The organism is Gallibacterium sp. ZY190522 (assembly GCF_054166015.1).
In genome coordinates, this window is the sequence record NZ_CM135118.1 from 1952501 (window position 1) to 2183186 (window position 230686).

Below are 230686 nucleotides of genomic sequence, written 5' to 3' on the forward strand. Positions count from 1 at the left end.
AGGTAAACGCAATACACGATGTAACGCTTCGGTTAAATCAATTTTGTTGGTTTGCAATGGGTGTGAATTAACCCGTTTAGATACTTCATTACGTTGCATTTTTGGTGCTTTACCTAACAACACATTCATTGGTAAATCAATAGGCTGATTAGCAAAATAATCATCGTGTAATGTTAGCTGTTTTTCTTCTGTCGCTTCGCCAATCACAGCATACGGCGCGCGTTCACGCTGGCAAAGCTGTTCAAATAATGGCAATTTTTCTGCACTGACCGCTAAAACATAACGTTCTTGCGATTCATTACACCAAATTTCCAACGGACTCATATTACGCTCATCACTTAAAATCTTACGCAACTCAAAACGACCTCCGCGGCCACCATCATTCACTAATTCCGGCATCGCATTAGATAAACCGCCTGCCCCAACATCGTGGATAAACAGAATCGGGTTATCCGCTCCCATTTGCCAACAACGGTCAATCACTTCCTGACAACGGCGCTCCATTTCCGGATTATCACGTTGAACAGAAGCAAAATCCAAATTCTCCGCCGATTTGCCAGATGTCATCGAAGAAGCTGCACCGCCGCCCAAGCCAATATTCATTGCTGGCCCACCAAGCACCACTAGTTTTGCACCAACCGGAATTTCGCCTTTTTGAATATGGTCTTCACGAATATTCCCCATACCGCCGGCAAGCATAATCGGCTTATGGTAACCACGCACCTCTTCGCCGTTAAAACTATTCACTTTTTGTTCATAAGTACGGAAATAACCTAATAAAGACGGGCGACCAAATTCATTATTAAATGCAGCTCCACCAAGTGGCCCATCAATCATAATATCCAGTGCAGAAGCAATACGATCGGGTTTAGATAAAGTCCCTTCCCAAGGTTGTTGATAATTTGGAATACATAGATTAGAAACGGAAAAACCGACTAAACCAGCTTTTGGTTTAGAACCACGCCCTGTCGCCCCCTCATCGCGTATTTCTCCGCCTGAACCGGTTGCTGCGCCTGGAAATGGTGAAATAGCTGTAGGGTGATTATGTGTTTCTACTTTCATCAAAATGGGCATCGATTCATTATGGTAACGATAAGTGCCGTCCTGATCTGGGAAAAAACGACCTGCAACCGAACCTTCCATTACCGCTGCATTATCTTTATATGCAGAGAACACATAATCCGGTGTTTTTTCGTAAGTATTTTTGATCATTTTAAACAGTGATTTCGGTTGTGCTTTACCGTCAATTGTCCAATCTGCATTAAAAATTTTGTGGCGACAATGCTCAGAATTCGCCTGTGCAAACATATAAAGTTCAACATCTGTCGGATTACGTTTTAATAATGCAAACTGTTCCAATAAATAATCCATTTCATCGTTTGCCAACGCTAACCCCAACTCCACGTTAGCTCGCTCCAATGCTGCTCTGCCACCACCTAATATATCAATAGTTTTAAACGGTTTTGGCTCTTGTTGTGCAAACAATTGTGGTAATTGAGAAAAATCAGAAACTACATTTTCCATCATTCTGTCGTGAATCAATTTCGCAAAAACTGCTTGTTGAGCATCATTTAATGGTGTAGCAAATCGGCAATCATATAAAATGCCACGTTCTGCACGCACCACAATGCTTAAGCCACAATTATGAATAATATCGGTTGCTTTTGACGACCAAGGTGAAATTGTACCGAAGCGAGGAATAACAATCTGTCCGCACAAAAAATTCTCTTTTTCTGACACTGCCGGAAATGACATTACAGCATTTGCTTCAAATAACCGGTTTAGTTGTTCAATCTGTTGTGCCGATAATCTCTCAGATACCTCAACAAAATAGAGATAATATGTTTGACAACTTTGAAGTGAAATCTGTTGTTCAGCAAGTTGTAAGGAAAGGCGAGAAACTCGGAAATCAGAAAGGGCTGCCGCCCCACGGAAAATCAGCATCATAGCAATATCACCTAAAATTTAGAAAATGAAAAATCACTGTTTATTATACCTAAACTTACATTTAAACGGAAACGTTTGCGTAAACTCTTATTTGTACTTAGCGATTAGATCTTATACAATGCGCATTTTGCAAATTTAAGCTTGAGGTTTCATTGAAAGGTTTGTCTTTACGCATTTTTTTAGCTGTACTTCTATTGCTTTGGGCAATTGATATGGTTTTTCCGTGGCAAAAAATTATGCGTTCAGAAGATAATTTATTTACCTCCATACAAAAAAGAGAACAATTAGTAGTTGGTACCATTAATAATGCATTTTCATATTTCATCAGTCCTAACGGTGCTGCCGGTTTAGAATATGAATTAACAAAAGCCTTTGCTGATTATTTAAATGTTGAACTCAATATTAAAACTTTCGATTCTTCTGAAAAACTATTTGATGCTTTAGAAAATAATGAAATTGATCTTGCCGCTGCAAATTTAATGTATCAACCAGAAAAAGCGGAATATTTTCAAATCGGGCCAAGCTATTATTCCTCTTCTTGGCAACTTGTTTATCGAAAAAATACAACTCGACCTTACGATCTCAACCAATTAAAAGGCAAATTACTCATTGCCAATGACCGCAATCTACAAGAGAAATTACAACAACTAAAACAGCAATATCCTCGATTGGAATGGCAAACAAACAATGCTCTATCTATTGAAGAAACATTATTGGCTGTAGCTGATGGTAAAGCAGATTACACTATCGCCAGTTCAATGGATATTGCCTCCATTCAGCAAGTGAAACCAACAATTGCGGTCGGTTTCGATTTAAGTGAAGAAACCTCTGTAAACTGGTATTTGCCACATAATCCTTACAATGAATTACAGGCTGCGCTACTTGATTTTATGAACCAGGCGAAAGAATCGGGGCTAATTTCACGCATTGAGGAAAAATATTTTAGTCATCTTTCTCGCTTTGATTATGTTGATGCCCGAACTTACATCCAAGCGATCGAAAACACATTGCCGAATTATTTGGAACTGTTTCAACGTTATGCTAATCCGCTTGATTGGAAATTACTGGCAGCCATCGCTTATCAGGAATCGCATTGGGATGCCAATGCCACCTCACCAACTGGCGTTCGCGGTATTATGATGTTGACCAAAGAAACTGCTGCTCGAATGCAGATTGAGGATCGCAATAATCCGGAACAGAGCATTAAAGCCGGCTCGGAATATTTACAGTTATTACTAACAAAAATGCCGGAAACCATTGCCGAAGAGGATAAAATTTGGTTCGCATTGGTTGCCTACAATTTAGGATTAGGGCATTTACTAGATGTACGTCGCTTAACCGAATCTCTCGGCGGTGATCCCAATAATTGGCTAGATGTGAAAAACAATTTACCATTATTGGCGGATAAAAAATATTATAGCAAATTGAAATTCGGTTATGCCCGTGGTTACGAGGCCTATCAATACGTTGAAAATATTCGCCGTTATCATAACAGTATTATTAATTACTACCGCTTACAACAACAATCTCAAGCGAACGAAAACAATGAAGAAGCAGAAGAAAATCTTGATCAAACACCCATAAATCCAAGTATGTCCACCCCAACGTCCTTATAAATTATGCTAAAATCTCCAATTATTTTTAGATAATCGGAGAATTATTATGCGCCCGAATAATCGTGATAATCACGCAATGCGCCCTATCAAAATCACTCGTCATTACACCAAACACGCTGAAGGTTCAGTATTAATCGAATTCGGAGACACAAAAGTGCTTTGTAACGCTACCGTTGAAGAAACCGTCCCTCGTTTTTTAAAAGGGCAAAACCAAGGTTGGGTTACCGCTGAATACGGAATGTTACCTCGAGCGACCAACATTAGAACGCAACGAGAAGCTACAAAAGGCAAACAAAGCGGTCGTACTATGGAAATCCAACGCCTAATCGGTCGGTCACTCCGTGCAATGGTCGATCTCACCCTACTTGGAGAACGCACCATTACTCTTGATTGTGATGTCATTCAGGCAGACGGCGGTACACGCACCGCAGCGATCAGCGGTTCAGCGATTGCACTACACGATGCGATCCAAACCTTATTGGATAAAGGTTTAATCAACCAAAATCCAATCAAAAATCTGGTTGCGGCAGTGTCAGTCGGTATTGTTGATCAACAACAGTTATGCGATCTCGAATATGTTGAAGATTCCAATGCAGAAACTGATATGAATGTGGTGATGACAGACGACGGCAGAATGATTGAGATACAAGGAACAGCCGAAGGTGAACCGTTCAGTCACGATGAATTATTATCTTTACTTGATTTAGCTAAACAAGGAATCTCACAAATCAATCAGGCACAAAAAAAGGCACTACAAACAGAGTAACACGATTAAGGAAGAAATATGCAGCAGTATCAACAACAATTCATTGAATTCGCTCTCAGCCGCAACGTGCTGAGATTTGGCGAATTTACCCTTAAATCTGGGCGTATCAGCCCCTATTTTTTTAATGCTGGATTATTCAATACCGGAGAAGATTTAGCTAAACTCGGTGAATTTTATGCACAAGCTATTTATGCACAACAGCTTGATTATGATGTAATTTTTGGACCAGCCTATAAAGGTATTCCAATTGCTACTGCAACAGCAACAGCAATTTATCACCAATTCGGCTTAAACAAACCGGTTTGTTTTAATCGCAAAGAAGCGAAAGACCACGGTGAAGGGGGTAATTTAATCGGTAGCCCATTGCAAGGAAAAATATTATTAATTGACGATGTTATCACTGCCGGCACTGCAATCCGTGAATCAATGCAATTAATCGAAGCAAATCAAGCGACATTAGCAGGCGTAATGATAGCATTAGATAGGCAAGAAAAAGGCAAAAGTGATCTATCCGCTATTCAAGAAGTAGAACGTGATTACCACTGCCATGTTAGTTCTATTATTACACTTGAACATTTGCTTACCTATTTACAACAATCCGAACAATATTCTGAGTTTTTACCGAAAATGTTGGCTTATCGCCAACAATATGGCATTAATTTATAATTCTCTTTCTGCCCGAGATAGCTACGGGCAGAAACCTTTTTCTTTAAGATTTAATTTCTTTTTATTTTTCTATTTTCAAAGGGAGTGTAAATGCAAAAACTGTCTCAACGAATCCAACACTTTTTTCAGAGTGAACCTGCTGGCGGTATTTTATTATTAATAGCAACATTTCTCGCCATCTTTTGTGCTAATTTGCCGTTTATGACTGATTGCTATCAGGGCTTGTTGAATACTACTGTTGCTTTTCAATTCGGTCAATTTCAATTACATAAACCGCTATTACTTTGGATTAATGATGGCTTAATGGCAATCTTTTTTCTGTCTATCGGTTTGGAAGTAAAAAAAGAGTTATTAACAGGTTCACTATCCAATATTAAAACTGCGATTTTTCCGGCGATTGCCGCCTTGGGCGGAATGATTGTGCCGGCAGTGCTGTTTTACACCGCTACCGTTGCTCATCCGGAATTGACAAAAGGTTGGGCGATTCCTATGGCGACCGATATTGCATTTGCGCTCGGTATTATGGCTTTAGTTGGTAAAAATGTTCCTACACCATTAAAAGTCTTTCTATTAGCATTAGCAATTATTGACGATCTTGGTGCAATTATTGTTATTGCCCTCTTTTTTTCCCACGATTTAGGAACAGTTGCTTTAATTGGTGCTAGCATTTCCATTATTAGTCTAATTTTGCTCAATCGTGCTAAAGTGAGTTCATTAATTCCTTATGGTATTGTTGGCACTATCCTTTGGGTTTGCGTGTTGAAATCGGGTGTTCACGCCACACTTGCCGGCGTGATTATCGGTTTTTCCATTCCGTTGCAAGCTAAAAATGGTGATCACCTATTACACCGTCTGGAACACAGCCTGCAACCTTGGGTAACTTTTATGATTTTGCCGTTATTCGCTTTCGCCAATGCCGGCATCTCGTTCCAAGGTGTTGATTGGCAAACATTAATTTCTCCATTACCCTTTGCCGTATTACTCGGTTTATTTATCGGCAAACCACTCGGTATTTTCGGTATTAGTTACCTTTCAATCAAATTAAAACTAACCAAACTGCCTGAAGGGATTAATTTCCGCCATATTTTTGCCGTATCGCTATTGTGTGGTATCGGCTTTACAATGGCAATGTTCCTTTCCGGCTTGGCATTTGAACAAGAATCGCATCAGCTCAATATTTTAGCTCGTATCGGCATTTTAGCCGCCTCATCACTCTCCGCTATTCTCGGCTTTTTAGTACTTAAACAAGTGACGAAAAATAACCAAGCTATTTCATCCAATTAAACGCTTGTAAACAATAATTTCACCCCTATATAGGGGTGAAATTATTTTTGAGGTAACTTTTATGACAGATTTATATAAACAAGATAACGACAAACTATACCGATTTCTTTTCAAGAACCGTGCAGTTCGCGGAGAATGGGTACGTTTAAACAAAACTTTTACAGAAACATTAAATACACATCATTACCCAACACCTGTACAAAATTTATTAGGTGAATTATTAGTTGCCACCAGCTTATTAACCGCCACCTTAAAATTTAAAGGCAATATTACAGTGCAAATTCAAGGCGATGGTCCATTAAAACTTGCTTTAGTGAACGGCAACGATCAACAACAGTTACGTGCATTAGCTCGCTTACAGGATGAAATTAGTAATGAAATGAGCTTAAGTGAGATGGTGGGTAAAGGCGTTTTAGTTATCTCCATTATTCCGGAAGAAGGTGAACGTTACCAAGGTGTTATTGCATTAGATAAACCAACCATTACTGAATGCTTAGAAGACTATTTCATCCGTTCCGAACAATTACAAACGCAATTATTTATCCGCTTCGGTGAATATCAAGGCGAAGCTGTTGCCGCCGGAATGTTATTACAAATTATGCCAGATGGACAAGGTTCACCAGATGATTTTGAACATTTAGCAACATTAACAGCAACAGTAAAAGATGAAGAATTATTTGGTTTAAGCGCAGAAGAGTTGCTTTATCGTCTATATCACGAAGAAACTGTTGAAATTTATCCACCACATCATACAGAGTTTTTCTGCGGTTGCTCTCAAGAACGTTCTGGAGCAGCAATTGCTTTACTTTCTGATGAAGAAATCAGTGAAATTTTTGCAGAAAAACCAACTTTAGATATGCAATGTGAATGTTGTGGTACTCATTATATCTTTACTGAAGAAATGGTCAGAAAACTAAAAGAGCAAAGTCTCCACTAATACAGCTACTACTTTCATTGATACAAAAACAAACCCTTTATGCCTCTCGGCATAAAGGGTTTTAATTAAATAACGAGCAATTAGATAATTACTTTCACACCTTGTTGGATATATAAAATATCTTCACTTGATAAATGTTTATATACATCAACATTTTGATAAGACACACCATTAAAACTATGTTCTTCTGTGTGGCTCTTCGTCCAACCTGAACCTGAAAGCACAACTTTATTCGTCGCATCTCCGCCATCATTACGGATAAACAACTCATCTTTTCCAGCTGGAGACGGTCCGGTGTTATTATTAACAAGATTACCGCTTTCAATTTTCACAGTTACACCCGTACCTGTAAACCGAATTTCTTCTGCTCCCCAGATCTGAGTATGCTCCGAAGGTCTCCCTCCAATACTAAATTGGTTATTGTACCCCTCTAACTGCGAACCCTCTATGCTTAAAATGTCGTAATCCGTTTTATTTACATCCTCTCCTAAATCAATAATATGATCATTATCACCTTTAACATTCTTAATAGTAACAATATCGTTACCATTTCCAGCAAAAATACTCACATTATCTTCTGTACTAATATTACCTACAGAAATCGTATCGTTACCTTCACCGCCTCGTATTTCGAATTTTCCACCTAGGTCTCTCAGAATCTCACCATCGAGAGTAATGGTATCATCACCTGCTCCACCATTGATCGAATTATTAGATCCACGAATATTGCCACTAATTGTAATAGTATCATTACCCGCATCTCCAAATATTTGGTTACCAGTACCGAATAAATCTCCATTGATCGTAATAGTATCATCGCCATTACCACCAGAAATCCAAGACTTATCAGCTTCCAACGCTACTAATGTCTTTGGTAACGCATTAATAATAATGGTGTCATTACCATCTTCTGCACTAATAATACTACCGCGTCCTTCTTGTTTCTTTATGCCACCAACGGTAATTCTATCTTCACCAGCACCGGCATAAATTGCAGAGTTCGACATTTGAGCAAGCTCAACGCTATCCTCTCCCAAACCTAACCAGAAACGGCTATTTTCAGTGACACCTGACTGAATGGTATCCACATCTTTGCCACCAAAGTAATTAACGCCGAACATTTTACCTGTTACCGATAATGTGTTTTGTCCATCACCAAGATCTAACACATCAATAATTTCAGTTACGCTTTCACTGGTTGAGGTGGCAACTCTATCTGCGCCAACCACGTCTCTACCACCTGTCGCACTTCTATCTTGGCTATCTGTCGCTATCAAATCAATTGCACGCACTAAGCTTGAATTAATTTGATCTTTCAATGCTTGATCATAGAAATTTTTGTAACGTTCTATACCTTGTCGTGCATACTCATCATTGTGTAAGAATACCTGACTAATCCAATCCGATTTTTGACCAGAAAGAATAAGATCGTTACTAATTGTTACCTTATCTTCGCCATCACCCATCATCATAGACAACTGAGCTTCTTTAACATTTCCAATAGTAACATTTGCACTCTCTTTAGAAGTAATTAACACCAATGGTGATGAATAATTTGACTCTCGCTCTATTTTTGCTAAGGATAAGGTATCATTTCCTGAACCTAAATTAATAATCGTAGAGCCTTCATAAGAGGTTTCACGCAATTGCCCCAAAACATTTCCACCCACAGTCATTGTGTCATCACCCTCGCCAAGGTTAAAGTAATTACCTGACTCTTGTTGCGAGCCGGTGAACACATTCCATTTAATGGATACTTTATCATTACCAGCACCCATATCTATTTTGGCATTCGTTGCATAGAGTGAAGCATATATCATCTCATCTCTTACAGCTCCTGCTTTCTCTGGGTCCTCTGTGTCTTTTGCAGTGCCGGTAACTTCAAAAGTATCATTACCATCACCCATATAGATTTGGTTACTACCATCAACATTAGGGCGTGAATACCCTAATCCGACATAATAATCATATCGACCTTGTAGGTTCATTGTCGTAATCATATCATCACCATCATTGGTTCTAATCACAACATTACCGGCAATTGCTGGTGCAGAAATGTAGTCATTTCCACCGCCTAATGTATCCATAACAAATTGTGTCATCGTTTTATTAGTTAAGGTTGCTGAACTGCCTGTATTTTCCGCACCAATCCATCCTCTACGATTATAATAGCTCCACCACTCATCAGTTCGTGACATACCTGAAACAATAATATCAGCTGCTTCATTATCCCCATTCCACTTATAAAATAACGCTTTATCTTGGTTATACATTACAGCAGTTTTGGTATCAAATCCCCAACCTTGAGCATGATCATTATGATATTGATCGCTTGATGTATCATCATCGTCATCTTTACGCATCATCCAGTCTAATTTTGGATTATACACAACAACTTTATTACCTAATTTATCTGTAATAATGCGTTGTTTATCACTCTGTGCATTACCGAAATCTAGTTTCATCGTCATTTCTGCTGCACCTGAAACCGTAGTATTTCCATCTTTCAGAATGTGAGAACCATCGGTTGCGACTATCGTTACACTATTTGGCTTGTTGTTAGGGCCATCTGAAACAGATGATGTAATCTTAGAGAAGTCCAACTGTGGAACAACATTATCCACCATAACATCCACACTTCTTTTCGGTAAATTAGCATCATTAAATCCTGTGCTCTTATCCTGATGCACAATATCTGCAATGACTTTGTATTGCTCATAATCTGCACTGAGATTATTAAACGCCCCTTTATATGTTTGGGAATCAGACGAAATATCGAGATAATGTACCTCAACTTGTTGATCCCCCTTCATTAAGCGCACTCGAATTATCGCTTCTTCGGCTTCTTGCCCTTCCACTGTTGCTGTATAGTAAATTGCCTTTTGATTAGTATCTACTATATTTGGTGTAGTGGTATCCAAATCCTGATTATTCACTTTAAAATCAGTAAATTTCAATGGATCTTTCACAACGTGTCCAACACCTTGTTCAGATTGATTACCTGCTTTATCAAAGGCTTGTGCAGTTACTGTTGTACCATACGGGAATTTCTCAGTATTAGTTGGAATGGTTGCTGTATTGCCATTAATCGTAATCCAATCTGCTTCTGTCGGTTTTTCCCAACGATTAGCAGTTTTGGTTAATTTAACGCTTTGATCACCTGCGGTAATAATAACCCAATCACCTACTTCAGCTTGAGTTCCAATACTTGTGAAAGGATCAAAGTTACTGCGTTCTCCAGTCGGTAGAGTAATACTAACCTCGCCTCCCGTTTTAGATGTCACTACTGGCGTATCCGGAGTAAGTTTATCCACATAAATCAACAACGGCTCAGATTCAGACTTAACAGTAGTTTTATCTGATTGATACAATTTCACTGGATATTTATTCTCTCCTTGGACAAGTGCAAAATTCATTGGAGCACCTGCTCTTACCTCAAAATATCCATTCTTAATATCAGTTTGCTTAACTTGTGCTTTCAGAATTGAAGATCCAAAAGGAAACTCAACATAATCACCTACTTGAGCAGAATTTGGTAAATAAATTTTTACCGTTACATTTGATGGAGAGCCGCTAGCCTCTAATTCAGCAGTATTAAGCACCATCATCGTGCCGGTATCATTCATTAAGTTACTATTAACCTCTGGATGTTCCAAAGCCACAGTAATTTTAGTACGATCTATCAAGGTATTATCGCTATCTTTATCCGCTTTATTACCTGCAATATCAAAGGATTGTACCGATACTCCTGTACCTGATAGTGCAACAGTATGTAGTATAGTAACTTCATTATCTCTCGGTGTTGGTACAAGTGCGGTATCACTACTTGTCCAACCGTTATCACCATCACTGGTTAAGGTTACCTTCTTATTACCTACCATTACTTCTACATAATCACCTTGAGGTGCATTATGTGGAAGTGTAATAGTAACATTACCATTCTGATCATTAACTGCTGTTGCGGCATCAGGTGCTGTGGTATCAATCACGAATTTTTTAGCATTAGTGCTGTATTTAATTGCACCCTCTTTATCTTGTTGAGTAATGCGAATTGTTCCCTCTGCATATTCACCTTCAGGTAAAATATAAACACCTTCAACATAAGGCACAGTTTGATAATTACCCTCAGCATCTTTGTATTCCACTTTAGTAATCATCGCACTATCATCACCCACAAGTTTTAAGCCACCATCATTGGTAATGTTGTCTCTATCAGATACGCCGGTATCATTTCGTAAGACAATCTCTACATCCTTCAACTCATTATTGAAATAAGGTGCAGTAATTGAATCTGATGATGGAGAAGTATTATCAGCTTTATCTTTAGCCGTTGCTGTAATAGTTTCTTTACCGATTAATGGCTCTTTTAATTCGATTGTAAATTCACCTTTTTCATTAGCAATGATCGGTTGATCGTTTTTATCTATTGCAACTTTTTGCGTGGTTTGACCATCTTTACTTGTCACCTGCAACACAATAGTGCTACCTGGCTCAGCAATTCCACTAATAACCGTTCCTTGCTCATTAATCTCAATTACCGGTGCACTAGGTGCTATTTCATCCGGTGTTTCACTTTGCTTAGTCACACGATTATCATAACTATTAGTAGATGTTACCGTTAACGTTTCACCAGTTTTAATTGGCGAATCAACAGTATAACGATAATTACCTTCCTTATCTGTACGATAAGTTTCAAGCTCACCATCACCATTATGATCGGCTTGAATATCTTTGTTAGCATTTTCTTTTCCTAAACTCACTACCTCTTCGTGTGTTAATTTAATAGTAAACCGACCATCGCTATCAGCTGTTCCACGACCAACTACTTCATTATTCGCATTACGAATTTCCACCGTGCTAAGCGGATCAGTAGTACCTGTTACAGATTCACCATCATTTGAAGTAATTGTTAAGGTGTTACTTGTATCTATAGTATCAGCAATATTTACTGTTTCTACTTCACTAGCAAGATATTTATTATCAATTGCTTTAACTTGAATACTTGGTAAGTTATTGCCTTCATTAACAAAAGCAGCCCCTTTCCCAGTTAAACTAATTTCTCCTGTTCCACTATCAAGCACAAAATAACCATCATCGTTGTTTAACAATTGAATAGTTACGGTATCAGTTTTATCTGGATCCGTTGCTGTTACTGTCGCAATTAGTTTGCCTGCTGTTGCCTGACCTTTAGTAAAACCTGTTTCCACTATATCCTCTGGTTTAATAGTCAATACAGGCGCATCATTTACATCTACCGCATTAACACTTGCTGAATGACTATTACCAGCTTTGTCTTGGGCAGACACAGTTACTGCTGAACCATCTGTTACTTTATCATTTGGAATAGTGGTTGTGGTTGAACCATTAGGTACATTAGGCACTACAGCAGGATCGCTAGAAGTCCAACTACCATCATCACCTTTGGTTAAGGTAATATCACGTGGCTTGGTTTCACCCTCAGGTTGTACGGTAACAGTTACTTTGTCCGCATCATTAGGAAGTGTAATCACCACACTACCGTCTTTTTTGGCTTCTGGTGCTGTTACAGTCGGCGCTTGTGTATCGACAGTAAAGGTTTTGCCCTCACTCACTAGACTATTGTTACCGGCTGGATCTTTGACTTGCGCAGTGACAGTGTATTCGCCATCTGCTTGTGCTGGGAATTTCGCTTTTTCCACAGGAATGGTAACGATAGGATCGGTACCACTTAAATCACCAGATTTAACTTTGTAGTCAACGGTAATAGCATTCTCTGTTTGTGGTTGAAGGGTTAAGGTAACGGTATCCCCTGCTTGCGTACCTTGTGGTAGGCGAACTTGTACTTCAATACCGTCAGCAAATTCTGTCGCATTGATGCTATAACCATCCGCCTCAGTAGCTTCTGGAATTGATTCAATCACTGGTTTACCATCATCATCCGCAACACCATCGCCATTGCTATCACCTGGAACGGTGGTATCGACAGTAAAGTCAGCCGGCGCACTGACTTTACTGCTATTACCGGCAGGGTCAGTGACTTTGGCAGTGACGGTGTAAGCGCCATCAGGATTGCTTGGGAATTTTGTTGTCGGGATATCGACAGTGACTGAGCCTGTAACATTGTCCGTATCTTTAACGGAATCAGTCACAGTAAACTCATCACCACTTGCAGGTTTCACAGTCAAGGTAACCGTATCGCCTACTTGCGTACCTTTCGGTAGGGTCACATTGACTTGAACACCTTTATCATTAAATTCAGTCGCGTTCACGCCACCATTTGCATTTTCTGGAATCGTCACGACTGGTTTACCATTATCATCCGCAACGCCATTACCGGTAGTGTCACCTGGTACGGTAGCATCAACAGTAAATTTCGCTTCATCGCTGGTTACACTGCTATTGCCGACAGCATCAGTCACTACAGCAGTTACGGTGTAAGCGCCGTCTAGGTCTTTATCCCCATGTTGTTTAGGAATAGTGACCGATACTGGTGTACCGTTACCAGAAACATCATCACCTTCTTTAACAGTATAAGGCACGGTAAAGGCTTCACCGACGTTTGGTGTCACGGTCAAGGTAACGGTATCCCCTACTTGCGTACCTTTCGGTAGGGTAACATTAACTTGAACACCGTCACCGTCTGCAAGCTCTTTGGCATTAATGGTGTAACCGTCCTCTTGTGTCGCTTCTGGGATAGTGACCACTGGTTTACCATCATCATCCGCAACACCATCGCCATTGCTATCACCTGGAACGGTGGTATCTACTTTAAAGTTAACTGGATCGCTGTCTTTACTGCTATTACCGGCAGGGTCAGTGACTTTGGCAGTGACGGTGTAGTTGCCATCTACAGCGTTATCTGTATCTTTTGGCAAATTATCTTTAGTAATAGGAATTTCTACTGGGGTTGCACTATTAACAGCATCACCCTGTTTAACGGTATAAGTGACTTTTTGTTCTGTACCGTCATCTGCTTTTACGGTCAAGATTACGGTATCACCCTCTTGTGTACCTTTTGGTAGAGTAACTTGAACTTTGATTCCGTCTGAAAGCTCTTTGACGTTCACACCATCTTTTACACCGTCTGGAAGGGTCACAACTGGTTTACCAGCATTATCAGGTTTATTGTCACCATCGCTATCACCTGGGACAGTGGTATCTACAGTAAATGTGACTTGATCCGAATCTTCGGATTCACGCGCTCCTTTGCTATAAGGCTCTTTCACCGAAGCTGTGATGTTATAAGTTTTGCCATCAGCGAACTTGTCTTTAGGCACGGTCACGGCAATCGGATCAGTACCAATTGTGGTGTCTGCTGGGATGGTAAAGGTATAAATTTCACTACCATTGTTTTTAATTACAATGATATCGCCAGCTTCTGTACCTGCTGGTACGGTGACATTGATCACTACGCCATCGGCAAGCTCAGCGGCATTAATTTTGCCGTCTTCTGCTAAGCTTGGATTAGAAGCATCAGGAATAGTAATGCTTGGTTTATCATCACCTTTACCATCGCTATCGGCATCGGTTGTACCACCCGGTTGATTACGATCAATCTGAATAGATTGTGTGGCTTCTGTTTTCTCACCACTTGTTGGTGTTACCACAATGCTAGAGGTAATTGAAGTTGCATCATCTTCAACTGCCACATCATCAATAGTTGTGGTGTACTCTGTTTTGCCATTAACTGGTTCGGTAGTTAAAGTATAAGTTTTATTGCCGTGTTTGATGACTTTGGTATCACCACTTAAATCGACATTGTAAGTGTTATCGCCGTTGATAGTGATTGCAACAGTATCACCTGCATTCACGGTTGGGAGATTGACTTTAACAGAAACCACATTATTAGCGATTTCATCCCCCATTAAGACACCATTTTGATCGGCATCTGAGGTGTAAACAATATTTGGCTTACCTTCTAAAGCACGGTTTACAGTTATTGTCACAGCATTAGAAACTTCTGAACCATTACCGGCTTTATCCAATATATTAGTCACAACAGATAATGTACCTTCTTTTCCATCTTCAACACCAGTTGGCACAGACACGATCGCAGATTGGCTACTTACATCTGATCCTGTAATAGTGTGCTTAACAACCTTTACAATCTCTTTATCATTTTCTTTTAGTATAGTATGTGAAGCGATGCGAAGTACATCGCCCTCTTTCACCCCAGCAGGTAATTCAACCTTAACTTGAACACTGCCATCTTCTGCCACTTCATTACGAGTAATAATGTCGTCTTGTGGGTTGTTATCACTCACAAAGCCTTTGATAGTTGGTTTACCAGTTGCTGTAGTATCAAGGGTAAAGTCAGCCGGTTCACTGGCTTTACCTGCATTACCGGCTTGATCGGTGACCAACGCAGTAACGTGATAATCTCCATCTGTTAATTTGCTGGAAGTTGGAATGGTAATGGTTGCACCATTGCTTAAGTCACCGTCTTGAACGGTGTAAGGTTCACTTGTATATGCTGTGCCTTCTGCATTGGTCACGGTCAAGGTGACAGTATCACCGGCTTGAGTACCACTTGGTAAGGTTACTTTCACTTGAATGCCTGCGACTTCTTGCTTTTCACCACCATTCCATTCGGTGTTGTTCACACCGTTGTCAGCTTCTGGAATGCTGACTTCAGGTGCTTCTTCTACACCCGATACAGCAGGGTTGGTATCACCTGGAGCAGTAATATCAATAGTGAAGTTTGCGGCATCACTAGTCGCACTGCTATTGCCAGCGGCATCAGTCACCACGGCGGTTACGGTATAGTCACCGTCAGGATTGCTTGGGAATTTTGTTGTCGGGATATCGACAGTGACTGAGCCTGAACCTGTAACATTGTCCGTATCTTTAACAGGATAAGTCACAGTAAACTCATTACCACTTGCAGGTCTCACTGTCAAGGTAACCGTATCGCCTGCTTGCGTACCTTTTGGTAAAGTCACTTGAACTTGAACACCGTCTTTAAAGTCTTCTGCATTGACAATATGCTTATCGGCTTCTGTCGCTTCTGGGATGGTGACCACTGGTTTACCATCATTATCCGCAACGCCATTACCGGTAGTGTCACCTGGTACGGTAGCATCAACAGTAAATTTCGCTTTATCGCTGGTTGCACTGCTATTGCCTGCAGGGTCAGTGACTTTGGCGGTGACGGTAAACTCACCGTCAAGGGTTTTACCTTGAGAATCTTTTGGCAAGTTATCTTTAGGAATAGTAATGGTGACAGGGTCAGTACCGGTCAAATCATCATTTGCGTCAACAGTATGCACTACTTCAAATGATTGATCATCTTTTGGAGTAACAGTCAAGGTAACAGTATCACCTACTTGCGTACCTTTTGGTAGGGTAACATTAACTTGAACACCGTCTTTAAGATCGTCAGCATTGATGGTGTTACCATCTGCATCTGTCGCTTCTGGGATAGCCACGACAGGTTTACCACCGTTAGCATCTTGCTCATTTACCACACCATTACCATCGCTATCACCTGGGACAGTGGTATCGACAGTAAAGTTAGCTGGTGTGCTTGGTAAACTGCTATTACCTGCAGGGTCCGTGACTTTGGCGGTGACGGTGTAGTTGCCATCTACAGCGTTATCTGTACCTTTTGGCAAATTATCTTTAGCAATAGGAATTTCTACTGGGGTTGCACCATTAACATTATCACCCTGTTTAACGGTATAAGTGACCTCTTGTTCTGTACCGGCATCTGCTTTCACAGTCAAGGTCACGGTATCGCCTACTTGCGTACCTTTTGGTAAGGTGACTTGAACTTTAATACCGTCTGAAAGCTCGTCTGCATTCACACCACCTGTCGCTTCTGGGATAGTGACCACTGGTTTACCATCATTATCCGCAACGCCATCACCGGTAGTGTCACCTGGAACGGTAGCATCAACAGTAAATTTCGCTTCAGCGCTGGTTGCACTGCTATTGCCTGCTTTGTCTGTCACAACGGCGGTTACAGTGTAAGCGCCGTCTAGGTTTTTACCCCCATGTTGTTTAGGAATAGTGACCGATACTGGTGTACCGTTACCAGAAACATCATCACCTTCTTTAACGGTATAAGGCACGGTAAAGGCTTCACCACTTACAGGTTTCACCGTCAAGGTAACCGTATCACCTACTTGCGTACCTTGTGGTAGGGTAACATTAACTTGAACACCGTCACCGTCTGCAAGCTCTTTGGCATTAATGGTGTAACCGTCCTCTCGTGTCGCTTCTGGGACTGCCACGACAGGTTTACCACCATTTTTATCATCACCGTCCACTTTACCATTGCCATTGCTATCACCTGGAACAGTGGTATCGATTACCAATGAGGTAGGAGCGCTTTCAACCGTTTTTGTGCCATCGCTAACTTTCGCCACCACGATATAGGAACCATCCGCTTTAACAGGGAAACTATTGGCTTGATCGCTCTCTTTGTTTGCTGGAATATGGATAGTTAATCCGTCTGTAGCATTCAAATCTTCCGCTGTCAATTTTTTAGTGATGGTAATTGGTGCTTTGCCGTCAGCAGATACAGTCACGGTGAGGGTATCCCCAGCTTGCGTACCTTCAGGAAGAGTTACCTTAATATCTACCCCTTGGGCAGTTGCAAACTCAGACGCATTGACACTGTTGTTATCCATTTCTGGGATAGTCACTACAGGTTCACCACTGATTTCAACGGTATCCACGGTAAATGACGCTTTATCACTCGGTTGGCTAGTATTACCAGCTGCATCTTTAACTTGTGCAGTCACCGTAAAGTTGCCATCAAGAGTCTGTTTGCTGTCAGCATCTTTTGGCAATATATCTTTAGGAATGGTGATTTCAACTGTACGCTCTCCGTTAAGATCCCCAGCTTTTACTTGATATGGAGGTTCAATAGCGATAGGCGCTTTACCCTCTGGAGTAAGAGTAAGATAAACTTGATCTCCCTGTTGTGTTCCTGCTGGTAAAGTCACTTTGACTTGAACACCGTTATCTAATTCAGAGGCGTTGACACCATCTTTAGCTTCAGGAATAGTAATCACTGGTTTACCATCATTATCATCCCCTTGACCATTAGCAAAGCCATCGCCATTGCTATCGCCTGGGACAGTGGTATCAACCTTAAATATTGCTTCATCACTCGGTTGGCTAGTATTACCATCCGCATCCTTCACGGTTGCGGTCACTTTGTACTCGCCCTCGGTGATTTTGCCTTTCTCATCAGTTGGGAATTGCTTGTTAGGTACAGTGACGGTTACTTTGCCATCACCTGTTCCCGGTAAATCACCTTCTTCGACTTTAACGGTTATTGGAGGAAGAGTTTCACCATTAGGGGTTTTAACCGTTACTTCTACCGTATCGCCAACTTCTGTACCTTTTGGCAAGGTGACTTCAACCTGAACACCGTCTTTTAAGTCATCGCTACCGACTGGTTTGTCTTGATTGTCACTGGTGTGAGCATCCACCACCAAAACATTTGGTTTACCACCGTTATCATCTTCACTGTCTGCTACACCATCGCCATTGGTATCGCCTGGAACCACAGTATCCAAGACTGTAAATGTTTTTTCAACACTTGCAAGGCTTTGGTTACCAGCAGCATCTTTGATTTGTGCTGAGACAGTGTAATCCCCTTTTGGTGTTTCAGGGAATCGATTTTTAGGAATAGTCACCGTTGCAGTTTCAGTCGATAAATCACTATCGCTGATAGGAGCAGAAATAACAAAGGCTTCACCGCCTTTTGGTGTCACTGTTAAGGTGATGGTATCGCCTTTTTGCGTACCTGCTGGTAAAGTCACTTTAACTTGAACACCGTCATTAAATTCTGTAGCGGTAACACCACCATCGGTATCTTCAGGGATAGAGACGCTTGGTTTACCGTTGATATCATTGGTATCTGCTTTGCCATCACCATTGATGTCACCTGGGACAGTGGCATCGATAGTAAAGTCTTTCGCATCACTGACCAGACTAGTGTTCCCAGCTTTATCAGAAACAGTAGCGGTGACTTGGTAAGCGCCATCTACCTTACCGTCGCTATCTTTTGGTAAATCCTTTTTAGGAATATCTACAGTGACTTTTCCTGCAGTGATATCCCCGGATTCCAAGGTTTGGGTCACTTTAATCGGATCATTGCTATTCGGTGTTTTCACTTCTAAAGTGACGACATCACCTGCTGCCACACCACCTGGTAGAGTGACTTCCACTTGAACACCGTCTGCAAGCTCTTTGGCATTGATAGTATGACCATCTGCGTCAGTCGCTTCTGGAATATCGATAACTGGTTTGCCAGCATTTTTATCCTCAGCATCTACTTTACCATCACCGTTTTCATCGCCCGGTGCAGTGGTGTCAACAGTAAATTTAGTTTCATCACTAGTCGCACTGCTATTACCGGCAGGGTCAGTGACCACGGCGGTTACGCTGTAGTCGCCATCAGGGACTTTGCCGTTATTATCTTGTAAGTCTTTTGTAGGCACAGTGACAGTTACTTTGCCATCGCCGTTTTCGGGTAAATCACCCTCTTCGACTTTGGCGGTCTTTTTAACTTCACCATTAGGTGTTTTAACTGTTACTTCTACAGTATCACCCGCTTCTGTGCCTTTTGGTATAGTCACTTCGACTTGAATACCGTTTTCTAAGTCTTTATTACCGACTGGTTTATCTTGTCCATCGTCTGTATGGGAATCTTTCACCGTCACAATCGGTTGACCGCTATTGTCATCAGAGCCATTGACTACACCATCACCATTGCTATCGCCTGGGATAGAATTATCGATTTTAAAGGCAACGGTATCAGAATCTTCGGATTCACGTGCTTTATCGCCATAGCTGTCTGGTTCTTTCACCGAAGCGCTTAATTTATAAGCACCACTTGGGAGTTTCTCTTTAGGAATAGGGAACTCAATCACACTACCTTTTGTTGTGGTTGTGCCTTGAGGGATGGTGTAGGTGTAAAGCTCTTGTCCATTGTTTTTAATCACAATAACATCACCAGCTTGTACTCCTTCGGGCAAGGTTACTTTCGCTACAACCCCATCAGAAAGCTCTTGGGCATTAATGTTGCCGTCTTTTTCTAGGCTTGGATTAACTGCTTCAGGGATTTCAAGTTTTGGTTTATCATCACCCTTAGCATCACCATTGTTATCTCTACCACCCGGTTGAGAGCGATCGATACAAAGTGTTCCATTAGCTTTTAACTCAGTATTATTCGCAGTTACCACAACATTTGTTACAACCTCTGATACACTACCATCGGCTATAGATATATCATTAATAGTAACAGTATAACCATCATCATCTGTAGCAGGTTTAAACTCAAAAGTTTTATCATTGTGTGTTACTTTTTGAGTAATTACATCAACACCATATTCTTCACCATTGATAGTGATAGAAACTTTATCGCCTTCACCAATATTCGGAAGATTAATTTTAACTGAAGTAGTATTACCAGCTAATTCTTCACCTAATAGAACTTGATTATTATCTTTATCATCGGGATATTCGACAGAAGGCTTACCCAATAAAGTACGTTTCACATCATAATTATCTGAGTCTTTTTCAGTTGATGAGTTTCCTGCTTTATCAATGAGTTGTGCAGTGAAAGAAACTTTGCCTTGCCCTAAGGCATCAACACCAGTAGGTGCATCAACAATCGCATAGCCCTGATCTATCTCTGCTTTAGTAAGTGGATGTTCAATCGGAGAACCTTTTTTTGTTGAAGGTGTAACGATAAGTTTATCGCCCTCTTCAAGCCCTTGAGGTAAGTAAACTCTAACAGGTACTTCACCGTGTTTATTGATCTCATTACGCGTTAATACATTATCTGCTGGGCTATTATCACTCGCCACATCAACTTTTATTGGTGCATCCGGTTTTTCTAAATCTGCTTTTGGAGCAATACTTGTGCTAATAAAACCTTGATTGCCTGCATCATCTTTAATGTAGGCTTTTACTTCTGTATTAGGTTCAACTTCAACCTCTACACCTGATCTTAAGTTTTCAGTTGTAATTCTAGTTTCTTGACCGTTGACGACAACAATATCACCTACTTGAGCATCTAGGAATTTTACGGTAGCAGTAATAGTATTTGGCTTGCCTCGTTCAACTTCCTCAATATTGTAAATGTTATCTGTACCAGTACTTTCAAATGTGATTATAGGTTTCACATTTGGCACATCTACATCTGCATTCTGCAAAGTTTTACTAGCAATCTCACCTGCTACTCCATTTGCTCCTATAATAAAAGCAGAAATCTCACTACCCGGTTTTACTTCTACCTCAATACCATTTTTGTTATCAGTAGTAATTTTAAAGACTTCCGTTTTACCATCACGCGTAATAGAAATGCTATCACCAATATTTGCGTTTGGAATCACTTTAACAGTAATAGTACCGTCTGTTCCAACTTCTTTTGCGTTGTATAATTTATCTACTCCTGCAACTGGCACAGCATAGTCAAAATCTGGTTTAGTCTTCGGAACAACTAAAGGAGCTGTTACTTTCTCAGAATTGGATTCATTATTAGCATTATCTGTGGCTGTTACTGAAAGCTCTTCTAGTGCTGTTTTTGGTTCATCCAATGTAATATCAAATTTACCATCCTCTTCATTGGCTTTTCCTGTACCGATTACATTATCTTTCTCATCTTTTACAGTCACGGTGCTGCCCGGTTCAGCCGTACCAGTGACACGTGTCCCATCATCAGACACACCAAGATTTTCTGGTTTTGCTGGTGGAGTGCTGTCGTCTGCTTTAACCGTATTCGGTTGTGAAGGGTTACCGGCTTCGTCTTTGGCTTCTACTGTTAATTCCTCACCATTGGTTTTTGGTGGGTTAATAGTCACATCAAATTTACCATTATCACCTGCTGTTGCTGTACCGATTTCTTTGCCGTTTTCATCTTTCACGGTTACAGTGCTACCTGGTTCTGCTGTACCGGTGACATGTGTACCATTATCAGACACATCAAGATTTTTTGGCTTGTTTGGTGGAGTGCTATCAGATGCGATTACATCTGTTGGGGTTGACGTATTACCGGCGTCATCTGTTGCGGTAACTTCTACTTTTTCGCCGTTATTTTTTGGTGGGTTAAGATCAATTGAAAAATTGCCTTGCTCATCAGCTTTTCCATTCGCAATCACATTACCCTGGTCATCTTTAATAGTAATTTTACTACCGGGTTCGGCTTTACCAGTAATTTGTTTACCATCATTTTTAATAACTACATCTGTTGGTTGAGACGGAGGCGTGGTATCTGACGGAGCAGAATGTGCTGAACTACCCCCCCCCCCGAACCACCTGCGGCCGCTGCACCCAAGCCGAGAACAGTTAATCCAGCAAGACCGTAAAGCCACGGACGGAAGCTATCACCTTCTGCTAAAGTACCAGTCATTCCCGCTTCAATTTCAGAGAAAGAAGAAAATTCTTTACCTACCTGTGTAACGATAACTTGTCCGGCATCTACGCCTTCCGATGCACCAATATCAAAAATTGCGAAACATTGCTGCTCATCATCACATTTACCCCAGAAATCATCAATGATAACTTCTACATTCTCTTTTTCACTTTTTAAAATAAGATCATTTCCGGAACGAGTAACTTTAATATCTTCTGGTGTTTTGCCGGTTGCGCGGTCGATGAGATAGTACTCTTCACCCGGCACAGCCAATTCCGTATATTTACCATTTTTTAAAACTTTTGATAAATCAATGCGTTTGCCTGATTTTTTCTCAACGAGGATAAGCCCCATAATTTCTCCCAATACGTCTTTATAGAATTAACTAAGCTCCCTTTCATTCCAACAACAAGTATGAACAGCCATCCTCATAAAAGTAAGAACGAAAAGCAATAAATCGACGCATATTATCAAAAGCAAGCGTAAAGTCAATTTAAACTTTATTTAAAATTTAAGAAATTGTTGTTTATATGATATTTTGTATTTCTTTGATGTCAAAATATTATTTTTATTTATAATTTTGAAATAATGAATTAAAGAAGCTATTAAATATTCGTATCCAAAATAGATGTATAATTTTACAACCAACAACTTTACACTTATAAAATTACACAGAAATAAACTAACATTTTATATAATTCCTTAAATTTATTTGGACATAAAGTCGCTCATTATATGGAATGAAAAGTCGAATATTTAATACTCGTTATAACTATCCCGTACTCTCTGAAATATCTATCAGAAAATAGGCGAACAAGTTCTCCCTTTATTAAAGGAAGAACTTTTATAAGATTAAAGAAATAATGAGGTAATTTCGGGAAAAGCTAATAGTAAAATCAGAACTAAAATTTGTAAGCTAATAAATGGCCAGACAGATTTAAAAATATCTGTTAATTCTACGCCTTCCGGAGCTACACTTTTAAGATAAAATGCTGCCGGTCCGAATGGAGGACTAAGGAATGACACTTGCATATTTACGCAAAATAAAACACCAAACCAAATCGGATCATAGCCAAGTGCAGTAATAATCGGAACAAAAATAGGCATTGTTAACATCGCTACACCAATCCAGTCCAAGAACATTCCTAAAATCAATAAGATAATCATCATAATGATAATGGTATAAATCGGCGGAGCATTCAAACTGGCAAATAAACCTGAAATAAAACGATCTCCTCCCATTAGATTATAAATGCCAATGATCATTGTTGCTCCGATACCTACCCAAATAATCATTCCAACAGTATTAATTGTATGTTTAAGCGATTCCTTAATAATCGTGAAGTTCAACTCTTTGCGATAAAAAGCCGCTAAAATAACACCCACTACACCAATACAAGCAGACTCTGTAATAGAAGCAATCCCACCATAAATACTGCCTAAAATCCAAGTGGCAATTGCTACCGGAATAGCAATATCGTGAATAATTTTCTTAATATCTTTTTTTGTTAATGCCTGCCTTTCACTTGCAGCCATTGCTGGTCCATAATTTGGTCGTAAATAACATAATAACAAAATATAGGAAATATAAAGTAAAGATAATAAAACTGACGCAGGAATTGCAGCTAAAAATAGTCCACCAATAGACACGTTTGCCGTCATACCATAAATGATTAAGACAATGCTTGGAGGTACCATTGTTCCTAATGCACCGCCGGCAACCACCGTACCTATAGCAAGGTTTTTGTTATACCCTAAACGCAACATCTGCGGTAATGCCAACATTCCTAACAATACGGTTTCACCACCAATAATGCCTGACATTGTTGCTAATAAAATAGCAACAAACATTGATTGAATGGCGATACCCCCTCTTAACCTACCACCAATAATACGCATAGCATTGTACAAATCACGCGCTATGCCTGTTCTATCCAATAATGTTGCCATTAATACAAACATTGGCACTGCAACAAATGTATAAGAAGAAGTAAAATCTGTTACCCTTGCCGCAACCATTTGCATTATTGCCGCAGTATCAAACCATAAATAGGAAATCACTAAAGCAATTAAGCCGGTTAAAAAACCCAATGGCATACCAATAAATAACAACGAAATCATCATTAGAAAGATAATTAATGTTCCTACACCTATTCCTAAACCACTAATCATAATTATCCCTCCTGATTTTTAGTCACTAAATGACGAAATATATGCAACACTGAAAGCACCAACACCATCAAACACGAAATAAAAAAGAACCCTTTTTCAATCGCAGGGAATGGCGTATCCAATACAGTACCGGAAGTTTGCATCTTAAATGTTCCCATAGGAGTAAAAAATGCTTCGACAGCTGAAAGATATGAACCATAACTTAATAAAACAAAGAAAATAAAAACGAATATTTCAACGAGCAATTCCAATCCCCACCTCACTCGAGCTGAAAATTGTTGTCGAATAAATGTCATAGCAATATGTTTATTGTTGGCATAACAAGCAACACCACCATAAAGTAAAGATAAACTGACAAGAAAAGTAGTGACCTCGTGTACCCAAATTGTAGGGCTGGAAAAAATATATCGCACAATAACTTCATAAAACCCAATCGCAACAATAAAAAGGAAAAGATAAGAGACGTAGTAACCTAATTTGATAAAAAATTGATCAAACCGATCACATAAAAATAGTAAGCGTTGAGAAAAAGACATTTTCAACTCCTTAATAAACAAGGCTGAATGTGATCCAACCCAGCCTTGCCTATAGTTACGATTATTGCATCATTCCTTGAGAAGTAAGGAATTTTAATAAGGCTTGATAATACTGATTACCTATTTCAGATTGTTGAGCTGTTTCCTGCCAGATTTCTCTTGCCGCAGCACGAACTTTCGCAACTTCTTCCGGGCTCCAAGCCTCTGGCTGAACGCCTTTATCTAACGCTTCTTTATATGCGATTTTATCTTCATAATGGGCTTTAATCAGTGTATCCAAAGCCATTCCTTTAAAATAGGACACTAGAAAATCCTGATCTTGAGGAGAGAGTGATTGCCAAGTTTTCAAGTTCATTATCATATGAACTGCAGGAGAAGAATGGATACCCGGATAAATAGGATATTTTGCGATATCGTGTACACCTTGTGCTTGATTATTAGCAAAAGTGGAGAAATCCGCCGCATCGATAATTCCTTTTTCTAAACTAGTGTAAATTTCCGATCCTGGCAAACCGACAGGAGCAGCTCCCAACTTCGCAAATAATTTCTGAATTGGGCCTGATGGCGCACGAACTTTAACGCCTTTAAAGTCAGCAACACTTGCAATTTTCACTTTGGAAGGTAGTGACTCTGAACCAGTTACCGATACACCAATTAATTTAGCCCCATATTGTTGAAAGATTTTATCAACGACTTCAAAACCTCCTCCATTATAATAAAAGCTAAGAATATCCTCATCGCTACTCCACGCAGAAATAGTGTCACCAATCAAGCCAAAACCAGGATCAGTACCAGCATACATTGCCGCAGTAGCAACTGCACCATCAATAATTTTATTTCTCACTCCAGAAAGCATATCACTTGTTTTTAATACTGAATCTAACGGTAATAATTCAATGCTGATTCTTCCATTTGAGGCTTTTTCTACATTATCAGTCCACTGTTTTTGGATCTCATATACTTTCTCTCCAGCAAAATTTGAGCTTTCAAATTTCAAATTAATTTCCGCTGCCGATACTGCAAATGACATCAAACTTGCTAATGAAATGAATAATAAAGATTTTTTAAAGTTCATAATTAAACTCCTCGTTGTTTATACAGCGACTAACATTCCACCATCAACAAACAACAGATGGCCATTGACAAAATCGGAAGCTTTAGAAGAAAGGAAAACAGCTGAACCGATTAATTCTTCTGGATCTCCCCAGCGATTAGCAGGTGTTCTCTGACATAACCATTGTGTAAATTGCTCATTTTCTACTAATGCCTTAGTCATATCCGTTTTAAAATATCCTGGTGCAATTCCGTTTACCTGAATGTTATAACGAGCCAATTCAACACACGCCCCACGAGTAATCATTTTTACTGCACCTTTAGAAGCTGCATACGGCGTGATAGTATCTCGTCCTAACTCACTCTGCATTGAACAAATATTGATAATTTTTCCTGCATTACGTTTCACCATATATTTGCCAACTTCCTGAATCATTAAGAAAACCGCTTTTTGGTTAATTTCAATAACGTTATCCCACTCCTGTTCAGGAAATTCCAAAATAGGATGTCGCCGTTGAATACCAGCATTATTAATTAGGATATCAATTGCCCCTATTTTTGCTTCGATTTCCGCAACATTACGCTCAATTTCGCTTTTTTTAGTCACATCAAATGGAACTGAATGAGCAAGAAAACCTTTCTTTTTTAACTGTTCAGCAGCGACTAGCGCTTTTTCTGCGTTAATATCATTAATGATAATTTCTGCACCATATTGAGCTAATCCATTTGCAAGTAAAAAACCTATCCCTTGAGCAGAGCCAGTTATCAAAGCTCTTTTCCCTGTTAAATCAAATAAATTATTCATAATTATTCCTCAAATTTAAGTTGGACTTTTATAGCAACACTTTTATCACTCGCTATTTGTAATGCTTTTTCTGCATCTTGATAAGAAAATTCATGAGAAAGCAACGGTAACGGATTAATCAATCCTTGCTCTAACCAACGTACTGCTACTTCAAATTCATTAGTAAAACGGAAGGCCCCTCTATAAGTAAGTTCTTTCGCTAAGAATTTTGTGATCGGAATAGCGGCATCTCCTTTTGCCATTCCTATTTGAATAATTGTGCCGGTTGCTTTAGTTGCATCAATTGCAAAGTTGATAGCACTATTTGCTCCTGAAGCTTCAAAACTCACATCAAAATAACCTTTATCTTGGAAATACTGTTCTTGATCCTCCAAAGGATTAATCACAGATGTTGCTCCCATAGCAATAGCACTATTTCGGCAAGATTCTTGTATATCAGAGGCAACAATTTCAACCGCACCAGCTTTCTTACAAGCAGCAACCACAAGAGAACCAATTGGTCCACAACCTGTCACTAAAACTTTCTTTCCAACCAAAGAACCTGCTTGATTAACAGCGTGAATCGCAACAGCTAACGGTTCAGCAAATACCATTATTTTGCTTGGTATCCGATTATCATAAGGGACAATTTGATCATTTCTTACAGCAACATATTGAGAAAAACCGCCATCCACATGTGGATTCAACATCGCACTGCCGAAAAAACGCATATTTAAACATTGATTGGATTTTCCACTCAGGCAATATTTGCATTTTAAACAAGGCTTACTTGGATTTACTGCAACCGCTTGCTTTTTATTTTCTAAAATACCAACGACTTCGTGACCTAAAATCATAGGATGTTTTAAACTGAAGTGTCCTACTCCCCCTTCTTGATAGTAATGAATATCAGAACCGCATATTCCCCCTCTGCTTATTTTAACTACTGAATCATTACTTTCCTTAGCAAATATCTCTGTTGTGGTAATTTGTATTTGATATGCTCCTGATACTTTCACACATTCTGACTTATAAATTTCTGTCATTCTTCACCTCTTTAACCATCAATGCAACCGATTGCATTAACGTAATATTTATTAAAAAGTGTTGCAACAACATTTTGTTCAAAGTGTGATCAGTTTCAAAAAATAAATGATTTCAGATAAAATATAAAACAACAGAATTAATTGATTAAGAACCGTTATCTATGAAAAAACGCACAACAATTGATGACATAGCGAAAGCTTTAGGAGTTAATAAATCCACTGTTTCTAGGGCAATTAATAATCCTTCTTTAATTTCCACAGAAATGAGAGAAAAAATCGAGAAAATGTGTAGAAAAATGAACTATATACCTAATAGTATAGCTAAATCACTTGCATCATCATCTACCAATTCTATCGTGCTATTAATTCCCTCTTTCAGTAATGACGTGTTTAAAGAAGTCATTGATGGTGTAAAAGAAATTTGCGACCAATGGAACTATAATTTATTAATCAGTGATTTTTCTTATACACCATTGGAAGAACAACACATTATTGAAAAATATATGCAACAAAATGTGGATGGCTTTATTCTCACAGAAACATTTCATACACAAAAAACGATAGAGTTATTAAAAACAGCTAATATTCCGACAGTAGAAATTATGAATATCTATGATAATCCTAACTTTCTTGCTAATATTGGCATCAATCAATATGTCGCTGCTAAAGAGTTAATTCGTTTTTTAGTACAAGAAAAACATAGAAAAAACATTGCATTATGCTCCTCTTGGTTAGATAGCAGAGCATTATTAAGAAAAAATGCGTGGGAAGCTGTTTTAAATGAGAACAATCTTGTCACAGATAGACATTTTAAAATGCAACAAAGAACTTCTTTTGCCAGTGGTGCTGAAGCACTCATTGAAATTTTATATCGTTGGCCTGATACAGATGCGATTTTTTTCATTAATGATGACATTGCAGCGGGAGCAATTATGGAATGTTCCCGTAGAGATATTAAGGTTGGTAAGGAGCTAGATATTGTCGGTTTCAATGATTTAGAATTTTCCAAAGTACTCAATCCGAGCCTAACTACAATTGCTACACCTAGATTTGAAATAGGAAAAATGGGTGCCGAAATATTAATTCAATTTTTAACATCTAAAAAACTCCCTTCTCAACAAATCATTGAATTACCTTTTAGATTTATGCGCAGACAAAGTGCTTAGGTCTAACAATAACAGGATCTCCTATGGACTTTTCAGAATTATTAAATGGTTTAAATGAACGACAACGTGAAGCAGTTGCAGCTCCTTTAGCTAATTATTTAGTACTCGCAGGAGCCGGCAGTGGAAAAACACGTGTACTAACTTATCGCATTGCTTGGTTAATCGGTGTTGAGAATATCAGCCCCAATGCCATTCTTGCGGTAACCTTTACTAATAAAGCAGCTGCTGAAATGCGTCATCGCATTGAAAATTTATTACAGGATCAAATCACACCACCTTTCGGAATGTGGGTCGGAACGTTTCACAGTTTGGCACATCGTCTTTTACGTCGTCACGCTTTGGATGCCGGTTTACCACAAGATTTTCAGATCTTAGACTCTGAAGATCAACTACGGTTAGTAAAACGATTAGTAAAATCCTACAATCTGGATGAAGGGTTGTATCCACCTAAACAGATTTGTTGGTATATCAATAACAAGAAAGATCTTGGTTTACGTGCAGATCAAATTGAAATTCACAATAAAGAAGATCGCAGTTGGATTGAAATTTACAAAATTTATCAGGATGCCTGTGATCGCGCCGGTTTGGTCGATTTTGCCGAATTATTATTAAGAACTTATGAACTTTGGCAGAAAAAGCCGTTGATTCTGCAACGTTATCAACAACGTTTTCAGCATATTTTGGTGGATGAATTTCAGGACACCAATAATATTCAGTATGAATGGGTTAAATTATTGGCTGGAAATAGTGCCAATGTGATGATTGTCGGGGATGACGACCAATCTATTTATGGTTGGCGTGGTGCAAAAATTGATAATATCTATCGTTTTTTAACTGATTATCACGCAGAAACGATCCGTTTGGAACAAAACTACCGTTCTACGGAAAATATTTTACAAGCTGCTAATATGTTAATCGCTAATAACGAGGGACGTTTAGGTAAGCATCTCTGGACGGAAGGCAATAAAGGCGATCCTGTCGGAATTTATCGTGCATTTAATGAACACGATGAAGCACGTTTTGTGACTTCACAGATTAAACAGTGGGTAGATGAAGGAGGTAATTATGATCAATGTGCAGTGCTATATCGCAGTAACCGCCAATCACGAATTTTAGAAGAAGCATTTTTACAATCCGGTCTGCCTTATCGTATTTATGGTGGTTTACGTTTCTTTGAACGTCAAGAAATTAAGGATGCTCTCGGCTATCTGCGTCTTTTAGCAAATCGTCAAGATGATGTTGCCTTTGAACGAGTAGTCAACACACCACCCCGTGGCATTGGCGATAGAACACTTGAAATTTTGCGAGATATTGCTCGTAAACGAACATTAACCCTTTGGCAAGCAACACAATTAGCCTTGGAAGAAAGTTTGGTACAAGGACGTTCCGCTACTGCATTATTGCGTTTTATTGAACTTATTAATGCATTGGATAATGACACTTTCGATTTCCCTTTAGCAGAACAAACTGAATTTGTGATTGAACATTCAGGACTGAAAGAGATGTATCAAAAAGAGAAAGGTGAAAAAGGTGAAGTGCGTTTAGAAAATCTAGATGAACTGGTTTTTGCTGCAAGAGATTTTCAAAAACCAGATGAGGCGGAAGATATGAGCGACCTGATTGCTTTTCTGACTCACGCTTCGTTGGAAGCCGGTGAAGGACAAGCCTCGCCACATCAACAATGTGTCGATTTAATGACGTTGCACTCTTCAAAAGGTTTGGAATTTGATCGTGTTTTCATCGTTGGAATGGAAGAGAGCTTATTCCCGAGCGGTGCTTCAGGAGAAGAAGGCAGAATCGAAGAAGAACGCCGTTTGGCTTATGTCGGTATCACTCGTGCAAGGAAAAAACTTACGCTTTGTTATGCTGAACAACGCCGTGTTTATTCTCAAGAAGAAAAACGTATTGTTTCTCGTTTTATTAATGAATTACCGCAAGAAAATATTCAGGAGATTCGCTTAAGAGGTACAGTAACAAGAGCGGTAAACCTTGCAGCGGTTGGTACAGCAAAATCAATTTTAGAAAATTCAGAATGGAAGCCGGGTCAACGCGTAAAACATCATAAATTCGGATATGGTTCAATTATTAATGTAGAAGGTAGTGATAAAAACTGCCGGCTACAAATTGCCTTTCAAAATCAAGGCATAAAATGGCTAATTGCTCACTTAGCAAATTTAGAAAAATTGTGATCTATATGAAACTTTTTGCATTATAATAGGTCAAATAAAGCGTTCGTTAAGTTAAGTTAAGACAGTTTTTACATTAGGCATTAACTGTGCTATAACGGAAACAAATTTTTTAATATAAGAAGGTAGTTAATGACAAAAGAAATGCAAAACATGATGCTTGTTCCTCAAGGTAGTTTAGAAGGCTATATTCGAGCAGCTAATGAATATCCAATGCTTACCGCAGAAGAGGAGAAGGAGCTGGCAGAACGTTTGTATTACCATCAAGATGTTGATGCCGCGAAAAAATTAATTTTATCCCACTTACGTTTTGTGATTCACGTTGCACGTGGTTATTCCGGTTATGGTTTGCCACAAGCCGATTTAATTCAAGAAGGTAATGTTGGTTTGATGAAAGCCGTGAAACGTTTTAATCCTGAAGTTGGTGTTCGCCTAGTTTCTTTTGCTGTGCATTGGATTAAAGCAGAAATTCACGAATATGTGTTACGCAACTGGCGTATCGTTAAAGTCGCCACCACTAAAGCTCAACGTAAATTATTCTTCAATTTGCGCAAAACAAAACAACGTCTAGGTTGGTTCAACGCAAATGAGGTAGATATGGTTGCTAACGAACTCGGTGTTTCTGCAGAAGACGTACAAGAAATGGAATCACGTATGAGCGGTATAGATATGGGTTTCGATTTACCTACTGATGATAGCGAAGAAACCTATTCTCCGGCACTTTATCTAGAAGACAAAAGTTCAAACTTCGCTGCCGAATTAGAAGAAGAAAACTTTGAAAATCAAGCAACCGATCAACTTAGTGAAGCATTGGAACAATTAGACGAAAGAAGTCGTCATATTATCCAAACCCGTTGGTTGGATGATAATAAAGCCACATTGCAGGAGTTGGCTGATCATTATGGGGTTTCAGCCGAACGTATCAGACAATTAGAAAGCAATGCATTAAAAAAATTAAGAAATGCAGTAACATTCTAAATTCCCTCTATAAAAATACCCCATATTTCACTCGGAATATGGGGTTATTTTTTGTATTTCTTCCGCTGTCATCAAACTGTCACATTTCATCGCTAAACTTCCTAACGTCAAATGTTAATTCATTCTGTTAGGAGAAACCTATGTTACCGAAAGTCCTTAGAAAACTTGCTCTCGTTGCTATTTCATTACCTTTTATCGCTCAAGCAAATGCCCACGAAATTACCGGCGCAGGCGCTTCATTCCCTTATCCGATTTATGCCAAATGGGCAGGGCTTTACCAACAACAAACCGGCAATAAAATCAATTATCAGTCCATCGGTTCCGGTGGCGGTCAGCAACAGATTATCGCTAAGACCATTGATTTCGGTGCTTCAGACGATCCAATGAAAGCAAACGCGCTTACAGAACACCAGTTATTACAATTCCCTGCCATCATTGGCGGCACCGTTCCTGTTGTCAATATTCCGGAAATCAAAGCCGGCGCATTAAAACTTTCAGGTGAGGTAATTGCTGACATATTCCTCGGCAAAATCAAAAAATGGAACGATCCGGCGATTGCCGCACTGAATGACGGCATTGCCTTGCCGGATAAAAATATTCTGGTAGTACGCCGTTCAGACGGTTCCGGCACAACCTTCGGCTGGACGAACTATTTATCCAAAGTTTCTGCTGAATGGAAAGAAAAAGTGGGTGAAGGAAAATCCGTTAAATGGCCGGTCGGACAAGGCGGAAAAGGTAATGAAGGCGTTGCCGCTTACGTTAAACAGCTTAAATATTCTATCGGTTATGTGGAATATGCTTATGCCAAACAAAATCAATTAACTTGGGTTACTTTACAAAATGCTTCCGGTAAATTTGTACAACCTTCTCGTGACAGCTTTATGGCGGCGGCAGCCAATGCCGACTGGGAGAAAGCTGCCGGAATGGGCGTAGTTTTGACAAATGAACCGGGCGATCAATCTTGGCCAATCACTGCGGCAAGTTTCATCTTAATCCACAAAAATGCCGACAATGCCGAAAACACCAAAAATGTCTTCAGTTTCTTTGAATGGGCATTTAAAAACGGTAAAGACGCTGCTTTAGAACTGGATTATGTGCCATTACCGGACACTGTTGTCGAAAAAATTAAAGCTCGTTGGCACAGTGAAGTGAAAGATGCGCAAGGAAAAACTATCTATTAATATTCTATTGAAATATCAAAGGGTTATGCTCTCACATAACCCTTACCTTACAAGGTAGAAAAATGCATAAAATCGATAATAAATGTTTAAATCACGCTTGGTTGGAAAATGTTTTTAAGAACACCACCCGTTTTTTTGCTGTCTTTGTTTTTATTGTGCTCTCCGCCATTTTATTGTCTTTAGTGATTGGTAGTTGGGATTCGATTTCTAAATTTCATATCGCTTTTTTATGGAGTAACGACTGGGATCCGGTGCAAGAAAATTATGGGGCATTGGTACCGATCATCGGCACATTAATTTCCGCCGCCATCGCCTTAATTATTGCCGTACCAATCTCTTTCGGCATTGCCACTTTTCTCACTGAATTATCTCCACAATGGTTAAAACGCCCGATTGGCACCGCAGTAGAGATGTTGGCAGCGATTCCTTCCATTATTTACGGGATGTGGGGGCTATTCGTTTTCGTACCGCTTTTTCAAGAATACATTCAGCCTTATATCATTGATACTTTTGGTAATTTACCGTTAATCGGCATTCTCTTTTCCGGCGCACCTTTCGGTATCGGACTATTCACCGCCGGATTAGTGTTGGGCATTATGATTATTCCTTTTATCGCCTCAACAATGCGTGATGTTTTTAGTGTTGTACCGCCAATGTTGAAAGAATCCGCTTACGGCTTGGGTTCAACCACGTGGGAAGTGATTTGGAAAGTCGTGCTGCCGTATACCAAAGCCGGTGTTGTCGGCAGCATTATGCTTGGATTGGGGCGTGCATTGGGCGAAACAATGGCGGTCACTTTCGTTATCGGGAATGCCTTCCAACTTCCGGATTCTATTTTTGCACCGTCCACCTCTATCGCTTCTGCGATTGCCAATGAATTTAACGAAGCCGGCGGTTTACAGAAATCAGCCTTGATGGAGTTAGGGTTAATTCTATTCTTGATTACCACTTTAGTATTGGCGATCGCACGTTTATTAGTGATGCGAATGAGTCGACTAGAAGGAAGAAAATAATGCATAAATATCAAAATCAACGCTTTTATTGGCGTAAAAGCAGAAATCTTCTTATGTTAAGCCTTGCCTATCTGGCAGTGCTGTTCGGGCTTTTTTGGTTGATTTGGATTTTATACACATTAATCATCAAAGGCATCCCGGCACTCTCGTTTGAACTGTTCCTAAAAGCGACACCTGCACCCAACGAAAGCGGCGGTTTGATTAATGCCATTATCGGTTCGATTATGATGGTATTAATTGCCACCTTTATCGCCACACCGATTGGCGTTTTGGCAGGCACCTATTTAAGCGAATACGGTCGCTATAGCAAATTATCGAAAATTACCCGTTTTCTGAACGATATTTTACTTTCCGCACCCTCCATTATTATCGGGCTGTTTATTTACGCAATCTATGTTTCGCAAGTAAAACACTTCTCCGGCTGGGCAGGTTCGTTGGCTTTGGCAATGTTGGTAATTCCAGTTGTGGTCAGAACCACCGACAGTATGTTGAATCTCGTGCCGAATAATTTACGCGAAGCCGCCGCTGCACTCGGTTGCCCGCAATGGCGAGTCATTACGATGGTTTGCTATCGTGCCGCTCGCTCCGGCATTTTAACCGGCATTCTGCTTTCCGTTGCCCGCATTTCCGGCGAAACCGCACCATTGCTGTTTACTGCGCTCTCAAACCAATTCACCTCTTTGGATATGAATGCACCAATGGCAAATCTACCGGTGGTGATTTATCAATATGCCGCCAGCCCGTTTGAAGATTGGAATGAACTGGCGTGGGCAGGTGCAGCATTAATTGCGATTTTTGTTTTATCTTTAAATATTTTAACCAGACTTTGTTCCAACAAACATAAATAAGGACCATAAAATGGATATGTTATCAAACCAAATTGATGCGAAATTAACCGTTAATAATCTCAATTATTATTATGGTGATTTTCACGCTTTAAAAAATATCAATATGAAAATCGCAAAAAATAAAGTCACTGCATTTATTGGTCCATCCGGCTGCGGAAAATCGACACTGTTGCGTACATTTAACCGGATGTATGAACTTTATCCGAACCAACACGCCACCGGTGAAATTAATTTAGATAATGAAAATTTATTGACCACACATATTGATATTGCCATTATCCGCGCCAAAATCGGGATGGTTTTCCAAAAGCCGACACCGTTTCCAATGTCGATTTATGATAATGTCGCTTTCGGCATTCGTTTATTTGAGAAACTGCCTAAATCAGAGTTGAATGATCGGGTCGAATGGGCATTAACCAAAGCCGCATTATGGAACGAAGTGAAAGATAAGCTGAACCAAAGCGGTGATAGCTTATCCGGTGGGCAACAACAACGCTTATGTATTGCGCGCGGTATTGCCGTTAAACCGGAAGTGTTGTTATTGGATGAACCTTGCTCTGCGCTCGATCCGATCTCAACAATGAAAATCGAAGAGCTGATCAGCGAATTAAAACACGATTACACTGTTGCCATCGTCACGCATAATATGCAACAGGCGGCGCGTTGTTCCGACTACACCGCCTTTATGTATCTTGGTGAGCTGATTGAATTCGATCAAACCAGTAAAATTTTTGACAAACCAAAATTCCAACGGACAGAAGATTACATTACAGGTAGAATGGGTTAAAGCAGCAACTCAAATAAAATGAGGGCTTATGGCGGGCAAAATTTTAATTGTTGAAGATGAACGTGCGATCCGTGAAATGGTTGCACTTTACTTACTGAAGCAAAATTATGAGGTGATTGAAGCGGAGGATTATCAAAGTGCGGTAAATCGCCTTGAGGAACAACCGCAGCTTATTCTGTTGGATTGGATGTTGCCCGGTCGTTCCGGCATTATGTTTATTGAATATCTAAAAAAACAGGAACAAACCGCTAAAATTCCAATCATTATGCTCACGGCACGCAGTGCGGAAGAGGATTGCATTACCTGTCTGAACGCCGGTGCCGATGATTACATTACCAAGCCGTTTTCACCGAAAATTTTATTAGCCAGAATCGAAGCGTTATGGCGACGCAGTTATGATCCGCCGAGCCAAATTGTCAGTTTTGAAAATTTACAAATCGATCAGCAGGCGCAACGTGTTAGCGTGGAAAATCAATTTGTGGAATTAAGCGCAACCGAATATAAATTACTGCTGTTTCTAATGACGCATCCCGAAAAAGTCTATAGCCGTGAACAGCTATTGAATCATATTTGGGGCGATGATATTTATGTTGAAGATCGCACTGTTGACTCCTATATTCGCCGATTACGCCGCAGTTTAGAGCCTTTTCAGGCTGATCGCTATGTGCAAACCGTTCGTGGTTTCGGCTACCGTTTTTCTAACCATTTTCAGGATTAACCAATGAAGCTCAATCTGTCGTTAAAACATCTGATCATCGAAGTGTTGCTGGCGGTCGGCATTGCTTCACTATTGAGTCTCTTCAGTAAAGATTTCTCGTTCTGGCTAATTGCCTTGTTGGTAATTTTACTGATTTGGCACCACTATAATGAATTCAGTTTATTGCAAATCATCAATCCGAATAAACCCCCTAAAAGCAAAAAGAAAATTACTGCGCTTGAGCATATTTCACAAACTGCTGCCTACTACAATGAGCGAACTCGCCGCGAAAAAATTAAATCGTTACGGCTACTTTCCAGGCTAAATCGCAATATTCAATTTTTGCCCGATGCGGTATTAATTTGTGAACACAACGGCGATATTTCTTGGTGCAACCAAGCAGCACAGGAGATGTTTGAATTTATTTGGGATAAGAAAACGCAAAAAAGTGTTTTTAAGGTGATTTTTTACCCCGAATTTAAACACTATTTTCGTCATTTAACCTTTAACAGGCGCAATCGCCCTTTGGTTTTACTGACCCACAATAAACGCTATATCGAATTTAATATCAATAGTTACGACAGCGAATCCTATTTAATTATTGCACGCGATGCGACCTCGTTTATTCGCTTAATGCACTCCCGTCAAACTTTTCTGGCGAATATGAACCACGAACTGCGCACACCATTAACGGTGCTGCAAGGTTATTTGGAAATGTTTGAGGGCGAGATCGATGAAAAATCACCTTTTCAACAAAAAGCATTGCAGGCGATGAAAGAACAAAGCGAGAGAATGGCGACATTGCTGCAACAGCTATCTTTATTGGCAAAAATTGAAAATATCAATAGTGCCGAACACGAAGTGGTTGATATGTCACAATTAATTCTCTCTTTACAAAAAAATACTGCCGTTATCCATCAAGCAAAACAGCAAATTATTTTTGAAATCGAGCCGGATTTGAAAATTATTGGGGATGAACACCAATTACAAAGTGCGGTTTCCAATCTGATCTATAACGCTATTCGCCACGCCGGCGAAGAGGCGATTATTCACGTCAGTTGGCAACGTTGTAAACAAGGGGCAAGATTTTGTGTCAGCGATAACGGTATCGGTATTGAAGCTCGCCATCTTGCCCATTTAACCGAACGTTTTTATCGCGTGGATGAATCACGCAATAATAAAACCGGCGGCAGCGGCTTGGGATTAGCCATTGTTAAACACGCTTTGGAACAACATCAATCCTATCTTGAAATCCAAAGCGAAGTCGGTAAAGGCAGTGAATTTTCTTTTATTATCAAACCCGATTTAATCGTCAATCCGCAACAATAAGTTAGAAATCCGGCGGGCAAGTAAATGTCATCCGTTCTTGAGTGATCGGATGCGTAATAGTAAGGCTTTCTGCGTGTAAATATAATCTCGGTGCCATTGCCCGCACTGCCGGAGGAGAATAGAACTTATCACCCAGAATCGGATGCCCGAGAGCTAACATATGTAGACGCAACTGATGCGAACGACCTGTGATCGGCGTCAATTTCACGCGCGTGGTGTTATTCGGATAACGCGCTAAAACCTGATACTGCGTCTGTGCTTTTTTGCCGACTAAAAAATCTATACGTTGTCGCGGTCGATTCTCCCAATCACAAATTAACGGCAAATCGACAATACCGCTATCCTGTTCCAAATGCCCCCAAACAATCGCTTGATAATGTTTCTTCGGTTCTCGCTCGCGAAATTGTCGCTTCAGCTCTTTTTCAGCGGCTTTGGAAAGCGCAAACAGTAAAATGCCGCTGGTTGCCATATCTAAACGGTGCGCCGGCTCGGTAAAACCGAATTTATTCGCCACGCGTGTGGTGGCGCTATCCTGATACTGCGGCTGATTGCCGGGAACCGACAACAAACCGCTCTGTTTATTCACCACCGCAATATAGTTATCCTGATATAAGATATTCAATCCTTGCGGCGGGTTGTACGCTATTAATGCCATAATTACTCTTTATTACTGACAATCACACGCAAACTGTCCAAACGCCAACTTGCTTTTTTCAGTTGAGCCAGTGATTGCGCAATTAATTGTTCCTGTTGTTCAATTTCATCCTGACGAATATTTTTATTCACCGCCTGAAGTGCGGTAAGACGCTGAAGTTCACTATATAACGTTTTATCCGCCACTTCGGTAGCTTCCGCAATAATTTGTTCAGCATAAGGCGCTATCAAAGTTTGAGAGTGCTTAATCAGACGATCAATATCCGCTTTCGTCATTTTAACGACTTTATTTGCCATATTTTTATTGATCGGCTTAAGCTGTTTTTCTAAACCGCGGAAAGAGACTTGTGAGGCTAAATCATTGCCCTTAATATCCAATAACAAACGCACCGGTGTCGGTGGCAAGAAGCGAGTTAATTGCAAGGCTTTCGGTGCCTGTACTTCAACCACATAAATTAATTCCAACAATAACGTACCTGCCGGTAACCCTTTATGCGGCAATAAACTCACTGCCGTTTTGCCAATATCGCCGGAAGTGATCAGATCGATACCGTTTCGCACCATCGGGTGATCCCACGTTAAAAACTCAAGATCTTCACGTGCCAATGCCAATGAACGATTAAAAGTGACGGTGCTTCCCTCCTCTTTTAATCCCGGAAAATCAGGTACTAACATATGCCCGGTCGGCTGAATCACTATCGAATCTTCGCCCAAATCTTCCTGATCTAAACCGATTACATCAAACAGACTCAAACAGAAATTAATTAAATCCGGTTGTCCATCCTGTTGTTCAATAGCAGCAGCGAGCTGTTGTGCTTGCTCTCCACCGTTAGAATTGAGTTCCAACAGGCGATCTCGCCCTTGTTCCAACTCCTGCTGCAAGCGAATCCGCTCTTTTGCCACCTGTTCAATAAAGAGCGCAAATCCCGCCTCATCTTCATTTGGGTTATCAATAAATGTCTGTAGCTGTTTACCGTATTTAGCGAATAAGGTTGCCCCCATCGGGCAAGTCTGTTCAAAGGCTCCCAAGCCTTTTTGATACCAATCCACCAAAATCATCTGTGATGTTTGATTAAAATAAGGCACATAAATTTGAACATCTCTGGTTTGACCGATACGATCCAAACGTCCGATGGACTGCTCCAATACATCCGGATTTAGTGGCAAATTAAACAATACCAATCGGCAAGCAAATTGGAAATTACGCCCTTCCGCACCAATACTGGAACTTAACAGTACTTTTGCGCCGTCTTCCTGTTGTGCAAAATAGGCTGCCGCCCGATCACGTTCAACAATCGACATTTTCTCGTGGAATACCGCAGAACGAATGCCCTCTTTTTCGCGCAAAATCTTCTCTAACTGCAATACGGTTTCGGTTTGTTGACAAATAATCAATACTTTTTCTTGGCTATGATTTTTGAGAAAGGTCAATAACCATTCAATGCGCGGATCAAAATCCCACCACGCCGCTTCCGGGTTAAGCTGATGAAACAGCACTTCCGGATATAATGAATTTTGTTGCACCGTCTTATTAAGTAAATTCACAACTTTGATCGCATTTGCATACTGCTTCGGCAATTCCAGTTTTACTTGATGCAAAATACGTTTCGGAAAGCCTTTCACTCCTTGACGCGTATTACGAAATAATAATCGGCTAGTGCCGTGGCGATCCACTAAATTAGTAACCAGCTCTTGTTTCGCCTCTTGGATCTGCTCGTTAGAACTGTTACCGCCATTAATAATCCGCAATAACGGTTCAATATCCTGTTCAGGCAGTAATTCAGCTAAAACATTCTGTTCTTCAGCGGTTAATTTCTTATCAGATAACAAATCATTCACTGCTACCGCTACCGGACGATACTGTTTCTGCTCTGCAACAAAGGCATTGTAATCATAAAAACGATGAGGATCTAATAACCGTAAACGTGCAAAATGGCTTTCCTGTCCCAACTGTTCTGGAGTTGCCGTTAGCAACAAAACTGAAGCTATCTTTTGCGATAACTGTTCGACAAAACGATAAGCTCGACTTGGCGCCAACGAGTGCCATTCCAAATGATGAGCTTCATCAACAATCAGCATATCCCAATGGCTTGCCAATACTTCTGCCATTCGATTTTCTTGTGTAACTAACCAATCCAAAGAACAAATTACTAATGATTCAGTATCAAAAGGATTTACTTTAACACTTCTTCCATTTTCTTCTTTACGATCAAAATCCTGACAACGTTCTTCATCAAATAATGAAAAATTCAGATTAAAACGACGCAACATTTCAACTAACCATTGGTGCTGTAATGTTTCAGGCACTAAAATTAGCACCCGTTCAACTCTACCAGAGAATAGCTGTTGTTGTAGAATCATTCCTGCTTCTACAGTTTTTCCCAATCCGACTTCATCTGCCAACAATACCCTTGGTGATAAACGATTTCCAACTTCCTGAGCAATATGTAACTGATGAGGTATTAAACTAGCTCTTGTACCACGTAACCCTCTAAATGGTGATTGAAATTGCTGTTGCTGATGTCGTAATGCGTGATAACGCAATGTAAAACGATCATTTCTATCAATTTGTGCAGAAAACAGTCTATCTTGAGGTTTACTAAAAGTAACTTGATGTGCTAGTTCTAGTTCTTTAATTACAACTTCTTCGTCTGTATCGATTCTTTTCGCTAAATAAAGAGCAACTCCATTATTTTCCATCACATCCAATACTTCCGCTTGCCAACCTTCGTGATGAGTAATCACATCACCTTGCTGAAACAATACTCGCGTCATCGGTGCCACCGCAAGGGAATAAACTCGTGTTTCATCCGCTGCAGGAAACAAAAATGTTACCGTTCTCTGGTCTACAGCAGTGACTAATCCCAATCCTAAGTTATTTTCGCTTTCACTAATCCAACGTTGTCCAATCGTAAATGACATTTTATTGTTCTTCTCTTTCTTCTGTTTTGATTGATTATTCAATTTAAAAATAAGCGCGGATTGTACTCTGAATAGTCTGGAAAACCAAAAAGATTTATCAGTAATCTCCTTACATTGAGAGCAATGTAAAATATCAGCTATATTTATACAGAAAACATTTAATTTATAGAAAAAAATAATGCATATTTGCAACAAAAAATATAGAATGTAATAGAAAAAATGATATTCACTGGAGAACCTATGTTAACTATAAAAAATATTCAACAAGAGCTGTTCGGAGGTTGGACAAAATTTGAGAGTTTCTGGCTAGTACTCTTTGTTACATTACAGATAGGAACCTATATCCATCAGCCTGATTCTCTATTAGCAATGATCTCCGGTATTGCCGGTATTTTATGCGTTATATTTGTTGGTAAAGGGAAAATAAGTAATTTCTTTTTCGGTCTAATCTTTGCTTATACTTATTTCTATGTCGCTTGGGATAACAAATTTTACGGTGAAATGACAACAACATTGTATGTTTATATTCCGGCACAATTTATCGGTTATTTTTTATGGAAAGCCAATATGCAGAAAGATGGTGAAAGTGAAATCGTTGCTGCTAAAGCATTGAATTTTAAAGGGTGGCTCATCACCATTTCAGCAATCACTATCTGTTCTTTGCTATTCATCTCCTATTTAAAAACCACTGACGGCAATTCTGTATCGCTAGATGGCGTTACCACCGTAATGGTAATTGCAGCGCAATTATTAATGTTATTACGTTATCGAGAACAGTGGGTATTATGGATTATTATCAATGTCCTCTCGATTGCCTTATGGGCGGACACTGCAGCAATGTATATTATGTATGCTGCTTATTTATTAAATTCCCTTTATGGTTATTACAACTGGACTAAACTTGCTAAAACAGCAAATGCTTAAACTATTGCTTTGATAAAAACTGTTTTTTGATCAATTATCTGCACCGCAAAAGTTGGATTCATTATTCAACATTAAGGGGTGGTGCAGTTTTTTATGAAAAAACAAATGTATAGTGCTTTTTGTCGGCTTTTAGCTACGAATTAGCGGCATCAATAATAAGAGCAGACACTGCTTCAACCTGCGAAACTAAAGAGGCGTGGCTAGCATCTAATTCAATGAGCTTACGAGGCTTCATTCTCTGCGCCATCATTCTTTGATTGTCTGGATGAATCATTCGATCTTGAGAAGAAATTTGATACCAACACGGTTTCACTTTCCAAGCTGGTTGTGTAACTATATCACTGAAAGTCGAAGCAATAGGCGCTTTTTGTGTGACTGACATCGGATAAGCCAAGTTTTCGTCAATATCTTGACAGAAACTTTGGTGATACTCTTCACGCTTTATCCATAAATAACCATCACTATCCCCTTCAATCGCCGAAAAAGCTTGTGGTGGCAATTTTTGGCTAATCTCTCCTGCACTTTCACCAACATCAGGTGCAAAAGCCGCAATATACACTAAAGCCTTCACATTAGGCATATTCCCCATCTCTGAAATTACTGCTCCACCGTAAGAGTGTCCAACCAATACAACTGGTCGTGGAATCTGAGCCACCATTTTACGAGTTCGTTCCGCATCATCTTGAAGTGAGGTCAGTGGATTTTCCACAGCAAAAACATCAGTATAACCTTGTTTTTTGAGTTCATTGATCACTAAATTCCAATGAGCTGCACCACCCCAAAATCCGTGAACTAATACGATAGCTGGTTTATTCATTTTATCCTCCAAATTAAAAACATTGTTGAATTCATTCTAAATTATCCCCTATTGTAGGAACAACATAGGTAAAATAAGTTTTTAACAGTGATATTAATAGGTATCTTCTTACATTTTAAGAACTCGGTTATTTGTTCACTCCCTTTATAGTATTGCGATACTCTTCCTGTGTATCTTATATACTATTCAAACATTTACAACACGCCATCTTACTAGACTGCCCACATTCATCTCTGTCGGAAATTAGTGCAATGTCAATCTACAACAATGCTTATTTGCCACAAACATAGTGAAAAACGGCGAAATGAACACAAATCAGATGTTAAAGAAATAACATCATTTTATTTTGTCTTTTACCATCAAAACCTCTAAAATTCAGAGTTATCAAAAAAAATCATTAGGATACAAAATGACAACATTCACCGTTCGAAAAGCTCGTCCAGAAGATACCCAATCGATTGAAAACTTAATCCAAGCAGCTTTTGCTGATATGCCTTTAAGCGACGGACAAGAATCGCTCTTAGTTCACAATTTGAATGCTAACCACGATGTAGTATTAGAATTAGTAGCTGTGCAAGCAGGAGAAATCATCGGGCATATTTTATTTAGCCCTGCAACTATTTGTGGACAGTCTGTACTAGCATTAGCGCCTCTCTCTGTTGCTCCACAATGGCAACGGCAAGGCGTGGGGAAAGCTTTGATTTTAGCCGCACATCGCCAAATTAAGACTATGAACTATGCAGCAATTGTAGTGTTAGGACACCCTGATTATTACGCTCGCTTTGGCTATCTGCCAGCAGAGGACTACAATATCAGCGCCCCATTTGAGCTACCTGAAGGCGTATTACGCGTACTACCCTTGGTGAAAAACATGCCACAAGGAGAAATTCATTACGCTACTGCATTTGGATTAAATTAAAAAGAAAAATATGGTTCTTTCTACGGAATTTTATGTTTCTATTTATTCTTATTCTGAAAAATGGAGTATTTCCTCATAAAAAACAAAATGTTCGCCTTTTATAAATAACCATACTTTTCTTCTGTTTACTGCTTAATCCGCCATATAACGATTGATAAAGGCGAGGATTTGTTCAGGGTGGCGACCAAAATAATTGTAGCCGTCTTTGAAGCGATACGGTGTGTTTTCAATCCACAGCAATTCTTTTTCTTTCGCACCGAGCAAATCAAAGGTTTTTTGACCGTCTTCGGGATTGCGTGTCCACGCGTCTTCCAACACTTGCACAATCATTGTTGGCATTTTCACCGCGTGCGCCCATAGGTGTGGAGTCATTTCTGCCATGGTGAAACCGCCCATTTTGAGCAATTCTAAATCAATCAAGGGTTGATATTGTTGCACGCCTTGCAATTCAGAAAAGGCATCATAAATCGCCGCCATCGACACCACCATCGGGCTAACCATACAACGCACATTTTCAAATAAATCAGGGCGTTCCATAATGGCACGGTATTGTGAATTACCGCCCATACATTGGCTGTACAGTGCCACTTTCATTTTGGAAAGCTCAGGGTGGGCATCGACAAATTTTTTCACGCCCACGCAATCACGCCATTCCCAGTTGCCAATACCACTGATGCCATTATTCGCCGCTCCGCTGTTGCCGTGGTTGCGAATGTCGTAGGTCAGCACATTGTAGCCTGCATCGGTGAGGTGTTTGTATTGAATCACAAAATCGATTTCTACCGAGTCAAAGCCTGCCCAAGGCTGCCCGAAATGACCAGGGAAACCTGCACGGCACATCGGCAAAGCGTGGTTAAAAATCACCAATTTATCGCTCATTCCGCCTTTGGCTGGGATAAACCACGCTTCGAGCGGCACACCGTCTTCAGAGGGGATCACCCATTCTTCAAAAGGCATATCGTAAGCGGCTGGGGTTTTAAAAATAAAGCTACGCAAAGGGCGAACAATGCCCGCTAAGGCTTTGACTTTTTCATAATCGGCGGCGGAAATGGTTTTTTCTTGTTCCAACGCCAAAGCGAGGTGGTCGGCTGGTAAACGGTTGGATAACATAAATACTCCTTATGGTCTTAAAAAATAGGGCGTTATGTATAACGCCCTGAATGAACAGTCGCCATTATAGCCTCTCAGAATGGCAAACAAAATGATAGAAAATGGAATTTATTATTTCTGTATTTGGAATAATTGAAGAACTTTGCTATGATTTTTTCGCCATCAAGAGGAACAAAGACGATGAAAAACAGGCTGGAATTGCTCCATATTTTTTGCACGGTGGCGAACACCTTGCATTTTAAAAACGCCGCACGCGAGCTGGGCGTGTCGCCACAACGCGTTACCCGTAGCATCAGCGAGTTGGAACAATCTTTGGGCGAAGTGCTGTTTCAGCGTAGCACCCGACAAGTGCAACTCACGGATTTTGCCCGCCAGTTTTTGCCCCGTGCCCAACGCCTACTTGCCGATGCCGAAGCGCTGATTCACCCTCAGCCCAATCACGCACTGAGTGGCACTGTCCGCATTGCCCTGCCTGATTACCCCATCTTAATGAACGAGGTGTTGCAACAACTGTTGATCCGCCTAAGTGATTTCCCCGATATTCAACTGCATTGGCGTACCGACAACGCCTTGATTGACGTGGTGGCAGGCAAAATTGATGTGGGCATACGCTTTGGCAACCCACAAGATAGCCGTCTGATAGTGAAAAAAGTCGGGCAAGAACAAGACATTATCGTTGCCAGCCCCAACCTGTTACAGCACTATGGCGAGCCAAAAAACTGGCAAGACCTCATTAGCCGTTACCCCTTAAGTGCCTTGATTAACCCCAACAACGGACGCATTTGGCAATGGGAAATTGGCACACACCGCCATCAGCCCAACCCGCCCAAACTGCTCACCAACAACATCAGCAGCGAACTTTCCGCCGTGCTGGCGGGGCAAACCATCGCCCATATCCCCCGCCAACTGTGCCAACCTTATCTTGAACGCGGTGAATTGGTGGAACTTTTCCCCCAACTGCCCCGCAAACAATGGCCGTGTTACCTCTATCGCCCTAAACGCCAAGCCGAACAGCCACGAGTCAAACGCGTATTTGATTTGCTTGCGGAGATTTTGCTAGGGCGGTTTGGGTGAGGTGAGAAAATCATCTCGTCACGGCGAAATGCGGTGCTTTAATCCCTTGCTCAACATAAAAAATCACCGAAAAAAAACACCGCACTTTTGTCATCAGCCCTCAAACTTTCCTCGCTTACCATTTTATGCCGTTGTATAATTCGCCGAATTTTTTATAGAGAGAAGCTTATGAAACGTCGTGATTTTTTACTTGGAGCGAGTGCATTAGCCATTTCGCCTTATTTCTTACGACACGCTCAAGCAACTAATAGCGGAGCAATCCAATATTTTATGCCGTCTGAAAGTGCGCCACATCAAGCCACTTGGATGGCATATGGTGCAACAGCTGGTGCGTGGGGGACGACAGGGGTGTATGGAATGGCACGCCGTGCGGCACGGGCAGATTTAATGCGAATCGCCGCCAACCTTTCCCGTTTTGAACCCGTGAATATGCTGGTGAACCCCAATGAAATGGAGGAAGCCCGTGCGGTGTTAGCACAGGTGAAAAGTGAGCTGGCTCAGTCTGATTTGCAGGAATATAGTGCCACAGGCGTATTTACCAACGGGCGTGCCATTCCCAACATCGAAGCAGGTGGCAAAATCAACCTCATCGCCGCCCCGCTTAATGATTTATGGGTACGCGACACCGCTCCGCTATTTGTGCGTGATGAAAACGGCAAACGTGCCGCCGTGGATTTCAATTTCAACGGCTGGGGACAGGCAGACACAGGTGCAGAAGGTTGGCGAAAAGACCCAGCTAAACGCGAACACGGCATTGTGGATCAACCCATCGGTAAAGACCAAAAAATCGCCGCTTTTGTCGCCAAATACACCCATTCGCCATTAGTGAAAACCTGGCTGGTAATGGAAGGTGGCGGCATTGAAGTGGACGGCAAAGGCAACGCCATCTGCACCGAAAGCTGCATTCTTAACGATAACCGCAACCCCAACCGCAGCAAAGCCGAAGTGGAACAAGAATTACACCGCGTACTGGGCGTGAACAACATCACTTGGCTCAAAGGCTTAAAAGCCCGTGACATCACCGATGCCCACATTGATTTCTACGCCCGTTTCACCGATGACGACAGCGTACTCTGTGCTATTGATGATGAACCAGAATCACCGGATTATTCAGTAACCCGCGATAATCTGCGTGTTCTCAAACAGCACCACCGCAATGTGATTGAGCTACACGCCCCGAATTACGAAACCGTGCAAGCTGCCGTAGAAGCCCGCCAATACAAAGGCTTCCGCTTCAATGAAGACGGCTTCGCCGCAGGCTACATCGGCTTTTACGTTGCCAACGGCTGCATCATCTTGCCACAATTTGGCGACCCTGATGCCGACCGTGAAGCCTTTGACATTGTCAGCCAAAGCCACCCAGACCGCACTGTGCTACAAATCGCCACAGACGGCATCGCCAACGGCGGCGGCTCAATCCATTGTGCCACCCAGCAGGAAATTCCCGAATGAGTGAAGAAAAACAACCCAATTTCAAAGACTTACGCCAGCCGATGATTGCCTCCATCGGCATCGTAATGGGCTTTTTGCTGAACTTCCTCGCAGGCTGGGCGGCTGCAGACGATAGCCAACCTGCGGTAAATAGCCTCTCTGATTTACTCATCACCGCCTCATTATTGGTGGGGCTGGTGATGATGCTCAGCGTGCTTTACCGCCTGCTCGCCCACCCCGAACGAATGCAACAAGCCAGCCACTACCAGACTACCTTTCGACTCTATTTCTCCAGTCTCATCTTAACCTTTGGTGGTTTGATTTTTGCCTTGTTTATTTGATGAGGCTTCAATCCTCTGAAAACGGCTGAAAAAATGACCGCACTTTTATTAGCGTTTGGCTTAAAAGTGCGGTGCTTCTTTTTCATTATTTTTAATGCCGTCTGAAACCCTATTTTTAGATAGCCTTAGTTTTCCTTTTTTCTCACGAACCAAAAAATGTAGTGATCTACTAAATGAGCAGTCCTTGATAGTTTTTTTCGCTAAAATTGGCTTAATCCTTGATTATAGCTATACAGTCTCACTCTATTATAGTAAAACACGTAACATTTAATATCTTCCTTGTCTTCATCTAATGAAGAATAACCGTCTTTTAACATCCATTCATATTTAAACTTCTAAACCAACAGCTACATCGGTACATTATTCCAACAATTTCTTCGATAGCTCATACTTTGTATCAAATCGTGCTGTTTTACACATTATATAAACGACTCACGTTAGAATTCTCCACCTTTCTCAAAGCAAGCCTTTAATGTAAAACAACATAAAAAAACGCTAACCTCTCGGTTAGCGTTCCTTCCTTTAATTTATAACCTGGCAGTGACCTACTCTCACATGGGGAATCCCCACACTACCATCGGCATGACAACATTTCACTTCTGAGTTCGGCATGGGGTCAGGTGGTGCTATTGCATTCTCGCCGCCAGGATTATCCTGTCTATACACTGCTTTTTCCTACTTTCTGCTCTTGCTCTTGCTTTCCACAGTGTATCTGCTTATTCTCTATCTTCTCTTTCTTCTTGTTCTTTCTTTAACCTTTCCGGCTTCCTTTTAACTTAACACAAGCTGTCTACTTCCTTCTCTCTTCGCTCTCTTCCCTCGCTCCGCGCTCTTGCCTTTCCTCGCTTCCGCTTCTCCTCAGCCTCCGCTCTCCGCAAAAACCCTTCAGCGTTGTATAGTTAAGCCCCTCGGGCAATTAGTACTGGTTAGCTCAACGGCTCACACCGCTTACACACCCAGCCTATCTACGTCTTAGTCTTAAACAACCCTTACTGACTTTTGTCAGGGAGAACTCATCTCGGGGCAAGTTTCGTGCTTAGATGCTTTCAGCACTTATCTCTTCCGCATTTAGCTACCCAGCAATGCCTCTGGCGAAACAACTGGAACACCAGTGATGCGTTCACTCCGGTCCTCTCGTACTAGGAGCAACCCCCCTCAATTCTCCAACGCCCACGGCAGATAGGGACCGAACTGTCTCACGACGTTCTAAACCCAGCTCGCGTACCACTTTAAATGGCGAACAGCCATACCCTTGGGACCTACTTCAGCCCCAGGATGTGATGAGCCGACATCGAGGTGCCAAACACCGCCGTCGATATGAACTCTTGGGCGGTATCAGCCTGTTATCCCCGGAGTACCTTTTATCCGTTGAGCGATGGCCCTTCCATTCAGAACCACCGGATCACTATGACCTACTTTCGTACCTGCTCGACTTGTCCGTCTCGCAGTTAAGCTGGCTTCTACCATTGCACTAACCTGACGATGTCCGACCGTCATTAGCCAACCTTCGTGCTCCTCCGTTACGCTTTGGGAGGAGACCGCCCCAGTCAAACTACCCACCAGACACTGTCCGAACACTCGTCCCGAGCGCTTCGTTAGAACATCAAACGTTAAAGGGTGGTATTTCAACAACGACTCCACGATAACTGGCGTTACCGCTTCGCAGTCTCCCACCTATCCTACACATTAAAATTCAAGGTTCAGTGTCAAGCTATAGTAAAGGTTCACGGGGTCTTTCCGTCTAGCCGCGGGTACACCGCATCTTCACGGCGATTTCAATTTCACTGAGTCTCGGGTGGAGACAGCCTGGCCATCATTATGCCATTCGTGCAGGTCGGAACTTACCCGACAAGGAATTTCGCTACCTTAGGACCGTTATAGTTACGGCCGCCGTTTACTGGGGCTTCGATCAGGTGCTTCTCTTTCGATGACACCATCAATTAACCTTCCAGCACCGGGCAGGCATCACACCCTATACGTCCACTTTCGTGTTTGCAGAGTGCTGTGTTTTTATTAAACAGTTGCAGCCAGCTCGTCGCTTCGACTGGTTCATGCTCCATCCGCTTCGGACTTCACACTACGCCAGCGCACCTTCTCCCGAAGTTACGGTGCTATTTTGCCTAGTTCCTTCACCCGAGTTCTCTCAAGCGCCTTAGTATTCTCTACCTGACCACCTGTGTCGGTTTCCAGTACGGTTTAGATAAACCTTTCGCTTAGTGGCTTTTCCTGGAAGTTGGGTATCAGTTACTTCAGCACCTTGGTGCCTCGTCATCATCTCTCAGTGTTAATGGTGAGCCGGATTTGCCTAACTCACCCACCTACTAACTTAAACGTACTCTTCCATCCGTACGCTAACCTAACCTGCTCCGTCCCCACATCGCAGTTTATCCAAGTATGGGAATATTAACCCATTTCCCATCGACTACGCTTCTCAGCCTCGCCTTAGGGGCCGACTCACCCTGCCCCGATTAACGTTGGACAGGAAACCTTGGTCTTCCGGCGAGCGGGTCTTTCACCCGCTTTATCGTTACTTATGTCAGCATTCGCACTTGTGATACCTCCAGCAGCCCTCTCGAACCACCTTCTTCAGCTTACACAACGCTCCCCTACCCAACAAGATTTCTCTTGATGCCGCAGCTTCGGTGCTATATTTTAGCCCCGTTACATCTTCCGCGCAGACCGACTCGACTAGTGAGCTATTACGCTTTCTTTAAATGGTGGCTGCTTCTAAGCCAACATCCTAGCTGTCTAAGCCTTTCCACTTCGTTTCCCACTTAATATAGACTTTGGGACCTTAGCTGGCGGTCTGGGTTGTTTCCCTCTCCACGACGAACGTTAGCACCCGCCGTGTGTCTCCTATACATTACTCTTCGGTATTCGCAGTTTGCATCGGGTTGGTAATCCGGGATGGACCCCTAGCCGAAACAGTGCTCTACCCCCGAAGGTATTCATATAAGGCTCTACCTAAATAGATTTCGGGGAGAACCAGCTATCTCCCGGTTTGATTGGCCTTTCACCCCCAGCCACAGGTCATCCGCTACTTTTTCAACAGTAGTCGGTTCGGTCCTCCAGTTAGTGTTACCCAACCTTCTTCCTGCCCATGGCTAGATCACCGGGTTTCGGGTCTATATCTTGCAACTAACCGCCCAGTTAAGACTCGGTTTCCCTTCGGCTCCCCTATCCGGTTAACCTCGCTACAAAATATAAGTCGCTGACCCATTATACAAAAGGTACGCAGTCACCCTTTCAGGCTCCCACTGCTTGTACGTACACGGTTTCAGGTTCTTTTTCACTCCCCTCCCGGGGTTCTTTTCGCCTTTCCCTCACGGTACTGGTTCACTATCGGTCAATCAGGAGTATTTAGCCTTGGAGGATGGTCCCCCCTTCTTCAGACAGGATTCCTCGTGTCCCGCCCTACTTCTCGTCAGCTTAGTACCACATCTCTTTTTTCGGATACGGGGCTATCACCCTCTTTTGCTTGCCTTCCCAGACAATTCTCCTAAAACAGTTGCTATCACTCACTGGCTCCTCCGCTTTCGCTCGCCGCTACTCGCAGAATCTCGGTTGATTTCTTTTCCTCGGGGTACTTAGATGTTTCAGTTCTCCCGGTTCGCCTTGCTTACCTATTTTATTCAGTAAACAATGATAGGCTCTTCACCTATCGGGTTTCCCCATTCGGACATCGTGGGATTAGCGTTTCTTATCAACTCCCCCACGCTTTTCGCAGATTAGCACGTCCTTCTTCGCCTCTGATTGCCTAGGCATCCACCGTGTACGCTTAGTCACTTAACTATACAACCTCAAGGATTCTTGCGCTTTCTTACGCTACCTCTTGGCTTTAGTTCGCTCTTTTGAGTTCTCTCAGTTTTCAGCTTGTGTCTCGTTTTTAAAGAACAATGTTCAATATCATAAAGATATCCTTAATTGGCGTCCCCTAGGGGATTCGAACCCCTGTTACCGCCGTGAAAGGGCGATGTCCTAGGCCTCTAGACGAAGGGGACTCCGACCAATTAACGATACCTTCCTTCCTACCAAACAATCTGTGTGAACACGCATAGCTAACACTTCAAACCCTTTCTTTTAAGGAGGTGATCCAACCGCAGGTTCCCCTACGGTTACCTTGTTACGACTTCACCCCAGTCATGAATCATACCGTGGTAAACGCCCTCCAATAGGTTAAGCTATCTACTTCTGGTACAACCCACTCCCATGGTGTGACGGGCGGTGTGTACAAGGCCCGGGAACGTATTCACCGCAACATTCTGATTTGCGATTACTAGCGATTCCGACTTCATGGAGTCGAGTTGCAGACTCCAATCCGGACTACGATGCACTTTCTGAGTTTCGCTCCATATCGCTACTTCGCCTCCCTCTGTATGCACCATTGTAGCACGTGTGTAGCCCTACTCGTAAGGGCCATGATGACTTGACGTCATCCCCACCTTCCTCCAGCTTGTCACTGGCAGTCTCCTTTGAGTCCCCGGCTCTACCCGTTGGTAACAAAGAATAAGGGTTGCGCTCGTTGCGGGACTTAACCCAACATTTCACAACACGAGCTGACGACAGCCATGCAGCACCTGTCTCTAAGTTCTCGAAAGCACAGCTCTATCTCTAAAGCCTCCTTAGGATGTCAAGAGTAGGTAAGGTTCTTCGCGTTGCATCGAATTAAACCACATGCTCCACCGCTTGTGCGGGCCCCCGTCAATTCATTTGAGTTTTAACCTTGCGGCCGTACTCCCCAGGCGGTCGATTTATCACGTTTGCTTCGAGAGCCAAGTTTACACCCAACCCCCAAATCGACATCGTTTACAGCGTGGACTACCAGGGTATCTAATCCTGTTTGCTCCCCACGCTTTCGCACATGAGCGTCAGTATCTCCCCAAGGGGCTGCCTTCGCCTTCGGTATTCCTCCACATCTCTACGCATTTCACCGCTACACGTGGAATTCTACCCCTCCCTAGAGTACTCTAGAACGACAGTATGAAATGCTGTTCCCAGGTTAAGCCCGGGGCTTTCACATCTCACTTAACGTCCCGCCTGCGTGCCCTTTACGCCCAGTTATTCCGATTAACGCTCGCACCCTCCGTATTACCGCGGCTGCTGGCACGGAGTTAGCCGGTGCTTCTTCTGTGGCTAACGTCAAATCAATATGCTATTAACATATTAACCTTCCTCACCACCGAAAGAACTTTACAACCCGAAGGCCTTCTTCATTCACGCGGCATGGCTGCGTCAGGGTTCCCCCCATTGCGCAATATTCCCCACTGCTGCCTCCCGTAGGAGTCTGGGCCGTGTCTCAGTCCCAGTGTGGCTGGCCATCCTCTCAGACCAGCTAGAGATCGCAGGCTTGGTGGGCCTTTACCCCACCAACTACCTAATCTCACTTGGGTTCATCCTTTGGCAGGTGACCGTAACCACCCCTTTCATCTCTCGATACTATGCGGTATTAGCCATCGTTTCCAATGGTTATCCCCCTCCATAAGCCAGATCCCCAAGCCTTACTCACCCGTCCGCCACTCGTCATCTAAAATAGCAAGCTATTTTAATGTTACCGTTCGACTTGCATGTGTTAAGCCTGCCGCCAGCGTTCAATCTGAGCCATGATCAAACTCTTCAATTTAATCTTGCTCTCAAATCACTGACTTCATCGTTTTGAATTGATTCTTCAGCATTCAAGATAATTTCTTTTGGACTTAGCTTTTGCCTCGCCCTGAATCTTTTTCAGGTTCTCTTTTTGTTATCTACGAATGCCCACACAGATTGTCTGATAGTTTTTTAAAGAACAAAAAACGACGCTTTCTTTTTAACTTCACACTTCAGCGTCGTTGCGGTGGCGTATTATAGGCATTTCAAAACCTTGTGCAAGTCTTTTTTGCAGATTTTTTTAATTTATTTTTTAATTGATGTTTTTTACAACAGTTTATCTATTCCATACTTTAGAAACAAAAGCCATATCTCCAACGAAAAACATTGAATTATATGGCTTAAACTTTTTTATTTTCAATTAGTTATTCTTTAGGTAATCGTTTAATGGAAATTAATAAACCACCCCAAATGATCACAAGCGAGATAATCATCATAATGATTGCTGTCGTACTCATTCTGTGTCCTCCTCAAATTTTTCTTCATTTTTCCAAGGTAAATGTGTTAATAGGAAGGCGACTACCACCAATCCGAATGCCATTCCCCAACCGAATATATCTACAAACCAGTTTGGATAACCTTCATAACCTTCGCGGAACACTTTTGCACCTTCAGTAAATAACATAAACGCTAAAATACCTGTTGTAACAACAATACACAAACGCCAAATAAAGCCAACTTTGAAAGAAGAGGTTTTGTTAAGATGGTTTCCTAACAATCCTAATTTTTCATTGGACACAATAATAACCAATGAACAAAACGCTACCGCAACAATACCGAAGTAGTTAACAAACTTATCCATCACATCCAACATTGGTAACCCTGTTGTTGTACCGAATAAAGAAACAGAAAGAACCATCATCGGAATACCTACAATGAAGGTTGAAACAACACGTCCAAGTTTTAATTTATCTTGCACTGACGCAATAATCACTTCAATAACTGAGATAAAAGAAGTCAATGCGGCAAAAGTAAGTGAACCAAAAAATAGCACACCTAGTATTGAACCAAATGGTGCATTATTAATAATCGTTGGGAACGCAAAAAATGCTAAACCAATTCCGCCTTTTGCTACTTCGTGCACTTGTTGTCCACTTGCTACAGCCATAAAACCTAAAGCTGCAAAAACACCAATTCCAGCCAATAATTCGAAACTACTATTTGCAAAGCCAACCACCAATCCAGAACTGGTTAAATCTGAATCTTTCTTCAAATAGGAAGAATAAGTAATCATAATGCCGAAACAGATAGATAGAGAAAAGAAAATTTGCCCGTAAGCTGCAATCCAGACACTCGGATCGGATAATTTATCCCAATTAGGAGTAAATAACGCATCCAAACCTTTACTAGCTCCCGGCAACAAAAGCGCTGAAATAACCAAAATCACAAACATTACCACCAAAAGTGGCATTAAAATACTGGATGATTTAGCTATACCTTTTTGCACACCCAATGCTAACACGGCTAACGCCACCAACCATACCGCAATTAAAGGACCAACAACCATACCAACAAATTCAAAACTGACGCCTTGTGTAATATCGCCCATTTTAAGGAACTCACCAATAAAGAAATCTATCGGCTTATCCCCCCAAGCACCATTTATAGAAAAATAGGTATAACACGCTGCCCAACCAAGTACTACCGCATAATAGATTCCAATGATGACATTAACTAATACCTGCCACCAACCAAAAATCTCAAAGTTCTTATGCAAACGTCTAAACGCTAATGGCGCAGAACCACGGTGTCTATGTCCGATGGCATAATCCAAAAAAAGTAAAGGAATCCCTGCCGTTAACAATGCGATAATATAAGGTACAATAAATGCACCACCCCCATTTTCATAAGCGGTATAAGGGAAACGCCAGATATTACCCAATCCTACTGCTGAACCAATAGCCGCTAAAATAAACGCTTTACGCCCCGAGAAAGTTTCTCTTGTTGTTTTTGCTGTATTACTACTCATTCCGCCCTCCTAAAGGACTTATCTTTATTTTGTTATAGGAAACCTTAATATAATCGAATAGTTATATTAGTCAACGCTATTTATTTGATAATAAAAGTAAAATCTTAAATATGATTTAAATTTATCTAGTAGAAAACACTAAAATAAAGTGGTAATTTTAGTGAAATAAACTACAAGTAGTTTCAATTAAGAACATATCACTATTTAAACCTGCTCTTTTTAGTGAAAAAAACTAACATAAAGTTAATTTTTTTTTATAAAAAAGATCAAGATAATTGTATTACCTTGATCTTTAACAACGCTAAAATCAGTAATTTTATTTTGCTTTACGTTGTACTCTTAAGCCTAATAATAATGTTAGTGAGAAAGTGATCACAAATGAAATCAACATACCAATACAATATACAGCGATACTATCTGGTTTAATTGAAATAATGCCGGGTAAACCAGCTGCACCTAATGCCTGTGCTTTCGCATTAAACAAAGCGATAAACGCACTGGAAACACCAGAACCTACCATTGCCGCAATAAAGGGGTAACGATATTTAAGATTCACCCCAAACATTGCCGGTTCAGTAATCCCTAATAAAGCACTGATCCCGGATGGTAATGCAATTCCCTTCACTTTTGCATCTTTAATTAAGAACATCACCCCTAAACAGGCAGCTCCTTGCGCTACATTTGACATTGCTGCAATAGGAAAAATAAAAGTGCCACCGGTATGAGCCATATCCGCCAATAATTGGGTTTCAATTGCAATAAAAGTTTGATGCATACCGGTGATCACAATTGGCGCATAGAAAGCACCAAAAATAGCACCACCAATAAAACCAGTTGTGTCATATAACCAAGTTAAGCCATCTCCAATTAAAAAGCCAAGTTTATGTGTAATTGGTCCGACAAAAGTAAAGGTTAAAATGCCGGTGATAAACAAGGCTAATAGCGGTGTTAATAAATTATCCAATACGGATGGAATAATTTTACGGAAACCATTTTCCAATCTAGCCAAAATCCACGTTGCCGCCAACACCGGTAATACTGAGCCTTGATATCCCACTTTCTCGATATGGAAACCGAAAATATCCCAATACGGAATATCACCTGAAAGACTCGCCGCGCTAAAGCCCCAGCCATTTAATAGATCCGGATGAACCATCAACATTCCCAATGCCGCACCTAAAAACGGATTACCACCAAATTTTCTGCTAGCCGAAAATGCCAATAAAATTGGCAAATAGACAAACGGTGCATTGGCAAAGGTATTAATCATTGCCGCAAGATCCGCCAAATTCGGATAAGCATCAATTAAGGATTTATCATCAATAAATAAACCTTGTGCAGTAAAAACATTCGCTAACCCCATTAGCAAACCGCCAGCCACAATCGCCGGAATAATTGGCACAAAAATATCCGCCAATCCTTTTACTAAACGCTGCAACAACCCCTGTTTTTCAGCACTTAAATTAGCGACATCACTTTTTGTCATATCGCCTAATCCTAAAATTTCTGTCATTGCGGCGTGAACTTTGTTCACCGTACCCGCACCAAAAATAATTTGGTATTGGCCTGCTACGGCAAATTGACCTTTCACACCTTCAATTTGTTCAATGCCTTCCTTATCCGCCTTACTTTCGTCATTAAGTACTAAACGTAAACGAGTGGAGCAATGTGCAGCGCCACTGATATTCTCTTTTCCGCCCAACTTCTCAATGAGCTCTTTTGCAATTTTTGGAAAATCCATAGGTTTTCTCTCCGGGTAGATTGGTTAAGTAATCAACAGCACGCATTATAGCTAAAACGTTTTAGTAAAATCTATTTTATTCATAAACTAGTTTTCATTTTTGTGATCCAGTTAACACTTTTTAATAGAAATCAACAAATATAATTGCTCAACTAAAACGGTTTAGCTACAATTTTACTGTTCAAAAAACAATAGAGGATTTTACCTATGAATACAGTATGGGTTTTAGGCGATGCCGTTGTCGATTTATTACCGGATGGAGAACAACATTATTTACGCTGTCCAGGTGGTGCGCCAGCAAATGTTGCCGTTGCCATTGCACGTTTAGGTGGTAACAGTGCTTTTATTGGCAGAGTTGGAAATGATCCTTTAGGTCTATTTCTGAAAACTACTTTACAGCAAGAACAAGTAAATACTGATTTTATGCATCTCGATGATAATCATCGCACTTCAACCGTGATTGTTGATCTCGACGAAACCGGTGAAAGAACCTTTACTTTTATGGTCAATCCAAGTGCGGATCAATTCTTACAACAATCAGATCTTCCACATTTCTCTGCCGGTGAATGGCTACATTTCTGTTCCATAGCTTTAATCAACCAACCATCACGCCACACCACACAACAAGCAGCACAGCAAATTAAACAAGCCGGTGGATTTGTTTCTTTTGATCCAAATCTTCGCCCTAGTTTATGGCCTTCACAACAACAAATGATTGATGAAGTGAACAAAATGATTGCTATCGCCGATGTCATTAAATTTTCAGAAGAAGAAATTTGTCTACTAAGCGGTGAGCCTGATCTGAGCTTGGCTACCCGTAAAACCCGTCAACAGTATCCAGATAAATTAATTTTAGTTACTCTCGGAGCAGAGGGTGCATACTATTTTTATCAAGCTATTGAAGGAAAAGTTGCCGGAAATAAAGTAAAAGTGATCGACACCACTGGAGCCGGTGATGCTTTTGTCGGCGGTATGTTGCAGGCATTAGCTCGACATCAGCACTGGCAACAACAAAATATTTTTGTCCAGGCGATTCAACAAGCAAATCTTTGCGGTGGATTAGCCACTACCGCCAAAGGTGCAATGTCTGCATTGCCAACAAAAACACAACTTCAATCACAATAATTTTCTATCATTCGGAGGAAGATGATGATTTTTAATCAAGGCAAATATCGCAATCTATATGCAGCTAAAGAAAATGAATTAACAACATTAGCATCACAAGTACAATGTGATCATCACCATCGTCCACAATATCATCTTGCACCTCCGACCGGTTTATTAAATGATCCGAACGGATTGGTTTTTGACGGTGAAAACTATCATATTTTTTACCAATGGTATCCGTTCGGTGCATTGCACGGAATGAAACATTGGCAACATTATTGCAGTAAAGATTTTATTCATTTTCAACAGGCGGAGTTGCTCATTCCCGATCAACTTTTTGAATCACACGGCTGCTATTCCGGCGGTGCGATTCTCTATCAAGATCAAATTGTCGCTTTTTATACCGGAAACACACGCCGTCAATCGGATAATCAACGTATTCCATTTCAAAATATCGCTATTTTTACTAAACAGGGTAAATTACTCGAAAAACGTGTTTTACTGCACGAACCACCAGTTGGTTATACTGAACATTGCCGCGATCCGAAACCGTTCCTTACTGATGAAGGCAAAATTCGTTTTATTTTAGGCGCGCAACGCCAAGATCTTTCCGGTACAGCATTATTATTTGAAATGGATAATCTGAATGACACGCCAAAATTATTAGGCGAATTAGCTCTTCATCCCTTTGATAATAAAAATATTTTTATGTGGGAATGTCCTGATCTTTCTAAATTAAAAGATAAAGATCTGTTCATTTGGTCACCGCAAGGAAAGCAGCAGGAACAAGCCCAATTTCAAAATAATTATCACGCTACTTATGCCCTTGGCAAATTACAACATCTTGATTTTCAAGTAGAAATATTTTCCGAGCTGGATCAAGGATTTGATTTTTATGCGCCGCAAACTTTTTCCGGCTTAAATGATGACAGTAAAATCCTATTCGCTTGGTGCGGTTTACCTGATTTGCAGTATCCTACCGATCAATATCAATGGCATTCAATGCTAACTTTGCCACGTAAACTTTGGTTGCAAAACAACCAAATCTATCAACGTCCTGTGAAACAGGTTTATCAACAGATCGGCACAATACATCATCATCAACAAGGAAAGATTGAAATTCCTTATCTATCACAAAGTTACTTAACACTTGAAATTAACAACCAATCATTTGACTTACAATTATTCAAAAACGAACTGAATCAATATCTTGAAATCAGTTATCACAACGGAATTTTCTGTTTAAACAGAGAACATAGTGAACAATCTGAATCTATGCGGAAATGGGGTACAAAACGTTATTGTCGAATTAAAAATCTACAAAAGATTGAAATTTTTATTGATCATTCTATTATTGAAATCTTTTTAAATGATGGCGAAAAAGCAATGACTTCCCGTTTCTTTATTGAAAAGAAACAGCCTCTATTATGGATATCGCCTTTAATCAAAATAGCAAGTGCCAAAGTTTCGCCAATTTACTTCGATTAAGGATTGAGGTTAATGAATATCAACAATAAACGGCTTACTCTCGCAGATATTGCAGAATTAAGTGGTGTTTCAAAAACTACCGTCAGTATGGTGCTTAATGGACACGGAAATAACTTTAGGATTAAGCCAGAAACGCAAGCAAAAATTTTAGAAATTGCTAAAAAACATCACTATAAGGCCAATAGTGTAGCAAAGGCGTTACAGGCACAGCGTAGTAACACTATCGGTTTAGTCATTCCTGATTTTTCTAATTTAGGTTTTGCCACAACAACAAAAACCCTAGAAAAGTTGTGTCGTGATAATGGATTACAACTGATCATCGCCTGTACCGATGAGGACGCTAAACAGGAATTAATTGCTATTGAGCGTTTATTGGATCGTCAAATTGATCTTTTAATTACAACACCGATTAAATCGGATGCGCATTATTATCGCCAGCTCAATATTAATGTTCCGGTCATTCAACTCGACCGTTTTACACAAAACAGCCTCACGCCTTATATTGTGACGGATGATGAAAGTGCTGTCATTGAACTTATTGATACTTTATGCCGACAATATCATTTAAATGAGATCTATTATCTAGGCGGTCAAGCTGAATTACGTCCTAGTACAGCACGTCTTTACGGCTTTAAACAAGGATTGCAACGTGCGAATTTACAGTTAAATCCGGATTGGATTATGCAAACTTCCTACTATGCTGATAGCGCCTACTTTGCTTTTGATCAACTGTATCAACGCTTAGGGCGTTTACCACAAGCATTATTTACTGGTTCATACGCATTATTAGAAGGGGTTCTTCGATGGCTAAATGAAAAACAGTTATTACATCATCTGTCTGATGGAACAATGCACCTTTCCACTTTTGATGATTATGAGTTGCTGAATTGTCTACCGTTCAAAATCAATTCTATTCAACAAAATCACCAAAAAATTGCTCATCAGCTTTTTGCAATGGTACAAAGTTTATTAAAACAAGAACCGGTAAAAAATCAGATCATTCCAGCAACCATTATTTGGCGATAAAACTAAAGGGTTCATCACGAACCCTTTACGAAACTCATTACTTTAGGTTAGTCGCTGTTCAATAATACCACCACCTAAACAAACCTCATCCAAATAGAAAACTGCCGATTGTCCAGGAGTCACCGCAATTTGTGGTTCATCAAAACTAACTTCAATCAAATCATCATTTAATGGAACAATTTGACAAGGCACATCCTGCTGGCGATAACGTGTTTTCACTGTACAACGCAAAGGTTGTTTTAAAGGCTTACGATCAACCCAATGTAATTGTCCGGCGATTAACCCTCTAGAGAATAGGCGCGGATGGTTATGACCTTGCGCCACAATCAACTCATTATGTTGCAAATCTTTATCTACCACATACCAAGCCTCGTCACCAGCATTTTTCAATCCGCCGATACGCAAACCTTTACGCTGTCCAAGCGTGTGATACATTAACCCATCGTGACGACCGATAACTTCACCATCTACCGTACGAATATCCCCTGGCTGTGCCGGTAAATAACGAGCTAAGAAGTCTTTGAATTTACGTTCTCCGATAAAACAAATACCGGTAGAATCTTTTTTCTTAGCAGTAACCAAACCTAAATCTTCTGCAATTTGACGCACTACTGGCTTTTCTAATTCGCCTACTGGAAATAAACTTTGTCCAACCTGTTTATGGCTCAATGTGTAAAGAAAGTAACTTTGATCTTTATTATCATCCAAACCGCGTAATAACTGTGCATTCTCATCATCGCCACGACGACGCACATAATGCCCTGTGGCGATGTAATCCGCCCCTAAATCTTCGGCGGCATATTCCAAAAAGGCTTTAAACTTGATTTCTTTGTTGCACAGAATATCAGGGTTTGGCGTGCGGCCAGCTTTGTATTCCGCTAAAAAATGTTCAAAAACATTGTCCCAATATTCCGCAGCAAAATTAATTTTATGTAGTTTTATACCTAATTTATCACATACTGCTTGTGCATCAGCTAAATCTGCCGCCGCCGTACAATAATCTGTATCATCATCCTCTTCCCAATTTTTCATAAACAAGCCTTCCACTTGGTAGCCCTGTTGCTGAAGAATATAAGCAGATACGGATGAATCTACACCTCCTGACATTCCGACAATCACTTTTTTCTGTTGGTTTTCTGCAAATTGTTGTGGTGATATTGTCATTAGATCAGTAAATGTTTTTGAAATTAATGCCATTATTTTTCCTTTGTTTTATGCTTACAACTATAAATATGCTATGAAATCCGCTTATCTTAAGAACTCTCAAACAAAATAGCAAACAATCACAAACATTGTCGTTATCTTTATGTTAACGTACAAATTTATAATTGATTTATTAGAATTATTCCCAAAACAATACAAACCACATCTATAAAAATAGATAATTCCGAGAATTAATCTATTTTGTATTGATGTTTGGAACGAAACAATTAAAAAAGGATATGCATACCGAATTATACATATCCATTAAGGCATAATGGAAAGCAATATTCTTTCCTTAATGTTATCGATTCACAGAACAACGCTTAATAGCATTACCTTATGAATTAAATTATAAAATGCGACCGGCTTCTTGCAGTTTTGCTTGACGTTCTGCTTCTTTTGCCATTCTGGCTTTACGTGCGTCACAAGGTTCTGGACAATCGCATACCTTTTCTAAGCCGAGTGAAGAGATACCGCCGCAGCTACCACTGATAGTTTTACGTTTAATGATATAACCGATTGCCATTGCAAAAATTACAACTACAAAAAAACCGAATGTAATCAAAAATAATTTCATTACTTCTCTCCTTCTTTATTATTGTACAACAATTTTGCAAATGCTGATGACATTTTAACCTCAAATCCTTTTTCTGTTTTAACAATCAGATAAATTGCAAGATTATCTTTTTCAGCCAGTTGCAATGCCTTTTCTGCACCAAGAACATATAGACCGGTTGCATAGCCGTCAGCAATCATACAGCTTGGATCAACTACAGTGATTGAAGCTAAATTATGTTGTAACGGATAACCAGTTTTAGGATCGATTTCGTGAGAAAAACGTTTTCCATTTTCCTCAAAATAATTACGATAATCACCGGATGTCGCCATAGATAAATTGCTTAATCCAACAATCTGTTCTACCGCACGAGAGCCATCAAATTCAGGTTTTTCAATAGCAATTTGCCACGCCTGACCTTTTTCATTCACCCCTTTAGTATGAATTTCACCACCAATTTCAACTAAATAATCGCTGACACCGATACTTTCCAAATAAGAAGCAACTTTATCAACGCCAAACCCTTTTGCAATTGAGGATAAATCAACATAAAGTTCCGGTATTTTTTTAATGAGTACCGGTTTTCCATCTATTTCAGAAACAGATAATTTATCGATACCTATCCACGCCTTACGTTTTTCAATTTCTTCCGATGCTGGTTCTTTATCCAATCGTTTTTCCGGCCCGAAGCCCCATAAATTAACTAATGGTCCAACCGTAACATCCAATGCACCTTCCGTTTTCTGATGTAACTGAATCGCCGCCTGCACTACTTCAGAAAAATCCTTAGACACCTCAAAAGGTTTATTTATCTCTTTACTGCGATTAAAACGACTAAGTTCAGAATCTTTCTGATAAGTTGACATCTGATGATTGACCTCCTTAAGCAGTTGGTCAATTTGCTGATGGGTCATTTCCGGTCCGGTATTTATGCCCTTATCCAAATACTTAATATGATAAGTGGTCCCCATTGTTTTACCGCTTAAGGTAACAATTTCGGGATCTTTTTGGCAGGCGGTTAAGCTGCTCACCAAGAGTAAGGCGATGGCCCAGCAGTAAACCGTTTTGACTTTTCTTAACATAAATCTATCGCTAATTTTCTGTGGCTAAAAATGGCTAAAGCGGTCAGAAATCTGACCGCTCTTTTTCTTTATTTAACAGCGTTATCAACCGCCAAAGTCATCTAATAAGATGTTTTCGTCTTCAACACCTAAGTCTTTGAGCATTTTGATCACTGCTGCGTTCATCACTGGAGGTCCACACATATAGTATTCACAGTCTTCTGGGGCTTCGTGATTTTTCAGATAGTTTTCATAAAGCACGTTGTGAATAAAGCCGGTGTAGCCGTCCCAATTATCTTCTGGCAATGGATCAGAAAGTGCCACGTACCATTTGAAGTTGTCGTTTTCGGCTTGGAGAGTGTCAAAATCTTCCACATAGAACATTTCACGTTTTGAACGTGCTCCATACCAGAACGACATTTTACGTTTAGATTTCAAACGTTTTAATTGGTCAAAAATATGCGAACGCATTGGTGCCATACCCGCACCGCCTCCGATAAAGACCATTTCTGCATCAGTATCTTTGGCGAAGAACTCACCGAATGGACCTGAAATGGTTACTTTATCACCCGGTTTTAATGACCAAATATAAGAGGACATTTGACCCGGTGGTGCATCTGGGTTGCTTGGTGGTGGCGTTGCGATACGCACGTTAAGCATAATGATGCCTTTCTCTTCTGGGTATGAAGCCATTGAGTAAGCGCGCACAATTGGCTCGTCCACTTTTGAAACATAACGCCATAGGTTATATTTATCCCAGTCTTCGTGGTATTCTTGTGGAATATCGAAGTCTTTGTAATAAACCGTATGTGGCTCAGCTTCAATTTGGATATAGCCGCCCGCACGGAATGGCACTTCTTCCCCTTCAGGAATTTGAAGTTTGAGTTCTTTAATGAAGGTGGCTTTGTTGTCGTTAGAAATAACGGTACATTCCCATTTTTTCACGCCAAACACTTCTTCAGGCAATTCGATTTGCATATTGTTTTTTACGTTTACCTGACAAGCAAGACGATAACCTTCTTTGGCTTCACGTTTCGAAATGTGAGAAAGTTCTGTTGGCAGAATATCACCGCCACCCTCGGTTACTTTCACCACACATTGACCACAAGAGCCACCGCCGCCACAAGCAGAAGAAACGAAAATGCCTTTACTCGCTAATGCACCGAGTAATTTTCCGCCTGCTGGCAAATGAATGGCTTTGCTTGGGTCGTGATTGATTTCAATAGTAATGTCCCCTGAATTAACGAGCTTTGATTTAGCAAACAAAATGATTACCGCTAAAGCAAGCACTAGCACAGTGAACATTGCAATACCTAAAATAATTTCCATTTAGTATCCCCTTCTTATAACTGAATACCTGAAAATGACATAAAGCCAAGTGCCATTAGCCCTACAGTGATAAAGGTGATGCCTAAACCGCGTAAGCCTGCTGGAATATCAGCATATTTCATTTTTTCAGTTAAACCTGCAAGTGCCACGATAGCAAGCATCCAACCTGTTCCTGCACCGATACCATAAACCACCGACTCGGCAAAGTTATATTCGCGTTGTACCATAAAAGATACGCCACCGAAAATCGCACAGTTTACCGTAATGAGTGGGAGGAAGATCCCGAGTGCGTTGTAAAGAGCTGGGAAGAATTTATCTAGCACCATTTCAAGGATTTGTACCAATGCCGCAATCACCCCGATGAAGATGATAAAACGAAGGAAACTTAAATCAATACCTTCCACCAATGCCCCATCTTTTAAGATATGGGTATAAACGAGTTGGTTAGCTGGCACGGCAATGCCTAATACTACGATTACCGCAATCCCTAAACCAAAGGCGGTTGAAACTTTCTTTGAAACCGCAAGGAATGTACACATACCAAGGAAGAAAGAAAGTGCCATATTTTCAATAAAAATGGACTTAACAAACAGACTTAAATAATGTTCCATTGCTTATTTCTCCACCTGTTCTGGTTTCCAAGTTCTCAAGCCCCAAATGAGGAAGCCGATAATAAAGAATGCACTTGGTGCTAAAAGGAATAAACCGTTTGCTTGATACCAACCGCCATCTTGGATGGTTTGGAACACGGTCATACCGAAAATTTTGCCTGAACCAATTAATTCACGCAAAAAGGCAACGATAATTAAGATTGCACCGTAGCCGATACCATTACCTAAACCATCAACGAAACTTGCCAATGGTGGCTCTTTCATTGCAAAAGCTTCTGCACGCCCCATTACAATACAGTTGGTAATGATCAATCCAACGAATACGGAAAGTTGTTTAGATAACTCATAAGCATAGGCTTGCAACACTTGATCCACAAGGGTTACTAATGATGCAATGATCGCCATTTGCACAATGATACGGATACTATTTGGAATGTAGTTACGGATACAAGAAATAAAGAAACTTGAACACGCCGTTACTAAACTCACCGCAATCGCCATTACAACAGCGGTTTCTAATTTCGTTGTTACCGCTAAGGCTGAACAAATACCCAAAATTTGCAACGCAATCGGGTTGTTGCTCACCACAGGAGATAACAATAATTTTTTCATATTTGCATTAGCCATTAGTTAGCCTCCGCTCTAAGTTTATCTAAGTACGGCCCAAAACCATTACGTCCAAACCAGTAATCGAAAGAACCTTGAACCCCTTTCGTGGTTAATGTCGCACCAGAAAGCCCATCAATACCGTGTTCTTTGTCTGCTGACGCACCTTTACCAATTTTAATGGCCACTTGATCTTGTGCATTAAAGAGTTTTTTACCCACAAAATGTCTCTGCCAGTTTGGGTTAGCAATTTCGCCTCCTAACCCTGCAGTTTCACCTTGTTCATAGTAAGTGATTCCTTTAATAGTATTCGCATCAGGTGCAACAGACACAAAACCATACATTACCGACCATAACCCTGTACCATAAATTGGCAACACAATTTGCGAGGTTTTACCCTGTGCATCTTTCACTAAATAAACCTCGGCATATTTTGCCCGCACTTTAATTCCCGCTTTATCGTCTGCTGGATTAATTGCGATGCTTTCCGCAGGGTCTTTCGCTGCCACGCGTGCATTGAAATTAGTGATGTTATTTACATAATCACCCGTTGCGAGATCCACAATTTTCGGCTCAATGTTTTTCGCATAAAGGTCTTTAATTTCTGCCCCTTTTGCTTTTGCAGGTAATAAGCCTGCTACACTGAGGATATTTTTTTGTTTATCTAATAATTTTTGCTCATTTTGTGTCGGTTTCAATCCAACCGCAGCGGTTGCGACAATAATTGAGCAAACTAAGCTGACTAAAACAACAACAAGGATTGTTCCGCCAACACTATCTTTATTAAACTTAGCCATTGCGCGCTCTCCGACGTTTGATATTTGCTTGAACAACCAGATAGTCAAAAATTGGGGCAAATAAGTTAGCTAATAAAATGGCTAACATCATACCTTCAGGATAAGCAGGATTTACCACACGAATAAGCACTGCCATCGCACCAATTAATGCACCATACCACCATTTTCCTTTATTTGTGAATGAAGCGGATACTGGGTCTGTTGCCATAAACAACATACCTAACGCAAAGCCACCCAATACTAAATGCCAATGCCAAGGCATTGAGAAAAGTGGGTTAGTTTCTGAACCGATCACATTAAATAAGGTAGAGGTCGCGATCATACCGAGCATCACGCCCGCGATAATACGCCAAGAAGCAATGCGTGCGAACACAATCACCGCTGCACCAATTAACAACGCAAGGGTAGAAACTTCCCCGATTGAACCTGGGATATTCCCTAAGAATGCGTCCATCCATTGAATTGGCTGTCCTGTGGTAACTTGTTTTAATGCACCTTGACCGCCAGTTGCCCATTGTGAAAGTGCGGTCGCCCCAGAGAAACCATCAGCGGCGATCCATACGGAATCCCCTGAGATTTGTGCAGGATAGGCAAAGAATAAGAACGCACGCCCTGCTAAAGCTGGGTTCATAAAGTTTTTACCTACCCCACCAAACACTTCTTTGGCAACTACAACCCCGAATGTCGTCGCTAACGCCGCTTGCCATAATGGCAATGTTGGCGGAACGATAAGGGCTAATAAAATAGAGGTTACGAAAAAACCTTCGTTGATTTCGTGTTTACGCACTGTGGCAAATAACACTTCCCAGAAACCGCCCACGAGGAACACGGTTAAATAAATTGGCAGGAAAAAAATCGCACCTAGTGCCATTTTTGCTAGCACGCCCGCATCGGGTGAAACTAAGCCTAATGCGTTTGCTAAGGCAAAATGCCAGTTTGAATCCACGTTATGGGCTAAGTTTTGTGCAAAATCACCCACGCTTAATGCAAGAATAGATTGTGATCCCACATTAAACATTCCGTAGAACATTGCTGGGAATAAGGCTAACCACACCAACACCATCATACGTTTAGAATCCAACGCATCACGGACGTGAGAGGCCTTCGCTGTTACTGTACCCGGTGTATATAAAAAGGTTGCCGTTGCTTCATAAAGGGCATACCACTTCTCATATTTCCCACCCGGTAAAAAAGCAGGTTCCATTTTCTCTAAAAGATGTTTTAAACCCATTTTTAACCTTCCTTCTCGATCTTATCTAAGGCTGCACGCAGCATTGGACCGTAGTCATTTTTACCCGGACACACGAATGTACAAAGTGCGAGATCTTCTTCATCTAACTCTAAGCAACCTAATGCTTGTGCACTGTCTGTATCGCCTGCACTTAAATCACGCAACAACAAAGTTGGGATAATGTCTAATGGCATTACACGCTCATAAGCACCGATTGGCACCATCGCACGGTGTCCACCATTAAGTGCGGTGGTAAAATTGAACAGTTTTTTGCTGAAATGTCCTAATACAGTTCGGGTGATTGAGAACTTATTCGCCCCTGGAGCAATCCAGCCCAAGAACTCTTTCTCACGCCCTTCTTCAATCACGGAAACCTGCAACGCATAACGACCTAAATAGTCCACCGCGCCAGCCGCTTTATGACCGCTTAACACTGAGCCAGAAATGATACGGTTTTCACCCTCTTTCAATTCACCTTGCGTTAATTGGCTTAAATTCGCTCCAAGTTGCGTGCGAATTAAACGTGGATTTTTCACCTGTGGGCCAGCCAATGAGATCACACGGCTATTATAAAGTTCACCCGTGGTAAATAAGCGACCAAATGCGATCACATCTTGGTAATTTAGATACCACACGGTTTTTGTTGCACTCACAGGATCGATAAAATGAATATGCGTACCGCTTAAGCCCGCTGGGTGTGGGCCGCCAAAATCGTGAATGGATAAATTCGGTAAATCCATCGTTGGGATATTGCTGTCGCCCGCTTTACATAAATGCAATTTGCCTTCGTGTAAACGGCTTAATACGGTTAAACCATTGGTGAAATCTTCCCAATGGGCTTTTAACACCACTTCAGGATTAGCCGCTAATGGATTGGTATCCATTGCATTGACAAAAATCGAAGATGGCACAGCATCAACCGCTGGCACTTTACTGAATGGACGGGTGCGAAGTGCTGTCCAAAGCCCTGACGCTTGTAGGTTTTGACGAACTTGCTCGGAAGTTAAACTTTTAAGCTCATCGGCGGAATATTTGTTAAAGGTAACCTGATCATCACCTGAAATTTCAATCACGACGGATTGCAACACTCGCTTAGCCCCGCGATTAATCGCAGTTACAGTACCACTTGCAGGGGCAGTGAATAATACGCCCGGGTTCTTTTTATCTTCAAAAAGCACCTGACCTTTTTTCACCACATCACCTTCACGCACCTTCATTGAAGGACGCATTCCCACATACTCTTCGCCAAGCAAGGCAACTTCAGTAACGGCATTACCGTTATGGATTACTTGTTCTGGCTTCCCAGCGATAGGAAGATCCAAGCCTTTTTTAATCGTAATCATATTGTTTGCACTACTTTTTCGTTGGGTTAAACACAACAATTACCGTAATAGAGTAGGCATTACGGTAATCTCTCGTTTGAGTAGTTTCAAGCGAATTATTATTCTTTAAGCGATATAAGTGCAGTCAAAACTTCTATAAAAACAAATAGATAATTTTCTCCAACACACCAAGATACATAATTACACTATCCACTTAATTTTAAAACTCAAATCTGTATACTCCTTGTTCAGGTTATAAATCATAACCAAAACAATGATTTAAATAATTAGTCATACTATTGAATTAGGAGTGAACAAGGATATTTAAAACGGCTTATTGTAACCAAAAGCCCCCCTTTAATTCCAGTAAATGACCGCTTATTTTAAAAAAAATGTGAAAATTTTGATATATTTCAATAAAAAATAACCGACTTTTTATTTATAAATCAAATAAATACCACTTTATAAGTATATTACTCACCAACACCCATACAATTTGGTGAATTTGGCACTTGTTGTAAAGATTTCCATTCATCCGGATCATACAAATGCAACGCTAAAGCATGCACACCTTCCGCCAACTGCTGTGCCAATAGCTGATAAACCAAACGATGACGCATTACCGCCCGCATTGCTTGAAAACGCTCACTGACAATAATTAATTTAAAGTGTGATTCATCCCCCTTCCCAGAACTATGCATATGGCTTTCATTAATAATTTCAAAATGAAGAGGGGATAATTCTTGTTGCAATAAAACTGTCATCTGTTGCTGTTTGTTCATAAAAACTCCTAAACGTAATGATCTTCTGCAAATTGTGGAAAACTTTTCGCTAAAATATGATTATTCTTTTTGCTGTAAGAGGATAATTTACTTTGACTATTGATGATTCTTGTATGAATATACACTATTTTATAGCGATGTTTTCAACTTCACAAACTGATAACTAATGAAATAGGACTTTATTATGTATAAATCTTTACGATGTTTCGCTTCCGCCTGTGTTATGGTTGCAAGTTTTCTACTTGCCGCTTGCCAAACACCACAAAACACTATCACTTTTACACCGCCAGCAGCAGTTGGACCATTTAATGCTCAAAACCAAAATAGTAGCGTAAGCGTTACTTCTCGAGATCTTCGTGGCAACCAAACTGTTTCTCAATATACTTATGATGGTCAACTTTATCCGATCTTTGCCCAGCCAAGCATTGCTGAAGTGTTCCAACAAGCATTACAACAAGATCTGAACAGCAAAGGTTTCCGTATTCTGCCGAATAACGCCCCAGCTGTAGTAACAGTTAATGTGAAACAATTCTATGCTAATGTAAACCAAGGCAATCTTCGTTATAAAATTGACGCTTCCGTACAGCTAACTATTCAAGTACAAAGCGCAAAAGGCGAATATAGCAAAAATATTGAAACTCACCGTTCTCAAGAAGGTGCATTCGGAGCAAAAACACCTGAAATCCAAAAAGTGTTAAATCAGGCATTCACCGATGCGATTAATGGCATTTATCAAGATCAAGATGTTTCCAACGCCATTATTCGCCTGACTCACTAATAAAAAATTCCCTTATTCCATATGGGATAAGGGAATTTCTCCAATTCAAAACAATCTGTTAGCTTCTTAAACTTGTTACTAACTCAACTGCCTCTTTGGTTAATTGGGTTACTTTAGCCCAATCACCCGCCGCAACAGCATCATTAGGAATCATCCAAGAACCACCGACTGTTTTAACACAATTCACTGCAACATAATTTGCCACATTTTTTGGTGATACTCCGCCGGTCGGGCAGAAACTTAATTGTGGTAATGCTGCTGAAATAGCTTTTAATGCTGCCGCACCACCATTAATTTCTGCTGGGAAAAATTTAACATAAGAATACCCTAGCTCTAACGCTTGCATCATTTCTGATGGCGTTGCCGTACCCGGAATTAGTGGTACTTCACGTTCAGCTGCGTGTTTTAATAGTGCTGGTGTTGCGCCCGGAGAAATCACAAATTTTGCGCCTGCCGCCACCGCCTGATCATATTGTTCAGCCGATAATACGGTTCCTGCACCAACCAATGCATCTGGAACTTCTTTACTTAATAATTTGATTGCATCCAATGCTACTGCACTGCGCAATGTGATTTCAAAAACATTAATACCGCCTGCTTGCAATGCTTTTGCCATTGGTAAAGCATCTTCCAGTTTCTTAATCACCATCACTGGAATAACAGGAGAGGCATTAAAAACATCTTTCGGATCTAAATTCCAATTCATTGTAAATTCCTTTTGTTGTGAAAAATAAAAAAGCGTTTCAAAATTAACACAAGGCAATAAAAATTTATACTATAAAACTACTTTTTTTGAATTTAGGTCAAAAAACTTATTGCAAACCAATAAGAATCATTCTCATTAATATTGTATTATATTTTTCTTTTCGTTATACTCCGCCTCCAATTTATTTATCCTATTTATTATCACCAATTTAAAAAATTTTTTATGCAAAAAAAGACAATTTTCTTTTATTTTTTAATATGTTTATCTTCACCCCATATTGTTATTGCAGATTCAGACTTTTCTGATAACACATTAGAACAGGTCGAAGTCATAACGGAATTAGAGCGACAAATAAACTTAAATCGGATGTTAATCTCAGTTTACTTGGACAACAAACTGCATTTGCTACGCCTATTTCAGTCATCAATTATAATCAACAGGCAATTGAACAAACTGAAGCTCGTAATATTGTTGATGCTATTGCAAAAATGGATGCTTCAGTGATGAACTTTGGCGGTGAAACCAACACACTGAGTGGAATTTATGTTAGAGGTTTACAACTTGATGCTCGTCAATTCAGCGTAAATGGGTTAACCGGTTTATACTCCAGCTACAATTCTCCTCTTTCCGCCGTTGCTTCCGCACAATTAATTAAAGGTGCATCAACTGCCACTGTAGGTATGGATCCAGAAGGTTCATCCGGTGCTTCAGTCAATATTCAAACAAAACGAGCGACTGATACTCCGATTAATATATTAGGTATGGCGTGGTATAGTAAAGATCGCACACAGCCTTATTTTGATTTTGGTCGTCGCTTCGGCAACAATAAACAATGGGGTATAAGAATTAGTGGTTTATACCGTGACGGTGATACAGCACGAAAACATTTTAATGAACGAAATAGTGAGATCGCCATAGGTGCAGATTATCGTGGTGATAAATTACGAACTGCTATTGATTATATGTATACCAAAAGAGCAACTAAAGGCGGGCGTGCACGTATACAGGATATTCAAGATCTTGATTTTGCATTAGCCCCTGCTCCGGACGGAGAAATTAATCTAATTCCTCATTGGTCTGGTCAAACAACGGAAGATCAAACCATAATGGCGACATTCGAATATGACCTACCATATCATACGATGCTTTCAGGTGGTATCGGGCATATGTCATCAAAATATTACGGTGCATTCGGACAAATCAGAATGGCGACTCCGCAAACTTATAATATCCAATCAATGAGGGCAATGAATTATAAAATTAATACAACTAGCACCAATTTAAAATTACATGGTGATTTTAACACTCATATAATCAGCCATAATTGGAATATCGCTTGGGATAGTGTTATCCGGACTCGGGATTTCAAACAAAGTCCAGTGATTGACTACAAAAAAGATAAAACATTCAGAAATATTAATCTTTATAATCCTGTGTTCCCAAATTCACCAACATATAAAGCTTTAGCTCAATCTACGAATGAAAAAGTTCAAGCACACAGCATCGCTTTTGCTGATACATTAGGTTTTTTTGAGGATGAACTACGTTTAACAGTAGGCGGACGATACCAATGGATCAAACAAACCGACTATCAAAGCGACACTAAAGCAGACAATCACCGCTTTAGTCCGATGTTAACACTTGCCTACCAACCTACTTCCAACTTAATTTGGTATGCTAATTACTTGGAAGATCTTGAACCTGGTGCAGTTGATGAAGATGGAGTAATGTCCAAACCACTAGTCAGTAAACAGATTGAATTAGGTGTACGTAAAAATTGGGGGGAACAATACACTACCACACTCAGTATTTATCAACTCTCTCGGCCGGGAACAATTACTAGTAAAGCAGCTAATAACTATCAGCGTAAAGCTGGAGAACAACAAGGAAAAGAACGTAATCGCGGCATTGAATTTAATCTTTATGCCAATTTGTTGAATGGTTACTTACGCTCCAATTTAGGTATCAGTTATAACAAAGGTGAATTGCTCGATTATGCCAACTGGGCAGGACAGATTATTGATGGAACTCAAGTTGCCAGCCCACGCATTATTGCTAAAGCCGGTATTGAATGGGATACACCATTTATTCAGGGTTTAACTCTTAATAGTGCGCTCCAATATTACAGCTCATCTTACCAAGATTACGCCAAAAAATATAAATTCCCATCCTATGCTACTGTTGATATAGGTGCTAAATATGCTTTCAAACTTCAACAGCAACAATTTATCCTTAAATTAGGTATTGAAAATCTATTCAACAAACATTACTGGCAAGTTCAACGTGGTCGGTATGATCGAAGCTTCGCCGTGCTTGGTATGCCGAGAACATATTGGGCAAATATTGAACTTTCTTTCTAATTGATACAGAGTAAAGCCCTTTCTGAAGAGGAAGGGCACATCAAAAAATGAATTGGCAAACCGAATTAAATACAAGTTTATCTTGGTTAATCAATGCGTTATTTTGGGTTTGTCTAGGATTATTCTTTCTTTCCCTAATCCTAAGATATACTTCATTTGGCAAAAAATTTTATTTGATAAATCAAGATTGCATTAAAAATTCGAATCACTATAAAATCATTTTTATGCTGATTGTACTTATTACTTTTATCCTATTAGAGGTACGAATCAGTGTATTAAATAGTTTTTTTTACAATGGGTTATATAGCTCTCTTCAAAATAAACAGGCTCAAGCCTTCTGGTTTTTTGCTTCAATCAATGCCCTTTTAGTTTTTATTAATATTCTTCGTTCTATTATTAACAATCTCATCCGACAAATATTTGAAATTCGTTGGCTAGAAAAACTGAATGCCTCAATGCTTGAACGTTGGTTATCCCATAAAAACTATTATCGTCTTAAGTATGAATCAGACTTGCCCGACAATATTGACCAACGAATAGAACAGGATGCTAGAGATTTTGTTACTTCCACAATTGATCTAGTACGAGGTACAATTAATTCCATTATATCCACCATAGAATTTACAATTATTTTGTGGGGGCTTTCCGGTTTATTAGCGCTATTCGGTTTAGAAATACCTAAAGGTACAGTCTTCTTTATTTACCTTTTTATTCTTGTCGCCACTGCCATTTCCGTTTGGATCGGATTACCATTAGTAAAATTAAACTTTAACAAGGAAAAACTACAAGGAAACTATCGTTATTCTCTTATTCGTTTAAGAGATCACGCAGAAAGCATTGCCTTCTACCAAGGAGAAAAAAGAGAACACAATTTACTAAAGCAGAAATTCCAACAAATTATCCGGAATCGTTGGCGCATTGTATTAAAAATGTTGGGATTAGATGGCTTTAATACCGGCGTATCGGAAACAGCCAAACTTTTACCTCTAATGCTACAGGCTCCTCGTTTTTTTGCTGGTCAAGTAACCTTAGGAGATATGCATCAAACAGTACAAGCTTTTAATCGCTTAATGAGAGCGCTCTCATTTTTTCGCCTCTTTTATGAAGAATTTACATTATATCAAGCAAGGTTAAATCGTTTAGTTGTTTTTTTCAGTAAATTAGAACAATTGGAAGCACATTATCCTTTTTATCCTATTACCTATAGCAATCAACTTAAATTAACAAACTTCGGTTTAAAAAATAGTTATGGAGAAATTTTTCTTAAAAATATCAATATAACATTAAATAGCGGTGATTCTTTATTGATTAAAGGTGCATCCGGAACAGGAAAAACCAGTTTATTAAAAGCAATTGCCGGCATCTATCCTTTTGAAACATTAGGAGAAATAGAAATTCCCGTCTCAGGAGAAAAACTATTCTTACCACAACGCCCCTATCTGCCACAAGGTACACTTTATCAAGCCATCTGTTATCCAAATATTCAAACATCAGTGGAGCAAGTATGCACAGCAATGAAACAATGTAAGATGGACAAATATTTAACTCATTTACATCGGGAACTTGATTGGCAAGCAATTCTCTCACCTGGTGAATTACAACGTATTGCTTTTATACGAATTTTACTCAGCAAACCGACAGTAATTTTTCTAGATGAATCTACATCTGCACTGGATGAGCCAACAGAGCATTCCCTTTATTCACTCATCAAACAACAACTGCCACAGGCAATCATTATAAGTATCGGACATAGAAACACATTACAACAATTTCACCGACAATGCCTAAACCTAAATTTGATATAAAAAATAAGAGGAAACAAATTCATACTCTGTTTCCTCATTATTCTTCTTTTTCAATAATTATACATTAAAGAATATTTTCAAATTCCTCGAAGACCTGTTGTGGCCATACACTTGATTGCACTTCACCAATATGCTTTTTGTGCAATAAAAACATTACCATACGAGATTGACCGATACCGCCACCAATTGTTTGCGGTAATTTCCCATTAATTAAATCCTGGTGCCAAGAGAATCTTAAACGATCTTCGTCACCTGTAATCGCCAACTGGCGACGTAATGCCGTTTCATCCACACGAATCCCCATTGAAGAGAGTTCAAACGCAGAGCCTAATTCTTCATTCCAAACTAAAATATCACCGTTTAAGCCTTTGTAATCGCCTTCTGACACGGTTGTCCAGTCATCATAATCCGGCGCACGCACATCGTGTGGTTTGCCATCAGACAATTTTCCACCGATACCGATTAAAAATACTGCACCATATTCTTTGCAAATCGCATTCTCACGTTGTTTATCTGTCATTCCCGGATAACGTTGTACAAGATCTTCAGTATGAACAAAAGTAATCTCTTTCGGTAAAGTTGTAGCAATATGGAAATGTTTTTCTACTAAGGCTTCAGTTTCGCGGATTGCACGATAAATTGAACGGACAGTATCTTTTAAGTAATCTAATGTCCGTAATCCTTCCGGAATAACACGCTCCCAGTCCCATTGATCAACATAAACAGAGTGAGTGCGATCTAAAGAATCTTCATCCGGACGCAACGCTTTCATATGTACAAATAGCCCCTCACCCGGTTTAAAGTCAAAACGACCTAATGTATGGCGTTTCCATTTCGCTAATGAGTGAACAACTTCAAAAACTTCACCCTCGATCTGTTTTACTTTAACCTGTACCGCTTTTTCTTTTCCGGAAAGGTTATCCTGAATACCGTTCCCCACTTGGCTAAGAATCGGCCCTTGCACCTCAACCAGCCCTAAATGCTCCGCTAATTTTTCAGTAAAAGTGTTTTTAACAAAACTAATCTCTTGTTGTTGTAAAATAAATGACTTTTTCATAATAGATTCTCTTTCTTCTTTTTATCCCATACACACATAATACAAAGCATTACACTTTAATGCTGTGTATTATTCAATAAATAACAAATTTAGCAAAAACATTATTGTATTTGAGATAATTTAATTAGAATTTATTTAAAAAATTAGTTTTTTTTTAGAATTTTTATAAATTAGAGCTTCTCAGCGTGATGGATAAGGACAAATCGCTCCCACAATTCATCTTGAGATTCTCTATGATCAGGATCAGAAATAATACAACTATTGATTGGGCAGACTTTTTGGCAGGTTGGTGTTTCATAATGTCCAACACATTCTGTACATAATGCGGGATCAATCACATAAATCTCTTCACCCACAGAGATTGCATTGTTCGGACACTCCGGTTCACACATATCGCAATTTGTACATTTATCCGTAATTAGTAATGCCATAAGTTTGACAAATTCCCCCTTTCACTTTCGTTCAAAAATTAGTTATTGTACACCCTTCATCTATATTTTTATAACCGCTTTTTAAGCGATTTATTTTATTCACAAAAATAAATCAAATATTACTCAAATAATTTTGATCTAACCCACACTTTTATCACAATGAGCTGTTATAATAATCGCACTATTTGAATTCAGAAATCACTCCTATTTAACTTTATAAGAGGGCTTAAAATGTCAGTAATTAAAATGACCGATCTCGATCTTGCAGGTAAACGTGTTCTTATCCGTGCGGATTTAAATGTTCCTGTTAAAGATGGCAAAATCACCTCTGATGCACGTATTAAAGCATCATTACCAACAATTAAATTAGCATTGGAACAAGGTGCGAAGGTGATGGTAACTTCTCACTTTGGTCGTCCTACCGAAGGTGAATACAATGCTGAATTTTCATTACAACCGGTTGTTGACTATTTAAACAATCTTTTAGATGTTCCTGTTCGTTTGGCAAAAGATTACCTAGACGGTGTTGAAGTTGCTCCAAATGAATTGGTTGTATTGGAAAATGTACGCTTCAACAAAGGTGAAAAGAAAGATGCTGACGATTTAGCACAAAAATATGCAGCACTCTGTGATGTATTTGTAATGGATGCTTTCGGCACCGCACATCGTGCACAGGCCTCTACTCACGGTGTTGCAAAATTTGCCCCTGTTGCTTGTGCCGGTCCGTTACTTTCCAATGAATTGGATGCTTTAGGTAAAGCTTTGAAAAATCCACAACGCCCAATGGTAGCAATTGTTGGTGGTTCTAAAGTTTCCACTAAATTAACTGTGTTAGATTCTCTTTCAAAAATTGCAGACCAGCTTGTTGTCGGTGGTGGTATTTCTAATACCTTTATCGCAGCACAAGGCAATAATGTCGGTTTATCACTTTACGAAAAAGATTTAATCCCTGAAGCACAACGCTTAATGGCAAGCTGCAATATCCCTGTTGCTACTGATGTTCGCGTTGGTAAAGAGTTCTCTGAAACTGCAACTGCGACTGTAAAACCAGCAACAGAAGTACAAGATGATGAAGAAATTATGGATTTAGGTGATGAATCCGCACAACAACTTGCAGAAATCATTCGTAATGCAAAAACTATCCTTTGGAATGGTCCTGTAGGTGTATTTGAATTTCCTAACTTCCGTAAAGGAACTGAAATCGTAGCACGTGCTATTGCCGAAAGTGATGCCTTTTCCATTGCGGGTGGTGGTGATACTTTGGCAGCGATTGATATGTTCAATATTGCCGATCAAATCTCTTATATTTCCACTGGTGGTGGTGCTTTCCTTGAATTTGTTGAAGGTAAAGTATTACCGGCTGTAGAAATTCTTGAACAAAGAGCAAAAGGTTAATTATCGTTTTTTAGAAGGGGGGATATCCCCCTTCTTCTTCACTAAAAATAGGAAAATACTATGTCTAAAATTTTTGATTTCGTAAAACCTGGTGTATTAACTGGTGATGAAGTACACAAAGTCTTTGCTTTCGCCAAAGAAAATAACTTTGCTATCCCAGCAGTAAACTGTGTTAACTCTGATTCTATAAACGCTGTATTAGAAACTGCTGCTCGTGTTAAAGCACCGGTAATTATTCAATTCTCCAACGGTGGTGCTTCATTCTATGCTGGTAAAGGTATCAAATTAGCTGAAGGACAACGTGCTGATGTGCTTGGTGCTATCGCCGGTGCAAAACACGTTCACGCATTAGCTGAACATTATGGTGTTCCTGTTATTCTACATACCGACCACGCAGCGAAAAAATTACTTCCGTGGATTGATGGATTGCTTGAAGCTGGTGAAAAACATTTTGCTGAAACAGGAAAACCTTTATTCTCTTCTCATATGTTAGACCTTTCAGAAGAACCATTAGAAGAAAATATCGAAATCTGCAAAAAATATCTTACCCGTATGGACAAAATCGGAATGACCCTTGAAATGGAACTTGGTATTACCGGTGGAGAAGAAGACGGTGTTGACAACTCTGATCGCGATCCTATGGATCTTTATTCTAAACCAGAAGAAATTGACCTAGTTTACACTGAATTATCAAAAATCAGCTCTCGTTTTACTATTGCAGCGGCATTCGGTAATGTACACGGTGTATATAAACCAGGTAATGTAAAATTAACTCCGGTCATCTTGAAAAAAGGTCAGGACTATATCAAAGCTAAACACGGTTTAAGCACAGATAAGCCAGTTTCTTATGTATTCCACGGTGGTTCAGGTTCAAGCCACGCTGAAATTCAAGAAGCAGTTTCTTATGGCGTGGTTAAAATGAATATCGACACAGATACTCAATGGGCAACTTGGCACGGTATTTTAGAATATTACAAGAAAAATGAAGCTTATTTACAAGGTCAATTAGGTAACCCTGAAGGTCCTGATGCACCGAACAAAAAATTCTATGATCCACGTGTTTGGTTACGTAAAGGCGAAGAGTCAATGTCAAAACGTTTAGAACAAGCATTTGATGACTTAAATTGCCGCGACGTACTATAAGTGTATAAGCTATAAAAATAATAACGTTATATATATTCCTCAACTTAAATTTTGCCCCTGATTTTCAGGGGCATTTTTTGTTATACATATGAATCACTCAAAAGCAACGTTAAAGCGAATTACATTTACCTTTTTATTAATAGCATTTTTAACTGGTATTGGATCAGCATTTCAATTGCCAGTAATGAGCTTATTTTTAACAAAAGAGGTGCAAGTCTCCCCTTTTGCTGTAGGCTGTTTTTTTGCAGTAAATGCTTTTATCAGTATTATTCTTGGGCAAATTATTGGCTATTTTTCAGATCGTATAAAAGATAGGCGTTTGCTTATTTTTGGTTGCAGTTTAATGGCTACCGTCGGATATGTTATTTTTGCATTCAGTCGTAATTATTGGGTGTTACTTACATTAGCAGTAACACTTTTTGGATTAGGTTCTGCTTCTAATCCTCAAATTTTCGCCTTTGCCCGTGAATACGCCAACCGCAAACAACGACAAGCAATTATGTTTATGACAATAATGCGTGCACAAATTTCTCTCGCTTGGATTATCGGGCCTCCTCTCGCTTTTTGGCTAGCAATTAATAAAGGTTTCACTTTTTTATTTTTAATTGGTGCCACAGTATTTTTATTAAGTGCTTGTTGTGGACGCTTTTTTCTGCCCAAAATTCGCCACAAAGAAAAAAATATTACTATGCCAACAAACATTGAAGCATCTCCAGAGAATCGAACCGATATCATTTACCTTTCTGCAGTGTTAGTTATTATTTTTAGCTGTAATAGTATGTATTTAATTAATATGCCACTTTACATTACCAATCAATTACACTTACCTGAAAATTTAGCAGGAATTTTAATGGGAACTGCTGCCGGGTTAGAAATTCCAATTATGTTGCTTGCAGGATGGATGAATAAATATATTGATAAAAAACATTTAATGATGATAGCTATTTTATGCGGTGTAATTTTTTATCCATCACTTTTAGTTGTCACTTCCGACCGGGGATTATTGTTATTACAATGCTTAAACGCCGGATTAATCGGCATTGTTGCTACAATAGGAATGGCATATTTTCAAGATTTAATGCCAACAAAACTCGGTACAGCAACAACATTATTTACTAACAGTGCTAAAAGTAGTTGGATTTTAGGTGGTCCATTGGCAGGTACTATTGGCGGATTTTATAGTTATTACGATACATTTTATGTCTGTTCAGGGTTCATTTTCATCGCTTTGTTCTGTTTATATAAAGTACGAAATGCTTAAAAAAAGAGGTTGCTATTGCAACCTCATAATACTTATTTATCCACAAATCGTTCTATTCTTGCCCCTAACGCTCTTAGTTTTTCTTCAATATGTTCATAACCGCGATCAATGTGATAAATTCGATCAACAATGGTTTCACCCTGTGCAATACAACCGGCAATCACTAAACTTGCTGATGCTCGCAAATCTGTCGCCATGACTTCAGCGCCAGATAAATGATCCACACCGTGACATATTGCTGTATTTCCTTCTATTTCAGCTTTAGCCCCCATCCGAATCAACTCTGGAATATGCATAAAACGATTTTCAAAAATCGTTTCTGTAATAATCCCTGTTCCATTCGCCACCATATTTAGTAAGGTAAATTGAGCTTGCATATCAGTTGGAAATCCCGGATGTGGAGCTGTTCTAATATTGACTGCTTTAGGACGCTGCCCTAAGATATCCAACGTAATGCTGTTTTCCGTAACATCAACTTGAGCCCCAGCTTCACGTAATTTTTCAATGACTACTTCTAAAGTATCCGCTCTTGCTCCCAGACACTCAACTCGACCTCCAGATACCGCTGCTGCCACCAAAAATGTTCCGGTTTCAATACGATCAGGTATTACCGTATGTTCACCACCGGCAAGACGCTCTACTCCTTCAATAGTAATCATATCGGTACCAGCACCTTGAATATTAGCACCCATCTTATTCAAAAATTCAGCAGTATCGACAATTTCTGGTTCCCGAGCAGCATTTTCAATTACCGTTTTTCCTTTTGCTAAGACAGCTGCAGTCATAATCGAAATTGTTGCTCCGACACTGACTTTATCAATAACAATTCTCGCCCCTTGTAAACGAGAAGGAACAAACGATTTTACATAACCATCTTCAAGTAAAATTTTCGCACCCAATTTTTCTAATCCAGAAATATGGAGATCAACTGGTCTTGCTCCAATAGAACAACCACCCGGTAAAGACACTTGCCCCTGATTAAAACGTGCCGTTAATGGTGCTAATGCCCAAATAGATGCCCTCATCGTTTTAACAAGCTCATATGGAGCAACAAAATTGTCCACATTACTCGCATCAATACAAATAGTCTGCTCACCACACCAATCAGCTTTAATACCTAATTTACGCAAAATCTGTAAAGTAGTTTCTATATCACGTAGCCTTGGTACATTATGCAAAGTAATAGGTTCTTCCGCTAAAATAGAAGCAAATAAAATAGGTAATGCTGCATTTTTAGCACCCGAAATTTTCACCGAACCTTTCAGACAAGATCGCCCGTGTACACGAAACTTTTCCATAATAAATCCTATCTATAAATAAAAAATATAATCGATAATATGAGCTACAATTATATACATTTCTATCTATAATTGCTGAACCAGTGACTAATTAGTTTTCAAAAGATGCCAATACTTTTCGTAAATATCGATTGCATCTCCAACATCCTCCTGTAAAACACCTTTTTCTATCTGATCCTGAGGAGGAAATAGTGTTATATCATTAGCATCTATAGGATTCAATAATACTTTTACGCCCTCATTAGGCATAGAAAACCCCATTGTCTCAATAACCTCTTTAGCACTTTCTGGGCGTAACATAAAATCAATAAACTTATAGGCTGCCTCTTTATGTTCCGCATTTTTAGGAATAGCATAATTATCCATCCAAATAATGACGCCTTCTTGTGGATAAATAAATTGAATATCAGGATTTTCCTTATGTGCACGAAAAGCTGATCCATTCCAAATCATTCCTAATGAGACCTCTCCTTGTACATAAGGCACATCAGGAGAATCAGAATTAAACGATTGTACATTTGGCATTAATTTCTGCAACAAACGATAAGCTGATTCAATTTCTTTATTTTCCTTTGTATTTGGTGAAAATCCCTTCAATAACAAAGCAATATGAAAAACTTCTCTAGAATCTGCCGTTAATAAGATCTTCCCTTTGTATTTTGGATCCCATAAATCAGCCCAACTTGTAACTGATTTCGGATCAACCTCAGCACTATTTATGCCAATTCCCGTTAAGCCATAAACATAGGGTAATGAATATTGATTTTCCGGATCAAAATTTTTATTCAATAGGTTTGATGTTATTTGTGCAAAATTAACTAATTTTGACTTATCCAATTTTGCTAACATACCCTCTTTGGCCATTTTCCCAATGTAATAACTAGATGGAAAGATGAGATCATACCCTCCACCATTAGTTAATTTCATCTTCGAGTACATTTCTTCATTACTCTCAAAAGTCGAATAGACAACCTCAATACCTGTCTCTTTAGTAAACTCCTGTAATAGAGAATTAGGAATGTATTCTGTCCAGTTATAAATATAAAGCTTCTCTGCACATATCGAAGAGCTAAAGAAAATAAGAGAGGAAATTAAGATTGTTTTCAATAACTTAGAAAAAGATAAAAATTCCAATTTTTAGGTTCTCCAAAGCCTGAGGGATGTTATGGAATATGATTAAATAAATTTCAGAATTAATCAATGGAAACAATAAAACCAGATATAAAAAAACTGCATCTAAAAGATGCAGTTTTTTTTAATCAATCTAAATTGAATTATTCTGCCGCTACAGCTGCTTCTTCAGCAACTTGGCGATCTACTAACTCAATATACGCCATTGGCGCATTATCACCTGGGCGGAATCCACATTTTAAAATACGAGTGTAACCACCCGCACGTTGGGCAAAACGTGGACCTAATTCATTAAATAGTTTTGCAACAACTGCGTTGTCGCGAACACGAGCGAAAGCTAAACGGCGGTTTGCAACGCTGTCTACTTTAGCTAAAGTAATTAACGGCTCAACTACACGACGTAATTCTTTTGCTTTTGGCAATGTAGTCTTGATAATCTCATGACTAACCAAAGAACTTGCCATATTACGAAACATCGCTTGGCGATGACTGCTATTACGGTTTAGTTGACGACCACTCTTACGATGGCGCATGACCTTATCCTTCTCAGAAAAATCTTTAACCTATGACCAAACTAGTCTTCAGCAATACTTGCTGGTGGCCAATTCTCAAGGCGCATACCTAGTGATAGTCCACGTGAAGCTAATACATCCTTAATTTCAGTAAGAGATTTCTTACCAAGATTAGGAGTTTTAAGTAACTCAACTTCTGTACGTTGAACTAAATCACCGATATAGTGAATTGTTTCTGCTTTCAAACAGTTAGCAGAACGAACTGTCAACTCTAAGTCATCTACTGGACGAAGTAGAATCGGATCAAATTCCGGTTTTTCTTCTTTGACTTCTGGTTGACGAACATCACGCAAATCAACGAATGCATCAAGCTGTTCTGCTAAAATAGTTGCTGCACGACGAATCGCCTCTTCTGGATCTAATGTTCCATTAGTTTCCATCTCAATAACTAACTTATCTAAGTCAGTACGCTGTTCAACACGTGCTGCTTCAACATTATAAGCAATACGATCAACAGGACTATAGCATGCATCTACCAACAAACGACCAATAGGACGTTCTTCATCATGTGAGCGCGAAGACGCAGGAACGTATCCTCTGCCACGCTGCACACGAATGCGCATATTAATAGAGGCATTTTCATCTGTCAAATGACAAATGATATGATCTGGATTAACGATTTCAACATCACCATCATGAGTGATATCTGCGGCAACAACAGGGCCAATTCCAGATTTTGACAGTGTCAGAAATACGTCATCTTTATTCTGCACTTTAACCGCTAGACCTTTTAAGTTTAAAAGAACTTCAAGAATATCTTCTTGAACCCCTTCTTTACTACTGTACTCATGCAATACACCGTCAATCTCTACTTCAGTCACTGCGCAACCTGGCATAGATGACAAAAGAATGCGACGTAAAGCATTACCTAATGTGTGGCCAAAGCCTCGTTCTAACGGCTCCAAGGTCACTTTAGCATGAGTAGGGCTAATTTGCTCAATATCAACTAAGTGTGGCTTTAAAAATTCTGTAACAGAACCCTGCATTTTATCCTCTCTTTGCTGTTAAGCTCTATTATTTAGAATAAAGCTCAACAATCAGATGTTCGTTAATGTCTGCTGATAAATCAGAACGTTCCGGAACACGTTTGAAAACACCTTCCATTTTAGCAGCATCGACTTCTAACCAAGTTGGCTTTTCTTTTTGTTCTGCTAATTCTAATGACGCTTTAATACGTGCTTGCTTTTTAGATTTTTCACGTACTGCAATAATATCATCAACAGAAACCTGGAAAGAAGGAATATTTACTACACGTCCATTAACAATAATAGCCTTATGGCTAACTAATTGACGAGCTTCTGCACGTGTTGCTGCAAATCCCATACGATACACAACATTATCTAAACGTCCTTCTAATAACACTAATAAGTTTTCCCCAGTGTTACCTTTCAAACGGTTAGCTTCTTTGTAATAGTTACGGAACTGACGTTCTAAAATTCCGTACATACGACGAACTTTTTGTTTCTCACGTAATTGACTACCATAGTCAGATAAACGTGGCTTACGTGCACCGTGTTGACCTGGTGCAGTATCAATCTTACATTTAGACTCAATCGCACGAACACCAGACTTCAAAAATAAGTCTGTGCCCTCACGACGGCTTAGTTTGAGCTTAGGCCCCAAATATCTTGCCATTTTCTTTCTCCAACTATCCTAATACGTCTTATACACGACGTTTTTTCGGTGGACGACAACCGTTATGAGGAATCGGAGTCACATCAGTAATATTAGTGATGCGAAATCCTGCAGCATTTAATGCGCGGATTGTTGACTCACGACCAGGACCAGGTCCCTTTACCATAACTTCCAAGTTCTTTAAGCCGAATTCTTTAACCATTTCGGCACAACGTTCTGCAGCAACCTGTGCCGCAAACGGAGTAGATTTACGAGAACCACGGAAACCTGATCCACCTGCAGTAGCCCAAGCTAGGGCGTTTCCTTGGCGATCAGTGATTGTAACAATAGTATTGTTGAAAGAAGCATGAATATGAGCCACGCCATCTACAACTTGTTTTTTTACACGCTTACGTGCACGAACTGGTGTTTTAGCCATTATCATTTACCCCGATTATTTCTTGATCGGTTTGCGTGGTCCCTTACGGGTACGCGCGTTAGTTTTAGTACGTTGACCACGTACCGGTAAGCTACGACGATGACGTAAACCACGGTAGCATCCTAAGTCTAAAAGACGTTTGATGTTTAGTGTTACCTCACGGCGTAAATCACCTTCAACAGTAAATTTACCAACTTCGTCACGCAGTTTATCAATCTGCTCTTCAGACAATTCGCTGATCTTAACGCTTCCTGCAATACCCACTGCATCACAAATATGTTGAGCACGGGTTTTACCGATACCATAGATTGCTGTTAAAGCAATTACAGCGTGCTTATGATCAGGAATGTTAATGCCTGCAATACGGGCCACTATGCACTCCTATTATTTAACTAATCTGGTATGTTGATCTGAAAAGCCCGTTTCAGGATACTCAAACAACATACCAATACACTATACAAAAGAGTTGAGCAGTATACCCACTCAACCGATTCTTTTCAAGAAAAATATATCAAATTAACCTTGACGTTGTTTATGTTTAGGATCGCTGCAAAGCACACGAACTACGCCTTCACGTTTAACAATCTTACAGTTACGACATAATTTCTTTACGGACGCACGAACTTTCATTGCTTATCCTTTTTCTAAATTAAAGACAATTTTATTGTCTTGACCCTTTAAGGTTTGCTTTTTTCAACACCGATTCATATTGACTTGACATCAAATGACTTTGAACCTGAGCGATGAAATCCATAATTACTACTACAACAATCAATAGGGATGTTCCACCGAAGTAAAACTGAACATTCCAAGCTGATGTCATAATATACGGAACTAAACACACAAAAGTAACATAAAGACCGCCGATCAAAGCTAAACGAGTCATTATCTTATCAATATAACGTGATGTTTGTTCCCCCGGTCTAATCCCTGGCAAAAATGCACCAGATTTTTTCAAATTATCTGCTGTATCTCTTGGATTATATTGCATTGCAGAATAGAAGAAGCTAAAAAATATGATCGCAACTGCATATAAAATCAAATATAAAGGCTGTCCAGGATGTAATAACATTGATAAGTCATTTAACCAGTCCAACCCTTGTCCTTGACCAAACCATTGTGTAATTGTAGCTGGGAATAAAATAATACTCGAAGCAAAGATAGCTGGGATAACACCTGCCATATTCACTTTAAGTGGCAAATGAGAACTTTGTGCTGCTAACATATGGCGCCCTTGTTGCCGCTTAGCATAATTAACAACTAGTCTTCTTTGCCCACGTTCTACAAATACAACAAAATAAGTTACTGCAAATACAACAACAGCAATCAATAAGAGAACCAACAGATGCATCTGACCTTGACGCGCTTGTTCAATTGTATGCGCAATTGCTGATGGTAATCCCGCAACAATCCCAGCAAAGATAATTAAAGAAATACCGTTGCCGACACCCCTTTCTGTAATTTGTTCACCTAACCACATTAAGAACATAGTTCCAGTTACTAAACTAATTACAGCAGTAAAATAAAATCCGAATCCTAAATTTGGCACTAGTCCAGGAAGCATATTAGGTAATCCGGTTGAAATACCTATTGCCTGAATGGTTGCTAATGCTAATGTAGAATAACGAGTATATTTACTGATCTTACGGCGCCCGGCTTCGCCCTCTTTCTTCAATTCTGCTAATGCAGGATAAACAGACGTCAATAGCTGAATAATGATCGATGCCGAAATATAAGGCATGATCCCTAAAGCAAATACTGATGCACGGCTTAAGGCACCACCAGAGAACATATTAAACATATCTACGATTGTGCCTTTTTGTTGTTCAATAATTTGAGCCAATACAGCAGAGTCAATGCCAGGAACCGGGATGAAAGAACCGATACGGAAAACAATTAACGCTCCTAAAACGAATAGTAAGCGACGTTTTAATTCACTCGTACCGCTCTGAGTACTTCTATTTTGATACCCCGGTTGTTTAGCCATCTGTTAATTATTCCTCGATTGAACCACCAGCAGCTTCAATTGCTGCTTTAGCACCTTTAGTTACACGTAATCCACGAATAACTACGCCAGATTTAACTTCACCTGAAAGAATGATTTTTGCAAATTGAATATCTGATGAAATCACTTTTGCTTCTTTAAGAGTTTCTAAAGTAATTTCATTTCCAGAAACTTTTGCTAAATCACTTAAACGAACTTCAGCAGTAACTGCTGCTTTCATTGAAGTGAAACCGAATTTAGGTAGACGACGGTATAAAGGCATTTGACCACCTTCAAATCCACGTCTTACACCACCGCCAGTGCGTGATTTTTGACCTTTATGTCCACGACCACCAGTTTTGCCTAAACCAGAACCAATACCACGTCCAAGACGTTTAGCACTGTGTTTAGCACCTTCAGCCGGAGATAGAGTATTTAAACGCATTTATTACTCCTCCACTTTAACCATGTATGATACTTGATTGATCATACCTCGTACTGCTGCAGTATCAACTAATTCAACAGTGTGGTTAAGATGACGAAGACCTAAACCACGTAAAGTAGCTTTATGTTTTGGTAAACGACCAATTGAACTACGAGTTTGTGTTACTTTAATAGTTTTTGCCATGATCAATTACCCCAAAATTTCATCAACTGTTTTACCACGTTTAGCTGCTACCATTTCTGGTGATTTCATATTAGCTAACGCATCAATCGTAGCGCGAACCACGTTGATTGGGTTTGTTGAACCGTATGCTTTTGACAATACGTTACGAATACCTGCAACTTCCAATACTGCACGCATTGCACCACCTGCGATGATACCTGTACCTTCGCTTGCTGGTTGCATAAATACGCGAGAACCAGTATGAGCCCCTTTGATAGGGTGTTGTAGTGTACCTTCATTCAAAGCCACATTAATCATATTGCGACGTGCTTTTTCCATCGCTTTTTGGATTGCTGCCGGAACTTCACGAGCTTTACCGTAACCAAAACCAACGCGACCGTTTCCATCACCTACTACTGTTAAAGCAGTAAAGCTCATAATACGACCACCTTTTACTGTTTTAGATACACGGTTTACCGCGATTAGCTTCTCTTGCAGTTCACCAGCTTGTTTTTCGATGTTTGCCATCTCAAATTACCTCTATTAGAACTGTAGACCAGCTTCACGAGCAGCGTCTGCCAACGACTGCACACGGCCATGATATTTAAAACCAGAACGGTCAAAAGCAACTTCTTTAATACCTTTTTCCAAAGCACGTTCAGCAACTAATTTACCAACTACAGCTGCCGCTTCTTTATTTCCGGTATATTTAACTTGCTCACGAATCGCCTTCTCAAGAGTAGAAGCTGTAGCAAGCACTTCTGAACCGTTAGGTGCAATTACTTGAGCATAAATATGACGTGGAGTACGATGTACTACCAAACGTGTTGCACCTTGCTCTTTAATCATACGACGCGCACGGGTTGCACGACGAATACGAGCCAATTTTTTATCCATAGTGTTACCCTACTTATTTCTTCTTAGCCTCTTTAGTACGTACCACTTCATCAGCGTAACGTACCCCTTTACCTTTATAAGGTTCAGGACGGCGGTAAGCACGAATATCTGCAGCAACCTGCCCGATTAATTGCTTATCTGCGCCTTTTAAAACAATTTCTGTTTGAGAAGGACATTCTGCTGAAATACCAGCCGGCAATGTGTGTTCAATTGGGTGAGAATAACCCAAGTTCAACGCTAATACATTACCTTTAAGTTGTGCTCTATAACCAACGCCAACTAATTGTAATTTCTTAGTAAATCCTTCTGTAACACCAATAACCATTGCATTTACTAATGCTCTAGCTGTACCAGATTGTGCATTAGATCCGTCAATTTCTACACGCGGAGAAAAATGTAATGCGTTATTTTCAATAGTTACTTCAACTGCTTTGTTAATTTCGCGAGTTAACTCGCCATTCTTACCTTTAACTGTTAATAGCTGTCCGTCGAGTTTTACCTCTACGCCGGCAGGAATATTAACAGGTGCTTTTGCGACACGAGACATCTTCCTACCTCTCTATTAAGCTACGTAACAAATAATTTCACCGCCCAAGCCTGCTTGACGCGCAGCTCGATCGGTCATTACACCTTTAGATGTAGAAACAACAGCAATACCTAAACCACCAAGAACTTTTGGCAATTCATCTTTACGTTTATAAATACGTAAACCTGGACGGCTTACACGTTGAATACTTTCTACAACTGGTTTTCCTTGGAAATATTTTAAAGTAATTTCCAATTCAGGTTTAACACCTTCAACAACTTTGAAGCTCTCAATATAACCTTCTTTAGCTAGAACGTCGGCAATTGCCACTTTTAGCTTGGATGAAGGCATGTTGATCGCTACCTTATTTGCAGCTTGACCGTTACGAATACGGGTCAACATATCTGCGATTGGATCTTGCATGCTCATGTGTATTTACTCCCATGATTCCAAAATAAAGTGGTATATTACCAACTCGCTTTTCTAAGGCCTGGAATTTCACCGCGCATTGCAGCTTCACGAACCTTAATACGGCTTAAACCAAACTTACGTAACACACCGTGTGGACGACCTGTCTGACGGCAACGGCTACGTTGACGAATTGGGCTTGAATCGCGTGGTAAAGTTTGTAACTTTAACACTGCATTCCAACGCTCTTCATCAGAAGAATTAGCATCAGAGATGATTTTCTTTAATTCTTGACGTTTCGCGTAGTATTTTTCAGCTAATTCAACACGTTTTGCATCACGTGCTTTCATTGATTGTTTTGCCATTGTAACCTGCCTTATTTACGGAATGGGAAGTCAAAGGCAGCAAGTAGCGCTTGACCTTCTTCATCTGTTTTCGCTGTAGTGGTAATAGTAATATCTAAACCACGTACACGATCCACTTTATCATAATCGATTTCAGGGAAGATGATTTGTTCACGCACACCCATGCTGTAATTACCACGACCATCGAAAGACTTCGCATTTAAACCGCGGAAGTCACGGATACGTGGAACAGCAATAGAAATTAATCGTTCAAAGAATTCCCACATACGCTCACCGCGTAGGGTTACTTTACAACCGATCGGATATCCCTGACGAATCTTAAAGCCAGCAACAGATTTGCGAGCTTTAGTGATTAAAGGTTTTTGACCGCTAATTGCTGTTAGATCTGCTACTGCGTTATCTAACAATTTTTTGTCGGTCAATGCTTCACCCACACCCATATTTAGGGTTATCTTCTCGATTCGTGGGACTTGCATGACAGATTTGTAGCCGAATTTTGCTTTTAATTCGTTTACTACTTGATCTCTGTAGTAATCATGCAGTTTCGCCATCGCATTACTCCAGTTTATTTAATTGTTTCACCAGTAGATTTGAAGAAACGAACCTTTTTGCCATCTTCAAATCTGAAACCTACTCGGTCAGCCTTATTTGTAGAAGGATTGAAAATTGCTACGTTAGAAACATCAATTGGTGCTTCTTTACGCACGATACCACCTTGTTTTCCTAATGCAGGAACTGGTTTTTCGTGTTTAGCAATCATATTTAAACCTTCAACGATAACTTTACCGTTAGGTAATACCTTTGTTACTTTACCGCGTTTGCCTTTACCTTTGGCAACGCTACCAGTGATCATAATCACTTCATCATTTTGACGGATTTTTGCAGCCATTTCTCACTTCTCCTTACAGTACTTCTGGAGCTAAAGAGATAATCTTCATAAACTTCTCAGAGCGAAGTTCACGAGTTACCGGTCCGAAAATACGTGTACCGATTGGTTGCTCACTATTATTGTTTAAAATAACGCAAGCATTACCATCGAAGCGAATAACTGACCCGTCTGGGCGACGAACACCCTTCTTGGTGCGCACAACAACTGCTTTAAGCACATCACCTTTTTTCACCTTACCGCGTGGAATTGCTTCTTTCACAGTAACTTTGATGATATCACCAACAGCAGCATAACGACGGTGTGAGCCACCTAGAACCTTGATACACATTACGCTACGAGCGCCTGAATTATCAGCAACGTCTAGCATAGTCTGTTCTTGGATCATGTTAGTACTCCGCTAAAATTAAAAAAACCCTTTCGGGACGAATTTACCTCTATCTCACCCATAGGGCGGATAGGTTGCGGATTCTAGCACAACGGACAGACAAAAAGCAACCTAAATCACACTATTTAATAACAAAAAATACTTTGTAAAATCACTCAATCAATTTATTTTGCTTATGTTAACTTAAACAACTTTTACATCAAAAAATAAAAAAGCCCTTAAGATACTAAGGGCTTAAATCATTTTATTTTTTAATTTAACAGCAATAAATTAGCTTACTGCTTTTTCAACAACACGAACTAAAGTCCAAGATTTTGTTTTAGAGATTGGACGACATTCACGAATCTCTACAATATCACCAACTTTTGCTTCGTTGTTTTCATCGTGTACGTGGAGTTTAGTAGTGCGACGGATAAACTTACCATAAATTGGATGTTTAACCATACGCTCAATAGCGATAGTAAAAGATTTTTCCATCTTATCACTAATTACTTTACCTTGTACTGTACGAATTTTATCAGTCATTACTCACCCGCCTTCTCAGTTAGAATAGTCTTAACAACTGCAATTTGACGACGCACTTGTTTTAACTGATGAGTTTGTTGAAGCTGACCGGTGGCTGCTTGCATACGCAACTTGAATTGCTCACCTAACAAGTTAACCAATTCAGCATTCAGCTCTTCAACACTTTTTGTACGTAGTTCTTGAGCTTTCATTACATCACCGTCTTAGTTACGAAAGTGGTCTTAATAGGCAATTTAGCCGCTGCTAATGCAAAAGCTTCTCTTGCGATCTCTTCAGACACACCATCCATTTCATATAGAACTTTACCCGGTTGGATTAAGGCTACCCAGTACTCAACGTTACCTTTACCTTTACCCATACGGACTTCTAATGGTTTTTCAGTAATTGGTTTATCTGGGAAAACACGAATCCAGATTTTACCTTGACGTTTAACCGCACGAGTCATCGCACGACGAGCTGCCTCGATTTGGCGAGCAGTTAAACGACCACGTCCAATTGCTTTCAAACCAAAGGTACCGAAACTTACATCAGTACCTGCCGCAATACCACGGTTACGACCTTTGTGGATTTTACGGAATTTAGTACGTTTTGGTTGCAACATTTAGCGAATCTCCTTACTTACGACCTTTACGCGGAGCTTTTTTAGGCTTATCCGCAGGTTGTTGTTGTTCTGATTGCATAACTGCAGCCATTCCACCAAGAATCTCACCTTTGAAGATCCATACTTTGACGCCGATAACGCCATAAGTAGTATTAGCTTCAGCAGTATTGTAATCGATATCCGCACGTAAAGTATGCAATGGTACACGGCCTTCACGATACCATTCAGAACGAGCGATTTCCGCACCGCCTAAACGACCGCTAACTTCAACTTTGATACCTTTTGCTCCTAAACGCATTGCATTTTGTACAGCACGTTTCATTGCACGGCGGAACATTACACGGCGTTCTAATTGAGAGGCAATGCTCTCCGCAACTAATTTTGCATCTAATTCAGGTTTTTTAACTTCCGCGATATTGATTTGCGCTGGAACACCTGCAATAGCTGCAACTGCATTGCGTAATTTTTCAACATCCTCACCTTTCTTACCGATAACGATACCTGGGCGAGCAGTATGAATAGTTACACGAATACTTTTTGCTGGACGTTCAATAGTGATACGTGAAACAGATGCATTCGCTAACTCTTTAGTTAAAAATTTACGTACTTTAAAGTCGCCGTCTAAATTATCGGCGAAATCTTGTGTATTCGCGTACCAAGTAGATGACCAAGGTTTTACAATACCTAGGCGAATACCATGTGGATGAACTTTTTGACCCATTGCTATTCTCCTACTGATTAACGATCTGACACTACCACAGTAATGTGGCTAGTACGTTTTAAAATACGATCTGCGCGACCTTTAGCACGTGGCATTACGCGTTTCATGCTAGGACCTTCATCAACGAAGATTTTCGCGACTTTAAGATCATCGATATCTGCACCGTCATTGTGCTCTGCATTTGCGATAGCTGACTCAAGCACTTTCTTCACTAAAGCTGCTGCTTTTTTATTAGTGTATGTAAGAATTTCTAATGCTTGTGCTACTTTTTTACCGCGAATTAAATCAGCAACTAAGCGAGCTTTTTGTGCTGAGGTGCGAGCGAAACGATGTTTTGCAATAGTTTCCATCCTTTACCCCTTACTTCTTAGCTTTCTTATCTGCGGCATGACCGCGGTAAGTACGAGTCGGTGCAAATTCACCTAATTTATGACCGATCATTTCATCAGTAACATAAACAGGAACGTGCTGACGACCATTATGGACTGCGATGGTCAAACCAATCATACTTGGGATGATCATTGAACGACGGGACCAAGTTTTAATTGGTTTTTTATCCCCGCTTTCCACCGCTTTCTCTACCTTCTTCAACAAGTGTAGGTCAAGGAAAGGACCCTTCTTGAGAGAACGTGGCATGGCTTATCCTCTTTACTTAATTAATATTATTTACCACGACGACGTACGATATATTTATCAGTACGTTTGTTATGGCGAGTCTTCTTACCTTTAGTTTGGACGCCCCAAGGAGTTACTGGGTGTTTACCAAAGTTACGACCCTCACCACCACCGTGTGGGTGATCTACTGGGTTCATTGCAGTACCACGAACAGTTGGACGAATACCTCTCCAACGGTTAGCACCTGCTTTACCTAATACGCGTAACATATGTTCAGAGTTGCCTACTTCACCAATGGTTGCGTGACACTCAGCTAATACTTTACGCATTTCACCAGAACGAAGACGAAGTGTTACATAATTGCCTTCACGAGCAATGATTTGTACATATGCTCCTGCAGAACGGGCAATTTGACCGCCTTTACCTGGTTTTAATTCCACGTTGTGTACAGTTGTACCAACCGGAATACTACGCATTGGTAATGAATTACCAACTTTGATTGCTGCTGTTGCACCTGCTTGGATTTGATCTCCAACAGACAATCCTTTAGGCGCTAAAATATAACGACGTTCACCGTCTTTATATAATACTAATGCAATATTAGCAGAACGATTTGGATCATATTCTAAACGCTCTACCACCGCTGGGATATCTAACTTGTTACGTTTGAAATCAATTAAACGGTAATGTTGTTTATGACCACCACCGATATGGCGAGTAGTAATACGACCTAAATTGTTACGACCACCAGTTTTAGCATTTTTTTCTAAAAGTGGTGCATAAGGTTTACCCTTATATAATTCAGGATTGACAACTTTTACAACGTGACGACGACCAGCGGAGGTCGGCTTACATTTAACGATAGCCATTGATTATCTCCTCTGATTACTCTGCACTTTCTACAAGGTCTAAGCTTTGACCTTCAGCAAGTGTTACATAAGCTTTTTTCCAGTCACTGCGACGTCCGATTCTTGCACCGTGGCGTTTAGTTTTACCTTTTACTACCACTGTACGTACAGAATCCACTTTCACTTCAAATAATTCTGCTACTGCTTGAGCAATCTCTGCTTTATTTGCATCTAATGCAACTTTGAAAACGATAGTGTTTGACTTCTCAGTATTATTTGTTGCTTTCTCAGAGATATGTGGTGCTTTAAGCACTTTTAGCAAACGTTCTTGACTCATGCTAACATCTCCTCAATTTGCTTAACTGCATCTACAGTCATAACTACTTTTTCAAAAGCAATTAGGCTGACTGGATCGATACCTTGAACATCACGTACATCTACTTTATATAAATTACGTGCAGCTAAATATAGATTTTCATCTACATTTGCTGTGATGATTAATACATCATCAAGTGCCATTTGTTTTAATTTTTGAACTAAAACTTTAGTTTTTGGTGCTTCAACTTCGAATTTTTCGACAACAACTAAACGATCTTGACGAACTAATTCAGAAAGAATGCTCTTGATTGCACCGCGATACATTTTTTTGTTCACTTTTTGGCTGTGATCTTGTGGTTTAGCTGCGAAAGTTACACCACCAGAACGCCAAATTGGGCTTTTAATGTCACCGGAACGGGCACGACCTGTTCCTTTTTGACGCCATGGTTTTTTACCTGAACCAGACACTTCAGCACGAGATTTTTGTGCACGAGAACCTTGGCGAGCACCTGCTGCATAAGCAACAACAACTTGGTGAACCAACGCTTCGTTAAACTCACGTCCGAAGGTAGTTTCAGAAACAGTTAATGCACTTTGTGCATCTTTAGTTACTAATTCCATTCCTATCTCCTAGACTTATGCTTTCACTGCTGGTTTAACGATTAAATCACCACCAGTTGCGCCAGGAACAGCGCCTTTAACTAATAGTAATTTACGTTCAGCATCAACACGAACCACTTCTAAAGATTGAACGGTTACACGTTCATTCCCTAAGTGACCAGACATTTTTTTACCTTTGAATACGCGACCCGGAGTTTGGTTTTGACCAATTGATCCCGGAACACGGTGAGACAAAGAGTTACCGTGTGTAGCATCTTGAGTACGGAAGTTCCAACGTTTTACTGTACCGGCATAGCCTTTACCTTTTGAAGTACCAGTAACGTCAACTTTCTTCACGTCTGCGAAGATATCAACATTAATTTCTTGACCTAAAGTGAATTCTTCACCTTCAGCCACACGGAATTCCCATAAACCGCGACCTGCCTCAACACCTGCTTTAACAAAATGGCCTGCTTCAGGTTTAGTTACGTGACTTGCTTTTTTTGAGCCAGTTGTAACTTGAACTGCACAGTAGCCATCTGTTTCAAGGGTTTTCACTTGAGTAACGCGGTTGGCTTCGATTTCGATAACAGTAACTGGGATAGACACGCCGTCTTCATTGAAGATACGAGTCATACCAACTTTACGACCGATTAAACCAATCATTGTAATAACCTCTTAAATTAACCTAGGCTGATCTGCACATCAACACCGGCAGCCAGATCCAAACGCATTAAAGCGTCAACAGTTTTTTCAGTAGGCTCAACGATATCAACCAAACGTTTATGAGTACGGATTTCATATTGATCACGCGCATCTTTATTTACGTGTGGAGAAATCAATACTGTGAAACGTTCTTTACGGGTTGGTAGTGGAATTGGACCACGAACTTGAGCACCTGTACGTTTTGCCGTTTCTACGATTTCCGCTGTAGATTGATCAATTAAACGATGATCAAATGCTTTTAAGCGGATACGGATTCTTTGGTTCTGCATGAGACCAGAGCTCCATTTTCAAAAAATAATTAATAAAAAATTCACACCTCAAGTTCCAACTGCATAATGGAAAGAAGTGCGACTAACCTATTTTAGTTTCCCAATCGGAAACATTTTGTTATGACAAAAATATTGCCATCATTTGATAAATGATTACATCAAATGGCTTAAAAAAGCCTGTGTATTTTATACGACATTAATAAAATAGCAAGGATTTTTTGTGTTATTTTTCTGCACCAATCTGAGTAATCATCCATTTGTATAGATTACTGATAGAAAAAATTAAAAAGGAAGTTTGCCTATAAAAAATAAAGCCAGTTTTCTTTACCGGCTTTATATATCTCTTATCTGCATCGCAATGTTTATGTGTACTAAATCACCAGCCTGCCGGCAATAGTGACAACTTAGCTAGCACTGCATACACTGCACTGGCGCTATACATAATGAAAATAGTGATATAGATAACAGGCGAAGTAAGTACTTTCGGGCATTGCCATTCTGGTTCTTTATTACCAGATTTTCTTGCGCCTTTAACAATAAGATAAGGCACAATACTCAATACCACTCCACTGAATACGCCAGCAAAATAGAGCGCATCCACAAAACCAACCATTCCACTATAAGCCAACCACAGCGGTGGTACTGCAACCAACGCAACTACACCGGTACGAACCAAGCGATTACTATCCACAGGAAGATCAAAACGATCCGCAATATTAGTTAAGAAGCTACCGCCAATTCCCCAATAAGAGGTTAACATCGCAAATAAAGCAAAGCCGTTAGCCATAAAAAATGCCCAACTTCCCAATGCTTCTCCCCAACTAATTGTTGCGACCTGGCTAATATTTTCTAGTCCATTAAGAGAAATGACAGATAACGGTACCAAAGCAATTAAAACGAAAGTAATAAACATCCCAGTAATAATTGCTCGAGGAAGCAACTGTGGTTTGTGCGCTAAACCTCGCGCCATTTCTGGAACAATATATTGTGCACAATAAATAAACACAACTAAATTAAATACCGGAATCATATAATGCCAGCTGCCGTCAAAAATTCGACTAAAATCAGTAGTTGGGAACGCGAATGTTGCACCAATAAGCACAACCAACATTAATACCATTAATGAAGTAATAACTTTTTCACTTCGCCCCAAAGCTTTTAAGCCAAGATATAAAATTAAGGTCGCCGGTATAAAGAAAATAATACTACCTAATTTTTTATTAATGCCGAATAATGAGTGCAATAAATCGCCGCTACCATTCATGTAAGCAATTAACGCACCAAGCGCATTAATCGTTACTGAGGCAAACATTAAACACGCTCCCATTTTACCAATATAACGGTGTGCTAATCCGGTTAACTGCTCGTGCTGTTGGGTTCGTAATGTTGCTTCGGCTACATACAACATTGTGATAGTAGTAATGATGCCAACGACAATCAACCAAAAGAGTAATGGCATATAACCTGCTTTACGTGCAGCATATGAAACCGATAAAATGCCGGCACCGATGTTGGTACCTACAATCATAGCCATCCCTTCGGCAAAGGTAATTTTTGCCGTTTTTAAGCCATTAGACATAGCTTGCCTCCTGTATATAAAGATAAATTAAAGGCGTGTTTTAATAAAAATGTTGTGTTTGCATAAAATAATAGTAAGAAAAACACGCCTCAATTTTTATGATTATTCACTTAAATCAACGCATAGATATTTCAACTCAAGATACTCGTCTGCTCCGTATTTACTACCTTCGCGCCCAATACCGCTCGCTTTTACGCCACCAAATGGCGCAACTTCATTACTGATTAAGCCAGTATTAATACCAACCATACCGTATTCCAATGCTTCGGATACTCGCCATTGTCTTGTAGTATCTTGTGTATACAAGTAACTAGCCAAACCAAATTCGGTATCATTAGCATAAGAAATCACTTCTTTTTCATCAGTAAATTTAAAAACAGGGCAAAGCGGACCAAAAGTTTCTTCCTTTGCAACAACCATCTGCTGAGTCACATTTGACAACACTGTCGGCTCAAAAAAACTAAAACCTAATTCACTACGCTTACCTCCAATAAGGCAAACTGCACCTTTTGATACAGCATCAGCAATATGTTCTTCTACTTTTCTTACAGCTTTAGCGTCAATGAGAGGACCTTGATTAACACCCTCTTCCAAACCGTTACCTAATTTAAGTTCAGCTACTTTAGCCACTAAACGATGACAAAATTCATCGTAAACACCAGCTTGAACATAAGTACGGTTAGTACATACACAGGTTTGCCCACTATTTCTAAATTTACTTGCAATTAAACCATCAACGGCTTTATCCAAATTAGCATCATCAAACACGATAAATGGTGCATTTCCACCAAGTTCAAGGCTTAATTTCTTAATATCTTTCGCACTGCTACTAAAGATTTTTGCCCCTACTTCAGTTGAACCAGTAAAGCTAATTTTTCTTACTATCGAATTATTGGCAAATGCATTGCTAATATCACTGGCATTACCATTTACGATTACGAACAGATCTTCCGGTATGCCAGCCTGATAAGCCAATAAAGCTTGAGCATAAGCACTTAATGGTGTTTGGCTAGCCGGTTTAACCAACATCGCACAGCCTACTGCTAATGCTGGTGCCGCTTTACGAGTAATCATCGCAGCCGGAAAATTCCAAGGCGTAATCGCCGCAGTCACTCCGATAGGTTGTTTAATCACCAATAATTTTTGTGATACTTTCGTGCTGGTTAAAATATCACCATCAATACGGCGTGCTTCTTCCGCAAACCAACGAATAAAGGAAGCAGCATAGTCGATTTCCCCACGTGATTCGGTTAAGCTCTTACCTTGTTCCATTGTCATAATTTTTGCCAATGCTTCTTTGTTTTGTTTTACTAAGTAATACCATTGCCAAAGAACATCAGCACGTTCCAATGCTGTTTTTGCAGCCCATTTTTTCTGAGCAATAGCAGCTTTCTCGATCAGCGCATTAACCTGATCAGCTGAAGTTTTCTTCACATATGCTAATACATCACCATTTGCAGGATTAGTAACTTCAATCCAATCAGGCTGCTGAGTAAAACTCACATCCTTATGTTGTAACAATGCTTGAAGTGATTTCATCTTTTTCTCCTTTATAGAAAGTGATTAAGCAAGTTCCTTTCTAGCTTGTTCAATCGCATTTTTGAGAATTGACAATGCACGATCAAACAACTCATCCTCAATAGTAATTGGATAAAGGAAACGAATAACATTACCGTGCACACCACAAGTAAGCAGTACTAAGTTATTTTCCATTGCAATTTTTTGTACTTTGCTTGCAAATGCGCTATTTGGATTTTCATCATCACCAAATTCAACCGCAACCATTGAACCAAGACCGCGAATATCAGTAACTTCAGGTGCATTAAGATCAGCAAGGAACTTACGAAGGCTATCACCTAATAGTTGAGAGCGTTCTAAGATTTTTTCTTCTTTAATAACATCTAATACCGCTAAAGCCGCAGTAACACCTAAAGGGTTACCTGCATAAGTACCGCCTAAACCACCACGACGAGCCACATCAAGAATTTCAGCTTTACCTGCAATGCCACTAAGCACAAAACCACCGGCCAAACTTTTCGCCATAGTCATTACATCCGGTTTTACATCAAAATGTTCCATTGCAAAGAGTTTACCGCTTCTTGCAAATCCTGATTGAACCTCATCTGCAATCATTACAATGCCGTGTTCATCACAAATTTCACGAACTTTACGCATAAATTCCGGAGGACATACATTGAAACCGCCTTCGCCTTGAACCGGTTCAAGAATGATTGCTGCTACATCTGTCGGTGCAATATCGCTTTTGAAAATACGTTTAATACTCTTAATCGCATCATCAACACTAATATTTTGTGTTTTTGATGGATAAAGTGCGTGATAAATACCGGCAGGCATAGCACCGAAATCTGCTTGATATGGATTAACTTTACCGGTTAAAGCCAATGTTAATAGAGTACGTCCGTGGAACGCACCACCAAAAGCAATAACACCATTACGTTTTGTGTAGGCTCTTGCTACTTTCACTGCATTTTCAACAGCTTCCGCACCGGTAGAGAAGAACTGGCTTTTCACTTTTCCATCAATAGGAACTAGTGCATTAATGCGTTCTGCAAGCTCAATATAGCTAGTATAAGGAACGATTTGGAATGAAGTGTGTGAAAAATGATCTAATTGTGCACGTACTGCAGCCATAACTTTTGGATGACAGTGACCGATATTTAATACACCGATACCACCATAGAAATCAATCATTTCTCTTCCATCTGTTGTTTTGATAATTGCATTGGATGCAGAATCTACAAACCAATCGCACATTACGCTGGCACCATTTGGAATTGCATCTCTCATTCGAGTAATTAAGTCGTTCATTTCAACACTCCTGTCTGTCTATTAGAATAAATTTGCTTTTTTTGCCCTTTTATATGATAATTATTCAGAATACTGAACAGTCATTTCATATTGTGAATATGATAATAACGACAACTCGTAAAAAAAGTCAACAGTTTGTTAATAAAATGGAAAAAGAAAATAAAAATAGCCTTGTTCCGGCACTACAAAAAGCAATTCAAATTTTGAATTTTTTAAGTGAACAAACACAGCCGATCTCCGCTGCGGAAGTGAGTAAATTATTAAATTTACCAAGAAGTTCCGTACACAATCTTCTCCATACAATGTTGGATAATGGCGTTGTACAAAAAAATGAAAATCAGCAATTTATGTTAGGAACCAAAATTCTTCAATGGGCAAACGCTCTTGTTGCAGAACAGGATATGATCAGTAAATTTTATCAAGCCATTAAACAATTTCCTGAATTGGAACCCTATACATTAACGCTCTCCACTCTTAATCAAGATCAAGTTATCTATCTTGCTTGTAAAAATAGCTCTTTACCTTTGGGGATTACTTTCAAAATAGGGATGCATTTCCCAGCAATATTTACAGCGACCGGAAAAGCAATTTTAAGTACATTTACTGATGCACAATTAGCACCATTATTAGAAAATTTACCCGCACCTTTTACTGATACAGGTGTAACCAGTATTGAACAAATTCAACAAGAAATGAGCCAAATAAGAAAACAAGGATATGCCATAGATAATGGGCAATTAAGAAAAGGGATGTATTGCTATGGTATTGCTTTACCTAATAAATTTGGACTGGCAGCAAGTTTATTGGAGTATGAAGCACAAGACCAAGCTGTAGTAGATCAATTATTAACTGCATTAAAACAATTAGCAGAAGAATTAAAACCTACTATTTTTACCCAATCTAATTAATTCTCTTTATATAAAATAAATAGTATGCTAATTACAATGAATAAGCGTATTGGTTTTCTCCACTCTTCTTACTTAAAAAATATAAACATAATTTTACGAGGAGTTTGCCAAGCAATTATGCACGGTAAGTTTCTGCCTCAAAAATGTTTTATGCATTATTGAACAAAATTTTATCACTTAGAATACATCTATACTATACCAATCCTATTTATGAAGAAACTTTCTATGAAATCCAAAATAAAACAAGATAAAAGAACTTTCCGTAAATTCATTCTTTCACCTCTCTCAAAGCAAGCACTTTAATGTAAAACAACATAAAAAAAACGCTAACCTTTCGGTTAGCGTTTCTTCTCTAAATTTAAAACCTGGCAGTGACCTACTCTCACATGGGGAATCCCCACACTACCATCGGCATTACAACATTTCACTTCTGAGTTCGGCATGGAGTCAGGTGGTGCTATTGCATTCTCGCCGCCAGGATTATCCTGTCTATACACTACTTCTCTTTCTCTCGCTTTTGCTTTTGCTTTTGCTTTTGCTTTTGCTTTTGCTTTTGCTTTTGCTTTTGCTTTTGCTTTTGCTTTTGCTTTTGCTTTTGCTTTTGCTTTTGCTTTTGCTTTTGCTTTTGCTTTTGCTTTTGCTTTTGCTTTTGCTTTTGCTTTTGCTTTTGCTTTTGCTTTTGCTTTTCGCAGTGTATCTGTTTATTCTGTCTATATCCTATTATCTTTTCTTGTTCTTTCCTCGACGCTTCGCGCCTCTCTCTCAACTTAACACAAGCTGTCTACCTTCTTCTCTTTTTTCTTTTCGCTTTCCTTGCTTTTCGTTTTTCTTCTTGCGTTTGGCTTTTTATGCGCCCCGCAAAAACCCTTCAGCGTTGTATAGTTAAGCCTCTCGGGCAATTAGTATGGGTTAGCTCAACGGCTCACACCGCTTATACACCCCACCTATCTACGTCGTCGTCTTCAACAACCCTTACTGACTCTATGTCAGGGAGAACTCATCTCGGGGCAAGTTTCGTGCTTAGATGCTTTCAGCACTTATCTCTTCCGCACTTAGCTACCCAGCAATGCTTCTGGCGAAACAACTGGAACACCAGCGGTGCGTTCACTCCGGTCCTCTCGTACTAGGAGCAACCCCCCTCAATCCTCCAACGCCCACGGCAGATAGGGACCGAACTGTCTCACGACGTTCTAAACCCAGCTCGCGTACCACTTTAAATGGCGAACAGCCATACCCTTGGGACCTACTTCAGCCCCAGGATGTGATGAGCCGACATCGAGGTGCCAAACACCGCCGTCGATATGAACTCTTGGGCGGTATCAGCCTGTTATCCCCGGAGTACCTTTTATCCGTTGAGCGATGGCCCTTCCATTCAGAACCACCGGATCACTATGACCTACTTTCGTACCTGCTCGACTTGTCCGTCTCGCAGTTAAGCTGGCTTCTACCATTGCACTAACCTGACGATGTCCGACCGTCATTAGCCAACCTTCGTGCTCCTCCGTTACGCTTTGGGAGGAGACCGCCCCAGTCAAACTACCCACCAGACACTGTCCGAACACTCGTCCCGAGCGCTTCGTTAGAACATCAAACGTTAAAGGGTGGTATTTCAACAACGACTCCACGATAACTGGCGTTACCGCTTCGCAGTCTCCCACCTATCCTACACATTAAAATTCAAGGTTCAGTGTCAAGCTATAGTAAAGGTTCACGGGGTCTTTCCGTCTAGCCGCGGGTACACCGCATCTTCACGGCGATTTCAATTTCACTGAGTCTCGGGTGGAGACAGCCTGGCCATCATTATGCCATTCGTGCAGGTCGGAACTTACCCGACAAGGAATTTCGCTACCTTAGGACCGTTATAGTTACGGCCGCCGTTTACTGGGGCTTCGATCAGGTGCTTCTCTTTCGATGACACCATCAATTAACCTTCCAGCACCGGGCAGGCATCACACCCTATACGTCCACTTTCGTGTTTGCAGAGTGCTGTGTTTTTATTAAACAGTTGCAGCCAGCTCGTCGCTTCGACTGGTTCATGCTCCATTCGCGAAGAACTTCACACTACGCCAGCGCACCTTCTCCCGAAGTTACGGTGCTATTTTGCCTAGTTCCTTCACCCGAGTTCTCTCAAGCGCCTTAGTATTCTCTACCTGACCACCTGTGTCGGTTTCCAGTACGGTTTAGATAAACCTTTCGCTTAGTGGCTTTTCCTGGAAGTTGGGTATCAGTTACTTCAGCTCCGTAGAGCCTCGTCATCATCTCTCAGTGTTATCAGGTGCCCGGATTTACCTAAACACCCCACCTACCAACTTAAACGTACTCTTCCATCCGTACGCTAACCTAACCTGCTCCGTCCCCACATCGCAGTTTATCCAAGTATGGGAATATTAACCCATTTCCCATCGACTACGCTTCTCAGCCTCGCCTTAGGGGCCGACTCACCCTGCCCCGATTAACGTTGGACAGGAAACCTTGGTCTTCCGGCGAGCGGGCCTTTCACCCGCTTTATCGTTACTTATGTCAGCATTCGCACTTGTGATACCTCCAGCAGCCCTCTCGAACCACCTTCTTCAGCTTACACAACGCTCCCCTACCCAACAGACGTATCACACATATTCCTCTCTTCGATTATCCCTCCCGCTCACACCTCAACGTGTAAGTCGCTTGACCACCTTGCTTCGCAAGGTGTTAATCGTAAGGCGTATGTGTGATACGCCTGATGCCGCAGCTTCGGTGCTATATTTTAGCCCCGTTACATCTTCCGCGCAGACCGACTCGACTAGTGAGCTATTACGCTTTCTTTAAATGATGGCTGCTTCTAAGCCAACATCCTAGCTGTCTAAGCCTTTCCACTTCGTTTCCCACTTAATATAGACTTTGGGACCTTAGCTGGCGGTCTGGGTTGTTTCCCTCTCCACGACGAACGTTAGCACCCGCCGTGTGTCTCCTATACATTACTCTTCGGTATTCGCAGTTTGCATCGGGTTGGTAATCCGGGATGGACCCCTAGCCGAAACAGTGCTCTACCCCCGAAGGTATTCATATAAGGCTCTACCTAAATAGATTTCGGGGAGAACCAGCTATCTCCCGGTTTGATTGGCCTTTCACCCCCAGCCACAGGTCATCCGCTACTTTTTCAACAGTAGTCGGTTCGGTCCTCCAGTTAGTGTTACCCAACCTTCTTCCTGCCCATGGCTAGATCACCGGGTTTCGGGTCTATATCTTGCAACTAACCGCCCAGTTAAGACTCGGTTTCCCTTCGGCTCCCCTATCCGGTTAACCTCGCTACAAAATATAAGTCGCTGACCCATTATACAAAAGGTACGCAGTCACCCTTTCAGGCTCCCACTGCTTGTACGTACACGGTTTCAGGTTCTTTTTCACTCCCCTCCCGGGGTTCTTTTCGCCTTTCCCTCACGGTACTGGTCCACTATCGGTCAATCAGGAGTATTTAGCCTTGGAGGATGGTCCCCCCTTCTTCAAACAGGATTCCTCGTGTCCCGCCCTACTTCTCGCGTGCTTAGTACCACATCCGTCTTTTCGGATACGGGGCTGTCACCCTCTCTCGCTTGCCTTCCCAGACAATTCTCCTAAAACTTATGCTATCACTCGCTGGCTCCTCCGCTTTCGCTCGCCGCTACTCACAGAATCTCGGTTGATTTCTTTTCCTCGGGGTACTTAGATGTTTCAGTTCTCCCGGTTTGCCTTGTTGCCCTATGAATTCAGACAACAATGATAGATTCTTCATCTATCGGGTTTCCCCATTCGGATATCGTGGGATTAACGCTCCTTATCAGCTCCCCCACGCTTTTCGCAGATTAGCACGTCCTTCTTCGCCTCTGATTGCCAAGGCATCCACCGTGTACGCTTAGTCACTTAACTATACAACCTCAAGGATTCTTGCGCTTTCTTACGCTACCTCTCGGCTTTAGTTCGCTCTTTTGAGTTTTCTCAGTTTTCAGCTTGTGTCTCGTTTTTTAAAGAACAATTCGACTTACGTCATTTATTATCACTCTTTTCTCTGATATCTTCCTCCGATATCCTTCTCTGACGTCTTATAGCCTATTCATCTTTTAATAGACCGACCGTCAAAATGATAATAAATCACGTGTCGTTCATCCGTCCGACTTGGTGGAGATAAGCGGGATCGAACCGCTGACCTCCTGCGTGCAAAGCAGGCGCTCTCCCAGCTGAGCTATATCCCCTCGTCGTACTTCCCTACGCCCATAAACCTTCGCTCATGGTGGGTCTGAGTGGACTTGAACCACCGACCTCACCCTTATCAGGGGTGCGCTCTAACCACCTGAGCTACAGACCCATCGTAGGTGTGTCTTCTTCCCTATCAAACAATCTGTGTGAACACGCATAGCTAACACTTCAAACCCTTTCTTTTAAGGAGGTGATCCAACCGCAGGTTCCCCTACGGTTACCTTGTTACGACTTCACCCCAGTCATGAATCATACCGTGGTAAACGCCCTCCAATAGGTTAAGCTATCTACTTCTGGTACAACCCACTCCCATGGTGTGACGGGCGGTGTGTACAAGGCCCGGGAACGTATTCACCGCAACATTCTGATTTGCGATTACTAGCGATTCCGACTTCATGGAGTCGAGTTGCAGACTCCAATCCGGACTACGATGCACTTTCTGAGTTTCGCTCCATATCGCTACTTCGCCTCCCTCTGTATGCACCATTGTAGCACGTGTGTAGCCCTACTCGTAAGGGCCATGATGACTTGACGTCATCCCCACCTTCCTCCAGCTTGTCACTGGCAGTCTCCTTTGAGTCCCCGGCTCTACCCGTTGGTAACAAAGAATAAGGGTTGCGCTCGTTGCGGGACTTAACCCAACATTTCACAACACGAGCTGACGACAGCCATGCAGCACCTGTCTCTAAGTTCTCGAAAGCACAGCTCTATCTCTAAAGCCTCCTTAGGATGTCAAGAGTAGGTAAGGTTCTTCGCGTTGCATCGAATTAAACCACATGCTCCACCGCTTGTGCGGGCCCCCGTCAATTCATTTGAGTTTTAACCTTGCGGCCGTACTCCCCAGGCGGTCGATTTATCACGTTTGCTTCGAGAGCCAAGTTTACACCCAACCCCCAAATCGACATCGTTTACAGCGTGGACTACCAGGGTATCTAATCCTGTTTGCTCCCCACGCTTTCGCACATGAGCGTCAGTATCTCCCCAAGGGGCTGCCTTCGCCTTCGGTATTCCTCCACATCTCTACGCATTTCACCGCTACACGTGGAATTCTACCCCTCCCTAGAGTACTCTAGAACGACAGTATGAAATGCTGTTCCCAGGTTAAGCCCGGGGCTTTCACATCTCACTTAACGTCCCGCCTGCGTGCCCTTTACGCCCAGTTATTCCGATTAACGCTCGCACCCTCCGTATTACCGCGGCTGCTGGCACGGAGTTAGCCGGTGCTTCTTCTGTGGCTAACGTCAAATCAATATGCTATTAACATATTAACCTTCCTCACCACCGAAAGAACTTTACAACCCGAAGGCCTTCTTCATTCACGCGGCATGGCTGCGTCAGGGTTCCCCCCATTGCGCAATATTCCCCACTGCTGCCTCCCGTAGGAGTCTGGGCCGTGTCTCAGTCCCAGTGTGGCTGGCCATCCTCTCAGACCAGCTAGAGATCGCAGGCTTGGTAGGCCTTTACCCCACCAACTACCTAATCTCACTTGGGTTCATCCTTTGGCAGGTGACCGTAACCACCCCTTTCATCTCTCGATACTATGCGGTATTAGCCATCGTTTCCAATGGTTATCCCCCTCCATAAGCCAGATCCCCAAGCCTTACTCACCCGTCCGCCACTCGTCATCTAAAATAGCAAGCTATTTTAATGTTACCGTTCGACTTGCATGTGTTAAGCCTGCCGCCAGCGTTCAATCTGAGCCATGATCAAACTCTTCAATTTAATCTCGCTCTTAAATCACTGACTTCATCGTTTTGAATTGATTCTTCAGCATTCAAGATAATTTCTTTTGGACTTAGCTTTTGCCTCGCCCTGAATCTTTTTCAGGTTCTCTTTTTGTTATCTACGAATGCCCACACAGATTGTCTGATAGTTTTTTAAAGAACAGGTCGCATTATTGCGACAAGGTCGTCTATACTACGTTTCTTGACCTTTATTGTCAACAAGATTTTTTCAAGCTTTTTTCACTTTCTAGGATATTATCTTCGCTTTTGAGCCAATGTTTATCCTCTCTTGTCGCGTGAGGCGGCATTATAGGGATTTTTTTATGCCTTGCAACTGTTTTTATGACGAATATCACACTTTTTTATTTAACTGCCTAGAATTTCTGCAAAATGTGTTGTTTTACATCAATTTTCTTTTTAATCTGTATTTTTTACTACTATGGAGATAACTATGGACTTAACTCAATTTATCGGCTTCGGAGTAGCCGGTAACTTTGCTGGGCATTTAGAACAAGCTGGTGAAGCAAAAGATTTTGAACAGGTTGTAACAAAAGAGGCTTCTCAACCGAAAGCTATTTTTCCTTTTTATGTACCTAATGCCGATAATTTTTTAGCAACTTTTCCGCTTTCATCCTCAACCATTCAAGTCCCTGTGGGTGCAGATAATTTACAAATAGAGCCAGAAGTTGCCATACTATTTAATATTAGTTATGACAGCAACAAAAAAGTCATCGCTTTATCGCCTTTTGCTTTTGCAGCTTATAATGATTGCTCCATCCGAAAACCTAATGCCAAGAAAATTTGTGAAAAAAAGAATTGGGGAAATGCGTCAAAAGGCATTTCGAGTCGCTTTTTAGATGTCAATTCTATAGATAAAGGTGGCAAACTAGATCATTATCGTATTGCTTGTTTTCACAAAAGAAATGATATCTTGACTGCATACGGTATAGATAGCCCTATATCCGGCTATAATTATTTCAATCAAAAATTAGTAGATTGGCTAATTGACAGAATGAATAATCAGCCTGATCAAGGCCCTATGAATGACATTCCCGAATTGTTGAAACAAGCCAATTATCCTTCTCAAGCAATTATCAGTATTGGTGCAACCAGATATACCGAATTTGGTGAAACCCATTATTTACAAGTAGGGGATACCAGTATCGTGGTAGTGTATGATGGAAGACAATATCATCACCAACAGATTGCGCAATTTGCCCAAGCCGAAAACTTCCCTGACGACATTTCTGCATTAATTCAAAAAGTGAGTGCTTAATGAATAAAAAACCTCAAAAATCTGCTTGCTTTTTGAGGTTTTCTTTTTTAGTCATCCATATAGCCTAGACTTCTTAACGCCCGCTCATCATCAGCCCAACCACTTTTCACTTTAACCCAAAGTTCCAAATGCACTTTCGCATCGAATAATCGTTGCATATCCTGTCGAGCTTCCGTTCCAATCGTTTTTAATTTTTGACCCTGATGACCAATCACCATTTTTTTCTGTCCATCACGTTCAACTAAAATTAATCCATTAATTTCATAAGTGCCACGTTCATTAATTTTAAATTGCTCAATTTCTACTGTAACGGAATAAGGCAACTCTTCTCCCATAAAACGCATTAACTTCTCACGAATGATTTCTGATGCCATAAAACGTTGAGAACGGTCGGTAACATACTCCTCAGGAAAATGGTGAACGCCTTTGTGTAAAAATTGACGCACAATCGCTTTTAATTGATGCACATTATTGCCTCGCTGTGCCGAAATAGGCACAACCTCTTTAAATGAAAACTTTTCTGTCAATTGCTGAATGAAAGGCAACAATTCATCTTTATTTTTCACATTATCAATTTTATTGATGGCCAACACTACCGGCGCTTTCGCACTGCGTAATTTTGTCAACACCATTTCATCATCATCAGTCCAATGGGTACCATCAACAACAAAAATGATTAAATCTACATCTCCAATTGCACTACTCGCCGCACGATTCATCAAACGGTTAATCGCACGTTTCTCTTCAATATGAAGTCCCGGAGTATCAACATATACCGCTTGATACGCACCATCCGTATCAATTCCAACAATACGATGGCGTGTAGTTTGAGCTTTTCTTGAAGTAATGGATATTTTTTGCCCTAAAATTTTATTTAATAGTGTTGATTTACCGACATTCGGCCGCCCAACAATAGCGATAAAACCACAATAGGTTTCTTGTTGATTATCTGTTTGATGATCTACTGTCATTATGCTCTCATTTATTTTATTTTCAATGCAGACAAAATTTTCTCTGCCACAGCTTGTTCTGCTTTACGACGACTACTGCCGACGCCTTCAAATAAAGTTTCAGATTGTGGAATCTTACAGGTCACTTTAAAAGTTTGATTATGCGCTTCACCTTTAATTTCCACCACTTTATAAGTTGGCAGAGGTTGACGAATACCCTGTAGATATTCCTGTAAACGTGTTTTCGGATCTTTTTGATTATCGCCCGGCTTAATATCTGCTAAGCGTTGCTGATACCATTTTAAAATGGTTTCCTTCACTTTCTCAAAATTGCTGTCCAAATAAATCGCGCCAATAATCGCCTCCACACAATCGGAAAGAATTGAGCTTCTACGATAACCACCGCTTTTTAATTCACCCGGCCCCAATTTCAAATATTCACCCAAATCGAATTCTATTGCGATCTGCGCTAAAGTCTGCTCCCTGACTAATGTTGCACGCATTCGGCTTAAATCTCCTTCAGCGGATTTAGGAAATTGATGATATAACGCCTCACCAATCGTAAAATTCAAAATTGAATCGCCTAAAAACTCTAAACGTTCATTATGTTCGCTTGCCGCACTGCGATGTGTTAATGCTTGTTGCAATAACGCCATTTTTTTAAATTGATAACTCAATTTATTTTGTAATCTATCTAGATGTTGATTATTCATAACTATTTAATTTGTTTAAAGAAACGATCAGTCCGAATACCACTCGGCCACTCACCTTCTTTTTTATCTAAACTTAACCAAATCACCGTCGCTTTACCAACAATATTCCTTTCCGGCACAAATCCCCAAAAACGACTGTCATTACTGTTATCGCGGTTATCACCCATCACAAAATACTCACCTTCCGGCACCGTCCATTCACCGACAGCATTTCCATCCTGTTTGAAATAGTAAGGATCATAATTAAAACGATCCGGATTCAGTAAAATTTGATGCGTTACTGCACCTATTTCAGTTCGTTCAATTTGAGCATTACCGTGATATACGAATTCCGGATTAGGCTCAACCCCTTCATACTGATAAGTTTGGCTTTCGCAAAGATCCTGCCCACAAGCCGGTGTTACCGTTAAAACACCATTCTGCTGATCGTATTTAATATGATCGCCCGGTAATCCGATAACACGTTTAATATAATCCACATTCGGCTGCATTGGTGCTTTAAAAACAATAACGTCTCCACGTTTCGGCTCACCTAGCGCAACCCATTTCTCTTGAAAAACCGGATCTTTAATGCCGTACTCATATTTATTGACCAATAAAAAATCCCCGACTCTTAAAGTCGGCTCCATTGAGCCCGAAGGAATTTGGAACGGTTCATATAAAAAAGAACGCACAATTAATACTACTGCCAACACCGGAAATAATGAAGCAATAAATTCCGCACCTTCTGAAATTGGCTCAATTCTCGCTTTTTCTTCATCAGTTAGCTGTTTACCGCTACGCTGTTCCGCTCTGGCAATTTGACGTTGACGTTTCGGCTTCAACACAAAACGTTGATGACACCAGAAAATACCTGATAACACCGAGAACACAATCAACAAAATGGTAAATGTGTTCGGCAGTTGAAAATAATCCAATACTTTCCACAGGATAAATCCAACGACTAACAAAATAGGCAAGAAAAAGTTTGACATACTTGCTCCTTATTTATCTTTTCCAACGTGTAGAATCGCCAAAAACGCCTCTTGAGGGACTTCAACATTACCAAGTGATTTCATCCGTTTTTTACCCTCTTTTTGTTTCTGTAACAGTTTCTTCTTACGGCTGACATCCCCACCATAACATTTTGCCAACACGTTTTTCCGTAACTGTTTAACCGTTGAGCGTGCAATAATATGGTTGCCAATGGCTGCCTGAATTGCAATATCAAATTGTTGGCGAGGAATAAGCTCTTTCATTTTTTCCACCAACTCTCGACCACGATAAGGCGCATTATCTTTATGAACAATCAAGGCTAAAGCGTCTACACGTTCGCCATTAATCATAATATCCACCCGCACCATATCCGCCGCTTGGAAACGTTTAAATGAATAATCCAATGAAGCATAACCGCGTGAAGTTGATTTCAAACGATCGAAGAAATCCAACACCACTTCGCCCATTGGCATTTCATACGTCAATGCCACCTGATTGCCGTGATACACCATATGCGTCTGCACGCCACGTTTCTCAACACACAACGTAATCACGTTACCAAGATACTCCTGCGGCAATAACATATTACACTCAGCAATCGGCTCTCTGATTTCAGCAATATTATTTATCGGCGGCAATTTTGCCGGACTATCGACATAAATGACCTCGCCATTAGTCATTGCCACTTCATAAATTACTGTCGGCGCAGTGGTAATTAAATCCAGATCATATTCACGTTCCAAACGTTCTTGGATAATTTCCATATGAAGCAAACCCAAGAAACCGCAACGGAAACCAAAACCAAGCGCACTTGAATTTTCCGGTTCATAAAACAGTGATGCATCATTTAAGCTTAATTTTCCTAATGCATCTCGGAATGCTTCATAGTCATCGGAACTCACCGGGAATAAACCGGCATATACTTGCGGTTTTACTTTCTTAAAACCCGGCAACGGTTTTGCAGCCGGATTATGTTGTAATGTCAGCGTATCCCCTACCGGTGCGCCAAGAATATCTTTAATACCGCAAACAACCCAACCGACTTCTCCACATGATAATTCATTCGTATCAACCTGTTTAGGCGTAAAAATACCAAGTCTATCAACACCATAACTTTGCCCGGTGCTCATTACTTTAATCTTATCACCTTTCTTTAAGGTGCCATTTTTAATACGAACGAGGGAAACAACCCCTAAATAATTATCAAACCACGAATCAATGATTAACGCTTGTAGCGGCGCTTCAGGATCACCTTGTGGTGCCGGAATACGTTTAACAATCTCTTCCAACACATCCTCAACCCCAACGCCGGTTTTCGCCGAACAACGAACCGCATCAATCGCATCAATCCCGACAATATCCTCAATCTCTTCCGCCACTCTTTCCGGATCGGCTGCTGGCAAATCAATCTTATTCAAGATCGGCACAACCTCAAGATCCATCTCAATTGCAGTGTAACAGTTCGCTAACGTCTGTGCTTCCACACCTTGCCCGGCATCAACCACCAATAATGCCCCCTCACAAGCCGCCAATGAACGAGAAACCTCATAAGAAAAATCGACGTGCCCCGGCGTATCAATAAAATTTAACTGATAAGTTTCACCATTTTTCGCCGTGTAGTTTAAGGTTACGCTTTGCGCTTTAATAGTAATCCCACGTTCACGCTCCAAGTCCATCGAATCCAATACTTGCGCTTCCATTTCACGGTCACTTAAACCGCCACAAATTTGAATAAGACGATCCGAAAGTGTGGACTTACCGTGATCGATGTGAGCAATAATTGAGAAATTACGGATATTCTTCATAAATGGATAATTTTAATAAAATGGTTGGTTAATCAAATAAACCGCAAGATTTTACAAGAAACTAGCAAAAACTGCTACAAGAAAGGGATTTGTCGACAATATCAATATGGCAGGAAATGATCCTGCCATTGAATATTTTATTAATAATAAGAGTGTTCGCCGCGTTGATGTTCAGTAACATCTTTCACGCCGGTTAACTCACCTTCAAACTGTGCCAATAGCTGTTTTTCTACACCGTCTTTCAAGGTGACATCAACCATTGAACAGCCATTACAACCGCCGCCGAACTGAAGGATTGCTTCCCCTTTATCCGTAATTTCAATCAAAGTTATGCGTCCGCCGTGGTTTGCCAACTGCGGATTAATCTGTGTTTGAATAACATATTCAACACGTTCAATTAATGGTGCATCATCCGCTACTTTACGCATTTTGGCATTCGGTGCTTTTAAAGTTAATTGTGACCCCATTTCATCAGTCACAAAATCAATTTCCGCATCCTCCAAAAACGGCAAACTTAACTCATCAACAAACGCTGAAAATGTTTCATATTTCATTTCATGGTCTGTTGCTTCAACTGCTGATTTCGGACAATAAGACACCCCGCATTCCGCATTCGGTGTACCCGGATTAACGACAAAAATACGGATATTTGTTCCCTCTTCCTGTTGATCAAGCAGTTTACGGAAATGTGCCTGTGCCGCACTGGAAATCACAATTTGCTGCATAATTTATCTATCCTTTTTGTTAATACTTGACTGATATGGTCGGGAATAATACGCCTAATCTAAAATTTTTTCTACTCCCTCACTCAATTAAACCAAAAGGAAAAATCATTTTTGCGTTCTACACAATGCCCATACCTGAATTTCTGCCAACTCCTGTTGCATCAGGCAACGACAAATTGCCTCCATTGTCGCTCCGGTAGTGATAACATCATCAACTAACGCAATTCGCTTTATTTGCGCCGGAAGACGCTGTTTTAAGGCAAATGCCTGCTGCATATTTTGCTCTCTTTGCCGGCTATTTTTGCCTCGCTGTGTCGAGGTGGCACGTTGACGAATAACAACATTCTCTAAACAGGGAATATTCAACCACCGACTTAAATATCGAGCCAACAACGAAGATTGATTATAACCACGTTGCCATTGCCGCCGATGATGCAACGGCACCGGAATTAACAATTCCGGCAGATTTAACTGATGTGTCCTCCTTGCTTCTTTCACCGCCAATAACAATAATCTGGCTAAACTGCGATCCAACCAATAATCTTGCTGAAATTTGAAACGATAAATAAGCGATTGCAACGGATCTTCAAATGCGGAAACAAAGACTATTTTTTGCCATAACGGCGGAGTTAACAAACAAATACCGCAACGTTGTCGATCCTCCGGCAATTTTGTACCGCAACAACCACAATAGTGAAATGCCTTAATCTGTTTATAGCAAAACGAACAAAGTCCGTGCGCCGCAATCTGCAAGCGTCTTCCACACTGAATGCAACAAAAATCAAAAATATTATTCCGCTTCATTCCATTATCTTAATCAAAATCCTTAACTATTAATGAGATAGTGATAATTTTTGTGAAGAGGATCGAGAAATAAAGAAAAACTGCTAAAATTAACACTCTTTTCATTATTCCAAGGCAAGTTATGACAAAACCAGACATTAAAATTATCTTTTTCGATATTGACGAAACACTTTACGTAAAAAATAAAGCTATTCTGCCTACCAGCGTACCAAGCGTTATCCGCAGTTTAAAACATAAAGGCATTATCCCGGCTATCGCCACCGGACGAGCAAGATGTGCATTTCCGGAAAAAATTGATCAATTAATTAAGCAAGAAGGTATCGAATTATTTGTAACCATTAACGGCCAATATAATAGTTATAAAAATCAAGTTATTAGCAAACATCCTATTGCGACAACAGAGATTGAACGAATCATCCATTTTTTACAAATACACCAAATAGATTATGCTTTTGTCGGCAATGAAGCCATTGCAGTTTCCAATATCACGCCGCAATTAAAAAAGGCACTTGATCCGATCACCACCCGATATTTTATCGACCAAGACTATTATAAAACGCACGATATTTATCAACTTTTGCTGTTCTATCCTGAATCACAAGACCAATTTATCGCCAATTCCGGCATTTTGGGTGAGCAATTTAAAACTGTCCGCTGGCACGATTATTCTGTAGATTGCCTTGTTGCAAGCGGTTCCAAAGCGAGCGGTATCGATGCCGTCGTCAACCATTTCGGCCTTACGATTGATAATGTTATGGCGTTCGGTGATGGCTTAAATGACATTGAAATGATAACCCACGTTGGCACAGGTGTCGCGATGGGCAATGCCCACCCCGAACTGAAAAAAATTGCCGATTATGTCACCGAAGATATTGAACACGATGGCGTTCTCAAAGGTTTATTGGCTTTAGGTGTGTTAACTGAAGAGGATTTAATTTAGGAATAGTAAAGTGGCTTAATTTTTCTTACAGAACAAACAGTTAAGCCACTTATAAACGCTTTCTTTTTAATTAAAACATTGATAATGCTTGTTTAACAATATCCTCCGCAGTGAGTTGGTACTCTTTTTGCAAAAAATCGACCGTTCCCACTTGCCCATAACGATGTTTTATCCCTACTCTCCTCATTGGCACAGGACAATGTTCAACTAGTACTTCGGCAACTGCCGAGCCTAAACCGTTTTCAATACTATGATTTTCACAGGTCACCACTTTTCCTGTTTGTTGGGCAAATTTCACTATCGTTTCTGTATCTATCGGTTTTAAGGTGAACATATCAATTACGGCTGCGGAAATTTGATGCTGTTCAGCTAAAATATCCGCCGCTCTTAACGCTTCTGCAACCATAATGCCATTAGCAATTAATGTCACATCCTTTCCTTGTTGCAAAACTTTTGCTTTACCGATAACAAATTCTTCATTGTCAGAATAAATTTTTGTCGCCTGCTTACGCATTGTTCTCACCCAATAAAAACCTTTCAATAATGCTAATTGACGCACAATATTTTTCATCATTGTCGCATCAGTCATTTCCATTACTGTTGCATAAGCCAAACCTCTAACAATTCCCATATCTTCAAACGACATATGTGTTCCACCATTATGTGCAGAAGTAATACCGGCATCAGAAGCAATCACTTTCACATTATTTTGCTGATAATCTACCGACATAAATAGTTGATCGAAACATCTGCGGCTAGCAAAAGCTGTGAATGTATGAAAAAACGGAATATGTCCGGCTATCGACATTCCTGCTGCTAAACCGATACTATGCGCTTCCATAATGCCACAATTAATCACATTTTTCGGATACAGCTTCTGTACTTTATCCATCGACATAGAGCTCATTAAATCTGCTTCTAAATCAATGATTAAAGGATTTTCTTGGATCAATTCAGCCATAGTAGAGGCATAAACTGCTCTCATTTCCAGAGTATCTTTTTCTAAATTACGCATTCTTAACCTCCAACTCTGCAATGGCCTTTTCAATCTGCGCCTTCATTTCATCATTTAGTCTTAAATGATGACTATTTTGCAAACCTTCCAAATAAGGCACGCCTTGCCCTTTCTTCGTGTTTAAAATGATAACTTTCGGTTTGTCTTGTGCTGGTTCAGATAAAATTCGAGCCAACATTTGTACATCAGCTCCATCAACGGCAAGGCAATTAAAACCAAACGCAGTAAATTTCTCCTGCAAATTAAAAGGAGCTATGATCTCTGTTAAAGCTCCATCCAACTGCATTTTGTTGTAATCCACCATCACAGTGAGATTAGTTAAACGATGATGAGCAATAAATTGAAACGCTTCCCAACATTGCCCTTCATTTAATTCACCGTCCCCCACTATACAAAATGTTCTGTTCGGCAAATTTCTTAATTGATGAGAAAAAGCAATTCCGCTAGCAATTGATAAACCTTGTCCCAAAGAACCGGTTGTCACATCAACACCAAGTGTTTTCAAACGATCCGGATGACTAGGTAACAATGTGCCATTTCGATTGAGTGTTTTTAATTGCTCTAATGGGAAATATCCCTTTAATGCTAATGTACTATATAAAGCAGGGCCTGCGTGTCCTTTTGATAACACAAAATAATCTCGCTCATTCCAATTTGGATTTTTCGGATCAATTTTCATCACCTTTCCATATAATGCAGCAAGAGCCTCTACCACAGACAAACTACCGCCGAAATGACCAAATCCTAAATTCATCAACATTTTTAATGTTTCAATTCTAATTTGATTAGCAAATTGGATCAGATTAGTTTCCATCATCTACCCCTTAATTATTTGCTTTTTCTTTTTTAAGATAGTTGTAAGCCACTAACGCTATAAATAAACTGACAATCACAACAGTAATAATATTTTTATCCCAATAATTCGCCATATTTCCTAAGATAATGCCCACTACCCCAAAATCTGCATCTGAGAAAGTAGTATTTGAAAATCCCAAGTTTCCTAATACAGGCAATAGGAATACAGGAAGGAATGTAATTAATATACCGTGTGCGAACGCTCCCAAAATAGCACCTCTGCGTCCCCCCATTGCATTACCAAAGACACCAGCTGTCGCACCACAGAAAAAGTGAGGAACCACACCAGGAAGAATAAGAACCCAACTGAGTTGACCTAAAATAAACAACCCAACTAAACCACCAACGAAACTAGATAAAAAGCCAATCAATACCGCATTTGGTGCATAAGGGAAAACAATCGGACAATCTAAAGCCGGTTTTGCATTCGGCACTAATTTTTCAGAGAAACCAGTAAATGCGGGTACAATTTCTGCAAGAATTAAGCGCACACCCTGTAAAATGATAAATACCCCTGCAGCAAAAGTAACTGCTTGAATAATGGCATAAACTAAATAATTCTGACCGGCACTGAATTTTGATTCAATGAAATCCGGTCCACTCGCGATAGCTAATATTAAATAAATTACCATCATTGTAAGAGAAATGGAGATGGAACTATCACGTAAGAAACTTAAATTTTTCGGTAAATTCATCTCTTCAGTAGACTTTGAGCCTTTGCCTGTCCATTCACCAATAGCACCTGCCAAAACATATCCCACTGTACCGAAATGACCAAACCCCACGTCATCACTACCGGTAATATGCTTCATATAACGGTGTGCAATATAAGGGAAAAATGCCATTACCAACCCTAGAGACAATGCTCCCACAAAGATAAGTTGAACGCCCTCAAACCCAGCAACAGTTAAGATAATTCCAATCATACAAGCCATATAGAAAGTATGGTGACCCGTTAAAAAGATAAATTTCAGACGAGTAAAACGCGCAATAATAATATTGGCAACCATACCAAATGCCATAATTAATGCTGTTGCTGTACCATATTTTTGTAATGCTAATGAAACAATTGCTTCATTATTTGGAATAATACCTTGCACATTAAAAGCGTGTTGGAACATATCGCCAAGCGGAGTTAATGATCCTAATAAAACACCGGCACCACCACCTAGCACAATAAAACCTAAAATAGTTTTAATCGTGCCTTTAATAATGTCCGGTAATGCTTTCTTTTGCGCAACCAAACCGACCAATGCAATAAGTCCAACTAACACTGCCGGTACTTTTAAAATATCTAAAATAAAGAAAAGGAAAGCGTTCATAATAATCTCCTTCTAACATTAATTTTTTTGGAAATAAGATGTAAGTTTTTCTTCATACTCCGCCAAACTTACAATATTGGTCACGACAATTAATTTATCTTCTGCAATACCGCTGCTTGCTGCAATGTCTTTTGCCATTACAAAAACATCTGCATCATTCGGACTGACAGAAGCGAGATCGGTATGTTCAACTTCCGCCTCAATTCCCATTTTTTTCAACACTTTCTTGATGTTCATTTCCATCATAAAGCTGCTGCCTAATCCAGAACCACAAACTGCCATAATTTTCATCATAAACCTCCGAACTGTTACTATTGAATAAGAGAAAAAATTTCATCTATTGTTTTGGCATTGATAATTTGTTTTACCTTATCATCGTCGCCTAATAATTCTGCTAATTCTGAAAGTACAGAAAGATGAGCTGTATTATCTTTTGCTGCCAACATCACAATTAAATGTACTGGATCATTTTCATCCGAACCGAAATTCACGCCGGAAGAAACGACTAATAACGATAATCCTGTTTCTATTGCCCCATCTTCTGGTCTGGCGTGAGGCATGGCAATCTGCGGAGCAATCACAAAATAAGCACCGAGTTCCTCATATAAACGGAAAATATTATCGAGATAACGTGGCTCAATAATCTTCTCGCTAAGCAATGGTGTAGCACACAATTTCACTGCTTCTTGCCACGAAGTCACCTTTTCTATGCGTTGCAAATGCTTTTTTGGTAAAAATTGTTCTAACATAGTGCCTCCTTAAATCTTGTTCATAATTGCAGTCTAGAGGAGCTTTAATTTTCTATCAATCACCAAATTTCAATTTTGTGATAGCGCTAACATTTTATTTTTTCGAAGGAAGAGAATGGTATACTTAACCCTATTATTTTGACTCTATTTCACTCATTATGACTGAACAAAAAAGTAATAAACCTCGCCGTAGTACAGGGAAAGTAACTTTAGCTGATATCGCCAAAAAAGTGGGAGTTGGTGCAATGACGGTTTCCCGAGCAATTCATAAACCAGATTTAGTTTCTGAAGAGTTAAGAGATAAAATTCAACAGACTATTCAGGAAATGGGTTACATTCCGAATGTAGCAGCAAGAAATTTGGCAAGTGTCAACTCCAATAATATCGTAATTGTTACAACATCATTAATTGCCACTGAGAATACACTTATTCTAGAAGGGCTACAGAGGGAATTACAAACCGCTAATGTACAACTTCTGTTTCTTCTTACTGAAAAAGACAAAGATTGGATCAACGAAGCAATTCAATATTCCCCTGAAATTATTGTTTTATTAAATATGGAATATGATGCCAATCAATCACAACGACTAAAAAATCTTAATTTACCACTCATATCCATTGGTGCACATAAAACTGACGGTTTAGGTATCAACATAGGCGTTGATATATCACAAGTCATTCATCTGTTGGTTTCGCATTTATTACAAAAAGGAAAACAAGAAATAGGTTTACTTTGCGCCAATCAACAACTTTCTATTTTCCAACAATATATGAAAAGTTGGCATAGCGCTTGTTTGCAATACGCCATTAACCCTCACCTTGTCCTACACGGTGCTAATCACGCCTCTTTCAAAACTGGAGCACAACTGTTCAACGAGGCGTTTTTACTTTGGGGACGAATTGACGCTTTTATCTGCCTATCTGATGAAATGGCTTGTGGCGCACTATTTGAAGCTCATCGTCGTCATATTAATATTCCTTATGAAACAACAATAAGCAGCATAGGCGGTTTAGAAGTTAGCGAAGTGTGTTATCCCAAATTAACAACTGTAGCCATTCCTTATAAAGAAATGGGAATTCTAGCCGGGCGAACTGTAAGACGCTTATTCAATCAACAAATAGCCTATAAACCGGATAGTATCCTTGTTCGCAGCCGGCTCATCATCCGAGACAGTACCTAACCCACCCTCACAATTGTTCTGCCGTATAACTGGTGATCGAGCATCTTTTTAGCATATTCGGCAGCTTCTGCTAATGGGATTTCACGCGTGAACGCTTGTAAATAATCATCACCGATCAGTTGTGCCAGTTGCTGCCAAACGGCTGTGCGTTTTTCGAGCGGAAAATAAACTGACTCCACGCCTTGCAATCGCACATTACGCAATATAAACGGCATTACTGTGGTTTGCAGTTGATAACTTTGTGCTAAACCGCAGCAAGCAACACAACCGTGATACTGCACACGACTTAACAAATTTGCCAAAATATCGCCACCGACAGTATCAATCACGCCGGCAAATTGTTGTTTTTCTAATGGACGGCTTGGTTGTGCAAAATGGGATCGATCATAAATTTTCTCTGCACCGAAATCCAAAAGTTGTTGATAACGATCCGTATTTCCTGAAACGGCAACCACTGAATAGCCTAATTTATGCAATAAATAGACCGCAATTGAGCCGACACCGCCGCTTGCACCGGTCACAATAATTTGCCCTTTATCAGGCGTAATTTCAGCCTGTTGTAACGCATTCACGCACAACATTGCAGTAAAACCTGCCGTACCTAATGCTATCGCTTTATATTCTGTCAGCGTTATCGGCAGTTTCAACAAATGTTGCGGTTGTACATAGGTATATTCCGCCATCGCACCGAACTGCAATTCCCCATAGCCAAAGCCGGTAGCCAACACTAAATCCCCCACCTTAAACGCCGGATCATTGCTTTCGGCAACACTGCCGACCAAATCAATGCCGGGAATGAAGGGGTACTGTTTAATAATCCGACCGGTTCCGCATAATGCCAACGCATCTTTATAATTCAACGCTGAATAATGCACTTTAACTTTAATGCCTTGTCGTTGTGCTTCAGAGAAAAATTGCGAATCGATATTTTCAATTTTTGCCTGAAAAGGTTGATTTTCCGATTGACGTAATACCAATGCTTTCATAATTCACCCCTGTTTCTGATATAAACGATATGCAACTTGCTGTGTAAATTTCTCTTTTAACAACTGCCAGTTTTCCGGCACGGTCGGTGTTAAGTTTTTTTCCGTTTCAATGTAAATCAACGCTTCCTCCGCCAGCCAACCGTGATTATTTAATAATAACAGTGTTTCTGAAAGCAGATTCTGATGAAACGGCGGATCAATAAAAACAATATTAAAACCTTTCGCTTCAGCCGTTGCTAAAAACGACAAGGTATCCGCACAAATCACTTCGCCCTGCTCTGTTTTAAGCTGTTGTAAATTTTGCTTTAACTGTTTTGCCACTTGTGGCGATTTTTCCAACATTACTACCGAGTTTGCCTGACGAGATAACGCCTCAAGCCCCAAAGCACCGCTACCCGAAAAACAATCTAAACAATCCGCTCCAACAATATCGTGCATTAGCCAATTAAACAGTGTTTCACGCACTCGATCTGAAGTAGGACGCAACCCTTGGGACAACAATACTGGCAATTTACGCCCTCGCCATAATCCACCGATAATTCTCACTTCGCCCTTGTTGTTACTCAATTGTGCTATTTTTGAAAGTTTTTTTGCCATAAATAAAAGAAATGCTAAACATCAATAACATTAAAATGATAAACTAGACGGTATTTTAGTCTATTCTTTTCACTTTGTGCATAACCTTATGCAGATTATCATTTGATATTAATTTGGAAATAAATATGTCGGAAAATAAACAGAAAAAAGGCTTTTGGGCATCATTATTCGGTCGTAATAAATCTCAACAACCGCAACAAAATACACAACAGGAAACAAAAACTGATAAAAATGCAGATAATGTTATTTCAGATCAGCATCCACAAACTGAAGCACCGAAAACTGAAACGCCGATTGCTGAATCACAACTTACCGACACAGAAATAGCAACAACAGAACAGCAAGAAAAACAAACTTCTTCACTTCCACCACAACAAATTGAGCCTGAGCCTGAGCCTGAGCCTGAGCCTGAGCCTGAGCCTGAGCCTGAGCCTGAGCCTGAGCCTGAGCCTGAGCCTGAGCCTGAGCCTGAGCCTGAGCCTGAGCCTGAGCCTACAAAAATTGAAACACAGGAAAAACCCACTAAACAAGGCTTTTTCAGCCGTTTAGTACAAGGCTTAGTGAAAACCAAACAAAATATCGGTGCCGGTTTTCGCTCTCTTTTTTCAGGTAAAAAAATTGATGATGATCTGTTTGAAGAATTAGAAGAACAGTTGTTAATTGCCGATATTGGCGTGCCAACCACTAATAAAATTATTAAAAATCTAACAGAACACGCCAGTCGTAAACAGTTAAAAGATGCGGAATTACTCTATCAACAATTAAAGGTCGAATTAGCAACTATTTTGAAACCGAATGAACAACCTTTGGTGCTAACCGATAAAAAACCTTTTGTTATTCTGATGGTCGGTGTAAACGGTGTAGGTAAAACCACAACCATTGGTAAATTAGCAAAACAGTTCCAGCAGCAAGGTAAATCCGTTATGTTAGCTGCCGGTGATACTTTCAGAGCAGCAGCTGTGGAACAGTTACAAGTTTGGGGTGAGCGGAATCATATTCCTGTTATCGCTCAAGCAACCGGTGCAGATTCCGCTTCAGTATTATTTGATGCAATGCAATCTGCAACTGCAAAAGGGGTGGATATTCTCATTGCCGACACCGCAGGTCGTTTACAAAATAAAAATAATCTAATGGATGAACTAAGAAAAATTGTGCGAGTGATGAAAAAATATGATGAAAATGCACCACACGAAATTATGCTGACATTAGATGCCGGCACCGGTCAAAACGCCATTAGTCAGATGAAATTATTTAATGAAGCAGTCGGCATTACAGGAATTACACTAACTAAATTGGACGGCACAGCAAAAGGCGGTGTCATTTTTGCACTAGCAGATCAATTTAATGTACCTATTCGTTATATTGGAGTGGGTGAAAAAATTGATGATTTACGCCCATTTAATAGCGAAGAGTTTATTGAAGCGCTGTTTATATCAGATAAAGAGGCTTAAGGAACAGTTATGATTCGGTTTTCAGATGTGAGTAAAGTTTATAGTGGCGGAAACAAACCCGCTTTACAAGGAATCAGTTTTCATTTACCTGTCGGCAGTATGACCTATATCACTGGGCATTCCGGTGCCGGTAAAAGCACGCTGTTAAAACTGATCCTTGGTATTGAACGTGCCAATGGCGGTAATATTTGGTTCAACAATCACGATATTACCCGTTTACCTGCATCTGAAATGCCTTATTTACGCCGCCAAATAGGAATGGTACATCAGGATTATCGTCTACTCACTAATTACACAGTGTTGGATAATGTCGGTTTACCACTAGTAATTAATGGAATGCACCCTAATGAAGTAAAAAGACGTGCTTCGGCGGCTCTAGATCGTGTAGGATTATTCCATCGTGCTGATTACTATCCGCAACAACTTTCTGGTGGTGAACAGCAACGAGTCGATATTGCACGAGCAATTGTTAATCGCCCACAACTTTTATTGGCAGATGAACCAACCGGAAATTTGGATAAAGAACTTTCATTAGATATTTTTCATCTTTTCGAACAATTGAACAGTATGGGCGTAACAGTGATTATTGCCACACACGATGTCAATATCATCACACAAAATCCAAAACCTACCATCGTATTAGAACAAGGACACTTAAAACAGTTTATTTGTTAATGGGATTATTATGAACCAACGTCATCTCAACGCTTCCATATTCTTGCAATTAAAAATTGTCTTCCAAATGGTATTTCGTGAACTATTAAAAAGAAAACTCGGTACATTATTAACCGTTATTGTGATCGCCGTTTCATTAACTATTCCGGTAACGACTTATTTATTATGGAAAAATGTGGAATATACTATCGATAACTTCTATCCGGAATCTGAATTGGCGGTCTATCTGAATAAGAATTTGAGTGAACAGGATACAGAACGCGTTGTTGAGTCACTCAGAGCGCAACAAGGTGTTGATTCTCTCAATTATATCTCTCGCCAAAAAAGCCTTGAAGATTTTCGTCAATGGTCAGGATTTAATGAAGAATTATCTCTTTTAGATGACAATCCTTTACCAGCTGTAGTGATGATAAAACCAACAAATGAATATAAAAGCAGCGATAAAATGATGGAATTACGCACAGAACTGGCGAAAGTCAAAGGCGTACAGGAAGTACGTTTAGATGAGGGCTGGATAGAAAAATTAGGAGCAATCTCCTATTTAATCGCAAAAATTGCCACTATTTGCAGTTTTTTAATGAGCTTGGCAGTATTTTTAGTTATTGGAAATAGTGTACGTTCCGATGTTTATAGCAGCCGCACTAATATTGAAGTAATGAAACTGCTTGGGGCTACTAATCACTTCATTCTTCGACCATTTCTTTGCAGCGGCATTATTTATGGTATGTTAGGCAGTATTCTAGCTACTATTTTTAGTTTTTTATTAATCAGCTATTTCTCTACTGCTGTAGGTTATGTTGCTGATATTTTTGCTATAAAAATTGCCTTAAATGGCTTAGCTATTTCAGAAATACTTCTTATGACTATTATCTGTTCTGCTATTGGCTATACAGCAGCCTGGATTTCAGCCAACAAACATATCAATGATTTTGAAAAGAAAAATTAATCTTTAAAGTAAAGTCAAGTTTCATTAATAGTGAAACTTGACTATTTCATTTGACAAGAGTAACATTCCGCCCGATATTTTTTCTATGAGGACAAACACTTTGGACAGTCACAGTCGATACTGGTTTTACTATTACAACTAATATTTTCGCCTCATAGCCTCTTTTGCTTATCGGCGAAAAGTCGGTAAGTATCAAACTTCCCATTATTTTAAATAAACTGGAATCTTTTTTATTTTGTTCATTGCGTTGTTCAAAACCCAACTTAGGGAGTAAGAACAGATGATTGGAGCATTTGCCTTAGATGACGCACGTTTAGTGCGAATTGATGAAAACAGCGATGCATTAAATGATGCAATTTGGATTGATTTATTAGAACCAACAGCTGAAGAACGTGAGATGCTACAAAAAGGACTAGGTCAAAGCTTAGCTTCTTATCTTGAATTGGAAGACATTGAGGCATCCGCACGTTTCTTTGAAGATGAAGACGGATTACATTTACACTCTTTCTTTTATTGTGAAGATGAAGATGATTACGCCGATATAGCCACCGTTGCTTTTACCTTACGCGACGGACGTTTGTTCTCATTAAGAGACCGTGAATTGCCGGCTTTCCGTCTTTATCGTATGCGTTCCAGAACTCAACGTTTACTCGAATGCAATGCTTATGAATTACTGCTTGATTTATTTGAAACTAAAATTGAACAGTTGGCTGATGTTATAGAAACTGTTTATGCTGATTTAGAAAAATTAAGCCGTATTATTCTTGAAGGGAAACAAGGTGAAGCCTTTGATCAAGCACTATCTACTCTTACTGAACAAGAAGACGTAAGCTCAAAAGTGCGTTTATGTTTGATGGATACACAACGGGCATTAAGTTTCTTAGTGCGAAAAACTCGCTTACCAGCTAGCCAGTTAGAACAAGCTCGTGAAGTATTACGAGATATTGAGTCGCTACAACCTCACAACGAATCTTTATTCCAAAAAGTGAACTTCTTAATGCAGGCGGCAATGGGTTTTATGAATATCGAACAGAACAGAATTATGAAGATCTTCTCTGTAGCATCCTTGATTTTCCTACCGCCAACATTGGTTTCTTCCACTTACGGCATGAACTTTGCCAATATGCCGGAATTAACTTGGAAATTCGGATACCCATTCGCCTTAGTTTTAATGGCTCTCGCCGCCTTATTCCCATTCCTTTATTTCAAACGAAAAGGGTGGTTGTAAGAAAAATGCAGTATTCCGATACTGCATTTTTCATTCCATTAATGTCAAATCTATCGCACTCATAAAACAGCTGACTTTACATTCGCCGCAGCCATTACAGTGCGATAAATCAACCATAAGTTGTTTATTACTATCAAGTCGGATCGCTTTTGTCGAGCAGCTTTGTATACAACTATCACACGCTTGTCCCTGTTGTTGTAAACATTCCGTTAAGAAGTATGGTCTTAATTCAGTGTCTGCTTTGAATGCCGGATGTAATGCTTTTGTTGAACAAACTTGTGCACAGAGTCCACAAAAATCACAGGCAGTATAAGTTATCGCTAAAGTCGCTTTTTGTTGTTCAATTTGGATTAACCCATATGGGCAAACTTGCGCACATTTACCACAACCATCACAAAAAGCGGTAAACAACGACTCTTTTGCAGCAAACGGTGGGCGATTTTGTAATCGCCGCAACGATTGTTGTTGCGGTGATTGTTTAAACAGACGAAAAAGCCCTCGTCTTGAAATATTATGATGTGACAAATATGCCGAATAATAACGTTCGTCTTTTGTTGTCATCATTGCTAAAAATAGAGTGGTAATTTTGGAACAGAGCATTTAATGTTCATCTGCCATAACGATAAAGTCTGTTCCGCAATTAATCCGATTCCACGATAAAAAGGCGATTCTGTTTGTTTAGTGAGCAAGCTTAAATAACGCCACACCCAAGTAAACAGATACTTCGCTAAATATTCATCCAGAATTTTCGGATTACTGTTGGCGATATAACCTGCCATCATTAACATCAAGCCGACCTGATCCTCCGGTTCTTCAGTGCCAACATTACAACAGATGTCATTTTTTAACATAAATTTGCGTAGATCTATTAAGGGTTTGCCGAAGATGACAGCCTCTTCATCCAAATAAACTGTACTCCAAGGCGGTGCCGGTAAAGCATTAGGCCCAATAAATTGCGCTTGGAATTGTTCCGGCAAATTATCACGTTGGCGTAACAACGCCACAATTTCATCCTCATTTTTGAGTGCTGGAAACCAATCTCCTTGCCAATCCATATGATCCAATGCATCTAGAATAGGCTTTAAAACAGAGTGTCTTGGTTCAAAATATAATAACATTCCCATCCAATAACCACTTGTTTTTACCCATTCTAAAAACTTTTCTCGTTCCATCATTGTATCTCCCACAGAAAGGAACTACGCCTAAATCATTAGGCATAGCCATCATTAACATCAAACTGCCATACCTACCGTCATATGCAGTCCATAAAAAATGATGCGACCTAACACTTCTCCACCGAAAACTAATAATACCGCGAATAGTAATCCAGCTCTATGATTACTTTTACAAAATAAACTTATTTTATATGACCCTTAGGAGATGCTATTATATGGAGTGTTTTCTGCTCCAAGATAAAAAAGATAATATATATCAACTAATTATAATTAATGAAAATTAGGCATAGTAGACAAAATTGTTGCTGATCTATCAAAAACTATGCCATGTGGACAATTTTGTTGCTAATATTTATTTTTCAAAATATTAGCAACTCTTTTTATTTAAAAAATCCTTTATAAACATAATCTTATGCTATTTTGTTAAGCCATTATGATTATTTAATTGACGTTTTAGATGTTTAAATAATCCTTCAATCCTATTTGTCGTCTTTTCAATATTTATTTCAGTATACTTTTCAAAAGAGAATAAATAATTCATATACCATTTTAAACTGGCATAAGCGCCTCTTATGTTTCAATGCTTATATGGGAAATAGCCTTTTTCATTCGCTTTTTCACTTCGTTCTTTTAAAAAAATCTCGTGCTTTAAATACCATGTATGTAAGCGAAGATAAAATTCATTTTTTGTGCTTTCTGTTATTGTTTTAGTAATAATTTTTAATTCCTTACCTGCTGATGATTGATGTTTTTTTCTTAATTTTCTCATTACAATAGCTATCATATGAAATTGACACATCTGTACCGGAGTATTAAAAAGATCTTTCATTAATCCTCTTCTCCCATCACAAGTAATAGCTTGAATTATATAGCCTTTTTCTCTTAGTCGATTTAATGCTAATTTGTAATAAATATCCTTTTCTGTTCGTATAAAGTGATAACAAACTACCTTATTTGTTTTTGAATCCATCAGCACTAAAACACCAAAATAGCGACCAAAAAAGGTGGTATCCATAATAATGTTCAGGTATCGATTTTGAGGTAATTTTAAGGGTGTTTTGGGGGATTTATCTATATATCTTTGAATGGTTCTAACGGAACAATGATATTTAATTGCAAGTTGTTGATAAGTTTGTTTTCCACAAGTGTAATCAGACCAAATTTTTATTGGCTCTAATTTCTTTTTGAACGTAAATGTTTTATGGCATTGGTGACAAAAATAACGTTGAAAATTATTTAATTTGCCATGTTTCTTTATTTCTGCACTTTGGCAAAATGGGCAGTTTTTTATTCATATTTCAAAAAGAGGGCTTAAAGCCTTGTACTATAAGGCTTTAAGCCACTTTTTAGCAACAATTTTGTCTACTATGCCGAAAATTATTGCCAACAAAAAACCGGCTATATCGCTATAACCGGCTTTTTCAATATTAAGAATTAGCGTTTATTTTTGACTAATTTTTCTGTGAGTTCATAAGCACGCAATTTCGCAAGTTCTCTGGAAAGTTTAGAAGCCATAAGCTCATAATTACCATCCTTATGCGCACTGCGAATATTTTCTTCTGCACGGCGTTTCGCTGCAAGGATACGTTCTTTATCAAGTTCTTCTCCTCGAATCGCAGTGTCCGCCAATACAATCACATTTCCCGGTTGTACTTCAAGAAAGCCACCGGATACATAAATAACTTCTTCTTTACCTTCTTTCATCACTTTTACGATGCCAGGTTTAATCGAAGTTAATAACGGAGTATGCCCGGCGAGAATACCTAACTCACCTTCGCTCCCTGTAACCTGAATACTTTCAACAACACCTGAAAATATTTTTTCTTCCGCACTTACAACTGTTAAGTTAAACGTTGCCATTAGTTATCTCCTTAGCGATTGTTTGCCTTAGGAGCAATTACATTTTTTTCGCTTTTTCTAATACTTCATCGATAGAACCAACCATATAGAACGCTTGTTCAGGAATATGGTCATATTCTCCGTTTAAAATACCTTTAAAGCCGCGAATTGTTTCTTTTAATGGCACATATTTACCCGGTGAACCGGTAAATACTTCAGCAACGAAGAACGGCTGTGATAAGAAACGTTCAATTTTACGTGCACGAGCCACCACTAATTTATCTTCTTCAGACAATTCGTCCATACCAAGAATTGCGATAATATCTTTCAATTCTTTATAACGCTGTAAGATACCCTGTACGCCACGAGCAACATCATAATGTTCTTGTCCAACAACTTGCGGATCTAATTGACGTGAAGTTGAATCAAGCGGATCCACCGCAGGATAAATACCGAGTGAAGCGATTTGACGGCTTAATACGACAGTTGAATCCAAGTGAGCAAAAGTTGTTGCCGGAGATGGGTCAGTCAAGTCATCCGCAGGAACGTAAACCGCTTGTACGGAAGTGATTGATCCAGTTTTAGTTGAAGTAATACGTTCTTGTAAAACCCCCATTTCTTCCGCAAGAGTAGGTTGATAACCTACCGCTGACGGCATACGACCTAACAACGCAGAAACCTCTGTACCAGCAAGGGTATAACGATAAATATTATCCACGAAAAACAATACATCACGTCCTTCATCACGGAATTTTTCAGCCATAGTCAAACCGGTTAATGCAACACGTAAACGGTTACCTGGTGGTTCATTCATTTGTCCGTAAACAAGTGATACTTTATCTAAAACGTTGGATTCTTGCATTTCGTGATAGAAGTCATTACCTTCACGGGTACGTTCACCTACCCCTGCAAATACGGAATAACCTGAGTGTTCAATTGCGATATTACGGATAAGTTCCATCATATTAACAGTTTTACCTACACCCGCACCACCGAACAAACCAACTTTACCCCCCTTCGCAAATGGGCAAACCAAATCGATAACTTTAATACCGGTTTCCAACAATTCTGTACTGTTTGCTTGTTCTTCATAACTCGGTGCAGCGCGGTGAATTGACCAACGTTCTTTTTCGCCAATAGGACCACGTTCATCAATTGGCTCACCAAGTACATTCATAATACGACCTAATGTTTCTGTTCCAACCGGTACAGAAATTGGGCTACCTGTATTAGTTACAGATAAACCACGTTTTAATCCGTCTGAAGATCCCATTGCGATACAACGAACAACACCACCACCTAATTGTTGTTGTACTTCAAGCACAAGACCGGTTTCAACGTTTAATGCTTCATACACTTTTGGCACAGCATCTTGTGGAAACTCAACGTCAATGACGGCACCGATGATTTGTACAATTTTTCCAGTTGCCATTATCATTCCTCTAATCTACTTTAAATTGCAGCCGCACCAGCGACAATTTCATTTAATTCATTTGTGATGCTTGCTTGACGAGCTTTGTTATAAACAAGTTGTAATTCGTTAATCAAATTACCCGCATTGTCTGTTGCAGCTTTCATTGCAACCATTCTCGCCGCTTGCTCAGATGCTAAGTTTTCTACTGCTGCCTGATACACTTGAGATTCGATATAACGAATCAATAAACTATCAAGCAATACTTTCGGATCTGGCTCATAGATATAATCCCAAATACCTTTTTGTAAACGATCGTTTTCCATTGAAGGTAAAGGCAATAATCTTTCAAGGGTCGGTTTTTGCGACATTGTATTAATAAATTTATTAAATACGAGATAAACCGCATCAACCTCACCGTTTCTATAAGCATCCACCATCGTATTAACAGTACCAATCAACTCTTCCACAGAAGGGGTATCACCAATTCCTGAAGTTTGAGAAATCACTTTCGCAATTCCCAAAGATTGGAAGAAGTTAATTCCTTTAGCACCGATCAAACTTAGCTGAACACCGACACCCTTATCATTGAACGCTTTCATTTCATTCATAGCACGTTTAAACAAATTAATATTTAAACCGCCACATAATCCACGATCCGTTGAAACGATAATGTAACCAACATTCTTAATTTCTCTTTCAACCAAGAAAGGGTGTTTATATCCAATGCTACCTTTTGATACATGGCTAATTACGTAACGTATTGTGTCAGAATACGGACGTGAAGAAGACATGCGTTCTTGCGTTTTACGCATTTTGGAGGCAGCAACCATTTCCATCGCCTTAGTAATTTTCTGTGTACTCTGTACACTGGCGATTTTGGTTCTTATCTCTTTCGCACCTGCCATTTCATCTCTCCGTTACGTCTATGGTAATTACCAAGCACCGTTTTGTTTAAATGAGTCTAAAATTGCCTTTAAGGTATCTTTTACTGCATCATCATATTTACCGGTTTTGGTCAATTCTTGCATAAATTCTGCATAATTATTTTGTGCATATTCCAATAATGCAGATTCAAATGAACCAATACGGTCTAACTCAACATCATCCAAATAGCCGAATTCAACAGCAAACAAGACTAAAGATTGTTGTGCCACAGTCATCGGTGAATATTGTTTTTGTTTCAACAATTCAGTAACTTTCTGTCCGTGAGAAAGTTGTTTACGGGTTGCATCATCCAAGTCGGAAGCAAATTGCGCAAACGCTGCCAATTCACGATATTGAGCTAATGCAGTACGAATACCACCTGACAATTTCTTCATTGCTTTAGTTTGAGCAGCACCACCAACACGAGAAACGGAAATACCCGGGTTAACTGCCGGACGAATACCGGAGTTAAATAAGTTGGTTTCAAGGAAGATCTGACCATCGGTAATAGAAATTACGTTAGTCGGAACGAATGCTGAAACGTCACCCGCTTGAGTTTCGATAATAGGCAATGCAGTTAATGAACCTGTTTTACCTTTAACTTCACCATTAGTGAAACGTTCTACGAATTCGGCATTAACGCGAGCCGCACGCTCTAATAAACGAGAGTGTAGATAGAAAACGTCACCAGGGAAGGCTTCACGTCCAGGTGGACGACGTAATAACAATGAAATTTGACGATATGCTACAGCTTGTTTTGATAAATCATCATAAACGATTAATGCATCTTCGCCACGGTTACGGAAATATTCACCCATCGCACAACCAGCATATGGTGCAAGATATTGTAAAGCTGCAGATTCTGCCGCTGAAGCCACCACAACAATAGTGTTATCCAACGCACCATATTCTTCTAATTTACGTACGACGTTGGCAATTGTTGAAGCTTTTTGTCCGATAGCGACATAAACACATTTGATACCTGAATCACGTTGGTTGATGATTGCATCAATCGCCAATGCGGTTTTACCGGTTTGACGGTCACCGATAATTAACTCACGTTGACCACGACCGATTGGAATCATTGAATCAACCGCTTTATAACCGGTTTGCACTGGCTGATCAACAGATTGACGATCAATAACACCCGGTGCAATCACTTCAACCGGAGAGAAACCATCATTTTCAATCTCACCTTTACCATCGATCGGCTGACCTAATGTATTAACCACACGACCTAATAAACCACGACCGACTGGCACTTCCAAAATACGTCCAGTACATTGTACTTCCATACCTTCAGCCAAGTCAGCATAAGGTCCCATTACTACCGCACCAACTGAATCTCTTTCCAAGTTTAGTGCAATAGCATAACGATTATCAGGTAATGCAATCATTTCCCCTTGCATTACTTCTGTTAAACCATGAATGCGGATAATTCCATCACTCACGGAAACGATTGTACCAGTATTACGTGCTTCACTAACGACTTCAAACTGGGCAATACGTTTTTTAATCAGTTCACTAATTTCTGTAGAATTTAGTTGCATCTTTTTTTCCTCTTACAATTGCAACTCATTAGCTAAACGAGCAATTTGACCACGACTACTTCCATCAATGACAAATTCATTAGTACGAATAACTGCTCCCGCAATTAAAGTACTGTCCACATTGCAATTTAATTTAACTTTACGAGCAAGCCTTTTTTCCATTGCAACAATAATATTTTTTTGTTGCTTATCACTTAATGGAAAAGCGGAGGTAACATAAACTTCTGTGATTGACTTATAATCATCCACATACTCTTTAAACAATGCCAACACAGCCGGCAAAACTTGTAGACGTTTATTTTCAGCCATAATACGGATAAGGTTTTCACCATATTTATCCAACTGATCACCGCAAATTTTAATCACTATATCGGCAATTTTATTTGCTGATAAATCGCTGACTAATAAATTTTGCATTCTATCATCAGTAACTACAGCTGCCGCAAAACCTAACATTGTTTGCCACTGAGCTAATTGATCGTGTTCAATCGCAAAATCAAAAGCCGCTTTCGCATAAGGACGAGCTACTGTAGTAAATTCTGACATAGCTTACCTTCCTTATAATTCAGCCACTAATTTATTGATAATGTCGTTATTAGCAGCTTCATCGACATTGCGAGCAACAATTTTTTCAGCACCGGCCACTGCTAAAGAAGCCACTTTAGCTCGTAATTCTTCCTGAACACGTTTACGTTCAGCTTCAATTTGAGCATAACCTTGTTCCACGATTTTTGCTTTCAAAGTTTCTGCCTCATTTTGAACTTCAGCTAAAATTTCATTACGGCGACGATTCGCTGCATCAATAATAGATTGAGCTTGTGTTTTTGCCGCATTCACTTCTTTTTCAATCAGTGCTTGTGTATCCGCTTGTTCTTTTTTCGCTACTTCAGCCGCAGCCAACGCATTCGCAATTTGTGATTGACGCTCTTCGATAGCTTTAATAATCGGTGGCCAAACATATTTCACGCAAAACCATACAAAGATGATAAAAGCTATTGTTTGTCCAATTAATGTTGCGTTGATATTCACAACGGACCTCCTATTGAAGTTGGTTGATTTACTCTATAAAGAGTAACCCGTTATGTATTAACCTAACAATGAAACGAATGGGTTTGCAAACGCAAAGTATAAACCGATACCTACTGCAATCATCGCAATCGCATCAAGCAAACCAGCAACGATAAACATTTTTGTCAATAAAGAGTTTGCTAACTCTGGTTGACGAGCAGCTGATTCCAAGTATTTACCACCTAAGATACCGAAACCAATAGCGGTACCTAAAGCAGCAAAAGCGAACATGATAGATGCAGCGATAATTGTTGCACTAATTACAGTTTCCATATTTTTCTCCAGTTTGGTTAAAGATAACAGCAAAATGCTGAGGTTAAAAAAATCAATTAATGTTCCGATTTATTGTAAGCAATACTTACATAAACCACAGTAAGCATCATAAAGATAAATGCTTGTAATGTAACAACTAAAATGTGGAAGATTGCCCAAATAATCTGCAATGGAATTCCCATTGTGGCAACAAACATATTGGCGGAATACATCACAGCAATCAAAATAAAGATCAACTCACCTGCATACATATTACCGAAAAGACGAAGTGACAAAGATACAGGTTTAGAAAGTAAAGTTACAGATTCAAGGATAAGGTTAACAGGAATTAATGCCCAATGATTAAATGGATGCATTGTATATTCTTTAACAAATCCACTTACTCCTTTAGATTTCACAGTGTAGAAAATAATCAGCACAAACACACCCAAAGCTAATGAGAAAGTAAGATTCATATCAGTAGTTGGTACTGCACGTAAATGAATTTCATCATTACCAGACAAAATAGCGGCTAGCTTCGGCAAATAATCGACCGGAATAAGGTCAATAGTATTCATCAAAAACACCCAAACAAAAATGCTTAATGCTAACGGCGCAACAACATTACGACTACCGTGGAAATTTTCAGTAACAACACCGTTGATCCATTCAACCAAGATCTCAACCGCCGCTTGTAGTTTTGTTGGTTTGCCAGTCGTTACTTTTTGTGCTACACGATAAAATAGATACAAAAAAGCAACACCGCAAATAATAGAGAATAAAAGAGTATCAAAATGGAATGACCAAAAACCCTCACCAGCTTTAAGATTGCCTAAGTGGTGGTTAATATATTCCATAGAAGTAAGAGATGAACCTTCTGCAGACATATTTGTTCCTACTGATTGTTAAGATGCTAGTTTATTACCTTGTTACTATTTCTTAAACGAAATAACAAGAAATTATTCAAAAAGATTACTCCCAAGTAACCACCGAATAATCCTAATGGTGACACTGTTTTATCAAAGACAAACAACATCACGAAAAACAAAATAGTTATACAAATTTTAAAAATTTCAGCTTGGTATAACACTTTAGCCTTATTTATTTGCGCTGTTTTTAATCCTTTAAAAATCAGAAAACCAACAAATAGAATTTGAGGAATCCAACCAATTAAAGCGCCGATTAAATAAGAAAAGGCATAATCCGGTTTAAAAAAATACATCCCAATAAAAACGACGGCAATAATCATTGCCATCGTTAAAAATATTTTTTTATAGAGCGTTTTTGTATGATTAATCCAAAAAGACATTGTTCAGATTCTATCCATATTTCAATTCACAAAACAAAACACAAATTGTTACTCTATGAATTGCTCTGAATTGAAGGAATTATCCCGTTTATGCACCACTCAATTATACGAGGACTATGATTTTATGCAATCGATTTAATACTATAAAAGTGTTACATAGTTAACATTTTTAATAAAAATTTTAACTTTTTGATTTCCTTTTTGCATAAAATCTCTTTTTGTTAAAATTATGCTACAATTTTTATTTTTACTAAATGCCTTTCTCCCACTAATTCTGGCACAGCTAACGTAACAACATCAATCACTTGAAAACGATTATTTAGCATTTTGACTTCTTCTGTTTGATATTGACCTTTTAACGCATAAAAAAAACCATTTTCATTCAGTAAATGCTGACACCATTGCGTCATATCAGATAAAGAAGCAAAAGCACGACTTAATACGCCATCAAACTTTTGCTCCGGTTGATACTCCTCAACACGACTTAAAACAGGTTCAACATTAGTCAGCTCCAATTCTCTCACTGCATTACGAATAAAACTGATGCGTTTACCTAAACTATCCAACAGATAGAACTTTTTATTCGGATTAGCAATCGCCAACGGTAAGCCAGGCAATCCCGGCCCAGTACCAACATCAATAAAACGTCTTCCAACCAAATAAGGGCTTACCACTAAACTATCTAAAATATGTTTTATTAACATCTCTTGCGGATCACGCACCGAAGTAAGGTTATATGCCTTATTCCACTTATGTAAAAGCTCCACTAATTTCACTAATTGAGACTTTTGCTGATCGGTCAAGGGAATATCGACAATTGACAATAATTGAGTCAGTTTTTCCAATAACATCTTACTCACCACGTTTCAACATTCCTTGCTTTTTCAAATAAACTAATAGAATTGAAATTGCTGCTGGAGTAATGCCGGAAATACGCGAAGCCTGTCCAATAGAAACAGGTCGATACTGTTCTAATTTAGATCTCACTTCATTAGATAAGCCAACAACAGCGGAATAATCAAATTCAGAAGGAATTAAAGTATTTTCGTGGCGTTTATGTCGTTCTATTTCTTCTTTTTGATGCTCAATATAACCTTGATATTTAATCGAAATCTCAACCTGTTCCACTGCCTCTTTATCTTGCATTGCCGGTTGGAAAGGGGTTAATTGACATAATTTTTCATAATCTATCTCCGGGCGGCGTAGCAGATCCTCACCGTTCGCTTCACGTATTAACGGAGAATTCAACACAGAATTGACTTCATCCAAATATTCAGAACGAGGATGAATCCAAATTTGTCTTAAACGTTGACGTTCAAGCTCAATATTTTCTAATTTTTGATTAAATCTTGCCCAACGTGCATCATCAATTAAACCAAGCTCACGTCCAATAGAAGTTAAACGCAAATCGGCATTATCTTCACGTAACAATAAACGATATTCCGCACGCGAAGTAAAGACACGATATGGTTCTTTCGTACCTAATGTGCAGAGATCATCAACCAATACACCGATATATGCTTGATCACGACGCGGATACCACGCCTCTTTGTCTTGTACGTGTAAACCGGCATTCAATCCCGCAAGAATACCTTGTGCCGCCGCTTCTTCATAACCTGTGGTGCCATTGATCTGTCCGGCAAAGAACAAACCGTTGATCGCTTTCGTTTCTAAAGAAGGTTTCAGATCTCTCGGATCAAAGAAATCATATTCAATCGCATAGCCCGGTTTAACAATTCGAGCATTTTCCAAACCTTGCATTGAGTTAACAATGCCCATTTGCACATCAAACGGTAGACTGGTAGAAATGCCGTTTGGATAGATCTCATTGCTAGTTAATCCTTCTGGTTCTAAAAAGATCTGATGGCCATTTCGATCACCGAACCGCATTACTTTGTCTTCTATCGAAGGGCAATACCGTGGACCAACCCCTTCAATGATCCCTGTGTACATTGGGCTGCGATCTAAATTAGCACGAATAATATCGTGTGTTTTAAGATTAGTATGAGTGATGTAGCAAGGCACTTGTTGTGGATGTTCATCAACACTTCCCATATAGGAAAATACCGGTAAAATCTCATCACCGTGTTGCTGTTTTAGCACGGAAAAATCGATAGTTCTTGCATCAAGACGCGGTGGAGTACCAGTTTTTAATCTAGCTACGCGCAGATCAAGATCACGAAGACGTTCTGCTAAACGAACGGATGCAGGATCTCCGGCACGTCCACCTTCATAATGATCAAGACCAATGTGAATTTTACCTGCTAAGAAAGTACCTGCTGTTAATACCACTGCTTTAGCCTTAAATGTTAATCCCATTTTAGTATTAACACCGCTTACGTGACCATTTTCAATAAGAATATCAGTTACTTCTTGTTGAAAAAGATCTAAATTAGGCTGCCGTTCTAAAGCCGTTCTAACCGCCTGACGATATAAAACACGATCTGCCTGAGCTCTAGTTGCTCTTACAGCAGGCCCTTTACTACTATTTAATGTTCTGAACTGAATTCCTGCTTGGTCAGTAGCGTGAGCCATTAAACCGCCTAAAGCATCGATCTCTTTTACTAAATGTCCTTTACCGATCCCTCCGATTGCGGGATTACAGGACATTTGCCCTAAAGTATCTATATTATGTGTGATTAATAATGTTTTTAGACCCATTCTTGCCGGGGCGAGAGCTGCTTCTGTACCAGCGTGGCCCCCACCGACAACAATGACATCATATTGATTTGGATAAAGCATAAAAAACCTAAAATTTGAAAATTAATTTGTGATAAGAAAATTTGATTATTTTAACTGAATTTTGAGGATCTGTTAAAATTTAATTTTTAAGATCACAATGAATGATCACTAATAATAGAACAGATCTCTATATAGAGATCTTTTTATTATTGTTATTATTAGTAGCTTAGATCCTTGTGAGAAAGTTTGTTTTTCATAAAGATCTTAATGAGTTAAGATCCTTATGAAACTGTGAAGATCATTAGCGAAAGTGTGATCTTTTTTGTGGATAAAGTGCTTTTTTTTCCACAGGTGATCTAATTTATAAAATTATATTCAGCAATAAAACAGTTTATATAATGGAAATTCATCAGTTTATCCACAGGCGATCACGACAGATCAGGCAAAATTATTAAGCAAATTTGGCAGCCATTGTTCCGCTTCAGTTTCCGGATCGATACAAACTGACATATCAATTCGCAGTGAAGGACAGATCTTTACGGCGTGACATTGTGTAAGCTCGGTTTCAACCCGATCTACTGCAAAACAGAAAGTGTCGTAATCACTGTTTCCTAAACCGACCACAGCAAAACGCAGATCGGAAAGATCTGGATTTTCTTCATTAATCTGTTCAAAAAGCGGTTGTAAATTATCGGGTAAATCACCAGCACCGTGTGTAGAAGTGACTATCAGCCAGTTTTTATCCTCGATCACTTGATTTAACTCATTAGGGCCGTGAAATAAATTGGTTTTGAAACCTTGTTGCTGTAAACAGTCTTCTAAATGTTCAGCTACATACTCCGCACCGCCTAAAGTACTGCCGCTGATAATTGTGATTTTTTTCATTAAAAAACTCCTTAAGGTTAGCGTCGTTATTTTTTTGCAATAAAAAACGGTATCTTTGCGATACCGTTTGTCATTTTAGTTTCTTGGTAGGTAATTGGTTGGGTTGACCGATTTGCCTTTATAACGAATCTCAAAGTGTAATTTAACACTATTGGTTCCGGAACTTCCCATTTTTGCGATCTGTTGCCCCGCCGTCACCTGTTGCTGATCTTTTACTAAGATAGATTCATTGTGGGCATAAGCACTGAGATAATCATCATTGTGTTTAATAATGATCAAGTTACCATAGCCACGCAATGCATTGCCGGCATAAACAACATGTCCGGGTGCGGCCGCATAAACGGCTTGACCTCGAGAACCTCCAATGTCGATCCCTTTATTGCCGCCATCACTGTTGGAAAAGCCTTGAATAATATTGCCTTTTGTCGGCCAAATCCAAGTGATGTTACTGTTATTAACGGCAACAGGCTCAATATTACGTGGTGCTTGGTTAACGGTGTTAGTTGGCTGCGGTTCAACCGGAACGGTATTGACGGAATTGTTGCTGGTTGTCTGCATTGTACCAGCAGTAGATTTAATTGGACCAATTACTGTGCCGTCAGAGCCGTAAGCTGTACCGTTTGGACCCGGTGTGTAAGTGACAGCTGGTTGTGTCGGTGCGGTAGCAGCTGTTGTAGTTGATGCAGTAGTTGTGGTCGCTGCAATAGTTTCATTGCTTTCCGCCGCATTGTTACTAATACGTAATTTTTGACCGACACTTAATTTATAAGGTTCGGGAATATGATTTAATGCCGCCAATTCACGCACATCCATACCGGAAATATAGGCAATTAAGAACATTGTATCGCCTTTACGTACAGTATAACTGTCGCCTTTATAGAAACCTTTATCTATTTTGCTATAGTCAGGTGCATTGGTTTGTGGATTGCGTGGAATAGTGAAATCTTGAGAAACAGCTTTTTTCGTAGCTGGTTTTGTTACCGGTTGAGGTGCTGGTGTTGGCGCTGAAACAGGTTGTGGTTGTTGATAAGTTGGTTGAGTTTGCACTGGCTGAGTTTGTGTTTGTGGTGCCGCCATCATATCGGAAGGCATTTGTTGTTGTTGTACCTGTGGTTCCCAGTTGGAATTTGCACTATTACTGACGGACTGCATAATTCCCGGTGTTAATGTACCATCAACATCTTCGACAGGAGCAGAATTATTACTGCTACAACCTGCAAGCACGGCAGCAACGACGGGGATAAGTAAAAAAGATTGTTTCATAAATATTCCTATTAAAATTTTGCTACTTTAAGAGAAAATAGGCACAGATTGCTAATACTACAACGCCCCAGCCAATGATTTCAATATAATTGCGTAATTGTGCGGCAAATCGTTCTCCGCCCCAAGCGGATAATTTTGCCACTAAAAGAAAACGAGCGGTGCGGGAAATAAATGCAGTTGCAACAAACGGCAAGAAAGCCATTTGCATTACACCAGCACAAATGGTAAACACTTTATAGGGGATTGGCGAAAAGCCGGCAACGAAAACCACTAAAATACCCCATTTTTCAAACCAAGATACAGCTGTGTTCCAATGTGATTGATATCCCCAAAGAGCAATATAATCTTTAATAAAATCAAAAGCATAATAGCCAACAGCATAACCGATTATACCGCCGATAGTTGAAGCTAAACCACAATAAATAGCATAACGCAAAGCTTTTTGTGGTTTTGACATCGACATTGGCACCAACATCACATCCGGAGGAATAGGAAAAAAAATAGCTTCAATGAAGCTAACTAATAATAACCAATAAACGGCAAATTTATGTTTCGACCATTGCATTGTTTTGTCATACATTCGGCCAAACAGATTCATAAAGTATCTCCTTTTACTAATGGCACAAATTTAACTTTTTCAATATTTTCAATCTGATATTTATCATTAATACGCGTAATACGTTGCAAAACTTGTTGCTCTTCTCCTACCGGCAAAACGAGTCGCCCGCCATCCGACAACTGTTGTAATAATGCAGTTGGTATAGTTGATGGCGCAGCGGTAACGATAATCGCATTAAATGGTGCTTGTCCAGCTAAACCTTCCCAGCCATCGCCGTGTTTTAAGCGAATATTATGTAATTCTAATTTTTTAAAACGGTGCATTGCCTGCCACTGCAAGGATTTAATTCTTTCTACACTAAAGATCTGTTGTGCCAATTTGGCTAAAATTGCGGTTTGATAACCACTGCCGGTGCCGATTTCCAACACTTTATCGGTCGATTGTAATTGCAGCAATGCTGTCATTTTTGCCACGATATAGGGTTGTGAAATGGTTTGTCCATCACCAATCGGCAACGGCATATCTTCGTAACTGTGTTGACGGAAGACCTCCTCAATAAAGAAAGGACGAGGAACTTCATAGATCGCTTGTAAAACTCGTTGATCGTGAATACCACGATGATAGAGTTCATTAACCAAACGTTGTTGTTCAACAGACATAATGATTATCCTAAATTAATCCACTCTTGTACTGCAGCTAGAGAATGATGAGCGGTCATATCTGTCTGTATTGGCGTAATAGAAACAAAACCATTGGCAACAGCGTGAAAATCAGTGCCTTCATCGGCATATTCCGGCAGACTGGACAGACCTAACCAGTAAATAGCTTCGCCACGAGGATCAATTTGTTTAATAATTTCTCCCTCACTGGCACGGTAACCAAGTTTGGTCACTTTTGTGCCTTTTAATTGATCATAAGGCAGATCAGGGACATTGATATTTAAAATTTCACGACGACGCAATAGATGAGAGTGTAATTTCGGAATTAGATCACAAACCACTTTAGCGGCGGTGTCGTAATGTTGTCTGCCGTCAAGTGATACTGCAATAGCAGGTAAACCTAAATGGCGACCTTCAAAGGCGGCGGCAACCGTACCCGAATAGAGAATATCATCGCCAAGATTGCAACCAGCATTAATACCGGATACCACTAAATCGATTTTACCGGCAAGCAAATAATTCATCGCTAAATAAACGCAATCCGCAGGCGTGCCGTTAACACAATAGTCGCCATTATCAATTTGGCGTGGACGCAACGGTTCAACCAGAGTGAGTGCAGAAGACGCAGCACTTCGATTGCGATCAGGAGCAACAATAATAACATTGGCAAAAGTACGTAAATAGGAAGCTAAAGTTTGAATGCCTTCAGCGTGAAAGCCATCATCATTACTTAATAAAATATTCATTATATGCTCCTTTTTCTTTCTGAATATAAATGAGGAATAATCTAAAGAGTTTTGTGCAATAAAGCAACAGCTTCGCAAGCAATCCCTTCACCACGACCGGTAAAGCCAAGTTTTTCAGTGGTAGTGGCTTTAACATTGACTTGATTAATATCGCATTGCAAATCTTGAGCAATATTGGCTCGCATTTGATCAATATGAGGTCGCATTTTCGGGGCTTGAGCAATAATGGTGACATCCACATTTCCGATATAGTAGCCAAGTTGTTGAATTTGGCGAAATGCTTCCTTTAATAATTCTCGACTGTCCGCACCTTTATATGCCATATCGGTATCCGGGAACAGTTTACCAATATCGCCTAATGCAGCGGCACCGAGTAAGGCATCGGTTAGTGCGTGCAGTGCAACATCGCCGTCTGAATGAGCTAACAAACTTTTGGCATAGGGAATTTTAACGCCACCAAGGATGACAAAACCCTTGCCGTCATCAGTAAAGGCGTGAACATCAAAACCGTGACCGATTCTTATCATTGTTTTTCCTCTTTTTGTTGTTGCAGTAAATAAAATTCGGCTAATGCCAGATCTTCCGGACGGGTAATTTTGATATTATCGCTGCGACCGGAAACTAATTGCGGATAATCACCGATTAACTCCAGTGCAGAGGCTTCATCGGTAACACTTAACCCTTGTTGATGAGCATATTGCAACGCTTGTTTTAAACGTTGTGCCGGGAAAAATTGTGGCGTTAATGCGTGCCATAAACGGGATCGATCTTCCGTTTTTTCAATCTGCTGTCGGTTTGGAAAAGCTTTTTTGATGGTGTCGACAACCGGTTTAGCCAGAATAGCTCCCTGAGGATTGGTGATCGCACATAATTTATCTAAATCCTGATGGGTAATGCAGGGTCTGGCAGCATCGTGTACCATCACCCAAACATCTTCATCAACAGTTTTTAAGGCATTTAATACTGACTGATCGCGACTGTCACCGCCAATTACCCATTTGATTTTTGGATGATTTTTTAACGGAAATTGGGAAATATAGGGATCTTCAGCGGCAACAGCGACAATAATTTTTTCAATTGCAACATAAGTGAGAAGTTTTTCCAATGTGTGTTGCAAAATGGTTTTGCCGAGCAAAGAGAGATACTGCTTTGGGCAGTTGCTTTGCATACGACTGCCAACACCGGCAGCAGGGACAATAGCAAATATTCGACGAATCATTAACGAATGCTCCTTTATTTTTCAGATTTTAAGATACGATAAAAAGTTTCATTCGGTTTGACCATTTCATAATTTCTGCGAGCACGTTCTTCAACCGCCGCAAAACCCTGTTTTAAATCTTGTGTTTCCGCTTTTGCTTCTTGGTTAATTTGGCTCTGTTTTTCATTGATGCTTTTCTGTTGACTGATTTCTGTTATTGTTTGTTTATAAGTTTTATAACCGGAATCACCGAACCAAAAGTTATAAATTGAAATTAATAATAATGAGAATAAAGCGATAGTTAATAAACGCATAAAACGAAAAAAGCTAGCGAAAATGAATAGTGCATAGTTTACCTTGAATTACATCACAATACGACATTTAATCTCGTAAACGAGAGGGATAGATAATTAACGATTTTATTTCATAAACCCCTAAGGTAAGATAACCAATTTATTTTAACGATAAAACAGAATTGATATTTAGGTGCAAATTGATGAAACCTTTAAAAATTATTTTTGCCGGCACGCCCGATTTTGCGGCAAAACATTTGCAGGCGTTATTAGACTCTCAACATCAGGTGATTGCGGTTTATACTCAGCCAGACAAACCGGCGGGACGAGGTAAAAAATTACAACCAAGTGCAGTTAAGCAGTTGGCATTGGCTCATAATCTATCTGTTTTTCAACCGAAATCACTACGTAAAGAAGAGGCTCAACAGCAATTAGCACAATTAAATGCTGATGTAATGGTAGTGGTAGCTTATGGGTTAATTTTACCGAAAGCAGTGTTGGAGATGCCTCGTTTGGGTTGTTTAAATGTTCACGGTTCATTATTGCCTCGTTGGCGAGGTGCTGCGCCGATTCAACGTGCGATTTGGGCAGGCGATGACCAAACTGGTGTCACCATTATGCAGATGGATGAAGGTTTAGATACTGGTGATATGTTGTATAAAGTAAGTTGTGAAATCAGCAAGGATGAAACTTCCGCATCGTTATATCAAAAGTTAGCTACATTGGCACCAAAAGCATTAATTGAGGTGTTGGATCATTTAGATGAGGGCAAATATCCGCCACAAGCGCAACAAAATGAATTCAGCAATTATGCCGAAAAATTAAGTAAAGAAGAGGCAAAATTGGATTGGTCATTGCCGGCAGCTCAGATTGAACGTTGCATTCGAGCATTTAATCCGTGGCCGATTAGTTGGTTGGAAACAACGGATGCTCAAGGTAATAAACAAATATTGAAAGTTTATCAAGCCACTGTGTTGCCACATCAAAATCAAACAGCTGGCACTGTGTTGCAGGTAAATAAACAGGGAATACGGATTGCTACTGCTGATGGTGTATTGAATATTACACAATTACAGCCGGCAGGTAAGAAACCGATGACAGTGCAAGATTTCCTTAATGGACGCAGTGATTGGTTTGAAGTCGGAAAACAACTTGATTAAGTGAGCCAGAAATGAAACCTCAATTATCTAAAAAAATGCCGTTGCGAGCGGTGATGGCTGAAGTGATATTGCAAGTGTTGGATCAAGGAAAATCACTCTCTTCATTATTACCGGAGGCACAACAACGTGTTTCCCTACAGGATATGGGATTGTTACAGGAAGTTTGTTTTGGTATCTGTCGTGTTTTACCAAGACTGGAACGGATTATCGGTAAATTGGTGACTAAACCTTTAAAAGGAAAAACTCGCATTGTTCATTGTCTGTTATTAGTGGGGTTGTATCAGTTACTTTATACCCGTATTCCGGCACACGCCGCAGTCGATGAAGTAGTAAAAGCAACCAAAGTATTAAAAGTGGAGAGCTTTCGTGGCTTGGTCAATGGTGTAATGCGTCATTTTTTGCGAGAGCAAGAGTCGATTTTGGCGGTGATTGATAAACATTGGCAAACTTTGCATCCGGAATGGTTGGTGAATCTACTGAAATCTTATTATCCGCAAAATTGGCGACAGATTGTTGAAGAAAATAATCAAAAACCGCCGATGTGGTTACGCGTTAATCAACAATATTGTAGTACTGAACAGTATCAACAGTTATTAGCACAACAACAAATTGCCAGTGAAGTATCACAACTACCTTCTGCTTTGCGTTTACAAAACGCCATTTCAGTGGAGCAGTTGCCTAATTTTGAACAGGGCTGGGTAAGCGTTCAGGATTGTCACGCACAATGGGCAGCATTGCTATTAGATGGGCAGAATAATGAAACGATATTGGATGCTTGTGCTGCACCAGGCGGAAAGACAACGCATATTTTAGAATTAGCACCACAAGCAGTAGTCACTGCTTTGGATGTTGATGTTGGTCGTTTGCAACGAGTTGAGCAGAATTTGCAACGCCTCAATCAGCACGCAAACGTGATTTGCGGTGATGCATCACAGCCGCAACAATGGTTGCAGGATGATGCAATGTTTGATCGTATTTTATTGGATGCACCTTGTTCGGCAACCGGTGTGATTCGTCGTCATCCAGACATCAAATGGTTGCGACAGCCGAGTGATATAGAGCAGTTGGTTGCATTACAAAAACAGATTTTGGAGGCCTTATGGCAACGACTAAAAGTAAATGGTGTTTTACTTTATGCGACTTGTTCTATTTTGCCACAGGAAAATAGTGAGCAGATTCGGGTTTTTTTAGCAACACATTCCGATGCAAAATTAGTACCTGTTGATTTAGGAGAGCAGGGTATAGATACCGAATTTGGTTTTCAATGTTTTCCTCATCAACAAGGCGGAGATGGTTTCTTTTATGCCAAATTAGTGAAACAAGCTGAAAGGTAAGAAGGGTGAAAATTATCATATTGGGGGCCGGTCAGGTTGGCGGCACGTTAGCAGAGAATTTGGTTAGCGAAGATAACGAAATCACGTTAGTAGATAATGATATTGAACGATTGAATCGTTTGCAGGATAAGCACGATTTACGTGTCGTTCACGGTAATGCATCATCGCCACGTACTCTACGTGAAGCAGGGGCTACTGATGCAGATATGCTGGTGGCGGTTACCAGTTCGGATGAAGTAAATATGGTAGCTTGTCAGGTGGCTTATACGCTATTTAAAGTTCCGACAAAAATTGCGCGTATCCGAAATGCTGAATATATTCGTGAAAAAGATAAACTGTTTAAGAATGAAGTTTTGCCTATTGATCATATTATTTCACCAGAGCAGTTGGTTATTGATGATATTGCCCGTTTGGTGAATTATCCCGGTACTTTGCAAGTAGCCAATTTTGCTGACGGACTGATTAGTTTAGCCGTGGTGAAAGCTTATTACGGTGGACCTTTGGTTGGCTACTCCATTTCAATGTTACAGGAACATTTGCCACATATTGATGCACGTGTTGTATCTATTTGGCGCCAAGATAAAGTGATTAGACCGCAAGGTTCAACCATTATTGAAGCGGGCGATGAAGTGACTTTTATTTGTGCCAGTCAGCACATCCGTGCGGTGATGAGTGAATTGCAACGCTTAGAGAAAAATTATCGCCGCATAATGATTGTCGGCGGTGGTAATGTCGGTTCCGGCTTGGCAAGAACATTGGAAAATGATTACAGTGTCAAGTTGGTGGAGCGTAATCAGAAGCGGGCGGAAATGTTGGCGGAGAGATTATCAAAAACCATTGTTTTTTGTGCTGATGCTTCTGATCAGGCGTTTCTGTTTGAAGAACATATTGAAAATATTGATGCATTTATTGCCTTAACCAGTGATGATGAAGCCAATATTATGGCATCACTGTTGGCAAAACGGTTGGGAACAAAAAAAGCGATTGCTTTAATCCAACGTATTGCTTATCTGCATTTGGTACAGGGCGGCACGATCGATATTGCCATTTCACCGCAACAGGCGACTGTTTCGGCACTGTTAAGTTATGTCAGAAAAGGCGATATTGTGAATGTTACCGTATTAAGGCGTGGTGTGGCTGAAGTAATTGAAATTATTGCTCACGGTAATGTACAAACTTCACAAGTTATTGGACGTGAGTTGAAAAAAATCAAAATTCCGCAAGGCGTGATCATCGGGGCAGTTAGTCGTAACGGTGAAGTGTTAATTGCCAATGAGGAGTTGATGATTGAAGAAAATGATCACGTTATTTTGTTCTTGCAAGATAAAAAGTATATTGCCGAAGTGGAAAAATTATTCCAACCAAGTCCGTTCTTTATCTAAAAGGTAAAACTATGTTTAATCGACTATTTATTCTTTACATTTTAGGTTCAGTGCTTTCTAAAATTGCGTGGTTGATGATTATTCCGTTAATCGTAACCTTTTTTCATAATGGTGATGGTTTAATTGGTTTTTTAATCTGTATCAGCATCACTCATTTTGTCTCTTTTATTTTAACGCGTAAAAAACCGCAAGATATGCGCCTACGCGTGAAAGATATGCTGTTGTTGACGACACTGATTTGGGTGATTAGTTGTGTTTTCAGTGCCTTGCCGTTCATTGTGATCAGTGATTTTAGTTTTACTGATGCCTATTTTGAAACTGTTTCTGGTTTGACAACTACAGGTTCCAGCATTATTGTTGATGTGAGCGATACTTCTCCTGCACTATTGATGTGGCGTTCTACAATGCAATGGTTAGGTGGTTTGGGCTTTATTGTGATGGCGGTTGCGGTGTTGCCGTTCTTAAATGTGGGGGGAATGACATTGTTCCGAACCGAGTCTTCTGATAAATCCGATAAAATTTTGCCACAAGCGAGAGACATTGCTAAAAGTATTATCCAAATTTATCTCTCTTTAACTGTTATTTGTCTATTTTGTTATATGTGGTCGGAAATGGATTTTTTTGATGCAATTAATCACGCCTTTACCACGATTGCAACCGGCGGATTTTCGACACGCAGTGGCTCAATGAGTGAATTTAACAGTAATACACAATGGATTTGTACGGTATTTATGTTTATCGGCTCACTACCGTTCTTATTAATGGTGCAGGCAATTCATCGGCGAAATATTTTGGTGTTATTCCGTGATCAGCAATTAATGGGATTTACTCTATTTGTTTTTATTGTCGCCTTATTTACTGCCGCGTGGCTCAATTATGAGAATGTATTTAATTGGCAGGATAGTCTGCGTTATGCTTTTTTTAATTTAATTAATATTATGTCCACTTGTGGCTTTAGTTTAGGTAATTTTGATACTTGGACGGCAACCACAACAATGATATTTACCGTCGCTTTTATTTTAGGAGGGTGTTCAGGCTCAACTACCGGTGGAATTAAGATATTCCGTTTTCAAATAATGTTCCAAGTATTAAAACATCAAATATTAAGATTGATTCACCCAAATAGTATTTCCGCTGTACATTATAATCGCCATACGGTATCAAATGAAACAGTGTTTGGGATTGTAGGATTTATCTTCAGTTACTTTATGATTATGGCTGTATTAGCAGTGTTAATGGCAATTTCAGGAATGAATTTTGAAAGTGCGTGGAGTGCGGCTGCAACAGCAATCAGTAATGTTGGACCGGGATTTGGTAATGAAGTGGGAGCCAGTGGTAGTTTTGCTAATATTCCGACAGTAGCAAAATGGCTGATGATTTTAGGAATGTTATTGGGACGACTTGAAATTATGACAATTCTTATTTTATTGTTTCCTAATTTTTGGAAAAAATAGTTAAAAATATTTGTATCACATTTTCAATAAAAATATAATGTGCGCCGTTTTAACATTTGATTATTAATTTTAGATTGGAAGTATAAAAATGAGTTTTTTTAAAGAATTCCGTGAGTTTGCAATGCGTGGTAATGTCGTTGATATGGCTGTCGGGGTTATTATCGGCGGTGCATTTGGTAAAATTGTAAGCTCTTTAGTTGGTGATGTTGTAATGCCGATTATCGGTTTATTGGTAGGCGGAGTTGATTTTAAAGATCTTAAAATTATTTTGCGCGGACCGGTCGGTGATATACCAGCAGTGACCTTAAATTATGGTATGTTTATTCAAACTGTTTTTGATTTCATTATTATTGCATTTGCTATTTTTGTTGCAATTAAAGCGATGAATAAATTAAAACGTGAAAAACCGGTAGAAGAACCAAAACCTGCTGAACCAAGCGCAGAAGAAAAATTATTAACCGAAATTCGTGATTTATTAAAAAATAAATAATTAAGGATTTTATGCAACAAGAACAAACAACTCCAAAACCAAATGCGATTGCTAAATTGATTTTTGCCAGTAGATGGGTTCAATTGCCGATCTATCTTGGTTTAATCGTGGTACAGATTATTTATGCCTTTAAATTTTTGAAATCACTTTGGCATTTGATAGTAAATCTTAATCAAATGGATGAAAACACCATAATGTTAGCAGTGTTGAATCTGATTGATGTGGTTATGATTGCCAACTTATTGGTGATGGTGTTGGTTGGCGGTTATGAAACTTTTGTTTCTAAATTAAATACTGATAATCATCCGGATCAACCGGAATGGTTGGATCACGTTAATGCTTCAGTGTTGAAAGTGAAGTTATCAATGGCGATAATTAGTATTTCCTCTATTCATATGTTGCAGACATTTATTAATGCGGCTAATTTGCCGGAAAAACAGGTTATGTGGCAATTGTTTTTACATCTCGGTTTCTTAGCATCAGCATTGGCGGTGGCATATACTGATAGGATTTTATATAACACAACGCATAAACAGCATTAATAATGATAGATGTACTTTTAAAATTCTTCTAAGATATAAACTAAACCTACATTTTGAAGTCAGTTCATTTTGTAGGTTTTTTTGTAGAATTGTCAAACCAAGTACAATACCTTATGAAAAAACTTCATAAGGTGTTCTGAGTTACTCCATTGATTTATTCTCTTACTGTTTTGGGAAATTTTCCTGTATTAGCCCATTGCTGTTCTCATCAATAATGTTTAATTGGGTTTTTTCCACGATATTCTTCGTTCTAGCGAGCTTTAAAAATAAAATGGTACTATCAGCTTATTAAGATATGTTAATGAAATTAATGGCGGAGAGTCATAGGAGTTGAACCTACCCAAGACTGCTGGCAGCCTTAACAGGATTTGAAGTCCTGCCGCCTCACCGGAAACGACGACTCTCCCGAGAGTGTAAGATATGTAACAAAAGTGTACTCATTGTACTGAATTTTTCTGATAAAAACAGTATTATTTATTTTATTTTCAATAATTAGGAATCTGTTATGTCAGGATTTTACCGACAACTTCCCTCTATTGATCGTTTACTGAAAACCGAAAACGGTATACTTCTTCTGGAAGAGTATGGACATAGCGCAACGGTTTCAGCAATGCGTAATTTTTTACAGCAAGCAAGGGAGTTCATTAAAATATCGGCACAATTACCGTCGTTTTGTGTAGATGATCAGGCTTTTTTGCGACAAGTGGAATTATCGTTACAACAGCAACGGCAAGTTGCTATTCAGCCGGTGCATAATTTAACCGGAACGGTGCTACATACGAATTTAGGTAGGGCTATTTGGGCGGAATCGGCACAACAGGCGGCACTACAGGCGATGCGACAAAATGTGGCATTAGAGTTTGATTTGCAACAAGGTAAGCGTGGACATCGTGATGAAGCAATAAGTGAGTTGTTAGTACGTTTGACAGGTGCAGAAGCTGCTTGTGTTGTGAATAATAATGCAGCAGCAGTGTTGTTAATGTTAGCGACTTTTGCAAAGGATAGAGAAGTTATTATTTCGCGTGGTGAGCTGATCGAAATTGGTGGTGCTTTCCGTATTCCCGACATTATGCAACAGGCAGGTTGTAAGCTAGTAGAGGTTGGTACAACAAATCGTACACACTTGCGTGATTATGCACAAGCAATCAATGAAAATACTGCTTTTTTATTGAAGGTGCATAGCAGTAATTATCAAATTGTCGGTTTTACTAATAGTGTTAGTGAAGAAGAGTTAGTACAGTTGGGGAAAAATAAAAATATTCCAGTAATTACTGATTTAGGTAGTGGAGCGTTGATCGATTTTCGTAATTATGGTTTGCCATACGAACCACAAGTACAACAGAAAGTGATGGCGGGAGTGGATTTAATCTCATTTTCTGGTGACAAATTATTGGGTGGGCCACAGGCAGGCATTATTGTCGGCAAAAAAGTATTGATTGAGCAATTACAACAACATCCGTTAAAACGAGTGTTGCGTTGTGATAAGGTGATTTTAAGTGCATTGGAAGCAACGTTACGCTTATATCTCGAGCCAGAAAAGTTACCTAAATCATTGCCGACATTAAATGCTTTAACAAAAACTATAGAAGAATTACAAACGCAGGCGCAACAATTATTACAAATGTTACAGGTAAAGTTCGGAGATCGCTTTTATTTAATGATAGAATCTTCTGTTGCTCAAATTGGTAGTGGGGCGCAACCAATGACAAAAATTGATTCTTTAGCGGTAACTTTGCAGGCAAAATCGGCGAAAAGCGAAGATTTATATCAATTAATGACAATACTTAAGTCATTATCGCAACCTATTATCGGTCGTGTTGAAAATAATAAATTATGGTTAGATTTGCGTAGTGTAGCACGAATAGAAACATTATTAACAACGGTAAATGAATTATGATTATAGTCACGGCGGGACACGTTGATCACGGAAAAACTGCTTTACTTCAAGCATTGACAGGCACTAATGCTGATCGCCTTCCGGAAGAGAAAAAACGGGGAATGACGATTGATCTTGGTTATGCTTATTTGCCAATCGGTGATCGTGTTCTTGGTTTTATTGATGTGCCGGGACACGAAAAATTTCTCTCTAATATGTTGGCAGGATTGGGGGGTGTAGATTATGCAATGTTGATGGTGGCGGCAGATGAAGGCATTAAGCCACAGACTATTGAACATTTAACCTTACTGTATTTATTGCAGTTTAAACAAATTTTAATTGTTATTACAAAAGCGGATCGTGTTGATTCTAAGCTAATTGAGCAATTATTGCAGAAAATTCGCAAGCAATTTCCATTCTTAGCTCAAAATCCTGCATTTATCACTTCCGCTTATTCAGGTCAGGGTATTGATAAGTTAAAGCAGTATTTATTGAAACTGGAAAATCTGAGTGATCAAAATAAACCGTTCCGTTATGCAATAGATCGCGTATTTACTTTAAAAGGTGCTGGATTAGTAGTAACTGGAACTGTATTCAGTGGTGAGGTGTCAGTAGGTGATGAACTTTATCTTTCTTGTGCACAACAGAAGGTTAGGGTTAAAAGCATTCACGCTCAAAATCAGAATTCGTCAAAAGGGGTTGCCGGGCAACGTGTGGCATTAAATCTTGCTACTGAATTAGGCAAAGATGAGATTAAACGTGGAGATTGGCTTAGTAGTTTAGAAACAATGCCTTTTAGTGACAGAATAACGATTAAATTAAAACCAAATCAGGTTTTAAATGACAGTCAGGCGGTGCATATTTATTATGCGGCAAATCATACAATTGGCAAATTTACTCGATTGATCAATGGTGAAAATGATTTAGTTGAATTGGTAATGGATAAACCGTTGTTGATGGCGAGTGGTGATAAATTGATTTTGCGTAATGCTGATGATCAGCAGACATTAGCTGGTGCAACAGTATTGGAGATTAACTCTCCGAAACGGCATAAACGTACGCCGGAACGGTTGAGTTATCTGCAATCGTTATTACAGTGTACAAACAGTATTGAAAGGATCAAATTCTATCTTAAAAATCAGACATTGGAAGTTGCTCATTTACAATGGATAGAGCAGTTGACTTCTAGCCAGTTACGACAATTACAACAGCAACAACATTTGTTTTTATACCGTGATCAGGTATTTTCCTTGAATTACCAACAGCAACAACAAAAAGTGTTATTACAGCATTTGGCTCAGTTTCACGAGCAACATCAAGATCAATTAGGAGTTAGTAAGGCACGTTTATGGCGAATGAGTGCCTTGCAACAACCGAAGATATTAATTTTCCATTTTATTGATCAATTAGTAGCACAGCAGCAGATGCTGCAAGCCAATGGTTGGCTACATTTACCTGAACATCAGATTAGTTTTACTTCACAGGAACAGCAGCTTTGGCAAGCGGTGGAGGCGGAATTTACGAAAACCACACAACCTATTTGGGTGCGTGATATGGCAAAAATTTTATCGTTAGATGAACAGGAGATGCGCTGTTTTATGTATAAAGCAGGAAAAATGGGATTATTGATTCCAATTGTGAAGGATCGATTTTTCCGTCAGCAAGATATTCAGCGTTTTGCACAATGGTTAAAAGTTTACCTTCGTCAATATCAACAGATTTCGGTAAATGAGGTTCGGGATCAGCTCGGGTTTGGACGTAAATTATCGGTACAGTTAGTAGAATATTTTGATCGTTCCGGATTTTTACGACGAAAAGGAAACTTTCATTTATTAAGAGATGAAGATGCTTTTTAATAAAATAAGCGTAATAGTTAACAACAGGTACAAATAATATTTAATTTGTCCTATAATTACGCGATTTTTAAATTGGTTGAGGAATATAGGTTATGACACGAAATTATTTCACTTACTCTATTCTTGCTTTGGGGTTATGCTTATCGAGTGTTACCTATGCAGCGAATAGCCAAAATACAGAATTGAAACAAATTTTATCCCGTGCTTTTGAGAAAGATCCGGAATTATTAGAAGCAAAAGCCAATACGATGATTGCTCACAATCAAACAGAACAGGCAATTTCGGGGCATTATCCAACACTATCTGTTTTTGGTCGTCAGTCATTAGAGGATTATTCTCGTTATCAAACAAATGATAGAAATAATAAATTTACACCGGGAGCACAGGCGAATGTGAACCTTTACTCTTTTGGTGCAATTGAAAAAAAGGTCGCTTATTCTGAGGCCAATGAAGCTTCTTTCCGTTATAAATATGATGAAACAAAAGAGAATATTGCCTATAAAATTACAGAACTCTATTTAATGGCAATTCGTAGTAAAGATGCGATTGCAGCACAACAACGAGGATTAGTTCGTTTGCGTAGTATTATCAGTGAAATAGAGGCGATTGCAGACAATGATGAAGGACGTCGTTCTGAGTTGGTGCAGGCAGAAGCACGAATGTTTTCAGTTGAGCAACAACAAAATACCTCTGAACGTGAGTTACAGGATGCATTAAGTCAATTGCAACGTTATTCAGGTAAAGCGGTAAAAGTGAGCGGGTTGTCTGATCCTTTTAAAGGAATGACAGCTGTTGTACTAAAGAAACAATATTCTCAAAACCAATATTTGCATCCTTCCTATAAGACTGCTCAAGCTAAAATTAAGAGCGCACACGCTGGTGTAGAAGCGGAGCAAGCGAGTCGTTATCCTAAATTAGATTTGATAGGGCAGGCAACCAAAGATGATCGCCAGGTTTATTTGAATGTATCTTGGGATATGTTTAATCGTGCTTCTTCATACAGTGTACAGGAAAAAGCACAAACATTAGAAGCTGAAAAAAGTCGTTTAGAGCAGACTAAATTAGAGTTGGAAGAGAAAACTAGGACTGCATTAATTAATTTAGAAGAGTACCAACGTCAAATTGGCACGTTATCAAAACAGGTTAACTCACTTTATGAAGTTACCAACTTTTATAAATTACAATTCCAAATTGCAAAGCGTTCTTTATTGGATTTGTTGAATGCGGAAAATGAATTATTAAGCGCGGAATTAAATCGAGTATCCGCCGAATATCAATTACGTCATTCTGTGTTGGATTATCTTTATTCACAAGGAATGACTACTAAATGGGCTATTGATCTTAAATAGAAAATAAAAACAGTTATGAAGTTAATTATTGAAAATGTTGCATTAGCAACACAAATTTTAGGGTCGCCACTTTCTGTGGCGACACTTGCCTCTCATACCATTCGCCGTAATGGCAATAATCTTGATTTTTCATCATTATGTGAATATTTGCGAAGTGAAGGTTTTGAGAATAATTTATCGCAACGATCATTGAATGAAATTCCTTCTTTGGCATTACCAGTAATTTTGATTTTACAGAATGAAGAAGCTGCAGTGGTAACTGCCATAGATACTAATGAAGAGGGTAAACGCCTTTATACCATTACTCATACTGATGGTATAAAACAGCAACTTGCTGAAGTAGATTTAGCTGAAAAATATCTTGGTTACTGTTGGTTTATTAAGCCGAAAGTAGAAAAAGATATCCGTTCTGAATTGCCGGAATACTCTTTGCCGAAGAGTTGGTTTTTCCGCATTATTTGGCGTTTCAAAAAATATTATTATCAGGTTATTGCGGCAACATTTATTATCAATTTCCTTGCTTTAATTAGTTCTCTCTATGTAATGAATGTGTATGACCGGGTAATTCCTAATCAGGCATATGAAACCTTATGGGTATTAAGTATAGGTGTGATTTTGGCAATCAGTTTTGAGTTTGCCGCCAAAATGATACGTGGACATTTAACAGATGTGGCAGGTAAAAAAGCCGATCTAATTATTAGTGCGATGCTGTTTCGGCGAGTAATGGCCTTGAAGTTGCAGAATCGTCCGGTTTCTTCTGGTTCTTACGCTAATAACTTACGTGATTTTGAGTCGGTGCGTGAATTTTTAACTAGTGCCAGTTTGCTGACTTTGGTTGATTTACCATTCTTATTGCTGTTTGTTACTGTAATTTGGATTGTCGCTGGTAAATTAGCATTGGTACCAGCGATTATTATTCCTTTGGTGATTGTTATCGGTATTTTGGCACAGGCCCCACTTTCCCGTGCCATTAATGAATCAATGCGTGAATCTTCACAACGTCAAGGCTTGGTGGTGGAAGCAATAGAGGGGATTGAAACTATTAAAAATAACAATGCAATGTCGTGGGCGCAGAAGCGTTGGGATTTTTATACCGCAAAAAGTTCTTTTTCCTCAATTAAAGTAAAAGATACCAGTAATTTTGTGGTGAATTTAATCACCGCTTTGCAGCAGTTAAATACTGTAATTCTAGTAATTTTCGGTACTTATCTGATTCATAGTGAAGATCCGAGCAGCCGTATCACAATGGGGGCATTGATAGCTTCTGTCATTCTTTCTGGGCGAGCATTAGCACCGTTGGGACAAATTGCTGGATTGGCAACGCGTTTCCAACAGGCGTGGTTAGCATTAAAAGGGGTAGAAGGTATTGTATCTAAACCTATTGATAAACCCGCAGATCGTGAATATATCAGTTTAAAACAGGTGCAAGGGCATTTGCAGTTTAATCACGTTTCTTTTAAATATCAGGAAGATAGCCAACCGGCATTGCAAGATTTTAACCTAATTGTACGTCCGGGTGAGAAAGTAGGGGTATTGGGTAAAATTGGCAGTGGAAAATCTACAGCGTTGAAATTAGGTGTTGGTTTGTATGATCCGAGTAAAGGAAATATTACTCTAGATGGTATCAACCTCAAACAGCTCGATCCTTATTATTTACGCAATCAAGTTTTGTTATTAGAACAAAACCCTCGTCTATTCTTAGGAACTTTGCGTGAAAATTTGGATATAGGTCGAATGGATTCCTTCCCGAGCGATCAAACCCTATTAGTAGCGTTGCAACGTTTCGGCTTGTTAGGCTTAGTGCAAAACCATCCGCGAGGATTGGATATGTATCTTGGGGAAAATGGTTTAGGACTATCCGGTGGGCAAAAACAGGCAGTGGCATTGGCTCGTATGACGTTAAAAGATCCGAAAGTAGTGTTGTTGGATGAACCTACTACTGGATTGGATCAATTCCACGAACAACAGGCTTTGGTAGGTTTGTCACAATGGGTACAAAACCGTACTTTAGTGGTAGTTACACATCGTCCTCAAGTGTTGCAGTTAGTTGATAGGGTGATTGTAGTTGATAACGGAAAAGTGGTAATGGATGGGCCAAAGGATGCAGTATTAAAACGTTTAGCACAACCACAACAGCAAGAAGAAGCCACTGTGAAAATAGAACATCACAGCGATGATACAGAGAATAAATAGGTTTGAGCAATGAGTGATAAAAATAACGAAAATAAAAAGGATAACGGGCAAAGCGGAGAGCAGAAAAAGCAGGCTGATAATAAGGCGACATCTCTGAGTGCTGAAATAAAAAAATCTGAACAATCACAAATGCCAACAGAAAAAGTGAATAGTAAGGATTTACGTCTGTTAAATGACCTCAATGCGGCATTGCAGGTGGAAAAACACACGGGTTCATTTGCTATGATTTGGCTATTGGGTGCTTTTTTAGTGGTGTTTCTAATTTGGTCATATTTTAGCAAAATAGAAGAAGTTACCCGTGGGCAAGGTACTATTATTCCAAATAGCCGAGAACAGATTATTCAAAGTTTGGATCCCGGCATTTTGGATCAAATGATGGTGCATGAGGGAGATTTGGTGGAAAAAGGACAGGTGTTATTAAAACTGGACGACACCAGAAGTTCTGCTATTTTGCGTGAAACACAAGCGAAAGTAGATAATCTTGAGGCGATTACCACACGTCTAAAAGCTGAAATTTCAGGGCAGACACCTGTTTTCTCAGAAAAAATTCCGAAAGAGATTAAAGATCGTGAAATGGAGGTCTATAAAGCGAAGAAACAAGCATTGGAAGAAGCAGTTAAAACTTTGCGTGATAGTAAAGCCTATCTTGATTCCGAAATTGCCTTGACAGAGCCGATGGTGGCAAAAGGAGCAGTTTCACAGGTGGAATTATTGCGAATGAAGCGCTCAGCGAATGATATGGCATTGCAGATTTCTGAACGTGAACACAAGTATATTACTGATGCAGGTAATGAATTAGTCAGGGTTCAAGGCGATCTTGATCAGGCAAAAGAGAATCTTGCAGCGCGAGCTGATCCAGTGGAGCGTTCTTTTATTCGTGCACCGTTAAAAGGTATTGTCAAAAATATCCGCATTAACACTATTGGCGGTGTAATTTCCGCTGGACAAGATATTATGGAAATTGTGCCGGTTGAAGATAATCTATTGGTGGAAGCCTATATCAATCCGAAAGATGTGGCTTATATACGTCCCGGAATGAAAGCAGTAGTGAAATTAACAGCTTATGATTATGCGATTTACGGTGGATTAGATGGCATAGTGACGTTATTAAGTCCGAGTACTTTGCAGGATAAACGTCAACCGAGTGACTTAAATTTAAATCCGAATAACTCGTTCTATCGTGTGTTGGTAAAAACTAATGGCAGTCATTTGACTGATAAAAATGGTCACGAATTGCCGGTGTTACCGGGAATGATTGCAACAGTGGATATTAAGACTGGTGAAAAAACAGTATTTCAATATTTAATCAAACCGATTACACGAATGAAGCAGGCGTTACAGGAAAGATAATAGAAGTTTAACTTAATGAAACAACTATATCAAAAATGCTTAAATGGTTGAAACCCTACCGTTCAAGGCAATAAATATCTTAATTGGGAGAGGTGTAACCTCTTCCAAATGAGGATAACTCATAGAACAAAGTTTTATGTGGTTATTCAGTGAGTTGAAGCGTTTTTGTGTCAAGTTAAAATTTGGGGCTGTAGTAGATTAGCAACAATGCTATACTACAAAAATGAAGATAACATATTGTAAATTAAAGAAATCCATGCAGAAAAAACTGCTTGAGTTTTTTGTTGCAGAAGTTACTGCAAGAACAGCAGCAAATTTGCTAGATATTCAACCGAATACAGCCGCTTTGTTCTACCATAAAATCAGGCTTGTGATTGGCTATCATTTATCCCTTGAAGTTAACGAGATTTTTGAGGGGGAAATTGAACTAGACGAAAGCTATTTTGGTGGTCATCGAAAGGGAAAACGAGGACGAGGAGCGGCTGGAAAAGTTGCTGTTTTTGGGTTACTAAAACGACAAGGAAAGGTATTTACTGTTGTGGTTGAAAACACCAAGAGTGAAACATTACTCCCTGTTATTAAAAGAAAAATCAAGCCTGATAGCTGGGTTTATACGGACACTTATCGCAGTTATGATGCGCTTGATGTGAGTGAATTTCACCACGAACGAATCAATCATTCCGAGCTATTTGCGGTGAAACAAAATCATATTAATGGCATTGAAAATTTTTGGAATCAGGCGAATCGGATACTGCGAAAATATAATGGAATTAACCGAAAAAACTTCCTTTATTCTTGAAGGAATGTGAACTTCGGTTTAACTTTGGGACACCAAAAGAACAGTTAAAAATATTGCGAAAATGGTGTGAAATTTAGGGCTAATCTACTACAGCCCCTAAATTTTTATAATTTGATTACTCTTATTTACTTCTTTTAGTCCCTATTTTTTGTTCATTACACAGTATCCTACAACAAATTTCTTGCAAATCTCATTCAATTCTTTTTGCTTTACCTCTCTTCTATTCTTGCTATGATTTTTTTGTCTTTAGAAATGAACTATTTTCTAAATTTTGCATAGATATTTAAGGAGAATATTTATGGCGATAGGATTATCATCTGATACGATTCGGATCTTACAAGTTATTGCTAAAACAGGGAGTTTTAGTGAAGCTGCCAAAGTGTTACATCGGGTTCCATCAGCAATTGGATATACAGCAAAGAAGATGGAAGATGATCTTGGCATTAAGTTATTCTCTCGAACTAATGGACATATTCAACTTACCCCAGCAGCAAGATATATTTTAGAAAAGGGAGACTGGATTTTACAAGGATTAAATGAATTACAATGTAACGCCGCACAAATTGATAATGGCATAGAAAAACAGTTTACAATCGCCCTCAATTACATTGTTAATCCAAATCCAATTCCTAAACTTCTTTCCTCGCTTTCAGAAAAATTTCCAGCCACAGAATTTTCTATCCGTACCGAAGTTTATAACGGTGCTTGGGAGGCATTATATGAAAATAGAGCAAATATTGTGATTGGTGCTCCGCAGAATCCCCCATTTAATCAAGGAAATATCAGTACAGAATATTTAGGAGATATTGAATGGATATTCTTAGTCTCTCCTTGTCATCCTTTGGCAAAAGAAAACTCTATTTTACAAGCTTCTCAACTACGTCACTACCCTGCTATCGTTGTTCACGACTCATCTATAGCGTTACAGCAAAAGAAAACTTGGGCATTGAAAGGGCAAAAAGTTTTTTATGTGGCTGATTTAGAAATGGTACTTTCAATGATTGCTGAAGGGGTTGGTATAGGCTTTTTACCAGCACGAATAGCAATCCCTGCTTTAACCTCAGGCAAAGTGATAACAAAAGTCATTGCTGAGCATAAACAACCTGTGAGGGTTTACTACGCTTGGCAAAATCAACAACAAAGCCAAATTCTGAACCATCTATTAACCATATTCTGTACGGATGAATATCGTTCACAATGGTTAAATTAACTACAAATAAGGAGAAAAAATGAACGTTAAACTATTTACTGCCGCTGCCGAAGGCAATATTGAACAGCTTCGTTTACTACTTGAAAATGGTGCTGATATCAATGCAAGAGATAAAGGAAAACGAACCCCTATACTTATCGCAGCACAAAACAAGCAATATGATGCTGTGCGTTGGTTAGCGTCGAATGGAGCGGATATTAATACTCAAGATAACAAGTGTTTTAACCCTTTTATTCAGGGATGTATTCATAATGACTTAACGCTTGTCAAGCTTATGGTAGAACTAGGCTGTGATTTAACTTGTCTTACGCGATTCGGGGGAAATGGTTTAACCCCAGCGGCCGAAAAAGGACACGAAGAGATTGTACGTTTTCTGTTAGAAAATACGGATATTAATGTCAATCTGACAAATACTGTAGGTTGGACTGCTTTGATAGAAGCTATTATTTTGAATGATGGCGGTGAAAAAATGCAACGGATTGTTCGTTTATTATTAGACCATGATGCTGATCCAACTATGACTGATGAATGGGGGGTATCTCCTTTAGAACTCGCTTATCGTAAAGGCTATCACGAAATTGCGAAAATTATCGAAGAATATTTATAAATAAGGAGACGGCTATGCTACTACTTAATCAGTTAAAACCAAATACATACTTTGATTCCGTTACATTAATGGCAATTTCTACAAAAGTTAATCAATTAGAAGGGGTTATTCAAGCTCAAATTGCAATGGGCACACCAATGAATAAAGCAGTTTTAAAAGAAGCACATTTATTTGATAGTCAGTTAGAAAAAGCTGGGCCTTCAGACTTAATGATTGCATTGTCTTTGGAAAAGGGGGCTAGCGAACAGAAAATACTATCAGAAGTTGAAAAATTATTAATTAGAAAGCCTTTTGATGATACACAGGCAGAAAATGACATTTTTCATAGTATTAATTCGGTTAATGAAAAACACCCAGAAACAAATTTAGCCATTATTTCTGTAAATGGTCTTTATGCTGCAAGAGAAGCTGAAAAAGCTTTAAATCTAAATAAAAATGTTATGTTATTTTCTGATAATGTTTCTATAGAGCAAGAATTGAAATTAAAGCAATTAGCTCATCAAAAAGGTTTATTAATGATGGGACCAGATTGTGGTACAGCCATAATTAATGGCGTTGGTTTAGGCTTTGCGAATAAAGTTCGAGGTGGCAATATTGGTATTGTCGCAGCTTCAGGGACTGGAGCTCAAGAAATTTCAGTAAGAATACACGAATTTGGAGGTGGCATTTCCCAATTAATTGGAACAGGAGGAAGAGATCTTAGCGAAGATATTGGGGGCATTATGATGTTAGATGGATTACAAATGCTTGCTGAAGATCCCAATACAGACATTATTATTGTCGTATCAAAACCGCCAGCACCTACAATCGCGAGAAAAATCTTATCCACTTGTGAACATATTAATAAACCTATTTTTATTTGGTTTTTAGGCTATAAAGAGGAAACTAAAGCTGCACCGCATATTCATATTTATTCTCATAGCAAACCAGCTGCAATGGCGGCGGTCATTGCCTCTGGTATTCCAGAAGAAAGTATCGATAAACACGCATTAAATTTACCTTTAATTAAAGAGGTACAAAAAAAACTTAACCCACAGCAACGCTACATTCGAGGTTTATTTTGTGGTGGAACCTTATGTGATGAAGCCCTATTTTCTGCTTTAGAAAAGTATCCTAACGTTTACTCGAATATTCAAACAAACCCAGCTTATAAATTACAAGCCAGTGATAAATCAATCGAACACACATTTATTGACTTTGGCGATGATTCTTTTACCAATGGTAAAGCACATCCAATGATTGATCCAAGCTATCGCATAGAACGAATTTTACAAGAGGGACGTGATCCAGAGGTTGGTGTTTTATTGCTTGATTTTGTTCTAGGCTTTGGTGCAAATCCTGATCCTATAGCAGAAACATTGCCTGCACTTCTACAAGTAAAAAGAGAAGCACAACAATCAGGACGGCATTTGGAAATCTTAGCTTATGTATTAGGAACTGAATTAGATCAGCCTTCTGTACAGAACCAGGTTGCACAACTTGAAGCGGCTGGCATTACTATCGCCTCTAGCTCAACTAACGCTGGTTTGTTAGCTAGGGAATTTGTAGCAAAAGGAGAATAATAATGAGTAACTTATTTAATCAACCATTAAATATTATCAATATAGGATTAGCACGTTTTGCTGAAGATTTAATAAAGCAATCAGCTAAGGTATATCAACTAGACTGGCAACCAGCAGGTGGGGGAAACTTACCATTAATTGAAACATTAACCCATTTAGAACAAATAGAAATTGCACAAAAAATAGATCTTGCAAATCAAGAAGCTTTTCAACGCATAACACAAGCAAGTCCCGTTTTAATTGGCTATGGAAAAGCCAAAGAGGTAATTCCTGGAATGCAAGACAAAATGCTTTTGCACGCAGGTCCTCCTATTAACTGGGAAAAAATGAATGGTCCTATGCGTGGTGCAATTACAGGTGCGATCGTCTTTGAAGGATGGGCTAAAAATCTTACTCAAGCTGAAGAGCTTGCTGCAAGTGGTGAAATAAAATTCTCACCTTGCCACGAACATCAAGCTGTTGGTTCAATGACAGGCGTAACTAGCCCATCAATGTATGTACATATTGTTGAAAATAAAACTCATGGTAATTTCGCATTTACTAATTTATCAGAGCAACTAGCGAAAATCTTAAGAATGGGGGCGAATGATCAAAGTGTTATTGATCGCTTAAACTGGATGCGAGATATTCTTGGTCCGATGTTGGCAGAGGCGATGACATTTTGTGATGATGGGATTGATTTACGACTTATGCTTTCTCAGGCTTTGCATATGGGAGATGAATGTCATAACCGTAATATCGCTGGTACAGTGCTATTAAATCAAAAACTCACCCCCTATATTTTAGAAACTCATTTTAGTAACAAAGATAAAAAAGACGTTTTTAATTTTATCGCGTCATCAGACTATTTTTCAGGCCCAACTTGGATGGTGTGTTGTAAAGCGGCATTAGATGCAGCTCAAGGCATTCCTTATTCAACAGTCCTGACAACAATGGCAAGAAATGGCACGGAATTTGGTATTCGTGTTGCAGGATTGCAAAATCAATGGTTTACAGGGCCAGCTCAACAAGTTATAGGCCCAATGTTTGCGGGGTACAAACCTGAAGATTCAGGTTTAGATGTTGGTGACTCTGCAATTACAGAAACCTATGGAATAGGTGGCTTTGCTATGGCTGCGGCTCCTGCGATTGTATCTTTAGTAGGTGGAACGGTTAAAGATGCTATACGTTATAGTAAAACAATGAATCAAATTACGATTGGAAACAATCCAAATATTACTATACCTTCACTCAATTTTATGGGGATACCTACGGGGATTGATATTAGAAAAGTGGTGGAAAATAACCTATTACCCGTCATTAATACGGCAATAGCCCATAAAGATGCTGGTATCGGAATGATTGGAGCTGGAATTGTTCATCCGCCAATGGAGGCATTTCAAAAAGCCTTATTTGCCTTTGGTCAAACTTACGCAAAATAAAGGAGAGACGATATGAAAACGCAATTTTGGAAAAAAGGAGATTGGGCTGCCTTTTTTGGCTTATTTAGTAATAATCTTACCAATCTTCTTACGATGATTGCTTTACTTACTTTAGTTGTAGGTATTCCTTCAGAAATTGTTTTCGGCCGCGTTGTTCCTGCATTTGGTTTAGCTGTTCTTTGTGCTAGTATTTGTTATGTTATTTTTGCAAAAATATTAGCAAAACAGAGCAATCGGTCTGATGTTGTTGCCTTACCTTCGGGACCTAGTGCCCCCTCTATATTTACTGTCACTTTCTTAGTCCTTTTACCTGTTTATCAACAAACTCAAGACTATGAACTAGCATTAAAAATTGGTTTAGTGTGGGGATTTGTCGAAGGATTTATTCTCTTTGTTGGATCATTTATGGGAGACTGGTTAAGAAAAGCCGTTCCAAGAACTGTCTTACTTTCTTGTTTAGCTGGGTTAGGTTTATTGCTATTAGCAATGAATCCTATGCTGCAAGCATTTCATACACCTCTTGTCTCATTCGTTGTACTCGTTTTGATTTTTATCAATTGGTTTGGACGTTCACCCATCTTCAAACAAGTTCCAACAGGGTTACTCTTATTAATTGTTGGCACAACTTTAGCTTGGCTTTTTGGATTACAAGATCCAAGCAAAATTGGACAAGCCCTACACAGTGCGGGATTTAATCCACCAAAACTGCATCTATCTTCTTTTATTGAGGGATTAAGTATCGCCGCACCTTACCTAGCTTCGGCAGTTCCTTTAGCACTGGCAAATTATGTCTTCGACTTAGAGAATATCGAAAGTGCTCACGCTGCTGGTGATCCTTACCCAACTAGACGCGTAATGATTGCCAATGGTTGCTCAACAATGTTTGGTGCATTAATGGGAAATCCTTTCCCTGTTACCGTTTATGTTGGACATACAGCTTATAAAGAAATGGGGGCGGGTATTGGATATACTTTAGCAACAGGTATTGTTATGTTCCTCGTCTGCCTATTAGGATTAGGAGGTTTTTTACTCTCACTTATCCCGATGGCAGCGATCGCTCCTATTTTGATTTTTATTGGTATTGTTACAGCTAATCAAGTAGTAAGGGAAACTCCGAAATTAGAAGTACCCGTGATTTTTGTATGTCTTTTTCCTTGGATTGGTGCTTGGGCATTGACAACCGTTAATAATACACTCAAAAGTGTTGGTACCAATGCTAATCAATTAGGTTGGTCAATCTTAGAAAAGAGCGGTGTAGATTTTACAGGATTATTTCATTTAGGTAGTGGGGCCCCCTGTCATCTTTACTTTGGGGTTGTATTGCTATTTTTGCGATAACTAATCAACCAACAAAAGGTGCAATTAGTGCTGGTTTAGCTGCTATATTGGCATTTTTTGGTATTATCCATCAGGCCCACCCAGTTATTGGTGGTGATTCTCCTACGATATTCCTAATTTCCTATATAATGATTGCAGGATTATTTATTCTAAAATATCTATTAGATAGAAGAGAACAACCCATAGCAAATTAATTACTTTAACGTGATCTAATTGGTGAAAGAATTAGATCACGTATTTCACCCCACCTCCTTTATTTTCAATGCTATACTAAAAAAGAATTAGAAAAGGAGAACAGTATGCCCCTATCCCCCGATGTTTTAAAACTCATTCATACTATTGCGGAAACAGGAAATTTCTCCATTGCAGCAGAAAAATTATACAAAGTGCCTTCCGCAATTAGTTACACCATTAAAAAAGTTGAAGACGAACTCGGCGTTATTCTTTTTGATCGTTCAGGAAGGCAAGTCAAGCTTACTGAAGCGGGGAAATATTTTATTTACCATAGCCAATGGTTACTACATTCTTATGAACATTTAATCACACAGACTAGAACCATTGAAAATGGCGTTGAACGGACGTTTACTATTGTGGTAAACAATATTATTAACTACGATGCTCTTGCAAAATTAACCGAAAAAATAACCGCACTTTTTCCAGCAACAGAACTTTCAATCCATACCGAAGTTTATAACGGGTGTTGGGAAGCCTTATATAAGAAAAAAGCCGATCTTGTTATTGGAGCACCACATACAGCCCCCAAAATCGAAAATATCGTTTATCATCCAATTGGAAAAATAGAATGGGATTTTGTGGTAGCTCCTCATCACCCTCTTGCCCCATTCACAACGGTGCTGACTTCAGAACAATTACGTTTATATCCAGCTATCGTGGTAAAAGATACTGCTTTTAATATGAATAAGCAGGTTTCTTGGGCATTAGAAGGGCAGAAAGTGATTTACGTTTCCGAACTTTCAACGGCAATTAACCTTATTATTGCGGGATTAGGAATAGGATACATCCCTCATCATCGAGTAAAACTATTACTTGATCAAGGAAAAGTATTAAAAAAACCAATTTCAGAACAAAAACAACCTACACAATTATTTTATGCTTGGAATAGTAGTGTACAAGGAAAAGTATTAACTTGGTGTCTAGATTATATTATGCAACCTCATATACAAAACATTTGGTGCCAGTAATTTTTTAATTAATAAATTTTGAATTTATTATTCAATTCTTTTGAATCATAAAAATATCTTGTGATTTCGTTCACAAAATATTTTTTTACTGCCGTCATATCACGCTATTTTCAATAAATTTCCTTTTAATTCATCAATTTATTTTTCTATGATTAAGGAGGTTTTCTTTATATTATCCCTTCAAGAAAAATAAATTGTTATCAACAAAAGGAGATATTCATTATGTTAAAACAATTCCAAGCTGAACCTTTCCCACTATCCTTTAATCCTCAAACAACAGCATTATTAATGATCGATATGCAACGCGATTTTGTTGAGCCAGGTGGATTTGGAGAAGCCTTAGGTAATGATGTCAATCTCGTTCGTTCAGCAATTCAACCTTGTAAAAGGATGTTATCTGCCGCTCGTCAAGCTGGGATATTTATTCTCCACACTCGTGAAGGGCATCGTGCTGATTTAAGTGATTGTCCTCCAGCAAAATTAACACGGGGCGGGAAAACCTTTATTGGCGAATGTGGACCAAAAGGGCGTATTCTTATTCGTGGAGAAGAAGGACACGATATTATTCCTGAACTCTATCCTATTGCAGGAGAGCCGATCATAGATAAACCAGGGAAAGGTGCATTTTATCAAACCGATCTACACATAATCTTACAAAATCGTGGAATTAAAACACTTATTGTCTGTGGAGTAACCACCGAAGTTTGCGTAAACACGACGGTTCGCGAAGCAAATGATCGCGGTTATGAATGTATTATTCCTGAAGATTGTGTTGGCTCATATTTCCCTGAGTTTCAAGAATATGCACTGAAAATGATCAAAGCACAAGGGGCTATTTTCGGTTGGGTTTCAACATCAACAGAGATTATCAACGCATTAATGTCATAGGTGAAAAGATGGCTATCCAATATTCAATATTACCAAATCTTTACCAAGATTCCGTTTCTTTAATGCAAATTTCTGCCAAACTTTTACAAATAGAAGGAATTACGCAAGCTTCAGTAGTAATGGGGACACCCGCAAATTTGGCCCGTTTATTAGAAGCTGAATTTCCACCAATTAATGCAAAGCCCAATGACTTGATCATCGCAGTGAAAGGAAGGAAAGAGGAATGTGAAAAAGCAATTAATTTTGCAAAACAATCATTTTTTTCTTGCTCAGAACAAACAACGACAAATAGTGAAAAGACACAAATAGTAAGCCTGTCAAATGCGGTGGAAAAAAACACCGCACTTAATTTAGCACTTATTTCTGTACCCGGTGAATATGCTGCAGCTGAAGCGATTAAAGCCCTCAATACTGGATTAAACGTTATGCTTTTTAGCGATAATGTTTCTCTTCAAGAAGAAAAACAGATAAAAAGGCTTGCACAACAAAAAGACAGATTGGTTATGGGACCAGATTGTGGTACAGCAATAATCAATGGCATCCCGCTAGGTTTTGCCAATATTGTTCGTAAAGGTCATATTGGTATTGTTGCTGCCTCAGGCACTGGGCTACAAGAAGTCACCTGTGGTATTGATAAACTTGGCGAAGGAATATCTCAAGCAATAGGTACAGGAGGGCAAGATTTGCACCAAGAAATTGGTGGACTTTCGATGCAATATGCAATGAACTTATTAGCACGGGATAGCTATACAGAAGTCATAGTATTGATCTCTAAACCACCTGCATCAGATATTGCAAATGTAATAAAAAAACAAGCAGAACAGATAAACAAGCCTGTTGTGATCCATTTCTTAGGACAAAGCCCTGATGCTAATAGCGGGAGTAATCTTTATTATGCTGAAACCCTAGCACATACAGCAGAAGTTGCGGTTGCTTTGTTAAGAAAACAACGTATTCCCTCTTATATCCCACCTAGTTTTCCAACGTATCAATATTCCTTAAAAAGAGAGCAAAAATATTTACGTGGTGTTTTCTCTGGCGGTACATTTTGTTTTGAAGCTCAACAAATTCTGCATAAAGCTGGGTTACCTTTGTATTCCAATACACCTATTGATGAAGCAACGATGTTGAAAGAGATAAATAGAAGTACACAACATACATTATTAGATCTTGGTGATGATTTCTTTACTCAAGGAAAACCTCATCCAATGATTGATCCAACATTACGCAATCAACGCCTTTTACAAGAAGGTATGGATCCCGAAGTCGCGGTACTCCTTTTTGATCTCATTTTAGGCTATGGCTCAAATCTGAATCCAATGGAAACATTACTACCTATTCTTCAAAAAATTCGGCAACAGAACTCACCACCTTATCTCATTGCTCATATTTGTGGTACAGCTCAAGATGTCCAAGATAAATTCTTGATCCAAAAACAATTACAAGATATGGGCGTGCTTATTGCAAACAATAATGCAGAATCTGCTTATATGGCATTAGAAATCTTGCAAAGGAGAAATATCAATGAATAATCTTTTTCAGCAGCCTCTTTCAATCATTAATATTGGATTAGAAAACTTTGCACAAAATATTCAGCAAGCTGGGGGAACAGTTCAGCACTTACATTGGCAACCTCCAGCTCAGGGAGATAAGCAAGCTGGATTAACTTTAGCAACGTTGATTAATTGCTCAAAAATCAATCAAGCCAATCAAATTGCACTCTCTCGTTATTTAGCTTCACAGCCTGTTTTAGTCGATATTTTACCAGCGGGAAAAGCAATTCCGCAGTTAATAGAGAAAAAGCGTATCCTCCATGCAGGTCCCCCTATACAATGGAATGCGATGTGTGGTCCAATGCAAGGTGCAATTATCGGAGCGATTTTATTTGAGGGATGGGCTAACACAAAAGAAGCTGCTAAATCACTGATTGAACAAGGAGAAATTGTTTTTGAACCTTGCCATCACTATGACGCAGTTGCCCCAATGGCAGGAATTATTAGTCCTTCTATGCCTGTATGGGTTATCGAGGATATGGCACATAATCATCACCGCTGTTTTAGTAATTTTAATGAGGGATTGGGTAAAGTATTACGTTTTGGTGCTAATAATCCAGACGTGATAACACGATTAAACTGGATGAAAACGGAACTTGCCGAAACATTATCTGCCACACTTAAGTTAAGTGGTCCCATTGAGCTGAAACCTATAATGGCACAAGCTTTACATATGGGGGATGAAGTTCATAATCGTAATGCTGCAGCAACAGGATTATTTCTTAAAAAAATCCTACCGTTCTTACTTAAAATTAACCAACCTTTAGAACACATTGAACGTACTATCCAATTTATCACTAATAATGATCATTTTTTCCTCAACTTATCAATGGCAGCTTGTAAAACAATGTTGGTAGCAGCAGAAGGCATACCTCACAGCACAATGGTAACCGTAATGGCAAGAAATGGTGTTAATTTTGGTATCCAAATTTCATCAATGAAGGGACAATGGTTTCAAGCTCCAGCAAATTCAGTCAATGGATTATTTTTCCCTAATTTTGATATAAACGATGCTGCCGCAGATCTTGGTGATAGTGCAATAACCGAAACTGCAGGCGTAGGAGGCTTTGCAATGGCATCCTCCCCAGCTATTGTCAAATTTGTAGGAGGAAGCACAAATGATGCACTTAATAATAGTGTGATGATGCAAAGCATTAGCTTAGGGCAAAATCCCGCATTTACCTTACCAACATTAAACTTCATACCAACCGCAGCAGGTATTGACATTCGAAAAGTGGTAGATACGGGAATTCTACCTATTATAAATACAGGCATTGCACACAAATTGGCAGGTATAGGGCAAATCGGTGCTGGAATTACAACTGCACCAATGCAATGTTTCACCCAAGCTTTAAATGCGTTTTATCAAAACTACTCTACTTATAGTGAATAAGGAGGTCAAAATGTGTGAACAAATTTTATTTGCAGTAAATGGAACATTAATGCGAGGGTTAGAGCTTAATCATAATTTACTTAATGTTGGAGCTCAATTTATACGTGAAGATAAAACTGATGAATACTATCGTTTATGGTCAATCAACGATATTCATCCAGCAATGCAAAGAACAACTCAAAAAGCTTATGCTGTTGAGCTTGAAATTTGGGCAATAAATCCAACCGCACTTGCTACTATTCTATTAAATGAGCCAAACGGATTAACCATAGGCAAAGTACACTTAGCTAATGGGGATCAAGTATTAGGTGTTTTAGGTGAGAATTGGCTTACCCAAGGACAAATCGAGATTAGCCATATGGGAGGTTGGCGTTATTATCAGAATCAACATAAGGAGAAACACAATGGCTAACAAAAAGTGTTCTAATCCCACATCTTATGCCTCAGCTATTCAAATCTCAATGATTTTGCTGGGAATTCTAATTACGCCTGTATTATTAGCTTCTTCAAGTCTAGGGAGCCAACTCCCTTTTTCTAAAATGCTATTTGCTATTATTGTAGGAAGTTCAATATTAACATTGCTCGCAATAATCAATATGTCAATAGGTGTTAAAGCTCGCTTGCCCACTTACGGAATTATTAAATTTACTTTCGGTTCTCAAGGTGCGACTGCGATCAATATGTTAATGGCAATCAGTTTATTAGGTTGGATTATTGTTACGGCTAATATGTTTGGACATACCGTACAAGATTTTCTATTTACTCAATTTAATTTATATGTTCCTTTACCTATAATTGTTGTGTTTGGTTGTTTAATTTTCGTAAGTGCAACTACATTTGGTTTTGATTTTCTTAGCAAAGTTGCTCAATGGGCTGTTCCAATTATAGCTATGCTAATGTTTTTTATTCTATATCTTACTTTAAAAAGCAAGTTTTCTATAAATACAGCACTACACACAATGAATATTGGTGCAGCAATTTCTTCTGTTGTAGGAACAATTATTGTTTTAGTTACTACTTCTGTTGATTTTGGTAGTTTTACGCAAAATAAAAAACAAGCTATTACTGCTGGTATTTTAACCTTTAGTATTGCTTATCCTTTCCTTTTTATCATTGGTGCAACACCAAGTTCATTAACAGGAAAAAATACATTACTTGATGCAATGCTAATTATTGGTAGTTTATTACCAGCTTATATTGTACTTATATTTGCTTGCATAACAGGAAATGCTGGGAATATGTTTCAAGGAACATTAGTTTTTTCTACACTGTTCCCTCAGTTGAAAAAATGGAAAATTACAATTGTATTAGGTATCATTACCGCATTGATTGGTAGTATAGATATAATGGCTTTATTTATTCCATTTTTATTATTTCTTGGTATAACAACGCCTCCTATTTGTGGAATTTATATTACAGACTACTTTATAAATAGGAAAATGGGCTATGATGAGAATAGTATTAAAAACGAAGCGAAAGTTAAATATCCTGCATTTTTTGCTTGGCTTATTGGATCCCTAATAGGGTTTCTCACCGTAAAAGGCTTTTTTACATTAACTTTTATTCCATCTATTGATTCTATTTTGATGGCTTCACTATGTTATTTGTTACTCACAAAATATTCTAAAATATAATAATCAAAAGGTTTCGTAATGAAACCTTTTATATTTTATGAAAAAGATCTCTGTTATTAATATAATCAAAAATACCATATAATAGATCAATACCGGAAGAGGAACCAAAACTCATCATATTATTAATATACTCTCTATTTTCTATTTCTCTCATTAAGTCTAAAATCTCCTGTTTAAATAATCTACGGCTAGCATTTTCAATATAATTTGCACTAATCTCATTTGTACAATATTTAGCTAAGATTGCTATTTCTTCAAATGGCTTAAAAATTCCTTTATTTTCAGCATAATATGCTGCCATATAGCCAACAATATAATCATCTCCACTGGGCGTAAGTCCTCGCCCTAATCCCAACATTTCTTTGAGTTTTGCAGTTTTTCTTCTTTGTTGAAAAACAACTTCAAACATATCTTGAGGTCTTATAATTTCCTCTAAAAAAGTTGAGATGTTTTTTGCTGTTAATAGGTTATTTTGAGGAAATAGCATACAATCAAATTCTTCTACAGAAAAATAAGGAATAAAAAGCGTGTTAGAAATATTATTTTTTATAGATAAGAATAATTCATTCTCTAATATTAAACTATAAGGTGCGGGCTTTATTTTTTGATTCATTATGGCATAAATTTTATTACCTTTTTTCAAATTAACCACTTGTTCGAAAACACTAATAACCTTATATGTACAATTTAATTCAAAATTTTTGTCTTTATAGTTCATATTTTTTCTCTGGAATTTGCATTAAATATAAGTATATTATTATGTTATTAAATAAATTAAAAGAAAAATCGTAGTTAAACATAGAAGGAGGAAAAAATGAAACCTAAAATTGTTATCGCCTTAGGCGGGAATGCCCTATTAAAACGAGGGCAAAATATTTCTTATAAAAATCAGCTAGACAATATAAAAATAGCAGCGAGAGTCATTGGAAAATTAGCACAAAAATACCAAATTGCTATTGTACATGGTAATGGTCCTCAAGTGGGCTTACTATCTCTACAAAATGAATCTTTCCAAGAAGAATCAAATTTCCCATTAAATAATTTAGTTGCTCAAACACAAGGAATGATTGCAACAGTTTTAACTCAAGAATTGCGTAAAATTGTTAGTGAACCTATTCTATCTTTTCTTACTCATGTTGAAGTAAAACAAAATGATTTTGCATTTTTAGAACCAACAAAATTTATTGGTGCTGTTTATTCACATCAAGAAGGAAACAAATTAGCGAGTAAATATGGTTGGAAACTCAAACAAGATGGGCAATATTATCGCCGCGTTGTAGCATCCCCCCAACCAATGTCAATCATAGAACATCAAGCTATAGAACTTGCATTAAAAAATGGTTATCTTGTTATTTGTTGCGGTGGTGGAGGCATTCCAGTAACAAAACAAGAAGGCTCATTAACAAATATAGACTGCGTTATTGATAAAGATTCGACAGCAGCTCTATTAGCCCAACAAATTCAAGCAGATTATTTTATAATTCTTACTGATGGTGATGGAATTTATTTAAACTGGGGAAAAGAAAACCAACAGAAACTCGATCACATCACTATCGAGGAACTTTCAAACTATAAATTTGATAAAGGCTCAATGCAACCTAAAGTTGATGCAATTATCCGTTATCTTTCCCATCGTAGACAAGGTATAGGCATTATTGCAGATTTACATTTAGCACTAGAAGCGATTAAAGGGCAAGCTGGAACAAGAATTACTGCTAGATAAACTTAATGAGGGGCAATAAAAAGAAAGATATTGCTCCATTTTCCTCTTTTCCCTCTTTCCTCTAGCAATTACACCTTATACCCCCTAAAATACGCAACATTAATTGATGGCTCACCACCTGTGCATCATTCGGAGTTTCTTTTAAAGTAGCAAATAAATATAGACTCGCTCGCATTGTTGTTTCCTATATTAATTATTTAAGACAAAAATTGGCGTTAGTTTATCATTGAGTAGGGTTCACTCAAAGAAGAAAGGGCTATTTGTGCCAATATTTTGTAGAAAGCCTTGGAAAGCATAAATAAAGAAAGGGGCAGTAAATTCTGTGTCTTAGTAAAACTCGTTTTCGCCCGAGCCTACTAAATCGGCAAATTCTTCACTTTGAAAGCCGTGTGAAAGCATATAGCGCCAGATTTTTTGTTTCATTTTGAAATCTCGCTCTTGCGCATAATGGGGGAATTTTTTGCGTAACACGGAATGCGCAATCTCAAACCAATCAATGTCCATTTCTGCTAATACATCTTCCACGATCTCTGAAGAAATGCCTTTGAGTTGAAAAAGCTCTTGTTTAATTCGATTTAGTCCATAGCCTTTTTGTGATCGGTAATGTAAATAGTTTTCTGTAAAACGGCGATCACTTTGCCAATTTTTTTCCTGACAAATCGCTAAAGCCTGTTCAATTTCAGCTTCTGTGAAGGCTTTTTCTTGCATTTTGCAACGCAATTCATATTCACTATATTCGCGGCGAGAGAGCAAGTTCACCACATAATTTAAGGGGCTGTAGTAGATTAGCAACAATGCTATACTACAAAAATGAAGATAACATATTGTAAATTAAAGAAATCCATACAGAAAAAACTGCTTGAGTTTTTTGTCGCAGAAGTTACTGCAAGAACAGCAGTAAATTTGCTAGATATTCAACCGAATACAGCCGCTTTGTTCTACCATAAAATCAGGCTTGTGATTGGCTATCATTTATCCCTTGAAGTTAACGAGATTTTTGAGGGGGAAATTGAACTAGACGAAAGCTATTTTGGTGGTCATCGAAAGGGAAAACGAGGACGAGGAGCGGCTGGAAAAGTTGCTGTTTTGGGTTACTAAAACGACAAGGAAAGGTATTTACTGTTGTGGTTGAAAACACCAAGAGTGAAACATTACTCCCTGTTATTAAAAGAAAAATCAAGCCTGATAGCTGGGTTTATACGGACACTTATCGCAGTTATGATGCGCTTGATGTGAGTGAATTTCACCACGAACGAATCAATCATTCCGAGCTATTTGCGGTGAAACAAAATCATATTAATGGCATTGAAAATTTTTGGAATCAGGTGAAGCGGATACTGCGAAAATATAATGGAATTAACCGAAAAAACTTTCCTTTATTCTTGAAGGAATGTGAATTTCGGTTTAACTTTGGGACACCAAAAGAGCAGTTAAAAATATTGCGAAAATGGTGTGAAATTTAGGGCTAATCTACTACAGCCCCTAAAATTTTATTCAAAATGCAGTCTTATTACCTTTATTTATCAGATAAAAAGTCTTGTTTCTTTTCTGGATCTTCGTCATTAGTTTAAAGTACTTTGAAAAATGTAGTACCTATTTCTGTTTATAAAAATAGTGAATATCGTGAAGTTAATTTATTCAATGAATTAGACGATATTTTTAATATAACCTCCTTGAATCTGTTGCACTGCACCGAGAATTTCCAGTTCCAATAGATCGGTAAGAATTTGATCGATAGGGCGATTTAATGCTGTCGAAAGTTCATCCGGTGAAATCGCAGTTGCACTGTTTAATTGTTGCATTAATGCTTGATGTTGTGGCGGAATATCAAGTTTGATCACCGCTTTTTTGTTGATGGTCGGTGGCGTGTAAACGGTTTTCGCTTGCGGTGATATTGCGATCGTGTTTTGTGCAGTAGAGCGATTGCCGGTTGGCGTTGGTGTTTGCGCTGCTATTGCTGGTGTAAACGGCATTAATGATGAAATTTGCGGTGTTAGAATTTCCAACACATCCTGTGCATTTTCAATTAACCACGCCCCCTGTTTAATTAAATAATGGCAACCTTGGCTTAACGGATTGTCCAACGCACCTGGCACAGCGAACACTTCACGATTCTGTTCCAGTGCCAGCCGAGCGGTGATCAATGAACCACTTTTTTGCGAGGCTTCGATGACGATAGTGCCGAACGAGAGACCGCTGATAATTCGGTTGCGACGTGGAAAATTTTCTGCAATGGGGGGTGTGTCGGGGAACAGTTCCGACAGCAATGCACCGTTGTTTTCTAGAATCTGTTGTGCCAATTTTTTGTGGCGAGCCGGATAGAGTTGATTCAATCCACTGCCCAAAACGGCAACGGTTTTGCCGTGATTATCCAAAGCGGCACGATGACAAATGCCGTCAATGCCTAAGGCTAAACCGCTGTTGATAGTAATTCCGCTATGTACCAATTCGCCGGCAATAGTTTGGGCGTAATGTTCGCCATAAGGTGAACAATAGCGACTACCTACCATAGCGATTTGTGGCGAAGAGAGTATATCAATGTTACCTTTAACAAATAGTAAAGGTGGTGCGGAGTGAGTTTGTTTTAGTAATAACGGGTAAGTGTGATCAAAATAGTGAATAATATGGTTTCCTGCCTGTTGCTGCCAATTAAGAATGGAGTCAATAATTGCTTGTTGCGGTGAGTACCAAGCTTGAATTTGCGCAGTGTTCCAACCGATTTGGCTGAGTGTTTGTCGATCGTAGCTGAGCAGCGTATCTAGTGAGATTTGTTCAAGCAGTTGTTGAATTTTGATAGCACCGAATTGCGGCAGCAGTGCTAAACGTAAAAGTGTGGTTACTGTTTGCATAGCAGAAAACGATTGAAAAAGTAGAAAACAGATTGAAAAAATGCACTTTACCTTATTAAGGAAGCTTGTCAGGAATATCATTGAAAAAATGTGAAGCTGATCGAAAATTAAAGATAAAACGATTTTTACGTTATAATTTGCGGTGTTAATTGCTGAAAAAATCAGTAAAATGCGAGATTTTAAAAAAGGATGAGAGTATGGCGATATTAGATGTGTTATGTTTTCCCGATGAACGTTTGAGAACAGTTGCAGCACCAGTGGAAAAGGTGGACGATGAAATTCGGGAGTTTATCGATAATATGTTTGAAACAATGTATCAACAAGAGGGGATTGGTTTAGCTGCAACACAAGTTAACCGTCATCAACGTATTATCACGATTGATGTTGAGGGCGATAAAAGTAATCAATTGGTTTTGATTAATCCGGAAATTGTCGAGAGTGACGGCGAAACCGGAATTGAAGAGGGCTGTTTATCAGTGCCGGGGTTCCGAGGCTTAGTGCCACGCAAAGAGAAAGTCACGGTTAAAGCGTTGGATCGCAACGGCGAACCGTTTACGCTTGAGGCTAGCGATTTGTTGGCAATTTGTATTCAACACGAAATCGATCATTTAAACGGTGTGATGTTTGTTGATTATTTGTCTCCGCTAAAACGAAATCGTATTAAAGACAAGCTAGTGAAATATAAAAAACAATTGGAACGTGCTAATAAGTAATAAAAAATATTCGCTTAATGCAAGATTTCAGGCTGTTGACAAACCTACGATATTTCATCGTAGGTTTTTTATTTCTTAAATATTTTAATGCTTTTCAATTTAAATTAGGATTAAAAATGTTTAGTGAGGTTTTATTAGATATTGTGATTGTGAAGTAGTTTTTATCAGATTGTGCCGTAAAATTCTGTCCTTAAGTGTGGGGATATAAGGTACAAACGGTGTGAGTCGTTTCAAACCTAACTAATTGGATGTTTGTTGTTGCTCGATGTATTGGCGAATATATACACATTAAAAATACAAGGTTTGTCGTGTCTAATTTCCTTTTCTTTTTTCATAGACCAAGTGTAGAATGCGGAAAAATTACATTCTAAATCTTGTTAATGCAACTACGCAAAGCCTTTAAGTTCGAGATAATGCCAAATGGCAGCCAAATCCGCAGAATTAAGCAGTTCTGTGGCTGTTCTCGTTTTGTGTTTAATCGGGCGTTAGCGTGGCAAAATGAGCAATACAAGCAAGATAACAGCTTCAAGTTCAGTTACACCAAAATCGCTAACTTGCTTCCGCAATGGAAAAAAGAGCTACTTTGGCTTAAAGACTGTCATTCTCAAGTGCTTCAGCAGTCGTTAAAAGACTTAGAAAGTGCGTTTAAAAATTTCTTTCAACAGTGTTCTGATTTCCCGAAATTCAAGAAAAAAGGCTTGAAAGAGTGCTTTCGCTTTCCGCAAGGTTGCAAACTGGAACAACAAAATAACCGTTTATATCTGCCAAAAATCGGTTGGGTTCGCTACCGCAACAGCCGTGATGTTGTAGGCGAAATCAAAAACGTTACGGTGAGCCACAAGTGCGGTCGCTTTTTTGTTAGTATTCAAACGGAATTTGAATACGAAATCCCTACTCATAAAAGCGGAGAAATCGGTATTGATATGGGGGTTGCACGTTTTGCAACGCTTTCAAATGGCGAATATTTTGAACCGTTAAACGCCTAAGGAAAATCGCCAAACACAGGCTGATTTTGAGTGTATAGAATGTGGCTACACAGAAAATGCAGATGTCGTTGGAGCGTTAAATGTATTGGTGCGGGGCGAGTCATCGTCCAAGCATAAAAATATCAGGCTGGGACACAGCCGTCGAGCTTGTGAAGTGAACCGTATTAGCGGTCAGCAGCAAGAACCACCGAGAGTAGCCTATTGTTTGAAATGGGCACTGGTAGGAATCCCCGTCCTTTAGGACGGGGAGGATGTCAAAATATTTGATGGTTTGTTAGGAGGCAGTGAAATGAAAGATAGACATAATTTAATTTTAGAAATGGTTAATCAGCAAGGTAAGATTTCGGTTAATGAGCTAGTTGAGAAATTGAATGTTTCAGTTGAAACTGTGCGGAGAGATTTAGCTTTATTATCAAAACATCAATTACTTTATCGTACTCACGGTGGAGCGTTGAGCAAAAAGACGAATGATATTGGCAGTGCATTTCATATTCGTCAGCGTACCAATGCCGAGGCAAAAAAGGCTATTGCACAGCAAGTCGTGGAGTATATATATGAGGGGGTTGTTGTTGGATTAGATGCAAGTAGCACTAGTTGGTATGTGGCGCAACTTCTACCCGATATTCCTTGTTCAGTAGTGACTAACTCAATGCGTAATATTACAGCATTGGTAAATAAACCGAATATTAAAACAATTGCGACAGGTGGAGTTTATTCCGCAAAATATGATGCTTTTTATGGGCCGTTATCCGAACATTTACTTTCTCGTTTGCATATTCATATTGGTATTTTTTCTTGTGTTGGAGTAGACAATGAGGGAGGCATTTGGGAATCTAATGAGTTAAATGCATCAATGAAACGTAAAATGATGGATATGTCTGAACAAAAGTTTTTATTGGTTGATCCCTCTAAATTTGGCAAGCAAAATCTGGTTAAGCTAGCTGAGGTTTCTCAGTTGGATATGTTATTTACACAGGGAACAGTTCCTAAAAAACTGCAACATTATTGTGAAAAAATGGCAGTGAGCCTTTCTATTGTTTAAAATGACTGAATTGACCGTTTTGTATAAAAAATAGTTTAATCAGTCATATTTTAGTGCAAAAAAATGAATTTTTTGCCTGTTTTCTGTGATAACCCTCACAAAAAAATACCTTTCTCAAAAAAATCCTTTGAATTACCGTATTAGAGGTAGAAGATTTCCTTAGTGAATTTTTACTGCGTGTAAAACATTTATTTACAGCGTCAAACTAAGGAGATAGCTATGCAATCAACAAAAATTAAAATTGGTATTCGTCCAACGATTGATGGTCGTCGTATGGGGGTTCGTGAATCATTAGAAGTACAAACGATGACAATGGCTCAGTCTGTTGCCGATTTGTTACAAACTCACGTTCGTCATACAGACGGTTCATTTGTTGAGTGTGTAATCGCCGATAGTTGTATCGGTGGTGTTGCAGAAGCTGCACAGTGTGCAGAAAAATTTAAAGCACAGAATGTCGGTGTTGTCATTACCGTTACCCCTTGTTGGTGTTATGGTTCGGAAACGATTGATATGGATCCACATATGCCAAAAGCAATCTGGGGATTTAATGGTACAGAGCGTCCCGGAGCGGTTTATTTGGCTGCTGCCTTAGCTGGACATACCCAAATGGGATTGCCTGCATTTTCTATTTATGGCACAGAAGTTCAAGAGGCTGATGACACCACTATTCCTGATGATGTGAAAGAAAAACTGTTACGTTTTGCTAAAGCGGGTTTAGCTGTGGCAACGATTCGAGGTAAATCTTATTTATCTATCGGTTCTGTATCAATGGGAATTGCTGGCTCAATAGTAGATCAATCTTTCTTTCAACATTATTTAGGAATGCGGAATGAATATGTTGATATGACAGAAATTAAACGCCGTCTTGATCGTGAAATTTACGATCCTGAAGAAGTTAAATTGGCATTGTCTTGGGTGAAGCAATATTGTCAAGAGGGTATAGATGTCAATAAAGAAGAATATCAGCGTACAGCAGAGGAGAAAGAAGCTCTTTGGGAAACTGTTGTTAAAATGACCATTATTGCGCGTGATTTGATGATAGGAAATCCAAAGTTGGCTGAACTGAATTTTGGCGAAGAAGCATTAGGACATAATGCTATCGTTGCTGGTTTCCAAGGTCAACGTCATTGGACAGATCACTTGCCAAATGGTGATTTTATGGAAGCAATGCTCAACTCCACTTACGATTGGAATGGTGTTCGCCCACCTTTCATTATGGCTACTGAAAATGATTCACTTAATGGCGTCACGATGTTACTCGCTCATCAATTAACTGGACAAGCACAAATTTTTGCTGATGTACGAACTTATTGGAGTGAGGATTCTGTTGAGCGCGTTACAGGCTTCCGTCCGACATCAGGTTTTTTACATTTATTAAATTCAGGATCAGCCGCATTAGATGGTACAGGCCAACATTTAGACGAAACAGGAAATCATTTGATCAAACCGGTATGGGAAATTACTGAAGAGGACGGTAAACGTTGTCTTGCTCATACTCGGTGGTGTGCTGCGGTACACGAATATTTCCGTGGAGGCGGTTTATCCTCTCAATTTCTCACCAAAGGTGGCTTACCATTCACAATGAGTCGTATCAACCTTGTTAAAGGGCTTGGGCCAGTGCTACAACTGGCAGAAGGATGGTCAATTGAACTACCTGAAGAGGTACACAATACCTTGAGTCAACGTACTAATGAAACGTGGCCTTGTACTTGGTTTGTTCCTCGTTTAACAGGACAAGGTGCTTTTAAAGATGTTTATTCAGTAATGGCTAATTGGGGAGCAAATCACTGTGTAGTGAGTTATGGCCATATCGGTGCTGACTTGATCACATTAGCATCAATGTTACGGATTCCTGTTTGTATGCATAATATTAAAGAAAGTGACATTTTCCGTCCGAGTGCTTGGAGTGCTTTTGGTCAAGATAAAGAAGGACAAGACTATCGTGCTTGCACTAATTTTGGACCTTTATATAAGTAATGAAAATCACTTTTCAAGTGCAGTGTTTAAGGCTGCACTTGAATGAAATATCGGAGGGATTATGTCAATTTCGCTGATTTTAGATTGTGGAGCAACGAATGTACGAGCCATCGCAATCGATCAACAAGGACAAATCATCGCTAATGCACATCAAGCAAATCAAACCACTGAAGATCCGCAACATAAGGATTATCAAATTTGGGATTTTGAGCAGATTGTGGAAAAACTTTTTGCTTGTGCAAAACACGTCTGTCAACAGTTGAATGAAAAACAACTATCTGTTGATGTGATTGGTGTTACTACTTTTGGAGTGGATGGGGCATTTTTTATCAATGGTAAACAAGCTACGCCAATAATTTCTTGGAAATGCCCGAGGACGATCAGTGTAATGCAACAGCTTGCTGATCAATTTGATGTTGCCGCCTTATATCAACGTAATGGTATTGGGCAATATAGTTTCAATACGTTGTACAAGTTACGTTGGTTACAACAAAACGATGTAGAACATTATGCTAGTTTTGAACAATTCTTGTTTATTTCTTCGATGCTCACTTATCGTTTAACGGGTGTGCTAAGCACTGATAGCACAATGGCTGGCACTTCAATGATGACAGATTTGCAAACGCAAAATTGGGATTCGGAAGTTTTAGCATTGCTACAACTTGATAAGAGTCAATTCCCACCATTAGTCAATGCTGGTCAAAAAATTGGTACGTTGTTATCTGAAATTGCTAAACAATGGGGCTTGTCATCAGGAATTCCGGTTATTTCCTGCGGACACGATACGCAATTTGCGATATTAGGATCGGGGGCAGCATTAAATCAGCCTGTATTAAGCTCAGGAACATGGGAAATTTTGATGGCAAGAACTGAACGAGCTATCGTTCACCCAGATTACCTTTCACAAGGGCTGACCACAGAATGGGATAGTGTCAAAGGTCTATTTAATCCGGCAATTCAATGGGTGGGTTCAGGTATTTTGGAATGGGTTGGTAGATTGTTATTCAGTGATTGTTATGGCAAAGAAAATTATTACCGAACAATGATTGATGAAGCAACTGTAGTTGGTGAAAGCACCGTATCTTTACAAGGTAATTTTGAATTTAACCAACAATCATTACAGCTTGGGCAATTTCTTGGTCTAACAATGCATACTACTCGAGGTGAGATTTATCGAGCTACTTTGCAATATTTAGCAAATAAATTGAAACAGAACCTAGCTTTATTACAGCAAGTGGGACATTTTCAAGCGGAAAGTTTGATTTGTGTTGGTGGTGGTGCAAAGAATGCTTTGTGGAATCAATTGCGCGCTAATACTTTGGGATTACCTATTGACGTTGTACAGGTTTCTGAAGCTACAGCATTAGGAGCAGCGATGACGACATTTACTGGCATTGGTGTTTTTCCTGATGTTAATGCTGCCCAAAGTGCAATGCAATCTTTACGGCAACGTGTTGAACCTCAAATATAAGGAGTTGCAATGTTAAAAGGTATCGATCCTGTTATTTCACCAGAATTGCTTAAAGTATTAGCTGAAATGGGGCACGGTGATGAAATTGTGTTTGCTGATGCTCATTTTCCAGCACACCAATTGCATCATCGGGTAATTCGTGCAGATGGTATTGGTATTCCCAGATTATTATCAGCAGTTAGTCCATTAATTGAATTAGATCAATATGTGGATGCACCGTTAATTATGATGCAAGCCGTTGCAGGCGATCAGCTGGATCCATCAGTAGAAGGTCGCTATTTAGTAGCAATGCAAACAGCAGGCGAATCTATTTTGCCTAATATCAAGCGAATTGAGCGTTTCGCCTTTTATGAAAAAGCAAGGCAAGCTTATGCCATCGTGGTAACAGGTGAAACAGCAAAATATGGCAATATTTTGATTAAAAAAGGGGTTATCCCTGTTAAGGATTAAATTATGAATAGACAACAACTTTCACAAAAAATTATTGATACTTGTTTAGAAATGACTCGCTTAGGATTGAACCAAGGTACAGCGGGTAATGTTAGTGTGCGTTATCAAGATGGAATGTTGATTACGCCAACGGGAACACCTTATGAGCAAATGACAGTGGATAGCATTGTTTTTGTCGATAAAAATGGGCGTTATGAACAAGGAAAACTACCATCAAGTGAATGGCATTTTCATTTAGCCGTTTATCAATCACGACAAGACGTTAATGCCGTAGTACATAATCACGCAATTAATTGCGCGGCAGTTTCTATCTTAGAAAAATCAATACCACCTTTTCACTATATGATCGCTGTAGGAGGGACAGATCATATTCCGTGTGTACCTTATGCTACCTTTGGTACACATCAATTAGCTGAATATGTAGCAGATGGTATTAAAACTTCAAAAGCCATTTTATTGGCTCATCACGGCTTGATTGCAGCTGAAAAAAATCTTGATAAAGCACTATGGTTAGCCCACGAAGTGGAAGTATTAGCCGAATGGTATATCAAATTATTGGCAACAGGATTAGATATTCCACTATTGTCAAAACAACAAATGGCTGAAGTACTGGAGAAGTTTAAATCTTACGGATTACGTATTGAAGAGTAATAAGGTATTAAAAAAGGAGACTATATTATGAAAGCAAAAGTGTTAGAAAAACAGTATGTGATTCCCTTTATTCTTCTGACGACATTATTTGCATTATGGGGATTTGCAAATGATATTACTAACCCAATGGTGGCGGCATTTCAGACTGTAATGGAAATTCCTGCATCGCAAGCAGCGTTGGTACAATTTGCCTTTTATGGTGGCTATAGCACAATGGCGATACCTGCTGCTCTATTTGTGAGTCGTTTTAATTATAAAGCAGGGGTGTTATTAGGATTAGCACTATACTGTGTTGGGGCTTTATTATTTTACCCGGCAGCAAAATATGAAATGTTCTCATTTTTCTTATTTTCGCTTTATATTCTCACATTTGGTTTGGCTTTTTTAGAAACAACAGCAAATCCCTATATTTTATCAATGGGTGATCCTCAAACAGCAACTCGTCGTTTGAATTTAGCTCAGTCTTTTAATCCTTTAGGATCTATTTTGGGAATGTTTGTTGCATCACAATTTGTTTTGACAAATTTAGATTCAGATAAGCGTGATGCCGCTGGGAATTTGATATTTCCAACATTATCTGCTGCAGAAAAAACAGTGATTAAAACACACGATTTAGCAGTTATTCGTGATCCTTATATTATTTTAGGTTTTGTTGTTTTGGCGATTTTTATCATCATTGCATTATATAAAATGCCTAAAACACGCACGGAACAGCAACCTAAAATTAAATTTGGTGAAGCACTTGGTCGATTATCAAAGAATGCTAAATATCGAGAAGGGGTAATCGCACAGGTTTTTTATGTTGCAACACAAATTATGTGCTGGACCTTTATTATTCAATATGCAGAACGTTTAGGTTTTACTAAAGCGGAAGCACAACATTTCAATATTATGGCTATGGCTCTTTTCTTAATCAGTCGTTTTGTTAGTACAGCCTTGATGAAGTATTTAAAAGCTGAATTAATGTTGATGTTATTTGCATTGGGCGGATTAGTTACGATTTTAGGAGTTATTTTCAGTGATAGTGTTGTTGGTGTATATTGCTTAATTATGACTTCAGGCTTTATGTCACTAATGTTCCCAACAATTTATGGGATCGCCTTATGTGGTTTAAAAGAAGAGTCCACTTTAGGGGCAGCAGGATTGGTAATGGCTATCGTAGGTGGTGCATTGATGCCTCCATTACAGGGTGCAATTATTGATCTCGGTACAGTAGCTGGTTTACCAGCAGTGAATGCATCATTTGTATTACCATTAATATGCTTTATTGTGATTGCTATTTATGGTTATCGCTGTTGGAAGGTATTGAAATAATAAATAATATTGACCTGCACCTTAAAATATTTAGAAACATAAGGTGCAGGTTTTTTCTGTTTGATTGACAGTCGTCATCATTCTGTAAAGGTATTCGCTAGTAAAATTTTGACTTCCGTCCCTCCTGTTGGGCGGCGTTGAATAGTTAAGGTAGCATTCAGTTGAGCAGTACGTTCCTGCATAATATTTAAGCCGTAATGTCCCTCCGGTTCATCCAAAGAAGGAATGCCGATACCGTTATCGGCAACAATAATTTCATTTTCGCCGTCTTGATTGGTATGTGCGATCACCTCAATTAAGGTCGCTTGAGAGTGTTTAATCGCATTCAGTAACGCTTCTCTCACAACTTGTAATGCGTGTACCAACTGTTGTGCCGTGAAAATTTGTGATGGCAGTGAACATTCTAAGGTAATTTGGGCATCACTTTGATTACGCAATGATTCAATTACCTGCTCCAACGCTAACTTGAGATTGGCTTCTTGAATGGTTAAACGGAAAGTGGAAAGAAGCTCCCTCAATTGTACATAACCATCATTAAGTGCCTGTTCAAAATCAGTGATAATTTTAAAACTTTTTTCTTTAGCTTGCGGATCGCTGCTTTTTAAGGCGTGTTTCAACAATGTCAGCTGAATTTGTAAAAATGCCAACACCTGCGCCAACGAATCGTGCAATTCTCTGGCGATAATTGAACGTTCTTCCATTAATACTAATTGTTGTTGCTGGCGTTGAGTTTGAATAAAGTAAATTGCTCGCCCAAGCATTTGTGCAACACTTTGCATTAGGCGTAAATCAGGGCAAGGTAAGCCTGCTTGCCAACGTAAACAGGAGAGAATTTTGCCGTTGACACTGATTTTTTGCTCTTGCCACGGATAATTCTCTTCCGCTTTGCCTGATGAGAGATCAAGATGCTCTGCGCCATAAACAATCAGTTTAATATAGCGTAAATGTTCACTGGCGCGAATTTCGGAGATCACTTCAGTTAATTGATTGTAATCCAGATCAATGTGGGTAATTTTTTGTGAAGTATGAAACAACATTGAGAGTGTACGATTTAATTGACTTAATTTTTTCGTTTTTTCGTTCACTTTTTCTTCTAAGAACCAGTAAAGTTTCTGTAACTCGTTAGCCATTTTTGTAAAAGTTTCAGAAAGCGTGCCAAGTTCGTTTGGTTTATCCACATCTAACGGAATATGTTTAAAATGTCCGTTTTGAACTTGCGTACTCGCTCGTACTAATTTTTCGATTGGGTTTAGCACTTCGCGCTTCATATACCACAGCATATAAGAGCCGATCAGTAAAATAGTGATAATTGAGAAGATGCTAATTAGTATCGCCATAATAATTTTACGTTCGGAGAAATGTTGCAATTCGGCGACAAAATCATCTACTTTCGTAACATATTGATCGACTTGAGCTTGATATTGGTTAATTTGTTGTTGTCGAACAAAACTGCTCATCTGCTGCCAATTATTAACCACATTTTGATAAGCAGCTTTTACATTATCTGGCACAAAGTAGCTATTTTGTAGATCGTTTAATGTTTTTTCCTGCAAAGTTTGTGTATATTGCTGCAAATTGTGTGCAACTGTATCTTTCTCGTGTTCCATTTGGTAAATCAGGCGATAAGCCTGCATACGCAGTGAACCGGCTAAATTGATCGCTTCAGCATCACTTTGACTACTGATTAAAAGCGCAAATACTAAGGAAATACAAAAACTTGCCAATAAAATAATACCGATTAAATATTTTGCAATGCGAGTTAAAACCGAATACTTCGCCACGTTTTTCTCCAAATCGTTAAAAAGTAAGGCTGGCATTTTACTCCGGTGACAATATTATGGCGATAACTGACCACTGTTTTTGTAAAAAATAGGAACTCGTTGTTTTGATTTATCTCAAGAAAAAAGCAAAAAAACATAATATACCTCATAGCGGTTACTGACTTACGGTAGTTTATTTCGATAATAATAACCGGTTAATTAATCGTTATAAAGCTTGCGTAAATTATGCAGAATGTAGACTTATCTCGGCGAAAATTCCTTAGTGGAAAGATCCGTGAATCAACAGTGGTAGTAAATAAAAAAACGATTTTACCGCCGTGGGCAGACAAAGAGATATTTTTCCAACAATGTACACAATGCGGAGATTGTATTACGCAATGTGAAACGCAGGTGTTAATCAAGGATGAATGCGGTTATCCGCAGGTTTCTTTTCAGCAGTCGGAATGTACATTTTGTCAGAAATGTGTTGAAGCCTGTCAACAACCGATATTCCGGCCGACCACAACTGAAGCTTGGCAGCATAAAATTTCAATAGCAGATAATTGTTTGACCAATAAGCAGGTTGAGTGCCGAAGCTGTCAGGATAGTTGTGAGTGGCGAGCGATTTCTTTTAAACCGATGTTAGGGAAAGTCGCACAACCGCAATTGGATTTGGAAAATTGTAATGGTTGTGGTGCTTGCGTATCGGCTTGTCCGGTGCAGGCAATTTCAATGTTAGTACAAGATCAGATATAGAGAATGACTGAAAATATTTCTATGGAAAATGCCCAAGAGTGGCATGTATGTGGTGTAGTAGTACAAGGTCATCCAGATAAACTGGATCAAATTTCCGCAGCTTTGTTAGCAGTTCCACATACTGAAATACACGGTTCCGATCCGAAATTGGGAAAATTAGTGGTCGTAATGCAATCACATAACCAACGGATTTTATTGGAAAATATGGAGAACGCACGCAATATTGACGGTGTGATTAATGTTTCTTTGGTTTATCACCAACAGGACTTAGGTGAGTGATTTTTTAGTGGGGAGATAATGATGAATTTAAGTCGACGCGATTTTATGAAAGCCAATGCAGCCACAGCAGCCGCAGCGGCTATCGGTATGACAATTCCTATCAAAAATGTTGAAGCGGCAGATACTTCAATCAGATGGGAAAAAGGAGTATGTCGTTTCTGTGGTACCGGATGTGGTGTATTAGTGGGTACTCAAAATGGGCGAGTTGTAGCATCACAAGGTGATCCGGATGCGGAAGTAAACCGTGGGTTAAATTGTATTAAAGGATACTTCTTGCCGAAAATTATGTACGGAAAAGACCGTTTAACTCAACCGATGTTAAGAATGAAAGACGGTAAATATGCCAAAGATGGCGAGTTCCAGCCGGTAAGTTGGGATGTTGCTTTTAAAACAATGGCGGAAAAATTTAAAGCGGCGATGGCGAAAAATGGTAAAAACGCTGTCGGTTGTTTCACTTCCGGACAATCTACCATTTGGGAAGGTTACGCTTTAAATAAATTATTTAAAGCTGGTTTGCGTTCTAACAATGTTGATCCGAATGCTCGACACTGTATGGCTTCTGCTGCAGTTGCCTTTATGCGCACTTTCGGTATTGATGAGCCTATGGGCTGTTATAACGATATTGAACAGGCTGATGTAATGGTGCTTTGGGGTTCTAATATGGCGGAAATGCATCCGATTTTGTGGTCTCGGATTTCTGACCGTCGTTTATCTAATCCGGATTGTAAGATTGCCGTGCTTTCTACTTTTGAGCATCGTAGTTTTGAATTAGCGGATTATGGTTTGGTGTTCACGCCACAAGCCGATTTAGCAATTTTGAACTATATTGCCAATTACATTATCCAAAATAATTCGGTAAACGAAGATTTTGTCAGCAAACATACCGTCTTTAAAAAAGCAGCTACTGATATTGGATATGGTTTGCGTCCAACAGATCCGCGTGAAAAAGCAGCGAAAAATCCGGGTAGCGACAAAATGCAGGACTTCACTTTTGAAGAATTCAAAGCATTTGTTTCCGAATATACATTAGAGAAAGCGCACGAACTCAGTGGTGTGGATAAAGGCTTATTGGAAGAATTGGCGAAAATTTATGCCGATCCGAATAAGAAAGTGGTCTCTTTCTGGACAATGGGCTTTAACCAACATACACGTGGCGTTTGGGTAAACCAAATGATGTACAACGTGCATCTGTTAACTGGCAAGATCTCTAAACCGGGTTGTGGGCCGTTCTCGTTAACCGGTCAGCCTTCCGCTTGTGGTACAGCACGTGAAGTGGGAACTTTCGCTCACCGTTTGCCGGCGGATTTAGTGGTCACTAATCCTAAACATCGTGAACACACAGAACAACTTTGGAAGATTCCGGCTGGTGTTATTTCCGATAAAGTCGGTTATCACGCAGTGCTACAGGATCGTATGCTCAAAGATCGTAAGATGAATGTGCTTTGGGTAATGTGTAATAACAATATGCAGGCTGGGCCGAACATCAATCAGGAGCGTTTGCCGGGTTGGCGTGATCCGGAAAACTTTATTATTGTTTCTGACCCTTATCCGACATTAAGTGCTATTTCTGCGGATTTAATGTTACCAACCTCTATGTGGGTAGAAAAAGAGGGCGCTTATGGTAATGCGGAACGCCGTACTCAATTTTGGCATCAAATGGTGAAGGGCCCGGGTGAATCTAAATCCGACTTGTGGCAATTAGTAGAATTTTCTAAATATTTCACCACTGATGAGATGTGGCCGGCAGAAATTTTAGAGAAAAATCCTGAGTTTAAGGGTAAAACACTTTATGAAGTATTGTTTACCAACGGTCAAGTCAATAAATATCCGAACAGTGAAATCGGCGATTATCTGAATGATGAAGCGGAACATTTCGGATATTACATCCAAAAAGGATTATTTGAAGAGTATGCTTCATTTGGACGAGGTCATGGTCACGATTTGGCACCGTTTGATATGTATCATAAAGCTAGAGGGTTACGTTGGCCGGTTGTTGACGGTAAAGAAACATTATGGCGTTACCGTGAAGGTTATGATCCATATGTTAAAGAGGGTGAAGAAGTCAGTTTTTATGGTAAACCGAATAAACGTGCTGTAATTCTTGCTGCACCTTATGAGCCGCCTGCGGAAGTACCGGATCAAGAGTATGATTTGTGGTTATCGACCGGTCGTGTGCTTGAACATTGGCATACTGGTACTATGACTCGTCGTGTGCCGGAATTGCATCGTGCATTTCCTACTAATGTGCTTTATATGCACCCGTTGGATGCAAAAGATCGTGGGTTACGTCACGGCGATAAGGCTGTGATAGCTTCTCGTCGTGGACAGATGGAAACTATTATTGATACTCGTGGACGAAATAAACCACCAAGAGGTTTAGTGTTTACTACGTTCTTTGATCAAGGACAGTTAACTAACTTGCTGACATTGGATGCAACGGATCCAATTTCTAAAGAAACTGATTTTAAGAAGTGTGCGGTTAAAGTCACTAAGATCTAAACAAAATTAATAGTTTAGTTGGAGTGGTGATGAGTAAAGAGCGTGTAATTACCCCAGAACGTCGACGTTTCTTAAAAGATGCTACTAAAACAGTCGGTGGATTGGCAAGTTTAGGTATTTTGCTTGGATTGCCGCAAAAGCAGAGCTTAGCGAAAGATGGCGTAGCATTACGCCCTCCGTTTGCTTTGAGTGATGAGCAACAGTTTGCCGAAGCCTGTATTCGCTGTGGACAGTGCGTGCAGGCTTGCCCATACGATATGCTTTATTTAGCATCGTGGATTTCTGATTTACAAGCAGGAACGCCCTATTTTATCGCACGTAAAAAACCTTGTGAGATGTGTGAGGATATTCCTTGTGCTAAAGCTTGCCCAAGCGGTGCATTGGATGCGAATGCTGATGATATTAATCAGGCAAAAATGGGGTTAGCGGTGCTGCTTGATCACGAAACCTGCCTTAATTGGCAAGGTTTGCGTTGTGATGTTTGTTATCGTGTTTGTCCATTAATTGATAAAGCGATTACTCTGGAAATGCAGCATAATGAACGTACCGGCAAACACGCCTATTTAATTCCGACGGTGCATTCCGATGCCTGTACTGGTTGTGGTAAATGTGAAGAGGCTTGTGTGTTGGAAGAGGCTGCGATCAAAGTACTGCCGATGCAATTAGCAAAAGGCGTTCTTGGGCATCATTACCGTTTCGGTTGGCAAGAAAAAGACAAGGCAGGTCATTCGTTGTTTGAAGGCGAAACTATCAGTTTGCCGGTACGACAACCGGAGGTGAAATAATGGCGAACTCACCAAAAGAGGCAGGAAAAGAGGCTAGACAAAAATTGGGTTGGTGGCACGCCAATCGTTTTTTGTTGTTACGTCGTTTAAGTCAATTCAGTATCTTGGCGATGTTTTTGAGTGGGCCTTTATTTAATGTTTGGATTTTAAAAGGAAATTATAGTGGCAGTATGCTGCTGGATACCGTTCCTTTAACTGATCCGTTAATTACTTTGGAGAGTTTAGCCAGTGGTTTTCTACCGAGTTTGACGAGCTTAATCGGCGTTGTCATTGTGATTGCCTTTTATGCGATTGTCGGTAGTAAAGTGTTCTGCGGCTGGTGTTGCCCTTTGAATGTGGTCACCGACAGTGCGGCTTGGTTACGGCGCAAATTGGGCTGGCGACAAACATTAAAGCTTTCACGCAATTTACGTTATTGGCTGTTAGCCTTAATTTTAATTGGCAGTGCAATCAGCGGCACATTATTGTGGGAGTGGCTGAATCCAGTGGCAGCGTTAGGACGCGGCTTAATCTTCGGTTTCGGTGCCGGTATCTGGTTGATTGTGGCTGTATTTGTGTTTGATTTATTAGTGGTGGAACACGGTTGGTGCGGGCATTTATGTCCGATTGGCGCAACTTATGGCGTGATTGGTGCCAAAGGCATTATCCGCGTAAAAGTGATCGATCGGCAGCGTTGTGATAACTGTATGGATTGTTATAACGTCTGTCCTGAACCACAAGTTTTACGTTCACCATTACACGGTAAAAAAGACGAAAGCCAACTTGTGCTTTCCAAAGATTGTATCAGTTGCGGACGTTGTCTTGACGTATGTGCTGAAAATGTTTTTAAGTTTTCGACAAGATTTAATCCTTCTCAGGAGTGAAAAATGGTAAAAAAAATCAAAGTATTCTCTGCCACCGGTTTGTTGTTGGCGAGCCTATTCTCTGTATCGGTATTTGCTGTAGAGGGAAACCCGAATAATGTTTCTTTAGAAAAAGAGGGTATTCCTATGGCAAATGCGGCAGAAAATGTTGCACCAGCAGTGCATAATGTACCGAAAGAACAGAATGCACCAGCATTAAACTATGTGAATCAGCCACCGCTTATCCCTCATAGCGTTAGCGGTATGCAGGTGACTAAAAATGTAAACCAATGTTTAAATTGCCATAGTGTGGAAAATTCGCGTATTACCGGGGCAACTCGTATCAGCCCGACTCACTTTATGTCACGTGACGGTGCGATTTCGCCGAATGCATCGCCAAGACGTTATTTCTGTTTGCAGTGCCACGTGCCGCAAACAGATGCTAAAGCGATTGTGCCTAATGAATTTAAACCGTTGCCGGGTTACGGACAATAAGAGGTAAACTATGACAACAGAAAAAAAACCTAATATTATCAAGCGTTTTTGGAAATGGTTTAGAAGTCCGAGTAAAATTGCAGTAGGTACATTGTTAGTAGTGGCATTTATTGCCGGTATAGTTTCTTGGGTCGGATTTAATTATTCGCTTGAGCAGACTAACACCGAAGAGTTTTGTGCAAGCTGTCATACTAATGATGTTTATCCGGAGTATTTGCATACCGCACATTATCAAAACCGTAGCGGCGTCAGCGCAAGTTGTCCTGACTGCCACGTTCCGCACGAATTTATTCCGAAAATTGTGCGTAAAATTAAAGCTGCACGTGAAGTTTATGCCTATTATATGGGCTATACCGATACTTTAGAAAAATTTAACCAGCGTCGTGCGCATATGGCGGAGCGTGAATGGGAGCGTATGAAAGCCAACAATTCACAGGAGTGCCGTAACTGCCATAAAATTGATCGTATGGATTTTTCTCAACAAAAAGCAGTGGCTGCTAGAATGCACGAATTGGCTATTAAAGAAAATCGCACTTGTATTGACTGCCACAAAGGTATTGCACATCAACTTCCTGATATGAAAGGTTTACCGCCGACATTCAGTAATGTGAAAGAACAAGATAAATAAGCGTTAGGAGCTTGGTGGAAAAAAGGAATGGTGTCGAAATTTCGACACCATTTTTTCGTTTAACACAGAGGAAATGAGTAATCGTATTAAGCAAAAAAGTTTTTAAGTATGTGCAAATCGATGTGTGAAGTTTGCCACTTTTATCAGCCTAGTGCCGTAAAACTCCGTCCTTCATGATAGGGAGGATGCCAATGATAAAAAGGTAAACAAATTTGTCTATTAAAATGATAGATTTTGTTGGAAAGTGCTAAACGACAAAAGCCAAGTCAGTAACGACTTGGCTTAAATTTAAGGTAAATAAGAAAATTATTTAATTAACTGTTTCGATTCTTCAATTGCTTCAGCGACACGTTGCGGTGAAACACCACCTTTAGCACAACGTTTATTTAAACAGGATTCCAAAGAGAGAATCGCATAAACATCTTCGCTGATGACATCGCTGAAACGTCTAAATTCATCGACACGCAACTCTTCCAACGCTTTGGATTTGCTAATTGCATAAACTACAGCTTCACCGACAATATGGTGAGAATCACGGAAAGGAACGCCCTTTGCAACTAAATAATCGGCAAGTTCGGTTGCATTTGAGTAGCCTTTCAAGGCGGCGTTACGTGTTTTTTCTTGATGTACTTTGATGTCTTCAAGCACTAATGCAGCCATATCAAGGCAAGCGTGCCAAGTGTCAAGTGCATCAAAAATGCCTTCTTTATCTTCTTGCATATCTTTGTTGTAGGCGAGCGGTAAACCTTTGACCGTTACCAACATTCCATTTAATGCCCCGATAACACGTCCAGCTTTACCACGAATTAATTCGCAAGCATCAGGGTTTTTCTTTTGTGGCATTAATGAGGAACCAGAGGTAACACGATCTGATAATTCAAGGAAATTGGCTTCACCACTGTTGAAGATAATTAAATCTTCGGCATAACGAGAAAGATGCACCATACTTAAAGAAGCAGTTGCCAACAGTTCAATGATGTGATCACGATCGGAAACGCTATCTAAACTGTTGCGAGTTGCACGTTGGAAACCAAGATCTTTAGCCAACTGTTCACGATCGACTGCATAAGCCGTTCCTGCCAAAGCCCCCGAACCTAATGGGCAAGTGTCCAAACGGCGATAAGCATCGGCAAGGCGAGAAAAATCACGTTCCAACATTTCAAAATATGCCATACACCAGTGGGCAAAAGTGATTGGTTGAGCGCGCTGTAAATGCGTGTAGCCCGGCATGACCGTATTTTGGTTATTTTCCGCAGTAACAATAAGTTGGCTTTGTAAATGGCGAATAGATTGTTGCAAAGAGGTGATCTCCTGTTTGCACCATAATTTAATATCCAACGCCACCTGATCGTTACGGCTACGACCGGTGTGCAATTTTTTACCGAGATCGCCCACTTTTTCAATCAGCTTACTTTCCACCCAACTATGAATATCTTCCGCATCATCCTGCAGAATCATTTCCGGGTTATTTGCCACCGTCTCTTTCAGTTCAAGTAGTGCCGCTTCAACCTGTTTCTGTTCCGCTGTGCTGAAAACATTTACGCTGACCAGTGCTTTCGACCAGCCAATAGAACCTTCGATATCCTGTTGTGCTAACCGATAATCGAAACGTAATGAATCATTAAAATTTTTAAAACGTTGATCCGCCGCTTGTGTAAAACGTCCGCCCCAAAGTGCCATAATTTATTCCTCAAAAAACGAAACCGCCAAAGCCGGCGGCATGCTTTATCATTAAGATCATTAAGTTTTTTTGCACCGAATTAAGGTGCAATTCTTGTGCCAATACGTTGTCCGGAAAATAAATCTGCTAATTTTTCCGGTTTTTTCCAGTTTGCAATTTCAACGGCTTGATTTAATGCTTGTGCTGCGGTGAGTGCAGCTTTCACTTTGACAATCATACCATCTGTAATCACTTGTTCTGCAATTAATTTTTCGATTTGAGCCGTATTCAGTTCGGCAATCAGATTTTTTTGCTGATCAAGCACACCGTCAACATCCGATAACATCACCAATTCCGCTTGTAACAAAGTTGCAATCGCAGTGACTGCCTGATCCGCATTGACATTCATTAGCCGACCGTCATCATCAATCGCAATTGAGCTGATAATCGGTAGAAAATCCGCCTTTAAAAGAGTATTTAATAAAGCAGCCTGTTTAGGTTGAACGGTTGCAACGTGTCCTAATTCCGCATCAAGCTGTGTTGCGGTGGTTAAATTGCCATCACCCAAACTTAACCCGACCACATTTAAACCGGCAGTTTTTGCCATTGCGACCAATTTTTTATTGGCAATTCCCGCCAATGCGCCGGTAATAATATCAATTTGATCCGCCGGTGTAACGCGTAAGCCCTGTTTTTTCTGTACCGGCAGATTTAAACGTTGCATCAGTTCGTCAACAATACAACCGCCACCGTGGACAATCACAATTTGTCGCTGTTGTGTGCGTTTAAATTGTGCCAAAGTTGAGATCAGATTTTGCATCGCTTGCGGTGTGTCCAACAAAGCACCGCCGATTTTAATCACTAATGGTTTCATTGTCTTAAATCAATCCTAATGTTGGTTCAAAGCCGAAACGGATATTGGCACATTGAACCGCTTGTGCCGCTGCACCTTTCAATAGATTATCTTCCGCGCCGATAATAATAATATGTTGATCTTTAATCGCAAAAGCGATATCGCAATAAGGTGTGAATTCCACCGCTTTAATGCTTGGAAAACCTTGGTCATAAAGACGCACTAACGGTTTATCGTGATAAGCCTGTTCAAATGCAGATTTCACTTGTTGTGTATCGACATTCGCTTTTAATTTTGCCGTAATTGTCGCCAAAATACCACGTTTAAAGTTGCCCAAATGTGGGGTGAAAATGACTTCTCTGCCTAAATGAGAAGCGATTTCCGGCTGATGACGATGGGTAAATACGCCGTAAGGATTGAGGCTGACTTCGCAAAAACTGGAGGTGAGGCTGGCTTTACGACCAGCACCACTGACACCGCTGACTGCATTAATGATGGGTAATTGTTGTTCATCCAATAGGTCATTTTCAATTAACGGTTTAAGGCAAAGTTGAGAAACGGTTGGATAACAACCAGCGACAGCAACCAAATCAGTCTGTTTAATCTGTTGTTTATTCCATTCTGCCAAACCGTAAGCTGCTTTTTCTAACCATTGTGGATATTGATGTTTAAAACCATAAAACTTTTGATAGAACTCAGCATTATTCACACGGTAAGCGCCAGATAAATCGAATACTTTACAGGCATTGTCTAAAAAAATTGGTGCGAGTTGGTGACTTACTTCGTGAGCAGTAGCAAGAAAAACGCAATCTGCATATTTAGCCAATTCAGTTAAATCTTGTGGTAATGGTTGTAAAGGTAAATCAACAACGTTTTTTAGTTGTGGATAAATCTCGGAAATAGGTTTATCTTTATCCAGACTGTTTTCAGAAACATAGAGTCCGCAAAGTTCAAATTGTGGATGTTTAGTAATAATGTTGGCGAGTTCAGCTCCTGTATAACCACTCGCCCCAATGATGAGTGTTTTTAGCATAGTAAATAAAATAATGATTAATTATGCTAATATTTTGCATAATTATTTTATTTGAATCAATGTTTATTTGAGGTAAATATGGCAAATCTTCCCGATTTTCTTTCTTTATATTCACAACTTATTGAAATTCCGACAATCAGCAGTACAGATAATCCTAAACTCGATCATAGTAACCAACCGTTAATTGAGAAATTAGCAAGTTGGTTGCACGATCTTGGTTTTAAAGTCGATATTTTACCAATTGCTGGTTCAAATTATAAATTCAATTTATTAGCGACTTATGGCGAAGGTGCTGGTGGATTATTGTTGGCAGGGCATAGTGATACCGTGCCGTTTGATGCTGGTCGTTGGCAGTTTGATCCTTTTAAACTAACTGAGAAAGATGGGCGTTTTTATGGCTTAGGTTCAGCCGATATGAAAGGTTTTTTTGCCTTTATTGTTGATACTTTGCGAAATATGGATCTAACAAAATTGCAAAAGCCATTGCGTATTTTGGCAACAGCGGATGAAGAAACCACAATGTTGGGGGCAAGAACGTTTGCGCAGCACGCGGAGATTCGTCCTGATTGTGCTATTATCGGTGAGCCAACTTCGTTACAGCCGGTGCGCGCTCATAAAGGACATTTCGGTGATAGCGTGACAGTAATCGGACGTTCCGGACATTCTAGTGATCCTGAAAAGGGAGTGAATGCGATTGAAATTATGCATCAAGCGACGGCACATTTAATTGAATTGCGCAATGAGCTGAAAGCGAAGTTTCATAATGATTTTTTTGCGGTACCATATCCGACAATGAATTTTGGCTCTATTCACGGAGGTGATGCCGTTAATCGTATTTGTGGTTGTTGTGAACTACAGTTTGATATTCGACCGTTGCCGAATATGGGATTGGAATCATTGGATGAAATGGTGCAGGAAAAATTACAACCGTTGATCGAACAATACGGTGATATGATTCAGATTAAGCACCTTCATGATGGTATTCCGGGTTATGAATGCTCACACAAAGCAGAAATTGTGGCTGTGGTAGAAAAATTATTAGGCAAACCTTGTGTGTCTGCTAACTATTGTACTGAAGCGCCGTTTATTCAACAGCTTTGTCCAACTTTGGTGTTAGGGCCGGGATCAATCGAACAGGCGCATCAACCAGACGAATTTTTATCGGCGGAATATATTCAACCGACCAAAGCATTATTAGAAAAATTGATTAGGCATTTCTGTGCCTAAGCAATTTGTGATAATAGTTAAGAAAAATAAATTATTGAACTGTTTTGAATTTTTAAGAAGTTTTATTATGTTAGATATTGTCCTTTATGAACCTGAAATCCCACAAAATACGGGAAATATTATTCGTCTTTGTGCTAACTGTGGCTTTCGCTTGCATTTGATTCATCCGCTTGGCTTTCAGTGGGATGACAAGCGTTTACGCCGTTCCGGTTTGGATTATCACGAATACACCACAATTAAACATCATCAAAGTTATGCTGAATTTCTAGAGAGTGAACAACCTAAACGGCTGTTCGCTTTAACCACTAAAGGCGGGCCAGCACACAGTCAAGTGAAGTTCCAGTTGGGAGATTATTTGATGTTCGGGCCGGAAACCAGAGGTATTCCGATGGCTATTTTAAATACAATGCCGATTGAACAGAAAATTCGTATTCCGATGTGTGCCAATAGCCGCAGTATGAATCTCTCCAATTCAGTGGCGGTTACTGTTTATGAGGCTTGGCGACAGCTGGGTTATCAAGGTGCGGTTAATCTTTATCAAGGAGAAGTATGAACGCTTTTATTCACGGCGTGTTAGTGACAGGCAGTTTAATTGTTGCTATCGGTGCACAAAATGCGTTTGTGCTGAAACAAGGCTTGCTGAAACAGCATATTTTTGCGGTTGCCTTAATCTGCTTTTTGTGTGATGTGGTGCTGTTTACCCTCGGCGTTTTGGGGTTGGGAACTTTTATCAGTCATAATAATGTTGCTTCCGTGACATTAGCGTTCATTGGAGCCGGTTTTTTGTTGATTTATGGTTTGCGAGCGTGGCGCAGCGCTTATCGTGGCAATGCCGGTTTGCAACTGCAAGCCGGGGAAAATAGTGCGTCTTTAGCCAAAACCATCTTATTAACGTTGAGCGTTACTTTACTGAATCCGCACGTTTATATTGATACAGTGGTGATTATCGGCGGTATCGGCGGCACATTGGCGTGGCAGGAAAAGATCGCCTTCTTAATTGGCGGACTTTGCGTTTCTGCCACGTGGTTTTTCGGTTTGGCGTACGGCTCAACATTGTTAGCACCGCTATTTAGAAAAGCGATCACTTGGCGAATTCTTGATTTTGTGATTGGCGTGATTATGCTAATGATTGCTTGGAGCTTATTTCAATATGGAATAACGCTGTTGAGCTAATCCTCGACAATTTGTTGCGATTAGGGCTATAATCGCAACGTTTTTATAGGGCGATGCCTTATAAAATGCCCTATATACTGAATGATTAACTTTTCTTAGAAGGAATAAAGAAATGGGTTTAAAAAATGTACCTGCCGGCAAAGCGTTACCGGATGATATTTATGTTGTGATTGAAATCCCTGCGAATTCAGATCCGATTAAATATGAAGTTGACAAAGAAACCGGTACTTTATTTGTTGACCGTTTTATGGCAACTGCAATGTTCTATCCAGCAAATTATGGTTATATCAACAATACTCTCTCTTTAGATGGTGATCCTGTTGATGTATTGGTACCAACCCCATATCCATTACAACCGGGTTCAGTAATTCGCTGCCGTCCGGTCGGTGTATTAAAAATGACTGACGAATCAGGTCAAGATGCAAAAGTGATTGCCGTACCACACAGCAAATTGACTAAAGAATATGATCACATCAAAGATGTGAATGATATTCCGGCATTATTAAAAGCACAAATCCAACACTTCTTTGAAAGCTACAAAGCCTTAGAAGGCGGAAAATGGGTGAAAGTAGACGGCTGGGAAGATGTTACTGCAGCACGTGAAGAAATCTTAGCTTCATTTGAACGTGCTAAAAAATAATCTTGTCATTTAATGCAATTAAGCCGTTATTCTTTTCAGAAATAACGGCTTTTGTTTTTTTAGATGTGTTGAACTTAATTATTATTTTTCCACGCTTCGTGTGCATCAAGAACACGTGCGGAATAAACCATTGCTGCACCAGTGTTCATCGCAATTGCCACACTTAATGCTGCTGCAATCTCCTCTTGTGTACAACCAGCTTTAATCGCTGCATCGGTATGCACGCTAATACAACCATCGCAACGAGTTGTTACTGCACAAGCCAAAGAAATCAACTCTTTGGTTTTCAAATCCAACACGTCATTGCCTGCTTTGCTGAGCAATTGATAAGCTTGCATAGTATTAGGTTGTAATTTCCCTAATAAGCCTAAACGGTTCATTAGTTGAGTGCGTAAATTTTTCCAATCTAACATAAGGTACTCCTTAAACTTAACAGTATTGTTATCTGACGGGTGTTATTTTGAACGATGTTAATTAGACGATAAAGTGGTTAAAATAGCAAAAAACTATGTTTTCGTCTTATTTTATAGTATGGATAGTATTGATAAATTTTTAGAACTTTTAGATTTAAAAACAGAAATTGATGTTTTTTGTAGCTTCCGTTCCCCTTATTTAATGCAAGCACCGCAAGCGGAAAAAGGGAAAGCTTGTTTCCATTTACTGTTGAGTGGTCATTGTCAAATGCGATCGGATAAAAGCGTGCACCGTTTGCAAGCCGGTGATTTCTGTTTATGGACGCAAGGCAGTATGCACCAAATTGGCGATGCGGTGGAATATTCTTCCGTGCAGGTAGAGCAACAAAACGGCATTTTGTATCGGCATAATTGCCAACAAGATCCTTCGTTGCAGATGATTTGTGGGCATTACCGAGCAGGGAATCAAGCTGCTGCCGGTTTGTTATCATTGTTGCCGGAACCGTTGATTGTTTCGTTGAAACAGATTCCGCAGTTGAATGCGTTGTCCAGCTTAATTTATCAGGAGGCGTTAGCTCGTTATTTAGGTAGTGCTACGGTAATTAAATCGATGTGTGAAATTTTATTGCTGTTTGCCTTGCGTCATTTATCTTCATTGTCGGAACAGCAGAGTTTAATTCGTCTATTTTCAGATCCTTTCTTAAGTAAGGCTATGACGCCGATTTTTCACAATTTGGCGGATAATTACACCATTGAGCAGTTAGCACAAAAGGCTTATATGTCGCGCGCCACTTTTGCGCGCCGTTTTCAACAGTTAAGCGGAATGGGGGTGCAAGCCTTTATTCGTTTGTTGAGAATGTCGATGGCGGCGAAGTTATTGCGACAGACAAATTTGTCATCAAGACAAATTATGGAGCGGATTGGCTATCAGTCGGAGGCAGCATTCTTTGATGCTTTTAAAGCTCAATTTGGCACAACGCCGGCACGTTATCGCAAAATTTACTGATGAATAGGTGAAATGTTAAAAAATTGCTATTGATCTTTAGTAGAAAAAAAGAAATGATAATTGGCATTTTACTGAGATAAAAGGAATAAAAAGATGATCTTATCGACAATCTCTAAACGTATTTTAACCGGTTGCTTTATATTATTTTTAGTGGCAAGTTGTGCTGATACCCGCACAATGAATCAGAATGCGGCGAATCAATATCGTCAAGCGATTGCGACGGAAAAGCAAAAAGGTAATGTTGATACCACCTCAACAACGGCAAAACGTGTTCATCGAGTTTTTAATCGAATGGTGCCTTATGCTCGTCAATACAATAAAACTGGCGTGCCTTTTTCTTGGGAAGTGTCGGTGATTAAATCAAATGAAGTGAATGCGTGGGCAATGCCGGGTGGAAAAATGGTAGTTTATACTGGATTAGTCGACAAATTAGGTTTAAGTGATGAAGAGATTGCAGTTGTGATGGGACACGAAATGGCACATGCTTTGTTGGAGCACGGGAAAAGCCAAGCAAATCGCCAAACCGCAGTTGGTGTAGTAGCTGCGATTGTTTCTGTTTCATTAGCATATCAGGGAATGGATAGCAGCTTGTCTCAGGATATGGTTGGTACAGTAGCTGATCTTGGGGTAATGAAACCTTTCTCTCGTAGTGCAGAAAGCGAAGCAGATGAGATTGGTTTAATGTTGAGTGCGCAAGCCGGTTATAATCCTCAGGTTGCTCCGGGGTTATGGGATAAAATGCAGCGATTGGGCGGTGGTGGTAATGTGCCAACGATTTTTTCTACTCACCCGAGCGATCAGTCGCGTAAAGCACATTTAGAAAAATTAATGCCGAAAGCAATGGAGTTATATCAGGCATCAAAAAAATAATCTCATCATATTGAGGAAATTTTTATGCAAAAACAAAAGCTTGCAGTTCCAGGTATATTAATCGGTTGCGTTGTTTTCGGTTTAGGCAGTCTTATTGTTGCCCACGTTCCGGTGGGCGCTTATGCTATTGCTTTTTGGCGTTTATTGATTGCGGCGATAATCTTTTTTATTTTAGCAAAACTTTTCAAACAACCGTTCCCGAAGTCAAAACAGACAATTCGTTATGGTTTACTGGCAGGTGTATTTTTAGCTTTTGATTTGGGATTGTGGCACGAAAGTGTGTATGCGGTCGGGCCGGGAATTTCCACCTTATTGAACAGTTTGCAGATTTTCTTTCTTGCCGCTATTGGCTTTTTCTATTTCAAAGAGAAACAGTCCACCGTACAGTTGTTCAGTCTAGTGTTGGCGGTTATCGGTGTTTATTTGATTACTGGTAGTGAATTCCAGTATAACGATAATGCATTGTGGGGCTTTATTAGCGGTATTTCATCCAGTTTGTTGTTGGCGTTATCGATGGTTTTTATTCGTAAAACGCACGAAAGCGAGCCAACAGCAATTTTCCCATTAATGTTATTGGTCAGTATTGGCGGTATTCTGTTCTTGATTATCCCCTCTTTGCTTTTTAATTTTGATAATCTGTATCCGACAACAGCATTGGATTGGCTTTGGGTGTTTATTTATGGTGCGGTAATGCAGTGTTTTGCTTGGGGAATGATCGCCTATTCGGTGCCATTATTGTCATTAGCGGTAACCGGTTTGTTGTTGCTTTCAGAGCCTATTGCCGCTTTAGTGATTGATTATTCTGTGTTGAATAAACCAATCAACTTGATTCAATGGTGTGGTGCGGCAATTACTCTGTTCGCTATTTATCTTGGTTCGGTCTTTTCACGACCAAAAAAATCGAAAATTCGTTCGTTGAAAGGACAAAATAAGGGTTGAAATTATTTTAAATTCAACCCTTTAATGATCGGAAGGCGATTTGTTAGTTGCCTACATATTCAAACACAATAATTGAACCTGGGTTTGCCATTTTTGAGGTTGGTGTGTCATCTAATTGACGACCGTTCCCCATATTGTCAGTTACCACATAAATTTTACGGGTGTCTGGGCTAATCAATGCGTTACGGTAGCGGTTGGCACTGGTGAAATATTTCGCTGTGTCGCCTTGTACGTTGCTCGCATCTTCGTTCATTTTTACTTGATAAATCGCACCGCTCTTATAGGTTGCCAATAGTAATGAGTTGCGGAACTCTGGTATTACGCCATCTTTGGGATAATAAACCGCATTACCTGGGGCGATGGTTGGCCAACAAATATATGATAACCTGCCACAAGTCGCATTGGTGTAGTTGTAGTCGTTATTAACCGTGAAGAAGGTTTTTACAGGATCAACCACAGGCTCTTTATAATCTGTTTCTTTTTGCGTTGGCACGCCTTCAGGAATAATGTTCGGATCGAATTTCACATTTTGGCAGTTTTTTGCCGCCGAATAGTTAGCATAAACATAGGCTAAATCATCTTTAAAGCCTGCAACGTGTGGCCAACCGTAGTTTCCGCCAGCTTCAAGTTTGTTCAATTCATCATCACTGGAAGGTCCTTGCTCTGTGCTGTAAAGGTTATTACCTACCCAAACTAAGCCTTGTGGATTACGGTGTCCATAAGTATAAACGTGGCTTTTTACACCTTTAATCACTGGGTTATCATCAGGAATTGAGCCGTCTTTGTTGATACGCAAACTTTTTCCGTTGTAAGCGCTGTAATCGTGGTTTTTCACTTGCTCAGCGGTTGGCAATTTTTGTGAGGTAATTTCATCACAAACGTGCTTGCCTTGGTTATGCCCTAAATCCCCTGTGGTGTAGTAAATTTTGCCATCGGGACCAAATTTGATGCGTCCGGCGTTGTGATCCACGCCCGCAATAATGCCATCAAGAACGATTTTTTCCTCGCCCAATTTATTCGCTTTGGCATCATAAGTTAAACGAACAATACGAACGAATTTTTTATCGCCATCGTTGTAAGTATAAGCGGCATAGGCATAAGGCTCGCCAGCCTCAAAGTTAGGATCTAATGCTAATCCTAGCACGCCTTGGTGAGGGAATTGTTCATAGGCATTGGCGAAATGGTATAACACGGTTTTTTCGCCTGTTTTTGGATCAATGCTAACAATGTTTTTCCCTGCACGTTCAGTCAGCCAAAGTTGTTCTTTCGGCCCCCAAATCATTTCCCAACCACCATCAACATTGTTAGTCAAAACCGTAGCTTCAAAACGTGAACCAAAATCCACTTTGCCATCTTTGCTCACCACATCAATTGCACTTACGTTTGTTGCTGTAAGGGCAAATAAGACTCCTGCAAACATTAGTTTTTTCATTATATTCTCCTATTCTTTAAGAAATCCTGGATTATATGCAGAAAATATTCTCTTTCAATGTGAGATAATGAAACTAATTGTTTCTTAATTGGAAATGATTGATATGTTTTAAGTGTTATAATTTACAATTTATTGCGTTATTAGTATTGAATAGACAAAAATCATTGAAGAATGAAAACAATACTTTCTTAGTACATATATAAAATATGAAAGTAGAAAAAGGATACAGTGAAGTCCATTTATAGATTTTATCTAATTGAGTAAATCCACTTTTCTGATGAGTTCGGCAACATTTTTTGCGTGCATTTTTTCCATTATGTGTGAACGGTGAACTTCAACGGTTCTAACAGAAATATTTAGGCGTTCTGCGATCTGTTTGTTGATATTCCCTTCAATAATGAATGCTAATACCTCTTTCTCTTTTTCACTAAGTTGATCGTAACATTGCTGAATTTGATATTGTTGAAAGCGTTTTTCACTGCGAATGCGAGCATTTTCTAATGCAGTTTTAAGCTGATCAAAAAGAATCGGTTTTTGTAAAAAGTCGATAGCACCTTGCTTTAATTCATTGACTGCCATATCCACATCGGCAAACGCTGTCATAATAATAACTTGTAATACGCTGTTTTTTTGTTTGAGCATTTTATGCACTTGGCGACCGTCAAAATAGGGCATTCGCATATCCAACAGCACTACTCCCGGTTCAAAGGGGTTAACCTGTTCTAAAAAAGTTTTACTGTTCGACCAACTGACTACATCATAACCTGCTTGAGTAAGCAGAAATGTTGCCGCATCGACCACCGTTTCATCATCATCTAAGATATGTACTTTCACGAGAAACTCCTATTGTTTGCCACCAACTCCCTGATTAAGCGGTAATTCCAGAATCACCATCGCACCTTTGTCGGCAGGACGATTTTTGAGGTAAATTTCACCTCGCATTGAGTGGATTAGGCGCTGACATAATGTTAACCCAAGACCTAAGCCCTCTTTTTTCCGGCTGCGGAATGGCACAAATGGAAATGCCAATTCGGTTTCTGAAAAGCCTTTACCGTTATCCACAATCAAAATTTGAATGCTGTTTTCTTTCTCCTGTACGCTTATCACGATTTTATTTGCCTGTGCTTGAAGTGCATTGAGTAAACAGTTGCAGAGGATCTGCTCCAACATTGTTTTTTTTTATGCAAACTTGCCACTGTTTTGCACAAATTAGTCGTATCTTGGCACGGGAATTATAGTGTTGGCGGATAAAATCAATTGTTTTTTCTAAGCAAGATTTCAGCTCAATATTGTGTAGCCTTTCGTCTTCTTTACCTTTTGCCCAGCCGGTAAGGTTGCGCATAATTTGCCGACTGCGATCAACCTGAATTTGTATTTTATCTAAAATTTGTAATTCAGATGTTGCATTGACTCGTTGTTTTAACTGTTGTTTCAATCCCTCACTGTACATTCCGATAGCCGTAAGCGGTTGGTTAATTTCGTGCGCAATGCCGGCACTCATTTCACCTAAAATACTTAAGCGGTCAGCTTTTATAAGTTGTTGTTCATAAAGGCGCATTTCTTGATAAGCTTGGGTTAACGCTTTACTTTTACGATGAACCTGATAACTAATCCATAAGTAATTGAAAATAATAAAAAATAGAAGCAACAATAATTGCCACTGGTGCTGATTAATCCAATATTTTACGCTTTGCCATAAATTTTGTTGTTGTGGATGGCGGAAAAGATTTCGCAAAATATTATCCGCTTGCTGGTCGGAGTAAGGCGGATTCCATTGCGGTAAATCTGCCGGAACATCACCGAGTAGAATGGTCATCAGTTTTTTTACTACATTATTCGGTACTTGCTTCATTGCTGCTAACGACCAGTTTGGTAACAGCGGTGTGGTGGAGACACAGCCTAAGTCGTTATTTTGTGGCGCTAATACGCGGAAATCTGAGAAATTGACTTTTCCTTCACGTGCTAAATCTTCTAAGATACAAACAGGCACAATGGCAGCATCAACTTTATGCTGTTGTAGCCAGAAAACGGTATTATCAACCGGAAAACCGCTGAAACGGAAAAAAATGTTTTTATCTTCAACTAAACCTTGTTGATATAACACGTTGTAGCCGAGTAAGAAACCACCAAAGGCATTTTCGCCAACCGCACTTAATGTTTTCCCTTTTAAATCAGTGATTTGATAAAAATCACTATCTGTATTAACTAAAATTGCACTGCCAACTTTACCGGCATTGGTGTGTTGCTGACGAGGGGATTGCAATGTTGCCAACCAACGGACAGGCTGATCATTGAGATAAAAAAATTGCGATTGATTGGTTAAAATAAAATCAATGTTGTCGGCTTTATCTTGGGAAAGATCATCAAGTTGCAACGGCACCAATGAAAAATGCTGTTGTGGATAACGCTGGTTTAACCAATTTATCCACGGTTGCCACTGTTGTGATAAAAAGGTTTCACCACGCTGTGCCAAAATACCGATTTTCCAATTATCTGCTCCGGCGAAAAAGGGAAAGAGCGACAGCATTATATAAGTCAGTGAAAGCACAATGAATTTCCTCAAAATTGCCTCCTATTTTTTGACTCAAATCAATACCCATACTATTTATGTGGAAAACCACAATAGATACCGATTTTAGGGTAAACCACAATACGATAGAACCAACAATAGCACAAAACGACAATAGTGGGGAAATTATGGATAGTGTTAAACGAACAGCACTTAAATCGCTGACCGCACTCACTTTCGGCGCAAGTTTGATTCCGCTTGAAAGTATTGCATTTCAGCCACCTAGACGTGGCGGTGATCAACAGCACCGTTATGCGATGATTATTGATTTACGCCGTTGTATCGGTTGTCAATCTTGTACCGTCAGCTGCAATATAGAAAATCAAACACCGATAGGCGAATTTCGTACAACGGTACGTCAATATGAAATTACCGATGGTAAGCAGACAGTAAACAACGTGTTATTACCACGATTATGCAACCATTGCGATAATCCGCCGTGCGTGCCAGTTTGCCCAGTGCAGGCAACTTATCAACAAAAAGATGGCGTTGTCGTTATTGATAATGAACGTTGTGTCGGTTGTGCTTATTGTGTTCAAGCTTGCCCTTATGATGCCCGTTTTATTAATGAAGAAACTAAAACAGCAGATAAATGCACCTTTTGTGCGCACCGTTTGGAGGCAGGTTTATTACCGGCGTGCGTGGAAAGTTGTGTTGGTGGAGCACGAATTATTGGTGATCTTGCCGATCCGAACAGCCAAATCAGAAAACTGTTTAATAGTCATAAAGATCAATTAAAAGTGTTGAAACCTGAAGCAGGAACACAGCCGCACGTTTTCTATTTAGGGCTTGATGATGCGTTTGTAAGCCGTGTACAGGGACAACCTATGCTTTGGCAGGGTAAGGGGGAATAATGATGATTCGCGAAGTTTTAGTTGAACCGCAAGCTATTGCGTGGCTACCTTGGGCAGTAAGTTATTTCTTCTATATCGGCTTGGCATTATGTGCCATTATTGTCGCACTTTGTATTCGCTTTTTTGTTAAACCTTATCAGCCTAAGTCGGAATTGATAGCGTTGTTAGTAGCATTAAGCTTTGCCATTGTTGCACCGATTGCGCTAACTGCGGATTTACATCAGCCGGGAAGAGTGTGGCATTTTTATGTTTATTTGGCTAATTGGTCGTGGATGGCGTGGGGCTCAATTTTCCTACCAATTTTTATGTTGAGTTTGGTTGGTTATATTCTGTTTTTATTGCGTCAATTACCGCAACGTCCAACACAAAAATGGTTGGTATTGCTTTATGTCGGCAATTTAAATAACGCACTTTGGTGTTGGATTTTTAGAATTTTAACTATCATCAGTAGTATCTTAATTCTGCTTTATACTTCAATGGAAGTATATAACGTTGTTGCGCGTCCGTTGTGGCATCAACCTTGGCTCATTCCATTGATTATTTTCAGTGCGTTACCGAGCGCAATTCTGTTGATACATTTTGCGGTTTCTATGATTAACGGTACAAATAATAAAGTGCTAATGAAACCATTAGTGATTGCTTGTTTGCTGTTATTAGCCACAACCGTTGGTGCTATTTATTATCGCTCATCAGAAACTGCCTTGGATTTATCCATTTTGTGGCAAGCTCGTCCGGCGGTTGCATTCACTGCTATTATTTGGGGATTAACTTTATTATTGGCACTGTTCACCACACAAGCAAAAACAATGCAATGTCTGTTATTAATTGCTTCACTTATCTTAACCGCAATGGTTCGTTGGGTGCTATTACTTGAAGTGCAAACTGTCGCAAAATATAACGTATTAATGAACTCATATCAGTTTAATTGGGGCGTTGACGGCGGATTAGGAATGCTTTCGGTAGCCGGTTTATGGGTGACTGTAAGTGTGATTTTGTGGCAATTATTCGGATTCATTAATAAGGAGCAGCGTAATGGATAATAAACGTCGTAATTTACTTAAAGGTGGTTTGGCTGTTGGTGGTGCTGCTGCTTTTGTAGCCGGTTATTCACCAAAAGTGAAAGAAATTGCTAATGGCGTTTTCACAGGTTCTTCCGGTGAAAAAACTAAACATAACATTCACGGTAATTCACTCGCACCGGAATATAAGGTTGAGAATAATAAAGTGATGCCGAATTCTGATCAAGTTGTGTGTAATACTCAATGTATGGGATGTTGGACACTTTGCGGTTTGCGTGCCAGAGTGGATTTGAAACAAAATAAAGTTATTCGCATCAGTGGTAATCCGTATCATCCGCTTTCTGCCGATGAATATTTGAATTACAACACCTCGTTACAACAAGCAGAATTAAGTGTAGCAGGCGAAAACGGTTTGGAAAATCGTTCCACCGCGTGTGCGCGTGGTGCGGCGTTTATGGAAGGAGTAAACAGCCCTTATCGCATTACGCAACCATTAAAACGTGTGGGTAAACGTGGCGAAGGTAAATGGAAAACCATTAGCTTTGAACAATTAATTGAAGAAGTGGTGAATGGGGGTGATCTGTTTGGTGAAGGTCATATTGATGGCTTAAAAGCAATCCGTGATTTGAAAACTCCAGTAGATGCAGAAAATCCGGATTTTGGCCCGAAAGCGAACCAGCTTTTCGTGACTTTTGCCGGTCCGGAGGGTAGACAGCCGTTATTGCAACGTTTTGCGAATAACAGTTTCGGCACTATTAATTTTGCTTCTCACGGCTCTTATTGCGGTTTGTCCTATCGTGCTGGTTCCGGTGCGGTGATGAATGATTTGGATAAAAATTCACACGCAAAACCGGATTGGGATAATTGTGAATTTATTCTCTTTATGGGAACTTCACCGGCACAGTCAGGCAACCCGTTCAAACGTCAGGCACGTCAATTAGCGAAAAAACGTGCGGGAGATAATTTTGATTATGTGGTGGTTGCGCCTCGATTGGAATTAACGTCAACACACGCTACGCAAAACAATCGTTGGGTGCCGGTTTTATCGGGCGGTGATTTAGCGTTGGCATTGGCAATGTTGCGTTGGATTATTGAAAATGAACGCTTTAATGCAGATTACTTATCATTACCGAGCCAATTTGCAATGCAGCAGGCAGGTGCAGCAAGTTATTGTAATGCCTCCCATTTATTTATCAAACAGTGCCGTAAAACTCTGCCCTTCAGGGCGGAGATATAAGGCACAAGCGAATCTGGCGTTTGTTGTTGTCGATGTTGGCGAAAAATCAATAACAATATAAAATAGCACCATTTTTACACTCCTATTTTTGTATGTTACTCCGCAAAGCTTTTAAGTTCGAGATAATGCCCAACGGCGAACAAAGTCGCAAAATCAAGCAATTTTGTGGCTGTTGTCGTTTTGTGTTTAATCGGGCATTGGCGTGGCAAAATGAGCAATATCAACAAGATAATAATCAAAAATTCAGCTACAGTAAAATTGCCAACTTACTTCCGCAATGGAAGAAAGAGCTAATTTGGCTCAAAGAATGTCATTCGCAAGTGCTGCAACAGTCGTTAAAAGACCTTGAAAATGCGTTTAAAAACTTCTTTCAACAGCGTGCAGATTTCCCAAAATTCAAGAAAAAAGGCGTCAAAGAGAGCTTTCGTTTTCCACAAGGTTGCAAGTTGGAACAGAACAATAACCGCATTTGGCTACCCAAAATCGGCTGGGTCCGTTACCGTAACAGTCGTGAGGTCATAGGTGAAATCAAAAATGTCACTGTCAGCCAGAAATGTGGACGCTTTTTTGTCAGTATTCAGACTGAGTTTGAATATCAAATTCCAATACACAACGGCGGTGAAATTGGTATTGATATGGGCGTGGCACGATTTGCCACACTTTCAAACGGTGAATTTTTTGTGCCGTTGAATGTCTTTAAAACTTTCAAAGGAAAACTAGCGAAACTTCAACGCCAACTGAAAAACAAGGTCAAATTTAGCCGAAATTGGCAGAAATTAAAGGCAAAAATCGGCCAATTGCATCATAAAATCGCTAATTGTCGCAAAGACTTTTTGCACAAAATCTCAACGCACATCAGCAAAAACCACGCAATGATTTACATTGAAGATTTGCAAGTGGCAAATATGTCGAAATCCGCCAAAGGCACAGCAGAGCAACACGGCAAGAATGTAGCCGCAAAATCAGGATTAAATCGAGCCATTCTCGACCAATCGTGGTTTGAATTTCGCCGTCAGTTGGACTACAAAACCCAATGGCAAGGCGGATTTTTGGTTGCCGTTCCGCCGCAAAACAGCAGTCGGACTTGCCCTTGTTGTGGTCATATCTCAAAAGAAAATCGCCAAACGCAAGCACATTTTGAATGCGTAGAGTGTGGCTACACAGAAAATGCGGACGTGGTTGGTGCGATGAATGTTTTAGCGCGTGGGCGAGCAATCGTTCAGGCATAATGAAAAGCAGGCGAGGACATCGCCGTAGCGCTTGTGAAGTGAACCTCGTTAGAGGTCAGCAGCAAGAACCCACCGAGAGTAGCCCACGCAAGGCACGCAAGGCGTGGAAGCTGGTAGGAATCCCCGTCCTTTAGGGCGGGGAGGATGTCAACGTTGAACCACAACACCCACGCTTTGGTCAAGCATTGACAGAACAGGATCTGTTTGATGTTGCACCGGATGTGGAAGATAAAGTGGTAGAAAATTATGATTTAGTCAAAAATGCGGAAGATGCTCAATTTGTTGCCGCTAAATCGTCCGCAAAAGCGCAAATTTGGGTGGATGAAACCGTTATCTTAAAAGATGGCTCTGCTGTGGCAGTGAAGTTTGCCTTGACTCTATTAAAAGAGTCTTGCTTTGAACATACATTGCAAGAGTATGCAGTTTTGTGCGGAGTGCCGGTGGCAACAATCGAAGCTTTGGCAAAAGAATTTACTTCACACGGACATAAAGCGGTTGCCATTACTCACGGCGGCACAATGCAAAGCAATGGTTTTTATACCGCGTGGGCGATTTTATTGCTCAATGTGATGATTGGTAATATGAACAAGAAAGGCGGAATGAGTGTCAGCGGCGGTAAATTCAAAGATTTTGCGCCCGGTCCTCGTTACAATCTAGCGACTTTCCCGGATATGGTGAAACCAAAAGGCACCAATTTAGCGCGCAGTAAACGTGCGTATGAAAAATCAAGTGAGTTTAAACGCAAAGCGGCTCAAGGTTCACCTTATCCTGCACGTGCAGCCTGGTATCCCTTTGTTGGCGGTCAAATGTCGGAAATGATTACTTCCGCCTTGCAAGGTTATCCTTATTCATTAAAAGCGTGGATTAGTCATATGACCAATCCATTATATGGTTTAACTGGTATTCATCATATTGCTGAAGAGAAGTTACGTGATCCGAAAGTGTTGCCGTTATTTATTGCTGTGGACGCTTTTATGAATGAAACCACTGCGTTGGCGGACTATGTTGTGCCTGATACACATAACTTTGAAAGCTGGGGTTTCAGTACGCCGTGGGCAGGGGTGCCGACTAAAACTAGCACAGCACGTTGGCCGGTTATTCAATCTGCAAATGCTAAGAATGCCTATGGCGAAACTATCTGTATGGAAAGTTTTATTATTCACGTTGCTAAGGCAATGGGCTTGCCGGGATTTGGTGAGAATGCCATCAGCGATAATCAGCAGCAGACTTATCCATTAAACTGCAGTGAAGATTATTTCTTACGTGCTGCCGCCAACATCGCTTTTGACGGTAAACAGCCGGTGAATGATGCGACACAGGAAGATCGTTTATTGTCCGGTGTTGAACGCATTATGCCGTTGCTTAATAAAACCTTAAAACCGGAAGAAGTGTTGAAAGCCGCGACCGTTTTCTGTAAAGGCGGACGTTTTGCGCCGTTTAACAGTGCGTGGGACGGTGAAAATATGACAGCAAAATGGAAAGCGTGCTTGCAGGTGTGGAATCCTACGGTGGCAAAAGCGAAAAATCATCAAAACGGTGAGCATTATCACGGTTGCCCGAAATATTTTGCACCACAATTTGCGGATAACAGTGCCGTTGAAAGTCGTTATCCGAAAGCGGAATGGCCGTTTGCTTTGATGTCGTTTAAATCTAATTTGATGAGCAGCATTACTGCGTCATTGTTACGTCTTCATAGCATTAAACCAAGTGGTATTGTGGCAATGAACAGACAAGATGCGGTTAAATTTAAAATTGCTCACGGTGATTTGGTGGAATTGGTGACACCTGGCGGCAAAGTGAATGTGCAAGTAATGGTTATTGACGGCGTGATGTCGGGTACAATCGCGATTGAGCACGGTTATGGACATAAACAACTTGGCGCAACCGGTTATGAAATTGATGGCAAGGTGATTGCTGGCGATGAGCGCATTAAGCGAGGCATTAATATTAATGACCTTGGCTTGATTGATGATACCAAACAGATCGCTTCACCTTGGGTTGATTGGGTTTGTGGTTCAGCGGTGCGACAAGGATTACCGGCAAAAATCACTAAGATTTAATAATTACCCCACATAAACTTGATAGGGTACACTTCGGTGTGCCTTATTTTTGTGAAGGAATTTATTTGACATAAAAGTTTAACAAACTTTATACTTATCGAGAATTAGTCGGGGTGCTTTGAGGCTGAGAAAATACCCGTTAACCTGATTCAGCTAATACTGACGTAGGGAACTAATGCGAAATTTCTTTATATATTTCAATTTGATATTGGAATCTTCTATTTTATTTCTCCTCAGTTAGTCTCTTTATCAATTTCAAGGAAGTGTTTATGCAAATTTATTATTCTCAACAAAAATTTATTAAAAATATGTTATTAAAAACCCTGATTTTTTCTGGTTTATTGGTAATGTTTATGCCAGTTCATCAGGCAAAAGCTGAAGGTCAACTTACTATTTACTGTAGTGTTCAATATCGGGTTTGTGAAAGAATGACACAGATTTTTAGTGAAAAATATAATGTTGATGCGAAATTTGTACGTAACAGTACTGGTTCAACTTTATCTAAAATTAAAGCAGAAAAAACAAAACCACAAGGTGATATTTGGTATGGAGGTACGCTTGAACCACATTTCCAAGCTGCAGATTTAGGGTTACTTTATCCTTATCGTTCCCCCAAGCAGGCAGAAACTATTCCTCAATTGAAATCATTATTGGATAAGCACGGTGAATATACTTCAATTGGCTATATGATTGTGCTAGGAATGGGAGTAAATACGGAAAAATTTAAGCAATTAGGGATTAAAGAGTATCCGAAGTGTTGGAAAGATTTGATTGATCCGAAGTTTAAAGAGCAAGTACAAATGCCGGATCCGAGAAGTTCCGGTACGGGTTATACTTTTATTGCAACATTGGTACAGTTATTTGGTGAAGATGAAGCATTCCGTTATTTGAAAGCTTTGCATAAAAATATTTCAAATTATGCTCAAAGTGGAACAGAAAAAACCAATCTTTCGCGAGGTGATGCTGCGGTAACTGTCGGTTTTATTCATGGCTATGAGACTGAAAAAGAAAAAGGCGCACCGGTTAAAGCAATTTTACCTTGTGAAGGGGATAGTTATTCTTTAGGTGGTATCAGTATTATCAAAGGCGCACGTAATTTAAAAAATGCTAAATTATTTATGGATTGGGCATTGAGTGCAGAAGCACAGGAAATACCGTGGCGTAAGGAAAAAATGTATCAAATTCCAACTAATATTTACGCAGAAGCTTCTCCAAATTCAGCTGATCCAAAGAAATTACATTTAATTAATTTTGATTTTGATCGTTTCGGTTCGGATGAAGAAGGTAAACGTTTAATAAAGAAATGGCTTGATGAAGTGAAATTGAAATAGATCACGTTGGAATGGGAACGAGAGATTGAACACTCGTTCCTTTTTTAATGACATTTAGAAGTAGTAACTTACACCAATCTTCACATTGCGACCGGTTCCTTCCATTGAGTTAAATGCCGGTAAATAGCGTTTATCAAACAAATTATCAATGGCTAAATCAATACGGATATTTTTTAAACTGCCTGATAACGGTGAAAAACTTGCCGTTAAATCCGTTAGTGTATAACTCGGGTAAGAAGGCGATCCTTGAGGAACACGACCTTGTTTAGCATAGTAACTGATTCTTACCCCTAGCTTGAGTGCGTTTGCGAGTAAAGCATAATCAATAGAGGCTGAATATTTATCAGCGTTGATGTTTTCTAAATATTCCCCACTATTTTTATTTTTACCGTGTGTTTGACCATAACTGAATGCAAAAGAAAGATTGTCTATGCTGTATTTGCCTTCTATTTCAAACCCACGCAAACGAGCGTCTGCAATATTACGATATTGCGAAAGATTCGGCATAAGATTAAAAGCACTATTCGGATGCGAATAGTAGGTTTCGAGATTAATGAGATTTTTCACATCATTTTGGAAAAAGGTGGTGGTTAATTCCGCTTTATCATTTTGTGTGATTAAATTATTAAAATGAAAATATGCTGAAATTTCTTTATTTTTTGCAACCTCAGGTTTCAAATTAGGATTAGAGACAAATTTATTTGAGGTTGCTCGACTACGACTGCTATAGCCAAAATGGTTTCTGGAAGTAAATTTTTCTTGTAATGAAGGAGCTCTGAATGCTTCATTATAACGTGCGGAAAGATCTAACCAATCTGTAGCTTTCCATAACAACGTTAAAGAAGGAGACCAGCGATGTTCCGAATAATTTCCTTGGCTTTTTTCTTTGCTTCGATAATTGTCATAACGAATACTTGGTGATAGTACTAATTTATCATTAAATATTGGAATATAGCTTAATAAATAAGTGCCAACTACATCTGATTGAGCATTATAGCTATTAGGGCGGAATAAACCGGCTTCCGTTTGATTGGTTTGTCGAAATGTTTTTGCTTTATCCTGATAATAATCAATTCCATAGGTTAATGTGATGTAATCAAATGCACTGCTGTTTTGTAGGTTAAAGCCCCAAGTCGAGAATTTTGTTGCGTCATGGAGATAATTATCTATTTGATCTTCTAGCTCTTTTGTGTTGTTGTGATAGAGTGTAAATTGGGTATCGATATATTTGGAGTCAGGATTAAGACTATAGTTTAACTGGATGCTGCGATCTGTAATTTTTTGCCCGTTGTCGTTTTAGTGCAATGGCGAAAGTTGAGGAAGTTGTTAAAGACAGTGAAAAATGGATAGTAGGAACACAATTATTACAACAACGGCATGGCAACGTTATGTCGGAATTGGCGAAATTTCAAGATTTTTCGCTGTTTCACTTAATTCCGCAACAAGGGTTATTTGTAAAAGGTTTTGGGCAAGCTTTTGAAGTAAAGCCGAATAAGCAAATTGATGTGGTTCACCTCGATCAAGGTCATATTAAGTAAAAAGTAATAAACCGTGCTTGTGTGATAATTTGCGGCAAATACAAGCACTATTTTTCCCTATCATCTACTCCAATCAATAAATATTCCCCCTCTATATCACTTAAACTGCGAAAGCCAATATTAAAAATTTGATATGGACGAGGGCGGGTTTTAAGTGCCGTGTAATTAAAATTATCGTGGTGATGACCGTGAAAAATTTTTTTCACCCCCATTTTTTCTGCAAGTTGATTAATAACAGAAAAACCAGAGGGATGAGGTTTTGGCGCTTCGTGACAAATAAGGATATCCGCTGTTTGCTGTTCCAATAATTCAAAATCGGAAGGAAAGATGGAAGTACGATGACGTAACGGTAAACCACCTTGCCAAATTTTTTCTTGTGAACAATATTGGCAATAGTGGATTGGATCAAAAAATAGTGGTTTATTTGGTGGCATCCAGATCTGACCTCGGAAAACACCACCTAACCCAGCAACTTTAACTCCTTCAATTTCTACCACTCGACCGTGTAGATTCCTACTTTTCCATTCGCTATCCCAAATCGCTTTAAATGCTGCTGGTGTTTTACTATCGTGATTACCGTGAATAAACCAGAGGTCGCAATAATGTGCTAGTTTATCTAGCTCTCGACAGTCAGTAAGTTGAAGATCACCCAAGATAATCAATGACACAGATTGATTACCCTGAATAAATGGATAAAGATGTTCAAATGAACCGTGGGGATCACCAGCGAATAACAACATTAAGCTCTATTTCTCCTTGTACTCAACGGAATCATAAACTGATTCGTCATTTAAGATGCGTTCCACAATTTGTTTTACCTGAGCATAACGTTCTAAATAGCTAGGAGATTCAATTTCAATATAAGGGACGTTGTATTTTTCCAATAATTTCTTTAATAGCTGTTGAAAACGTTGGCGTTGTTGTTGAGTGCCTAAGCTACGCATACCGTCATCGACCCATTTTGTATTATTATTTAATAAAATAGTAACATCAAAAGGATACTCTTTAATCATTGAATCTAAGAATGGATGCGCTTTACCTTCGTACTGAATACAAAAAGCTTGTGTAGTAATAAAATCAGTATCAATAAAAGCAATTTTATTGGCGTGGCGTAATGCGTAATCGACATAATGTTGATGGCCAAGCGCCATTAGTGGATAGTCTGAATATTGCATAGCCTGTTCATTACCACCCAGCTTTTCAAAAACAAATTCTCTACCATATTCCCAAGCAGAAGTTGTATTGAAAACAGCAGATAACTTATTCACTAGAACAGTCTTACCACTACTTTCTCCGCCTAAAATAGCGATAGTTTTGGCAAAGAATGGACGCACTTCTTTCGGGATAAATTTCCAGTATTGGAATGGATGGGTGCGGATTTTGGTTGCAGAAACATTAAAAAATGTACGTTCTGGATCAACTAGCACAACATCTAAATGCAAATATTTTTCGTAAGGTTCTTTATCTTGCGGTTCACTGGTGAAAACCACGCTTGGATTAAAATGTTTATCGCTGAATAATGCTTTCACACGACCTGACCAAGCCGGCCATCCGTTTGGATAGGCGGGTATGCCATCTTCGATTAAATTATGAATAAAAATTTGTTTCTGTTGATATTTGAAGATCTGTTGCATCCAACGTAAACGATCCTGCACAGTTGGCATTTTCTTCATTTTACTGTCGTAGTAAAGTTTTAAATCACGCTCTGTGTCACTGCAAACTACAATATGTAATTCATCCACCTTGCTGAAGGCTTCATAAATCATATTAATATGACCGGTATGAACAGGATAAAATTTTCCAAAAATAACACCTACTTGTTTATTAGGGGTATCGGTGATCTGCAAAGCGTGATGAATGGCATTTAATTTTTTTGCACTCGGATTTTGAATTTTACCACCGACGAGTTGATTATAGTACGCGCGAGTTACTTGTGCTTTTTCACATACTTCCGCAACCTTCATTCCCAATTGTTTGCGTTTTTGTTGTAAATAAAGAAAATCAGTCATTTTCTGCACCTTATAAATAGAATATCAGAAAGTTGAAACTCAGCGCTGAAATAATTTATGCGCTACAACAGATTTATTTATTGTTATCTTTTTTAACAGATAATACAAATTATCATTAACAGAGAAAGTTAAGTAATAATTATTATGTTTTATTAAAATGATAAGATTATTTTGGCTCAACATCATTGTGTTGTTGCAGTAAGGCGTCAACTCTAGCCTCTAAAGCTGTTAATTTTTCACGAGTACGCAATAAAACTTGAGTTTGTACATCAAATTCTTCACGTGTCACTACATCAAGTTTAGCTAATTGTGCCTGCAAAACTTGTTTTAATTTTGATTCAACATCACTACCGATATCTTTAATGCCTTGTGGTAAATTGTTCTGAACTTGTTGAATAATCTCTTCTATTTTTTTTGGATTTAACATATGTACCCCACTAAATTTTTCTTGGTTAATTGTAGGGGAAAAAATAGAATTTTACTAGGCAAGTATCTGTTTTTCTTTTATACTTTCTTTCGCATTCTCAGGGCGGGGTGAAATTCCCCACCGGTGGTAAACGAAAGTAAGCCCACGAGCGTTCATATTTTTTATGAAGTCAAGCAGATTTGGTGAAAATCCAAAGCCGACAGTAACAGTCTGGATGGTAGAGAATCGCGGTATTGTTGTAATAAGTGAGTTATGTATTATTTATGTAATTCGCTTTTTAATTACGTTTAAAAACGCATTATTGTAATGTGTCTTACCGTATTTCCCTCAAGCCCTGATTCTAGTAGCGAAAAATATCAAATTAACAAAGGAAATTACTATGAATCAGTCAATTCTTTCTCAATTCGGTACGCCGGAACAACGTGTTCTTAATGCAATTTCTGCTTTAAAACAGGGCAAAGGCGTTTTAGTGTTGGATGATGAAGATCGTGAAAATGAAGGCGATTTGATCTATCCGGCGGAAACGATTACAAAAGAACAGATGGCGAAATTAATTCGTTATGGCAGCGGTATTGTGTGCCTTTGCATTACGGATGAATTGTGTAAAAAACTTGATTTACCGCCAATGGTTGAACATAACACTAGTGTTAATCGCACCGCATTTACCATCACCATTGAGGCGGCAGAAGGCGTGACTACCGGTGTTTCTGCTCAGGATCGTGTTACCACAGTAAAAGCGGCGGTGGCAGATAATGCTAAACCGAGCGATTTACATCGTCCGGGACATATTTTCCCATTACGTGCTAATGATAAAGGGGTTTTAGGTCGCCGTGGTCACACGGAGGCTTCTGTGGATTTAGCCGAAATGGCAGGTTTTAAACGCGCCGGTGTGATTTGTGAAATCACCAATGATGACGGCACAATGGCAAGAGCACCGGAAATTGTTAAATTTGCTTTAGCTCAAGGCTATCCGGTGGTTACTATTGAAGATTTAGTGGCATATAAACTTAGCCATTAATTGAGCAATAGTGAGCTAAAACAGAATAAAGAGTAGAAAGGATACGGCTAGCGTATCCTTTTTTATTATGACAAGTCCTCCAATACTAATAAAACCAAACTAATCCTAGTTTGGTTTTATTGTGGTTATCGGTTTAAAACGCTTCGACTAATTGTATTGCGGCACCGATATAGGTTGCCGGGGTGAGTTGTTTTAAACGAGCCTTTTCTTCTTCAGGAATGGCTAAACCATCAATGAATTGTTGCATTGTTTGTTGATCCACACGTTTGCCACGAGTCAATTCTTTTAGTTTTTCGTATGGTTTTTCAATGCCGTAACGGCGCATAACGGTTTGGATCGGTTCTGCTAATACTTCCCAGTTCTGATTGAGTTCAGCCAATAAATGAGCTTCATTCACTTCCAATTTACTGATACCTTTGAGAGTGGATGCATAAGCAATAGCACAATAACCTAATCCTACGCCGAGGTTGCGTAATACAGTAGAATCGGTGAGATCACGTTGCCAACGAGAAATAGGTAATTTTTGTGCCAGATGTGTCATTAATGCATTCGCTATGCCAAGATTTCCTTCTGAATTTTCAAAGTCAATTGGGTTGACTTTATGTGGCATAGTTGAAGATCCAATTTCGCCGGCAATAGTTTTTTGTTTGAAGTGGTTTAAGGCAATATAACCCCAAAGATCACGGTTGAAATCAATGATAATCGTGTTGAAACGAACAATACAATCAAAAATTTCGGCGATATAATCGTGCGGTTCGATTTGAGTAGTATACGGGTTCCAGTCAATACCTAAACTTTGTACAAATTGTTGGCTAAATAAGTGCCAATCTATATTCGGATAGGCAGACAGATGGGCATTATAATTACCGACGGCTCCGTTAATTTTTCCTAAAATTTCTGCTTTTTGCAGTTGTTGGTATTGACGTTGTAAGCGGTATGCCACATTTACCATTTCTTTTCCGACTGTTGTTGGGGATGCTGGTTGTCCGTGAGTACGGGAAAGTAAAGGGATTGTTTTATAGGTTTCGGCTAATTTACTGATTTCATTGATTAATTTTTTCCATTCCGGAAGAATAAATTCTTCTCTGGCAGTTTTTAACATTAAGGCGTGAGAAAGATTGTTAATGTCTTCCGAAGTACAGGCGAAGTGAATAAACTCACTGATTGCAGCGAGTTCAGGTAAGGCTTGGCATTTTTCTTTTAAGAAATATTCAACCGCTTTCACATCGTGATTTGTGGTTGCTTCGATCTCTTTGATGCGTTGTGCATCCTGAACATCAAAATTGGCAATAATATTGTTTAAGTAATCGATTGCTTTTTTTGATAAAAGAGGAACTTCCTGAATTGCTGTCGTTTCAGATAATTTTTGTAACCAACGGACTTCAACAGTTACTCTGAATCGTAATAGACCATATTCGCTAAAGATTGGACGTAGTGTGTCGGTTTTACTTTGGTAACGTCCGTCAAGTGGGGAAAGTGCGGTTAAAGCATTGAATTGCATTGAATCACTCCGTTATTTAAAGGGATGAATAGAGTTGTTGGGCAGCTTGTACCAGCTTCTTCCTGAAAAAGAGCAATTTCCATTTTGAACCACCGAGCTGCCGCCATAATACAGCAGAGCGGATACCGGCCAGTAAACAAGCTCGGATTTTGTTTTGGATATCCGGTTGTTGTAAATAAGTGGGCAACCCTTTTACTTGAATCTTGGCGCCTAAGGGGCTGATAAGATCGGTGTAAATACCTGCTAATACAGCTAACATTGAGTTTTCGGTCAATCCGTCATGGAAAGAGAGCTGAGTTGGTAAATATTTGACTCTTTCAGCAAGCTGCTGCTTGTTAGTGGCATTATCATTAAGTTTATGTTCCAATGCCAACAAACTGAGCCAGTAGCGGCTTAATTCAGCATCTAACCGCCCTTGTTGATTATTAAGCTGTTCAAGTAGTGTGGTTAAACCTAACTTCAGGTTTTCCAGTTTACCGCCATAGATATCGAGGATTTCTTTTGGCTGTGTCACTAGTAATGTTTGTAAACTAACCAACAGCTCCTGTTCATTGGTTTGTCCTTGGTGAGCGAGTTGTTGAACTAATTTTGCTGATTGGCAAACGCCTGCCAGTGCAAGTGCTAAATCCGCATAATTGACCATAACAGCGAGAAACCTTTACTCGTTAATTGATAAATATGATGGAAAACAGGAGGCAAAATATATCATTGTTCGTTATTTTTTGAAAGTTATCAATTTGCCTTGATTTGATAAAAATTAAAGGCTGTTACAACATGAATTGTAACAGCCTTTTGGAATTTGGCTCCTCCTGCTGGACTTGAACCAGCGACATATGGATTAACAGTCCACCGTTCTACCGACTGAACTAAGGAGGAATAGTGGTGCCCAGAGGCGGAATCGAACCACCGACACGGGGATTTTCAATCCCCTGCTCTACCGACTGAGCTATCTGGGCAACGTCTTAGTGGTGCGTATTAAACGTTTTTTTGTGTTTCAAGTCAACCACTATTTTGAAAAAATTTTCTTTTTTTCTCACGTTAGCCGTTTTTCTATGCAAAACGTGCAAAATTAATACGCAATAACGTAAAAATTAGCCGATTTTAACGAATAACTCGATAACTTTTTTGCGCTTTATCCACTTTAATTAGGTAATTTCTTGCTTGTGCTGATGGGTGTTTTGTTGTCAATATTCTATAAACTTGTTCAGGTAATAAGCGATTAATCTTATTAACTGCAACATCTTTATCATCATCAAAAATACGTAACACAGCACCGGCACCACCGTTATAAGCGGAAATTACGGCAAAGCGGCGTGAAGTCGGATCGGTAATGCCCACCAGATATTTATTTTGTAGTAGCCATAAATAAGAAACGCCTGCATCGATATTTTTAAATGGATCGAATAGGTATTTCTTAGAAGGTAGTCCGCTTTTCCCTTTCATTCGGAATACATCACGTCCGGCAGTGTGAGGCACCACCTGCATCAAGCCCATTGCGTTGGCATAACTGATTGCATAAGGGTTGAAACTGGATTCTGTCTGCATAATACCGAGAATAAGGCTTTCATCAATGTTGTAATGACGAGCAGCTTTGCGGATAAACGGCAAATATTTTTGCGCACGAATCGCAACGTGGTTGGCAATCATTGGAATCACGACAAATTGCACGATATGCCCGTTGCTTAAACGGCGACTTTGTAGCTTGTTATTAATTAAATAATCGGCGAAATCAGAGGCAACGGCAACATTCGGAATGTTGGCACCTCTGTGGTCAATAACCTGCCCGAGAAGGAACGGTCGGGAACTGATCGGCACATCACCATCGGCAAAAAGGTCGATACCGTTTGCATCTGAGCCCATCAATAACGTATGCACAATGGCATTTTTTAAGCGTGCCAAACTGGTTTGTGATTCAATGGTAATCACACCCTCATCAAAACTGACGTGGCTACGAGTGTAGTATTTGTCGGTATATTTAACGTAATCTTTACGGCTGGCGACCAGCAATTCATTTACTCCCCAAATTCGGTCGATATTGTGGGAGAACTGACCGGTTAGAATATCCAATGCTCGAGTATCTTTCGCAAAGGCATCATCGTAATCAATGCTGTCGCTATCATAAGAAGAACCACAGCCGGCTAAAAATAGAGCCACTGTGGTCATAATAAAATAGTGTTTAATCTTCATTTTTGCTTACTTTGAAGGGGGAACATAACCTTCGATATGAACATCTTTGCCTTCAAATAAAAAATTCACCATTTCCTGTTCCAGCAATTTGCGATGTTCCGGATTCATCATATTGAGTTTTTTTTCATTTACCAGCATTGTCTGTTTTTTGAGCCATTCTGACCAAGCTTGTTTGCTGATTGAGTTGAAAATACGTTTTCCTAATTCACCGGGATAGAGTTGAAAATCCAATCCTTCGGCTTCTTTTTGTAAATATTCGCAGAAAACAGTTCTTGCCATAACTATTAGTCCTCATTACTTCTTACATTAAAAATTGCTTTTAACTGCGTTAATAAGTTCTTCACAGGTGTTGCCAAACCAATTTTAGCTGGCGAAAAATCGGCTAAATCATACCAATATTCGTTGTTGTTTTGTACTGTTTGCCCATATTTTGCCACCGTTTCCGCAACATTTTTTACTGCTAATGTTGATGTTGAGTTATTTGTTACCACTATCGGGTGAATATCCAAATGAAAATGGCTGAAAGTATGACGAAATGTAGGCAGCCGCTCCAATAATTGCCAATGACATTGTTGCAAAATGTGTTGATATTCCGCTTCAGTTTCCACTTCGGGAAAACAGTATAACCCACCCCATAGACCGTGATGCGGCCGTTGTTGCAGTAAAGCTTTTCCCTGTTGGACAAATAATAAAAAATAACGTTCTCGCACAGGCAAGGTTTTTTTCGGCTTTTTACCGGGATAATTTGCCCAACTTTGCGCTTTTCCGGCGGTACATTGCTGTTGTAGCGGACATAAACTGCATTTCGGTTTGCTGCGCGTACAGACCATTGCACCAATATCCATCATTGCTTGATTAAATTCAGTAACTTGCGTTTTCGGTGTAACTTCGGCACTTAATTGCCATAATTTTGTTTCTACCGATTTTTCGCCCGGCCAGCCGTCAATCGCAAAACAACGGGATAAAACCCGTTTAACGTTGCCGTCTAAAATAGGGAAAGGGGCATCCAAACAAGATGAGAGAATCGCACCGGCGGTGCTTAAACCAACGCCCGGCAGCGCCAACACCTGTTCAAATTGTGTTGGAAATTCGCCTTGATGTTGATCGCGAATTTGTTGTGCCGCTTTGTGTAAATTTCTGGCTCGTGCGTAATAGCCTAACCCGGTCCAAAGATGTAGAACTTCGTCTATCGGCGTATTTGCCAATTCAGTAATGGTTGGAAAACGCTGAATAAATTGCTGGAAATAGGGAATGACGGTGGTGACTTGTGTTTGTTGTAACATAATCTCAGACAGCCAAACACCGTAGAGTGATTTATTCTGTTGCCACGGCAACGTTTTTCGTCCATATTTTTGATACCAGTGCAGTACATTTGATGCAAAAGGCGCTGCGGGCGTTGATTGGGCTTGCCACATTGGTTATACCTCTTCAAAAATTAAGGAGGCGAGTTTAGCACAAGCAAAATAATTAAAACATCACAAAATTGGTAGATTATCAGGTAAAATAGGGCAGTTTTTCTTAATTATCACTTTATGTATTCCCAAAATTTATGCAACAGAATAATTTAAATGATCTTGCGGAACAAAAACGAAAAGCAGTCAATACCGCAGAATTTACGGAAGATGGACGTTATAAACGCAAAGTTCGTAGCTTTGTATTAAGAACTGGTCGCTTAAGTGATGCCCAAAAAAGAGCAATGAATGATAATTGGTCGGAATTTGGTTTAGAACATCAAGCAGATCAGTTTGATTTTAAAAAGATTTTTGATAATGATCAGCCAGTGATTTTGGAAATTGGTTTCGGAATGGGGAGTTCGTTAGTAGAAATGGCGAAACAAAACCCGAATAATAATTACATCGGCATTGAAGTGCATACGCCCGGAATAGGTGCTTGCATCGCTTATGCGCTTGAACAGCAGGTGCGTAATTTGCGAGTGATTTGCCACGATGCTATCGAAATTTTACAGGATAATATTCCGGATCAAAGTTTGTCTGGTTTGCAGCTGTTTTTCCCTGATCCGTGGCATAAAGCTAAACATCATAAACGCCGCATTGTACAACCGCAATTTCTTAAGTTGGTGATGCAAAAATTGAAAACCGGCGGTTTTATTCATATGGCGACCGATTGGGAAAATTATGCAGAACAGATGTTAGATGTTTTGAGTCAAGAAGAGGAGCTAACAAATACATCTGCAACAAATGATTTTATTCCGCGTCCGGATTTTCGCCCTTTAACCAAATTTGAACAACGTGGGCATCGGCTTGGTCACGGGGTTTGGGATCTCTATTTTGTTAAGAGATAAATTTTTTAGTTGAATGATTAAAAACCAGTAACTGAGGAGAAAATATGGCGTATCAACGTAATCGCAGACAGCGTAAAAAAATGCACATTGCAGAATTCCAAGAATTGGGATTTTTAGTAAATTGGCAATTTGCAGAAAATACTTCCGTTGAGGAGATTGATCAAACAGTAGATCGCTTTATCAATGAAGTGATTAAACCTAACGGTCTTGCTTACGAAGGCAGCGGCTACTTACATTGGGAAGGCTTGGTTTGTTTGGAAAAAATCGGCAAATGTGATGAAAGCCAGCGTCAACTTGTTAAATCTTGGTTGGAAAATAACGGATTGCAACAAGTGGAAGTAAGTGAATTATTTGATATTTGGTGGGATTTTCCGGTGAAAGCTTAATTTTTACTGTAATTTTTTGATTGTGCAACGAGCTACGTTGCACAATTTTTTTATGGCTAAACATTATTCACTGAATACCATTCATCCAGTTTCTGTGCCAATTTATCCACGCCTAATCGATTTTGTGACGAAAATACCTCAACTTGAATATCGCCTTGAAATGGTAAAATCGCTTCACGCACCATTCTAACCTGTTTACTGCGTTCACTTTGGCTGACTTTATCCGCTTTAGTTAGCAGCAGGAGAATTGGCAAATTGGCGCTGACTGCCCATTCAATCATCTGTTGATCGAGATCTTTCAATGGATGACGAATATCCATTAAAATTACCACGCCGCCTAAACATTGGCGTTGTTGCAAATATTCACCTAAGGATTTTTGCCACTGTAATTTTACATTTTCCGGGACTGCTGCGTATCCATAACCGGGTAAATCAATAATTTTGCAATTTTCGCTCACTTCAAAAAGATTGATTAATTGCGTACGTCCGGGAGTTTTTGAAGTTTTCGCTAAATTTTTTTGGTTTGCTAATGTATTTAATGCAGTGGATTTGCCTGCATTGGAGCGCCCGGCAAACGCAACTTCAACTCCGGAATCGGCTGGAAGTTGCCGAATATTAGCAGCGCTCATTACAAAGTGCGTTTTATGGTAATTGAGTTTGAACGTTGTCATTGTCATTATCCTTTTTTAAATCGAATTGTTTCACCTTGATCGCCGTAACGGTTAGCTTGTGCTTGCCCGACAAATACGCCCCATTCCATCAGTAGCATAGCGAATACAAAAATCGGAAACAGTTGCCCTAATAATAATTTCATAAAACCTTGGCTATAAGGCGCAATCAAAAAACAGCCAATCGGCGCTAGAAGAATTGCTAGTGCTTTGGCGGAGCGACCGCGGTCGTGCAAGCGTTTCACGATAATCGCAAGCCAACAGTATGTGATCAATAATAATGGCAATATTGCGAAAATTGCAGCAGTTTTTTGTTGAAACAGCAACGAAATAGGCAATAAATTGGCAACCAATAATAAGAAACTGGCACAAATACCACTGCCAATCCAGAACCCCTGTCGATTCAATCTGCCGTTAAATGTGAAAAAAGCTTGGGTAAAATACATAAATTTGCGCTTAAAAAGAGGCTATTTTGAGATTTTGTCGCCATTATACAAGAAAAGAGTCAAAAATGTTAAAAATCGCCGATTACGGTAAAAAAAGAGCCTCTATTTTTGTTGAGTGAGAAAATCTTAATTGTGATCAAGTTCACATCATTTTTTACAAGACAAATTTTTAAAATCGTTTTAATATTAGCGCGGTTTTTTGATTTCTATCTTTGAAAATTAACTTAAATGTGAGGAAAAACAAATGGCAAAAATCGTTAAAATTCTTGGCCGTGAAATTATTGATTCTCGTGGTAACCCAAC

209 protein-coding genes, 6 tRNA genes, 6 rRNA genes, 6 pseudogenes and 2 riboswitches (2 of these 229 cut by a window edge) are annotated in these 230686 nt (G+C 39.5%); of the genes and pseudogenes, 94 read left to right on the plus strand and 133 right to left on the minus strand.

Annotated features, from left to right (window positions below; genetic code table 11):
- A protein-coding gene (gene purL, locus ACXPAV_RS09405; protein WP_458003342.1) for a phosphoribosylformylglycinamidine synthase crosses the window boundary here: on the minus strand, positions 1-1947 show its beginning. The gene continues 1962 nt to the left of window position 1, outside the view; the window shows 1947 of its 3909 coding nt (coding positions 1-1947); the start codon lies at positions 1945-1947; its stop codon lies beyond the left edge, outside the window.
- Positions 1948-2099: 152 nt separating this feature from the next.
- Between purL and mltF the strand changes: the two genes are divergently transcribed.
- The 5 genes from mltF (at position 2100) to hslO (ending at position 7216) form a co-directional block, all read left to right on the plus strand.
- Complete coding sequence (mltF, locus tag ACXPAV_RS09410) at positions 2100-3563, plus strand: membrane-bound lytic murein transglycosylase MltF (protein ID WP_458003343.1); 1464 nt, start codon at positions 2100-2102, stop codon at positions 3561-3563.
- Between the two features lie 46 nt (positions 3564-3609).
- Positions 3610-4329 carry a ribonuclease PH gene (gene rph, locus ACXPAV_RS09415; RefSeq protein ID WP_458003344.1) on the plus strand — a complete coding sequence of 240 codons (720 nt, stop codon included), beginning with the start codon at positions 3610-3612 and terminating at the stop codon, positions 4327-4329.
- Between the two features lie 18 nt (positions 4330-4347).
- A complete protein-coding gene (gene pyrE, locus ACXPAV_RS09420; RefSeq protein ID WP_039172548.1) occupies positions 4348-4995 on the plus strand; it encodes an orotate phosphoribosyltransferase in 648 nt (215 codons plus the stop codon).
- 90 nt (positions 4996-5085) lie between these two features.
- Positions 5086-6279: a Na+/H+ antiporter NhaA gene (gene nhaA, locus ACXPAV_RS09425; RefSeq protein ID WP_458003345.1), complete on the plus strand. Its 1194-nt coding sequence runs from the start codon at positions 5086-5088 to the stop codon at positions 6277-6279.
- A 61-nt stretch (positions 6280-6340) separates the two neighbouring features.
- On the plus strand, positions 6341-7216 hold the full coding sequence (gene hslO, locus ACXPAV_RS09430; protein ID WP_458003346.1) for an Hsp33 family molecular chaperone HslO: 876 nt from the start codon (positions 6341-6343) through the stop codon (positions 7214-7216).
- An 80-nt stretch (positions 7217-7296) separates the two neighbouring features.
- Here hslO and ACXPAV_RS09435 read toward each other — a convergent pair whose 3' ends face one another.
- The 7 genes from ACXPAV_RS09435 to idnD all read right to left on the minus strand — a co-directional run bounded on the left by ACXPAV_RS09435 (position 7297) and on the right by idnD (position 28162).
- Positions 7297-22509, minus strand: a complete 15213-nt coding sequence (locus ACXPAV_RS09435; protein WP_458004416.1) for an Ig-like domain-containing protein — start codon at positions 22507-22509, stop codon at positions 7297-7299.
- Entirely contained in the window at positions 22398-22925 is a 528-nt protein-coding gene (locus tag ACXPAV_RS09440) for a hypothetical protein (RefSeq protein WP_458003347.1), read from the minus strand. Before ACXPAV_RS09440 ends, ACXPAV_RS09435 begins: the two co-directional genes overlap by 112 nt.
- A gap of 498 nt (positions 22926-23423) precedes the next feature.
- The gene (locus ACXPAV_RS09445; protein ID WP_039135691.1) at positions 23424-24743 is read right to left on the minus strand and encodes a TRAP transporter large permease; all 1320 of its coding nucleotides are present in this window, start codon (positions 24741-24743) and stop codon (positions 23424-23426) included.
- Positions 24744-24745: 2 nt separating this feature from the next.
- The gene (locus tag ACXPAV_RS09450) at positions 24746-25279 is read right to left on the minus strand and encodes a TRAP transporter small permease subunit (protein ID WP_021461640.1); all 534 of its coding nucleotides are present in this window, start codon (positions 25277-25279) and stop codon (positions 24746-24748) included.
- 61 nt (positions 25280-25340) lie between these two features.
- Positions 25341-26354, minus strand: a complete 1014-nt coding sequence (locus ACXPAV_RS09455) for a TRAP transporter substrate-binding protein (RefSeq protein WP_458003348.1) — start codon at positions 26352-26354, stop codon at positions 25341-25343.
- A gap of 18 nt (positions 26355-26372) precedes the next feature.
- Complete coding sequence (gene idnO, locus ACXPAV_RS09460; RefSeq protein WP_458004417.1) at positions 26373-27140, minus strand: gluconate 5-dehydrogenase; 768 nt, start codon at positions 27138-27140, stop codon at positions 26373-26375.
- Positions 27140-28162: an L-idonate 5-dehydrogenase gene (idnD, locus tag ACXPAV_RS09465; protein WP_458003349.1), complete on the minus strand. Its 1023-nt coding sequence runs from the start codon at positions 28160-28162 to the stop codon at positions 27140-27142. The genes idnO and idnD overlap by 1 nt, the downstream gene beginning before the upstream one ends.
- A 161-nt stretch (positions 28163-28323) precedes the next feature.
- Here idnD and ACXPAV_RS09470 point away from each other — a divergent pair, with 161 nt between their 5' ends.
- The 9 genes from ACXPAV_RS09470 to phoR all read left to right on the plus strand — a co-directional run bounded on the left by ACXPAV_RS09470 (position 28324) and on the right by phoR (position 38347).
- The gene (locus tag ACXPAV_RS09470) at positions 28324-29328 is read left to right on the plus strand and encodes a LacI family DNA-binding transcriptional regulator (RefSeq protein ID WP_458003350.1); all 1005 of its coding nucleotides are present in this window, start codon (positions 28324-28326) and stop codon (positions 29326-29328) included.
- Between the two features lie 23 nt (positions 29329-29351).
- Positions 29352-31517, plus strand: a complete 2166-nt coding sequence (uvrD, locus tag ACXPAV_RS09475; RefSeq protein ID WP_458003351.1) for a DNA helicase II — start codon at positions 29352-29354, stop codon at positions 31515-31517.
- 129 nt (positions 31518-31646) lie between these two features.
- Positions 31647-32492: an RNA polymerase sigma factor RpoH gene (rpoH, locus tag ACXPAV_RS09480; RefSeq protein ID WP_039135686.1), complete on the plus strand. Its 846-nt coding sequence runs from the start codon at positions 31647-31649 to the stop codon at positions 32490-32492.
- Between the two features lie 140 nt (positions 32493-32632).
- Positions 32633-33673, plus strand: coding sequence for a phosphate ABC transporter substrate-binding protein PstS (gene pstS, locus ACXPAV_RS09485; protein ID WP_458003352.1), 1041 nt, complete (start codon positions 32633-32635; stop codon positions 33671-33673).
- Positions 33674-33735: 62 nt separating this feature from the next.
- Complete coding sequence (gene pstC, locus ACXPAV_RS09490; protein WP_018346860.1) at positions 33736-34686, plus strand: phosphate ABC transporter permease subunit PstC; 951 nt, start codon at positions 33736-33738, stop codon at positions 34684-34686.
- Positions 34686-35534: a phosphate ABC transporter permease PstA gene (gene pstA / locus ACXPAV_RS09495; RefSeq protein WP_013745896.1), complete on the plus strand. Its 849-nt coding sequence runs from the start codon at positions 34686-34688 to the stop codon at positions 35532-35534. The genes pstC and pstA overlap by 1 nt, the downstream gene beginning before the upstream one ends.
- Before the next feature lie 10 nt (positions 35535-35544).
- On the plus strand, positions 35545-36321 hold the full coding sequence (pstB, locus tag ACXPAV_RS09500) for a phosphate ABC transporter ATP-binding protein PstB (protein WP_458003353.1): 777 nt from the start codon (positions 35545-35547) through the stop codon (positions 36319-36321).
- A gap of 28 nt (positions 36322-36349) precedes the next feature.
- Positions 36350-37039, plus strand: a complete 690-nt coding sequence (gene phoB / locus ACXPAV_RS09505; protein WP_013745898.1) for a phosphate regulon transcriptional regulator PhoB — start codon at positions 36350-36352, stop codon at positions 37037-37039.
- Between the two features lie 3 nt (positions 37040-37042).
- On the plus strand, positions 37043-38347 hold the full coding sequence (phoR, locus tag ACXPAV_RS09510) for a phosphate regulon sensor histidine kinase PhoR (protein ID WP_458003354.1): 1305 nt from the start codon (positions 37043-37045) through the stop codon (positions 38345-38347).
- Position 38348: 1 nt separating this feature from the next.
- Here the strand turns inward: phoR and rluA are convergent, their stop codons facing one another.
- Together rluA and rapA are read right to left on the minus strand one after the other, a co-directional pair.
- Positions 38349-39002 carry a bifunctional tRNA pseudouridine(32) synthase/23S rRNA pseudouridine(746) synthase RluA gene (gene rluA, locus ACXPAV_RS09515; protein WP_018346857.1) on the minus strand — a complete coding sequence of 218 codons (654 nt, stop codon included), beginning with the start codon at positions 39000-39002 and terminating at the stop codon, positions 38349-38351.
- Positions 39003-39004: 2 nt separating this feature from the next.
- The gene (gene rapA / locus ACXPAV_RS09520) at positions 39005-41923 is read right to left on the minus strand and encodes an RNA polymerase-associated protein RapA (protein WP_458003355.1); all 2919 of its coding nucleotides are present in this window, start codon (positions 41921-41923) and stop codon (positions 39005-39007) included.
- Positions 41924-42163: 240 nt separating this feature from the next.
- On the opposite strand from rapA, the gene pnuC reads away from it, so the two are divergent.
- Positions 42164-42847 carry a nicotinamide riboside transporter PnuC gene (gene pnuC, locus ACXPAV_RS09525; RefSeq protein ID WP_039172582.1) on the plus strand — a complete coding sequence of 228 codons (684 nt, stop codon included), beginning with the start codon at positions 42164-42166 and terminating at the stop codon, positions 42845-42847.
- Between the two features lie 133 nt (positions 42848-42980).
- On the opposite strand, the gene ACXPAV_RS09530 is transcribed toward pnuC, so the two are convergent.
- Positions 42981-43664 (minus strand): alpha/beta hydrolase, encoded by a 684-nt coding sequence (locus tag ACXPAV_RS09530; protein ID WP_458003356.1) that lies wholly within the window; start codon positions 43662-43664, stop codon positions 42981-42983.
- A gap of 409 nt (positions 43665-44073) precedes the next feature.
- On the opposite strand from ACXPAV_RS09530, the gene ACXPAV_RS09535 reads away from it, so the two are divergent.
- Positions 44074-44583, plus strand: a complete 510-nt coding sequence (locus ACXPAV_RS09535) for a GNAT family N-acetyltransferase (protein WP_458003357.1) — start codon at positions 44074-44076, stop codon at positions 44581-44583.
- Between the two features lie 132 nt (positions 44584-44715).
- Here ACXPAV_RS09535 and ACXPAV_RS09540 read toward each other — a convergent pair whose 3' ends face one another.
- A complete protein-coding gene (locus ACXPAV_RS09540; protein WP_458003358.1) occupies positions 44716-45693 on the minus strand; it encodes an alpha/beta hydrolase family protein in 978 nt (325 codons plus the stop codon).
- Between the two features lie 180 nt (positions 45694-45873).
- Here ACXPAV_RS09540 and ACXPAV_RS09545 point away from each other — a divergent pair, with 180 nt between their 5' ends.
- The 3 genes from ACXPAV_RS09545 (at position 45874) to ACXPAV_RS09555 (ending at position 48539) form a co-directional block, all read left to right on the plus strand.
- Positions 45874-46767: a LysR family transcriptional regulator gene (locus tag ACXPAV_RS09545; RefSeq protein ID WP_458003359.1), complete on the plus strand. Its 894-nt coding sequence runs from the start codon at positions 45874-45876 to the stop codon at positions 46765-46767.
- Between the two features lie 168 nt (positions 46768-46935).
- Positions 46936-48219 (plus strand): agmatine deiminase family protein, encoded by a 1284-nt coding sequence (locus ACXPAV_RS09550; RefSeq protein ID WP_458003360.1) that lies wholly within the window; start codon positions 46936-46938, stop codon positions 48217-48219.
- Positions 48216-48539, plus strand: a complete 324-nt coding sequence (locus ACXPAV_RS09555; RefSeq protein WP_039135692.1) for a hypothetical protein — start codon at positions 48216-48218, stop codon at positions 48537-48539. Before ACXPAV_RS09550 ends, ACXPAV_RS09555 begins: the two co-directional genes overlap by 4 nt.
- A 532-nt stretch (positions 48540-49071) precedes the next feature.
- Here the strand turns inward: ACXPAV_RS09555 and rrf (ACXPAV_RS09560) are convergent.
- The 7 genes from rrf (ACXPAV_RS09560) to ACXPAV_RS09590 all read right to left on the minus strand — a co-directional run bounded on the left by rrf (ACXPAV_RS09560) (position 49072) and on the right by ACXPAV_RS09590 (position 57892).
- A 5S ribosomal RNA gene (gene rrf / locus ACXPAV_RS09560) occupies positions 49072-49187 on the minus strand.
- A gap of 247 nt (positions 49188-49434) precedes the next feature.
- A 23S ribosomal RNA gene (locus tag ACXPAV_RS09565) occupies positions 49435-52331 on the minus strand.
- A gap of 133 nt (positions 52332-52464) precedes the next feature.
- Positions 52465-52540: transfer RNA gene (locus ACXPAV_RS09570), tRNA-Glu, on the minus strand.
- An 80-nt stretch (positions 52541-52620) separates the two neighbouring features.
- A 16S ribosomal RNA gene (locus tag ACXPAV_RS09575) occupies positions 52621-54159 on the minus strand.
- Together the 16S, 23S and 5S rRNA genes with 1 tRNA gene alongside form the textbook arrangement of a ribosomal RNA operon.
- A 388-nt stretch (positions 54160-54547) precedes the next feature.
- Entirely contained in the window at positions 54548-54640 is a 93-nt protein-coding gene (locus ACXPAV_RS09580; protein ID WP_039088854.1) for a methionine/alanine import family NSS transporter small subunit, read from the minus strand.
- Positions 54637-56151, minus strand: a complete 1515-nt coding sequence (locus tag ACXPAV_RS09585; protein WP_039172334.1) for a sodium-dependent transporter — start codon at positions 56149-56151, stop codon at positions 54637-54639. The genes ACXPAV_RS09580 and ACXPAV_RS09585 overlap by 4 nt, the downstream gene beginning before the upstream one ends.
- A gap of 316 nt (positions 56152-56467) precedes the next feature.
- Positions 56468-57892 carry a sucrose-specific PTS transporter subunit IIBC gene (locus ACXPAV_RS09590; protein WP_458003361.1) on the minus strand — a complete coding sequence of 475 codons (1425 nt, stop codon included), beginning with the start codon at positions 57890-57892 and terminating at the stop codon, positions 56468-56470.
- Between the two features lie 207 nt (positions 57893-58099).
- On the opposite strand from ACXPAV_RS09590, the gene ACXPAV_RS09595 reads away from it, so the two are divergent.
- Genes ACXPAV_RS09595 through ACXPAV_RS09605 form a run of 3 tightly spaced genes read left to right on the plus strand, consistent with a single transcriptional unit; the run spans position 58100 to position 61513 of the window.
- Positions 58100-59017 carry an aminoimidazole riboside kinase gene (locus ACXPAV_RS09595; RefSeq protein ID WP_458003362.1) on the plus strand — a complete coding sequence of 306 codons (918 nt, stop codon included), beginning with the start codon at positions 58100-58102 and terminating at the stop codon, positions 59015-59017.
- Positions 59018-59038: 21 nt separating this feature from the next.
- Entirely contained in the window at positions 59039-60487 is a 1449-nt protein-coding gene (locus ACXPAV_RS09600; RefSeq protein WP_458003363.1) for a glycoside hydrolase family 32 protein, read from the plus strand.
- Positions 60488-60499: 12 nt separating this feature from the next.
- Positions 60500-61513: a LacI family DNA-binding transcriptional regulator gene (locus ACXPAV_RS09605; RefSeq protein ID WP_039135704.1), complete on the plus strand. Its 1014-nt coding sequence runs from the start codon at positions 60500-60502 to the stop codon at positions 61511-61513.
- A gap of 42 nt (positions 61514-61555) precedes the next feature.
- Here ACXPAV_RS09605 and mnmA read toward each other — a convergent pair whose 3' ends face one another.
- The 10 genes from mnmA to ACXPAV_RS09655 form a co-directional block, all read right to left on the minus strand.
- On the minus strand, positions 61556-62710 hold the full coding sequence (gene mnmA, locus ACXPAV_RS09610) for a tRNA 2-thiouridine(34) synthase MnmA (RefSeq protein ID WP_458003364.1): 1155 nt from the start codon (positions 62708-62710) through the stop codon (positions 61556-61558).
- Between the two features lie 355 nt (positions 62711-63065).
- Positions 63066-63293, minus strand: coding sequence for a (Na+)-NQR maturation NqrM (nqrM, locus tag ACXPAV_RS09615; protein ID WP_013745912.1), 228 nt, complete (start codon positions 63291-63293; stop codon positions 63066-63068).
- On the minus strand, positions 63293-64354 hold the full coding sequence (locus ACXPAV_RS09620; protein ID WP_458003365.1) for an FAD:protein FMN transferase: 1062 nt from the start codon (positions 64352-64354) through the stop codon (positions 63293-63295). The genes nqrM and ACXPAV_RS09620 overlap by 1 nt, the downstream gene beginning before the upstream one ends.
- Before the next feature lie 84 nt (positions 64355-64438).
- A complete protein-coding gene (gene nqrF / locus ACXPAV_RS09625; RefSeq protein WP_035688947.1) occupies positions 64439-65662 on the minus strand; it encodes an NADH:ubiquinone reductase (Na(+)-transporting) subunit F in 1224 nt (407 codons plus the stop codon).
- A gap of 14 nt (positions 65663-65676) precedes the next feature.
- On the minus strand, positions 65677-66273 hold the full coding sequence (gene nqrE / locus ACXPAV_RS09630; protein ID WP_017805503.1) for an NADH:ubiquinone reductase (Na(+)-transporting) subunit E: 597 nt from the start codon (positions 66271-66273) through the stop codon (positions 65677-65679).
- A 3-nt stretch (positions 66274-66276) separates the two neighbouring features.
- Complete coding sequence (locus tag ACXPAV_RS09635; RefSeq protein ID WP_017805504.1) at positions 66277-66900, minus strand: NADH:ubiquinone reductase (Na(+)-transporting) subunit D; 624 nt, start codon at positions 66898-66900, stop codon at positions 66277-66279.
- Positions 66900-67676, minus strand: coding sequence for a Na(+)-translocating NADH-quinone reductase subunit C (locus tag ACXPAV_RS09640; RefSeq protein WP_017805505.1), 777 nt, complete (start codon positions 67674-67676; stop codon positions 66900-66902). Before ACXPAV_RS09640 ends, ACXPAV_RS09635 begins: the two co-directional genes overlap by 1 nt.
- Entirely contained in the window at positions 67669-68907 is a 1239-nt protein-coding gene (locus ACXPAV_RS09645) for an NADH:ubiquinone reductase (Na(+)-transporting) subunit B (protein WP_039086715.1), read from the minus strand. The genes ACXPAV_RS09640 and ACXPAV_RS09645 overlap by 8 nt, the downstream gene beginning before the upstream one ends.
- 2 nt (positions 68908-68909) lie before the next feature.
- Entirely contained in the window at positions 68910-70250 is a 1341-nt protein-coding gene (locus ACXPAV_RS09650; protein WP_458003366.1) for a Na(+)-translocating NADH-quinone reductase subunit A, read from the minus strand.
- A 452-nt stretch (positions 70251-70702) separates the two neighbouring features.
- Entirely contained in the window at positions 70703-71011 is a 309-nt protein-coding gene (locus ACXPAV_RS09655) for a BolA family protein (RefSeq protein WP_458003367.1), read from the minus strand.
- 184 nt (positions 71012-71195) lie between these two features.
- On the opposite strand from ACXPAV_RS09655, the gene ACXPAV_RS09660 reads away from it, so the two are divergent.
- A complete protein-coding gene (locus ACXPAV_RS09660; RefSeq protein WP_039135710.1) occupies positions 71196-71789 on the plus strand; it encodes a YajG family lipoprotein in 594 nt (197 codons plus the stop codon).
- Between the two features lie 58 nt (positions 71790-71847).
- Here the strand turns inward: ACXPAV_RS09660 and ACXPAV_RS09665 are convergent, their stop codons facing one another.
- Positions 71848-72495 (minus strand): bifunctional 4-hydroxy-2-oxoglutarate aldolase/2-dehydro-3-deoxy-phosphogluconate aldolase, encoded by a 648-nt coding sequence (locus ACXPAV_RS09665; RefSeq protein ID WP_458003368.1) that lies wholly within the window; start codon positions 72493-72495, stop codon positions 71848-71850.
- Positions 72496-72938: 443 nt separating this feature from the next.
- Here ACXPAV_RS09665 and ACXPAV_RS09670 point away from each other — a divergent pair, with 443 nt between their 5' ends.
- A complete protein-coding gene (locus tag ACXPAV_RS09670; protein WP_458004418.1) occupies positions 72939-74855 on the plus strand; it encodes a TonB-dependent siderophore receptor in 1917 nt (638 codons plus the stop codon).
- 47 nt (positions 74856-74902) lie between these two features.
- Positions 74903-76660, plus strand: a complete 1758-nt coding sequence (locus ACXPAV_RS09675) for an ABC transporter ATP-binding protein/permease (protein WP_458003369.1) — start codon at positions 74903-74905, stop codon at positions 76658-76660.
- A gap of 64 nt (positions 76661-76724) precedes the next feature.
- Here the strand turns inward: ACXPAV_RS09675 and asnA are convergent, their stop codons facing one another.
- A complete protein-coding gene (gene asnA / locus ACXPAV_RS09680; RefSeq protein WP_065231487.1) occupies positions 76725-77717 on the minus strand; it encodes an aspartate--ammonia ligase in 993 nt (330 codons plus the stop codon).
- A gap of 170 nt (positions 77718-77887) precedes the next feature.
- The gene (locus tag ACXPAV_RS09685; RefSeq protein WP_039172292.1) at positions 77888-78148 is read right to left on the minus strand and encodes a YfhL family 4Fe-4S dicluster ferredoxin; all 261 of its coding nucleotides are present in this window, start codon (positions 78146-78148) and stop codon (positions 77888-77890) included.
- A 231-nt stretch (positions 78149-78379) separates the two neighbouring features.
- Between ACXPAV_RS09685 and pgk the strand changes: the two genes are divergently transcribed.
- The 3 genes from pgk to ACXPAV_RS09700 all read left to right on the plus strand — a co-directional run bounded on the left by pgk (position 78380) and on the right by ACXPAV_RS09700 (position 81947).
- Positions 78380-79543, plus strand: a complete 1164-nt coding sequence (pgk, locus tag ACXPAV_RS09690) for a phosphoglycerate kinase (protein ID WP_039172289.1) — start codon at positions 78380-78382, stop codon at positions 79541-79543.
- A 60-nt stretch (positions 79544-79603) separates the two neighbouring features.
- Entirely contained in the window at positions 79604-80686 is a 1083-nt protein-coding gene (fbaA, locus tag ACXPAV_RS09695) for a class II fructose-bisphosphate aldolase (protein ID WP_458003370.1), read from the plus strand.
- Between the two features lie 88 nt (positions 80687-80774).
- Positions 80775-81947: a sugar efflux transporter gene (locus ACXPAV_RS09700; RefSeq protein ID WP_458003371.1), complete on the plus strand. Its 1173-nt coding sequence runs from the start codon at positions 80775-80777 to the stop codon at positions 81945-81947.
- A gap of 32 nt (positions 81948-81979) precedes the next feature.
- Here ACXPAV_RS09700 and murA read toward each other — a convergent pair whose 3' ends face one another.
- From murA to gabT, 33 genes are all read right to left on the minus strand, one after another.
- On the minus strand, positions 81980-83245 hold the full coding sequence (gene murA / locus ACXPAV_RS09705; protein WP_458003372.1) for a UDP-N-acetylglucosamine 1-carboxyvinyltransferase: 1266 nt from the start codon (positions 83243-83245) through the stop codon (positions 81980-81982).
- A gap of 87 nt (positions 83246-83332) precedes the next feature.
- The gene (locus ACXPAV_RS09710) at positions 83333-84352 is read right to left on the minus strand and encodes an extracellular solute-binding protein (protein ID WP_458004419.1); all 1020 of its coding nucleotides are present in this window, start codon (positions 84350-84352) and stop codon (positions 83333-83335) included.
- 167 nt (positions 84353-84519) lie between these two features.
- Positions 84520-84909: a 50S ribosomal protein L17 gene (gene rplQ, locus ACXPAV_RS09715; RefSeq protein WP_013745939.1), complete on the minus strand. Its 390-nt coding sequence runs from the start codon at positions 84907-84909 to the stop codon at positions 84520-84522.
- Between the two features lie 41 nt (positions 84910-84950).
- Complete coding sequence (locus tag ACXPAV_RS09720; protein ID WP_039137100.1) at positions 84951-85934, minus strand: DNA-directed RNA polymerase subunit alpha; 984 nt, start codon at positions 85932-85934, stop codon at positions 84951-84953.
- A 28-nt stretch (positions 85935-85962) separates the two neighbouring features.
- A complete protein-coding gene (rpsD, locus tag ACXPAV_RS09725; RefSeq protein WP_065231480.1) occupies positions 85963-86583 on the minus strand; it encodes a 30S ribosomal protein S4 in 621 nt (206 codons plus the stop codon).
- A 28-nt stretch (positions 86584-86611) separates the two neighbouring features.
- On the minus strand, positions 86612-87001 hold the full coding sequence (rpsK, locus tag ACXPAV_RS09730) for a 30S ribosomal protein S11 (RefSeq protein WP_012072238.1): 390 nt from the start codon (positions 86999-87001) through the stop codon (positions 86612-86614).
- 15 nt (positions 87002-87016) lie between these two features.
- On the minus strand, positions 87017-87373 hold the full coding sequence (gene rpsM / locus ACXPAV_RS09735) for a 30S ribosomal protein S13 (RefSeq protein WP_013745942.1): 357 nt from the start codon (positions 87371-87373) through the stop codon (positions 87017-87019).
- A 144-nt stretch (positions 87374-87517) separates the two neighbouring features.
- A complete protein-coding gene (rpmJ, locus tag ACXPAV_RS09740) occupies positions 87518-87631 on the minus strand; it encodes a 50S ribosomal protein L36 (protein WP_005548767.1) in 114 nt (37 codons plus the stop codon).
- A 31-nt stretch (positions 87632-87662) separates the two neighbouring features.
- On the minus strand, positions 87663-88988 hold the full coding sequence (secY, locus tag ACXPAV_RS09745; protein WP_458003373.1) for a preprotein translocase subunit SecY: 1326 nt from the start codon (positions 88986-88988) through the stop codon (positions 87663-87665).
- Positions 88989-88995: 7 nt separating this feature from the next.
- Entirely contained in the window at positions 88996-89430 is a 435-nt protein-coding gene (gene rplO, locus ACXPAV_RS09750; RefSeq protein WP_013745944.1) for a 50S ribosomal protein L15, read from the minus strand.
- 3 nt (positions 89431-89433) lie between these two features.
- A complete protein-coding gene (gene rpmD / locus ACXPAV_RS09755) occupies positions 89434-89613 on the minus strand; it encodes a 50S ribosomal protein L30 (RefSeq protein WP_013745945.1) in 180 nt (59 codons plus the stop codon).
- A 6-nt stretch (positions 89614-89619) separates the two neighbouring features.
- Positions 89620-90120, minus strand: a complete 501-nt coding sequence (rpsE, locus tag ACXPAV_RS09760) for a 30S ribosomal protein S5 (RefSeq protein WP_013745946.1) — start codon at positions 90118-90120, stop codon at positions 89620-89622.
- A 15-nt stretch (positions 90121-90135) separates the two neighbouring features.
- Positions 90136-90489 carry a 50S ribosomal protein L18 gene (rplR, locus tag ACXPAV_RS09765; protein ID WP_013745947.1) on the minus strand — a complete coding sequence of 118 codons (354 nt, stop codon included), beginning with the start codon at positions 90487-90489 and terminating at the stop codon, positions 90136-90138.
- A gap of 13 nt (positions 90490-90502) precedes the next feature.
- On the minus strand, positions 90503-91036 hold the full coding sequence (rplF, locus tag ACXPAV_RS09770; RefSeq protein ID WP_013745948.1) for a 50S ribosomal protein L6: 534 nt from the start codon (positions 91034-91036) through the stop codon (positions 90503-90505).
- A 15-nt stretch (positions 91037-91051) separates the two neighbouring features.
- Entirely contained in the window at positions 91052-91444 is a 393-nt protein-coding gene (gene rpsH / locus ACXPAV_RS09775) for a 30S ribosomal protein S8 (RefSeq protein ID WP_018346238.1), read from the minus strand.
- Between the two features lie 38 nt (positions 91445-91482).
- Positions 91483-91788, minus strand: a complete 306-nt coding sequence (gene rpsN / locus ACXPAV_RS09780; RefSeq protein WP_013745950.1) for a 30S ribosomal protein S14 — start codon at positions 91786-91788, stop codon at positions 91483-91485.
- Between the two features lie 11 nt (positions 91789-91799).
- The gene (gene rplE, locus ACXPAV_RS09785; RefSeq protein WP_013745951.1) at positions 91800-92339 is read right to left on the minus strand and encodes a 50S ribosomal protein L5; all 540 of its coding nucleotides are present in this window, start codon (positions 92337-92339) and stop codon (positions 91800-91802) included.
- 14 nt (positions 92340-92353) lie between these two features.
- Positions 92354-92677, minus strand: a complete 324-nt coding sequence (gene rplX, locus ACXPAV_RS09790; RefSeq protein ID WP_013745952.1) for a 50S ribosomal protein L24 — start codon at positions 92675-92677, stop codon at positions 92354-92356.
- Positions 92678-92690: 13 nt separating this feature from the next.
- Positions 92691-93062: a 50S ribosomal protein L14 gene (rplN, locus tag ACXPAV_RS09795; protein WP_013745953.1), complete on the minus strand. Its 372-nt coding sequence runs from the start codon at positions 93060-93062 to the stop codon at positions 92691-92693.
- Between the two features lie 270 nt (positions 93063-93332).
- Entirely contained in the window at positions 93333-93587 is a 255-nt protein-coding gene (gene rpsQ, locus ACXPAV_RS09800) for a 30S ribosomal protein S17 (RefSeq protein ID WP_039137116.1), read from the minus strand.
- The gene (rpmC, locus tag ACXPAV_RS09805) at positions 93587-93778 is read right to left on the minus strand and encodes a 50S ribosomal protein L29 (protein WP_013745955.1); all 192 of its coding nucleotides are present in this window, start codon (positions 93776-93778) and stop codon (positions 93587-93589) included. The genes rpsQ and rpmC overlap by 1 nt, the downstream gene beginning before the upstream one ends.
- Positions 93778-94188 (minus strand): 50S ribosomal protein L16, encoded by a 411-nt coding sequence (gene rplP, locus ACXPAV_RS09810; RefSeq protein ID WP_013745956.1) that lies wholly within the window; start codon positions 94186-94188, stop codon positions 93778-93780. Before rplP ends, rpmC begins: the two co-directional genes overlap by 1 nt.
- A 13-nt stretch (positions 94189-94201) precedes the next feature.
- Positions 94202-94909, minus strand: a complete 708-nt coding sequence (gene rpsC / locus ACXPAV_RS09815) for a 30S ribosomal protein S3 (protein WP_013745957.1) — start codon at positions 94907-94909, stop codon at positions 94202-94204.
- Between the two features lie 17 nt (positions 94910-94926).
- Complete coding sequence (gene rplV, locus ACXPAV_RS09820) at positions 94927-95259, minus strand: 50S ribosomal protein L22 (protein WP_013745958.1); 333 nt, start codon at positions 95257-95259, stop codon at positions 94927-94929.
- Between the two features lie 10 nt (positions 95260-95269).
- Complete coding sequence (gene rpsS / locus ACXPAV_RS09825; RefSeq protein ID WP_013745959.1) at positions 95270-95545, minus strand: 30S ribosomal protein S19; 276 nt, start codon at positions 95543-95545, stop codon at positions 95270-95272.
- A 26-nt stretch (positions 95546-95571) separates the two neighbouring features.
- Entirely contained in the window at positions 95572-96393 is an 822-nt protein-coding gene (rplB, locus tag ACXPAV_RS09830) for a 50S ribosomal protein L2 (protein WP_018346240.1), read from the minus strand.
- A 16-nt stretch (positions 96394-96409) separates the two neighbouring features.
- Positions 96410-96709 carry a 50S ribosomal protein L23 gene (gene rplW, locus ACXPAV_RS09835; protein ID WP_013745961.1) on the minus strand — a complete coding sequence of 100 codons (300 nt, stop codon included), beginning with the start codon at positions 96707-96709 and terminating at the stop codon, positions 96410-96412.
- Positions 96706-97311: a 50S ribosomal protein L4 gene (gene rplD / locus ACXPAV_RS09840; RefSeq protein WP_039154509.1), complete on the minus strand. Its 606-nt coding sequence runs from the start codon at positions 97309-97311 to the stop codon at positions 96706-96708. Before rplD ends, rplW begins: the two co-directional genes overlap by 4 nt.
- 15 nt (positions 97312-97326) lie before the next feature.
- Positions 97327-97956 (minus strand): 50S ribosomal protein L3, encoded by a 630-nt coding sequence (gene rplC / locus ACXPAV_RS09845; RefSeq protein ID WP_013745963.1) that lies wholly within the window; start codon positions 97954-97956, stop codon positions 97327-97329.
- Between the two features lie 17 nt (positions 97957-97973).
- Positions 97974-98285 (minus strand): 30S ribosomal protein S10, encoded by a 312-nt coding sequence (gene rpsJ / locus ACXPAV_RS09850; RefSeq protein ID WP_001181005.1) that lies wholly within the window; start codon positions 98283-98285, stop codon positions 97974-97976.
- Positions 98286-98661: 376 nt separating this feature from the next.
- Entirely contained in the window at positions 98662-99864 is a 1203-nt protein-coding gene (locus tag ACXPAV_RS09855; RefSeq protein WP_458003374.1) for an aromatic amino acid transport family protein, read from the minus strand.
- 102 nt (positions 99865-99966) lie between these two features.
- Positions 99967-101403: an NAD-dependent succinate-semialdehyde dehydrogenase gene (locus tag ACXPAV_RS09860; RefSeq protein ID WP_458003375.1), complete on the minus strand. Its 1437-nt coding sequence runs from the start codon at positions 101401-101403 to the stop codon at positions 99967-99969.
- A 24-nt stretch (positions 101404-101427) separates the two neighbouring features.
- On the minus strand, positions 101428-102693 hold the full coding sequence (gabT, locus tag ACXPAV_RS09865; RefSeq protein ID WP_458003376.1) for a 4-aminobutyrate--2-oxoglutarate transaminase: 1266 nt from the start codon (positions 102691-102693) through the stop codon (positions 101428-101430).
- Positions 102694-102746: 53 nt separating this feature from the next.
- On the opposite strand from gabT, the gene ACXPAV_RS09870 reads away from it, so the two are divergent.
- On the plus strand, positions 102747-103601 hold the full coding sequence (locus ACXPAV_RS09870; protein WP_458003377.1) for an IclR family transcriptional regulator: 855 nt from the start codon (positions 102747-102749) through the stop codon (positions 103599-103601).
- Positions 103602-103964: 363 nt separating this feature from the next.
- On the opposite strand, the gene rrf (ACXPAV_RS09875) is transcribed toward ACXPAV_RS09870, so the two are convergent.
- From rrf (ACXPAV_RS09875) to ACXPAV_RS09900, 6 genes are all read right to left on the minus strand, one after another.
- Positions 103965-104080: ribosomal RNA gene (gene rrf / locus ACXPAV_RS09875) — 5S ribosomal RNA — on the minus strand.
- Between the two features lie 17 nt (positions 104081-104097).
- Positions 104098-104367, minus strand: coding sequence for a hypothetical protein (locus tag ACXPAV_RS09880; RefSeq protein WP_458003378.1), 270 nt, complete (start codon positions 104365-104367; stop codon positions 104098-104100).
- Positions 104368-104479: 112 nt separating this feature from the next.
- Positions 104480-107483 (minus strand): 23S ribosomal RNA (locus tag ACXPAV_RS09885).
- 247 nt (positions 107484-107730) lie between these two features.
- Positions 107731-107806 (minus strand) — tRNA-Ala (locus tag ACXPAV_RS09890).
- Between the two features lie 36 nt (positions 107807-107842).
- Positions 107843-107919, minus strand: a tRNA-Ile gene (locus ACXPAV_RS09895).
- Positions 107920-107993: 74 nt separating this feature from the next.
- Positions 107994-109532 (minus strand): 16S ribosomal RNA (locus ACXPAV_RS09900).
- A gap of 453 nt (positions 109533-109985) precedes the next feature.
- On the opposite strand from ACXPAV_RS09900, the gene ACXPAV_RS09905 reads away from it, so the two are divergent.
- Positions 109986-110810: a DUF5718 family protein gene (locus tag ACXPAV_RS09905; RefSeq protein WP_458003379.1), complete on the plus strand. Its 825-nt coding sequence runs from the start codon at positions 109986-109988 to the stop codon at positions 110808-110810.
- Between the two features lie 47 nt (positions 110811-110857).
- Here ACXPAV_RS09905 and era read toward each other — a convergent pair whose 3' ends face one another.
- From era to ACXPAV_RS09935, 6 genes are all read right to left on the minus strand, one after another.
- On the minus strand, positions 110858-111781 hold the full coding sequence (gene era, locus ACXPAV_RS09910; RefSeq protein WP_039086300.1) for a GTPase Era: 924 nt from the start codon (positions 111779-111781) through the stop codon (positions 110858-110860).
- 11 nt (positions 111782-111792) lie between these two features.
- A complete protein-coding gene (gene rnc / locus ACXPAV_RS09915) occupies positions 111793-112473 on the minus strand; it encodes a ribonuclease III (protein ID WP_458003380.1) in 681 nt (226 codons plus the stop codon).
- 2 nt (positions 112474-112475) lie between these two features.
- Entirely contained in the window at positions 112476-113447 is a 972-nt protein-coding gene (gene lepB / locus ACXPAV_RS09920) for a signal peptidase I (protein ID WP_013745972.1), read from the minus strand.
- A 9-nt stretch (positions 113448-113456) separates the two neighbouring features.
- On the minus strand, positions 113457-115253 hold the full coding sequence (gene lepA, locus ACXPAV_RS09925; RefSeq protein WP_013745973.1) for a translation elongation factor 4: 1797 nt from the start codon (positions 115251-115253) through the stop codon (positions 113457-113459).
- A 140-nt stretch (positions 115254-115393) separates the two neighbouring features.
- Positions 115394-115978, minus strand: coding sequence for a Fe-S biogenesis protein NfuA (gene nfuA / locus ACXPAV_RS09930; RefSeq protein WP_013745975.1), 585 nt, complete (start codon positions 115976-115978; stop codon positions 115394-115396).
- Positions 115979-116083: 105 nt separating this feature from the next.
- Positions 116084-116782 (minus strand): amidophosphoribosyltransferase, encoded by a 699-nt coding sequence (locus tag ACXPAV_RS09935; protein WP_458003381.1) that lies wholly within the window; start codon positions 116780-116782, stop codon positions 116084-116086.
- A 121-nt stretch (positions 116783-116903) separates the two neighbouring features.
- Here ACXPAV_RS09935 and ACXPAV_RS09940 point away from each other — a divergent pair, with 121 nt between their 5' ends.
- Complete coding sequence (locus ACXPAV_RS09940; protein WP_285092334.1) at positions 116904-117722, plus strand: Cof-type HAD-IIB family hydrolase; 819 nt, start codon at positions 116904-116906, stop codon at positions 117720-117722.
- Between the two features lie 70 nt (positions 117723-117792).
- Here ACXPAV_RS09940 and ACXPAV_RS09945 read toward each other — a convergent pair whose 3' ends face one another.
- From ACXPAV_RS09945 to ACXPAV_RS09965, 5 genes are read right to left on the minus strand one after another with little or no spacing between them, the layout of a single operon-like run.
- A complete protein-coding gene (locus ACXPAV_RS09945) occupies positions 117793-118737 on the minus strand; it encodes a transketolase family protein (protein ID WP_458003382.1) in 945 nt (314 codons plus the stop codon).
- Positions 118730-119551, minus strand: coding sequence for a transketolase (locus ACXPAV_RS09950; protein ID WP_081964337.1), 822 nt, complete (start codon positions 119549-119551; stop codon positions 118730-118732). Before ACXPAV_RS09950 ends, ACXPAV_RS09945 begins: the two co-directional genes overlap by 8 nt.
- A gap of 10 nt (positions 119552-119561) precedes the next feature.
- The gene (locus ACXPAV_RS09955; protein WP_458003383.1) at positions 119562-120914 is read right to left on the minus strand and encodes a PTS ascorbate transporter subunit IIC; all 1353 of its coding nucleotides are present in this window, start codon (positions 120912-120914) and stop codon (positions 119562-119564) included.
- 18 nt (positions 120915-120932) lie between these two features.
- Positions 120933-121205: a PTS sugar transporter subunit IIB gene (locus ACXPAV_RS09960; protein WP_458004420.1), complete on the minus strand. Its 273-nt coding sequence runs from the start codon at positions 121203-121205 to the stop codon at positions 120933-120935.
- A gap of 20 nt (positions 121206-121225) precedes the next feature.
- A complete protein-coding gene (locus ACXPAV_RS09965) occupies positions 121226-121663 on the minus strand; it encodes a PTS sugar transporter subunit IIA (RefSeq protein WP_039091876.1) in 438 nt (145 codons plus the stop codon).
- 158 nt (positions 121664-121821) lie between these two features.
- On the opposite strand from ACXPAV_RS09965, the gene ACXPAV_RS09970 reads away from it, so the two are divergent.
- Positions 121822-122844, plus strand: coding sequence for a LacI family DNA-binding transcriptional regulator (locus tag ACXPAV_RS09970; protein WP_458003384.1), 1023 nt, complete (start codon positions 121822-121824; stop codon positions 122842-122844).
- Here ACXPAV_RS09970 and ACXPAV_RS09975 read toward each other — a convergent pair.
- Both ACXPAV_RS09975 and rsmD read right to left on the minus strand, forming a co-directional pair.
- Positions 122841-123830, minus strand: a complete 990-nt coding sequence (locus ACXPAV_RS09975) for an acrylyl-CoA reductase family protein (RefSeq protein ID WP_458003385.1) — start codon at positions 123828-123830, stop codon at positions 122841-122843. The genes ACXPAV_RS09970 and ACXPAV_RS09975 overlap by 4 nt on opposite strands.
- A 3-nt stretch (positions 123831-123833) precedes the next feature.
- The gene (rsmD, locus tag ACXPAV_RS09980; protein WP_458003386.1) at positions 123834-124427 is read right to left on the minus strand and encodes a 16S rRNA (guanine(966)-N(2))-methyltransferase RsmD; all 594 of its coding nucleotides are present in this window, start codon (positions 124425-124427) and stop codon (positions 123834-123836) included.
- A gap of 125 nt (positions 124428-124552) precedes the next feature.
- Here rsmD and ftsY point away from each other — a divergent pair, with 125 nt between their 5' ends.
- The 4 genes from ftsY (at position 124553) to corA (ending at position 128727) form a co-directional block, all read left to right on the plus strand.
- Positions 124553-125878 (plus strand): signal recognition particle-docking protein FtsY, encoded by a 1326-nt coding sequence (gene ftsY / locus ACXPAV_RS09985; protein ID WP_458003387.1) that lies wholly within the window; start codon positions 124553-124555, stop codon positions 125876-125878.
- Between the two features lie 9 nt (positions 125879-125887).
- Positions 125888-126553, plus strand: coding sequence for a cell division ATP-binding protein FtsE (ftsE, locus tag ACXPAV_RS09990; protein ID WP_013745987.1), 666 nt, complete (start codon positions 125888-125890; stop codon positions 126551-126553).
- Between the two features lie 10 nt (positions 126554-126563).
- Positions 126564-127499 carry a permease-like cell division protein FtsX gene (gene ftsX / locus ACXPAV_RS09995; protein WP_458003388.1) on the plus strand — a complete coding sequence of 312 codons (936 nt, stop codon included), beginning with the start codon at positions 126564-126566 and terminating at the stop codon, positions 127497-127499.
- 280 nt (positions 127500-127779) lie between these two features.
- Positions 127780-128727 carry a magnesium/cobalt transporter CorA gene (gene corA / locus ACXPAV_RS10000; protein ID WP_039136178.1) on the plus strand — a complete coding sequence of 316 codons (948 nt, stop codon included), beginning with the start codon at positions 127780-127782 and terminating at the stop codon, positions 128725-128727.
- A 30-nt stretch (positions 128728-128757) separates the two neighbouring features.
- Here corA and napF (ACXPAV_RS10005) read toward each other — a convergent pair whose 3' ends face one another.
- The 23 genes and pseudogenes from napF (ACXPAV_RS10005) to ftsB all read right to left on the minus strand — a co-directional run bounded on the left by napF (ACXPAV_RS10005) (position 128758) and on the right by ftsB (position 146564).
- Positions 128758-129327 (minus strand): ferredoxin-type protein NapF, encoded by a 570-nt coding sequence (napF, locus tag ACXPAV_RS10005; protein WP_245176446.1) that lies wholly within the window; start codon positions 129325-129327, stop codon positions 128758-128760.
- Positions 129294-129902: a Tat proofreading chaperone DmsD gene (gene dmsD, locus ACXPAV_RS10010; protein WP_082985553.1), complete on the minus strand. Its 609-nt coding sequence runs from the start codon at positions 129900-129902 to the stop codon at positions 129294-129296. Before dmsD ends, napF (ACXPAV_RS10005) begins: the two co-directional genes overlap by 34 nt.
- Before the next feature lie 57 nt (positions 129903-129959).
- Positions 129960-130049: pseudogene (locus ACXPAV_RS10015) on the minus strand (dimethyl sulfoxide reductase); the annotation flags it as partial.
- A gap of 430 nt (positions 130050-130479) precedes the next feature.
- Positions 130480-131193 carry an IS256 family transposase, variant Zn-binding type gene (locus ACXPAV_RS10020; RefSeq protein WP_458004421.1) on the minus strand — a complete coding sequence of 238 codons (714 nt, stop codon included), beginning with the start codon at positions 131191-131193 and terminating at the stop codon, positions 130480-130482.
- Positions 131194-131336: 143 nt separating this feature from the next.
- A complete protein-coding gene (locus ACXPAV_RS10025; RefSeq protein WP_013745996.1) occupies positions 131337-131762 on the minus strand; it encodes a F0F1 ATP synthase subunit epsilon in 426 nt (141 codons plus the stop codon).
- A 37-nt stretch (positions 131763-131799) separates the two neighbouring features.
- Positions 131800-133173: a F0F1 ATP synthase subunit beta gene (gene atpD / locus ACXPAV_RS10030; protein WP_458003389.1), complete on the minus strand. Its 1374-nt coding sequence runs from the start codon at positions 133171-133173 to the stop codon at positions 131800-131802.
- A gap of 20 nt (positions 133174-133193) precedes the next feature.
- Positions 133194-134060 (minus strand): F0F1 ATP synthase subunit gamma, encoded by an 867-nt coding sequence (atpG, locus tag ACXPAV_RS10035; protein ID WP_013745998.1) that lies wholly within the window; start codon positions 134058-134060, stop codon positions 133194-133196.
- Positions 134061-134087: 27 nt separating this feature from the next.
- Positions 134088-135629 (minus strand): F0F1 ATP synthase subunit alpha, encoded by a 1542-nt coding sequence (atpA, locus tag ACXPAV_RS10040; RefSeq protein WP_013745999.1) that lies wholly within the window; start codon positions 135627-135629, stop codon positions 134088-134090.
- Positions 135630-135641: 12 nt separating this feature from the next.
- The gene (gene atpH, locus ACXPAV_RS10045; protein ID WP_458003390.1) at positions 135642-136175 is read right to left on the minus strand and encodes a F0F1 ATP synthase subunit delta; all 534 of its coding nucleotides are present in this window, start codon (positions 136173-136175) and stop codon (positions 135642-135644) included.
- A gap of 12 nt (positions 136176-136187) precedes the next feature.
- A complete protein-coding gene (gene atpF, locus ACXPAV_RS10050; protein ID WP_039172398.1) occupies positions 136188-136658 on the minus strand; it encodes a F0F1 ATP synthase subunit B in 471 nt (156 codons plus the stop codon).
- A gap of 57 nt (positions 136659-136715) precedes the next feature.
- Complete coding sequence (gene atpE / locus ACXPAV_RS10055) at positions 136716-136970, minus strand: F0F1 ATP synthase subunit C (protein ID WP_013746002.1); 255 nt, start codon at positions 136968-136970, stop codon at positions 136716-136718.
- A gap of 56 nt (positions 136971-137026) precedes the next feature.
- A complete protein-coding gene (atpB, locus tag ACXPAV_RS10060; RefSeq protein WP_039141281.1) occupies positions 137027-137836 on the minus strand; it encodes a F0F1 ATP synthase subunit A in 810 nt (269 codons plus the stop codon).
- Between the two features lie 26 nt (positions 137837-137862).
- A complete protein-coding gene (locus ACXPAV_RS10065; RefSeq protein WP_039172400.1) occupies positions 137863-138258 on the minus strand; it encodes an ATP synthase subunit I in 396 nt (131 codons plus the stop codon).
- A 227-nt stretch (positions 138259-138485) separates the two neighbouring features.
- Entirely contained in the window at positions 138486-139109 is a 624-nt protein-coding gene (rsmG, locus tag ACXPAV_RS10070; RefSeq protein WP_458004422.1) for a 16S rRNA (guanine(527)-N(7))-methyltransferase RsmG, read from the minus strand.
- Between the two features lies 1 nt (position 139110).
- On the minus strand, positions 139111-141000 hold the full coding sequence (gene mnmG, locus ACXPAV_RS10075; RefSeq protein WP_458003391.1) for a tRNA uridine-5-carboxymethylaminomethyl(34) synthesis enzyme MnmG: 1890 nt from the start codon (positions 140998-141000) through the stop codon (positions 139111-139113).
- Between the two features lie 378 nt (positions 141001-141378).
- The gene (gene mioC / locus ACXPAV_RS10080) at positions 141379-141825 is read right to left on the minus strand and encodes an FMN-binding protein MioC (protein ID WP_458003392.1); all 447 of its coding nucleotides are present in this window, start codon (positions 141823-141825) and stop codon (positions 141379-141381) included.
- Positions 141826-141900: 75 nt separating this feature from the next.
- On the minus strand, positions 141901-143088 hold the full coding sequence (nlpD, locus tag ACXPAV_RS10085; protein WP_458003393.1) for a murein hydrolase activator NlpD: 1188 nt from the start codon (positions 143086-143088) through the stop codon (positions 141901-141903).
- 22 nt (positions 143089-143110) lie between these two features.
- A complete protein-coding gene (locus ACXPAV_RS10090; RefSeq protein ID WP_458003394.1) occupies positions 143111-143686 on the minus strand; it encodes a YqaA family protein in 576 nt (191 codons plus the stop codon).
- Complete coding sequence (locus ACXPAV_RS10095) at positions 143683-144306, minus strand: protein-L-isoaspartate(D-aspartate) O-methyltransferase (RefSeq protein ID WP_039172411.1); 624 nt, start codon at positions 144304-144306, stop codon at positions 143683-143685. Before ACXPAV_RS10095 ends, ACXPAV_RS10090 begins: the two co-directional genes overlap by 4 nt.
- A 5-nt stretch (positions 144307-144311) precedes the next feature.
- Positions 144312-145052 (minus strand): 5'/3'-nucleotidase SurE, encoded by a 741-nt coding sequence (gene surE / locus ACXPAV_RS10100; RefSeq protein ID WP_458003395.1) that lies wholly within the window; start codon positions 145050-145052, stop codon positions 144312-144314.
- 41 nt (positions 145053-145093) lie between these two features.
- Positions 145094-145579 carry a 2-C-methyl-D-erythritol 2,4-cyclodiphosphate synthase gene (gene ispF, locus ACXPAV_RS10105; RefSeq protein ID WP_458003396.1) on the minus strand — a complete coding sequence of 162 codons (486 nt, stop codon included), beginning with the start codon at positions 145577-145579 and terminating at the stop codon, positions 145094-145096.
- Positions 145576-146271 carry a 2-C-methyl-D-erythritol 4-phosphate cytidylyltransferase gene (gene ispD / locus ACXPAV_RS10110; RefSeq protein ID WP_458003397.1) on the minus strand — a complete coding sequence of 232 codons (696 nt, stop codon included), beginning with the start codon at positions 146269-146271 and terminating at the stop codon, positions 145576-145578. Before ispD ends, ispF begins: the two co-directional genes overlap by 4 nt.
- A 14-nt stretch (positions 146272-146285) precedes the next feature.
- On the minus strand, positions 146286-146564 hold the full coding sequence (ftsB, locus tag ACXPAV_RS10115; protein WP_039136207.1) for a cell division protein FtsB: 279 nt from the start codon (positions 146562-146564) through the stop codon (positions 146286-146288).
- Positions 146565-146746: 182 nt separating this feature from the next.
- Here ftsB and fmt point away from each other — a divergent pair, with 182 nt between their 5' ends.
- From fmt to ACXPAV_RS10145, 6 genes are all read left to right on the plus strand, one after another.
- Positions 146747-147703 (plus strand): methionyl-tRNA formyltransferase, encoded by a 957-nt coding sequence (gene fmt / locus ACXPAV_RS10120; RefSeq protein WP_458003398.1) that lies wholly within the window; start codon positions 146747-146749, stop codon positions 147701-147703.
- An 11-nt stretch (positions 147704-147714) separates the two neighbouring features.
- Positions 147715-149037, plus strand: a complete 1323-nt coding sequence (gene rsmB, locus ACXPAV_RS10125) for a 16S rRNA (cytosine(967)-C(5))-methyltransferase RsmB (RefSeq protein ID WP_458003399.1) — start codon at positions 147715-147717, stop codon at positions 149035-149037.
- A gap of 5 nt (positions 149038-149042) precedes the next feature.
- Entirely contained in the window at positions 149043-150419 is a 1377-nt protein-coding gene (trkA, locus tag ACXPAV_RS10130; protein WP_039169029.1) for a Trk system potassium transporter TrkA, read from the plus strand.
- A gap of 11 nt (positions 150420-150430) precedes the next feature.
- Positions 150431-151873 (plus strand): TrkH family potassium uptake protein, encoded by a 1443-nt coding sequence (locus ACXPAV_RS10135; protein WP_458003400.1) that lies wholly within the window; start codon positions 150431-150433, stop codon positions 151871-151873.
- A gap of 88 nt (positions 151874-151961) precedes the next feature.
- Positions 151962-152363, plus strand: a complete 402-nt coding sequence (mscL, locus tag ACXPAV_RS10140; RefSeq protein WP_039136217.1) for a large-conductance mechanosensitive channel protein MscL — start codon at positions 151962-151964, stop codon at positions 152361-152363.
- A gap of 11 nt (positions 152364-152374) precedes the next feature.
- The gene (locus ACXPAV_RS10145; protein ID WP_039136219.1) at positions 152375-152905 is read left to right on the plus strand and encodes a TIGR00645 family protein; all 531 of its coding nucleotides are present in this window, start codon (positions 152375-152377) and stop codon (positions 152903-152905) included.
- Between the two features lie 311 nt (positions 152906-153216).
- On the opposite strand, the gene ACXPAV_RS10150 is transcribed toward ACXPAV_RS10145, so the two are convergent.
- Positions 153217-153311 (minus strand) — tRNA-Sec (locus ACXPAV_RS10150).
- A gap of 99 nt (positions 153312-153410) precedes the next feature.
- Here ACXPAV_RS10150 and selA point away from each other — a divergent pair.
- The 17 genes and pseudogenes from selA to ACXPAV_RS10235 all read left to right on the plus strand — a co-directional run bounded on the left by selA (position 153411) and on the right by ACXPAV_RS10235 (position 175136).
- Complete coding sequence (selA, locus tag ACXPAV_RS10155; RefSeq protein WP_458003401.1) at positions 153411-154802, plus strand: L-seryl-tRNA(Sec) selenium transferase; 1392 nt, start codon at positions 153411-153413, stop codon at positions 154800-154802.
- Positions 154799-156637, plus strand: coding sequence for a selenocysteine-specific translation elongation factor (gene selB / locus ACXPAV_RS10160; protein ID WP_458003402.1), 1839 nt, complete (start codon positions 154799-154801; stop codon positions 156635-156637). The genes selA and selB overlap by 4 nt, the downstream gene beginning before the upstream one ends.
- A 92-nt stretch (positions 156638-156729) precedes the next feature.
- The gene (locus ACXPAV_RS10165) at positions 156730-157986 is read left to right on the plus strand and encodes a TolC family protein (protein WP_458003403.1); all 1257 of its coding nucleotides are present in this window, start codon (positions 156730-156732) and stop codon (positions 157984-157986) included.
- Between the two features lie 15 nt (positions 157987-158001).
- Positions 158002-160179, plus strand: a complete 2178-nt coding sequence (locus tag ACXPAV_RS10170; protein ID WP_039136227.1) for a type I secretion system permease/ATPase — start codon at positions 158002-158004, stop codon at positions 160177-160179.
- A 9-nt stretch (positions 160180-160188) separates the two neighbouring features.
- Entirely contained in the window at positions 160189-161529 is a 1341-nt protein-coding gene (locus tag ACXPAV_RS10175) for an HlyD family efflux transporter periplasmic adaptor subunit (protein WP_458003404.1), read from the plus strand.
- A 223-nt stretch (positions 161530-161752) separates the two neighbouring features.
- Positions 161753-162405 (plus strand): annotated as a pseudogene (locus ACXPAV_RS10180) (IS1595 family transposase).
- A 221-nt stretch (positions 162406-162626) separates the two neighbouring features.
- Positions 162627-163538 carry a LysR substrate-binding domain-containing protein gene (locus ACXPAV_RS10185; RefSeq protein ID WP_052121764.1) on the plus strand — a complete coding sequence of 304 codons (912 nt, stop codon included), beginning with the start codon at positions 162627-162629 and terminating at the stop codon, positions 163536-163538.
- Positions 163539-163557: 19 nt separating this feature from the next.
- Complete coding sequence (locus tag ACXPAV_RS10190) at positions 163558-164145, plus strand: ankyrin repeat domain-containing protein (protein WP_017805451.1); 588 nt, start codon at positions 163558-163560, stop codon at positions 164143-164145.
- A 14-nt stretch (positions 164146-164159) separates the two neighbouring features.
- A complete protein-coding gene (gene fdrA, locus ACXPAV_RS10195; RefSeq protein ID WP_035687897.1) occupies positions 164160-165707 on the plus strand; it encodes an acyl-CoA synthetase FdrA in 1548 nt (515 codons plus the stop codon).
- A gap of 2 nt (positions 165708-165709) precedes the next feature.
- Entirely contained in the window at positions 165710-167128 is a 1419-nt protein-coding gene (locus ACXPAV_RS10200; RefSeq protein WP_039096645.1) for a YlbE family protein, read from the plus strand.
- A gap of 12 nt (positions 167129-167140) precedes the next feature.
- Entirely contained in the window at positions 167141-168466 is a 1326-nt protein-coding gene (locus ACXPAV_RS10205) for a xanthine permease (RefSeq protein ID WP_458003405.1), read from the plus strand.
- A gap of 299 nt (positions 168467-168765) precedes the next feature.
- Positions 168766-169668, plus strand: coding sequence for a LysR substrate-binding domain-containing protein (locus ACXPAV_RS10210; RefSeq protein ID WP_035687890.1), 903 nt, complete (start codon positions 168766-168768; stop codon positions 169666-169668).
- A gap of 222 nt (positions 169669-169890) precedes the next feature.
- Positions 169891-170556: a cysteine hydrolase family protein gene (locus ACXPAV_RS10215; protein ID WP_039133141.1), complete on the plus strand. Its 666-nt coding sequence runs from the start codon at positions 169891-169893 to the stop codon at positions 170554-170556.
- Positions 170557-170564: 8 nt separating this feature from the next.
- Positions 170565-172088: an acyl-CoA synthetase FdrA gene (gene fdrA, locus ACXPAV_RS10220; protein WP_039151239.1), complete on the plus strand. Its 1524-nt coding sequence runs from the start codon at positions 170565-170567 to the stop codon at positions 172086-172088.
- Positions 172081-173502, plus strand: coding sequence for a YlbE family protein (locus tag ACXPAV_RS10225; protein ID WP_035687882.1), 1422 nt, complete (start codon positions 172081-172083; stop codon positions 173500-173502). Before fdrA (ACXPAV_RS10220) ends, ACXPAV_RS10225 begins: the two co-directional genes overlap by 8 nt.
- Before the next feature lie 10 nt (positions 173503-173512).
- The gene (locus ACXPAV_RS10230) at positions 173513-173914 is read left to right on the plus strand and encodes an allophanate hydrolase-related protein (protein WP_035687879.1); all 402 of its coding nucleotides are present in this window, start codon (positions 173513-173515) and stop codon (positions 173912-173914) included.
- Positions 173907-175136 (plus strand): cytosine permease, encoded by a 1230-nt coding sequence (locus ACXPAV_RS10235; RefSeq protein ID WP_039151237.1) that lies wholly within the window; start codon positions 173907-173909, stop codon positions 175134-175136. Before ACXPAV_RS10230 ends, ACXPAV_RS10235 begins: the two co-directional genes overlap by 8 nt.
- Before the next feature lie 28 nt (positions 175137-175164).
- Here ACXPAV_RS10235 and ACXPAV_RS10240 read toward each other — a convergent pair whose 3' ends face one another.
- Complete coding sequence (locus ACXPAV_RS10240) at positions 175165-175854, minus strand: DUF2877 domain-containing protein (RefSeq protein ID WP_458003406.1); 690 nt, start codon at positions 175852-175854, stop codon at positions 175165-175167.
- 96 nt (positions 175855-175950) lie between these two features.
- Between ACXPAV_RS10240 and ACXPAV_RS10245 the strand changes: the two genes are divergently transcribed.
- Entirely contained in the window at positions 175951-176859 is a 909-nt protein-coding gene (locus tag ACXPAV_RS10245) for a carbamate kinase (protein ID WP_039096636.1), read from the plus strand.
- A 327-nt stretch (positions 176860-177186) separates the two neighbouring features.
- Here ACXPAV_RS10245 and recX read toward each other — a convergent pair whose 3' ends face one another.
- Positions 177187-177645, minus strand: a complete 459-nt coding sequence (gene recX / locus ACXPAV_RS10250; protein ID WP_039096646.1) for a recombination regulator RecX — start codon at positions 177643-177645, stop codon at positions 177187-177189.
- Positions 177646-177669: 24 nt separating this feature from the next.
- Here recX and ACXPAV_RS10255 point away from each other — a divergent pair.
- A pseudogene (locus ACXPAV_RS10255) lies at positions 177670-178322 on the plus strand (IS1595 family transposase).
- Between the two features lie 183 nt (positions 178323-178505).
- Here the strand turns inward: ACXPAV_RS10255 and dprA are convergent.
- Positions 178506-179708, minus strand: a complete 1203-nt coding sequence (gene dprA, locus ACXPAV_RS10260) for a DNA-processing protein DprA (RefSeq protein WP_458003407.1) — start codon at positions 179706-179708, stop codon at positions 178506-178508.
- Positions 179709-179905: 197 nt separating this feature from the next.
- Between dprA and def the strand changes: the two genes are divergently transcribed.
- From def to fucP, 8 genes and pseudogenes are all read left to right on the plus strand, one after another.
- Positions 179906-180421, plus strand: a complete 516-nt coding sequence (gene def, locus ACXPAV_RS10265) for a peptide deformylase (protein ID WP_013746032.1) — start codon at positions 179906-179908, stop codon at positions 180419-180421.
- A 380-nt stretch (positions 180422-180801) separates the two neighbouring features.
- Positions 180802-181404: pseudogene (locus tag ACXPAV_RS10270) on the plus strand (RNA-guided endonuclease InsQ/TnpB family protein); the annotation flags it as partial.
- A 292-nt stretch (positions 181405-181696) separates the two neighbouring features.
- Positions 181697-182449, plus strand: a complete 753-nt coding sequence (locus ACXPAV_RS10275) for a DeoR/GlpR family DNA-binding transcription regulator (RefSeq protein ID WP_021461604.1) — start codon at positions 181697-181699, stop codon at positions 182447-182449.
- A 219-nt stretch (positions 182450-182668) separates the two neighbouring features.
- A complete protein-coding gene (fucI, locus tag ACXPAV_RS10280) occupies positions 182669-184426 on the plus strand; it encodes an L-fucose isomerase (protein WP_013746034.1) in 1758 nt (585 codons plus the stop codon).
- Positions 184427-184487: 61 nt separating this feature from the next.
- Positions 184488-185897, plus strand: coding sequence for an L-fuculokinase (gene fucK, locus ACXPAV_RS10285; RefSeq protein ID WP_458003408.1), 1410 nt, complete (start codon positions 184488-184490; stop codon positions 185895-185897).
- A gap of 9 nt (positions 185898-185906) precedes the next feature.
- Positions 185907-186347: an L-fucose mutarotase gene (fucU, locus tag ACXPAV_RS10290; protein ID WP_013746036.1), complete on the plus strand. Its 441-nt coding sequence runs from the start codon at positions 185907-185909 to the stop codon at positions 186345-186347.
- A gap of 3 nt (positions 186348-186350) precedes the next feature.
- The gene (gene fucA, locus ACXPAV_RS10295) at positions 186351-186998 is read left to right on the plus strand and encodes an L-fuculose-phosphate aldolase (protein ID WP_013746037.1); all 648 of its coding nucleotides are present in this window, start codon (positions 186351-186353) and stop codon (positions 186996-186998) included.
- 27 nt (positions 186999-187025) lie between these two features.
- A complete protein-coding gene (gene fucP, locus ACXPAV_RS10300) occupies positions 187026-188312 on the plus strand; it encodes an L-fucose:H+ symporter permease (RefSeq protein WP_013746038.1) in 1287 nt (428 codons plus the stop codon).
- A gap of 77 nt (positions 188313-188389) precedes the next feature.
- Here the strand turns inward: fucP and narQ are convergent, their stop codons facing one another.
- Positions 188390-190129: a nitrate/nitrite two-component system sensor histidine kinase NarQ gene (gene narQ / locus ACXPAV_RS10305; RefSeq protein WP_458003409.1), complete on the minus strand. Its 1740-nt coding sequence runs from the start codon at positions 190127-190129 to the stop codon at positions 188390-188392.
- A gap of 189 nt (positions 190130-190318) precedes the next feature.
- Between narQ and napF (ACXPAV_RS10310) the strand changes: the two genes are divergently transcribed.
- Genes napF (ACXPAV_RS10310) through ACXPAV_RS10340 form a run of 7 tightly spaced genes read left to right on the plus strand, consistent with a single transcriptional unit; the run spans position 190319 to position 196356 of the window.
- Entirely contained in the window at positions 190319-190828 is a 510-nt protein-coding gene (gene napF / locus ACXPAV_RS10310) for a ferredoxin-type protein NapF (protein WP_458003410.1), read from the plus strand.
- A 3-nt stretch (positions 190829-190831) separates the two neighbouring features.
- Positions 190832-191107 carry a chaperone NapD gene (locus tag ACXPAV_RS10315; protein WP_039165921.1) on the plus strand — a complete coding sequence of 92 codons (276 nt, stop codon included), beginning with the start codon at positions 190832-190834 and terminating at the stop codon, positions 191105-191107.
- 21 nt (positions 191108-191128) lie between these two features.
- Complete coding sequence (gene napA / locus ACXPAV_RS10320; RefSeq protein ID WP_458004423.1) at positions 191129-193606, plus strand: nitrate reductase catalytic subunit NapA; 2478 nt, start codon at positions 191129-191131, stop codon at positions 193604-193606.
- A gap of 29 nt (positions 193607-193635) precedes the next feature.
- Entirely contained in the window at positions 193636-194391 is a 756-nt protein-coding gene (gene napG / locus ACXPAV_RS10325) for a ferredoxin-type protein NapG (protein WP_458003411.1), read from the plus strand.
- Positions 194391-195254: a quinol dehydrogenase ferredoxin subunit NapH gene (napH, locus tag ACXPAV_RS10330; protein ID WP_458003412.1), complete on the plus strand. Its 864-nt coding sequence runs from the start codon at positions 194391-194393 to the stop codon at positions 195252-195254. The genes napG and napH overlap by 1 nt, the downstream gene beginning before the upstream one ends.
- A gap of 3 nt (positions 195255-195257) precedes the next feature.
- Positions 195258-195728, plus strand: coding sequence for a nitrate reductase cytochrome c-type subunit (locus ACXPAV_RS10335; protein ID WP_039141338.1), 471 nt, complete (start codon positions 195258-195260; stop codon positions 195726-195728).
- 10 nt (positions 195729-195738) lie between these two features.
- Positions 195739-196356, plus strand: coding sequence for a cytochrome c3 family protein (locus ACXPAV_RS10340; RefSeq protein WP_039141340.1), 618 nt, complete (start codon positions 195739-195741; stop codon positions 196354-196356).
- A 306-nt stretch (positions 196357-196662) separates the two neighbouring features.
- Here the strand turns inward: ACXPAV_RS10340 and argH are convergent, their stop codons facing one another.
- From argH to argC, 3 genes are all read right to left on the minus strand, one after another.
- Complete coding sequence (gene argH / locus ACXPAV_RS10345; RefSeq protein WP_458003413.1) at positions 196663-198036, minus strand: argininosuccinate lyase; 1374 nt, start codon at positions 198034-198036, stop codon at positions 196663-196665.
- An 80-nt stretch (positions 198037-198116) separates the two neighbouring features.
- Positions 198117-198890, minus strand: a complete 774-nt coding sequence (argB, locus tag ACXPAV_RS10350; protein WP_458003414.1) for an acetylglutamate kinase — start codon at positions 198888-198890, stop codon at positions 198117-198119.
- A gap of 4 nt (positions 198891-198894) precedes the next feature.
- A complete protein-coding gene (gene argC / locus ACXPAV_RS10355; RefSeq protein ID WP_458003415.1) occupies positions 198895-199902 on the minus strand; it encodes an N-acetyl-gamma-glutamyl-phosphate reductase in 1008 nt (335 codons plus the stop codon).
- 78 nt (positions 199903-199980) lie between these two features.
- Between argC and argE the strand changes: the two genes are divergently transcribed.
- The 4 genes from argE (at position 199981) to ppa (ending at position 202942) form a co-directional block, all read left to right on the plus strand.
- Entirely contained in the window at positions 199981-201129 is a 1149-nt protein-coding gene (argE, locus tag ACXPAV_RS10360; RefSeq protein ID WP_039141349.1) for an acetylornithine deacetylase, read from the plus strand.
- 67 nt (positions 201130-201196) lie between these two features.
- Complete coding sequence (trmL, locus tag ACXPAV_RS10365; RefSeq protein ID WP_039162479.1) at positions 201197-201682, plus strand: tRNA (uridine(34)/cytosine(34)/5-carboxymethylaminomethyluridine(34)-2'-O)-methyltransferase TrmL; 486 nt, start codon at positions 201197-201199, stop codon at positions 201680-201682.
- Entirely contained in the window at positions 201679-202302 is a 624-nt protein-coding gene (locus tag ACXPAV_RS10370; RefSeq protein ID WP_021461615.1) for a LysE/ArgO family amino acid transporter, read from the plus strand. The genes trmL and ACXPAV_RS10370 overlap by 4 nt, the downstream gene beginning before the upstream one ends.
- A 112-nt stretch (positions 202303-202414) precedes the next feature.
- Positions 202415-202942, plus strand: coding sequence for an inorganic diphosphatase (gene ppa / locus ACXPAV_RS10375; protein ID WP_458003416.1), 528 nt, complete (start codon positions 202415-202417; stop codon positions 202940-202942).
- Between the two features lie 74 nt (positions 202943-203016).
- Here ppa and ACXPAV_RS10380 read toward each other — a convergent pair whose 3' ends face one another.
- Positions 203017-203355 carry a carboxymuconolactone decarboxylase family protein gene (locus tag ACXPAV_RS10380; protein WP_039150015.1) on the minus strand — a complete coding sequence of 113 codons (339 nt, stop codon included), beginning with the start codon at positions 203353-203355 and terminating at the stop codon, positions 203017-203019.
- Between the two features lie 118 nt (positions 203356-203473).
- On the opposite strand from ACXPAV_RS10380, the gene ACXPAV_RS10385 reads away from it, so the two are divergent.
- The 3 genes from ACXPAV_RS10385 (at position 203474) to ACXPAV_RS10395 (ending at position 206170) form a co-directional block, all read left to right on the plus strand.
- The gene (locus ACXPAV_RS10385) at positions 203474-204361 is read left to right on the plus strand and encodes a cupin domain-containing protein (protein ID WP_458003417.1); all 888 of its coding nucleotides are present in this window, start codon (positions 203474-203476) and stop codon (positions 204359-204361) included.
- Positions 204362-204454: 93 nt separating this feature from the next.
- Positions 204455-205231 carry a M48 family metallopeptidase gene (locus ACXPAV_RS10390; RefSeq protein WP_039172494.1) on the plus strand — a complete coding sequence of 259 codons (777 nt, stop codon included), beginning with the start codon at positions 204455-204457 and terminating at the stop codon, positions 205229-205231.
- Positions 205232-205255: 24 nt separating this feature from the next.
- Complete coding sequence (locus ACXPAV_RS10395; protein WP_039172498.1) at positions 205256-206170, plus strand: DMT family transporter; 915 nt, start codon at positions 205256-205258, stop codon at positions 206168-206170.
- Positions 206171-206213: 43 nt separating this feature from the next.
- On the opposite strand, the gene ACXPAV_RS10400 is transcribed toward ACXPAV_RS10395, so the two are convergent.
- The 4 genes from ACXPAV_RS10400 to ACXPAV_RS10415 all read right to left on the minus strand — a co-directional run bounded on the left by ACXPAV_RS10400 (position 206214) and on the right by ACXPAV_RS10415 (position 210165).
- Complete coding sequence (locus ACXPAV_RS10400) at positions 206214-207602, minus strand: glucose/sorbosone family PQQ-dependent dehydrogenase (protein ID WP_458003418.1); 1389 nt, start codon at positions 207600-207602, stop codon at positions 206214-206216.
- 252 nt (positions 207603-207854) lie between these two features.
- On the minus strand, positions 207855-208436 hold the full coding sequence (locus ACXPAV_RS10405) for a response regulator (RefSeq protein WP_039172505.1): 582 nt from the start codon (positions 208434-208436) through the stop codon (positions 207855-207857).
- Positions 208437-208445: 9 nt separating this feature from the next.
- Complete coding sequence (locus ACXPAV_RS10410) at positions 208446-208772, minus strand: ATP-binding protein (RefSeq protein WP_458003419.1); 327 nt, start codon at positions 208770-208772, stop codon at positions 208446-208448.
- Positions 208714-210165 carry a sensor histidine kinase gene (locus tag ACXPAV_RS10415; RefSeq protein WP_458003420.1) on the minus strand — a complete coding sequence of 484 codons (1452 nt, stop codon included), beginning with the start codon at positions 210163-210165 and terminating at the stop codon, positions 208714-208716. The genes ACXPAV_RS10410 and ACXPAV_RS10415 overlap by 59 nt, the downstream gene beginning before the upstream one ends.
- A gap of 134 nt (positions 210166-210299) precedes the next feature.
- Between ACXPAV_RS10415 and ttrB the strand changes: the two genes are divergently transcribed.
- From ttrB to ACXPAV_RS10445, 6 genes and pseudogenes are all read left to right on the plus strand, one after another.
- Positions 210300-211025, plus strand: coding sequence for a tetrathionate reductase subunit TtrB (gene ttrB / locus ACXPAV_RS10420; protein ID WP_458003421.1), 726 nt, complete (start codon positions 210300-210302; stop codon positions 211023-211025).
- Entirely contained in the window at positions 211025-212065 is a 1041-nt protein-coding gene (gene nrfD / locus ACXPAV_RS10425; protein ID WP_458003422.1) for an NrfD/PsrC family molybdoenzyme membrane anchor subunit, read from the plus strand. Before ttrB ends, nrfD begins: the two co-directional genes overlap by 1 nt.
- Positions 212058-213239 (plus strand): annotated as a pseudogene (locus ACXPAV_RS10430) (molybdopterin-dependent oxidoreductase); the annotation flags it as partial. The gene nrfD and the pseudogene ACXPAV_RS10430, both read left to right, overlap by 8 nt.
- Positions 213240-213373: 134 nt before the next feature.
- Entirely contained in the window at positions 213374-214510 is a 1137-nt protein-coding gene (locus tag ACXPAV_RS10435; RefSeq protein WP_458003423.1) for an RNA-guided endonuclease InsQ/TnpB family protein, read from the plus strand.
- A 281-nt stretch (positions 214511-214791) separates the two neighbouring features.
- Positions 214792-216570: pseudogene (locus tag ACXPAV_RS10440) on the plus strand (molybdopterin dinucleotide binding domain-containing protein); the annotation flags it as partial.
- A 99-nt stretch (positions 216571-216669) separates the two neighbouring features.
- Positions 216670-216758: riboswitch (TPP riboswitch) on the plus strand.
- Positions 216759-216878: 120 nt separating this feature from the next.
- Positions 216879-217901 (plus strand): ABC transporter substrate-binding protein, encoded by a 1023-nt coding sequence (locus ACXPAV_RS10445; RefSeq protein ID WP_458004424.1) that lies wholly within the window; start codon positions 216879-216881, stop codon positions 217899-217901.
- A gap of 54 nt (positions 217902-217955) precedes the next feature.
- Here ACXPAV_RS10445 and ACXPAV_RS10450 read toward each other — a convergent pair whose 3' ends face one another.
- Positions 217956-219179, minus strand: coding sequence for a TonB-dependent receptor domain-containing protein (locus tag ACXPAV_RS10450; protein ID WP_458004425.1), 1224 nt, complete (start codon positions 219177-219179; stop codon positions 217956-217958).
- 26 nt (positions 219180-219205) lie between these two features.
- On the opposite strand from ACXPAV_RS10450, the gene ACXPAV_RS10455 reads away from it, so the two are divergent.
- Positions 219206-219439 carry a heme iron utilization protein gene (locus tag ACXPAV_RS10455; protein ID WP_458003424.1) on the plus strand — a complete coding sequence of 78 codons (234 nt, stop codon included), beginning with the start codon at positions 219206-219208 and terminating at the stop codon, positions 219437-219439.
- A gap of 47 nt (positions 219440-219486) precedes the next feature.
- Here the strand turns inward: ACXPAV_RS10455 and ACXPAV_RS10460 are convergent, their stop codons facing one another.
- From ACXPAV_RS10460 to ubiK, 3 genes are all read right to left on the minus strand, one after another.
- The gene (locus ACXPAV_RS10460) at positions 219487-220179 is read right to left on the minus strand and encodes a metallophosphoesterase family protein (RefSeq protein WP_458003425.1); all 693 of its coding nucleotides are present in this window, start codon (positions 220177-220179) and stop codon (positions 219487-219489) included.
- Between the two features lie 6 nt (positions 220180-220185).
- A complete protein-coding gene (gene nadR / locus ACXPAV_RS10465) occupies positions 220186-221448 on the minus strand; it encodes a multifunctional transcriptional regulator/nicotinamide-nucleotide adenylyltransferase/ribosylnicotinamide kinase NadR (RefSeq protein ID WP_458003426.1) in 1263 nt (420 codons plus the stop codon).
- Positions 221449-221614: 166 nt separating this feature from the next.
- Positions 221615-221875 carry a ubiquinone biosynthesis accessory factor UbiK gene (ubiK, locus tag ACXPAV_RS10470; RefSeq protein ID WP_039134815.1) on the minus strand — a complete coding sequence of 87 codons (261 nt, stop codon included), beginning with the start codon at positions 221873-221875 and terminating at the stop codon, positions 221615-221617.
- Positions 221876-221964: 89 nt separating this feature from the next.
- Positions 221965-222105, plus strand: a riboswitch (FMN riboswitch).
- Between the two features lie 149 nt (positions 222106-222254).
- Between ubiK and ribB the strand changes: the two genes are divergently transcribed.
- On the plus strand, positions 222255-222893 hold the full coding sequence (gene ribB / locus ACXPAV_RS10475; protein WP_013746072.1) for a 3,4-dihydroxy-2-butanone-4-phosphate synthase: 639 nt from the start codon (positions 222255-222257) through the stop codon (positions 222891-222893).
- Between the two features lie 133 nt (positions 222894-223026).
- Here the strand turns inward: ribB and purB are convergent, their stop codons facing one another.
- From purB to mutY, 7 genes are all read right to left on the minus strand, one after another.
- Positions 223027-224394 carry an adenylosuccinate lyase gene (purB, locus tag ACXPAV_RS10480; protein ID WP_335801321.1) on the minus strand — a complete coding sequence of 456 codons (1368 nt, stop codon included), beginning with the start codon at positions 224392-224394 and terminating at the stop codon, positions 223027-223029.
- A gap of 16 nt (positions 224395-224410) precedes the next feature.
- The gene (gene hflD / locus ACXPAV_RS10485; RefSeq protein WP_039134832.1) at positions 224411-225037 is read right to left on the minus strand and encodes a high frequency lysogenization protein HflD; all 627 of its coding nucleotides are present in this window, start codon (positions 225035-225037) and stop codon (positions 224411-224413) included.
- Positions 225038-225194: 157 nt separating this feature from the next.
- Positions 225195-225270, minus strand: a tRNA-Asn gene (locus tag ACXPAV_RS10490).
- Positions 225271-225274: 4 nt separating this feature from the next.
- Positions 225275-225350: transfer RNA gene (locus ACXPAV_RS10495), tRNA-Phe, on the minus strand.
- 145 nt (positions 225351-225495) lie between these two features.
- Positions 225496-226575 (minus strand): membrane-bound lytic murein transglycosylase MltC, encoded by a 1080-nt coding sequence (gene mltC / locus ACXPAV_RS10500; protein WP_039084176.1) that lies wholly within the window; start codon positions 226573-226575, stop codon positions 225496-225498.
- Between the two features lie 12 nt (positions 226576-226587).
- A complete protein-coding gene (locus ACXPAV_RS10505; RefSeq protein ID WP_013746080.1) occupies positions 226588-226860 on the minus strand; it encodes an oxidative damage protection protein in 273 nt (90 codons plus the stop codon).
- A 5-nt stretch (positions 226861-226865) separates the two neighbouring features.
- Positions 226866-227996, minus strand: coding sequence for an A/G-specific adenine glycosylase (mutY, locus tag ACXPAV_RS10510; RefSeq protein ID WP_458003427.1), 1131 nt, complete (start codon positions 227994-227996; stop codon positions 226866-226868).
- Positions 227997-228130: 134 nt separating this feature from the next.
- Here mutY and trmB point away from each other — a divergent pair, with 134 nt between their 5' ends.
- A complete protein-coding gene (gene trmB / locus ACXPAV_RS10515) occupies positions 228131-228883 on the plus strand; it encodes a tRNA (guanosine(46)-N7)-methyltransferase TrmB (protein WP_458003428.1) in 753 nt (250 codons plus the stop codon).
- 44 nt (positions 228884-228927) lie between these two features.
- Positions 228928-229269, plus strand: coding sequence for a YggL family protein (locus tag ACXPAV_RS10520; RefSeq protein ID WP_065230745.1), 342 nt, complete (start codon positions 228928-228930; stop codon positions 229267-229269).
- Positions 229270-229325: 56 nt separating this feature from the next.
- Here ACXPAV_RS10520 and yihA read toward each other — a convergent pair whose 3' ends face one another.
- Entirely contained in the window at positions 229326-229940 is a 615-nt protein-coding gene (gene yihA, locus ACXPAV_RS10525) for a ribosome biogenesis GTP-binding protein YihA/YsxC (RefSeq protein ID WP_458003429.1), read from the minus strand.
- A gap of 5 nt (positions 229941-229945) precedes the next feature.
- Entirely contained in the window at positions 229946-230383 is a 438-nt protein-coding gene (locus tag ACXPAV_RS10530) for a DUF805 domain-containing protein (protein ID WP_458003430.1), read from the minus strand.
- A 244-nt stretch (positions 230384-230627) separates the two neighbouring features.
- Here ACXPAV_RS10530 and eno point away from each other — a divergent pair, with 244 nt between their 5' ends.
- On the plus strand, positions 230628-230686 hold the beginning of the coding sequence (gene eno, locus ACXPAV_RS10535; RefSeq protein WP_039134845.1) for a phosphopyruvate hydratase. Its footprint extends 1243 nt past the window's final position; only the first 59 of its 1302 coding nucleotides appear in the window; the start codon lies at positions 230628-230630; the stop codon falls past the right edge of the window.

Coding starts and splice junctions, on each gene's coding strand:
- rph (WP_458003344.1), top strand. CDS start 3,610: ATGCGCCCGAATAATCGTGATAATCACGCAATGCGCCCTATCAAAATC.
- pyrE (WP_039172548.1), top strand. CDS start 4,348: ATGCAGCAGTATCAACAACAATTCATTGAATTCGCTCTCAGCCGCAAC.
- nhaA (WP_458003345.1), top strand. CDS start 5,086: ATGCAAAAACTGTCTCAACGAATCCAACACTTTTTTCAGAGTGAACCT.
- hslO (WP_458003346.1), top strand. CDS start 6,341: ATGACAGATTTATATAAACAAGATAACGACAAACTATACCGATTTCTT.
- ACXPAV_RS09440 (WP_458003347.1), bottom strand. CDS start 22,925: ATGGGGCTTATCCTCGTTGAGAAAAAATCAGGCAAACGCATTGATTTA.
- ACXPAV_RS09445 (WP_039135691.1), bottom strand. CDS start 24,743: ATGATTAGTGGTTTAGGAATAGGTGTAGGAACATTAATTATCTTTCTA.
- ACXPAV_RS09450 (WP_021461640.1), bottom strand. CDS start 25,279: ATGTCTTTTTCTCAACGCTTACTATTTTTATGTGATCGGTTTGATCAA.
- ACXPAV_RS09455 (WP_458003348.1), bottom strand. CDS start 26,354: ATGAACTTTAAAAAATCTTTATTATTCATTTCATTAGCAAGTTTGATG.
- idnD (WP_458003349.1), bottom strand. CDS start 28,162: ATGACAGAAATTTATAAGTCAGAATGTGTGAAAGTATCAGGAGCATAT.
- ACXPAV_RS09470 (WP_458003350.1), top strand. CDS start 28,324: ATGAAAAAACGCACAACAATTGATGACATAGCGAAAGCTTTAGGAGTT.
- uvrD (WP_458003351.1), top strand. CDS start 29,352: ATGGACTTTTCAGAATTATTAAATGGTTTAAATGAACGACAACGTGAA.
- rpoH (WP_039135686.1), top strand. CDS start 31,647: ATGACAAAAGAAATGCAAAACATGATGCTTGTTCCTCAAGGTAGTTTA.
- pstS (WP_458003352.1), top strand. CDS start 32,633: ATGTTACCGAAAGTCCTTAGAAAACTTGCTCTCGTTGCTATTTCATTA.
- pstC (WP_018346860.1), top strand. CDS start 33,736: ATGCATAAAATCGATAATAAATGTTTAAATCACGCTTGGTTGGAAAAT.
- pstA (WP_013745896.1), top strand. CDS start 34,686: ATGCATAAATATCAAAATCAACGCTTTTATTGGCGTAAAAGCAGAAAT.
- pstB (WP_458003353.1), top strand. CDS start 35,545: ATGGATATGTTATCAAACCAAATTGATGCGAAATTAACCGTTAATAAT.
- phoB (WP_013745898.1), top strand. CDS start 36,350: ATGGCGGGCAAAATTTTAATTGTTGAAGATGAACGTGCGATCCGTGAA.
- phoR (WP_458003354.1), top strand. CDS start 37,043: ATGAAGCTCAATCTGTCGTTAAAACATCTGATCATCGAAGTGTTGCTG.
- rluA (WP_018346857.1), bottom strand. CDS start 39,002: ATGGCATTAATAGCGTACAACCCGCCGCAAGGATTGAATATCTTATAT.
- rapA (WP_458003355.1), bottom strand. CDS start 41,923: ATGTCATTTACGATTGGACAACGTTGGATTAGTGAAAGCGAAAATAAC.
- pnuC (WP_039172582.1), top strand. CDS start 42,164: ATGTTAACTATAAAAAATATTCAACAAGAGCTGTTCGGAGGTTGGACA.
- ACXPAV_RS09530 (WP_458003356.1), bottom strand. CDS start 43,664: ATGAATAAACCAGCTATCGTATTAGTTCACGGATTTTGGGGTGGTGCA.
- ACXPAV_RS09535 (WP_458003357.1), top strand. CDS start 44,074: ATGACAACATTCACCGTTCGAAAAGCTCGTCCAGAAGATACCCAATCG.
- ACXPAV_RS09540 (WP_458003358.1), bottom strand. CDS start 45,693: ATGTTATCCAACCGTTTACCAGCCGACCACCTCGCTTTGGCGTTGGAA.
- ACXPAV_RS09545 (WP_458003359.1), top strand. CDS start 45,874: ATGAAAAACAGGCTGGAATTGCTCCATATTTTTTGCACGGTGGCGAAC.
- ACXPAV_RS09550 (WP_458003360.1), top strand. CDS start 46,936: ATGAAACGTCGTGATTTTTTACTTGGAGCGAGTGCATTAGCCATTTCG.
- ACXPAV_RS09555 (WP_039135692.1), top strand. CDS start 48,216: ATGAGTGAAGAAAAACAACCCAATTTCAAAGACTTACGCCAGCCGATG.
- ACXPAV_RS09580 (WP_039088854.1), bottom strand. CDS start 54,640: ATGAGTACGACAGCAATCATTATGATGATTATCTCGCTTGTGATCATT.
- ACXPAV_RS09585 (WP_039172334.1), bottom strand. CDS start 56,151: ATGAGTAGTAATACAGCAAAAACAACAAGAGAAACTTTCTCGGGGCGT.
- ACXPAV_RS09590 (WP_458003361.1), bottom strand. CDS start 57,892: ATGGATTTTCCAAAAATTGCAAAAGAGCTCATTGAGAAGTTGGGCGGA.
- ACXPAV_RS09595 (WP_458003362.1), top strand. CDS start 58,100: ATGAATACAGTATGGGTTTTAGGCGATGCCGTTGTCGATTTATTACCG.
- ACXPAV_RS09600 (WP_458003363.1), top strand. CDS start 59,039: ATGATGATTTTTAATCAAGGCAAATATCGCAATCTATATGCAGCTAAA.
- ACXPAV_RS09605 (WP_039135704.1), top strand. CDS start 60,500: ATGAATATCAACAATAAACGGCTTACTCTCGCAGATATTGCAGAATTA.
- mnmA (WP_458003364.1), bottom strand. CDS start 62,710: ATGGCATTAATTTCAAAAACATTTACTGATCTAATGACAATATCACCA.
- nqrM (WP_013745912.1), bottom strand. CDS start 63,293: ATGAAATTATTTTTGATTACATTCGGTTTTTTTGTAGTTGTAATTTTT.
- ACXPAV_RS09620 (WP_458003365.1), bottom strand. CDS start 64,354: ATGTTAAGAAAAGTCAAAACGGTTTACTGCTGGGCCATCGCCTTACTC.
- nqrF (WP_035688947.1), bottom strand. CDS start 65,662: ATGGAAATTATTTTAGGTATTGCAATGTTCACTGTGCTAGTGCTTGCT.
- nqrE (WP_017805503.1), bottom strand. CDS start 66,273: ATGGAACATTATTTAAGTCTGTTTGTTAAGTCCATTTTTATTGAAAAT.
- ACXPAV_RS09635 (WP_017805504.1), bottom strand. CDS start 66,900: ATGGCTAATGCAAATATGAAAAAATTATTGTTATCTCCTGTGGTGAGC.
- ACXPAV_RS09640 (WP_017805505.1), bottom strand. CDS start 67,676: ATGGCTAAGTTTAATAAAGATAGTGTTGGCGGAACAATCCTTGTTGTT.
- ACXPAV_RS09645 (WP_039086715.1), bottom strand. CDS start 68,907: ATGGGTTTAAAACATCTTTTAGAGAAAATGGAACCTGCTTTTTTACCG.
- ACXPAV_RS09650 (WP_458003366.1), bottom strand. CDS start 70,250: ATGATTACGATTAAAAAAGGCTTGGATCTTCCTATCGCTGGGAAGCCA.
- ACXPAV_RS09655 (WP_458003367.1), bottom strand. CDS start 71,011: ATGAACAAACAGCAACAGATGACAGTTTTATTGCAACAAGAATTATCC.
- ACXPAV_RS09660 (WP_039135710.1), top strand. CDS start 71,196: ATGTATAAATCTTTACGATGTTTCGCTTCCGCCTGTGTTATGGTTGCA.
- ACXPAV_RS09665 (WP_458003368.1), bottom strand. CDS start 72,495: ATGAATTGGAATTTAGATCCGAAAGATGTTTTTAATGCCTCTCCTGTT.
- ACXPAV_RS09675 (WP_458003369.1), top strand. CDS start 74,903: ATGAATTGGCAAACCGAATTAAATACAAGTTTATCTTGGTTAATCAAT.
- asnA (WP_065231487.1), bottom strand. CDS start 77,717: ATGAAAAAGTCATTTATTTTACAACAACAAGAGATTAGTTTTGTTAAA.
- ACXPAV_RS09685 (WP_039172292.1), bottom strand. CDS start 78,148: ATGGCATTACTAATTACGGATAAATGTACAAATTGCGATATGTGTGAA.
- pgk (WP_039172289.1), top strand. CDS start 78,380: ATGTCAGTAATTAAAATGACCGATCTCGATCTTGCAGGTAAACGTGTT.
- fbaA (WP_458003370.1), top strand. CDS start 79,604: ATGTCTAAAATTTTTGATTTCGTAAAACCTGGTGTATTAACTGGTGAT.
- ACXPAV_RS09700 (WP_458003371.1), top strand. CDS start 80,775: ATGAATCACTCAAAAGCAACGTTAAAGCGAATTACATTTACCTTTTTA.
- murA (WP_458003372.1), bottom strand. CDS start 83,245: ATGGAAAAGTTTCGTGTACACGGGCGATCTTGTCTGAAAGGTTCGGTG.
- rplQ (WP_013745939.1), bottom strand. CDS start 84,909: ATGCGCCATCGTAAGAGTGGTCGTCAACTAAACCGTAATAGCAGTCAT.
- ACXPAV_RS09720 (WP_039137100.1), bottom strand. CDS start 85,934: ATGCAGGGTTCTGTTACAGAATTTTTAAAGCCACACTTAGTTGATATT.
- rpsD (WP_065231480.1), bottom strand. CDS start 86,583: ATGGCAAGATATTTGGGGCCTAAGCTCAAACTAAGCCGTCGTGAGGGC.
- rpsK (WP_012072238.1), bottom strand. CDS start 87,001: ATGGCTAAAACACCAGTTCGTGCACGTAAGCGTGTAAAAAAACAAGTT.
- rpmJ (WP_005548767.1), bottom strand. CDS start 87,631: ATGAAAGTTCGTGCGTCCGTAAAGAAATTATGTCGTAACTGTAAGATT.
- secY (WP_458003373.1), bottom strand. CDS start 88,988: ATGGCTAAACAACCGGGGTATCAAAATAGAAGTACTCAGAGCGGTACG.
- rplO (WP_013745944.1), bottom strand. CDS start 89,430: ATGCGTTTAAATACTCTATCTCCGGCTGAAGGTGCTAAACACAGTGCT.
- rpmD (WP_013745945.1), bottom strand. CDS start 89,613: ATGGCAAAAACTATTAAAGTAACACAAACTCGTAGTTCAATTGGTCGT.
- rpsE (WP_013745946.1), bottom strand. CDS start 90,120: ATGGCAAACATCGAAAAACAAGCTGGTGAACTGCAAGAGAAGCTAATC.
- rplR (WP_013745947.1), bottom strand. CDS start 90,489: ATGGATAAAAAATTGGCTCGTATTCGTCGTGCAACCCGTGCGCGTCGT.
- rplF (WP_013745948.1), bottom strand. CDS start 91,036: ATGTCTCGTGTCGCAAAAGCACCTGTTAATATTCCTGCCGGCGTAGAG.
- rpsH (WP_018346238.1), bottom strand. CDS start 91,444: ATGAGCATGCAAGATCCAATCGCAGATATGTTGACCCGTATTCGTAAC.
- rpsN (WP_013745950.1), bottom strand. CDS start 91,788: ATGGCAAAACAATCAATGAAAGCACGTGATGCAAAACGTGTTGAATTA.
- rplE (WP_013745951.1), bottom strand. CDS start 92,339: ATGGCGAAACTGCATGATTACTACAGAGATCAAGTAGTAAACGAATTA.
- rplX (WP_013745952.1), bottom strand. CDS start 92,677: ATGGCTGCAAAAATCCGTCAAAATGATGAAGTGATTATGATCACTGGT.
- rplN (WP_013745953.1), bottom strand. CDS start 93,062: ATGATCCAAGAACAGACTATGCTAGACGTTGCTGATAATTCAGGCGCT.
- rpsQ (WP_039137116.1), bottom strand. CDS start 93,587: ATGACTGATAAAATTCGTACAGTACAAGGTAAAGTAATTAGTGATAAG.
- rpmC (WP_013745955.1), bottom strand. CDS start 93,778: ATGAAAGCTCAAGAACTACGTACAAAAAGTGTTGAAGAGCTGAATGCT.
- rplP (WP_013745956.1), bottom strand. CDS start 94,188: ATGTTGCAACCAAAACGTACTAAATTCCGTAAAATCCACAAAGGTCGT.
- rpsC (WP_013745957.1), bottom strand. CDS start 94,909: ATGGGTCAAAAAGTTCATCCACATGGTATTCGCCTAGGTATTGTAAAA.
- rplV (WP_013745958.1), bottom strand. CDS start 95,259: ATGGAAACTATTGCAAAACATCGTTTCGCTCGCACCTCAGCACAAAAA.
- rpsS (WP_013745959.1), bottom strand. CDS start 95,545: ATGCCACGTTCTCTCAAGAAGGGTCCTTTCCTTGACCTACACTTGTTG.
- rplB (WP_018346240.1), bottom strand. CDS start 96,393: ATGGCTATCGTTAAATGTAAGCCGACCTCCGCTGGTCGTCGTCACGTT.
- rplW (WP_013745961.1), bottom strand. CDS start 96,709: ATGAGTCAAGAACGTTTGCTAAAAGTGCTTAAAGCACCACATATCTCT.
- rplD (WP_039154509.1), bottom strand. CDS start 97,311: ATGGAATTAGTAACTAAAGATGCACAAAGTGCATTAACTGTTTCTGAA.
- rplC (WP_013745963.1), bottom strand. CDS start 97,956: ATGATTGGTTTAATCGGTCGTAAAGTTGGTATGACTCGTATCTTCAAT.
- rpsJ (WP_001181005.1), bottom strand. CDS start 98,285: ATGCAGAACCAAAGAATCCGTATCCGCTTAAAAGCATTTGATCATCGT.
- ACXPAV_RS09855 (WP_458003374.1), bottom strand. CDS start 99,864: ATGTCTAATGGCTTAAAAACGGCAAAAATTACCTTTGCCGAAGGGATG.
- ACXPAV_RS09860 (WP_458003375.1), bottom strand. CDS start 101,403: ATGAAATCACTTCAAGCATTGTTACAACATAAGGATGTGAGTTTTACT.
- gabT (WP_458003376.1), bottom strand. CDS start 102,693: ATGAACGACTTAATTACTCGAATGAGAGATGCAATTCCAAATGGTGCC.
- ACXPAV_RS09870 (WP_458003377.1), top strand. CDS start 102,747: ATGATAATTATTCAGAATACTGAACAGTCATTTCATATTGTGAATATG.
- ACXPAV_RS09905 (WP_458003379.1), top strand. CDS start 109,986: ATGGACTTAACTCAATTTATCGGCTTCGGAGTAGCCGGTAACTTTGCT.
- era (WP_039086300.1), bottom strand. CDS start 111,781: ATGACAGTAGATCATCAAACAGATAATCAACAAGAAACCTATTGTGGT.
- rnc (WP_458003380.1), bottom strand. CDS start 112,473: ATGAATAATCAACATCTAGATAGATTACAAAATAAATTGAGTTATCAA.
- lepB (WP_013745972.1), bottom strand. CDS start 113,447: ATGTCAAACTTTTTCTTGCCTATTTTGTTAGTCGTTGGATTTATCCTG.
- lepA (WP_013745973.1), bottom strand. CDS start 115,253: ATGAAGAATATCCGTAATTTCTCAATTATTGCTCACATCGATCACGGT.
- nfuA (WP_013745975.1), bottom strand. CDS start 115,978: ATGCAGCAAATTGTGATTTCCAGTGCGGCACAGGCACATTTCCGTAAA.
- ACXPAV_RS09935 (WP_458003381.1), bottom strand. CDS start 116,782: ATGAAGCGGAATAATATTTTTGATTTTTGTTGCATTCAGTGTGGAAGA.
- ACXPAV_RS09940 (WP_285092334.1), top strand. CDS start 116,904: ATGACAAAACCAGACATTAAAATTATCTTTTTCGATATTGACGAAACA.
- ACXPAV_RS09945 (WP_458003382.1), bottom strand. CDS start 118,737: ATGCGTAATTTAGAAAAAGATACTCTGGAAATGAGAGCAGTTTATGCC.
- ACXPAV_RS09950 (WP_081964337.1), bottom strand. CDS start 119,551: ATGGAAACTAATCTGATCCAATTTGCTAATCAAATTAGAATTGAAACA.
- ACXPAV_RS09955 (WP_458003383.1), bottom strand. CDS start 120,914: ATGAACGCTTTCCTTTTCTTTATTTTAGATATTTTAAAAGTACCGGCA.
- ACXPAV_RS09960 (WP_458004420.1), bottom strand. CDS start 121,205: ATGAAAATTATGGCAGTTTGTGGTTCTGGATTAGGCAGCAGCTTTATG.
- ACXPAV_RS09965 (WP_039091876.1), bottom strand. CDS start 121,663: ATGTTAGAACAATTTTTACCAAAAAAGCATTTGCAACGCATAGAAAAG.
- ACXPAV_RS09970 (WP_458003384.1), top strand. CDS start 121,822: ATGACTGAACAAAAAAGTAATAAACCTCGCCGTAGTACAGGGAAAGTA.
- ACXPAV_RS09975 (WP_458003385.1), bottom strand. CDS start 123,830: ATGAAAGCATTGGTATTACGTCAATCGGAAAATCAACCTTTTCAGGCA.
- rsmD (WP_458003386.1), bottom strand. CDS start 124,427: ATGGCAAAAAAACTTTCAAAAATAGCACAATTGAGTAACAACAAGGGC.
- ftsY (WP_458003387.1), top strand. CDS start 124,553: ATGTCGGAAAATAAACAGAAAAAAGGCTTTTGGGCATCATTATTCGGT.
- ftsE (WP_013745987.1), top strand. CDS start 125,888: ATGATTCGGTTTTCAGATGTGAGTAAAGTTTATAGTGGCGGAAACAAA.
- ftsX (WP_458003388.1), top strand. CDS start 126,564: ATGAACCAACGTCATCTCAACGCTTCCATATTCTTGCAATTAAAAATT.
- corA (WP_039136178.1), top strand. CDS start 127,780: ATGATTGGAGCATTTGCCTTAGATGACGCACGTTTAGTGCGAATTGAT.
- napF (WP_245176446.1), bottom strand. CDS start 129,327: ATGCTCTGTTCCAAAATTACCACTCTATTTTTAGCAATGATGACAACA.
- dmsD (WP_082985553.1), bottom strand. CDS start 129,902: ATGATGGAACGAGAAAAGTTTTTAGAATGGGTAAAAACAAGTGGTTAT.
- ACXPAV_RS10025 (WP_013745996.1), bottom strand. CDS start 131,762: ATGGCAACGTTTAACTTAACAGTTGTAAGTGCGGAAGAAAAAATATTT.
- atpD (WP_458003389.1), bottom strand. CDS start 133,173: ATGGCAACTGGAAAAATTGTACAAATCATCGGTGCCGTCATTGACGTT.
- atpG (WP_013745998.1), bottom strand. CDS start 134,060: ATGGCAGGTGCGAAAGAGATAAGAACCAAAATCGCCAGTGTACAGAGT.
- atpA (WP_013745999.1), bottom strand. CDS start 135,629: ATGCAACTAAATTCTACAGAAATTAGTGAACTGATTAAAAAACGTATT.
- atpH (WP_458003390.1), bottom strand. CDS start 136,175: ATGTCAGAATTTACTACAGTAGCTCGTCCTTATGCGAAAGCGGCTTTT.
- atpE (WP_013746002.1), bottom strand. CDS start 136,970: ATGGAAACTGTAATTAGTGCAACAATTATCGCTGCATCTATCATGTTC.
- atpB (WP_039141281.1), bottom strand. CDS start 137,836: ATGTCTGCAGAAGGTTCATCTCTTACTTCTATGGAATATATTAACCAC.
- ACXPAV_RS10065 (WP_039172400.1), bottom strand. CDS start 138,258: ATGTCTTTTTGGATTAATCATACAAAAACGCTCTATAAAAAAATATTT.
- rsmG (WP_458004422.1), bottom strand. CDS start 139,109: ATGTTATTGGAAAAACTGACTCAATTATTGTCAATTGTCGATATTCCC.
- mnmG (WP_458003391.1), bottom strand. CDS start 141,000: ATGCTTTATCCAAATCAATATGATGTCATTGTTGTCGGTGGGGGCCAC.
- mioC (WP_458003392.1), bottom strand. CDS start 141,825: ATGAAAAAAATCACAATTATCAGCGGCAGTACTTTAGGCGGTGCGGAG.
- nlpD (WP_458003393.1), bottom strand. CDS start 143,088: ATGAAACAATCTTTTTTACTTATCCCCGTCGTTGCTGCCGTGCTTGCA.
- ACXPAV_RS10090 (WP_458003394.1), bottom strand. CDS start 143,686: ATGAATCTGTTTGGCCGAATGTATGACAAAACAATGCAATGGTCGAAA.
- ACXPAV_RS10095 (WP_039172411.1), bottom strand. CDS start 144,306: ATGTCTGTTGAACAACAACGTTTGGTTAATGAACTCTATCATCGTGGT.
- surE (WP_458003395.1), bottom strand. CDS start 145,052: ATGAATATTTTATTAAGTAATGATGATGGCTTTCACGCTGAAGGCATT.
- ispF (WP_458003396.1), bottom strand. CDS start 145,579: ATGATAAGAATCGGTCACGGTTTTGATGTTCACGCCTTTACTGATGAC.
- ispD (WP_458003397.1), bottom strand. CDS start 146,271: ATGATTCGTCGAATATTTGCTATTGTCCCTGCTGCCGGTGTTGGCAGT.
- ftsB (WP_039136207.1), bottom strand. CDS start 146,564: ATGCGTTTATTAACTATCGCTTTATTCTCATTATTATTAATTTCAATT.
- fmt (WP_458003398.1), top strand. CDS start 146,747: ATGAAACCTTTAAAAATTATTTTTGCCGGCACGCCCGATTTTGCGGCA.
- rsmB (WP_458003399.1), top strand. CDS start 147,715: ATGAAACCTCAATTATCTAAAAAAATGCCGTTGCGAGCGGTGATGGCT.
- ACXPAV_RS10135 (WP_458003400.1), top strand. CDS start 150,431: ATGTTTAATCGACTATTTATTCTTTACATTTTAGGTTCAGTGCTTTCT.
- mscL (WP_039136217.1), top strand. CDS start 151,962: ATGAGTTTTTTTAAAGAATTCCGTGAGTTTGCAATGCGTGGTAATGTC.
- ACXPAV_RS10145 (WP_039136219.1), top strand. CDS start 152,375: ATGCAACAAGAACAAACAACTCCAAAACCAAATGCGATTGCTAAATTG.
- selA (WP_458003401.1), top strand. CDS start 153,411: ATGTCAGGATTTTACCGACAACTTCCCTCTATTGATCGTTTACTGAAA.
- selB (WP_458003402.1), top strand. CDS start 154,799: ATGATTATAGTCACGGCGGGACACGTTGATCACGGAAAAACTGCTTTA.
- ACXPAV_RS10165 (WP_458003403.1), top strand. CDS start 156,730: ATGACACGAAATTATTTCACTTACTCTATTCTTGCTTTGGGGTTATGC.
- ACXPAV_RS10170 (WP_039136227.1), top strand. CDS start 158,002: ATGAAGTTAATTATTGAAAATGTTGCATTAGCAACACAAATTTTAGGG.
- ACXPAV_RS10175 (WP_458003404.1), top strand. CDS start 160,189: ATGAGTGATAAAAATAACGAAAATAAAAAGGATAACGGGCAAAGCGGA.
- ACXPAV_RS10185 (WP_052121764.1), top strand. CDS start 162,627: ATGGCGATAGGATTATCATCTGATACGATTCGGATCTTACAAGTTATT.
- ACXPAV_RS10190 (WP_017805451.1), top strand. CDS start 163,558: ATGAACGTTAAACTATTTACTGCCGCTGCCGAAGGCAATATTGAACAG.
- fdrA (WP_035687897.1), top strand. CDS start 164,160: ATGCTACTACTTAATCAGTTAAAACCAAATACATACTTTGATTCCGTT.
- ACXPAV_RS10200 (WP_039096645.1), top strand. CDS start 165,710: ATGAGTAACTTATTTAATCAACCATTAAATATTATCAATATAGGATTA.
- ACXPAV_RS10205 (WP_458003405.1), top strand. CDS start 167,141: ATGAAAACGCAATTTTGGAAAAAAGGAGATTGGGCTGCCTTTTTTGGC.
- ACXPAV_RS10210 (WP_035687890.1), top strand. CDS start 168,766: ATGCCCCTATCCCCCGATGTTTTAAAACTCATTCATACTATTGCGGAA.
- ACXPAV_RS10215 (WP_039133141.1), top strand. CDS start 169,891: ATGTTAAAACAATTCCAAGCTGAACCTTTCCCACTATCCTTTAATCCT.
- fdrA (WP_039151239.1), top strand. CDS start 170,565: ATGGCTATCCAATATTCAATATTACCAAATCTTTACCAAGATTCCGTT.
- ACXPAV_RS10225 (WP_035687882.1), top strand. CDS start 172,081: ATGAATAATCTTTTTCAGCAGCCTCTTTCAATCATTAATATTGGATTA.
- ACXPAV_RS10230 (WP_035687879.1), top strand. CDS start 173,513: ATGTGTGAACAAATTTTATTTGCAGTAAATGGAACATTAATGCGAGGG.
- ACXPAV_RS10235 (WP_039151237.1), top strand. CDS start 173,907: ATGGCTAACAAAAAGTGTTCTAATCCCACATCTTATGCCTCAGCTATT.
- ACXPAV_RS10240 (WP_458003406.1), bottom strand. CDS start 175,854: ATGAACTATAAAGACAAAAATTTTGAATTAAATTGTACATATAAGGTT.
- ACXPAV_RS10245 (WP_039096636.1), top strand. CDS start 175,951: ATGAAACCTAAAATTGTTATCGCCTTAGGCGGGAATGCCCTATTAAAA.
- dprA (WP_458003407.1), bottom strand. CDS start 179,708: ATGCAAACAGTAACCACACTTTTACGTTTAGCACTGCTGCCGCAATTC.
- def (WP_013746032.1), top strand. CDS start 179,906: ATGGCGATATTAGATGTGTTATGTTTTCCCGATGAACGTTTGAGAACA.
- ACXPAV_RS10275 (WP_021461604.1), top strand. CDS start 181,697: ATGAAAGATAGACATAATTTAATTTTAGAAATGGTTAATCAGCAAGGT.
- fucI (WP_013746034.1), top strand. CDS start 182,669: ATGCAATCAACAAAAATTAAAATTGGTATTCGTCCAACGATTGATGGT.
- fucK (WP_458003408.1), top strand. CDS start 184,488: ATGTCAATTTCGCTGATTTTAGATTGTGGAGCAACGAATGTACGAGCC.
- fucU (WP_013746036.1), top strand. CDS start 185,907: ATGTTAAAAGGTATCGATCCTGTTATTTCACCAGAATTGCTTAAAGTA.
- fucA (WP_013746037.1), top strand. CDS start 186,351: ATGAATAGACAACAACTTTCACAAAAAATTATTGATACTTGTTTAGAA.
- fucP (WP_013746038.1), top strand. CDS start 187,026: ATGAAAGCAAAAGTGTTAGAAAAACAGTATGTGATTCCCTTTATTCTT.
- narQ (WP_458003409.1), bottom strand. CDS start 190,129: ATGCCAGCCTTACTTTTTAACGATTTGGAGAAAAACGTGGCGAAGTAT.
- napF (WP_458003410.1), top strand. CDS start 190,319: ATGCAGAATGTAGACTTATCTCGGCGAAAATTCCTTAGTGGAAAGATC.
- ACXPAV_RS10315 (WP_039165921.1), top strand. CDS start 190,832: ATGACTGAAAATATTTCTATGGAAAATGCCCAAGAGTGGCATGTATGT.
- napA (WP_458004423.1), top strand. CDS start 191,129: ATGAATTTAAGTCGACGCGATTTTATGAAAGCCAATGCAGCCACAGCA.
- napG (WP_458003411.1), top strand. CDS start 193,636: ATGAGTAAAGAGCGTGTAATTACCCCAGAACGTCGACGTTTCTTAAAA.
- napH (WP_458003412.1), top strand. CDS start 194,391: ATGGCGAACTCACCAAAAGAGGCAGGAAAAGAGGCTAGACAAAAATTG.
- ACXPAV_RS10335 (WP_039141338.1), top strand. CDS start 195,258: ATGGTAAAAAAAATCAAAGTATTCTCTGCCACCGGTTTGTTGTTGGCG.
- ACXPAV_RS10340 (WP_039141340.1), top strand. CDS start 195,739: ATGACAACAGAAAAAAAACCTAATATTATCAAGCGTTTTTGGAAATGG.
- argH (WP_458003413.1), bottom strand. CDS start 198,036: ATGGCACTTTGGGGCGGACGTTTTACACAAGCGGCGGATCAACGTTTT.
- argB (WP_458003414.1), bottom strand. CDS start 198,890: ATGAAACCATTAGTGATTAAAATCGGCGGTGCTTTGTTGGACACACCG.
- argC (WP_458003415.1), bottom strand. CDS start 199,902: ATGCTAAAAACACTCATCATTGGGGCGAGTGGTTATACAGGAGCTGAA.
- argE (WP_039141349.1), top strand. CDS start 199,981: ATGGCAAATCTTCCCGATTTTCTTTCTTTATATTCACAACTTATTGAA.
- trmL (WP_039162479.1), top strand. CDS start 201,197: ATGTTAGATATTGTCCTTTATGAACCTGAAATCCCACAAAATACGGGA.
- ACXPAV_RS10370 (WP_021461615.1), top strand. CDS start 201,679: ATGAACGCTTTTATTCACGGCGTGTTAGTGACAGGCAGTTTAATTGTT.
- ppa (WP_458003416.1), top strand. CDS start 202,415: ATGGGTTTAAAAAATGTACCTGCCGGCAAAGCGTTACCGGATGATATT.
- ACXPAV_RS10380 (WP_039150015.1), bottom strand. CDS start 203,355: ATGTTAGATTGGAAAAATTTACGCACTCAACTAATGAACCGTTTAGGC.
- ACXPAV_RS10385 (WP_458003417.1), top strand. CDS start 203,474: ATGGATAGTATTGATAAATTTTTAGAACTTTTAGATTTAAAAACAGAA.
- ACXPAV_RS10390 (WP_039172494.1), top strand. CDS start 204,455: ATGATCTTATCGACAATCTCTAAACGTATTTTAACCGGTTGCTTTATA.
- ACXPAV_RS10395 (WP_039172498.1), top strand. CDS start 205,256: ATGCAAAAACAAAAGCTTGCAGTTCCAGGTATATTAATCGGTTGCGTT.
- ACXPAV_RS10400 (WP_458003418.1), bottom strand. CDS start 207,602: ATGAAAAAACTAATGTTTGCAGGAGTCTTATTTGCCCTTACAGCAACA.
- ACXPAV_RS10410 (WP_458003419.1), bottom strand. CDS start 208,772: ATGTTGGAGCAGATCCTCTGCAACTGTTTACTCAATGCACTTCAAGCA.
- ttrB (WP_458003421.1), top strand. CDS start 210,300: ATGGATAGTGTTAAACGAACAGCACTTAAATCGCTGACCGCACTCACT.
- nrfD (WP_458003422.1), top strand. CDS start 211,025: ATGATGATTCGCGAAGTTTTAGTTGAACCGCAAGCTATTGCGTGGCTA.
- ACXPAV_RS10435 (WP_458003423.1), top strand. CDS start 213,374: ATGTTACTCCGCAAAGCTTTTAAGTTCGAGATAATGCCCAACGGCGAA.
- ACXPAV_RS10445 (WP_458004424.1), top strand. CDS start 216,879: ATGTTATTAAAAACCCTGATTTTTTCTGGTTTATTGGTAATGTTTATG.
- ACXPAV_RS10455 (WP_458003424.1), top strand. CDS start 219,206: ATGGCGAAAGTTGAGGAAGTTGTTAAAGACAGTGAAAAATGGATAGTA.
- ACXPAV_RS10460 (WP_458003425.1), bottom strand. CDS start 220,179: ATGTTGTTATTCGCTGGTGATCCCCACGGTTCATTTGAACATCTTTAT.
- nadR (WP_458003426.1), bottom strand. CDS start 221,448: ATGACTGATTTTCTTTATTTACAACAAAAACGCAAACAATTGGGAATG.
- ubiK (WP_039134815.1), bottom strand. CDS start 221,875: ATGTTAAATCCAAAAAAAATAGAAGAGATTATTCAACAAGTTCAGAAC.
- ribB (WP_013746072.1), top strand. CDS start 222,255: ATGAATCAGTCAATTCTTTCTCAATTCGGTACGCCGGAACAACGTGTT.
- purB (WP_335801321.1), bottom strand. CDS start 224,394: ATGCAATTCAATGCTTTAACCGCACTTTCCCCACTTGACGGACGTTAC.
- hflD (WP_039134832.1), bottom strand. CDS start 225,037: ATGGTCAATTATGCGGATTTAGCACTTGCACTGGCAGGCGTTTGCCAA.
- ACXPAV_RS10505 (WP_013746080.1), bottom strand. CDS start 226,860: ATGGCAAGAACTGTTTTCTGCGAATATTTACAAAAAGAAGCCGAAGGA.
- mutY (WP_458003427.1), bottom strand. CDS start 227,996: ATGTGGCAAGCCCAATCAACGCCCGCAGCGCCTTTTGCATCAAATGTA.
- trmB (WP_458003428.1), top strand. CDS start 228,131: ATGCAACAGAATAATTTAAATGATCTTGCGGAACAAAAACGAAAAGCA.
- ACXPAV_RS10520 (WP_065230745.1), top strand. CDS start 228,928: ATGGCGTATCAACGTAATCGCAGACAGCGTAAAAAAATGCACATTGCA.
- yihA (WP_458003429.1), bottom strand. CDS start 229,940: ATGACAACGTTCAAACTCAATTACCATAAAACGCACTTTGTAATGAGC.
- ACXPAV_RS10530 (WP_458003430.1), bottom strand. CDS start 230,383: ATGTATTTTACCCAAGCTTTTTTCACATTTAACGGCAGATTGAATCGA.